The sequence below is a fragment of the Pseudacidovorax sp. DMC4 genome (assembly GCF_056314265.1).
In genome coordinates, this window is record NZ_JBQUYR010000009.1 from 113,227 (window position 1) to 280,490 (window position 167,264).

Genomic DNA, 167,264 nt, shown 5'->3' on the forward strand with positions numbered 1-167,264 from the left:
CTTCTCGAAGGCCTCGACGAACTTCTTGTTCAGTGCCGACGGATGCGCCGCCGAGTAGTGGTGCGAAGTGACCACGCCCAGGGCGCCGTCGCCCATGTCGGCCAGTTGATCGTCATCCGTCACGTCGCCGGTGGCGATCAGCTTGATGCCGGCCTTGTCCATGCCGCGTTCGAGGAACTGCTTCATCACCGCCGCGCCCGCGCCGGAGGGCACGAAGACGAACAGTGCATCGGGCTTGGCGTCCCGCACCTTCTGCAGGAAGGGCGCGAAGTCGGGGTTGCGCAGCGGCACGCGCAGCTTCTCGATCACCTTGCCGCCGTTGAGCTGGAAGCGTTCGGTGAAGAACTTCTCGGCGTCGTTGCCCGGGCCGTAGTCGCTGACCAGCGAGACCACGCTCTTGATGCCGTTCTTGGGTGCCCAGTCGCCCATGGCCACCGACACCTGCGGCAGCGTGAAGCTGGAGCGCACGATGAAGGGCGAGGCCTCGGTGATGCTCGACGTGGCGGCAGCCATGACCACCTGCGGCGTCTTGCTCTGCGTGGCGATGGGCGCCACGGCCAGGGCCAGTGGCGTGAGGCCGAAGCCGGCCAGCACGTTGACCTTCTCGTTGACCACCAACTCCTGCGCCAGGCGCTTGCTCACGTCCGGCAGGCCGGTGTCGTCCTTGACGATCAGCTCGATCTTGCGGCCCGCCACGGTGTCGCCGTTCTGCGCCATGTACAGCCGGGCCGCGGCCTCGACCTGGCGGCCGGTGGAGGCCTGCTGGCCGGTCATCGGCAGGATGAGACCGATCTTGAAGGGCGTGCCCTGCGCCCAGGCCGGTGCACTGGCCAGTGCCGCGGCTGCGAGCGTGGCCTGGACGAACAATCGCTTTTGCATGAAGAAGTCTCCGTGGGTCAGAAAGAAGAAGAAGAAGAAGAAGAGAGGTCCGCAGCCACCGACTCGGGCCCGTGGGAACGGGCGGATCCGGGCACGGCACCGAACGCGCCGGCGATTGTGGACCGTGCCGTGCAGGACCGCATGGGAACAGACACCGAGACGGTACCTTTCATGGCCGGCGTCCTCCGCGGCCTCTCAGGCCGCGCGCGGCGCATCGGGGCGGATCAGGCCCACGCCCGGCAGGCGCTGACCCTCGCGGTCGCGCATCGCCGCGCGCAGGTTGCGCTGCGCAATGCGCGCGTGCTCGCGCACCAGCGCCTCGGCCCGGGCGCCCTCGCGGTGGCGGATGGCTTCGAGGATGGCGCGGTGGTGGTCCTGCGCCACGATGAACATGTCGCGCGCCTGCGGCGAATTGGCCTGCACCACCACGAAGCCCGAGGGCGAGGCGAAGGGCATCTGCACCACGCGATCCAGTTCACGCTGCAGCACGCTGCTGTCGGCCATCTGGCCCAGCAGGCGGTGGAAGCGCTGGTTGGCCTCGACGTAGCGCAGGAAGTCGGCGTCGTCCAGCCGCGGACGGGCCAGCACGGCGTCGATGTCGGCCAGGCTCTCGTCGGCCTGGGCCAGCAACGCCGAGGCCGCGCCGCGTTCGGCCGCTAGGCGAGCCATCAGGCCTTCGAGCGTGCCGCGCAGCTCGATGGCGTCGGACACCTCGCGCTCCGAAAAGGAACGCACCGCGAAGCCGCCATGCGGCAGGGCCTGCAGCAGGCCTTCCTGCTCCAGCCGGACCAGCGCCGTGCGGATCGGCGTACGGGAGATGCCCAGCTTCTCGACGATGGCCACCTCGCCCACGCGCTCGCCGGGCGGCAGCTCACCGGCCAGGATCATCTCGCGCAGCCGCAACTGCGCCCGCACGGCCTGTGAGGCACCCGCATCAGCGGCGTTGGAGAGTGCGGCTTCTGGCATGAGGCGGGAGTCTATCTGTATACATTGCGACAAAGATCAAGGCACTTATTCGTGGTTTTCCCTAGGTTTCACGCCATTTGAGCGGCATCTCTGTATACATCGCCAACATCGCTTTCCATAATCGCGCCATTCCCAAGCCGATTCCCGAGGACCCCCGATGTATCCCAAGAACGCCTGGTACGTGGCCTGTACCCCCGATGAGATCGCCCACAAGCCGCTCGGCCGCACCATCTGCGGCGAGCGCATCGTCTTCTACCGCGGCGAGGGTGGCCGCGTCGTCGCCCTCGAGGATTTCTGCCCCCACCGTGGCGCCCCTCTGTCGCTGGGCCAGGTGTGCGAAGGCAAGCTGGTCTGCGGCTACCACGGCCTGGTGATGGGCGAGGAAGGCAAGACCGTCTCCATGCCCGGCCAGCGCGTCGGCGGCTTTCCCTGCATCAAGCGCTTCGCGGTCGAGGAGCGCTATGGCTTCATCTGGGTGTGGCCCGGCGACCAGGCCCAGGCCGACACGGCCAAGATCCACCACCTGGAATGGGCGCAGAACCCCGACTGGGCCTACGGCGGCGGGCTGTACCACATCCAGGCCGACTACCGGCTCATGATCGACAACCTGATGGACCTGACGCACGAGACCTACGTGCACAGCACCAGCATCGGCCAGAAGGAGATCGACGAGACGCCGGTCACCACCAAGACCGAGGGCGAACAGGTCGTCACCAGCCGCTTCATGGACAACGTGATGGCGCCGCCCTTCTGGCAAGCCAACCTGCGCGGCAACGGCCTGCCCGACGACCAGCCGGTGGACCGCTGGCAGGTCTGCCGCTTCACGCCGCCCAGTCACGTGATGATCGAAGTGGGCGTGGCGCTGGCCGGCCATGGCGGCTACCACGCGCCGGCCGACAAGAAGGTCTACAGCATCGTGGTGGACTTCATCACGCCCGAGACCGAGACCTCGCACTGGTACTTCTGGGGCATGGCGCGCAACTTCAATGTCAAGGACGAGGCGCTCACCGCCCAGATCCGCGAGAACCAGGGCAAGGTCTTCGCCGAGGACACCGAGATGCTCGAAGCGCAGCAACGCTCGCTGCTGGCCCATCCGGCGCGCCGGCTGCTGATGCTCAACATCGACGCGGGCGGCGTGCAGTCGCGCCGCATCATCGACCGCCTGCTGGCCTCCGAGCGCGCCCCGGCGGCCGAGGCGGTGGCCGCATGACGTCGTTGCAGGTGCGCGTCCAGCGCAAGTCGCAGGAGGCCGAGGGCATCGTCGCGCTCGAACTGGTGAGCGCGGACGCGCGTCCGCTGCCGGGCTTCGGCGCCGGCTCCCACATCGATGTGCATTTGCCCAATGGGCTGGTGCGCCAGTACTCGCTGTGCAACAGCGCGGCCGAGCGCCATCGCTACCGCATCGCCGTGCTGCGCGAGCCCACCTCGCGCGGCGGCTCGGCGGCCGTGCACGACCTGGTCAAGGAAGGCGATGTGCTGACCATCAGCGCGCCGCGCAACCACTTCGCGCTGCACGACGCACCGCGCAGCCTGCTGCTGGCCGGCGGCATCGGCGTCACGCCCATCCTGTGCATGGCACAGCGCCTGGCCACCTGGGGCGCCGATTTCGAGATGCACTACTGCACGCGGTCGGCCGCCCGGACCGCCTTCCGTGACGAGATCGCCGCCAGCGCCTTCGCCGACAAGGTGCACCTGCACCATGACGACGGCGCCGAGGCGCAGAAGCTGCGCGTGGCCGAGTTGCTGAAGACGCCCGAGCCCGGCACGCAGATCTACGTCTGTGGTCCCGGCGGCTTCATCGACCATGTGGTGAACACCGCCAAGGCCAACGGCTGGCCGGCGCAACAGATCCACCTGGAGTACTTCGCCGCCGCCGCGCAGGACACCAGCGGCGACCAGCCCTTCGAGGTCAAGCTCACCAGCAGCGGCCAGACCTACCGCATCCCCAAGGACCAGACCATCGTGCAGGCCCTGCGCGCCGAGGGCGTGGAGATCATGGTCTCGTGCGAGCAGGGCGTGTGCGGCACCTGCATCACGCGCGTGCTGGAGGGCGTGCCCGACCACCGCGACTGCTACCTCACCGACGACGAGCGGGCGGCCAACGACCAGTTCACGCCCTGCTGCTCGCGGTCGAAGACGCCGCTGCTGGTGCTGGATCTTTGAAGCACCCGCGAAGCTGCTCCGCGGCCCTTTGATTCAAAGGGTCCAACGGCTACGATCCCCCGGCCGCCGCCTCACAAGGCGGCGTTCCTTTTTCACCTCTCAGGAGACACCATGCAACTGCCCGCCCGCTACGACCATGTCGGCAGCTTCCTGCGCCCGCAATACCTGCTGGAGGCCCGCGACAAAAAGGCCAAAGGCGAGATCGGCGCCGAGGCGCTGCGCGAGGTCGAGGACAAGGCCATCGCCGAGATCGTCAAGTTCCAGCAGGACGTCGGCCTCAAGAGCATCACCGATGGCGAGTTCCGCCGCACCTACTTCCACATCGACTTCCTGGAGCAGTTGGGCGGTGTCAAGACCGACATCCCGGTCACGGTCAAGAAGGCCGATGGCACCGAGGAGCTGGCCCCGCCGGTGATCCGCGTGGTCGACAAGGTGCGCCACGCCAAGGACATCCAGCGCGCCGATTTCGAATACCTCAAGGGCCAGGTGGCCGCCGGCTGCACGCCCAAGGTGACCATTCCCTCGCCCACGATGCTGCACTTCCGCGGCGGCCGTGCCGGCATCAGCAAGACGGCCTATCCCGAACTGGATCCGGCCTTCTACGACGACGTGGCCCAGGCCTATGGCGACGAGTTGCGCAGCCTGTACGACGCCGGCTGCCGCTACGTGCAGATGGACGACACCAACCTCGCCTACCTGTGCGACGAGAAGATGCGCGAGGCCGCCCGTCAGCGCGGCGACGACCCCAACGAGCTGCCGCACCGCTACGCCGGTTTCATCAACAAGGTGGTGGCCCACAAGCCCGAAGGCATGCTGCTGGCCATGCACCTGTGCCGCGGCAACTTCAAGAGCACCCATGCCGCCGCCGGCAACTACGAGCCCGTGGCCGAGGCCCTGCTGGCCGAGATGAACCTCGACGCCTTCTTCCTGGAGTACGACGACGACCGCTCCGGCGACTTCCGTCCGCTGCGCTTCCTGCCCAAGGGCAAGACCGTGGTGCTGGGCCTGGTGACCACCAAGTTCGGTGAGATGGAAAGCAAGGAGGACCTCAAGCGCCGCATCGACGAGGCCGCCAAGCACGCGCCGCTGGAGCAGCTGGCCCTGTCGCCGCAGTGCGGCTTCTCGTCCACCGTGCACGGCAACAACATCGCCGTCGAAGCGCAGCGGCAGAAGCTGCGCCTGGTCATCGAGACCGCTCAAGAGGTCTGGGGAAGCTGAGTCCGCGGCGGGCCGGGTATGCGAAGCTCGGCCCATGCTCCACTCCTTCGCGCCCTGGCTGCCCAGCATCTCCGAGCACTTCCTGGCCGTCGCCGTGGCCCTGCTCGTGTACGTGCTGACCACCCGCGGCCGACGCGAGCAGCGGGCGCCCACAGCCGCCATCGCCTGGGTCCTGGGCATGCTGCTGATGCCCTACATGGCGCTGCCTGCGTACCTGATGTTCGGCCAGCGCAAGCTGCGTCCCACCGTGCCGCCGCGGCCGGCGCGGGCCGCCCTGCCCGGCCACTGGGCGGCCGAGCTGCTGGACAGCTTCGGCCTGGCCCCGCCCAGCCGATGCGCTCTGCGCTTCCACGGTGACGGCGAGGCGGCACGCGAGGCGCTCTGGGCCGTGATCGATGCCGCCGAGCGGCGGCTGGACGTGTGCACATTCATCATCGGCAGCGACCCGCTGGGGCAGGCCGTGGTGGAGCGGCTCACCGCCCGCGCCCGGGCCGGCGTGCAGGTGCGGGTGCTGCTCGACGGCTTTGGCGCGCTGCAGCTGCCACGCCGTTACTTCGACGCGTTGCGCGCGGCCGGCGGTGAAGTCCGCGTGTTCCGCCCGCTGCTGCGCCTGCGGGCCGGCGGGCCGCGCAACCTGCGCAACCACCGCAAGCTCACCATCGCCGACGACCGGTGGCTCTGGAGCGGCGGGCGCAACCTGGCGGGCGAGTACTTCACCGGCAAGGGCGATGGCGAGCGCCCCTGGGTCGACCTCTCCTTCGACGTGCAGGGCGACGCCGCGGCGGCCGCGGCGCGGCAGTTCGCCCAGGACTGGGCCTCGGTCGACGACGAAGTCCCGCGCCCCGTGCCGCCCATCGAGGACGTGACCGACGGCCGACTGGTGCAGTTCCTGCCCAGCGGGCCCGACCAGGCCGAGGACACGGCCCAGTCGCTGCTGATCGGCGCCTGCTTCCGCGCCGAGCACCGCATCCTGGCGGTCTCGCCCTACTTCGTGCCGGGCGACGGACTGCGCGATGCGCTTCGGCTGGCGGCGCGGCGCGGCGTGCAGGTGACGCTGGCCATCCCGCAGCGCTCCAACCACCGCATGGCCGACTTCGTGCGCAGCCGCGCCATGCGCGACCTGGCGCGGGCTGGCGTGCAGTTCCGCATGCTGCCCTTCATGGCCCATGCCAAGGCCGTCGTGGTGGACGACGACCTGGCCTTGTGCGGCTCGATCAACCTCGACCTGCGCAGCCTGCTGCTCAACCACGAAGCGGCGACGGTGTTCTACGACCCGCAGGATGTGGCGTGGCTGTCGGACTGGGTGGAGGCGCTGGCCGCGGCGGGTCAACCCTATCGGCCGCGCAGGCCGGGCCTCGCACGCGACGTGGCCGAAGGCCTGCTGCTGACCATCGCTTTCCAGCTCTGAAAGCTCAGCGCCGCTTGTCGATCCTGCGCACGGCCTCGCGGTCGATCCGCGCATTCACGTAGCTCGCATTGCCCAGCCCCGTGCCGATGGTCAGCACGGCCCAGCGCTTGACGTCGCGCATGAAGGGCAGTTCCGACAGGCCCTGCACCACCGCGTCGTTGTGCATCAGCACCTGCGTGGGCTGGTGGCGGATCAGCGGCAGCCGCTCGCGCAGCTTGGTGGGCAGGTGGAAGGTGTCGGCCGCCCAGTCGCCCGGCAGGTTCTGCGCGCCGCGCGCGATCGTGCCGTCCTCGCGGATCAGTCCGGGGCAGGCGATGCCGATGAAAGGTGCCAGCCTGATCTTCTTGTGGTGCGCGAACGCGATGGCCTCTTCCAGCATCAGGGCCAGTTGCTCGACCAATGCGGCGCGGCTGGGCTTGTCGTCCGCATGCCGCCACTTCTCGCGCCACACCACGTCGGCGCGTGAGAGGTCCTCGGCCTTGTCGCGGCGGAAGCGCACCACGCCGCAGCGGACGTTGGTGCCGCCGATGTCGAGAGCCAGCAATGCGTCGTCATGCTCGACGAAATGGGCCGGGGCCAGATGCACCCAGCCGATCAAGCCGCCGTCGTCCACTTCGTGGCGCAGGCGGGCCAGCTGCACCGGCAGCTCCTGCACATGGCACAGGGCCGCGGCCTCCAGAATCGCGCGCTCGCCCGCGTCGCTTTCGGGAAATCCGCCGCCTACCACGATGCGCTGCACGCCCTTCCACGACTTCTGCCGCATGAAGCGCTGAATGACCTGCGTGAGGCCGATGGCGAACTCTTCGATGGCGCCATTGACCAGGTCGGCGCCCACGTTGGGCGAATCGGCCAGGGCCTTGTCGATGCGCTTCTTGCTCAGCTTGCGCGAGGGCAGCTTGCCGAAGGGATCGGCCTCACCGCGCTCGCGACAGCGGCGGCGCCAGTCGTCGAGCAGGTCGCGGAACGCACCCTGACTGGCGCGGTCTCCGATGAAGCCCTCGTCGTCCTTGACCTCCAGGTTGTAGCCCGCGATGCGCACCGAGGCCAGGTCCAGCATGCCGTGGTGGGCGCCGACCACGCTGGGCGGGTGATGCGGGCGGCTGCGGGTGGACGAGGGAGCGTCGCGGTCGGCGGTCTTTTTGGGCATCGGTGTGGGGGCAGTGGATGGGTCGATGCTGACGGCCAAAGGCCGGTGCGAGGGGGCGGCGGCGGCGGCAACGCGCATCGGCGGGAGGCGGCGATGGGCGTAGGAAGGCAGCCTGTGGCTGGGCGATGGGGTTGCTTGGGGCCCCTCTCCCCGCCCTCACGCGCGAGGGGAGAGGGAGCAAAGCCTCGCGCCAACGGCAACCTCAACCTCAACCTCAACCTCAACCTCAGCCTCAACCTCAGCCTCAGCCTCAGCCTCAGTTGAAGCCGGAGCGAGCCCAGCTGGGCGTCGCAGGCGCGCCGGCTACAGCGCGCTCGCGGCGCGCTCCAGCTGCGCCAGCCGCCGCGCCATGCGCTCGGCGAAGTCGCGGCACACACCGGGCACACTGCGCTGCGAGGGCAGCAGCACGCCCACCTGCAGGGCATTCACCGCCGGCAGCGCGAAGGGCCGCCACACCAGCTCGCCCCGCGCCAGCTCCTGAATGAAGGCGATCTTCGAAAAGCAGGAGACACCGCGCCCCGCGCGGATCAGCCGCTTGAGCAGCGGGGTCGAGTTGCAGGTGGCCGCGGGCGTCATCGCCTCCCAGAAGGCGGCGAACTCCGGCGACAGCGCCGCGTCGATGACCGGCTGCGTGCCCGAACGCAGGAAGGGATAGCGGGCGCACTCGGCCAGCGGCACCTCGGCCAGGGCGGCCATGGGATGGCCGGGCGGCATCACCACGCCCAGCGGCAGCCGGGCCCGGGCGACCACATCGACGCCAGCCGGCAGGCGGTGCAGGAAGCACAGGCCGAGGTCGGCCTCGCCCGTCAGCAACATGGGCGGCACCGCCATGGGCTGGACCGCAGCCAGGCTGTACCTGGCGGCAGGAAAGATCTGGAGAAACTCCTCCAGCGTGGCGGGCAGCAGCTCTTCGAAGAAGGAATCCATGGCCGCCACCTTGACCTCGCCGCTGCGCTCGCCGCGCAGGGCATCGATCTCGGTGCGCACTAGCTGGTACTGCTGCAGCGTCTCCTGCGCATGGCGCAGCAGGCGCTCGCCGGCCGGGTTCAGGCGCAGGCCGGCGGGCAGGCGGTCGAAGAGTTCGCAGCCCAGCTCCTCTTCCAGCTTGAGGATCTGGCGGTTGACCGCGCTGGCCGCGACGAAGAGCCGCTCGGAGGCCTTGCGCACCGAGCCGCAGCGGGCCACTTCGACGAAGTACTTGAGGACGCTGGCATGCATGCCGGCACTGTAGCGGCGGCCCCGCGCCGGCCCCAAATCAAGGCGTCGTCGGCGGCACGCCGGCGCGCCACTGCGGCCAGTTGGCGACGATGTGGTCCACCACGCGCGAACCCACACGCTCGATGTTCAGCACCGTCTCGGCAAAGCCGCCGGCCGTCTCGCCCGGCGCAGGGTCCAGGTGGGCCAGCGTGGTCTCGCGCGGGTTGCCCTGGTCGAAGTTGACGGCGCCGCGCAGGCTCATCACGCGGCTGGTGCCGTGGGTGCGGTTGATGACCAGCGTGATCGCAGCCGCCTCCATCTCGGTGATGACGTAGTCGTCGGCGCCGTAGAGCTTGGCGATGTACTGCGCCTCCTTCGACAGGCCGGGCCCGTGGAAGAAGGTGTCGCCCGTCATGTGCGTGCCGGTGCCGACGAAAGGCGCCCGACGTGCCGCGGCGTCCGGATAGCGCAGGCGGTAGGCGCGGGCCTTGTCGTCGTCGGCCAGCGGCGTGTCGGCCGACAGCTTCATGGCCCAGCCCACCAGTGCGGGATTGAGCTGGAAGCGACGGTAGTTCTCATAGCCCTTGCGCGGCATGAAGGTGGGCGCGCCGGCCGTGTTCTCTTCCGGCGCCCAGCGATGGCCCAGGTCGTAGTCGATGAGCCAGGTGGCCCAGCTCACCATGCCGATGGTGCCGCGCGAGGGCGGCGTGCCGGCCACGCCCGAGAGGATGTAATACGACTCGGAAAAATCGAAGCGCGGGTCGAGCAGGACGGCCTGCATCGACGAGGACGAATTGACCTTGCCCATGCCCAGCACCGCGCCGCAGACGCCATCGGCATTGCAGTACACGGGGCTCAGCGCGCCCTTCACGGCGACGGGCGCGCTGTTGCGCCAGTAGCGCTCGTACCAGTGCTGGAACTCCCCGGCGCGGTCGCCCGTGTTCTGGCCGATCTCGAACATGGCGGCCACGAAGACCTTGACGCGCACAGGCGCCGCAGCGGTGGGCGCGGGTGCGGCCATGGGCGCCGTCGACGCCGCCGTCGGTGCGGCCGTCTGGGTGGAGGCGCAGCCCGCGGCCAGCGCGGCCGCCAGGGCCAGGCCGGCCATGCGCAGCCAGGAGAGGGGGGAAGAGGACATCGGCAAAGGTCTTTCGAAGGGGTGGTGTGGTCGAGGGCCGGAGGCTGTTCGGCCCAGGCGCCCGCGGGTGCGGATGCTAGGCAGCCTGCCCGATGCCGGGAAGCACCGAATTTCGCGCGGGGCGTGCGAAGGCTTCGAACACCTGCAAGACCACCGCGTGCACTGACGGCCGTCAGCGCTGGCGCGCCCGTTCCCGCTCCGCCCATTGCTGCCCGATGCGCCGCGCGTGCCGCTCCATGGCCTGCACCAGCTTCGGCACCCGCTCGTCCGGCAGCCGTTCGCGGATGGCGGTCACGGCCAGGCCGGCGAGCATCTGGCCGTCCGGATGCCGCACCGGCACGGCCAGCGCGCGCGTGCCCGGCACCACGCCCACGGGCGCATAGGCGTGGCCGCGGCGCTGCAGTAGCCGCAGGCGCTGCCGCAGTTCCTCAGGCGCGATGCGCAGCGCCCGCAGCCGCCGCAGGTTGCGTTCGATGATGGCGGCCCGCTCATCCTCGGGCAGGCCGCCCAGCAGCACCAGCCCGCTCACGCCCACGCCCAGCGGCCGGCGCGCCCCCACCTCGATGGACAGCACCTTGATCACATAGCTGCCCGGATGCCGCGCCAGGCAGACCGAGTCGTCGCCGTTGCGGATGGTGAGGAAGCAGGTCTCGCCTTCGGCCTCGGCCAGGGCCTGCAGATGCGGCGCGGCCACCGCGCGCAAGGGAAAGCCGGCCGAGCGCGCCAGGCCCATCAACGAGACCTCGCCACCGATCAGGTAGCGGCGCGTGGCGGCGTCCTGCTCCACGGCGCCCTCCTCCACCAGCACCTGCAGCAGCCGGTGCACCGTCGCGCGGTTCAGGCCGGTGGCCTGGGCCACGTCGAGCAGGCGCACGCCATGCTCCTGCCCGGCCGCCACGATGCGCAGCACGGCCAGGGCGCGGCGCACGGACTGTGCGCCGGTGGTCGGTGCGGTGGCGGCTTCGCTGCCGGTCATGCGCGACGCGCGGGAATCAGAGGACCGACTTCTCGGTCTGCTGCATGCGCCGCAGCGTGACGATGCGGCCCAGCGTGGCGTAGTTGGGCCCGCCGATGCGGCAGACGGGATCGAGGGCCATCGTCTCGACCTTGCCGTCGTTCATCAGGCCGTCGCGCAGGTGGAAGCGCGTGACCTCTCCGACGATGAACTCCGCGCCCGTCTCGCCGAAGGGAATGACCTGCGACAGCCGGCATTCCATGGCCACCGGGGCGTCGCGCAGGCGCGGCACGGCCACCGTCTCGCCGGGCAGCGTGGCCAGGCCCAGCAACTCAGCCTCGCTCACGTCCTCGGGGTGCTCCTCGCTGCTCTCGTGGATGGCGTTGAGCTGCGAGGCATCGCCGATGTGCACCACGTATTCGCCGCGGCTGTGGATGTGGGCTGCCGTGTCCTTGCGCCGGCCGGCCTTGCGTCCGACGTTCACGCCCAGTAGCGGCGGCTTGTTCGACACGAAGGTGAAGCAGGAGAAGGGCGCGAGGTTGACCACGCCGGTGGGCGAGAGCGTGCTGATCCACGCGATGGGCCGCGGCACCACCAGGCCGCTGAGCAGGCGGTAGGTGGCTTCGGGCGTGAGGGTATGGGGATCGATCTGCATGGTCCGCATTGTGGACGCGGCCTTCGAAGTCCGCGAAGCCGGAAAGTCCACATCATGGACTTATCTGCGATGTTCGCATTGCAGGTTCGTGCCATCGCTTCCTACAGTGGAGCCATTGCGAACGCTGCCCGAGCAGCCCAACGGAGACAAGACCATGCATCGATACAAGGCCCTGTGCCTGGCCGCGGCCACTGCCGCCGGCGCCGTCCTTTCCCTCTCACCCATCGCAGCCCAGGCCCAAGCCGCGGGCAACTGGCCCGACAAGCCGGTGCGCCTGGTGCTGCCCTATCCGCCGGGCGGCAATGTGGACGGGGCCGCGCGCATCATCAGCGACCAGCTGCAGGCCCAGTTCAAGCAACCCTTCCTGGTGGACAACAAGCCCGGCGCGGGCGGGCTGATCGCCGGGGAGTTCGTCGCCAAGGCCGCGCCCGACGGCTACACCTTCTTCATGACGGCCAACGGGCCGCTGCTGTTCTCGCCCACCATCTTCAAGCGCGATGCCTACGACTGGCGGCGCGACTTCGTGCCGGTGAGTTCGGTCTCGTTCACGCCGCTGGTGCTGCAGGTGAATCCGTCGACGCCCTACAAGACCATCGGCGAGCTGATCGAGGCCGGCAAGAAGTCCGGCAACAAGCTCACCATGGCCTCGCCCGGCGCCGGCACGCAGAACCACCTGGTGAGCGAATACCTGCAGCGCGACAGCGGCGCCCACTGGGGCACCGTGCACTACAAGGGCAATGCGCCCGCCACCACCGACCTGCTGGGCGGGCAAGTGGACTTCAACTTCGACCAGATCTCCGTGGCCCAGCCCTTCATCCAGCAGGGCCGCACGCGGCCGCTGGCCGTGACCTCGCCGCAGCGCCTGCCGCAGCTGCCCGATGTGCCCACGCTGCAGGAGTCCGGCTTCAAGGACTTCAGCACCGAGACCTTCACCGGCCTGATGGCGCCCAAGGGCACGCCCGAGGCCATCGTGCAGAGGCTGTCGCAGGCGCTGCAGAAGATTCTGGCCGACAAGGCCGTGCAGGAGCGCTTCAACGTGCTGGGCTCGCAGGCCCGCGCCATGACGCCCGCCGAATTCACCCAGTTCCTCGACAAGGAAGACAAGCGATGGATCCCCATCATCAAGCAGGCCAACATCACGGCGCAATGACGCTCACGCGCGCCGCACCCGCCGGCCGCACCGCCGTCTACGTGGGCGGCTTCGGCCACAAGAACCCGATTCCCGCCGCCTGCCGCGTCGGCCCGCTGGTCGAAAGCGGCAGCGTGCTGGGCACCGACCCGGCCACCGGCCAGATCGCCGAGGGCATCGAGGCCCAGTGCCGGCACATGCTGGACAACCTGCGCCGCATCGTCGAGGCCGCCGGCGGCAGCACCGCCGACGTGGTCAAGGTCACCGTCTGGATGAAGGACCGCAGCCAGCGCCCGGCCCTGAACGTGCCCTGGCTGGAGATGTTCCCCGACGCCGCCACGCGCCCGGCGCGCCATGCCATCCACGCACCCGAGCTCGACATGGGCAAGCTCATCGAGTGCGTGTTCACCGCCTATATCGCCTGATTCGCCTGACCGCTGCCATGCCCGACTACCTGCCCTTCGACCCCCATCCGCGCGCACCGGCCCGGCCGCTGCCTCCGCTGGCCTGCGACAGCCAGTTCCATGTCTTCGGCCCGCCCGAGCGCTACCCCGTGCGCCCCGGCGCCGCCTACGAGATGCCCACCGCCACCTGGCAGGTGGCGCAGCGCCTGCATGCCACGCTGGGCATCCAGCGCGGCGTCATCGTGCAGGCCACCACCTATGGCGCCGACCACCAGGTGGTGCTCGATGCGCTGGCCGGCCTCAACGGTGACGGCCCGCGACGCTACATGGGCTGCGCCAACGCGGCGGTGCTGATCGAGCGCGACGACGCCTACCTGCAGCAGTTGCATGCCGCCGGTGTGCGCGGCGCCCGCTTCACCCGCGGAGGCCTGGGCATCAGCTTCGGTCCCGCCGAAATGGACCGCGCCCTCGCCCGCGTGCGCGAGCTGGGCTGGTACGTGAAGGTGCAGCCCGAGCCCAAGGGCGTGGCGGAGCAGATGAAGGCCTTCGCCCACCTGGAGGTGCCAGTGCTGGTGGACCACATGGGCCGCGCCGACCCCACCGCCGGCGAGGCCGATGCCAGCCTGCGCTGCCTGCTGGAGCTGTTCCAGCGCGGCAACTTCTGGGTGATGCTGTCCCTGTCCGAAAAGCTGTCGCACACCGGCGAGCCGTGGGACGACGTGGTGCCGCTGGCCCGCCGGCTGATCGACGCCGCGCCGGACCGCTGCGTGTGGGGCAGCGACTGGCCGCATCCCATCTCGCTCAAGCAGCCACCCAACGAGGGTGCGCTGCTCGACCTGCTGACGCGCTTCGCGCCCGACGAGGCAACGCTGCGCCGCATCCTGGTGGACAACCCCGCCGCCTTCTTCGGCTTCGACGCCGAGGTGGAGGTGGCCGCATGAAGCTGCTGAGCTATACCCACCAGGGCCGCGACGGCTGGGGCGCGCTCGATGCGTCCGGCCAGGGCGTGATCGACCTGGGCCGCCGCCTGCCCGCCATCGCCGGCGTGCGCGAACTGCTGGCAGGCGGCGCGCCCGCCATGGCGCAGGCGCGCGAGGCCTGGACCGGCGCCAGCGCCGACCAGGCGCTGGCCGACGTGCAGCTCGACCTGCCCGTGCGCGAGCCGCGCCGCGTCTTCTGCATCGGCGTCAACTATGCGCACCGCAACGCCGAGTACAAGGATGGCAGCGACCTGCCCCGCTACCCGAGCATCTTCATGCGCGTGCCCGACTCCTTCAGCGCCCACGGCGCGCCGTTGCTGCAGCCGCCTGAGTCGCAGCAGCTGGACTACGAAGGCGAGATCGGCATCGTCATCGGCCAGGGCGGCCGGCGCATTCCGCGCGAAACGGCGCTGGCGCACATCGGCGGCCTCACCTGCATCAACGAAGGCACCATCCGCGACTGGGTGCACCATGCCAAGTTCAACGTCACGCAGGGCAAGAACTGGTTCCGCTCCGGCGCCATCGGCCCCTGGCTGGTCACGGCCGACGAATACCCCGACGGCTTCGGCAAGCTCCGGGTACAGACCCGCGTGAACGGAGAGACGCGGCAGGACGACACGACGGAGCACCTGATGTTCGACTTCGCCTACCTGGTGCATTACCTGTCGACCTTCACGCCGCTGCTGCCCGGCGACGTGATCGCCACCGGCACGCCCATCGGCGCCGGCATCCGCTTCGACCCGCCGCGCTTCCTGCAGCCGGGCGACGTGGTGGAGGTCGAAGTCACCGGCGTGGGCGTGCTGCGCAACACGGTGGAGGCCGAACCGCGATGAGCACCACCCTCAGCCCCGAAGCCTGCCGCGAGGCCGCCGCCCGGCTCGACGAGGCCGAGCGCAGCCGCGTGCCCTGCGGCCAGCTGTCGCTGGCCCATCCGGGCATGACCACGGACGATGCCTATGCCATCCAGGCCGCCTGGATGACGCTCAAGCAGCAGGCCGGTCGCACCATCAAGGGCCACAAGATCGGCCTGACCTCCAAGGCCATGCAGCGCGCCGTGCGCATCGACGAGCCCGACTTCGGCGTGCTGCTGGACGACATGTTCTACCGCGACGGCGCCACCATTCCCGTCGGGCGGTTTCTGCAGCTCAAGGTCGAGGCGGAGCTGGCCTTCGTGCTGGCCAAGCCGCTGGCCGGCCCCGACTGCACGCTCTTCGACGTGCTCGATGCCACCGCCTACGTGGTGCCGGCACTGGAGATCCTGGACGCGCGCATCCAGCGCGTTGACCCGGCCACCGGCCGCACCCGCACCGTGCTGGACACCATCGCCGACAACGCGGCCAATGCCGCCATCGTGCTGGGCGGGCGGCCCTTCAAGCCCGATCAGCTCAACGTGGACATGCGCCGCATCGGCGCCATCGTCAGCCGCAACGGCGAGGTGGAAGAAACCGGCCTGGCCGCTGGCGTGCTCAACCATCCGGGCCACGGCATCGCCTGGCTGGCCAACCGCCTGCATCGCCACGGCGTGACGCTGGCCGCGGGCGAGGTGGTGCTGGCTGGCTCCTTCATCCGGCCCATCGATGTGGCGCAGGGCGACACCATCGTGGCCGACTACGGCGACTTCGGCAGCGTGGCCTGCCACTTCAGCTGAGGACGGCCATGGCCTTGCTCCCGAACCCTTTCAAGAAGGCCCTGGCCGAAGGCCGGCCGCAGATCGGCGTCTGGTCCACCCTGCCCTCGCCCTACGTGAGCGAACTGGTGGCCGGCGCCGGCTTCGACTGGATGCTGCTGGACACCGAGCACACGCCCAGCGACGTGCCGCTGATGCTGCAGCAGTTGCAGGCGGTGGCCGCCGCCCAGCCTGCCGCCGGCTGCATGCCCTGCGCCCCGGTGGTGCGCCCCGCGTGGAACGACCCCGTGCTCATCAAGCGCTACCTGGACGTGGGCGCGCAGAGCCTGCTGCTGCCCTTCGTGCAGAACGCCGACGAGGCCCGCGCCGCCGTGGCCGCCACCCGCTATGCGCCTGCCGGCCTGCGCGGCATGGGCGGCTCCATGCGCGCGAGCAACTTCGGCCGCACCGCGGACTACGTGGCCCGCGCGCATGAGGAGCTGTGCGTGCTGGTACAGGTGGAGACGCGCGAGGCGCTGGACCAGATCGAGGCCATCGCCGCGGTCGAGGGCGTGGACGGCGTCTTCATCGGCCCGGCCGACCTGTCGGCCAGCATGGGTCACGCCGGCAACCCGCGCCACCCCGAGGTGGATGCCGCAATCGACGACGCCATCCGCCGCATCCGTGCGGCCGGCAAGGCGCCCGGCATCCTGATGGTGGACGAGGCCCGGGCGCGGCAGTGCCTGGCGCTGGGCGCGCTCTTCGTCGCCACGGCGCTGGACCTGGTGGCGCTGCGCAGCACGCTGGATGCGAGCGCCGCGCGCTGGCGACAGGCTGGCGCGAGCCCTGCTCGCAGCGCTTACTGAACTCGACCACCCCGGCTCCCGCGTCCGCCCGCGCCGCTCTCCCGGCCGGATGGGGTACGGCCCGGCCCGCGGGCAAGACGGCGCCAGCCGACGCGCGGGCGGCCGGCGTGTCCCAGCCGCCCGGCACGCAGCCCGGCCATACTGGCCGGATGACCGCCGCCCTTCGCCCTCCCCGCCTCCGCTTCTGGCTGGCCCTCGTGCTGCTGACCTTGCTCGCCGCACAGGCCGCCTGGGCCCAGCAACGCGACGAAGGCGAACTGCGCATCGGCTCCAAGCGCTTCACCGAGTCCTACATCCTGGCCGAGCTGCTGGCCCGGACCGCCGCGCCCCATCTGCAGCGCGCGCCGACGGTGCGTCAGGGCCTGGGCAACACGGCGATCGTGTACGAGGCCCTGCGCTCCGGCGGCATCGACCTCTATGCCGAGTACACCGGCACCATCGCGCTGGAGATCCTCAAGAGCCCGCAACCGCTCGCGCCCGAGGCGATGCGGGCCGCGCTCGCGCCGCTGGGCCTGGGCATGGCCGTGCCGCTGGGCTTCAACGACGGCTATGCGCTGGCCATGCGCGCCACCGAGGCCGAACGCCTCGGCATCCGCACGCTGGGCGACCTGGCGAAGCACCCCGAGCTTCGCCTGGGCCTGACCAATGAATTCATCGGCCGCGCCGACGGCTGGCGCGGCGTGGCCGCGCGCTACGGCCTGCCGCAGCGGCCCACCGGGCTGGACCACGGCCTGGCCTACGACGCCATCGGCGCCGGCCAGGTGGACGTCATCGACATCTACACCACCGACGCCAAGATCGAGCACCTGGGCCTCAGGGTGCTGCAGGACGACCGTGGCTACTTTCCGCGCTACGACGCGGTGCTGCTCTATCGCCTGGACCTGCCGCAGCGCCTGCCCCAGGCCTGGGCCGCGCTGCAGCAGCTGGAGGGTCGCATCGACGAGGCCGCCATGATCCGCATGAACGCGCGGGCCGAGCTGCAGGGCGCCGCCTTCGCCGACATCGCGCGCGACTTCCTGGCCGGCGGCAAGCCCGCAGACACCGACGCCGCGCGCGGCTTCATCGCCAAGCTGGTCGGGCCCGACCTGGGCCGACTGGCGCGGCAGCACCTGATGCTGGTGGCCATCTCGGTCGGCCTGGCCCTGCTGATCGGCCTGCCGCTGGCGATGGCGGTGTTCGCGCATGTCCGCCTGCGGGCGGTGGTGCTGGGCCTGACAGGCCTGCTGCAGACGGTGCCCTCGCTGGCGCTGCTGGCCATCCTGATCTCGGCGCTGGGCGCCATCGGCACGCTGCCGGCGCTGGTGGCGCTCACGCTCTATGCGCTGCTGCCGATCATGCGCAATGCGGTGACCGGCCTGGCCGAGGTGCCCGCGGGCCTCGTGCAGGCCGGCACGGCACTGGGCATGACCGGGGCGCAAAACCTTCGGCTGGTGCGATTGCCGCTGGCGCTGCCGACGCTGATCGCCGGTGTGCGCACCGCCACCACCATCGCCGTGGGCACGGCCACCATCGCGGCCTTCATCGGTGCGGGCGGATTCGGCGAGCGCATCGTCACCGGCCTGGCCCTCAACGACCGCGCGCTACTGATGGCCGGCGCGCTTCCGGCCGCGGCACTGGCACTGATGTCGGAGCTGCTGTTCGAAGGACTGGAAGCGCTGCTGCGCCGCCGCCGCGCCCCCACCGGTTGAGCTTGGCCACGCGCCCGGCCGGCCGTGCGCGCCGGCCCTGCCCCGGCTCAATACGGCGGCGCCTGCGTCGCCCGCTGCACCCGCGCCGCATTCGTCCACCAGGCCAGGTCGTCCGCCCAGCGCGGGAATGCTCGCGCCAGCGACTTGCCCGCATCCCCCGTGGGCTCGCCTTTGTCGTCCAGCGTCTGCGAGATCGGGCCCACGGCCAGCGTGCTGGAGATCACCACCATGCCCATCTCCGACAGGATCGAATGCCAGGCCGTGCCCGAGCGTACGCCCGAGAAGCGGCCGGCCGAATAGCTGGCGATGGCGGCGGGCCGCCAGAACCATTCCTCCAGGAAGTGGTCGGTGAGGTTCTTCAGGCCCGGCTGCACGCCCCAGTTGTATTCGCCGGTGACGAACACGAAGGCATCCGCGTCGCGGATCTTGCCGGCCAGCGCCTCCATGGCCGCGGGCGCCTGGCCCTTGGGATGCTCCTTGTACATGCGGTCCAGCATGGGCAGGCCCACGGCCTGGGCGTCGATGAGTTCGGGCTCGGCGCCGCGCGCCTTGAGCTGGGCGACGATGTAGTCCGCCAGGCGGATGCCCATGCGGTCGGCGCGGTAGGAACCGTAGAAGACGAGGATCTTGTCGGGCATGCGTGCTCCTGTGAGGGAGCCCCGATCATCCGTGATCGACAGGGCGCGGGCGGGACGCCGCGGCAACGGTCGACGATATCGAGGCCATGCCGATGCCACATCGATGCGTCACACGCTGCGCGGCAGCAGGGCCGGCACGAGCGGGCGTCGCAGCCGCTCGCGCCACCACTGCAGCGCCCGACCGCCAGCGCCGGTCTTCCAGGCCAGGAAGAAGCTTTCGGGCGGCCGGGCCTCCTCGATCTCCAGGGCCACCAGGCTGCCGCGGGCGAGGTCGGCTTCCACGCAGGCGCGCGGCAGGAAGCCATGCCCCAGGCCGCTGCGCTGGCAGGCGATCTTGGCCGCCATCGAGGGCACGGTGATGCGCGGCTGCCCAGCCATCAGGCCCACCGTGCGGTCCGACAGCGAACGTGCCGTGTCGCCCACGACGATGGCGTTGTGCTCCAGCAGATCGGCTCGGCGCAGCGGCCCCTGGGCCCGCACCAGAGGATGCTGTGGCGCGACGCAGAAGACGAAGTCCAGCGTGCCGGCCGGATGCACCTGGTAGCCGCCACCGGCCGGCCCTTCGCCCGCGGCGATGACGAGATCGGCCCGGCCGTCGCGCAGCGCCTCCCAACTGCCCGACAGCGCCTCGCAGCCCAGGCGCAGGCGGGTGCCGCAGCGCAGCGCCTCGAAGTCGCGGATGTCGTCCATCAGCGCCTCGGTCGGAATCAGCGAGTCATGCACCAGCCGCAGCTCGGACTCGTAGCCGGTGGCCACCTGGCGCATGCGCGATTCGAGCGTGGCCGCAGCGCCCAGCAGCCAGCGGCCCTCGTCCAGCATCTCGCGTCCCGCCGCGCTGAGTTCGACACGCGGCCCCTGGCGCTCGAACAGGCGCAGACCCAGCTGCTCCTCCAGCTTGGCCACGGCATAGGAGATGGTCGAGGGCACGCGGTTCAGCCGCACTGCGGCTGCGGCAAAGGAGCCGTGGCGGTCGATGGCGTCGACCAGTTCGATGGCGTCGAGGGTGAGCTTGAGCATGGGCGTCGTGGGCTGCGCGGACCATCGAAAACTTCGATGCTTCCGGATGGAAAAACTCGCCAACGGCGCGGCGAGCGGCGCCGATGATTCACCCATTCCAGCGAATCCACAAGTGAACAGCAGCCCGATCCGGCCTGCAGCTCATTGGTGAAGTATTTCGATGGAATAGCGCAGGAAGCGCGCCGGCACTCCCTGCCAGCCAACCCGCCAAACGTCCAAAAAGCCCGACCAATCGACAAGACATGCACCGAGCGCCACGACGAGCATCCGCCCCTCGCCAGCCATCGTTGCATCCGCAACCCAGGAACCGACCATGACCGTCCAAGCCAAGCCCACCCCCGGCGCCACGCTGCTCTCCCCGCAGGACCACACGCTGATCCTGATCGACTTCCAGTCGCAGATGGCCTTTGCCACGCACTCCATCGACGCCACCGTGCTGCGCAACAACGCGGCGCTGATGTCCCGCGCGGCGGCCGGCTTCGGCGTGTCGACCATCCTGACCACGGTGGCCGAGAAGAGCTTCTCGGGCCCCATGTTCGGCGAGATCACCGAGGCCTTTGCCGGCCAGGCGATGCTGGACCGCACCTCCATGAACACCTGGGAAGACGCGGCCGTGATCGAGCGCGTGAACGCCATCGGCAAGCCGCGCATCGTGCTGGCCGGCCTGTGGACCAGCGTGTGCATCGTCGGCCCGGCCCTGTCCGCGCTGGCCCAGGGCTTCGAGGTCTACGTGATCGCCGACGCCTGCGGCGACGTCTCCGCCGAAGCCCATGAGCGCGCCATGCAGCGCATGGTGCAGGCCGGCGCGCGACCCATGACCTCGCTGCAGTACCTGCTGGAACTGCAGCGCGACTGGGCACGCGGCGAGACCTACGAGCTGACCACCGGCATCGCACGCCAATGGGGCGGCGCCTACGGACTGGGCGTCACCTATGCCAAGACCATGTTCGGTGCCCACGAAGGCTGACGCGGCGGACACCACGATGAAGCCCTACCTGCTTTCGCTGGCCGTCGGCATCCTGGTCGGCGTGATCTATGCCCTGGTCCAGGTGCGCTCGCCCGCGCCGCCCGTGATCGCCCTGGTCGGGCTGCTGGGCATCCTGCTCGGCGAGCAGATCCCGCCGCTCGTGCGCAGCTGGATCCGCCCCGACGCCGTCTCCACGTCGTGGCTGCACCAGCAGGTCAAGCCGCATGTGTTCGGCGAACTGCCGCAGTGCGCCAAGACGGAGGCGCCGCTGCCGCGCGACAAGGCCTGAGCACGCCGACTGCACCACGACAACCCGCCCGGAGAACCGACATGGCCCTAGCCACCCCCGCTCCCGACCTCATCCTGCACAACGGCCGCTTCACCACCCTCGACCGCGGCAATCCCACGGCCGAGGCCGTGGCCATCCGCGACGGGCGCTTCCTGCGCGTAGGCCGCAATGAGGACCTGCTGCCCCTGGCGGGTGCCGCCACCCGCGTGGTCGACCTGCAGGGCCGCGCCGTGCTGCCCGGCTTGATCGACAACCACCTGCACATCATCCGCGGCGGCCTGAACTTCAACCTGGAGTTGCGCTGGGACGGCGTGCGCAGCCTGGCCGATGCCATGGCCATGCTGCGCCAGCAGGTGGCGATCACGCCGGCACCGCAATGGGTGCGTGTGGTCGGCGGCTTCACCGAACACCAGTTCGCGGAGAAGCGGCTGCCCACCGTCGACGAGCTCAACGCCGCCGCGCCCGATACGCCCGTCTTCATCCTGCACCTGTACGACCGTGCCCTGCTCAACGGGGCCGCGCTGCGGGCCGTGGGCTACGGCAAGAACACGCCCGCGCCGCCCGGCGGCGAGATCGTGCGCGATGCCGCCGGCAACCCCACCGGCCTGCTGCTGGCCAAGCCCAATGCGGCCATCCTGTATGCCACGCTGGCCAAGGGGCCGAAGCTGCCACCCGAGTACCAGCTCAACTCCACGCGTCACTTCATGCGCGAACTCAACCGCCTGGGCGTGACCGGCGCCATCGACGCGGGCGGGGGCTTCCAGAACTACCCCGAGGACTATCAGGTCATCCAGCAACTCGCGGACGCCGGGCAGCTCACCATCCGCCTGGCCTACAACCTGTTCACGCAGAAGCCCAGGCAGGAGAAGCAGGACTTCCTGAACTGGACGGCGTCCTCGAAGTACAAGCAGGGCGACGACTACTTCCGCCACAACGGCGCGGGCGAGATGCTGGTGTTCTCGGCCGCCGACTTCGAGGACTTCCGCCAGCCGCGGCCCGACATGGCCCCCGAGATGGAAGGCGAGCTGGAAGAGGTGGTGCGCGTGCTGGCCCAGAACCGCTGGCCCTGGCGCCTGCATGCCACCTACGACGAGACCATCAGCCGCGCGCTGGACGTGTTCGAGAAGGTGAACCGCGACACGCCGCTGGCCGGCCTGAACTGGTTCTTCGACCATGCCGAGACGATCTCGGAGCGCTCCATCGACCGCATCGCAGCGCTGGGCGGCGGCGTGGCCGTGCAGCACCGCATGGCCTACCAGGGCGAGTATTTCGTCGAGCGCTACGGCGCCGCCGCGGCCGAGGCCACGCCGCCGGTCAAGCGCATGCTCGAGAAGGGCATCCACGTCTCGGCCGGCACCGACGCCACCCGCGTGGCCTCGTACAACCCCTGGGTCTCGCTGTCATGGCTGATCACCGGCCGCACGGTGGGCGGGCTGCAGATCACGCCGCAGCGCAACCTGCTCGACCGCGAGACCGCGCTTCGCATGTGGACCGAGAAGGTCACCTGGTTCTCGAACGAGGAAGGCCGCAAGGGCCGCATCGAGGCCGGGCAGTTCGCCGACCTGATCGTGCCCGACCGCGACTTCTTCGCCTGCCCCGAATCCGACATCGCCGACACCAGCGCGCTGCTCACGGTGGTGGGCGGCAAGGTCGTCTACGGCGCCGGTCCATTTGCTACGCTGGACGAGGGCGGCCCGCCGCCCGCCATGCCCGACTGGTCGCCCGTGCGTCGCTATGGCGGCTACGGCGCCTGGGGCGCGCAGGAAGGCGCACCGCTGCAGGCCGCCCTGCGGCAGGCGGCCGCGTCCTGCGGCTGCGCGAGCGCCTGCAACGTGCACGGCCACGCGCATGCTGGCGCCTGGGGCAGCCGGCTGCCGGTGGGCGACCTCAAGAGCTTCTGGGGCGCGCTGGGCTGCGCCTGCTGGGCAGTCTGATGGCCTGGACGCAGTCTTCATGGGTGAGGCCGGTCTGCCTGCTGCTGCTGTGCGCGGCCTACCTGCAGGGCGGACTGGTCAAGGCCTTCGACTTCGCCGGTGCCGTGGCCGAGATGCAGCACTTCGGCATCGCGCCCGCCGCGCCGATGGCGCTGGCCGTGATCGTGCTCGAACTCGGCGCCTCGGCCATGGTCATCAGCGGCCGGCTGCGCTGGCTGGGCGCGCTGGTGCTGGCCGCCTTCACGCTGGGCGCCACCCTGGTCGCCCTTCGCTTCTGGGAAATGCCCCAGCCGCAACGCTTCATGGCGGCCAACGCCTTCTTCGAGCACCTGGGCCTGGTCGGCGGCTTCCTGCTGGTGGCCTGGCTCGACGGGCGGGAACGGCGGCATGGCTGAGGCGGGCAAGGAGAGCGGCAGCTTCGCGCCCCTGCGCCTGCCGGTGTTCGCCGTGCTGTGGTGCGCCACGGTGCTGGGCAACATCGGCAGCTTCATGCGCGACGTGGCCAGCGGCTGGCTGGTCACCGACCTGTCGCCCAGCCCCACGGCCGTCGCGCTGATCCAGACCGCGGCCACACTGCCGGTCTTCCTGCTGGCCATTCCGGCCGGCGTGCTGTCGGACATCCTGGACCGCCGACGCTTCCTCATCGCCGTCCAGCTGCTGCTGGCGGGCGTGAGCGCGGCGCTGCTGGTGCTCTCCCGCACCGGCGGGCTGACGGTGGAGCTGCTGATCGTGCTGACCTTCGTGGGCGGCGTGGGCGCGGCACTTATGGGACCGACCTGGCAGTCCATCGTGCCCGAGCTGGTGCCGCGCGCGCAGCTCAGGAACGCGGTGGCGCTCAACTCGCTGGGCGTGAACATCGCCCGCGCCGTCGGGCCGGCCCTTGGCGGCCTGCTGCTGGCCAGCTTCGGCGCGGCCATGACCTACGGTGCGGACGTGCTGAGCTATGTCTTCGTCATCGCCGCGCTGCTGTGGTGGCGCCGCCCGGCGCCGACGGCGGACGAGGGCCTGTCCGAGAACTTTCTCGGCGCCTTCCGCGCCGGCCTGCGCTATGCACGCGCCAGCCGCGAACTGCACGTGGTGCTGGTGCGGGCGGCGGTCTTCTTCCTGTTCGCGAGCGCGGCCTGGGCGCTGTTGCCCCTGGTCGCACGCCAGATGCTGAAGGGAACGGCCGGCTTCTACGGCGTGCTGATGGGCGCCGTGGGCGCAGGCGCCATCGTCGGTGCGCTCGTGATGCCGCGGCTGCGCGGACGGCTGAATGCGGACGGACTGGTGCTGATGGCCTCGGTGCTCACGGCGGTGGTGCTCGGCGCGCTGGTGCTGGCCCCGCCCCAGTGGCTGGCCGTGTTGCTGCTACTGGTGCTGGGCGTGGGCTGGATCACTGCCCTGACCACGCTCAACGGCGTGGCCCAGGCCGTGCTGCCCAACTGGGTCCGTGGCCGCGGCCTCGCCGTCTACCTGACGGTGTTCAACGGTGCCATGGCCGCGGGCAGCCTGGGCTGGGGGCTGGTGGCGCAGCAGATCGGCGTGCGGGGCGCGCTTGCCGCCGCTGCGCTGGGCCTGCTGGTGGTGGCCCTGCTCTTCCACCGCGTACGCCTGCCCGCGGGCGACGCGGACCTGCAGGCCTCGCGCCACTGGCCGGAGCCGTTGCTGGCCGAGCCCGTGGCCCATGACCGCGGCCCCGTGATGATCCAGATCGAGTACCGCATCCGTGCGGAAGACCGCCCCGCCTTCCTGGCCGCCGTGCGGCGCCTGGCCCCCGAGCGCCGGCGCGACGGGGCCTATGCCTGGGGCCTGCACGAGCACACGGCCGATCCGCAGCGCATCGTCGAATGGTTCATGGTCGAGTCCTGGGCGGAGCACCTGCGCCAGCACCACCGCGTGTCCCAGGCCGATGCGGACCTGCAGGGCGAAGTGGTCCGCTACCACATCGGCCCGGGGCAGCCCGAGGTCCACCACTTCCTGGCGCTCTGAACGTCAAGCCGCTTTTCCTTCCCTTCCCTGTCTTCCTCAACCCTGGAGATTTGCATGAGCTTCCTCACCCTGCGCGACGGAACCGACCTCTACTACAAGGACTGGGGCAGCGGCCAGCCCATCCTGTTCAGCCACGGCTGGCCCCTGAGCGCCGACATGTGGGACGCCCAGATGATGTTCTTCGCCGAGCGCGGCTACCGCACCGTCGCCTTCGACCGCCGCGGCTTCGGCCGCTCGGGCCAGCCGTGGACCGGCTACGACTACGACACCTTCGCCGACGACATCGCGCAGCTGATCGAGGCGCTGGACCTGAAGGACGTGGTGCTGGTGGGCTTCTCGATGGGCGGGGGCGACGTGACGCGCTACATCGCCCGGCATGGCAGCCGCCGCGTGGCCCGGCTGGCGCTGGTCAGCGCGGTGACGCCGCTGTTCGTCAAGACGGCGGACCATCCGGAGGGACCCGAGCCCGCCATGTTCGAAGGCCTGCGCGCAGGGCTGCTGGCGGACCGGCCGCAGTTCCTGGACGACTTCAGCACCATCTTCTACGGCACCAATCGGCCGGGGGCCAAGGTGTCGCAGGGCATCTTCAAGCAGACGCTGCAGATCGCGCTGCAGGCATCGATCAAGGGCACGCTGGACTGCGTGACGGCCTTTTCCGGCACCGACTTCCGCGCCGACATGGCGAAGATCGACGTGCCCACGCTGCTCATCCATGGCGACGACGACCAGGTGGTGCCCATCGAGGGCACGGGCAAGCTGGCCGCGCAGATGATCAAGGGCGCGACGCTCAAGGTCTACCCCGGTGCGCCCCACGCCACCTGCACCACGCACAAGGACCAGGTCAACGCCGACCTGCTCGCGCTGATCGAAGGCTGATCGCGGCGGCGGCCAGCGGCGTTGCAGGCCCTCAGTGGCCGGCGCCGCGCCGCCAGGTGCCCGGCGGCATGCCCATGTGCCGGGTGAACACGCGGGTGAAGTGGCTCTGGTCCGCAAAGCCACAGGCCAGCGCGATGGCCGCGAGCGACAGCCCGGGCTGCGCCAGCAGTGCCTGGGCCCGTGCCAGCCGCTGCGCCTGCACCCACTGGTAGGGCGTCTGGCCGGTCGTCTCGCGGAAGGCCTCGATGAAATAGCTGCGCGACAGGCCACAGGCCTCGGCGACGGCCTGGGCGCTCTGGTCTCCATCCACGCGCATCGCCAACATCTCCTTGGCGCGTGCCTCCTGGCGGGGTGACAGCCGGCGGCGCGGGCGCGTGCCGGCCGGCTGCGCGGCGCCTGCACGCAGGAGCAGTTGGGCGGCCATCGCCGCCGTGACCTGCTCGATGAACAGGCCGCAGCCCGGCTGCGGCCGACCGAGCGCGGGCAGCAGCGCCAGCGCCAGGTGGTGCAGCACCGTGTCATGGGCGCCCACCGGCGAGGCGGCCAGCAGCGCCCCCGGGGCCACGGGCCGCTCCGTGGCCTGGCGCAGCACGGCCTGCGGGAACTCCACCAGCAGGAAGTCGAAACCTGTCTTCATGTCGGCGCGGTAACGCTCGCCAAAGTCGCGCAGGTAGATCGCGCCGCAGCCGAAGTCGTGCGTGCTGGCGTGTCGCGCGTGCAGGATGCGTCGGCGATGCCCCGGGGCGAGCGAGATGCCCAGCAGCAGGCCCCTGTCCGAGGGAGCGGTCTCCACCGGCCCGAGCTGGGTCGTCGTCACGGCCTTGCGATAGACACGGACGCCGCCGGCGTCGAGCTCGTCATCGTGCACCAGCGTGCTGGCGGTGCAGCCGAGCGCATCGCGCGGCGCCATCGTCAAAGGCGAAGGGGTGAAGTGCATGGGATCTCCGCGGTGGCCCGACATCATCCACGCTTTCGCGCAACGCGCAGGCGGCGCGCCGCCGGCGCAGGCTCCGGCAACGCGCCCAGCTCCACAAGATACGCGCAGAACATGTCGGCCATGGCGGCCGAGTAGGCCTCGATCTCGGCCGGCTTGCGGGGCTTGTCGGAGAAGGCCTTGCCCACGCCGCTCAGCGTGTCCAGGATCAGGTCGCCGGCGCGGGTGCGCGTGGGGCCGGCCGCCTCGGGCAGCACCGTCTTGAGGAAGACGCGGAAGGCCCGGGCGCTGGTCGCCCGTGCTTCGCCGGCCTCGGGCGCATCGCGGTACATCGGTGCGGCATCGGCCAGCGCGGTGCGCACCTCGGCCTCCTCGCATTCGGAGCGGATGAAAGCCAGCACCAGCCGCCGCAGCCGAGCGAGCGGGGGCAGGGCCTCGTCTTCCAGGATGCCGCGCATCAGCGTGGTGGTGCGCTGCCATTCGTCGCTCTGAAGCCGGAACAGGATCGCCGCCTTGTTGGGAAAGTACTGGTAGAGGGAACCGACGCTGACACCCGCCTTCTCCGCCACACGGGCCGTGGTGAAGCGCTGCGCGCCTTCCTGCGCCAGAACCTGAACAGCCGCTTCGAGCACTGCCGCCACCAGGTTGGCGGAGCGGGCCTGCTGGGGCTCCTTTCTCGAGGACAGAGGTGCGCTGCGACGTGGGCTCATGGCAAGGGCTGCGAATGCGAATGGAAAACCTGACGAACTCGTCGCATTATCGGCGCATGACTTCCATACCTCCTCCAACGACTTCTTCCGCGCCGATGCCGCTGCCCTTCTGGTGTCTGGTCGGCGTGCTTTTCGTGGCCTGCCTGTGCGTGGGCATGACACTGCCGACGGTGCCGCTGTTCGTGGCCGGCACGCTGGGTCTGGGCAATGCCTGGGCCGGGCTGGCGGTGGGCATCGCCTTCCTGGCCACCATCCTCAGCCGCGGCGTCGCCGGCACGCTCACCGACCGGCAGGGCGCCAAGGTGGCGACGGTGCGCGGCCTGCTCTGCTACATCGCCGGCGCGCTGGTGTGCCTGGCGGCCGGGCTGCCGGGCCTGCGCGCCATCGCGGCGTACGAGGTGCTGCTGATCGGGCGCCTGCTCATCGGCGTGGGCGAAAGCCTGGTGGCCGTGGGCACCATCACCTGGTGCATCGGCCTGGTGGGGCCGGCCCGCTCGGGCCAGGTGCTGGCGTGGATCGGGGCCGCCATCTACGGCGCGCTGGCCGTGGGCGGGCCGCTGGGCATCGCGCTGTACGACCGTCTGGGTCTGGCCGGTGCGATGGCCGTGGCCACCGGCCTGCCGGCGCTGGCGCTGCTGGCCGTGGCACGGCTCGACGGCATGCCCGTGATGGCAGCCGCCCAACGTCCCTCCATCTGGCGCGTGGTCGGCCGCATCGCGCCGCAGGGGGCCATCGTGTGCCTGCAGGGCATCGGATTCGCCGCCATCGGCGCCTTCTTCGCGCTGCATTTCCGGGCCCAGGGCTGGGCGCATGCGGGCCTGGGCCTGACTGCATTCGGCGCCGGCTTCGTGCTGGTGCGGCTGCTGTTCGGCGGCCTGCCCGACCGCATCGGCGGCCTGCCGGTGGCCGCCGCCTCGCTGGCCGTGGAGACACTGGGCCAGGCGATTCTGTGGACCGCCGCCACGCCGACCGCAGCCTTGGCCGGCGCCTTCATGACGGGCCTGGGCTGTTCGATGGTGTTCCCGGCCATGGGCCGCGACGTGGTGCACCGCGTGGCGCCGCCCCTGCGCGGCACGGCCATGGGCGCCTTCTCGGCCTTCCAGGACCTCGCCTACGGCCTGACCGGCCCGCTGGCCGGGCTGCTGGCCGACCGCGCGGGCTACCGCGGCGTGTTCCTCGTCGGCACCGTGGCCGCGGTACTGGGGCTGACCATTGCGCTCGGGCTGTGGATCGCCGCCCGCCGGCCCGCCGCGACGTCCCAGTAAATCGACCGCGGCCGGCAGGCGGCGATGAAGCCACCTGCCGGCCGCAAGGCCGAGTGCGTCATGTCAGTTTTCCGCGGCGCTGCGTGCCACCCACGCCGCATGAAACTGGCGCGACGCCAACGATCAAATGGCCGCGGAGCAGGCCACGCCAGGGCACCCGAGGAACTGGCTTTGCCAGGCCTCTGGGTGCGCCCCCTCCAAGCCGAAGGCGCCAGAGAGGGGGAGCCGCGAAGCGGCATGGGGGTGCCTTTTTATTTCACGCCAGCGTGTACGCCGTCTTCACGATGGTGAAGAACTCCTGCGCATAGCGCCCCTGCTCGCGCGGACCGTAGCTGCTGCCCTTGCGCCCGCCAAAGGGCACGTGGTAGTCCACGCCCGCGGTGGGCAGATTGACCATCACCATGCCGGCCTGGCTGTGGCGTTTGAAGTGGGTGGCGTACTTCAGGCTGGTGGTGGCGATGCCGGCCGACAGGCCGAACTCGGTGTCGTTGGCGGTGGCCAGCGCCTCGTCGTAGTCCTTCACCCGGATCACGCTGGCCACGGGGCCGAAGATTTCCTCGCGGTTGATGCGCATGGTCTTGCCGCTGTCGCTGAACAGCGCCGGGGCCATGTAGAAACCTTCGGTGCCGCGCGACAGGCGCTCACCGCCCACGGCCAGCGTGGCGCCTTCGGCCTTGCCGATCTCGACGTAGCTCAGGTCCTGCTCGAGTTGCGACTGGCTGGAGACCGGGCCGATGTCGGTGCCCTGGCCCAGCGCATCGCCCACGTTGATCTTCGCCATGCGGGCCTTCATGGCCTCGATGAAGCGCGGGTAGATGCCCTCGGTCACGATCAACCGGCTCGACGCGGTGCAGCGCTGGCCGGAGGAATAGAAGGCACTTTGCACGCACAGCTCGACCGCCTGGTCCAGGTTGGCATCGTCCAGCACCACCTGCGGGTTCTTGCCGCCCATCTCCAGCTGGACCTTCTTGCCGCTCTTGACGCATTCCAGCGCGATGCCGCGGCCCACGCCCACCGAGCCGGTGAAGCTGATCGCATGGATGCCCGGATGCTGCACCAGCGCATTGCCGATGACGCTGCCACGACCCATCACCAGGTTGAACACGCCGGCCGGAATGCCCGAGCGGTGGATGATCTCGGCCAGCGCCCAGCTGCTGCCCGGCACCAGGTCGGCGGGCTTGAGCACCACGCAGTTGCCGAAGGCCAGGGCCGGCGCGATCTTCCAGGCCGGAATGGCGATGGGGAAGTTCCACGGCGTGATCAGGCCCACCACGCCCACCGGCTCGCGCGTGATCTCCACGCCGATGCCGGGGCGCACCGAAGGCACGGTCTCGCCCGACAGGCGCAGGCATTCGCCGGCGAAGAACTTGAAGATCTGGCCGGCGCGCGTGACCTCGCCGATGCCTTCGGCGCGGGTCTTGCCCTCCTCGCGCGCCAGCAGCGCGCCCAGCTCTTCCTTGCGGGCCAGGATCTCGGTGCCGATCTTGTCCAGCGCGTCGCTGCGGGCCTGGACCGAGCCGGTGGACCAGGCCGGGAAGGCGGCGGTCGCGGCCGCCACGGCGGCATCGACATGCGAGGCATCGCCCTGCGTGTACTGGCCGATCACGTCCGCCAGGTTGCTGGGGTTGAGGTTGGGGCTGTAGCTGGCACCGGCCAGCCATTCGCCGTTGATGAGGTTGTTGAATTCGCTCATGAGAAGACTCCTTGTCGAATGACGGAATGGCTCAGCGCACCATGGCCGGGCGCTTGTTGTCGAACTTCCAGCCGGGAATCAGGTACTGCATGGCGATCGCGTCGTCGCGCGCGCCCAGGCCATGCTGCTGATACAGCGCGTTGGCGCGCTGCAGCGCGGCGCGGTCCACGGTGACGCCCAGGCCCGGGACCTTGGGCACCTCGACGAAGCCGCCGCGGATCTGCAGCGGGTTCTGCGTAAGGAACTGGCCGTCCTGCCAGATCCAGTGCGTGTCGATGGCCGTGACCTTGCCCGGCACGGCCGCCGCCACGTGCGTGAACATGGCCAGCGAGATGTCGAAGTGGTTGTTGGAATGCGAGCCCCAGGTCAGGCCCCAGTCGCGGCAGGTCTGGCCCACGCGCACGCTGCCGGCCATGGTCCAGAAGTGGGGGTCGGCCAGCGGAATGTCCACCGACTGCAGCGACAGCGCATGCACCATCTGCCGCCAGTCGGTGGCGATCATGTTGGTGGCGGTGGGCAGGCCGGTGGCACGGCGGAACTCGGCCATCACCTCGCGACCGCTGAAGCCGCCTTCGGCGCCGCACGGGTCCTCGGCATAGGCCAGCACGCCGCGCATGTCGCGCATCAGGCGGATGGCGTCCTTGAGCAGCCAGCCGCCGTTCGGGTCCAGCGTGACGCGCGCGTGCGGAAAGCGCTCGGCGAGCGCGCGGACGGCCTCGATCTCCTGCTCACCGGCCAGCACGCCACCCTTGAGCTTGAAGTCGTTGAAGCCGTAGCGTGCATGGGCGGCCTCGGCCTGGCGAACGATGGCCTCGGGCGTCATGGCGGTCATGTGGCGCACCTGGGCCCAGTCGTCGCTGGCGCTGCGGTCCTCGCCCGGCTTCACGTAGGGCAGGTCGGTCTTGTCGGAAGGGCCGACGAAGAACAGGTAGCCCAGCATCTCCACCCGCTCGCGCTGCTGGCCTTCGCCCAGCAGGGCCGCCACCGGCACGCCGAGGTACTGGCCGAGCAGGTCGAGCAAGGCGGATTCGATGGCCGTGACCGCATGCACGCCGATGCGCAGGTCGAAGGTCTGCAGGCCGCGGCCGCCCGGGTCGCGGCCGGCGAGGGCCTGTTGCACGCGCTGCAGCAGCTGCAGATGCTGGCCGATGGATTGGCCGACGAGCTGCGGGCGGCTGTCCTCCAGGGCCTGCCGGATGCCCTCGCCGCCGGGCACCTCGCCCACGCCGGTGCGGCCGGCGCTGTCGTGCACCAGCAGCACGTTGCGGGTGAAGAAGGGCGCGTGGGCACCGCTGAGGTTCATCAGCATGCCGTCGCGGCCGGCGACCGGGATGACTTCGATGTCGGTGATGGTGGGCGTGTGACTCATGATCGACGCAGAGGGATGGGAAAAGCGGCCCGCGCTCATCGCGCGGCCGCTTCGATGGCCGGTCAGCTGCGGGGCGCCAGCCGCCCTGGAGTGTGCCGGCAATGCAGTGCCTGGATTACTGCGGGCCCAGCTTGGCAATCAGTGCCTCGAGCGCGGCATACTCGTCGGCCTTGAGGTCGGTCAGCGGCGTGCGCACCGGGCCGGCACCATGGCCGACGATCTTGGCGCCGGCCTTGACGATGCTCACCGCATAGCCCTGGCCCTTGTTGCGGATGGCCAGGTAGGGCATGAAGAAGTCCTTCAGCAGGCGATGCTGCGTGGCCATGTCGTCATCGCGAACAGCTTCGTAGAACTGCATCGCCGTCTTCGGGATGAAGTTGAAGACGGCCGACGAGTACACCGGCGTGCCCAGCGCCTTGTAGGCCGCCGCATAGACCTCGGCCGTGGGCAGACCGCCCAGGTAGGCGAAGCGGTCGCCCATGGTCAGGAAGATGGAACTCATCAGCTCGATGTCGCCGATGCCGTCCTTGAAGCCGATCAGGTTGGGGTTGCGCTCGGCCAGCTTGGCCAGCGTCTCGGGCATCAGCTTGGCCTGGCCGCGGTTGTAGACGATGACGCCGAACTTGACGCTCTTGCACACGGCCTCGACATGGGCGGCCAGGCCTTCCTGGCCGGCTTCGGTTAGGTAGTGCGGCAGCAGCAGGATGCCGTGGGCGCCGGCCCGCTCGGCAGCCTGCGCGCACTGGATGGCGAAGCGCGTGGGACCGCCGGCGCCGGCAATGATCGGCACCTTGCCGCGGCAGGTGTCGACCGCGGTCTTGATGATCTCGGGGTATTCGTCGGCGGTGAGCGAGAAGAACTCTCCGGTGCCGCCGGCCGCGAACAGCGCGCTGGCGCCATACGGGGCCAGCCATTCGAGGCGCTCGATGTAGCCCTTCTTGTCGAAGTTGCCCTCGGCGTCGAAGTCCGTCAGCGGGAAGGACAGCAGGCCGGAGCCCATGATGGTCTTGAGGTCTTGCGGGTTCATCTGCAGGTTTCCTGGAAGCGTTTGTTGAAAGAAGAAGAAGAAAAAGAAGGGAAGCGCTCAGTCGAGCTTGATGCCGGCCTGCCGCACCACGGTGGCCCAGCGGGCGCGTTCCTTGTCGAAGAACTGCTCTTCCTGGGCGCCGGTCATGGTCACGACCTCGGCGCCCTGCCCTGCAAGGCGCGAGCGCACTTCGGCAGAGCGGATGGCAGCGATGAATTCGCGGTTGAGCCGCTGCACGATGGCGTCCGGCGTGCCGCGCGGCGCCTTGACGCCCTGCCAGGTGCCCGACTCGAAGCCGGGCACGCCCTGCTCCGCGATGGTGGGCACGTCGCCTACCAGCGGCATGCGCGTGGGCTTGGAGACGCCCAGCAGCTTGAGCTTGCCGCTCTGCACATGCGGCAGCGTGGCGAGCATGCCGTTCATGAGCACCTGCGTCTGGCCGCCCACGGTGTCCTGGATGGCCTGCACGCCGCCCTTGTAGGGCACGTAGGTCCAGCGGGCGCCGCTGGCGCGCTCCAGCGCCACGCCGGCCAGGTGCGGCGCGCTGCCGGTGGCGGTGACGGCGAAGTTCAGGTCGCTGGTCTTCGACAGCGCCACCAGTTCCTGCAGCGTGTTGGCCTTGACCGAGGGATGCACCACCAGCAGGTGCGGCGAATAGGCCAGCATGGTCACGCCACGCAGGTCCTTGGAAGGGTCGAAGGGCAGCCGCGTGTAGACCGACGGACTGATGGCCAGAGCGCCGACGTCGCACAGCAGCACGGTGTAGCCGTCCGGCGCGGCCTTGGCGACCATGTCCGCGCCCAGGTTGCCGTTGGCACCCGGCTTGTTGTCCACGATCACGCTCTGGCCCAGCGCCTGCGACAGCGGCTGGCTGATGGACCGCGCAATGATGTCGGACGAGCCGCCCGGCGGATAGGGCACCACGATGCGGACCGGCTTGGACGGCCAGGTGTCCGCGGCGCGGACGGCGCCCGAGGCCACGAGCGCAGCACCTGAGGCACCACTGACGAACTGGCGGCGGTTGAGGGTCATGTCTGTCTCCGTCTTGGTTTGAAACGCGTGGCGGCTTGGATGACGCGTCGTTGTTGGCCGTCTTGTTGTCAGTCATCGTACAACTAAGTCCACGCCCTTCTCGGGCAAAGACCCCACTCCGTGCTCAGGTTGTGGCGGCGGAAGCCTGGCGCTGCGCCGCCTCCTCGCGGGCACGGCGCAGGCGCTCGCGGCTGTTGGTCAGGTGGATGCGCATGGCGGCGCGCGCGGCATCGGCATCGCCCCGCGCGATGGCCGAGAAGATCTCCTCGTGCTCGCGGTTTACGCGCTCCAGGTATTCGCCGCGGTGGGCCTGGTTGCGGATCGCGCTGACGCGCGTGCGCGGGATGATGTTGGTGCCCAGGTGGCCCAGAATCTCGGCGAAGTAGGGATTGCCGGTGGCCTGCGCGATGGCGAGGTGGAAGCGGAAATCCGGCGAAATGGAGTCGCCCGCGTCGCCCGCGTCCTGCGCGAAGGCGTCCAGGGCTTCCCGCATCGCCTGAAGATGGGCTCCGGAGTGGCGCTGTGCGGCCAGGCCAGCGGCTTCGGTCTCCAGACTGATGCGCAGTTCCAGCACCGCCATCACATCGACCGCGGTGGGAATCTCGGACGCATCCAGGCTGAACATGCCGGCCGCCCGCGGCGGCAGCACGAAGGTGCCGATGCCATGGCGCGTCTCGACCAGCCCGGCTGCCTGCAGCCGGGACAGCGCCTCCCGCACCACCGTGCGGCTGACGCCATAGGTCTGCATGATGGCGGACTCGGTGGGCAGCTTGTCGCCCGGGCGGAGCTGACCGGCCCGGATGCGCTCACCCAGGTCGTCCACCAGGCCATGCGCCAGGCCACGCGCACGGCGCTGCGGCAGGGCCCGCACCGCCTCGTTCTCGGCAGGGGTCGCGGGCATGGCTGGAGCGGTCGAACGGGGCATGGAAGCCATCATAAGACGACGGCCCGTTGTACGACAACCTAGGACCTGACCGCCTTCCAGCCGGTGACCGCATGCGCCGCCGCCGCAAGGCGCGCACTTTGTGGCATGGTCGCGCTCCCACCCTGCCCTCTCTGCCCCGCCTGTCCATGAGTTCTCCGCGCAAGCGCGCTGCCACCATCCGCGACGTCGCCCTGGCGGCGAAGGTCTCCACTGCCACGGTGTCCAAGTTCGTCAACGGCGGCCAGCGCTTCACCGCCGAGGTCGAAGCCCGCATCACGCAAGCCGTGCGCGAACTGGGCTATTCGCTCAACCCGATGGCCCGCGGCATGATCACCGGCCGCACCGGCAACGTCGGCGTGGTGATCCTGGACATCCGCAACCCCTACTTCACCAGCCTCGTCAGCGGCGCCGCGCGGGTGGCGGCCGCGGCGGGCCTCAACCTCATCATTGCCGACGCGGCCGAAAGCACGTCGCCCGAGTTGGGGGTCCTGCAGTCGCTGTGCCGGCGCGTGGATGGGCTGGTGGTCAGCGCCCGCCTGCCGGCCGCCGCCATCCAGGGTGTGCTGGACAGCGGAACGCCGGTCGTCTTCTTCGGCCGCCCGTCCCCCTATCCGCAGCATGCCAGCGTGGGCTGCGACAACCACCAGGCCGGGCTGATGCTGGGCCGTCATCTACGGGACCTGGGCCACCGCCGCATCACCTACCTGGGTTTCTCCGGCGCGCGCTGGAGCGCCGACCGCGAGCGCGGCCTGCGCGAGGCCTTCCAGGGCGTAAAGGCCAGCGTGCGCACCGTCGACGCGTCGGCGCCTTCCACCGAGGAAGGCGAGCGGCTCGCCTCCAGCCTGCTGCTCTCGCCGGAACGGGGCGATGCCATCGTGGCCTACAACGACCTGCTGGCCATGGGGCTGCTGCTGGAGGCCCAGTCCCTGGGCATTGCGGTGCCGGACGAGGTGTCCGTCGCGGCCTTCGACAACATCGCCTACGGCCGCCTGGTGAGCCCGGCCCTGACCAGCGTGGACATGATGGGCGAGGCCACGGGCGAGCTCGCCATGCGCCGGCTGATCGGCGCCATCCACGGTGAAGATGTTGCAGCGCAGGAAAACGTTATCCCTCCGCGACTCGTCGCACGAAGCTCGACCCGCAGCCTCATCAAGGGTAAGCACTTAGTGCGCTGAACTTGACGCCGGCACAGGCCGTGCGCACCATCGCGCCCAGCCCTTCGTGGCTTTTTTCAAGCCGCGAAGTTAAACGTTTACCTTCGATGCAGCACCGTTGCATCCCGTCGATCACAGGCCGCCGATTCCATGACCGCCCTTTCCTCCTCCAGTCCTGCCCGTCGCCTGCAGCGGCTGCTGCTCACCGGCGCGGCCGGCGGCCTCGGCCAGGTGCTGCGGGAGCGGCTCGTGCCCTTTGCCGAGCGGCTTCGCGTCTCGGACATCGCGCCGCTGGGCGCCGCGCGCGGCGCGCACGAGGAGGTCGTGCCGTGCGACCTGGCCGACAAGGCGGCCGTGCACGACCTGCTGGCCGGCTGCGACGCCATGGTCCACCTGGGCGGCATCTCGGTGGAGCGACCCTTCGAGCAGATCCTCGAGGCCAACATCAAGGGCATCTACAACGTCTACGAGGCCGCGCGTCGCCAGGGCGTGGGCCGCATCGTGTTCGCCAGCTCCAACCATGTGATCGGCTTCTACAAGCAGACCGAGCACATCGACGCCACTGCCATGCGCCGGCCCGATGGCTACTATGGCCTGTCCAAGTCCTTCGGCGAGGACATGGCCCAGTTCTACTGGGACCGGTACGGCATCCAGACGGTGAGCATCCGCATCGGCTCCTCGTTCCCGGCGCCTGCCAACCGCCGCATGATGAGCACCTGGCTCAGCTACGACGATCTCACGCGACTGGTGGAGCGGTCCCTCTTCACGCCGGAGGTCGGCCACACGGTGGTCTTCGGCGCATCGGCCAACCGCGACGTATGGTGGGACAACCGCGCCGCGGCCCATTTGGGCTGGGTGCCGCAGGACGGCTCCGAGGTCTTCCGCGCGCAGGTTGAAACCCAGCCGCCGGTGGCGGCCGACGACCCCAACGCCATCTACCAGGGCGGTGCCTTCACTGCCCAGGGCCCCTTCGGAGACTGAGGCCGTGCAGGCATCCAAAGCCGAACTCGTCGTCGACGCGCGCCACGGCACGGGTGAGAGCCCGGTGTGGCATGCGGGCGAGCAGGCGCTGTACTGGGTGGACATCCCAGGCCGCACGCTTAACCGCTGGGCGGCGGCCGACGGCCACCGGCAATGGGCCACGCCGCAGATGCCCGCCTGCATCGCCGCCGTGGCGGGCCGGCCCGGCCAGTGGCTGGCCGGCATGGAGGACGGCGTGCACACGCTCACCCTCGGCTCCGGCAGCCAGGCGCAGCTCACAGTCCTGGCACCGGTGCAGCATGTCCGCCCAGGCATGCGCTTCAACGACGGCCGATGCGACCGCCAGGGCCGCTTCTGGGCGGGCACCATGCTGATGGACATGGGCGCTGCCGCGCGTGTCGGCGTGCTCTACCGGCTGGACGGCGCAGCGCTGCAGCCCGTGCTGGGCGACCTCATCACACCCAACGGCCTGGCCTTCAGCCCGGACGGCCGCACGATGTACCTGTCGGATTCGCATCCCGACGCGCAGGCCATCTGGGCCTTCGACTACGACCCGGACACGGGCACGCCCATCAACCGGCGCCTCTTCGCCGACATGAAGCCCCTGCCCGGCCGGCCCGACGGTGCCGCCATCGACGTCGACGGCGGCTACTGGATCTGCGGCAACGATGCCGGTCTGGTGCACCGCTTCACGCCCGACGGCCGGCTCGACCGTTCGCTCGAAGTGCCCGTCAAGAAGCCCGCCATGTGCGCATTCGGCGGCGCCGCGCTCGACACCCTCTTCGTCACCTCGATCCGGCCGGCTGGCGACCTGTCGGATCAACCCCTGGCCGGCGGCGTCTTCGCGCTGCAGCCGGGAACGCAGGGCCTGCCCGAGCCGGCCTGGCAACCCTGAAGCCCCAAGAAGACCGCCACACCACCCCCAGGATCCACACGAGGAAGACAACATGAAGACCCTTCGTTTCAAGACCACCCTGCTCGCCCTGGCCGCCAGTGCCGCGGCGCTGGCGGCGCAGGCGACCGAGTTCCGCTCGGCCGACATCCATCCCGACGACTACCCGACGGTCACCGCCGTGAAGTTCATGGGCGAGCGGCTCAAGCAGTTGTCGGGCGGCAAGCACAGCATCAAGGTGTTCAACAACAGCGCGCTGGGCAGCGAGAAGGACACCATCGAGCAGACCAAGATCGGCGCGCTGCAGATGGTGCGCGTGAACATCGCGCCCATGAACAACATCTGCCCCGAGACGCAGGTGCCGACCATGCCCTTCCTGTTCCGCTCCACCGACCACCTGCACAAGGTGCTGGACGGCCCGATCGGCGAGGACATCCTCAAGAGCTGCGAGAAGCAGGGCTTCATCGGCCTGGCCTTCTACGACAGCGGCGCCCGCTCGATCTACACCGCCAAGAAGCCGGTGCGCAGCCTGGCCGATGTGAAGGGCCTGAAGATCCGCGTTCAGCAGTCCGACCTGTGGGTGGCGCTGGTGGAGGCCATGGGCGGCAATGCCACGCCCATGCCCTTCGGCGAGGTCTACACGGCGCTCAAGACCGGGCTGGTGGATGCGGCCGAGAACAACTATCCGTCGTACGAGAGCTCGCGCCACTTCGAGGTGGCCAAGTACTTCGCCAAGACCGAGCATTCGATGGCGCCGGAGATGCTGCTCTTCTCCAAGCGTGCCTGGGACCGCCTCTCGCCCGAGGAGCAGGGCTGGATCCGCCAGGCGGCCAAGGAGTCGGTGCCCTACATGCGCAAGCAGTGGGCCGAGCGCGAGGCCAAGTCGCTGGCCGCGGTGAAGGCCGGCGGCGCCGAGATCATCGAAATCGACAAGAAGCCCTTCGAGGCCGCCATGAAGCCCGTGTACGACAAGTTCATCACCGACGCGCGGCTGAAGGACCTGGTCAAGCGGGTGCAGGACACGCAGTAAGCCGCGGCGGGGTTCGGGCTCCTTCCCCCTCTGGGGGAAGGCGGGGATGGGGGCCAGCGGCGCATCGAACGCTGCTGCCTTGCTACCGCCGCCGGCCCCCACCCCTGCCCTCCCCCAGCGGGGGAGGGAGAAAGAAGGAATTCGTCATGTACTCCCGCTTCTGCCGCGCCCTCGCGCGCGCCTGCATGGTGCTGGGCATCGTCGGCCTCGTCGCAGTGATCTGCGCCGTGAGCTGGCAGGTGTTCGGTCGCTACATCCTCAACAGCACACCCACCTGGGCCGAAAGCCTGGCGCTGCTGATGGTGCTCTACGTCACCATGTTCGGCGTGGCCGTGGGCGTGCGCGACGCCGGCCACATCGGGCTGGAATCGCTGCTCGTGCTGGCACCACCCCGGCTTCGACTCAAGCTGGAAATGCTGATCCACGTGCTGGTGGGCCTGTTCGGGGCCGCCATGGCATGGAATTGCGCCTACCTGGCCGAGTCGGTGTGGAGCTACCGACTGCCCACGCTCTTCATCTCCGAGGGCTGGAAGTACGTGCCGCCCAGCTTTGCCGGCGTGCTCATCGTGCTGTTCTCCATCGAACACATCCTGGCGTTGGCTCAGGGCCGCGAACTGGAGCCCTCGTGGACCTGACGCCCATGCGCTGCCGCCGCTCCCTTTTCATCACGCGCCCCGCGCACGTCCCTCGTCCTGCCGCGCGCCTGGAGGCCGCATGACCATCCCGCTGCTCATCCTGACCCTGTCGTTCACCGCCCTGCTGCTGCTGGGCGTACCGGTGGCCTTCTCCATCGGGCTGTCGGCCCTGGCCACGCTGCTCTACGAAGGCCTGCCGCTCGCGGTGGGCTTCCAGCAGATGATGTCGGGCATGGGGATCTTCTCCTTCCTGGCGATCCCCTTCTTCATCTTTGCCGGTGAGCTGATGCTGTATGGCGGCATCGCGGACCGCATCGTCGACTTCGCCAAGTCGCTGGTCGGCCATGTGCGCGGCGGCCTGGGCATGAGCAACGTGGTGGCGTGCACGCTGTTCGGCGGCGTCTCGGGCTCGCCGGTGGCCGACGTGTCGGCCATGGGCGCGGTGATGATCCCGATGATGAAGAAGGAGGGCTACCACGCCGACTATGCGGTCAACGTGACCACGCATGCGGCCCTGGTGGGGGCGCTGATGCCCACCAGCCACAACCTCATCATCTATTCGCTGGCGGCGGGCGGCAAGGTGTCGATCGCGGCGCTGATCCTGGCCGCGCTGATGCCGGCCATCATCCTCACGCTGTGCAACCTGCTGGCGGCCTATGTGGTGGCGGTGCGCCGCGGCTATCCGGCCGGCACCTTCCCGGGCTGGGCCATCGTCGCGCGCAGCTTCGCGGCGGCGCTGCCGGGCCTCTTCATCGTGGTGCTGATCCTGGGGGGCATCCTGTCCGGCATCTTCACCGCCACCGAGTCCGCGGCCGTGGCGGTGCTCTATGCGCTGGCGCTGACGATCTTTCTGTACCGCACGCTCAAGTGGGCGCACTTCATCAAGGCGGCGGCCAAGGCGGTGCGCACCACGGGCGTGATCCTGCTGCTGATCGGCATCTCCAGCACCTTCGGCTACCTGATCAGCCTGTATGGCGTGGCGGAGCTGACGGGGCAGATGCTGTCCAAGGTGTCGACGACGCCCTGGGTGATCTTCCTGCTGATCAACGTCATCCTGTTCCTGCTGGGCACCTTCCTGGACATGGCGGCGACGATCCTGCTGTGCACGCCCATCTTCCTGCCCATCGCGCAGCAGTACGGCATGACTTCGGTGCAGTTCGGCATCCTGATGCTGATCAACTGCGCGCTGGGACTGAACACGCCGCCGGTGGGCACCACGCAGTTCGTCGGTTGCGCCATCGGCGGGGTGTCGGTGGGCGAGGTGATGCGCACCATCTGGCCCTTCTATGGCGCGCTGATCCTGGCGCTCGGGCTGGTGACCTTCGTGCCGCAGTTCAGTCTGTGGCTACCAAGCATGTTCATGGTCGTGAGGTAGAGAAGCGCCTCACACGACCGCCGCTCAGCCACCGGCCGTGGATTCGCGTTCGACGATGCGGAAGCCGACGTCCACGACCGGCTGAGCGACCGGCTCGCCGCGGGCACGGGCCAGGACCATCTCGGCGGCCAGACGGCCGATCCCGGGCCCGTCGACCAGCACCGTGCTCAGACTGGGCAGCAGATGCGCGGAAAAGTCGGCATTGCCGAAGCCGCAGATCGCCAGGTCCTGTGGCACGCGCAGGCCACGCGCATGCGCCTCGACCAGCACGCCATGCGCCAGCTGGTCGGAGCTGCAGCAGATCATGCGCAGTGCCGGATCCTGCGCCAGCAGGTCGGCCAGCGCGCGGCGGCCGCGCTCCAGGTTGCTGGGGGCAGCCACGCAGGCCGTGGGCACCTCGCGGCCGAAGGCGGCAATGAAGCCCTCGCGCCGCTGCATCGCGCGGTGATCGTCGGCGGTGGCGATGCCCACGCGCTGCCAGCCCCGGGCCAGGCAGAAGCCCGCCAGCGCACTGCCCACCTTGAGGTGCGAAAAGCCCACCAGCATGTCCACCGGGCGCTGCGACAGGTCCCAGATTTCGACCACCGGCACGCCCGCTCGGCGCAGTCGCTCGCGCGCGCCCTGCGACTGGATCAGTCCCGCAAAGACGATGCCGTCGGGCTGGCGGCTGATCATGGTGTTAAGTACGGCCTCCTCGCGCGCGGCGTCGTAGCGCGTTTGGCCCAGCAGCACCTGGTAGCCCTCTTCCGCCAGCGTCTCGGTCAGCGTCTGGACGGATGGCAGGAACTGCGCGACCGACAGCGCCGGCACGATGCCCGCGACCATGCGGCTGCGACGTGACTTGAGGCCGCCGGCGAGAAGGTTTGGGATGTAGCCCGTTGCCTCCACTGCCTGCTGCACCAGGGCAATGGTCTTGGGCGACACCAGGGCAGGATTGCTGAGGGCCCGCGAGGCCGTGATCGGCGAGACGCCTGCAGCACGTGCAACGTCGTGCAGCGTGGCGGGCTTGAGGGGCGGAGAAACGCTCATGGCAGGAAGGCCCGGGAGCCTAACAGCTTCACGCCCGACGACGCTCGCGGCCCCGGGGCGTCCGTGCCGCGGCACCCCTTGCCGAAGCGCGCGCGCCCAGTCGCGTATGAGGGCACGTTGACAGCAGAAATGACAACGATATCATTCGACCGCCGTCCGTTCCGGTACTCCAACAGCAATGACAAGCCGGGGCTGCGCGCCAAAATGACAACGTTGTCATTTCAGCCCATCCAATCAGGAGACATCATGAAGAAATTCCTTTGCGCAGCATTGGCCGGCCTGTCACTGGCCGCGGCCGCCGCCGACGCCTGGCCGAACAAGACCGTCACGCTGGTCGTGCCCTTCCCTCCCGGCGGCTCCACCGACCAGGTGGCCCGGGCGCTGATGCCGGTGATGAGCGAGTCGCTCAAGCAGAGCTTCATCGTGGACAACCGGGCCGGCGCCACCGGCACCATCGGCGCCACCTTCGTCAAGCGCGCGCCGGCCGATGGCAACACCTTCCTGGTCACCTCCCTCGGCCCGCTGGTCATCGTGCCGCACCTGATGAAGGGCCTGCAGTTCGATCCGCTCAAGGACTTCGATCCGATCACCGTGGCCGTGGCCTCGCCCAACGTGCTGGTCGTGCCGGCCGCGTCACCGCACAAGAGCGTGGCCGACGTCATCGCCTACGAGAAGGCCAATCCGGGCAAGATGACCTTCGCCTCCGCCGGCGCCGGCTCCAGCGACCACCTGACGGCCGAGCTGTTCTGGCAGCAGACCGGCACCACCGGCATCCATGTGCCCTACAAGGGCGGCGGTCCGGCCCATACCGACCTCATGGGTGGCCAGGTGGATGCCTCCTTCCAGAACGTGAACGCCGTGCTGCAGTACATCAAGGCCGGCCGCATGCGCCCGCTGGCCGTGACCAGCGCCAAGCGATCGCCGGTGCTGCCCGACGTCCCCACGCTGTCGGAGCTGGGCGTCAAGGGCGTCGAAGTGACCTCCTGGCAGGCCATCGTGGCCCCCAAGGGCCTGCCGGAGGACGTTCGTGAGAAGGCCGCCGCCGCCTTCGTCGCCGCCCTCAACGACCCGCGCGTCAAGGACCAGTTCACCGGCATCGGCTTCGAGATGGTGACCAACACGCCGGCCCAGTTCGCCACCTTCATGCAGGCCGAGTCCGCCCGCTGGAAGAAGGTGATCGAGACCGGAAAGATCTCGCTCGACTGAGCATCGACCTCGCCCTGCCCCGCACGCTTCCCTCCTGCACGCCATGTCCCACGACCGCATCACCTGGATCCGCCTGTCCTCCTGCTACCTGCCGCTGGCCACGCCCATCAGCGACGCCAAGGTGCTCACCGGACGGCAGAAGCCGATGACCGAGATCGCCATGCTCTTCGCGGAGGTGGAGACGAAGGACGGGCACCGCGGGTTGGGCTTCTCGTATTCGAAGCGCGCCGGCGGTCCCGGCCAGTTCGCGCACGCGAAGGAGGTGGCGCCTGCGCTGCTGGGCGAGGACCCGAGCGACATCGCGCGCCTGTGGACCAAGCTGTGCTGGGCCGGCGCCTCGGTCGGCCGCAGCGGCATGGGCGTGCAGGCCATCGGCGCCTTCGACGTGGCGCTGTATGACCTCAAGGCGCGGCGCGCTGGGCTGTCGCTGGCCAAGTTGCTGGGGGCGCAGCGCGAGTCGGTGCGCTGCTACAACACCTCCGGGGGCTTCCTGCACACGCCCATCGACCAACTGAAGGTGAACGCGGCCGCGTCCATCGAACGCGGCATCGGCGGCATCAAGCTGAAGGTGGGCCAGCCCGACGGCAGGATCGACATCCAGCGTGTGGAGGCAGTGCGCCAGCACCTGGGCGACCATGTGCCGATCATGGTGGATGCCAACCAGCAGTGGGACCGGCCGACGGCGCAGCGCATGTGCCGCATCTTCGAGCAGTTCAACCTGGTGTGGATCGAGGAGCCGCTGGACGCCTACGACCACGAGGGCCACGCCGCCCTGGCCGCGACCTTCGACACGCCCATCGGCACGGGCGAAATGCTCACCAGCGCCGCCGAGCACGGCGACCTGATCCGCCATCGCGCTGCCGACTACCTGATGCCGGATGCCCCACGCGTGGGTGGCATCACGCCCTTCCTCAAGATTGCGGCCCAGGCCGAGCATGCAGGTCTGATGCTGGGGCCCCATTTCGCCATGGAACTGCATGTGCACCTGGGTGCCATCTACCCGACCGAACCCTGGGTCGAACACTTCGACTGGCTGGAACCGCTGTTCAACGAACGGCTGGAGATCGCGGGCGGCCGAATGTTGGTGCCCACGCGCCCGGGCATGGGCCTGTCGCTGAGCGAGCAGGCCCGCAGCTGGACCCGCGAGACGGCCGAAGTGGGCGAACGCGCCTAAGCGTCCATTCGCGCCTTGACCTGACGAAGATCCCCCGATGAGCTCCACCCGCCCGCCCCTTCGCATCGCCATGCATCCCGCAGACAACGTGGCCATCGTGGCCAACGACGGCGGACTGCCGGCCGGCACCGTGTTCGCCGATGGCCTTACGCTGGTCGACAAAGTGCCCCAGGCCCACAAGGTGGCGCTGGAGGACATTCCCGAAGGCGGTGCGGTGCGCCGCTACAACGTCAACATCGGCTATGCGCTCAAGCCGATCCCGCGCGGCAGTTGGGTGCACGAGCGCCTGCTGCGCATGCCCGAGGCTCGCTCGCTGGAAGGCCTGCCGATAGCCACCGTGCGGCCCGAGCCCCTTGCGCCCCTGGAGGGCTACACCTTCGAGGGCTACCGCAATGCCGACGGCTCGGTCGGCACCCGCAACATACTGGCCATCACCCAGACGGTGCAGTGCGTAGCCGGTGTGACCGACTTCGCCGTGCAGCGCATCAAGGCCGAGTTGCTGCCGCGCTATCCGAACGTGGATGACGTGGTGGCGCTCGAGCATTCATATGGCTGCGGCGTGGCCATCGATGCGCCCGATGCGGTGGTGCCGATCCGCACGCTGCGCCACATCAGCCTCAACCCCAACTTCGGCGGCGAGGTGATGGTGGTCAGCCTGGGCTGCGAGAAGCTGCAGCCCGAGCGGCTGCTGCCGCCGGGCAGCATCCCGCTCGTCGACGAGCGAAACGTCGCCGACGTCGGCAAGGCCGAGGAAGCCCCGCTGGACGTGGTCTGCCTGCAGGACGAGGCCCACGTGGGCTTCATGTCCATGGTCGATTCCATCCTGCGGCAGGCCGAGGTGCACCTGGCGCGCCTCAATGCCCGCCGCCGCGAGACGGTGCCGGCCAGCGAGCTGGTGGTGGGCGTGCAGTGCGGCGGCAGCGATGCCTTCAGCGGCGTCACAGCGAACCCGGCGGTGGGCTTCTGCACCGACCTGCTGGTGCGCGCCGGCGCCACCGTGATGTTCAGCGAGGTGACCGAGGTGCGCGACGGCATCGACCAGCTCACGGCCCGCGCCGCCACGCCGGAGGTGGCGCAGGCCATGATCGAGCAGATGGCCTGGTACGACGCCTACCTGCAGCGCGGCCAGGTGGACCGCAGTGCCAACACCACGCCCGGCAACAAGAAGGGCGGCCTGTCCAACATCGTCGAAAAGGCCATGGGCTCCATCGTCAAGAGCGGAAGCGCGCCCATCAGCGGCGTCGTGGCGCCGGGCGAGAAGGCGCGGCAGAAGGGGCTGCTGTATGCGGCGACACCGGCGTCGGACTTCATCTGCGGCACGCTGCAGCTGGCCGCCGGCATGAACCTGCATGTGTTCACCACCGGCCGCGGCACGCCCTACGGCCTGGCCGAGGCGCCGGTCATCAAGGTGGCCACCCGCAGCGATCTGGCGCGCCGCTGGCACGACCTGATGGACGTCAACGCCGGCCGCATCGCCGACGGCGAGGCCAGCATCGAGGACGTGGGCTGGGAGCTGTTCCGCCTGATGCTGGACGTGGCCTCGGGCCGCAAGAAGACATGGGCCGAGCAGTGGAGGCTGCACAACCAGCTGGTGCTGTTCAACCCGGCGCCGGTGACCTGACCGCCGGCCTGCACCGTACAAATCCCGGGGCGGCTTGCGGGAACCCCCTCGATAGAATCGGCAGCCCACGATCGCCGGTGTCCCCTTGTCCGACCGTCTCGCCGTTCTCCCCCAGTACCTCTATCCCAAGCAGGCATTGACCTCCTTCGCAGGCTGGGTGGCCGGCAAGGAGCGCGGCGCACTGACGACCTGGATCATCCGCAACTTCGTCGCCAAGTACGGCGTCGACATGAGCGAGGCGATCGAGAGCGACATCGCGCGCTACCCCAGCTTCAACGAATTCTTCACCCGCGCGCTCAAGCCCGGCGCGCGGCCCATCGCCGACGCGCCGCTGGTCTGCCCCGTGGACGGCGCCATCAGCCAGTTCGGCCCCATCGCGGGCGATCAGATCTTCCAGGCCAAGGGCCACCGCTATTCCACCACGGCCCTGGTCGGCGGTGATGCCGGCCTGGCGGCGCAGTTCCAGGACGGCAGCTTCGCCACGCTCTACCTGAGTCCGCGCGACTACCACCGCATCCACATGCCCTGCGATGGGCGGCTCACGCGCATGATCTATGTGCCGGGGGCGCTGTTCTCGGTCAATCCGACCACGGCGCGCGGGGTGCCGGGGCTCTTCGCCCGCAACGAGCGGGTGGTCTGCGTCTTCGAGAGCGACCACGGTCCTTTCGTACTGGTGCTGGTGGGTGCCACCATCGTCGGCAGCATGGCGACCGTCTGGCATGGCGTGGTCAATCCACCACGCGGCGGCGAGATCCGCGAATGGCGTTACGACGATCCGGCCCTGCGCTTCGTCAAGGGCCAGGAGATGGGACGCTTCCTGCTGGGCTCGACGGTGGTGATGCTCTTTCCGCCGCCGGCCCTGTCGTTCAACAAGGACTGGGCGCCAGGGCGCGCGGTGCGTCTGGGCGAGCCGATGGCCGGTGCGGGTGCGCACCGATAGACTGCGACACGACCGGCCGCGGTGCCGGCACCAGCCCCGAGACGACATCCCGGGCCGCCCCGGGCCCACGACGAGGAGGGTTTGCCGATGAGCTCCAAAGACCAGGCCGCCGTGCGGCAACTGCTGGCGCTGCTCGAAGCGCGGTATGCGCTGCGCGTGCTGTGGGCCCTGAGGGACGGCCATCCGCAGACCTTCCGCCTGCTGCAGGACAGCGTGGGCGGCATCACGCCCAACACCCTCAACACCCGCATCAAGGAACTGCGCGAGGCCGGCCTGCTGTGCCATGGCGGCGACGGCTACTGCCTCACCACCAGCGGTCAGGACCTGCTCAAGCGCCTGTCCGACCTGCAGGCCTTTGCCGGCCGCTGGCAGGTCGGTCTCGTCAAGAAGACACCCGCGACACCCGCCGAGGCATCGCCCTCCGCCTAAACTCGCGCGTTTGCCCCCGCCGCCCGGCCCCCGCTGCCGTTGCGGCCCGTCCATCCAAAGGAATCTCCATGCCCACCACCGCATCCGGCCTGCAGTACGAAGACACCGTCGTCGGCGAAGGCGCCGAGGCCAGCGCCGGCCAGTACGTCCATGTGCACTACACCGGCTGGCTCTACAACGACGGCCAGCAGGGCGCGAAGTTCGATTCCAGCCTGGACCGCAACGACCCCTTCGCCTTCCCGCTGGGCGCCGGCCACGTGATCAAGGGCTGGGACGAAGGCGTGGCCGGCATGAAGGTCGGCGGCAAGCGCACCCTGATCATCCCCCCGGGCCTGGGCTATGGCGCCCGCGGTGCCGGCGGCGTGATTCCGCCCAATGCCACCCTGAAGTTCGACGTCGAGCTGCTCGACGCCCGCTGAGCCCCGCGCCCCTGCGCACCCAGGCGGCCCACGACGGCCGCCTTTTTGCTTCGGCTCAATCGCCTTCCTCGATGGCCCTGGCGGCCCTCATTGGAAATTTCTTAGCCTTTGCGCAGCATCCCCACCTTGAAAAGGGCCTTGGGGCCCCTAGCTGCTGGGCAGTTTCGAACCCCAACGTTCCATCGACCATGACGGAGAACACCCCCCATTCGCCCGCCCCGGAAGGCCAACAGGCCGCCGCCGACGCCCAGAATGACGCCGTGCACACCGAGGGCACGGCCATGCAGAACCTGGAAGCCGAGCTGGCAGAGCTGAAGGCCAAGTCGGCCGAGCTGGCCGACCAATACCTGCGCGCCCAGGCCGACGTTCAGAACGCCCGCCGCCGCGCCGACGAGGAAATCTCCAAGGCACGCAAGTTCGCCGTGGAGTCCTTCGCCGAGAGCATGCTGCCCGTGCTCGACAGCCTGGAAGCCGGCCTCGCCATCAAGGAGGCGACGCCCGAGCAGATCCGCGAAGGCGCCGAAGCCACGCTGCGCCAGCTCAAGAGCGCACTGGAGCGCAACAAGGTGATCGAGGTGGCGCCTGCCGCCGGCACCAAATTCGACCCGCACCAGCACCAGGCCATCTCGATGGTCCCGGCCGAGCAGGAAGCCAACACCGTCGTGAGCGTGCTGCAGAAGGGCTACACCATCGCAGAGCGCGTGCTGCGGCCGGCTCTGGTGACCGTCGCGGCGCCCAAGTAATTCGACATTGCTCCACAGGAAATCCCCGGCGCATCCCTTGAATCCGACCGGGTTATCCACAAGTTCAGCACAACAGATTCTTCAGATTCAGGAGTAACGACACATGGCCAAGATCATCGGCATCGACCTGGGCACGACCAACTCGTGCGTGGCGATCATGGAGGGCAACAACACCCGCGTGATCGAGAACTCGGAAGGCGCGCGTACCACGCCGTCCATCATTGCGTATCAGGAAGACGGCGAAGTGCTGGTCGGCGCCTCGGCCAAGCGCCAGGCGGTCACCAACCCGCGCAACACCCTGTATGCGGTCAAGCGCCTGATCGGCCGCAAGTTCGAAGAGAAGGAAGTGCAGAAGGACATCGACCTGATGCCTTATGCCATCTCCAAGGCCGACAACGGCGACGCCTGGGTGGAAGTGCGCGGCAAGAAGATGGCGCCTCCGCAGATCAGCGCCGAGGTGCTGCGCAAGATGAAGAAGACCGCCGAGGACTACCTGGGCGAGCCCGTGACCGAGGCGGTCATTACCGTGCCGGCCTACTTCAACGACAGCCAGCGCCAGGCCACCAAGGACGCCGGCCGCATTGCCGGCCTGGAAGTCAAGCGCATCATCAACGAGCCCACCGCGGCCGCGCTGGCCTTCGGCCTGGACAAGCAGGACAAGGGCGACCGCAAGATCGCCGTGTATGACCTGGGCGGCGGCACCTTCGACGTGTCGATCATCGAGATCGCCGACGTCGACGGCGAGAAGCAGTTCGAGGTGCTGTCCACCAACGGCGACACCTTCCTGGGCGGCGAGGACTTCGACCAGCGCATCATCGACTACATCATCACCGAGTTCAAAAAGGAACAGGGCGTCGATCTGTCGAAGGACGTGCTGGCGCTGCAGCGCCTGAAGGAAGCGGCCGAGAAGGCCAAGATCGAGCTGTCGAACTCGTCGCAGACCGACGTCAACCTGCCCTATATCACCGCTGACGCCACCGGCCCGAAGCACCTGAACATCAAGCTGACCCGCGCCAAGCTGGAAAGTCTGGTCGAGGACCTGGTCGAGCGCACCATCGCCCCCTGCCGCACGGCCATCAAGGACGCCGGCATCAGCGTGAACGACATCAGCGACGTGATTCTGGTGGGCGGCCAGACCCGCATGCCCAAGGTGCAGGAGAAGGTCAAGGAGTTCTTCGGCAAGGAGCCGCGCAAGGACGTGAACCCCGACGAGGCCGTGGCCGTCGGTGCCGCCATCCAGGGCCAGGTGCTGTCGGGCGACCGCAAGGACGTGCTGCTGCTGGACGTGACCCCGCTGTCGCTCGGCATCGAGACGATGGGCGGCGTGATGACCAAGATGATCACCAAGAACACGACGATCCCGACGAAGTTCGCGCAGACCTTCTCGACGGCCGACGACAACCAGCCGGCGGTGACGATCAAGGTGTTCCAGGGCGAGCGCGAGATCGCCTCGGGTAACAAGCTGCTGGGCGAGTTCAACCTGGAAGGCATTCCGCCGGCACCGCGCGGCACGCCGCAGATCGAGGTGAGCTTCGACATCGATGCCAACGGCATCCTGCACGTCGGCGCCAAGGACAAGGGCACCGGCAAGGAAAACAAGATCACCATCAAGGCGAACTCGGGCCTCTCTGAGGATGAGATCCAGAAGATGGTGAAGGACGCCGAGCTGAACGCCGCCGAGGACAAGAAGAAGGTCGAGCTGGTGCAGTCGCGCAACCAGGGCGAGGCCATGGTCCACAGCGTCAAGAAGTCGCTGGGCGAGCATGGCGACAAGCTGGACGCCGGCGAGAAGGACAAGATCGAGGCCGCCATCAAGGAACTCGAGGAAGTCCTGAAGTCCGACGACAAGGATGCCATCGAGGCCAAGACCACGGCGCTGATGACCGCCAGCCAGAAGCTGGGCGAGAAGATGTACGCCGACGCGCAGGCGGCCGAAGCCGCAGCGGGCGCCGCCGGCGCCAGCAGCGCTGGCGCAGAAAATGCGAGCGCCAAGCCGGCCGACGACAACGTGGTCGACGCCGAGGTCAAGGAAGTCAAGAAGGGCTGATTGCCTTGAGCTGACGCGGGGCTGGTCACCTGTCCAAGGGTGGTCCAGCCTCTTTTCGTTTTCCACCGAACCGCTTCCGCGCGAGTCCCATGGCAAGCAAACGCGACTACTACGAGGTCCTCGGCGTTCCCAAGAACGCGGGCGAGGACGAGATCAAGAAGGCCTATCGCAAGCTGGCGATGAAGTACCACCCTGACCGCAATCAGGGCGATGCCGCCACCGAGGCCGAGGCGAAGTTCAAGGAGGCCAAGGAGGCCTACGAAATGCTGTCGGACGCCGACAAGCGCGCGGCCTACGACCAGTACGGCCACGCCGGCGTCGACCCCAACATGCGCGGCGGCATGGGCGGAGGCCCCGAGGGCTTCGGCGGCTTCGCCGAGGCCTTTGGCGACATCTTCGGCGACGTCTTCGGCGGCGGCGCGGGCGCCCGTCGTGGTGGCGGCCGACAGGTGTTCCGCGGCAGCGACCTCAGCTACGCGATGGAGATCACGCTGGAAGAGGCGGCTGAAGGCAAGGACGCGCAGATCCGCATCCCCAGCTGGGACGAATGCGGCACCTGCCACGGCAACGGCGCCAAGCCCGGCACGAAGCCGATCACCTGCACCACCTGCCACGGCTCGGGCGCCGTGCAGATGCGCCAGGGCTTCTTCAGCGTGCAGCAGACCTGCCCGCAATGCCGCGGCACGGGCAAGATCATTCCTGAGCCCTGCCCCACGTGCCACGGCCAGGGCAAGGTCAAGAACAACAAGACGCTGGAGGTGAAGATCCCCGCCGGCATCGACGACGGCATGCGCATCCGCAGCACCGGCAATGGCGAGCCGGGCACCAACGGCGGGCCGCCGGGCGACCTCTACATCGAGATCCGTCTGAAGAAGAACGAGGTCTTCGAGCGCGACGGCGATGACCTGCACTGCATGGTGTCGGTCAGCATGACCACCGCGGCGCTGGGCGGCGAGATCGAGGTGCCCACGCTCAAGGGTCCGGCCGCTATCGACATTCCCGAAGGCACGCAGAGCGGCAAGCAGTTCCGCCTGCGCGGCAAGGGCATCAAGGGCGTGCGTTCCAGCTATCCGGGCGACCTCTACTGCCACATCCGGGTGGAAACGCCGGTCAAGCTGACCGAGTACCAGCGCAAGCTGCTCAAGGACCTGGACGAGTCGCTCAAGAAGGGGGGCGACAAGCACAGCCCGCAGGAGAAGGGTTGGCTGGACAAGGCCAAGGAATTCTTCAGCTGATCCCGCAGGGGAGGTGCTTCGCGCCCTCCTCTGCCACCGCTCAGGCGCTGCGCGACTCCGGTCGCCAGCGCCTTTTTCGTGTCCCGGCCCGGCGGGCGCCGCGCCCGCAGCCGCCAGGAAGTGTTGTCGGCCGGCCACGCTCCCTTCGCTGGTTTCGCTGAGGTCCTCGGCCTACGCGCCTGTGGGGCGACACCGACGGACGTAGGTCTTTCCCTCGATTCCTGCGGGTTTGCATGCATGGCTCCATCCAACGGCACGTCTTTTGCGTAATAGAAGGTGTGCCAGCCGGGTTGGAACTTCGGCCCGGTGTGCGGCCCCAAGAATTGGGCGGGTTTCGGCCCCTTCATCGAAGCGCACGCCGCGCGAAGTTCTGCCGTATGCTGGAACCGCGTCTTGAGGAGTTTCCGGAGCCTGGCGGCCTGGTCATCCGCTGTGGCTCGATGTTGAATCCTGCCGACCCATTGGAGGTGTGCACCCATGGACGTCATCAGCAACTTCACCGCCCGGTACGAGCGAACGCGCGAAGAGGTCATGTCGCTGCAGGACTACCTGAACGTCTGCAAGCGCGACGCCACGGCCTACGCGACAGCCGCCGAGCGGATGCTGAAGGCCATCGGGGATCCGGAGGTGGTCGACACCCGCAACGACCCGCGCCTGTCGCGGATCTTTGCGAACAAGGTCATCAAGATCTACCCGGCCTTCCGCGAGTTCTATGGCATGGAAGACGCCATCGAACAGGTGGTCTCGTACTTCCGCCATGCGGCCCAGGGCCTCGAAGAGAAGAAGCAGATCCTCTACCTGCTGGGCCCGGTAGGCGGCGGCAAGAGCTCCATCGCCGAACGGCTCAAGCAGCTGATGGAGCAGGTGCCTTTCTATGCCATCCAGGGCTCGCCGGTGAACGAGTCGCCGCTGGGCCTCTTCGATGCTGCCGAGGACGGCGAGATCCTCGAGAAGGAATACGGCATCCCCCGGCGCTACCTGCAGCGCATCCTTTCGCCCTGGGCTGTCAAGCGGCTGGAGGAATACGGCGGGGACATCCGGCAGTTCAAGGTCGTCAAGCGCTATCCCTCGGTGCTCAAGCAGATCGCGGTGGCCAAGACCGAGCCGGGCGACGAGAACAACCAGGACATCAGCTCGCTGGTCGGCAAGGTCGACATCCGCAAGCTCGAGACCTATGCGCAGGACGACCCCGACGCCTACAGCTATTCCGGCGGCCTCTGCCTGGCCAACCAGGGCCTGCTGGAGTTCGTGGAAATGTTCAAGGCGCCCATCAAGGTGCTGCATCCACTGCTGACCGCCACGCAGGAAGGCAACTTCAAGGGCACGGAAGGCTTTGGCGCCATTCCCTTCGACGGTGTGGTGCTGGCCCACAGCAACGAGAGCGAGTGGAAGGCCTTCCGCAACAACAAGAACAACGAGGCGTTCCTCGACCGCATCTACATCGTCAAGGTGCCGTACTGCCTGCGCGTCTCGGAAGAGATCCGCATCTACGACAAGCTGGTGCGCAACTCCTCGCTGGCCGCCGCGCCCTGCGCGCCGGGCACGCTGAAGATGATGGCCCAGTTCTCCGTGCTCACGCGCCTGAAGGAGCCGGAGAACTCCAACGTCTTCAGCAAGATGCAGATCTACGACGGCGAGAACCTGAAGGACACCGATCCCAAGGCCAAGTCGCTGCAGGAGTACCGCGACTATGCGGGTGTCGACGAGGGCATGAGTGGTGTCTCCACCCGCTTTGCCTTCAAGATCATCTCCAAGGTCTTCAACTTCGACAGCACCGAGGTCGCCGCCAACCCGGTGCACCTGATGTACGTGCTGGAGCAGCAGATCGAGCGCGAGCAGTTCCCGCCCGAGACCGAGCAGAAGTACATCGGCTACATCAAGGAGATGCTGGCGCCGCGCTATGCGGAGTTCATCGGCAAGGAGATCCAGACGGCGTACCTCGAGAGCTACTCCGAGTACGGTCAGAACATCTTCGACCGCTACGTGACCTATGCCGACTACTGGATCCAGGACCAGGAGTATCGCGACGTGGACACCGGCGAGGTCTTCGACCGTGCGGCCCTCAATGCCGAACTGGAGAAGATCGAGAAGCCCGCAGGCATCTCCAATCCGAAGGACTTCCGCAACGAGATCGTCAACTTCGTGCTGCGGGCGCGGGCCAGCAACAGTGGCCGCAACCCGACGTGGACCAGCTACGAGAAGCTGCGCACGGTGATCGAGAAGAAGATGTTCTCGAACACCGAAGAGTTGCTGCCCGTGATCAGCTTCAACGCCAAGAGCAGCGCCGACGAGCAGAAGAAGCACGAGGACTTCGTCACGCGCATGGTCGAGAAGGGCTATACGCCCAAGCAGGTGCGCCTGCTCTGCGAGTGGTACCTGCGCGTGCGCAAGTCGTCCTGACCGATCGTCTCCGCCACCATGGAGGTGCTGCACCTTGGCGATGTTCCAGCAGATCATTGACCGGCGCCTGTCGGGCAAGAACAAGTCGGTCGGCAACCGGGAGCGCTTCCTGCGCCGCTATCGCACGCAGATCCGCGACGCGGTGCGCAAGGCGGTCAGCGGCCGGGGCATCCGCAACCTGGAGGCAGGCGAGGACATCACCCTGCCGCGGCGCGACGTGTCCGAACCCACCTTCGGGCATGCCCAGGGCGGCAACCGTGAGTACGTGCACCCGGGCAACCAGGAGTACGTGCGCGGCGACCGCATCGAGCGGCCGAAGGGCCAGGGCGGCAGCGGCTCGGGCAGCGGCCAGGCGAGCGACAGTGGCGAAGGCGAGGACGATTTCGTCTTCCGACTGACGCGCGAGGAGTTCATGCAAGTCTTCTTCGAGGACCTCGCCCTGCCCCACCTGATCCGCACGCAGCTGGCCGAGGTGCCCGAGTGGAAGAGCCACCGTGCCGGCTTCACCAGCGACGGCACGCCCAACAATCTGCATGTCGTGCGCTCCATGCGCGGCGCGCTCGCGCGGCGTATCGCACTGGGCGGGCAGGACCGCAAGGACATCCGCGCGCTCGAAGCCCGCATTGCCGACCTGGCGCGCGAGCCCGAGCCGGATGCGGAACTGCTGAAGTCCTTGCAGGACGAGCTGGACGGCATCCGCCGCCGCGCCCGCCACGTGCCCTACATCGACCCCATCGACCTGCGCTACCGCAGCCGGGTTCGCACGCCGGTGCCGAGCGCCAAGGCGGTGATGTTCTGCCTGATGGACATCTCCGGCTCCATGGACGAGTCGCGCAAGGACATGTCCAAGCGCTTCTTCATGCTGCTGTACCTCTTCCTCACCAAGCACTACGAGAAGATCGAACTCGTCTTCATCCGCCACCACACGCAGGCGCAGGAAGTGAGCGAGGACGACTTCTTCCATGCCACCGAGACCGGCGGCACGGTGGTCTCCAGCGCGCTGGTGCTGATGCGCGACATCATCCGCGCCCGCTACCCCAGCAGCGAGTGGAACATCTACGGCGCGCAGGCCAGCGACGGCGACAACTGGCACCAGGACAGCGGGCGCTGCCGCGAGCTGTTGGCCGATTCGATCCTGCCGCTGGTGCGCTACTACGCCTATGTGCAGGTGGCCGAGGCCGAACAGAACCTGTGGCAGGAATACACGCAACTCGAAGAGCGCTTCGGCCACTTCGCGATGCGCAAGGTGTCGAGCGCGCAGGACATCTACCCGGTGTTCCGCGATCTGTTCAAGAAGGAAGGCGCGGCAGCCGCCGCCTAAGTGGGAATGAACCCGCCAGGAGCCAAGGACACGATGACCCCGTCCCGCCTGCCCCCCGTCTTCGAGCGTGCGCCCGAGCGCCTGCCGAGCCCGTCCGACTGGACCTTCGAACTCATCGAGACCTACCACGACGAGATCGCCAGAACGGCACGGGCCTTCGGCCTGGACACCTACCCGAACCAGCTAGAGATCATCTCGGCCGAGCAGATGATGGATGCCTACGCCAGCGTGGGCATGCCGGTGCTCTATCGCCACTGGTCCTATGGCAAGCAGTTCATCGCCACCGAGAAGAACTACCGGCGCGGCCACATGGGCCTGGCCTACGAGATCGTCATCAACTCCGACCCGTGCATCTCCTACTTGATGGAGGAGAACACGATGGCCATGCAGTCGCTGGTGATCGCCCACGCAGCCTACGGCCACAACAGCTTCTTCAAGGGCAACTACCTCTTCCGGATGTGGACGGACGCCTCGTCCATCATCGACTATCTCGTCTACGCCAAGAACTACATCGCCGAGTGCGAGGAACGCCATGGCGTGGAGGCTGTGGAAGACCTGCTCGACTCCTGCCACGCGCTGATGAACTACGGCGTGGACCGCTACCGCCGGCCGCAGAAGCGCTCGCTGGCGCAGGAGAAGGAACGCCGGGCCGAGCGCGAGGCCTACATCCAGCGCCAGCTCAACGACCTGTGGCGCACGGTGCCACGCTCCGGCGCCGCGGCGCAGGACCCGCAGGCGGCGCGCCGCTTTCCGGAGGACCCGCAGGAGAACCTGCTGTATTTCATCGAGAAGAACGCCGCCCTGCTTGAGCCCTGGCAGCGCGAGGTGGTGCGCATCGTGCGCAAGGTGGCGCAGTACTTCTATCCGCAGCGCCAGACGCAGGTCATGAACGAGGGCTGGGCCACGTTCTGGCACTACACGCTGCTCAACACCATGTACGACCGCGGACTGCTCGCCGACGGCTTCATGATCGAGTGGCTCAGCTCGCACACGGCTGTGGTGTACCAACCGCCCGTGGGCCACCGGGCCTACAGCGGCATCAATCCCTATGCGCTGGGCTTCGCGATGTACAGCGACTTGAAGCGCATCTGCGAGAAGCCCACCGAGGAAGACCGGCAGTGGTTCCCGGACATCGCCGGCTCCAACTGGCTGACGACGCTGGACTACGCCATGCGCAACTTCAAGGACGAGAGCTTCGTCGGCCAGTTCCTCAGCCCGAAAGTGATGCGCGACTTCCGCTTCTTCGCCATCCGCGACCATGAGGCCGATCCGGAACTGGAGGTGGCGGCCATCCATGACGAAGCCGGTTACCGGGCCCTGCGCGAATCGCTCGCGCGGCAGTACGACCTGGGCAGCCGCGAGCCCGACATTCAGGTGTGGAACGTGGACCTGCGCGGCGACCGCTCACTGACGCTGCGCCACACCCAGCGCAATAACCGTCCGCTGCATGAAGAAACGCCCGAGGTGCTCAAGCACGTCGCGCGGCTCTGGGGCTTCGACGTCCACCTGGAGAGCGTGGACGACAAGGGGCGCGTGGGCTATCGCAAGACGGTCAGCCCGAAGCGCAGCTGATCATCGTCAGCGGAAGCTGGCGAAGCATTGCGCCAGCTCGTCCTTCCAGGCCTTCTTGGCCGTGGCATCGGCAAAGCTGCCGTCAAAGCTGTTGGCGGCCAGTTGCCAGGCCTGCGCAGACGTCAGCCCAGTGGCCGCAAAGGTCTGCAGGAAGTTCTCGTTCATGTAGCCGCCGAAGTAGGCCGGGTCGTCCGAGTTCACGGTCGCGACCAGGCCGGCGCCAAGCAGCTGCCCCAGGTTGTGCTGCGACAACTGCGGGAACACGCACAGCTTGAGGTTGGAGAGCGGGCAGACCGTCAGAGGAATTCGGTCTGCGGCCAGGCGCTTCATCAGCGCAGGGTCCTTGGTGCTCTGCACGCCGTGGTCGATGCGCTCGACCTTGAGGACATCGAGCGCGCTCCACACATAGGCGGGCGGGCCTTCCTCGCCGGCATGCGCGACGAGGTGAAGGCCCAACTCGCGGCAGCGCGCGAAGACGCAGGCGAACTTCTCGGGCGGATGGCCGACCTCGCTCGAATCGAGGCCCACGCCGATGAACTGGTCCCGGAAAGGCAACGCCTGCTCCAGCGTCTCGAAGGCCGACTCCTCGCTCAGGTGGCGCAGGAAGCACAGGATCAGCGCGGCATCCACGCCCAGCGCCGTCTTGGCGTCCACGCACGCCCGGTGCAGGCCGCCGATCACCGTGGCCATCGACACACCGCGCTCGGTGTGCGTCTGCGGGTCGAAGAACATCTCGGTGCGACGCACGTTGTCGGACGCGGCGCGCTGCAGGTAGGCCCAGGCCATGTCGTAGAAGTCCTGCTCGGTGAGCAGCACGCTGGCGCCGGCGTAGTAGATGTCCAGAAAGCTCTGCAGGTTGGTGAAGGCATAGGCCTTGCGCAGTTCTTCCACGGTGGCATAAGGAATGGCCACGCCGTTGCGCTGCGCCAGCGCGAAGATCAGTTCGGGCTCCAGCGAGCCCTCGATGTGCATGTGCAGTTCCGCCTTGGGCATGGTGCGCAGCAGCTCGGGCAGGCGGGCGGCGGGGATGGCGGCGGGGTCGAAGGGCAGGCTCATGGTGGAGATGATTCAGCGATCGCAATGGCCAAGCATAAAGCGCCAGCAAAGAAAAACGGCCGCTCGAAAGCGGCCGTAGGTGTTGCCGGTGCACCCGCGGAACCGGCTCTGCCGGGCCGCCGGGTGCGCCCCTTGAGGGGGATTCGGCTACACGAAGTGAGCAAGAAACGGGGTGGTCAGTTCTTGCCGGGCACCTTGCCTTCCACGCCCTTGACGTAGAAGTTCACGCCTGAAAGGAACTTGTCGTCAGCGGCTGCGCCGGCGGCGATGAGTTCCTTGCCGTCCTGGCCGACGATCGGGCCCTTCCAGATCTGGAAGGTGCCGTCCTTCAGGCCCTTCTTGACCTCGTCGACCTTGGCCTTGATGTCGGCCGGCACGTCGTCGGCCACGGAAACCAGGTCGATCGCGCCTTCCTTCACCCCCCACCAGGTCTGGCCGGTGGTCCAGGTGCCGTCCAGCACGTCCTTCGTGGCCTTGATGTAGTACGGGCCCCAGTTGATCACGGCCGAGGCCAGGTGGGCCTTGGGACCGTAGGCGGTCATGTCGCTGTCCCAGCCGAAGGCGCGCTTGCCCTTCTCTTGCGCCGTCTTGAGCACGGCCGGCGAATCGGTGTTCTGGAACAGCACGTCGGCGCCGCCGTTGATCAGGGCCGTGGCAGCCTCGGTTTCCTTCGGCGGGCTGAACCATTCGTTGACCCACACCACATTGGTGGTGATCTTGGGGTTCACCGACTGGGCACCCAGCGTGAAGCTGTTGATGTTGCGCAGCACCTCGGGGATCGGCACCGAGCCCACCACGCCCAGCTTGTTCGACTTGGTCATGGCGCCGGCGATGATGCCGGCCATGTACGCACCCTCATAGGTGCGGCTGTCGTAGGTGCGCATGTTCTCGGCCGTCTTGTAGCCGGTGGCATGCTCGAACTTCACGTCCTTGGCGTCGCCAGCGACCTTCAGCATGGGCTCCATGTAGCCGAAGGTGGTGCCGAAGATCAGCTTCTTGCCCTGGCCCACGAAGTCGCGGAACACGCGCTCGGCATCGGCCGACTCGGGCACGCTCTCGACAAACGTGGTCTTGATCTTGTCGCCGAATTCCTTCTCCAGCGCCTTGCGACCGTTGTCGTGGGCGAAGGTCCAGCCGCCGTCGCCCACCGGGCCGACGTAGGCGAAGGCGATCTCCAGCGGTGCCGTCGACGCCGGGGCCGGCGCAGCGGCGGTGGGCGCAGGCGCCGCGGGAGCTGCCGCAGCTGGCGCCTCTTCCTTCTTGCCGCAACCCACCAGGGCGGCAGCAGCCGCGGCGGAGATGGCGGCGAGCTTGAGCAGCGAGCGCTTGTTCAGATCGGTCATTGTCTAAAGGTCCTTGGCAGCAAGACGTTGAGGGAGGTGAAAAATTCAGCGCGCATTATGAGCCGGGGTAGAACGGTTTCCCGATCGACGCAGGCATGTTGACGCGGATGAAGGCGGGGTTGCGCGAGATCAGCGCCAGCACCACGATGGTGGCCACGTAGGGCATCATGGCGAGGAACTGGCTGGGTACGTCGACGCCCACGCTCTGCAGGTGGAAACCCAGCTGCGTCACGCCGCCGAAGAGGTAGGCGCCCAGCAGCACCCGCAGGGGCCGCCAAGTGGCGAAGGTGGTGAGCGCCAGCGCGATCCACCCGCGGCCGGCCACCATGTTCTCCACCCACAGGCCGGTGTAGACCACCGACAGGTAGGCGCCCGCCAGGCCGCACAGCGCGCCGCCGGCCATGACCGCCATCAGCCGGATGCGCCGCACCGGATAGCCCAGCGCATGCGCCGACTCGGGCGACTCGCCCACCGAGCGCAGCACCAGCCCGGCCCGCGTGCGGTACAGGAACCAGATCAGCGCGAAGGTGAGCGCCACCGCGAAGTACACCAGCGGATGGTGGCGGAACAGCGCCGGCCCGATGAAGGGAATGTCGCTCAGCACAGGGATGGCGAAGGCCATGCCGCCTGGCGCCTTGGCCTGCACGTAGTTGATGCCGACGAAGGCCGAGAAGCCCACGCCGAAGAGCGACAGCGCGAGGCCCGTGGCGTACTGGTTGGTGTTGAGCCAGATCACCAGCACGCCGAACAGGCCCGCCAGCAGCGCACCCACCGCCATGCCGGCCGCAAAGCCGATCCAGGCGTTGTGCGTGTGCACATAGGCCGCGAAGCCGCCGATGGCGGCGCACAGCATCATGCCTTCGGCGCCCAGGTTGACGATGCCGGCCTTCTCGTTGATGAGCAGGCCGAGCGCGGCGATGGCCAGCACGGTGCCGGCGCTGAGCATGGCGCCCAGGAGGAGTGCGTAGCTTTCCATTCAGGCCTCCCGCCGGGCCGCCCCGAGGGAGGCCTGCGCCCCCTCGGGGGGGAGCGAATACACGAAGTGATGAGCGTGGGGGTTCATTTCTCAGGCTTGTTTTACTTGAGGGGCAACATCCGGCGTCGATGCCTGCAACGAGGCAGTGCCCGCCGTGGGCGGCACCGGCCGCGCTGCCGCCTTCATGCGCACGCGGTACGCCACCAGCGTGTCGCAGGCCAGCAGCGTGAACAGCAGCAGGCCCTGGAACACCGCCGTCAGCGACTTTGGCAGGCCCAGACGGGACTGCGCCAACTCGCCGCCGATGTAGAACATGCTCATCAGGATGGCCGAGAACACCATGCCCACCGGATGCAGCCGCCCGACGAAGGCCACGATGATGGCTGCGAAGCCGTAGCCCGCGGGCACATAGGGCGTGAGCTGGCCGATGGGGCCGGCCACTTCCAGAGCGCCGGCCAGGCCGGCGGCGCCGCCCGAGGTCAGCAGCGCGATCCACACCGCGCGCCGGGCCGAGAAGCCCGCATAACGCGCCGCCGCCGGCGCCAGCCCGCCCACCTGCTGCGCGAAGCCCAGCCGGGTGCGGAACAGGAAGACCCACAGCGCCGCCACGCCCACCAGCGCGATCACGATGCCGATGGTCACGCGCGAGCCCTTCATCAGCCGCGGGATCTGCGTCACCGCCTCGAAGGTCTTGGTCTGCGGGAAGTTGTAGCCCATCGGATCCTTCCAGGGGCCGCCCACCAGCCACAGCAGCAGCAGCGTGGCCACGTAGACCAGCATCAGGCTGGTGAGGATCTCGTTGGCATTGCACACGTCCCGCAGCCAGGCCACGATGGCCGCCCACAGCATGCCGCCCAGCACGCCCGCCAGCAGGATGGCCGGCACGATCCACGGACCGGTGTTCTTGTCGGCCAGCAGCGCCATGCCGCCCGCGGCGATGGCGCCCAGCACGAACTGACCCTCGGCGCCGATGTTCCACACGTTGGAGCGGAAGCACACCGCCAGCCCCAGCGCGATGACCAGCAATGGCGTCGCCTTGACCAGCAGCTCGCCGATGGCATAGCTGCTCTTGATCGGCTCCCAGAAGAAGACCTGCAGCCCCCGCACCGGGTCCTTGCCCAGCGCGGCGAACAGGATCACGCCGATCACCACCGTGATCAGCAGCGCCAGGATGGGCGAGCCGTAGCTCCAGAAACGCGACAGCTGCGGCCGCAACTCAAGCTTGAGCATGGATGCCCTCCTCCTTCGCGCGCGAAGCCGCGCCCTCCCACAGTCCGCTCATCCATTCGCCGATCTGCGGCACGGTGGCCGCCGCCCGGTCGATGGAAGGCGACAGCCGCCCCTTGGCGATCACATGCAGCCGGTCGCTGATCTCGAACAGCTCGTCCAGCTCCTCGCTGACCACCAGCACGGCGCAGCCTGCGTCGCGCAGCGCCAGGATCTCGGCGCGGATCAAGGCGGCAGCGCCCACGTCCACGCCCCAGGTCGGCTGCGACACGATGAAGAGCTTGGGCCTGGCATCGATCTCGCGGCCGACGATGAACTTCTGCAGGTTGCCGCCCGACAGCGACTTGGCCGCCGACTGCGGCCCGCCGGCCTTGACCTTGAAGCGCTCGATGATGGCGCGGGCCTGCTGCTCCAGCTGGCCGATGCGCAGCCAGCCGCCGCTGCCCACCGCGTCGTCGCGCGTGAGCAGCAGGTTGTGGGCGAGGCCCAGCGTGGGCACGGCGCCGCGGCCCAGCCGCTCCTCCGGCACGAAATGCAGGCCCAGCCTGCGGCGCGCCCGCGGACGCAGCCGGCCGGCACCCTGGCCGAAAAGGCGGACCATGCCAGGCTCGGCCCGCACGTCCTCGCCCGACAGGGCGTAGAGCAGCTCCTTCTGGCCGTTGCCGGACACGCCGGCGATGCCCACCACCTCGCCCGCGCGCACCTGCAGCGAGACGCCGTCCAGGTCCACGCCGAACTGGTCCTCGCGCGGCAGGCTGAGGCGCTCGACCGACAGCGCCACCTCGCCCACGTTGGAGGGCCGGTGCGTCAGCGGCGGCGGCTCGGCGCCGATCATCAGCCGCGACAGCGACTCGTTGGTCTCCTGCTGCGGATTGCACACGCCAGTGACCTTGCCGCCGCGCAGCACGGTGCAGGCCGTGCACAGCTCGCGGATCTCGTGCAGCTTGTGGCTGATGTACAGGATGGAGCAGCCCTCGGACGCCAGCTTCTTGAGCACCACGAAGAGCTTCTGTACCGCCTGCGGCGTCAGCACCGAGGTGGGCTCGTCCAGGATCAGCAGCTTGGGGTCGGTGAGCAGCGCGCGAATGATCTCCACCCGCTGCATCTCACCTACTGACAGGGTGTGGACCGGCCGCAGTGGGTCGATCTCCAGCCCGTACTCGCCGGCCTTGGCCACGATGCGGCGCGTGACCTCGGCCAGCGACAGGCTCTTGTCCAGCCCCAGCCAGACGTTCTCGGCCACCGTCAGCGTGTCGAACAGGCTGAAGTGCTGGAACACCATGCTGATGCCCAGCTGACGCGCCTCCTGCGGATTGCGGATGGCCACCGGCTGGCCGTTGAAGTTCACCGTGCCCTCGTCCGGCTTGACCGAGCCGTAGATGATCTTCATCAGCGTGGACTTGCCGGCGCCGTTCTCGCCCAGCACGGCATGGGTTTCGCCGGGCTGGACGGTGAGCGACACGTCGCTGTTGGCGACCACCGAGGGATAGCGCTTGGTGATGTGCGCGAGCTGGAGTCTGGGGGGGGACATGGGGGGTGGCCTTCGGGGGTCGCTCTTTTAAGAAAAACGGTGAATGCTAGTCGCCTGGGGCCGGCCCGGATAGGTCAGTGACCCGGCAGGTAGATGTACTTGAACAGGAAGATCCCGCCGATCACCCACACCATCCAGTGCGCCTCCCGCGCCCGGCCGGTGATCAGCTTCAGCACCGCATAGCTGATGAAGCCGAAGGCCAGGCCATTGGCGATGGAATAGGTGAAGGGCATCGCCAGCGCGGTGATGGCCGCGGGGATGACCTCGGTGGTCTCGTTCCAGTCCAGTTCGGTCAGGTCCCTCAGCATCAAACATGCCACGAAGAGCAGGGCCGGCGCCGTCGCATAGGCCGGCACCACGCCGGCCAGCGGCGCGATGAACAGGCAGGCCAGGAAGAGCACCGCCACCGTCAGCGCCGTCAGGCCCGTGCGGCCGCCGGCCTGCACGCCCGCCGCGCTCTCCACATAGGCCGTGGTGCTGGAGGTGCCCAGCAGCGAGCCCGCGAAGATGGCGCCCGAATCGGCCAGCAGCGCCTTGTTGAGCCGGTCCATCTTGCCCGGCACCAGCAGGCCGGCACGCTTGGCCACGCCCATCAGCGTGCCGGTGGCATCGAACAGCTCGACCAGGAAGAACACCAGGATCACATTCAGGATGCCGCCAGCCAGCGCGCCCTTGATGTCCAGCTGCAGCAGCGTGGGCACGATGGAGGGCGGTGCCGACACCACGCCCTTGAACTGGTTGCCGGCGAAGAAGAAGCTGGCCAGCGTCACGGCCACGATGCCGATCAGGATGGCGCCCGGCACCTTGAGCCGGTCCAGCATCACGATCAAAAAGAAGCCCAGCACCGCGAGCACGGCCGCGGGCTGGTGCAGGTCGCCCAGCGTGACGTAGGTGGCCGGCGAGGCGGCGACGATGCCCGCGCTCTTGAGCGCGATCAGCGCCAGGAAGAGGCCGATGCCCACCGTGATGGCATAGCGCAGCGACAGCGGAATGCCGCGGATGATCAGCTCGCGGATGCGGAACAGCGTCACCAGCAGGAACAGGCAACCCGAGACGAACACCGCCCCCAGCGCGGCCTGCCAGGTGAAGCCCATGTGCTGCACCACGCCGTAGGCGAAGTAGGCATTCAGGCCCATGCCCGGTGCCAGCGCGATCGGGTAGTTGGCATACAGGCCCATGATGGCCGAGCCCAGCGCGGCGATGACGCAGGTGGCGACGAACACGGCCTCCTTCGGCATGCCCGCGTCGCCCAGGATCGAGGGGTTGACGAAGATGATGTAGGCCATCGTGAGGAAGGTGGTCAGGCCTGCCAGCAGTTCGGTGCGCACGGTCGTGCCGTGCTCCTGCAGCTTGAACAGCCGCTCGATCGCATTCATGGGTCTTGTCTCCGGTGTTGTTGTGAATGAAGGAAGCGAAAGGAATCAGGGGCCGCCGGGCTGACGCAGCGAGGCGGCCGCGTTCTTGACCTGCTCGCGCAGCCACTGGGCCGCACTCGACGAATGCGTGCGCTCGTGCCAGAGCTGGTAATAGAGCAGACGCGGCAAGGTGGCCGGGCAGTCGAGGATGCGCACCGGCAGCTGCTGCGCAAAGCGCTCGCAGAACTGGCGGCCGGTGGTCAGCACCAGCAGGCTGCTGGCCACCATCTGCGGAATCAGGCTGAAGTGCGCGCAGCGCGCCGTGATGTTGCGCTGGCGGCCGATGGCGTCGAGCAGCTGGTCGATGATCCCGCGCGCGCCCGGGTGCGTGGGCGTCGGCGCGATGTGCTCGGCCTCCAGCCAGGTCTCGAAGTCCCAGCCGCGGCGCACCGCGGGGTGCTCCTGGCTCACCATCGACACCACCTCGTCGCCGAATAGGCGCGACATGTGCAGGTCTTCGGGCGGCTTGAGCCAGTTGCCGATCACCAGGTCCAGCGTGCCTTCGGCCAGGTGGGCGTGGTAGTCGGAATCGGACGAAAGCGGATGGATCTCGATGCGCGTGAGCGGTGCCAGCCGCTTGATCTGGGTCACCACCAGCGGCAGGAACAGCGGATCGAGGTAATCGTTGGCGGCGATGCGGAAGGTGGTGGCCGCCGTCTGCGGATCGAAGCCGCGCACGTCCGAGAACAGCATCTCGGCGGCGCGGAGGATGCTGGCTGCGGGCTCGATCATGCGCAGGCCTGCCTCGGTGGGCACCATGCCGGAGCCCGAGCGCACCAGCAACGGATCGCCCGACAGCTCGCGCAGCCGCTTGAGCGCGGCCGAGACGGCCGGCTGGTACATGCCCAGCCGCAGGGCAGCGCGCGAGACGCTGCGGTCGGTGAGCACGGTATAGAGCACCCGGATGAGGTGCAGATCGATCTTGTCGAAGAGGGCCTGGTCTCGCATGGGGCCTCACTCTGCCAGAGACAGGCAACGCCCGGCCCCGTGGCGGGGCCATGGCGACGACGGTCCCGGCCGAACGATCAGGCGGCGGCGGGAGCGGACTGGACCGCGTTCAGTGCACGCAGGATCGCTTCGCTGGTGGCCGGTGCCCGCAGCGGTGGATCGACCCGGTGGCCGCCCGCGGCCGACACGGCATCGCGGATGGCAAAGAGCACCGAGAAAGGCAGCAGCAGCGGCGGCTCGCCGACAGCCTTGCTGCGGTGGATGGAATCCTCGGCATTGGGGCCGTCGAAGAGCCGCACGTTGAACACCGGCGGGCAGTCGTTGGCCGTGGGGATCTTGTAGGTGCTGGGCGCGTGCGTCAGCAGCTTGCCGTTGCCCGGGTGCCAGACCAGCTCCTCGGTGGTGAGCCAGCCCATGCCCTGGATGAAGGCGCCTTCGACCTGACCGATGTCCACCGCGGGGTTGAGCGAACGGCCGGCATCGTGCAGCACGTCGGCACGCAGCAGCTTCCATTCGCCGGTCAGGGTGTCGATGACCACCTCGCTCACCGCCGCGCCATAGGCGAAGTAGTAGAAGGGATGGCCCTGCATGGTCTGTGCGTTCCAGTGCAGGCCGGGCGTGCTGTAGAAGCCGTCGGACCACAGTTGCACCCGGTCGGTGTAGGCCTCGGCCACCAGCGTGGCGAAGGTGAGTTCGCGCCCGGCCACCTGCACCTTGCCATTGGCGAATTGCACCGCGTCGGGCGTGCCGCCATGGCGGCGCGCGGCGAAGTCGGCGAGCCGCTCGCGGATCTGGCGGGCCGCGTCCTGCGCGGCCTTGCCGTTGAGGTCGGCGCCGGTCGATGCGGCCGTGGCCGAGGTGTTGGCCACCTTGGTCGTGTCGGTGGCTGTGGCGCGCACACGCTCGAATTCCACGCCCAGCTCGTGCGCCACCACCTGCGCCACCTTGGTGTTCAGGCCCTGGCCCATCTCGGTGCCGCCGTGGTTCACGAGGATGGAGCCGTCGGTGTAGACGTGCACCAGCGCCCCGGCCTGGTTGAAGTGCGGCACGTTGAAGCTGATGCCGAACTTGATCGGCGTGAGCGCCATGCCGCGCTTGAGCACCGAGCTCTTGGCGTTGAAGGCCGCGATGGCCTCGCGACGCTCGCGATAGCTGCTCGAATCCTCGAGCTGGTCGACAAGCTCGTGGATCACGTTGTCGCGCACCGTCTGGCCGTAGGGCGTGACGTTGCGCTCGGTCTTGCCGTAGAAATTGGCACGGCGCACGTCGAGCGCATCGCGGCCGAGCTGGCGGGCGATGGAGTCGAGCACGTACTCCACCGCGATGGCGCCCTGCGGCCCGCCGAAGCCGCGGAAGGCGGTGTTGCTCTGCGTGTTGGTGCGGCCCGAGAAGCCATGCATGCTCACCTCGGGCAGCCAGTAGGCGTTGTCGAAGTGGCACAGGGCGCGGGTCATCACCGGGCCGGACAGGTCGGCAGAGTGGCCGGCGCGCGAGACCATGCTGATCTCGGCGCCGAGGATGCGGCCTTCGTCGTCGAAGCCCACTTCGTACTCGTACCAGAAGCAGTGACGGCGGCCGGTGATCAGGAAGTCGTCGTCGCGGTCCGGGCGCAGCTTGACGGGGCGACGCAGCTTGTTGGCCGCCACGGCGGCGATGCAGGCGAACAGGCCCGACTGCGATTCCTTGCCGCCGAAACCGCCACCCATGCGCCGGCATTCGATGTGCACCTCGTTGGAATGCAGGTGCAGCGCATGCGCCACCAGGTGCTGCATCTCGGTGGGATGCTGGGTCGAGCAGTAGACCTGCATCGTCCCACCTTCCTTGGGGATGGCGTAGCTGATCTGGCCTTCGAGGTAGAACTGCTCCTGGCCGCCGACGTCGAGTTCGCCCTTCAGGCGGTGCGGCGCGGCCTCGATGGCGGCACGCACGGCCAGCCCCTTGTCGCTGCGGGTCAGGTGCATGGGCGGCACCACGTACTGGCCGCGGGCATGCGCCTGCTGCGGCGTCAGCACCGGCTCGGCCGGTGCCACGCGCGCGGCTTCCTTGGCGCGCGCGGCGGCGCGGCGGGCCTCGGTGCGGGTGCGGGCGATGACGGCAAAGAGTGGCTGGCCCAGGAAGCGGATCTCGCCGTCACAGAGCAACGGATCGTCATGCACGATCGAGCCGCAGTCGTTGGCGCCCGGAATATCGTCGGCCACGATCACGTCCACCACGCCGGGCATGGCGCGGATGGCGTCCAGGTCCAGCCCTTCCAGCCGGCCGGCCGCCACGGGCGACAGGCCCAGCGCGCAATGCAGCGTGCCGGCCAGCTCGGGCAGGTCGTCGGTGTAGGTGGCCTCGCCGGCCACGTGCAGATGGGCGGATTCGTGCGGGCGGCTGATGCCCACGCGGGCACCCTGGGCCAGGGCCTGGGCTTCGGCCCGGGTGTCGATGCGGGCGGCCGTGTTGGCGGCGTAGTCGGCGAAGGCCTCGGCGGACTGCAGCAGGGCGGGGTCGATCGGCTTGTTCATCGTTCAGGCTCCGAAGGCAGGGGCGTGGGGCATCACCGTCCAGACGCCGGTCTCCTGCGCCTCCAGCGGCTCGTCGGCGCGCGTCTCCAGCCAGAAGCGCTGCAGCAGGTTCTGCGCCACCTGCAGCCGGTAGTCGGCCGAGGCGCGCAGGTCGGTCATCGGCTTGAAGTCCTGGGCAAGTGCGGCCTTGGCGGCTTCGACGGTCTGCTGGGTCCAGGGCTTGCCGACGAGGGCGGCTTCGGCCTGGGTGGCACGGCGCACGATGGCGGCCATGCCGCCATAGGCCAGGCGGATGCTGCGCACCACCTCGCCGTCCAGCTCCAGCGCGAAGCCGGCGCACAGGGCCGAGATGTCGCAGTCGAAGCGCTTGCTGATCTTGTAGCCGCGCAACTGGCGCTCGAACGCCGACAGCGGCAGCGCGATGCCCTGCACGAACTCGCCGCTCTGCAGCTGGTTATTCATGTAGTCGACGTAGAAGTCGGTCAGGGGCATGCGGCGCACGCAATGGCCCTTGCGCAGTTCCACCTCCGCATCGAGCGCCATGAGGATGGGCGGCGAGTCGCCGATGGGCGAGCCGTTGGCCACGTTGCCACCCAGCGTGCCCGCATGGCGGATGGGCGGCGAGGCGAAGCGCAGCCACACGTCCTGCAGCGAGGGCGCGCGCTGCACGATGGCGGACCAGGCGTCTTCGAGCGAGACGGCGGCGCCGATCCACAGCTCGTCCTGCTCCACCACGTCGATGCGCTTGAGCTCGGGCACGTTGCCGATGTAGAGGATGTCGCCCAGGTCGCGGAACTGCTTGTTGACCCACAGGCCGATGTCGGTGGAGCCGGCCAGCAGCCGCGCCTGCGGCTTGGCCACGCGCAGTTCGGCGAAGGCCTCCAGGCTGACGGGTGCGTGGAAGTGGTCGATGCGGTGGCCGAGCGGCGCGGCGTAGTCGAAGGTGGCGTCGGTGCGCAGGGCCTGCAGTGCCTGCACCACGGGGGCGGTATCCAGCCTGACCGGCGGCAGGTCGAACATCTTCTGGCCGGCGTCGAGGATGGGCCGATAGCCCGTGCAGCGGCACAGGTTGCCCGACAGCTCGTCGGCCAGCTGCTGGCGCGTCGGCCGGCTGCCGCGGGCGCCGTGCTGCTCGTAGCTGGCCCACATCGACATCACGAAGCCCGGGGTGCAGAAGCCGCATTGCGAACCGTGGCAGTCCACCATCGCCTGCTGCACCGGATGCAGTTGCTGGACAGGGTGCTTGGAATGACGCTCGCCGTCGTGCACGCAGGCCGTCTGCGCCTTGAGGTCTTCGACGGTGAACAGCGCCTTGCCATGCAGCGTGGGCAGGAACTGGATGCAGGCGTTGACCGTCTGCAGCTTCAGCCCGCCGACGGCGCCGGATTCACCTTCGGCGGCCAGTTCGCCGATCACCACGGTGCAGGCGCCGCAGTCGCCCTCGTTGCAGCCTTCCTTGGTGCCGGTGCAGCGCGCGTCCTCGCGCAGCCAGTCGAGCACGGAGCGCGTGGGATGCACGCCGTCGACCGCCACCACGCGGCCGCGGTGGAAGAACTGGATGGGTTGGGTGGAGGTGCTCATGGATCTCGTGGGGGCAGCGAAGCCGCAGGCGGCGCGGCGATGGGCGAAGTTAGTCGGAGTCGAGCTTACGCGGATACGCCCTGGGCCATAGAGGCCATCCGCCAATCGTTATGCGCTGCGCGTGGGCACCCTCGCCATGCACCGTGGCGTCACCTGCGCGACCCATGCTGGTGCCGCAGGCCCTGCGGCGGTGCAGCATCCGGTCAGGCCGGCAGGCCAGTGTCCTCGCCGAACAGGCGCACGATCTCGCCGCGCAGCCAGCGGTTGGGCGCATCGTCCTCGAAGCGGCGGCTCCAGTGCAGGGCCACGCCGAAATCGCGCAGGGGAAAGTCGGGTTCGACGATGGCGAAGCCGGCGCCTTCGCCGAAGCTGCGGGCGATGTTGCGCGGCATGACCACCGCCAGGTCGGTGTCGCGCACGATGGCAGGCAGCACCATGAAATGCTCGGTCACCAGCCGCACGCGCTCCTCCAACTCCATCAGCTGCAGGATGCGCAGGGTGTCGGCATGCGAGCGCACGGCCACGAAGTCCAGCGTCTGCAGCGCCGCCAGCAGCGCCTTGCCGCGCAGGGTGCGGCGGGCGAAAGGATGGCCGTCGCGCACCAGCACGATGTAGCGGTCGTTCAGCAGGTGCTGGCGCCGCGTGTCCTTCACCTTGGGCAGGAAGCCGAAGGCCAGGTCGATGCGGCCCTCGTCCAGCGCGGCAGCGATGTCCTGCGGGCGCAGCGGCAGCGTCTCCAGCCGCACGCCGGGCGCCAACGCGCGCAGGTGCTGCATCAGCGGCGGCAGGAAGCGGCCCTCGCCGATGTCGCTCATGTGGATACGGAAGGTCTTGCGCGAGCGGGCCGGGTCGAAGCGCTCGGGCTCGGCCACGGCCTCATGGAGCGCCGCGAGCGCCGCCCGCACGGCCGGCGCCAGCCGCTCGGCCCGCGGCGTGGGCGCCACGCCGCCGGCCACCCGGGTGAACAGCGCGTCGCCCAGCGCCAGCCGCAGCCGCGTCAGGCCATGGCTGACCGCCGGCTGGGTGAGGCCCAGGGCCTCGGCGGCGCGGCTCACGTTGCGGGTGTGGTGCACGGCATCGAAGACGCGCAGCAGGTTCAGGTCCAGCTTTTCCATATGCACGCCGTTCATAACACTTAGCGGGTCCATTGCATTGAGGACATGCCCCAGGCGCCGGACACTCCGCGCTTTCGCATGAGCGGCCCCCCGGGCTGCGGTGGCCGACGCCCCTGGACGCGCGGCCAGGCCCCCACGACGGAGAGACAAGAACATGGAAGTTTCCTTCAGCAAGGAAGTGCAGGCGCTGCGCCTGGGCGCGGGCCAGACCTTCCACGGCGAGGGCATCCTGGCCATCACCAAGGGCCTGCTGCAGGCCGGCGTGGCCTACGTGGGCGGCTATCAGGGCGCGCCGGTGTCGCACCTGCTGGACGTGATGGTGCAGGGCCGCGACTACATGCAGGAGTTGGGCGTGCACGTCGAGGCCTGCTCCAACGAGGCTTCAGCCGCGGCCATGCTGGGCGCCTCCATCCACTACCCGCTGCGCGGCGCCGTCACCTGGAAGTCCATCGTCGGCACCAACGTGGCGGCCGATGCCCTTTCCAACCTCAGCTCGCCGGGCGTGACCGGCGGCGTGCTGATCGTGGTGGGCGAGGACTACGGCGAAGGCGCCAGCGTGATCCAGGAGCGCACCCATGCCTATGCGCTCAAGTCCAGCCTGTGCCTGCTGGACCCGCGCCCCCACCTGCCGACCATGGTGCGCATGGTGGAGGAAGGCTTCAACCTCTCCGAGGCCTCGAGCATGCCCTGCATGATGGAGCTGCGCATCCGCGCCTGCCACGTGCGCGGCAGCTTCGACTGCAAGGACAACCGCGCCCCGGCCGTCAGCACCCGCAGCCTGATGGAGGAGCCGGCCCGCTTCGACTACGAGCGCCTGGCCCATCCGCCCGTCACCTTCGGCCACGAGAAGCGCAAGAGCGCCGAGCGCATTCCGGCCGCGCAGCGCTACATCGCCGAGCACGGCCTGAATGAGCTGATGCCCGGCCCACGCGAGGACCTGGGCATCGTGGTGCAGGGCGGGCTCTACAACGCCCTCATCCGCGCGCTGCAGCAGCACGGCTTGGCCGATGCCTTCGGCCAGAGCGAGATCCCGATCCTGGTGCTCAACGTCACCTACCCGCTGGTGCCGGCGCAGATCGTCGACTTCGCCGCCAGCAAGCGCGCCCTGCTGGTGGTGGAGGAAGGCCAGCCCGAGTACATCGAGCAGGACATCGCGACGCTGCTGCGCCGCCGCGACCTGCAGACGCCGCTGCACGGCAAGGACCTGCTGCAGATGGCGGGCGAGTACACCACCGAGGTGTTGACCCGTGGCCTGGCCGCCTTCGCCGCGCGCTACCTGCCCGAGGGCGCCGGCCAGACCGGTACCGACTGGCTGGCCGCCAACGACGCGCGCCGCCGGGCCGTGGCCGAGCTGCTGGGCAAGCCGCTGCCGGGGCGGCCGCCGGGCTTCTGCATCGGCTGCCCGGAGCGGCCGGTGTTCTCGGCCCTCAAGCTCGCGCAGCAGGAAGTGGGCAAGGTGCACATCGCCGCCGACATCGGCTGCCATGCCTTCGGCACCTTCGAGCCCTTCAGCGGCGGCCATTCGATCCTGGGCTACGGCATGAGCCTGGCCAGCCGCGCGGGCGTCTCGCCCATGATGCAGCGGCGGGTGCTGTCGATCATGGGCGACGGCGGCTTCTGGCACAACGGCCTGCTCACCGGCGTGCAGAGCGCCCTCTTCAACGGCGACGACGCCGTGCTGCTGATCTTCAAGAACGGCTACACCAGCGCCACCGGCACGCAGGACATCATCTCCACGCCCGACGAGGACACCAAGGCCCGCGCCGAGGACAAGCAGCAGAGCCTGGCCCACAAGAACCACACCATCGAGGACACGCTGCGCGGCCTGGGCGTGAAGTGGATGCGTACGGTCCATACCTACGAGGTGGCGACCATGCGGGCCACGCTGACGGAGGCCTTCACGACCTCCTTCGAAGGGCTGAAGGTCATCATTGCCGAAGGCGAATGCCAGCTGGAGCGCCAGCGCCGCATCAAGCCCTGGATCGCACAGCTGCTCAAGAAGGGCGAGCGCGTGGTACGCGTGAAGTACGGCGTGGACGAGGACGTGTGCAACGGCGACCACGCCTGCATCCGCCTGTCGGGCTGCCCCACGCTGACACTCAAGGACAACCCCGACCCGCTGAAGGTGGACCCGGTGGCCACCGTCATCGACGGCTGCGTGGGCTGCGGCCTGTGCGGCGCCAATGCGCATGCGGCCACGCTGTGCCCCAGCTTCTACCGGGCCGAGGTGGTGCAGAACCCGCGCTGGCACGAGCGGCTGCTGCACGGCCTGCAGTCCGCCCTGGTGCGCGCCCTGCGCCCGGCATGAGGAGCAACCCATGCCCGCTTCGCTCCATCCCCGCTTCGACACCATGAATCCCATCGCGTCCGCGAATCAACGCCCCCTCACCCTGCTGCTGTGCGCCCTGGGCGGCGAAGGCGGCGGCGTGCTCACCGAATGGCTGATCGAGGCCGCCCGCCATGCGGGTTACGCGGCGCAGAGCACCTCGGTGCCCGGCGTGGCCCAGCGCACCGGCGCCACCACCTACTACGTCGAGGTCTTCCCGGTGCCGCTGGCGCAGCTGCAAGGGCGCCAGCCGGTGTTCAGCCTGGTGCCAGCCCCGGGCGCCCTGGACGTGATCGTCTCCTCCGAGTTGCTGGAGACCACGCGCCAGATCGCCAATGGCATGGCCGACCCAACGCGCACCCAGGTCATCACCTCCTCCAGCCGCAGCCTGACCACGGCCGAGCGCATGGCGCTGGGCGACGGCCGGGCCGATGCGGCGCAGCTGCTGGAGGTGGTGCGCCGCTTCAGCCGCGCGCACCAGGTGCTGGACATGGCGGCGATGGCCCGCGAATGCGGCACCGTCATCAGCAGCATCATGTACGGCGCCATCGCCGGCAGCGGCGTGCTGCCCTGGCCGCGCGCGGCCTTCGAGGCGGCGATCCACGATCCGGCCTCGGGCAAGGCGCCGGGCGCCACCGCGGCGGCCAGCCTGCGCGGCTTTGCCCGGGCCTACGAGGCGGTGAATGCACCGCGGCAGCAGGCGGCCTTCGTCGATGCGCTGCTGAAGGACCCGAAGGTGGAAGCCACGCCGGCCCCGACGCTGCCCGCCGACCTGGCCAGCCGCTTTCCGCCCGCCGTGCACGAGATGATGGCCCTGGGCCATGCGCGCACGCTGGAGTACCAGGACGGGGCCTACGCAAGTCGCTACACGGACCGCCTGGCGCGCGTGCTCGATGCCGAACGCGCGTCCGCCCCCGCGGGCGCGCACGGCTGGGCCATCACCCGCGAGATGGCCCGCTGGCTGGCCCTGTGGATGGCCTTCGACGACATCGTGCGCGTGGCCGCGCTCAAGGCCCGCGCCAGCCGCGCCGAACGGGTGCGCATGGAGGTCAAGGCCGGCGAGGCCGACCTGCTGCGCGTCTACGACCACTTCAAGCCCGGCGTGCCGGAATTCGCCGCCCTGCTGCCGCCCGCCCTCGCCCGCCGGCTGCAGGACTGGGACCGCGCCCGCCAGCGCCGCGGCCAGTCGCCGTGGGCCCTGCCGCTGAAGGTGGGCAGCCACTCGGTCATGGGCATGGCCGCGCTGCGGCTGCTCGCCAGCCTGCGCCGGCTGCGGCCCATCGGCAGCCGCTTCGCCGAGGAGCAAAGGCTGATCGAGCACTGGCTGGCCGCCGTCCAGGCCGGCGCGCGCGAGGACTGGGCCCTCGGCCACGAACTCGCGCTGTGCGGCCGCCTGATCAAGGGCTACGGCAGCACCAACGAGCGCGGCAAGGCCAACCTGCTGCACATCGTCGACCACCTGGCCCGCAGCCCAGGCCGCACGCCGGCCGAGCGCGCGCAGGCCATTGCCGCGGCCCGCGAGGCCGCGCTGGCCGACGAGGCCGGCACCGCCCTCGACGCCACCCTGCGGGCGCACGGCGCGCCGCCGCGCCCGGTGGCCGAGCAGCCCATCCGCTGGATGCGCCGGCCGCCCCGCTCGCAGGGCCAGGGCGCCTGAGACACCGAGACCCCCAATAGACCAAGAAGGAGACAAGCGATGACCTCTCATCCCCACCCCGCCATCCGCAACCCGCGCCGCCGCCTGGCGCTGACCCTGGCCGGTGCCGCGTGCGTGGCCGCCGCCCTGTCCGCCCCGCTGGCGGCCCATGCCCAGGCCTGGCCCGCCAAGCCGATCCGCGTGGTCGTCAACTTCCCGCCCGGCGGCGCCGCCGACCAGTTGGCGCGGCTCGTGGGCCAGCCCCTGTCGGAGGCGCTGGGCCAGCCGGTCGTGGTCGAGAACCGCGGTGGCGCCAACGGCAACATCGGCGGCGAGGTGGTGGCCCGCGCCCCGGCCGACGGCTACACGCTGCTGATGAGCTCCGGCGGCATGGTGTCGGTGAATCCGCACCTGTACGAGAAGATGCCCTTCGATCCCGCCAAGGACCTGGTGCCGGTGGCCGCCGCCGCGCGCGTGCTGGTCTACCTGGTGATCCGGCCCGAGCTGCCGCCCAAGAACATCCAGGAGTTCATCGCCTACCTCAAGGCCCGGCCGGGCAAGCTCTCCTACGGCTCGCCCGGCGTCGGCAGCTCGCCGCACCTGGCGGGCGAGATGTTCAAGTCGCAGACCGGCACCTTCGCCACCCATGTGCCCTACCGCGGCGCGGCGCCCGCGCTGCAGGACCTGCTGGCCGGCCAGATCGACTACTACTTCGACCCGGGCATCGCGCTGCAGCAGGTCAAGGCCGGCAAGCTGCGTCTGCTGGCGGTGGGCAGCCCGCAGCGCTCGCCGCTCTTTCCCGATGTGCCCACGCTGGCCGAGGCCGGCCTGAAAGGCTTCGACGCCGACACCGTGTTCGGCTTCTACGCGCCGGCCGGCACGCCCGCGCCGGTGATCGCGCGGCTCAACACCGAGATCAACAAGGTGCTGGGGCTGCCGATGGTGAAGGAACGCATCCAGCAACTCGGCGGCGAAGCGGCGCCCGGCACGCCGGCCGCCTTCCACGACCGCGCGATGGCCGATTCAACGCGCTTCGGGGCCATCATCAAGGAGCGGGGCATCAAGGCCGATTGAGGCCCGCCCCGCCCGCATGAGCCCCTCTGCCCTCGGCGACGGGCGAGGAGGCTCCCCGGTCGCGCCGCCGTTAACCTGCCGCCATGTCCAAGACCATCACCTACACCGCCCGCGTCGAATTCGGCGACTGCGACCCTGCCGGCATCGTCTGGTTTCCCAACTTCTTCGGCTGGATCGACGCCGCCTCGCGCCATTTCTTTGCCGGCTGCGGCGTGCCGCGCTGGGAAGAGACGACACGCACCCTCGGCGTCGTCGGCACGCCGCTGGTGGACACCCAGGCCCGCTTCGTCAGCACCGCCAGCTATGGCGACACGCTCCACTTCGCCGTGCAGGTCCGCGAGTGGCGCGAGAAGAGCTTCGTGCAGGCCTACCGCGTGACCCGCGACGACCCCGAGGGCGAGACGCTGATCCTCGAATGCGAGGAAGTGCGCATCTTCGGCGGCAAACGGCCCGACGGGCGGCTGCGCGCGCTTCCCATTCCGCCCGAGATCCGTGCCTTGTGCGAGTGAGCCGGCGCCCTGCGCCCCGGCGCGGGAGACCTCAACAGCGCGGCACACGCGCCTACACGCGGATGGGCAGCCGCAAGGGAACATCCGGCGGCTCGTGACGTCGGCCGAGCGCAGCGCCTCGACGCAGACGGCCCGCCCGTCCGGGGCCGCGGGGGCCGGGGCCGCGCCGTCCCTCCTGCCCCTACGTCCGTCCATGATCCACACCATCGCCCTGCAACCGGCCCCTGGGGGCTCGCCATCCGCCGCCAGCGGGCGCTGCAAGGGCTGCCGCGAAGGCGAGGTGCCGCTCTTTCCCTTCAGCTTCGCCTACCAGCCGATCCTGGACCTCCAGGCTGGCGAGATCTGGGCGCACGAGGCGCTGGTGCGCGGGCCGGACGGCGAAGGCGCCATGACGGTGCTCGACCAGGTCAATGCCGACAACCGCTACCGTTTCGACCAGGCCTGCCGCGTCAACGCGATCCGCATCGCCGCCGCGCTCGGCATAGACACGCGCCTGTCGATCAACTTCCTGCCCCAGGCGGTGTACCGGCCGGAGATCTGCATCCGCACCACGCTCGAGGCAGCCGACAAGTACAGCTTTCCGCGCGACCGCATCGTGTTCGAGGTGACCGAAGGCGAGCGGGTCAGCGACGGGCCCTGGCTCGCCTCCATCCTCACCGAGTACCAGCGCTGCGGCTTCCTGACGGCCATCGACGACTTCGGCGCCGGCTACGCGGGCCTGACGCTGCTGGCCGACTTCCAGCCCGATGTCGTCAAGCTGGACATGGCCCTGGTGCGCAACGTCGACACCAGCCGCGCGCGCCAGGCCATCACCCGCGGCATCCTGCGCATGTGCGAGGAGCTGGCCATCACGGTGGTCGCCGAGGGGGTCGAGACGGCCGGCGAGCGCGACTTCTTCCTGCACGAGGGCGTGCGGCTGATGCAGGGCTACCTGTTCGCCCGGCCGCGCTTCGAGTCCCTGGCGCCGAAGGCCGAGATCTTCGGCTGAACCGGCGCCGGGCGGCCCCGCCTCAGTCCGGCATCACCAGCAGCGCGCGGAAGTCGTTGACGTTGGTGTGCGTGGGCCCGGTCACCAGCAGGTCGCCGAGTGCATCGAAGAAGCCATAGGCGTCGTTGCGGTCCAGGTGGTCCGACAGCTTGAGGCCGCGTTGCGCCGCGCGGGCCAGCGTATCGGGTCCGACGAAGGCGCCGGCGTTGTCCTCCACGCCGTCGATGCCGTCGGTGTCGGCGGCAAGCGCCCACACGCCGGGCTCCCCCATCAGCGCGCCGGCCAGGCCCATGCAGAACTCGCCCGCGCGTCCGCCCCGCCCCTTGGCGGTGCCGGGCGGGCGCTGGCGCACGGTCACCGTGGTCTCGCCGCCAGACAGGATCACGCAGGGCCGCGCGAAGGGCGTGCCGTGGCGCGCCACCGCGCGGGCCAGGGCGGCGTGCACCTTGCCGACCTCGCGCGACTCGCCTTCCATGTCGTCACCCAGCACATGGGCGTCGATGCCCGCCGCGCGGGCCGCCAGCGCGGCCGCCTCCAGCGACTGCCGCGGCGTCGCGATCAGGTGCACCGCATGGCCGGCAAACGCGGCATCGGCCGGCTTGGGGGTTTCGAGGCAGCCGCCGCGCAGGCCTTCCATGACGCGGGCCGGCAACTCGATGCCGTAGCGCTGCAGGATGGCGAGGGCGTCTGCGCAGGTGCTGCCGTCGGGCACCGTGGGGCCGCTGGCGATGACGGCCGGGTCGTCGCCGGGCACGTCGCTGATGGTGAGCGTGACCACCCGGGCCGGCGCGCAGGCCGCGGCCAGCCGGCCACCCTTGATGCGCGAGAGGTGCTTGCGCACGCAGTTCATCTCGCCGATGTGCGCGCCCGATTCGAGCAGCTGGCGGTTGATGCGCTGCTTGTCCTCCAGCGTCAGCCCCTCGGCCGGAAGCGTCAGCAGCGCCGAGCCGCCGCCGGAGATCAGGCACAGCACCAGGTCGTCGGCCGTGAGGCCATGCGTGAGGGCGAGCATGCGCTCGGCGGCGCGCAGGCCGGCGGCGTCGGGCACGGGGTGCGCGGCCTCCACCAGCTCGATGCGCGACGGCACGCTGGCCGGCCGCGGCGGGATGTGGCCATAGCGCGTGACCACCAGGCCCGACAGCGGGGCGTCCTGCGGCCAGAGGGCCTCTAGCGCCTGCACCATGGAGCCCCCGGCCTTGCCGGCGCCCAGCACCAGCGTGCGGCCGCGCGGCGGCGGGGGCAGGTACTGGCCCATGCGCGCGAGGGGCAGCGCCTGGTGCACGGCGACACGGTAGAGGTGTTCGAGGAAGGCGCGCGGCTGCTGCTTCGGATCAGGAAGGGAAGCGGACGCGGTGTCGGATGCGATCATGTTCTTTGTCTCCAGGGACCCGGCAAAGCCGCCGAGGTCTTTGAATGCGCGAGAGGACTGTACCGATGAAAACCCTGCTGATCCGCCACGCGAGCTGCGTGGCGACCTTCGACGACGCGCGCACCGAGCTGCGCGATGCCTCGGTGCTGGTGCGCGGCCACCGCATCGAGGCCATCGGCCCCGCGGCCGACCTGCCGCAGCAGGCCGACGAGGTGATCGATGCCCGCGGCCATCTGGTCATGCCGGGGCTGGTCAACACCCATCACCATATGTACCAGTCGCTGACGCGCGCCATACCGGCGACGCAGGACGCGGAACTCTTCGGCTGGCTGCGCGGGCTCTACCCGATCTGGGCCGGGCTCACGCCCGAGATGGTGAACGTCTCCACGCAGGTGGCCATGGCCGAGCTGCTGATGTCGGGCTGCACCACCAGCAGCGACCATCTCTACATCTATCCCAACGGCGTGCGGCTGGAGGACAGCATCGAGGCCGCGCAGTCCATCGGCATGCGCTTCGTCGCCTCGCGCGGCGCCATGAGCCTGGGCCAGTCCAAGGGCGGCCTGCCGCCCGACCGCGTGGTGGAGGACGAAGAAGCCATCCTGCGCGACACCGAGCGCCTGATCACCACCTGGCACGACCGCAGCCATGGCGCCATGGTCAACGTGGCGGTGGCGCCCTGCTCGCCCTTCTCGGTCAGCCGCGAGCTGATGCGCGATGCCGCGGCCCTGGCCCGTCGGCATGGCGTGCGCCTGCACACCCACCTGGCCGAGAACGACCACGACATCGCCTTCACCCGCGAGAAGTTCAACTGCACGCCGGCCGAGTACGCGCAGGAGCTCGGCTGGCTGGGCGACGACGTCTGGCATGCCCACTGCGTGAAGCTGGACGAGGCCGGCATCGGCCTGTTCGCGCGCACGCGCACCGGCGTGGCCCACTGCCCCTGCAGCAACATGCGCCTGGCCTCGGGCCTGGCGCCCATCCGCCGCATGCTGGATGCGGGCGTGCCGGTGGGCCTGGGCGTGGACGGCAGCGCCAGCAACGACGGCGCGCACATGGTGGGCGAGGCGCGGCAGGCGTTGCTGCTGGCGCGGGTGCGGCGATCGCTCGATGCCTTCGGCTGCGACCACGGCCCGGCCGAGATGACCGCCCGCGACGCGCTGGCCATGGCCACCCGCGGCGGCGCCCAGGTGCTCGGCCGCGCCGACATCGGCCACCTGGCGCCGGGCATGTGCGCCGACCTGGCCCTGTTCGACCTGCGCACCCTGGGCTTCGCCGGTGGCGCCGTGCACGACCCCGTGGCCAGCCTGCTGCTGTGCGCCAGCCCGCAGGCGGCGTACACGGTGGTCAACGGGCGGGTGGTGGTGCGCGAAGGCCAGCTGGCGACGGTGGAATTGCAACCGCTGGTGGAGCGGCACAACCGGCTTGCGTTTGAGCTGGCGCGCACCATGCCGTAGCGCTGGGGTCATGAGTCGTAGCTCTTGAATCGGTAGAAATTGCTTATCGGTGGCTTTTTTATATTCGTCTCTTCCGCCATTCCGCGAAAAGGCTGAACAATAGAGGTGCAACAAGATTGAGGAGAAGAGATATGTTTCGAAAGAGCGTTGCTGCAGTTTTGACGTGTGCCACGATTTTTCTGGTCGGTTGTGCGAGCCCCGTGCCACGGGTTGAGATAGCACAAGAAAAGTTGGCAAAGATCAAGACAATTTCAGTTGTCCGCGTCCCGGAACCGAAGACGTATACCGTCCTCAATATCGGCCATCCCGGGATGGCATTTGGACTGATTGGCGGATTGATCGCCGCCGCTGATCAAAACAACAAGCAGGAGACACTGTCAAAGGCCTACCGGGAGCAAGGCATCGCCATCAACAACGTCCTGGTGGCCGAGTTGGTGAAGGAACTTAATGCTCAGGGCTTTATTGCACAAGAACAAGATGCCCCGTGGAAAGAAGCGGATAACAGGTACAGCCTAAAGTTTGAAGACATTCAAAGCACCGCTGACGCGGTTCTCGTGGTGTCGCCGACCATAGAGGGCTTTGTTTCCCCCCAGGGCAGTACGTTGTACCTACCAACCATCACCGCACCTGCCACACTGCTCGGCGATGACAAGAAGAATCCGATGTACCGCGGCTTTCACGCAGTCGGATGGAGCCCGACTGCAGAGGGGTGGCGGTCGACGGAAGCCAAGAACACGTACCCAAACTTCGGTGCGTTGATGGCAGACCCGAAGGCCAGCGCGCAGTCACTTGAAGATGCCGCCAGGAACCTGGCCCAATCCGTATCACGCGACCTCAAACGCGCATCAAATACTGCTAGGAACTGAAGCGACAACCAGCGGATGCCCCTTTGAAGAGCGCCCCTGCGCCCTTCATGAGCGTTTGCTGTGCGCCCGACTTCATTGCGTCTTCGCCCCGCCCTGGAACCAGCGCCCGATCAGCGCTCGCTCGGCCTCGGTGATGCCGGTGGCGTTGTTCATCGGCATGATCTTCGTCACCACCACCTGCTGGTAGACGGCCTGCGCATGCACGGCCACCTGCTCGGGCGAGTCGAGCCGCACGTTCTTCATCTGCACGGCGGCGCCGTGGCACAGGTAGCAGCGCTGCTCCAGCACCTTCTGCACCTCGGCATAGGCCACGGGCGCGGCCTGCGCGGCGGCGGGTTGCGGCGCCACGGGCTCGGGCTTCATCCAGACGATGGTCAGGCCCAGGACGGCGATGCCGAGCATGGCGTAGGGCAGCGGGTTCTTCGCGTTGCCCAGCTTCCAGCGATGGCGCACCACGAAGAACTGGCGGATGGCGGCGCCGCCCAGCATGATCAGCAGCAGCACGATCCAGTTCTGCGGATGCGTGTAGGTGAAGCTGTAATGGTTGGACAGCATCGCGAACAGCACCGGCAGCGTGAAGTAGGTGTTGTGCACGCTGCGCTGTTTGCCGCGCTGGCCGTGGATCGGGTCCACCGGCTTGCCCTCGCGCAGGGCCGCCACGCTCTTGCGCTGGCCCGGGATGATCCAGAAGAACACGTTGGCGCTCATGGTCGTGGCCATCATGGCGCCCACCAGAAGGAAGGCGGCGCGTCCGGCGAACCAGTGGCAGGCCAGCCAGGCCGCGAAGGCGATGAAGAGCGCGATCAGCACGCCGACGATGGTGTCGCCGTTCTTGCGTCGGCCGAAGATCTGGCAGATGCCGTCGTACACCATCCAGAACACGACGAAGAAGGCGAGTGCGACGGCGATGGCGGCACCGGGCTGCCAGTCCATCTTGCTCTTGTCGATGAGGTAGGTGCTGGCGTTCCACAGGTACGACACCGTGAAGAGCGCGAAGCCGCTCAGCCAGGTGGAGTAGCTTTCCCAGAAGGACCAGTGCAGGTGCTCCGGAATCTTGCGCGGCGCCACCGCGTACTTCTGCATGTTGTAGAAGCCGCCGCCGTGCACGGCCCATTGCTCGCCGCCCACGCCCTTGTCCAGCGATTCGGCGTCCTTGGGCTTCTCGAGGCTGTTGTCCAGCATCACGAAGTAGAAGGAGGCACCGATCCAGGCGATCGCGGTGATGACGTGGAGCCAGCGCAGCAGCAGGTTGGCCCAGTCGAGGTAGTAGCTTTCCATCGCTCAACCCTGAGGTGATGAGAGTTCTGTCCTGCTCACCACCGCGGGCGCTGTAAGCAGAAGGTGCCGCGAACGCTTGGCATCGGGGGGCCGATGCGCCTCATCGCTCCGCTGCGGCGGTTTTGTTGTGGACGCGAGTGTATACAGTTTGTCGGTCCGGGCGCGGGTCGCGCGCGGGCCGCCAAGGGTTATCACTGACATGCCAAGGCTGGCTGCAATAAGCATGCCGCCGGAGCGGCCCACCGACGTGGCGGACGAACGCGGCACGACCCGCCAGGGCGGGCGTGCCGCCTCAGCCTGCCGCGTCCGCCAGGGCCGCTTCGGCCGGCGCAACCGGCGCGGCATAACGGCGCACCAGCGCCAGCAGCTCGTCCTCGCCGTAGGGCTTGCCGAGGTAGTGGTCCACGCCCAGCGCCTGCGCATGCTCGCGGTGCTTGCCCGCAATGCGCGAGGTGATCATGACCACCGGCAGGTCGGCCAGTTGCGTGTCGGCGCGGATGTTGCGCACCAGGTCGAAGCCGTCCATGCGCGGCATCTCGATGTCCGACAGCACCAGCGCGGGCCGCTCGCCCTGCAGCAGTTCCAGCGCCTGCAGGCCGTCGGCGGCCAGCGCCACCCGCCAGCCTTCGCGCTGCAGCAGGCGCTGCGTCACGCGGCGCACGGTGATGGAGTCGTCCACCACCATCACGAGCGGCACCTGGGCCGCCGTGCGGCCCGGCTGGCCGGCGGCATCGGGCGCGGGCAGGTCCGCGGCCAGGCGCTGGCGCCGCCGCGCCTGCCCGCCGTGCAACGTGCCGAGCACCACCGGGTTGTGGATCATCACCACGGCGCCGGAGGCGAGCACGGTGATGCCCACCAGGCCCGGCACGCGCGCGAGCTGCGGCCCCAGGTTCTTGACCACCACTTCCTGGCTGCCGAGCACCTCGTCCACATGCAGCAGCACGCGCTGGGCGGCGCTGCGCACCACCACCAGGGTGTTGGCGCGGCCGGGTGGCTGCTCGCTGGCGTCGGAGGCCTGCAGCAGCGCACCCGCCCAGTAGAAGGGCAGGCGCTCCCCGCCGTAGCCGCTGTGCGCCTCGGCATAGGCCTGGGCCAGCTCGGTGGCGCCGGCGCGTTGCACCAGCTCGACCAGGCTGGCGGGCACGCCGAAGGTCAACCCGCCCGCGCGCAGCATCACCACCTGCGTGACGGCCGTCGTCAGCGGCAGCACCAGGCGGAACTCGGTGCCCTGCCCCGCCGTGCTGCGGGTCTCGATGCGGCCGCCCAGGGCCGTCACCTCGGCGCGCACCACGTCCATGCCGATGCCGCGCCCGGCCAGTTCCGAGACCTCGGTCGCGGTGGTGAAGCCGGGACGGAAGACCAGCTCGGCCAGTGCCCGCTCGTCCAGCGCCGCGCCGGGCTCGATCAGCCCCTGTGCCTCGGCGCGGTCGCGGATGCGCTCGGCCCGCAGGCCACCGCCGTCGTCGGCGAAGCGGATGGCGATGTCGTTGCCGTCCTGGCGCATCTCCACGCGCAGTTGCCCGGTGGCCGGCTTGCCGGCGCGCTCGCGCTCCGCGGGCGGCTCGATGCCATGGACCACGGCATTGCGCAGCAGATGCTCGAAGGCCGGCGCGATGCGGTCGAGCACGCCGCGGTCCATCTCCACCTCGCCGCCGAGCAGGTCGAGGTGCACCGGCTTGCCCGTTTCCTTGGACGCCTGGCGCACCACGCGGTACAGCCGCTCGGCCAGGTTGTCGAAGGCCACCATGCGCGTGCGCAGCAGCGAGCGCTGCAGCTCGCGCGTCTGGCGCGCCTGGGTCTGCAGGCCGTCCTCGGCCACCTGCACGGTGCGCTGCAGCGTACGGTGCACGGCGGCGACGTCGTCCACCGACTCGGCCATCATGCGCGTCAGCTCCTGCACCCGGGTGAAGCGGTCGAACTCCAGCGGGTCGAAGCCCTGCGCATCGCGCGACTGCATTTGGCGCGACTGCATCTGGCTTTCGGCCTGCACTTCCAGGTCGCGCAGCTGCTGGCGCAGGCGCTGCAGGTTGCCGGTGAGTTCGCCCAGGGCGCCGCGCAGTTGCTCGACCGAGGCCTCGACACGGCCACGGGTGATGGTCACCTCGCCGGCCTCGGCCATCAACCTGTCGAGCAGTTGGGCGCGGATGCGCACCACGGCCCCGGCCCCCGGGGTGGCGGCCAGCGCTGCGGCGGGCTGGGCAGCCGCGAGCGCGGCGTCGAGGCCGGCGGGACGCGGCACCTCGTCCGGCATGTCGCCGGCCGCCACCGCCTCGGCGGCCGACGCCAGCGGCGCGGAGGCATCGCCGGTCTCGATGCGCAGCGCCGGCGCGCTGTGCTCGGCCGCGACGGAATCGGCCGCCAGTTGCTGGCGCCGCGCCTCGTCGGCCGAATCGGCGGCGCGGAGCTGGTCGAAATCGGCCTGCAGCACGTCCAGCCGGCCCAGGGCCTGCTCCAGCGCTTCGCGCACGGTGTCGCCCAGGCCCAGCGGCTCCAGCGCCGATTCCATCTGGTGGGCGCGCTGGCCCAGGCGCATCGCCCCCGCCAGCCGGGCGCTGCCCTTGAGGGTGTGCAGGGCCCGCAGCACCTGTGCGCGGGCGTCGCCGTCGTCCGGCTGCGCGGCCCAGGCGCGCAGCGCCCGGCTGAGGGCGGGCAGCAGTTCGGCCGCCTCCTCCTCGAAGATGGGAAAGAGCTCGTGGTCGACGGCGTCCTGCACCGCGCCGAGTTCGTCCTCGGGCTCCAGCACGACATCGGGCCCGGGCGCCGAAGCCGGCCCCAGCGTGGTTGCCGGGGTGGGGGCGGGCAGTTCGAGCAGGGCGCGCAGCCGCTCGGGCAGGCCGGCGTTCGGGGCCTTGACGAAGCCGGCCGCGAACTGGTGCAGCAGCCGGCGGATGTCTTGCGCAGCCTCGACGAGCACGGCCGCCTGGGCCGCGCCCGCGCGGTGTTCGCCCAGCAGGTGCTGCAGCGCGTTCTCCACCAGCCGCGCGAGTTCGGACAGCAGCGCGAAGCCGACGGTGGCCGAACTGCCGGCCAGCGAATGCGCCGCGGCAATCGCCTCGTCGGGCAGGCGCGTGCCCGGCGAGGGGGCCCAGGCCGCCAGCCGTTCGACCAGCTGGCGCGACCATTCGTCGGCCTCGCTCAGGTAGACGTTGTAGAGCGCCAGCGGAATGCGCAGTCCGCCGACCAGCCGCACGTCGTCGCCCGCGACGGGCGCCGGGGCTTCCTGAGGCGGTGGCGTGGCCGGCGCTGCGTCGTCCTGCACCGGGTCGGGGGCTGCGTCGTCGGCCATCGACGGCTCGCCGGCCGCGGGCTCGGGCGGCGCCATCGACAGCTCGAAATCCACACCGTAGTCCGAGGACAGCGGCACCGAGTCCTCGGCCGGCTCAGCCTGCGTGGTGCGCTCGAAGTCGGCGAGCGCGGCATCGGCCTCGGACTCGTCCTCCTCGCGGCGCATCGGGGCCGGCAGCGTAGGCGGCTCGTCGAAGGCGAACTCGGCCTCCATGCGGGTGTGGCCGAAGCTGGCAGGCGCCGGGATCGGCGGGCGCGGCGGCGGATCGGGCAGCAGGAAGTCGAGGTCAGCCGGCTGGGTCGGGCCGCCCAGATCCAGCTCGGGCAGCAGGTCGGGATCTTCCACGGGCGCCGGCAGCGGCTCCAGCGGGGCCGGCAACGTGGTGGCCTCGAAGTCGGGCTCGAAGACCGGCAAGGGGGGCAGTGCCTCGGCCGCCGGGGGCGGCTCGGCCGGTGCAGGCGGCGCCCATACCGGCGCGGGCGCGGGCGCGGGCGCGGGCGTCGTCGCACGGACCGGCGGCACCGGGTCTGCGGACTCGGGAGCCGCAGCCAGCGCGCGCATCGGCGCCAGCCAGGGCGCGCCGGCCGGTGGCGTGCGGCCCTCGGCGATGGCGTCGATCCATGCGGCAAAGCCGGGCAGCGCGACTTCGGTCGCCGACATCAGCGCCGGGTCGGCACGGCGCTGCTCGGCCAGCCAGGTGTTGAGCACCTGCTCGCAGGCCCAGGCGGCGTCGCCGAATTCGGTCAGCCCCACCATGCGGGCACTGCCCTTGAGCGTGTGGAAGGCCCGGCGCAGCACCGTGAGTTCGTCGCCGCTGCCCGGCGGCTCGGCCAGCGAGCGCAAGGCGGCGCGGGCGGACTGCAGCACCTCGCGGGCCTCGTCCAGGAAGATGGCGCGCAGGTCGTCCTCGTCCAGCTCGGCCACGTCCATGCCCGGAGGCGATGCCGCCTCGGCGGGTGCCACGGATGGCGGCGACGCGGTCGGCCAGGTCTCGGCGGCGCGGCTGAATTCCTCGAGGGCCGGCGCCACGGGCGTGCCCACCTCGGCCAGCCGCTGGGCGATCTGCGCGTCTACGGCGCGGGCGCTGTCGATCACCTCGGCCGGCAACTCGTCGCGCGGCGGCACCACGGGCGCCGGCGCGCCCTGGCGGCCCATGAGGGGATCGAGCCGGCCGGCGGCCTCGTCGAACACGAAGAGCCGCCGCGCCAGCGCCGGCTGGTAGGCCAGCATGTCGATCAGGAAGCCGAGTGCGCCCAGGTTGTGGCCCAGGCGCTCGACGCCCGGTGCACCGGGCGCGATGGCACCCTGGCCGGCGCCGTCGGCCAGCAGTTGCTCCACGTCCTCGCGCATGCGCTGCACGGCGCGCGCAGCCTGGTCCAGGCCCAGCACCGACAGGACGCCGCGCATCTGCGTGAGCTGGGCCGGCACGGCGCGCAGCACGCTGCCGTCGCCTGGCCGGCGGAAGAACTGGTCGAGCGATTTCTCCAGCTCGCCCAGGTGGGCGCGCAGTTCGTCGACCACGGTGCCGAGGCTCTGGCGATCGCTCACGCGGTGGTAGAGCGCCTCCATCCAGGGCGCCAGTGGCTCGGAAGGCGCGCCGCGCCGCGCGCGCTCGATGCGGCCGGCCAGTTGCACGATGCGCTCGGCCAGTTCGCGGTTCTGCGGATCGAGGTCGTCGAAGGCGGCCTCCATGTGCAGCAGCGCGGTGGCCACTTCGAGCGCCAGTTCGGTCGACGGCGGCACGCCGCGGTGGATGACCTCGCCCAGCACCTGGTCGAAGGCCTGCACCAGCGGCGCGGCGGCCGGGTACAGCGCCATCAGCGATTCGCCCAGCTGCGCGAAGCTGTCGGCAGCGGGGCGCAGGCGGTTGAGGTCGCCCTCGGAGATGGCGGACCAGCATTCCTTGGCGGCCTCGGCGCGACGGCGGGCCTGCGCCAGCACCGCCGGATCGAAGCGGCCGAAGCGGCGCTGCTCGTAATCCACCGGATCGCCGCGGCCCAGGCCCCAGGCGCGGCGCACGGTCGTCAGCAGCGGCAGGGGGGCCGGCGGGGGCACCGGCACGCGCGCCTGGGCGCAGAAGAAGAGCAGGTCCTGCCCCAGCCGGTCGGCCACGGGCGCCGTGCCGCGGGCCAGGGCGGCGTACTGCAGCATCACCCTCGAGGCGGTGCGGCGCACGTACGCATCGGCCACCAGCACGCTGGCTCCGAGGGCCTCGAAGAAGGCACCGGACAGCAGCCAGAAGCCGGCGGGCGGCGTGCCGGGCGGCTGCCCGGCCATCAGGCGCAGGCACAGCGCGGCCAGGCGGCGGGCCGACTCGGCATTGCCGCTCTTGACCACCTGGAGCAGGTCGCGGTCGAGCCCGGCGCGCACCGGTGCATCGAGCACCAGCGGCGGCACACCCTCGGGCCGGGGCAGTGCGGGCCAGGACCACGGCTCGGGCCACAGGTCGGCGGGGTGGATGCGGTCGGCACCCGCCAGCTCCAGCATGTCGCGGTAATGCGGGAACAGCCCCAGCACCGGCGCCGGACGGCCGGCCATGAGGCGGGCCAGGAAGTCGGCCAGCGCGAAGCCGGCCCGCTCGATGGCGGCCGTCGAGGCATCGGTCTGCAGCGCCGGCTCGCGCTGCAGCCGCTGCACGGCCCATTCCATGCCCGATGCCAGTCGCCCCGCCCCGCCCTGCCCCACCAGCTGCAGCGCGCCCGCCGCCTGATGCAGGTGGTGGACCGCCGCCTGCAGATCGGCCTCGTCGCCCGCCTGCCCCGGCGCACGCCCCAGCTGATGCCGGTGCATCGCCTTGGCCGCGTTCTCCAGCGACTTGCGCACCTCGCCATGCACCCAGGCCAGGGGGCCGAGGTCGGTGGTGGCGCCGTCCATCGCCGATGTGCCGCTCGCGTGAGGTGCGTTCATGCGTTCACTCCGGCAAGCCCAACCTGGCGCGCGGCGCCAGCGCCAGCAACCGCCACTGGCTTCCCGTTCGAATGGCCGCGGAGCAGGCCAAGCGGGAACATCCGCGGAACCGGCTTTGCCGGGCCGCTGGAGAGGTCTTGCAGACCGCGCTGCGCCAGTGGCGCAGCCCCTCGCCAGTCGGGCCTGGTCCACTGGACCAGGCCCGTACGGGCCCGGCCCCCTTGAGGGGGGAGGCGAAGCGCGAAGCGCGCAGCCTGGGGGTGTTCCATATCACGCGATCTTGAAGCGCGCGACCGACTGGCGCAGCTCCTCGGCCATCTGAGACAACTCGCGCACCTGCCGCGCAGTGGCACGCGTGCCTTCGCCGGTCTGCTCGGTCACGGCGAAGATGTGCTGGATGCTCGCGGCCACCACGTTGGCCGACTCGGCCTCGCGCGAGGCCGACTGCGAGATCTCCTCGATCAGCTCGGCCAGACGGCGCGACACGCGGTCGATCTCGGACAGCGCCGTGCCCGCGTTGTCGGACAGCCGCGCGCCCTCGACCACGCCCTGCGTGGAGCGCTCCATGGCGCCCACGGCGTCCTGCGTGTCGGTCTGGATCGCCTTGACCAGCGCGGCGATCTGGCGCGTGGCGTCGCCCGAGCGTTCGGCCAGCCGCTGCACCTCCTCGGCCACCACCGAGAAGCCGCGCCCCGCCTCGCCGGCCGAGGCGGCCTGGATGGCGGCGTTCAGGGCCAGCACGTTGGTCTGCTCGGTGATGTCCGAGATCAGCTCGGTGATCTCGCCGATCTCCTGCGAGGACTCGCCCAGCCGCTTGATGCGCTTGGCCGTGTCCTGGATCTGGTCGCGGATCGCGTTCATGCCGCCGATGGTGTTCTGCACCGCCGACAGGCCCGATTCCGCCGCCTGCAGCGACTGGCGCGCCACCGCGGCCGACTCCTGCGCCTGCGCCGACACGCCGTTGATGCGCGCGGCCATGCTCAGCACCGACTGGCCGGTCTCGCGGATCTCGCGCAGCTGCTCGGTCGAGGCCGCCAGCAGCTCGGTCGAGGTCTGGTCCACCTGGCCCGTGGTGTGGGCCACGCGGGTGGCCGTGTTCTGCACGTTGCCCACCAGCAGCCGCAGCTCCTCGACGGTGTAGTTCACCGAGTCGGCGATGGCGCCGGTGATGTCCTCGGTCACGGTGGCCTGCTGCGTGAGGTCGCCCTCGGCCACGGTCTGCAGCTCGTTCATCAGCCGCAGGATGGCGCTCTGGTTGGCGCTGTTGACGCGGTTGGATTCGCGGGCCTGCTCCTCGGCCTGCTGGCGATCGCGCTCGGCGGCGGCCGCGCGCTGGCGACCTTCGCGCACCTGCAGCCAGCCGATGGCGGCGGCCAGGCCCAGCGCCGCCAGCGACAGCAGGACCAGCAGCGCCAGTTCCTCGAAGCCCAGGCCGGTGCGCGACTGCAGGCGCGTCTGCAGCTCGCCCAGGGCGCGGCGCAGGGGCTCGCTGTCGGCCAGCACGGCCGCCTGCGCCTCGCGCGCGGCCACCACGCCCTGCAGGTTCTCCAGCACGGCGCGGGCCTGGGCCTGGTTCTGCTGATGGCTGGCCAGGAGGGCGTTGAGCGACTCGCGCGCCGCGGGGTCGCGCAACGGCGACAGGCCCAGCGAGGCGCTGCCGTCCTGCAGGCCACGCACCAGCTCCTCGAAGCGGGTCATGTCCTTGCCGAGCAGGAACACCGCGTCGGGGCTCACGCCCTCGACGGTCAGGAATTCGCTGGCCGACTTGCCGATGCGCTGGGTGAGCATCGCCAACTGGCTCGCCGCCTGCGCCTCGGCCGGCGAGGCGCCGCGCAGGGCGGCGGTGGCCACGGTCTGTGCGGCGTCCAGCTGGTCGGCCGACTGGCGGGCGATGCCGCGCAGGCCCGCGCCCACCTCGATCAGCACCTTCTGCTGGCCCAGCACCACCTTGGCACCGGCTTCGGCCCGCGCCGCCAGCGGCTGGATGCGGGCCAGGATCTCGGCATCGGCGGCGTCCAACGGCGACAGGCCCAGTTCGTCGTCGCCACGCGCCAGGCCGGCGACCCGCCGCGTGAGGTCGTCCGTGCTGTCGCGCAGCTCGGCGAAGGCGGGCACCGTGCCGACGAGGGCCTGCGACACCGACTTGGCCAGCCGCTGCGACTGCATCAGCGCCTGGCCGGCCGAAGCCAGCTGCTGCGAGACACGATCCGCGCGCACGGCCGTCCAGCCGGCGGCCGCCAGCAGCATCAGCACGAGCAGGGCCAGCAGGGCGATGAGCCAGCGCTGGCGCACGGCGGGCATGCGGCCGGCCGCGGCCGGTGCAGCGGCAGGGCGGAGCGCATCGGGCTTCGCCGCGGCGGCCGGCGGCCGTGGCTCCAGTCCCGCGGGCCGCGTCTCGGTGCGGCGTGCGGCGGCAGCCGGCGCCGGCCCGGGCGAATCGGCGCCGATCACGGTGGCCGGCTGGTCCAGGTCCGCGACGCCGGTGTCGCGGCCTGGCAGGTACTTCTTGAGCGTATCGACGATCGGGGTCACGGTCGGTCCTTCGGAACGGAGACGGCGGCGCGGATCGTCACGCCGCGATGTGCAGGAAGGCGGGATCGGCCGCCAACGCCTGCAGGTCGAGCACCTGCCAGGCCCGGCCCTCGCCGTCGGCCAGGCAGGCGCCCAGCCAGGGCGGGCGCACCGCCTCGGCATGCAGCACGCCGGTGAAGGCGCTGCCGCTGCGCAGGCCGGCCAGCGCATCGACCCGCAGCGCGGCGTTGACGCCCAGTGCTTCGCCCAGCGCCACCAGGTGCGACCCCTCCTCGCCCGGCTGGCCCGCCTCGGCGGGCAGGGGCGAGTCGGCCAGCCAGTGGGCCAGCCGGATCACGCCGCACAGCCGTCCGCGCAGGTTGGCCACGCCGAGGAACCAGGGCTTGACGTAGGGAACGGGCTGCGGCGCCGCGGCCGGAAATATCTCGCCGGCCTGCGGCAGCGGCAGCAGGCAGGCACGGCCACCGGCCTGGACCGCCAGCCACTGTGCCGCCAGCGGACGCGCCTGGGCGGCCTGCAGCCGCTCGGCCAGGCGGGCCTGGAAGGCGCGCAGGGACTCACGCTGCGCCATGGGCCACCCGGACGCGGATGCGTGCGCGCCACCGCTGCCCGCCCGGGGCGGCAGCACGGTCGGCAGCGGAGGGGCCAGCGGGACGCATGGGACCGCCTCAGTCCAGCGCGCGGATCTTGGCGAGCAACTCGTCGGCCTGCACGGGTTTGACGATGTAGTCGCGCGCCCCCTGGCGCAGGCCCCACACACGGTCGGTCTCCTGGCCCTTGCTGCTGCACATGATCACCGGCACCTGGGCGAAGCGCGGATCGCGCATCAGGCTGCGGGTGAACTGGAAACCGTTCTGCCCCGGCATGACGATGTCCATCAGGATCAGGTCGGGCAGGCCGATCTCCAGGTGCCGCATCGCGGCCTCGGCGTTCTCGGCGGTGCGCACGACAAATCCGTTGCGCTGCAGCAGGTCCGACAGGAATACCAGCTCGGTGCGGGAGTCGTCGACGACGAGCACGCTGCGGATGGTCATGGGCGGTGTTCTCTCGTGCCTGCGCGCAGGGCGGCGCAGGCCATCATGTCGCGGATGGCGCCGGGGCGGTGCCGTCGCCGCCGAACTGCCGCACGGCCTGCAGCAGCTGGTCCTTGGTGAAGGGCTTGGTCAGGTAGTCCTGCGAGCCCACCATGCGCCCGCGGGCCTTGTCGAAGACGCCGTCGCGCGAGGAAAGCATGACCACCGGCACATGGCTGAACTGGGCATTGCGCTTGATGATGGCGCAGGTCTGGTAGCCGTCCAGCCGGGGCATCAGGATGTCGCAGAAAATCAGCTGCGGCTGGTGGTCGTTCACCTTCGAAAGCGCGTCGTAGCCGTCCTCGGCCAGCAGCACCTCGTGGCCGCCCTGCTTGAGGAAGATCTCGGCACTGCGCCGGATCGTGTTGCTGTCGTCGATCACCAGCACCTTGAAACCCGATCCGTTCGCACTCATCGCCATCCTCTTGTCTTGGCCGCCGGCCGCACTGCGCGGCCGCGGCAACCGGGCGGTGCCGTCGCCGCGAGGCTCAGATCTCGACCATTTCGAAATCTTCCTTGCGCGCGCCGCACTCCGGGCAGGTCCAGTTCATCGGAACATCGGCCCAGGCCGTGCCCGGGGCAATACCATCGTCGGGCCAACCTGCCGCTTCGTCGTAGATCCACCCGCAAATCAGGCACATCCAGGTTTTCGTATTCATCGCAGCTTACGGGCCTCGTTCAAATAATGCAACAATTGTATCTAGACGTCACCCCTTTTGACGTTGTCAAAAGGACCCGTGACATGCTTCCGCGCAGCGCCCGACCATTCATGCAGAGTCCCGGCATACGGGCCCTCGCGGCAGCGCAACCGGGCGATGTTAACGAAGGTGACGCAGCGGGAGATGACCCTGCGCAGTCCCCGCTTCTTCCCGCCGAAGAGCTGCGCCAGCCCTGCGTGCTGGTCTTCAACGCCGGCGACGCCAGCGGCGCCACGGGCCTGAGCGCGGACGCGCTGTCGGTGGCCTCGGTGGGCGCCCACATGCTGGGGGTGACCACCGGCGTCTATGTGCGCGACACCGCCGAGGTCTTCGACCATGTGGCGCTGGACGAGGAGCACGTGGCCGAGCAGGCCCGCGCCATCCTGGAGGACGTGCCCGTGCAGGCCATCAAGGTGGGTTTTGCCGGCAGTCCCGACAACCTGAGCCTGGTGGCCGAGATCGCCTCCGACTATCCCGAAGTGCCCGTGGTGGCCTACATGCCCAACCTGTCGTGGTGGGAGGACGAGCCGATCGACAGCTACCTGGACGCCTTCCGCGACCTCGTGCTGCCGCAGACGGCCGTGCTGGTGGGCAACCAGGGCACGCTGCGCCGCTGGCTGCTGCCCGACTGGGACGGCGACCGCCCGCCCACGCCGCGCGACATCGCCCGCGCGGCCGGCGAATTGGGCGTGTCGTACACGCTGGTGACCGGCATCCTGCGGCCCGACGGCTGGATGGAGAACGTCCTGGCGTCGCCCCAGTCCACGGTGCTGAGCGAGAAATACGAACGGCTCGATGCCGTCTTCGCCGGTGCCGGCGAGACGCTGTCGGCCGCGCTGGCCGCTCTGCTGGCCACCGGCGCCGACCTGAGCTCGGCCACCGCGGAGGCCTTGGCCTACATGGACCGCAGCCTGGACGCGGGCTTCCGCCCCGGCATGGGCCAGGTGCTGCCCGACCGCCTGTTCTGGGCCCAGCCCGACGACGACGACGAAGAGGAGGACGACGGCCTGGACCGGGCCGACTTCGCCCTGCCTCCCCATGACACGCGGCATTGAATGCCACCCCTCCCATGACCATCGACACCAATCTCCAGCTCTTCGACCGTGCCCGCGCCGTGATCCCGGGCGGCGTCAATTCGCCCGTGCGCGCCTTCCGTGCCGTCGGCGGCACGCCCCGCTTCATCGCCCGCGCCCAGGGCCCCTACATGTGGGACGCTGCCGGCCAGCGCTACATCGACTACATCGGCTCCTGGGGCCCCATGATCCTGGGCCATGGCCATCCGGCCGTGGTCGAGGCCGTGCAGCGCGCGGTGGCCGAGGGCTTTTCCTTCGGCGCGCCGACCGAGCGCGAGATCGAGCTGGCCGAGGCCATCCTGGCGCTGATGCCGTCGATGGAGATGGTGCGGCTGGTGAGCTCCGGCACCGAGGCCGCCATGAGTGCCCTGCGCCTGGCGCGCGGCGCCACCGGCCGGCGCCACATCGTCAAGTTCGAGGGCTGCTACCACGGCCATGCCGACGCGCTGCTGGTCAAGGCCGGCTCGGGCCTGGCCACCTTCGGCAACCCCACCTCCGCCGGCGTGCCGGCCGAGGTGGTGCAGCACACGCTGGTGCTCGAGTACAACAACATCGCCCAGCTCGAAGAGGCCTTCGCGCTGCACGGCAACGACATCGCCTGCGTGATGATCGAGGCCATCGCCGGCAACATGAACTTCGTGCGGGCAACGCCGGCGTTTGCCCGCCGCTGCCGCGAGCTGTGCACGCAGCATGGCGCGCTGCTGGTGTTCGACGAGGTGATGACGGGCTTTCGCGTCGGCCTGCACGGCGCGCAGGGCGTGCTGGGCATCACGCCCGACCTCACGGTGCTGGGCAAGGTGATCGGCGGCGGCATGCCGCTGGCGGCCTTTGGCGGGCCGCGCGCCATCATGGAACAGCTGGCGCCGCTGGGCCCGGTCTACCAGGCCGGCACGCTGTCGGGCAATCCGGTGGCCACGGCCTGCGGCCTGGCCACGCTCAAGGAGATCGCCCGCCCCGGCTTCTACGAGACGCTGTCGGCCAAGACCCGCGCCTTGGCCGAAGGCCTGCGCCACGCCGCGGCTGATGCCGGCGTGCCTTTCAGCGCCGATTGCGAAGGCGGCATGTTCGGTTTCTTCCTGCTGCCCGCGCTGCCGCAGAACTACGGCAAGGTGATGACCAGCGACGGCGCGAAGTTCAACGCCCTGTTCCACGGCCTGCTCGACCGCGGCGTGTACATCGCGCCGGCGCTGTACGAGGCCGGCTTCGTGAGCGCCGCCCATGCGGCCGAGGACATCTCCGCCACCATCGAGGCGGCGCGCGAGGTGTTCAAGACGCTGGGCTGAGCGCCGGCAGCCGGCGGCGCCGCGTCAGCGACTGGCCGGCCGCTGCGCCAGCACCCACTGCGCCATCAGCCGCGCATCGGCCTCGCCGATCTGCGGATGGCGCGGCATGATCACCCGCCCCCAGTCGCCGACGCTGCCCTCGCGGATCTTGCGCGCGAGCAGCGCCACGGCCTCGGGGTTGTCCGCATGCCGGGCCGCGATGGCCTGCCAGCCCGGGCCCACCGCCTTGCGCTCGGCCAGGTGGCAGCGCATGCAGTCGCTGGCCTGCACCAGCGTGTAGCCCTCTGCCACCGGCCCCGTGGCGGCCACGGGCGGCTTGAACACATAGCCGCGCAGGATGAGCCAGCCGGTGATCAGCATGCCGGCCGCGGACATCGCCACGAACAGCGCCAGCAGCACCAGCAGCCAGCGCGGGCGCCGGGGCGGCGCCTCGTCTTCCGTCGCCCCCGGGCGGCCCGTCGCGCCCATCAGTGGCGAAAGTGGCGCACGCCGCTGAACACCATGGCCACGCCACGCTCGTCGGCGGCGTCGATCACTTCCTTGTCGCGCATCGAGCCGCCGGGCTGGATGACGCAGGTGGCGCCGTGGTCGATCACCACGTCCAGGCCGTCGCGGAAGGGGAAGAAGGCGTCGCTCGCCACCGCCGAGCCGGCCAGCGACAGACCGGCATGCTCGGCCTTGATGCTGGCGATGCGGGCGGAGTCGAGGCGACTCATCTGGCCGGCGCCCACGCCCAGCGTCATGCCGCCCTGGCAGAAGACGATGGCATTGCTCTTGACGAACTTGGCGACCTTCCAGGCGAAGAGCAGGTCCTGCAGCTCGGCCTCGGTCGGCTGCTTTTTCGTCACGACCTTGAGGTCGGACAGTTGCAGCTCATGGTTGTCGGCGGTCTGGATCAGCAGGCCCGAGCCCACGCGCTTGACGTCCTGCGCATTGAGGCCGCGCGCCCAGGCGCTGGCGCCGTCGCGCTTGATGCCGTCGAGCGAGATCTGCAGCACGCGCACGTTGGGCTTGGTCTTGAGCAGTTCCAGCGCATCGGCGCTGAAGGCGGGCGCCATCAGCACCTCGACGAACTGCTTGCCCACGGCCTGGGCGGTGCCGGCGTCCACCGGCGTGTTGAAGGCGATGATGCCGCCGAAGGCCGAGGTGGGGTCGGTCTTGAAGGCCTTGCCGTAGGCCTCGCCCGCGTCGGCACCGATGGCCACGCCGCAGGGGTTGGCATGCTTGACGATCACGCAGGCCGGCACGTCGAAGCTCTTGACGCATTCCCACGCCGCATCGGCATCGGCGATGTTGTTGTAGCTCAGTTCCTTGCCCTGCAGCTGCTTGGCCGTCACCAGCGAGCCAGGCGCGGGATGCAGGTCGCGATAGAAGGCCGCGGCCTGGTGCGGGTTCTCGCCGTAGCGCAGGTCCTGCACCTTGACGAAGCGGCCGTTGCTCTGCGCCGGGAAGGCGCTGCGCTGCGGCACCGGCTGACCCGCGCTGGCCTCGAAGTCGACCGACGACAGCCAGTCGCTGATGGCGGCGTCGTAGTTGCTGATGCGGTTGAAGGCAGCGACGGAGAAGCCGAACTTGGTCTTGTCGCTGATGCGGCCGTGGGCCTTGAGTTCTTCCAGCGCCGCGCCGTACTGGCTGGCGTCGGTCAGCACCGCGACGTCCTTCCAGTTCTTGGCGGCGCTACGCACCATGGCCGGGCCGCCGATGTCGATGTTCTCGATGGCGTCCTCCAGCGTGCAGCCGGCCTTGGCCACCGTGGCCTCGAAGGGATAGAGGTTGACCACCAGCAGGTCGATGGTGGCGATGCCGTGCTCGGCCAGTGCGGCCATGTGGGCCGGCAGGTCGCGGCGGGCCAGCAGGCCGCCGTGGATCTTCGGGTGGAGCGTCTTCACGCGGCCGTCGAGCATCTCGGGAAAGCCCGTGTGGTCGGCCACCTCGGTGACGGGCAGGCCGGCCTCGGCCAGCAGCTTGGCGGTGCCGCCGGTGGACAGCAGCTGGACGCCCAGCGCATGCAGCCCCTGGGCGAGGTCGAGGACGCCGGTCTTGTCGGAAACGGAAATGAGTGCGGTCAGTGCCATGGGGATGCCAGTCGGGTCTGGGGCTTCGTTGGAATTCGGGTCACTTGGCGAGCTTGTGCTCGAGCAGCTTCTTGCGCAGGGTGTTGCGGTTCAGGCCCAGCCACTGGGCGGCGCGCGACTGGTTGCCCTCGGCGCGGTCCATGACCACCTCCAGCAGCGGCTTTTCGACGGCACGCACCAGCATGTCGTGCAGGCCGTCCGGCTCGGTGCCGCGCAGGTCGCGGAAGTAGTCTTCGAGGCTGGATTTCACGCACTCCTCGATCGTGTGTTTGCTCATGTCGTCGTTCGTTCGATGTGTCTTGTGACGGCGCCCGATCCCCCGCGCGCCGCGCAACCACCGCCTGCGTTCAGCAGGTGAGGCAGCCGCTGTCTTCTTCGTCTTCTTCCTGCAGGGCATCCGGCCCGGCGGTGGCCTCGGGCATGCGGTCCATCCGCTCGCCCAGGGCCTCGAAATAGTCGGCCACGGCCTGCCACTGCGTGGCGGAGTCCTCCAGCCGGTTCATGCGCTGGCGGAAGTCCTCGCCGCCCGGCAGCGCCCGTACGTACCAGCCGATGTGCTTGCGCGCGGTGCGCACGCCCGTCACCTCGCCGTACAGCGCGTAGTGCTCGTGCAGGTGCGCGAGCAGCAGCCGGCGCACCTCGGCCACCAGCGGCGGCGCCATGGTCTCGCCGGTGGCCAGGAAGTGGCCCACCTCGCGGAAGATCCACGGCCGGCCTTGGGCCGCGCGGCCGATCATCACGGCGTCGGCGCCGGTGGCGGCCAACACGTCGCGCGCCTTCTGCGGCGAGTCGATGTCGCCGTTGGCGACCACCGGGATGCCCACCGATGCCTTGACGGCCGCGATGGTGTCGTACTCGGCGAAGCCCTTGTAGCCTTGTTCGCGCGTGCGGCCGTGCACCGTCAGCATGCGGATGCCGGCGGCCTCGAAGCGGCGTGCCAGCGCCACGGCATTGCGGTGCTCGGTGCTCCAGCCGGTGCGCATCTTGAGCGTCACGGGCACGCCATGCGGCGCGGCGGCGGCCACCACCGCCTCGGCGATGGCGAGGGCCAGCGGCTCGTCGCGCATCAGCGCCGAGCCCGCCCACTTGTTGCAGACCTTCTTGGCCGGGCAGCCCATGTTGATGTCGATGATCTGGGCGCCGCGGTCGATGTTGTACTGGGCCGCCTCGGCCATCATGGCCGCGTCGGTGCCGGCGATCTGCACGGCGATGGGCCCGGGCTCGCCGTCATGGTTGGCCCGGCGCGAGGTCTTGAGCGAACTCCACAGGTCCTTGCGGGAGGTGACCATCTCGCTCACCGCATAGCCCGCGCCGAGCGAGCGGCACAGCATGCGGAACGGCCGGTCCGTCACACCCGCCATGGGGGCGACGAACAGGCGGTTCTCCAGCGTGATGTGGCCGATCTGCATGAGGTGGGGAGGAAAAGCGCGCAGCGCCGCGGGCGCTGCTGAAAAATGAGGCACGGATTCTAGCCACCCGCGATTTCAGCGGCTGAAACGCGCACGCAGGCGACGGCCGCCGGCCGCCGACCGCCGACCGCTGGCCGTTGCTGCCGGCAGCACGCCCGCGGGCATGCACACGGCCTGCGCGCCGACGTGGGCCGCACCTGCCATTCCTATACTCCCGCCCCCATGGAAGCCTGGTTCGAGTCCGTGATGGCCGCCGCGATGGCGGCACTGGCACTGCCGCAATTCGGGCTGTCGACGCTGTTCGTCGTCGCCTTCGTCTCGGCGACGCTGCTGCCCCTGGGCTCGGAGCCGGCGCTCTTCGGTCTGCTCAAGCTCAATCCCGAACTGTTCTGGCCCGCCGTGCTGGTCGCCACCGCCGGCAACACGCTGGGCGGCGCGCTCACCTGGTGGATGGGCTATGGCGCCCACAAGGTGGCCGACAAGTACAGCCATTCCAGTCACCACCTGCGGGCCATCGCCTGGCTGGAGCGCCTGGGCCCCAAGGCCTGCCTGCTGAGCTGGCTGCCGCTGGTGGGCGATCCGCTGTGCGCCGTGGCCGGCTGGCTGCGCATGCCCTTCTGGCCCTGCGTGGTCTACATGTCCATCGGCAAGTTCGGGCGCTACCTGTGCATGACGGTGGCGCTGCTGTACATCTGGCCGAACCATTGAAGGCGCCCAGCAAAAGGGCCTGCCCCGTCGCCGGAGCAGGCCCTTGCGCTGGTCTTGTCCGCGGCAACGGCCGCGACGCTCAGACGTTGAACAGGAAGTTCATCACGTCGCCATCCTTGACGACGTATTCCTTGCCTTCGCTGCGCATCTTGCCCGCGTCCTTGGCGCCCTGCTCGCCCTTGAAGGCGATGTAGTCGTCGAAGGCGATGGTCTGGGCGCGGATGAAGCCGCGCTCGAAGTCGCCGTGGATCACGCCGGCCGCCTGGGGGGCCGTGTCGCCGATGCGGATGGTCCAGGCGCGCACTTCCTTCACGCCGGCGGTGAAGTAGGTCTGCAGGCCCAGCAACTTGAACGCCGCGCGGATCAGGCGGTTCAGACCCGGCTCTTCCTGGCCGATCTCTTCGAGGAACATCTTCTTGTCCTCGTCGTCCATGTCGGCCATGTCCGCTTCCATCTTGGCGCAGATGGCCACCACGGGCGCGTTCTGGCTGGCGGCGTACTCTTTCAGGCGGTCCAGCAGCGGGTTGTTCTCGAAGCCGTCCTCACTCACGTTGCCGACGAACATGGCCGGCTTGGCGGTGATCAGGCACAGCGGCTTGAGCAGCAGCTGGTCGTCCGCCGACAGGCCCAGCGCGCGGGCCGGCTTTCCTTCGTTCAGCGCCGCCTGCACCGGGCCCAGCAGCTTGACCATGGCGATGGCTTCCTTGTCGTTGCCGCTCTTGGCCGCCTTGGTGTAGCGCTGCAGGGCCTTGTCCACGGTGCCCAGGTCGGCCAGGCACAGCTCGGTCTGGATCACCTCGATGTCGGCGATGGGGTCGACCTTGCCCGCCACGTGGATGACGTTCTCGTCCTCGAAGCAGCGCACCACGTTGACGATGGCGTCGGTCTCGCGGATGTGGGCCAGGAACTGGTTGCCCAGGCCTTCGCCCTGGCTGGCACCCGCCACCAGGCCGGCGATGTCCACGAACTCGACGATGGCCGGCAGGATGCGCTCAGGCTGGACGATCTGCGCCAGCTGCGCCAGGCGCGGATCGGGCACCTCGACCACGCCCACGTTGGGCTCGATGGTGCAGAAGGGATAGTTCTCGGCGGCGATGCCGGCCTTGGTCAGCGCGTTGAACAGGGTGGATTTACCGACGTTGGGCAGGCCGACGATGCCGCATTTCAAGCTCATGGGGGTCCTCTGGATTAGGCGCGGGATTTTAGGCGGGCACCCCTGAGGGCCCGAAGACTCGCTTGCATGGCCCCGCCGCGGGACCGTGCGCTCAGGGAAAAACCTAGGTCAAACGACCCCGCAAACGTTTGCGCAAACGTTTGCGACCCCACTATCATCCGCCCCGCTTCGCGCCGGGCAGGCCCTGATGCCGCCCCGATCCATCCATCCACATCCGGAGACTCGCCATGACCTTCACCCGCCGCACGGCCCAGGCCGCCGCCGCCCTCGCCGTTCTGGGCGCCTTCGCCCTCGCGCCCGCCCATGCCCAGGACAAGCCCAAGGTGGCGCTGGTGATGAAGTCGCTGGCCAACGAGTTCTTCGCCACCATGGAAGACGGCGCCAAGACGCACCAGAAGGCCAACGCCGGCCAGTACACGCTGGTGGCCAACGGCATCAAGAACGAGACCGACACCGCCGCCCAGATCAAGATGGTCGAACAGATGGTGGCGCAGAAGGTCAATGCGCTGGTGATCGCACCGGCCGATTCGAAGGCGCTGGTGCCGGTCATCAAGGCGGCCGTCGACAAGGGCATCCTGGTGGTCAACATCGACAACCGCCTGGACGCCGCCGCGCTCAAGGAAAAGAACATCCAGGTGACATTCGTCGGCCCCGACAACCGCGCCGGCGCCAAGCTGGTCGGCGACTACCTGGGCAAGAGCCTCAAGTCCGGCGACAAGGTCGGCATCATCGAAGGCGTCTCCACCACCTTCAATGCGCAGCAGCGCACCCTGGGCTACCAGGACGCCATGAAGGCCGTCGGCGCCAACGTGGTCGGCGTGCAGTCCGGCCAGTGGGAAATCGACAAGGGCAACACCGTGGCCGCCGGCATGCTGCGCGAGCACCCCGACCTGAAGGCCCTGCTGGCCGGCAACGACAGCATGGCTCTGGGCGCCGTGGCCGCCGTCAAGGCCGCCGGCAAGACCGGCCAGGTGCAGGTGGTGGGCTACGACAACATCGGCGCCATCAAGCCCATGCTGGCCGACGGCCGCGTGCTGGCCACCGCCGACCAGTTCGGCGCCAAGCAGGCCGTGTTCGGCATCGAGACCGCGCTGAAGGCCCTGGCCGAGAAGAAGACCCAGGCCCAGATGCCCGCCGAGATCAAGACCGACGTGGTCCTGGTCACCAAGGACAGCAAGTAAGCCTGCGCGCCCTGCCATGCACGCCCCGCGCACTGCCCTGCTCTCGCTCGACGACATCGGCAAGGACTACGCCGCCACGGTGCTGGACGGCGTGAGACTCACGCTTGCGCCGGGCGAGGTGCTGGCCCTGACGGGCGAGAACGGCGCGGGCAAGAGCACGCTGTCGAAGATCGTCTGCGGCCTGGTCTCGCCCACGCGCGGGCGCATGCAGCTGGCCGGCCAGCCCTTTGCGCCCACCTCGCGCCGCGATGCCGAGGCGCAGGGCGTGCGCATGGTGATGCAGGAGCTGGGCCTGGTGCCCACGCTCACCGTGGCCGAGAACCTGCTGCTGGACCGCCTGCCGCAGCGTCTGGGCTGGCTGCGCCGCGGCGCGCTGCACGAGGCGGCGCGGGCGCAGCTGGCCAAGATCGGCATGGACGGCATCGACCCGGCGCTGCCGGTGGCCGCCCTGGGCATCGGCCAGCAGCAGATGGTGGAGATCGCCCGCAACCTGCAGGACGACACCCGCGTGCTGATCCTGGACGAGCCCACGGCCATGCTGACGCCGCGGGAGACGGCGCATCTGTTCGGGCAGATCGAGCGGCTGAAGTCGCGCGGCGTGGCCATCGTCTACGTGTCGCACCGGCTGGAGGAGCTGCAGCGCATCGCGGACACCGTGGCCGTGCTGCGCGACGGCCGGCTGGTGGACGTGCGGCCCATGGCCGGCGTGCGCGAATCCGAACTCGTCGAACGCATGGTCGGCCGCGCGGTGCACGAGCACGAGGGGCGCCCGCGCCGAACGGCTGGCGCACGCCTGCTGAGCGCCCGCGGCCTGGGCCGCGGCCAGGTGGTGCAGGACGTGGACATCGACCTGCATGCCGGCGAGGTCATGGGCATCGCCGGCCTGGTGGGCGCGGGCCGCACCGAACTCATCCGCCTGCTCTTCGGCGCCGACCGGGCCGACCGCGGGCGCATCGACCTGCACTGGCCCGGTGCCGCCTCGCCGCCCGGTGGGCGCTGGCGCTCGCCGATGCAGGCCATCCGCGCCGGCATCGGCCTGGTGACGGAGGACCGCAAGTCGCAGGGCCTCTTGATGCCGCAGTCGATCCGCGTCAATGCCACGCTGAGCGACCTGGGCGCCATCTCGCGCGGCGGCTGGCTGCGCTTCGCACATGAGCGCGGCATCGCCCGCCGGCTGGTGCAGACGCTGCGCATCCGCTCCCGCAGCGAAGAGCAGGCCGTCTCGACCCTGAGCGGCGGCAACCAGCAGAAGGTGGTGTTCGCCCGCTGGCTGCACCGCGAATGCAAGGTGCTGCTGCTGGACGAGCCCACGCGCGGCGTGGACGTCGGCGCCCGTGCCGACCTGTACGCCGAACTCGACCGCATGGCCGCCGCCGGTCACGCGATGCTGATGGTCTCCAGCGACCTGCGCGAGTTGATGGCGATGTGCGACCGTATCGGCGTGATGCATGCCGGCCGCCTGGTCGCCGTCTTCGAGCGCGGCGCCTGGAGCGAGCAGTCGCTGCTGGCCGCCGCCTTCGGCAATGCACCGGTCGCCGAGGCCGCCGCTGCACCCACCTCTTCCCCGATTCCTGCATGAACCCGCCCGCCCAATCCCCTGCCGCCGCCGCGCCGGCGCCCACCGCCCGGCCGCTGCGCGGCCAGCTCGGCACCTACCTCGGCCTGGCCGCGGTGCTGATCGGCATGGTCGTGCTGTTCAGCAGCCTGTCCGAGTACTTCTTCACGGCCGAGACCTTCATCACCATCGCCAACGAGGTGCCGGCGCTGACGGTGATGGCCGTAGGCATGACCTTCGTGCTGATCATCGCGGGCATCGACCTATCGGTCGGCTCAGTGCTGGCGCTGAGCGCCGCCGTCACGGCCGCCGCCATCCTGCAGTGGAAGCTGGCCGTGCCCGCCGCCGCGGCGCTGGGCCTGGCCACCGGCCTGCTGTGCGGCGCCGTCACCGGCGCGGTGTCGGTGGCCTGGCGGCTGCCGAGCTTCATCGTCTCGCTGGGCATGCTGGAAGCCGTGCGCGGCGGCGCCTACCTGGTGACGGATTCGCGCACGCAGTACGTGGGCGATGCCATCGCCGGCCTGGCGGCGCCCTGGATCGGCGGCGTGTCCTCGGCCTTCGTCCTGGCCGTGGCCATCGTCATCGTGGGCCACCTGGTCCTCACCCGCACCGTGTTCGGCCGCCATGTGGTGGGCATCGGCACCAACGAGGACGCCATGCGACTGGCAGGCATCGACCCGCGGCCGATCCGCATCGCCGTGTTCGCCGTCACCGGTCTGCTGGCCGGTCTGGGCGGGCTGATGCAGTCCGCCCGCCTCGAAGCCGCCGACCCCAATGCCGGCGCCGGCATCGAGCTGCAGGTGATCGCCGCCGTGGTGATCGGCGGCACCAGCCTGATGGGTGGGCGCGGATCGGTCATCAACACCTTCTTCGGCGTGCTGATCATCGCGGTGCTCGAAGCCGGCCTGGCCCAGGTGGGCGCCAGCGAACCGGCCAAGCGCATCATCACCGGCGCCGTGATCGTGGCCGCCGTGATCATCGACACCGTGCGCCAGCGGCGCGCCGGCGCCGCCTGACCGGCGCCACCGCTTTCGCACTGCCGCCATGGCCACCATCAAGGACGTCGCCCTGCGTGCCGGTGTGTCGGTGACCACCGTGTCGCACGTGGTCAACGGCACGCGCGCCGTCAGCCCCGAAGGCCGCGCGCGCGTGGAGGACGCCATCCGCGCCCTGGGCTACGTGCCCAGCGCGGTCGCGCGCAGCCTCAAGAGCAACAGCACGCGCACCGTGGGCATGCTGATTCCCAACAGCTCCAACCCCTACTTCGCCGAGATCGTGCGGGTGGTGGAAGACCGCTGCTTCGGCGCCGGCTATGCGCTGGTGCTGTGCAACACCGACGACGAAGCGCAGCGTCAGAGCGTGTACCTGCAGGTGCTGGCGCAGCGGCGCATCGACGGGCTGATCGTGGTCTCCAGCGGCGGCGACGCGTCGCTGCCCGCGCTGCTGGCCGGCCTGCGCATGCCTACCGTGCTGGTGGACCGCGAGGTGGAAGACCCGGCCTGCGACCTGGTCGAGACCGCCCACATGCAGGGCGGGCTGCTGGCCACGCGGCACCTGCTGTCGCTGGGCCACCGGCGCATCGCCTGCATCGGCGGACCGGCGGGCCTCGCGCCCAGCGAGCAGCGCATCGACGGCTGGCGCATGGCGCTGGCCGAAGCCGGCCATTCGGCGACCAGCGCGGCGCTGCTGTGGCACGGCGGCTTCACGCCGCAGGGCGGCTACGAGGCCATGCACGCCATCCTGCGCACGGCCGAGCGGCCCTCCGCCGTGTTCGTGGGCAACGACCTGATGGCCATGGGCGCGCTGCGCGCCGCGCACGAATGCGGGTTGCGCGTGCCCGACGACATGTCGCTGGTGGGCTTCGACGACATCGAGCTGAGCGCCTATGCCAGCCCGCCGCTCACCACCGTGGCCCAGCCCAAGGCCCGCATCGGCGCGCTGGCGGTGGACATGCTGCTGGAGCGCATCGACGGCCGGCGGCAGATCGGCCGCAAGGTGCTGCTGCAGCCGGAGCTGCGGGTGCGCGACTCGACCGCCCGCTTCGGGCCGTCGTGACGCCAGCACCGCGGCCCGTCATCGCGCTCCACCGCTTCGCCCTCCCATCGCCTTGTCCGCGTCTTTGCCTGTGAGTGCCCTCTCTTTCCCCTTGCCCGAGTCCGACGCCGTGAACCGCTCTTCCGCCCCCGCCGATGCCCCGCTGCTGGTCGTGCTTGGCAGCCTCAACATGGACGTGGTGGTGCGCGTGCCGCAAGCGCCCGCCGCCGGCGAGACGCTGCATGGCCGCTCCATCGACCACCTGCCCGGCGGCAAGGGCGGCAACCAGGCCGTGGGCTGCGCCCGCCAAGGCGGCGCGGTGCGCATGCTGGGCTGCGTAGGCGCCGATGCGCACGGCACGGCCCTGCGCGATGCGCTGGCCCGTGACGGCATCGACACCCGCGGCGTGCGCGTCGAGGCGGCCACGCCCACGGGCGTCGCGCTGGTGATGGTGGAGGACAGCGGCCAGAACCGCATCGTCGTGATCCCCGGCGCCAACGCCGCGGTGCAGGTGGACCCGGCCGCGCTGCGCACGCAGCTCGCTGGCGCGGCCTTCCTGATCCTGCAGTTCGAAACGCCGCTGGACCAGGTCGGCCTGGCGATGGAGGTCGCGGCGCAGGCCGGCTGCAGGGTGCTGCTGAATCCCTCGCCGATGCAGGCGCTGCCCGAATCCTTCTGGCCGCGCATCGACACGCTGGTGGTCAACGAGCTGGAAGCGCAGATGCTCTCGGGCCTGCCGGTGACGGGCTTCGCCGAGGCGGCCGTGGCCGCACGCGCCCTGCTCTCCCGCGGCCCGGTGCGCGTCGTGGTCACGCTGGGCAGCGAAGGCGCGGTGGCCGCCGATGCCGACGGCTGCCGCCATCACCCCGCCCTGCGCGTGAAGGCGGTGGACACCACCGCCGCCGGCGACACCTTCCTGGGCGCCCTGGCCGTGTCGCTGGCGCGCGGCGAGACCTTCGACGCTGCCGTGCAGCTGGGCATCCGCGCCGCAGCCCTGTGCATCGGCCGGCCCGGCGCCCAGCCCTCCATTCCTTCGCGCGACGAGGTGCTCGCCAGCCCCGTTCCGCCCGCACCGGTCGCCCTGCCATGAAACGCACCCACCTTCTTCACGCCGAACTCTCCCAGGTCATCGCCGCCATGGGCCATGGCGACATGCTGGTCATCGGCGATGCCGGCCTGCCCATTCCCGACGGTCCACGCCGCATCGATCTGGCGGTGGCGCGAGGCGTGCCCCGGCTGGATGAGGTGCTGGCCGCCGTGTTGAGCGAACTGACGGTGGAAAGCGCCGTCGTCGCCTGCGAGGCACTGCCGGCGGACCAGGACCGGCCCGCGTGGTACCCCACCGCGCTGCCGATGGCCCCGCTGGCCGTCTCGCACGAGGAATTCAAGCAGCGCAGCGCCAAGGCCCGCGCCATCGTGCGCACGGGCGAGTGCACGCCTTACGCCAACATCCTCTTGATTGCGGGCGTCAGCTTCGAGATCTGAGGCCGCGCCGATCAACGGGACCCCGCGTCAGTCGAAGCGCAGGTCCGCACCCACCGGCTGGCCCACCTTGAGCAGGTGGTCGATGCCCTGGCGCACGATGAGGTTCATGCCGAAGGTGGTGGCACCTTCCATGCGCGGATCGGCGCGGTAGCTGCGCAGCGTCTCGCCCACCACGGGTTGCGTCTGAGCCGTGGCCGGATCGATGTCGGGAATGCTGCAGCGCACGCAGGGCTTGACGGGCTGCAACTGCACCTCGCCCTGCTCGGTGGGGATGTGCAGCATCGCCACACGGTCCTCGTCGTGCGCTTCCATGCGGTCCAGCACGAGGTTGGGGCGCAAGCGGATCGCGTCGATGCTCGGACCGCCATTAGCTGCGAGCCGCTCGTTGAACTCATCCACCGCCGCCTGGCTGACCACCAGCAGCGCATAGCCGTCGGAGAACTGCGTCTGCGCCTCCACGCCACCCGTCCACTTGGGGCTGGAGAGGCGCTTGTGCTCCGGATCGAAGCGCACCATGCGCAGCCGCTGCGGCCGGTCGGGTTCGGAGAGGAAGTCGCTGAACCACTGGGCCGCCACGTCGCCCATGTCGTAGGCCGCCACCTCGTCCTTCCAGATGGTGGCGCGGACCGGTTCCTCCACGCGGTCGTAGGCGATGTGCAGCGCCAGCATGCCGGGGGCGCGCAGGATCATCTCGTAGTGCTTCATCTGCGGCCGGATCAGCGCCATGCGCGGCAGCTCGCGCTGGCTGACGAAGCGGCCGGCCTCGTCCACCAGCATCCAGGCGCGGTCGAATTCCAGGCCGGTCTCGGTGAGCAGGGCCTCCTGCACCTCGACCCCGGCGCAGGACTTGACGGGGTAGACGATCAGCCGCGCGATGCGGGCCTGGAGGTCGAAGCGCGAGAGGTCGGGAGTGGCGGCAGCGGTCACGGCGATGAGGGGCGGCAAGCCCTGGACGGTCAGAGAGAGGAAGCGGCGGCAGGTGGCGACATGCCGCGCGCTTCACGAGCACAAAGCGGGCCGCCCGCGGCGGCGGGCCGCATTGTCGAGCCATCGCCGGGGCGCAGGGGCGCTCCCTACAATGTTTCGATGGCTCTTCCCCCCGAGGTTTGCATTCGCGGCGCCGGCATCGTCGGCCGCACGCTGGCGTTGCTGCTGGCCCGAGAACGGGTCCGCGTGGCCCTGGTGGCCGAAGCCCCTTCCACCCCCTCCCCCGACCGCCCGGACGTGCGCGCCTATGCGCTCAACGCGGCCTCGCGCAGCCTGCTCGAATCGCTGCGGGCCTGGCCCGACGCGGCGCAGGCCACGCCGGTGCGCGAGATGCAGGTCTTCGGCGACGAGGACGGCCGGGTGCGCTTCGAAGCCGACGAGCAGAAGGTCGACGCCCTGGCCTGGATCGTCGACGTGCCGGCGCTGGAAGAACAGCTGGCGGCCGCCGTCCGCTTCTCGCCCCAGGTCGAGGTCGTGACCGCGCCGGTCAAGGCCGCGCTCACCGTGGTGTGCGAGGGCAAGGCCAGCCTCACCCGCGAGGCGCTGGGCGTGCAGTACGACGTGACCCGCTATCCCCAAATCGCCATCGCCGCGCGGCTGGAGGCCGAACGCCCGCATGGCGGCGTGGCGCGCCAGTGGTTCAGTGCCCAGGGCGACGTGCTGGCCCTGCTGCCCATGGGCGGTGCCGAAGGCCGGCAACTGGCCCTGGTATGGTCCGTGGGCCAGCTGCGCGCGCCCGAACTGCTGGCGCTGGAGGCCGACGCCTTCTGCGCCCGCCTGCGCGAAGCCAGCCACGAGGCGCTGGGCGGCTTCACGCTGTCCAGCGAGCGGGCTGCCTGGCCGCTGCAGCGCGCCACGGCCGACCGCTGGGCCGGGCGCTTTGCGGAAGGTGGTGCCTGGGTGGTGGCCGGCGACGCGGCGCACACCGTGCATCCGCTGGCCGGCCAGGGGCTCAACCTGGGCCTGGCCGATGCGGCCGAACTGGCCCGCGTGATCCGCGAACGCGACTACTGGCGCAGCGTGGGTGACGCCCGCCTGCTTCGCCGCTACGAGCGCGCCCGCCGTGCCGACGTGCTGGCCATGGGCCTGGCCACGGACGGCCTGCAGCAGCTCTTCGCCCAGGGCATCGAGCCGCTGGCACGGCTGCGCAACTGGGGCATGCTCGGCTTCGACCGCAGCCACTTGCTCAAGAGCTGGGTGGCCCGCCGCGCGATGGGCCTGGCCTCTGGTATTTCTTCTCCCTCTTCCGCAGGGAGAGGGTTGGGGTGAGGGCCTTGGGCCGCCCCATCGTTCCTGCCCTGATCCAGGCGCAGGCCCCTCACCCCACCTCTCCCCAGGGGGGAGAGGAGCAACACCCCGCACCATGAAGTACATCCTCCCCCTCCTCCTGGCCGCCACGCTGGCCACCGCCCATGCCGGCGAAGCCGAGATCCGCAAGAACCTCGGCGGCAGCTTTCCGCAGCTCGCGCAGATCGACGAAGTGCGCAAGGCTGCCATGCCCGGCCTGTGGGAAGTGCGCCAGGGCTTCGACCTGTACTACACCGACGAGCAGGGCAACTTCCTGATCCAGGGTCACCTGATCGACGTGAAGAACCGCCGCAACCTCACCGAGGAGCGCGTGGACAAGCTCACCGCCGTCGACTTCGACAAGCTGCCGGTGCAGGACGCCATCAAGATCGTGCGCGGCAACGGCAAGCGCAAGCTGGCCATCTTCGAAGATCCGAACTGCGGCTACTGCAAGCAGTTCGAGCGCGAGCTGCGCAAGGTGGACAACGTGACGATCCACCTCTTCCTGTACCCGGTGCTGGGTCCGGACTCGGCCGTGAAGTCGCGTGACATCTGGTGCTCCAAGGACAAGGCCAAGGTCTGGAGCGACTGGATGATGGACGGCGTGAGGCCCGCCACCGGCGAATGCGACACGCAGGCGCTCAAGCGCAACGTCGAGTTCGGCCGCAAGTACAACATCACGGGCACGCCCACCCTGCTGTTCGCCAACGGCACGCGCACCCCCGGCGCCGTGCCGGCCGCGCAGGTGGAGCAGCAACTCTCGGCCACGAGCAACTGATGGCCGGCGCCCCGGCCGGCCTGCGCTACCGCATCGCGGTGGCGGACCTGAACGCCCACCTGTACGAGGTCACCCTCACCATCGACGAGCCCGCGGCGGACCAGCAGGTCTCGCTGCCGGTGTGGATCCCCGGCAGCTACCTGGTGCGCGAATTCGCGCGCAACCTGCAGGGCGCGCCCAAAGCCACGCAAGGCCGGCGCGCCGTGGCCGTCACGCAGTTGGACAAGGCCAGTTGGCGCGTCGCCGCCAGGGCCGGACAGCCGCTCACCCTGCGCTACCAGGTCTGCGCCTTCGACAACTCGGTGCGCACCGCCTGGCTGGACCGGACCCGCGGCTTCTTCAACGGCACCAGCCTGTGCCTGCGCGTGGACGGCCAGGACGGATCGCCCTGCCAGATCGAGATCGTGCCGCCCGCCCTGCCCGAGGGCGAGGCGCCCTGGCAACTGGCCACCGCGCTGCGCCCGCTCAAGACCGACCGCCGCGGCTTCGGCATCTACCAGGCCGCCAACTACGACGAGGTGGCCGACAGCCCGGTCGAGATGGGCGCCTTCTGGAGCGCCGAGTTCGACGTGCTGGGCGTGCCGCACCGCTTCGTGGTGGCTGGCGCCCCGCCCTCGTTCGACGGTGACAAACTCATCGCCGACACGCGCGCCATCTGCGAGACGCAGATGCGCTTCTGGCATGCGGATGACGCCGGTCTTCCTCCTCTCCACCCTGGGGAGAGGCCGGATGAGGGGCCAGCAGCCTCCGCCAAGGCGAAGCGCCCCGCCAAGGCCCGCGCTGCCACCCAGCACCCCGCCCCCCACGACCGCTACGTCTTCATGCTCAACGCCACCGACGACGGCTACGGCGGCCTGGAGCACCGGCACAGCACCGCGCTGATCTGCACCCGCCGCGACCTGCCGCGCCGCGGCGCCACCAAGCAGCCCGAGGGCTACACCACCCTGCTGGGCCTGATCAGCCACGAGTACTTCCACACCTGGAACGTCAAGCGCCTGCGGCCGGCGGAGTTCGCCCGCTACGACTACACACGCGAGAACTACACCCGGCTGCTGTGGTTCTTCGAAGGCTTCACCAGCTACTACGACGACCTGCTGCTGCGCCGCGCCGGCCGCATCGACGACGCCACCTACCTCAAGCTGTTGAACAAGACCCTCAACCAGGTGCAGCAGACACCGGGGGCCGCCGTGCAGTCGGTGGCCGAGGCCAGCTTCGACGCCTGGATCCGCTACTACCGCCCCGACGAGCAGACACCCAACACCACGGTGAGCTACTACACCAAGGGCGCGCTGGTGGCGCTGTGCCTGGACCTGACGCTGCGGCGCGAGGGCCAGGGCTCGCTGGATGCGGTCATGCGCAAGCTGTGGCGCGCGAGCGAAGGCGGCCCCATCGACGAGGCCGCCATCGGCGCGGCCCTGGCCCATGTCGGCGGCCGGGCCTACACGAACGAGCTGTCGCGCTGGGCGAGTGGCACGGCTGAACTGCCGCTGCGCGACCTGCTCCCCGCACACGGCGTGGCCATCCACGAAGACCCGGCGCAGCTGGCGCAGGCCCTGGGGCTGCGGGTCGACGAGAGCGGCGGCACCGTCAAGGTCAAGATGGTGCTGCGCGGCGGCGCGGCCGAGAAGGCCGGCTTCGCCGCCGGCGACGAATGGCTGGCCGTCGAGACCGCCACCCGCAGCGCCAAGGCCGCGGAAGGCTGGCGCATCGGCAAGCTCGACGACATCCCGCTGTACCTCGGCGCCGCCAGGAAATGCGTGGCCCTGGTGGCCCGCGACCGCCGTCTGATGCGCCTGCCGCTGGCCTGGCCGTCGGGCGACGCGCGCACCTGGCGCCTGGCCGGCAGCGACGCCGACCTGCTCAAGCGCTGGCTTCAGGGCTGAGCGGCGGCCGGTCGGCCTGAGGGCATCGACGTCTCCGGGCGGACAGCCGCCCGCCACGTCGGCCGGGTGGCCGTCGGTATAGTGCGCGAGGGCCTCGCCGGCCCGCCCTGTCCGTTCATTCCAGGAGACCCCCGTGAGCTACGAGAACATCGAAGTGCGCGTCGAAGCCGGCAAGGTCGGCATCGTCACGCTCAACCGTCCCAAGGCCCTCAACGCGCTCAACGATGCGCTCATGGACGAGCTGGGCGCCGCGCTCAAGGCCTTCGATGCCGACGAGGCCATCGGCTGCATGATCATCACCGGCAGCGAGCGCGCCTTCGCGGCGGGCGCCGACATCGCGCTGATGGCCAAGTACACCTTCGTCGACACCTACAAGGGCGACTACATCACCCGCAACTGGGAGTCGGTGCGCTCCATCCGCAAGCCGGTGATCGCCGCCGTCAGCGGCTTCGCCCTGGGCGGCGGCTGCGAACTGGCCATGATGTGCGACTTCATCATCGCCGCCGACAACGCCCGGTTCGGCCAGCCCGAGATCAAGCTGGGCGTGATTCCCGGTGCCGGCGGCACCCAGCGCCTGCCCCGCGCCGTCGGCAAGGCCAAGGCCATGGACATGGCCCTGACCGGCCGCATGATGGACGCCGCTGAGGCCGAGCGCGCGGGCCTGGTCAGCCGCGTGGTGCCCTACGACAAGCTGATGGACGAGGCCCTGGGCGCCGCATTGACCATCGCCGACTTCTCGCAGATCGCCGTGATGGCCGCCAAGGAATCGGTGAACCGCGCCTTCGAAGGTTCGCTGTCGGACGGCGTGATGTTCGAGCGCCGCCTGTTCCACGCCCTCTTCGCCACGGCCGACCAGAAGGAAGGCATGGATGCCTTCCTGAACAAGCGCAAGGCCGAGTTCAAGAACCAGTGACGGCAAAGGGGCTTGCGCCTGCCGATTTTTGCCCCCTATAATGGTGGGCTTCGGCGCTTTAGCTCAGTCGGTTAGAGCGATGGAATCATAATCCACAGGTCCGCGGTTCGAGTCCGTGAAGCGCCACCAAAACCTCAAAAGGGACCCCGTGCAAACGGGGTCCCTTTTTCTTTTGCGCGAGGCAGGGTGCGATATCCTGACTGCGACCTGAACCACTCTCGGCAACTGCAGGAGCTGCAGGCCGGCCTCCCTCGCGGGGATTGGCCTGCCACCCTGCCCCCGTCGCCGCCTGCCATGCGCCTCATGATCGTGGAAGACGACACCCTGCTGGGCGACGCCCTCGCCCAGGGCCTGCGGCAGCGCGGCCATGCGGTGGACTGGTTCCGCGACGGGACGCAGGCAGATGCCGCCCTGGCCGGCGCCCCCTTCGACGCCGTGGTGCTCGATCTGGGGCTGCCGGGCGGCGATGGCATGAGCTGGCTGCGGCGCTGGCGGCAGGCCGGCCGCGTGCTGCCGATCCTCGTGCTGACGGCGCGCGACGGCGTCGAGCAGCGCATCGACGGCCTGGACGCCGGCGCCGACGACTACCTGATCAAGCCCATCACCATCGACGAACTGGCCGCGCGCCTGCGTGCCCTGGTGCGGCGCACCGCCGGCCATGCGCAGGCGGTGTGGCAGCACGGCCAGCTCAGCTATGACCCGGCCAGCAAACTCGTGCACTGGCGCGGCGCGCGTGTGGAGCTCACCGGCCGCGAGCTGGCACTGCTGGAGATCTTCCTGAGCCAGCCGCAGCGCGTGCTGTCCAAGTCCACGCTGCTCGAAAAGCTCTACGACTGGAGCGGGGGCGAGCCGGAGGGCAATTCGCTCGAAGTCCATATCCACCACCTCCGCCGCAAGATCGACCCGGCCATCGTGCGCACGGTGCGCGGCGTGGGTTACGCACTGGGCACGGGCGAGGCATCTTCCTGAGCCCATGCAGCACGGAAGTCCCGCATGAGCCTGCAGCGCCGCCTGCTGCTGTACCTGCTGATCTGCGCGCCGCTGGTGTGGGGCCTGGCGCTGTACTTCTCGACCCAGCGGGCCCGCCACGAGGTCAACGAGATGTTCGACACCGAACTCGTGCGCCTGGCGCGGCAGGTGCAGGCCACGCTGGGCCACGGCTATCCCGGCGCATCGGCCACGCTGCCGCCCGCACCCAGGGAGGGTGCACCCGACGCGGGCGACTCCGATGTGCGCGACCTGGCGATTGCCGTCTGGTCGGCCGACGGCAAGCTGGCACTGTCCGACCGGGAGGGCGTGGATTTGAACTTCCGCGCCGACGCCCAGGGCTTCATCGATGACGAGGTGGACGGCCGGCCCTGGCGCGTCTACTACATGCGCTCGGTCGACGGCCAGTGGCTGGTCGCGGCCGGCCAGGGCGCGTACGAACGCGACGAACTGGTCTATGGCCTGACGGTCACGCAGGTCGTGCCCTGGCTGCTGGTGCTGCCGGTGCTGCTGGCCGTGATGGCCTGGGCGGTGCGCGCCGCCCTGACGCCGATGCGCCGGCTGACCAGTGAACTCGCGCACCGCGATGCGCAGGACCTGCGTCCCGTGCCGAGCGCCCGCGCGCCGGCCGAGCTCAAGCCCCTGCTGGTGGCGATGAACGGCCTGTTCCAGCGCATCGAGCTGCTGCTGGTGCGCGAACGCCGCTTCACCGCCGACGCCGCGCACGAACTGCGAACCCCACTGGCCGTGCTGGCCGCTCAGTGGGACGTGGTGCGCCACGCCGGCACCCCGGCCGAGCGCCGGCAGGCGGAGGAGAAACTCAGCGCCGGCCTGCGCCGCATGGAGCGGCTGGTGACGCAGATGCTGTCGCTGTCGCGCGTGGAATCGGGCGTGCTGCCTTCGCTGGATGCCGAGATCGACTGGCCGCCCATCGTCGAGCAGGCCATGAGCGACTGCCTGCCCCTGGCCGAGCGCCGCCGCATCGACCTGGGCTGCGAATGGCCACCCGCCGGCACGCACCCGATGCCGCTGCTGGGCGATGGCCACCTGATGACGGTGCTGGTGCGCAACCTGCTGGACAACGCCGTGCGCTATGCGCCCGAGGGCAGCAGCGTGGTGCTGCGCATCGGCCGCGAACAGCTGGAGGTGGAGAACGACGGGCCGCCGCTGTCCGCCGGCCAGCTCGCGCGCATGGGCGAGCGCTTCTACCGGCCCGAAGGCCACCACGAGGTGGGCAGCGGCCTGGGCGTGTCGATCGTGCGGCGCATCGCCCAGCTGCACGGGCTGGAACTGCAGTTGGGCCCGCGCGCCGATGGCCACGGGGTGCGCGCCGTGCTGCAGTTCGACGCGGCGCATCGCTGAGCGGCGCCGCGCGGCCGAAGACGCCGCTCAGCGCGCCTTGATCTTGTCCATCAGCGCCTTGACCTCCTCGCGGCGGCCGGTGTCGGCGATCTGCCGGCCGGGCCGTGCGGGCGCCTGCAGGGCGCGCTCCAGGTAGGTCATCGCCTGGTCGGGCTGCTTGGTCTCGACCAGGTATTCGCCGTAGAAGAAGTTGGGGTCGATGCCCTTGGGGTTGAGCGCCAGCGCCTTCTGCAGCAGCTCCTTGGCCTTGGCCTTGTCGCCGAAGCCCACGGGCCAGCCGGGCACCTTGTAATAGAGCACGCCCAGGCTGTTGTAGGCCGAGCCTTCGAGCACGTCGCCGTTGATGGCGATGGCCGATTCGTACAGCGCCTTGGCCTGCTTGACCAGACCCAGCGCGCCCAGGCCGCCCTTCTCGCCGGCCACGGAACTCACGATGATGCCCTCCCACACCAGGGGCTCGGCCCGACCGGGATTGGCTTCGCTCAGCTTGTGCGCCTTGGCGGCCAGCGCCTCGAAGCGCTTCTCGCGCTCGGCCAGCGGCGCCTGGTAGCGGATCACTTCCCAATCGTGCTGCAGTTCGGCGACGCCGTCGTCGACCGGCGCGGCGCGGCTGATCAGCGGCGTGACTGCCGCCAGCACGCCGGCACCGGCCAGCAGGGCCATCGACAGCCAGACGCGGCGGCGCAGCCCTGCATCGGCGGGCCTGGCGGCAGCGATGGCACGGGAGGAGAAGGTGGCGGAGGTGGTCTTCATGGAATTCGCAAGGAAGGTGGAGGGGGTCGAAGGCGGGCCGGGGTCCGGGGCTCAGCGCTGCAGGGCCTGCAGCCTCAGAGCTGCGGCGCCTGCAGCGAATGCGCGTCGGCGGACTCGGGCCGCTGCGACTCGAAATGCTCGAGCGTGAGCGGCGCGGGCGGCTGCACCGGCGGCAGGCTGTTGCGGTGGGCGGCGAAGGCGCCGTCCAGCAAGGCGGGCGCCATGCCGTTCAGGCGGACCGCCAGCTTTTCGGGAAAGCCCAGGAAGCGCTCGGCCGCGCCGCGCTCCAGCAGTTGCACCAGGGCCTGGGCGACCGTGTCGGCATCGTCCATGGCGGTCTTGGTGGCCTGGTTGTAGCGCTCGACGGCTTCGCTGTTGAACTCGGTCTTCGTGCTGCGCGGTCCGAGGTACTGCACCTTGACCGACGTGTCGGCCAGTTCCCGGCGCAGCGATTCGGCAAAGCCGCGCAGGCCGAACTTGCCGGCGCTGTAGACGCTGAAGCCCGGCAGCCCCAGCCGGCCCAGCACCGAGCCCACGAAGAGCACGCTGGCCTGCTTCTGCTGGCGCAGATGCGGCAGCAGCGCCTGCGTGAGCAGCATGGGCGTGAACAGGTTCAGTTGCAGCACCTGGGCGACGGCGCCGGCATCGAAGGACTCCAGCCGGCCGAACGCGGGCGTGCCAGCGCCATGGACCACGGCATTGCACTGCCACTGCGCCGCCACCTGCACCAGCGGATCGAGGCTGTCCACCCGGGTCAGGTCGGAGGCATACCACTCGACGCGATGGCGCTCCACGCCCAGCTCACGCACCAGGGCACGGGCCTGGGCCGCCAGCCGCGCGGGCGAGCGGCCAGCGAGCATCACGCTGGCGCCCGCCTGGATCAGCCGACGCGCGGCGGCGGAACCGATGCCGCCGCTGGCGCCGGTGAGCAATACCCGGCTGTCGGCTGCCTTCATGCCGCCACTCCCGCGACAGACGTTGCCGCTGTCTGGCCCTGCGGCAGCGGCAGGCTGCGGAAGACGTCGCCATAGAGCCGGTAGAAGGCCTTGGCCGCGTGGACGATGGCGTCCTGGTCGGCCGGGTCCTCGATCTGCTCCATCAGCAGCGCGAAATGGGCGGTGTGCTCCTGGTCCAGCGTGCCGTGCGAGCGCAGGTAACTGAAGGCCGAATCGGGCAGGCCCAGTGGCTTCTGGATCTGGTCGGCGGCCATCAGCGCGATCGACACGCTGGTGCCTTCCAGCACATGCACCATGCCGAAGAAGCCCAGCGGATTGCGGCGGGCGATGGTGTCGTAGGCATAGGCCACCATGACCTCCGTCGCATGGCCCGGCGGGCCGCGGCGCACGGCCTCGGCATCGCCGCCACAGGCGCGGATGTCGTCGAGGATCCACTCGTCGTGGCCCTGCTCTTCCTCGATGTATTCGTCGAGCGCACCTTCGAGCCAGGCATGGCCGGCATCCAGCCTCGCCTTGAAGGCCCGCATCAGCGGCACGGTGTGGCTGACGTGGTGGTACGCCTCGCGCAGGAAGGCCAGGTAGCTGGGCAGGGACACGTCGCCGCGCAGGCAGCCCTGGATGATGGGGGTGCCGAGCAGGCCGACGCGCTCGGTGGCGGTCTCGGCGACAAGGCGGGCATGGAAACTCATCGGAAGCTCCGTGAAGGGATGAGAAAGAAGAAGGTGGGGCTCAGGCAAGGGCAGGCGCGGGCAGTTCCAGCGCCTGCGCATGGCGGGCCAGCACGGCCGCGCGCTGCGGCCGGCCGTTGGCAGTGGCCATGCCGGACTCGGCCGTGAATGGGGCGACGGCGCGGGCCCAGCGCTGGACGCGCGCGTAATCGGGCAGGTGCGCATTGGCGGCATCGACGGCCGCCTGCAGCCAGGCATCGTCGGCATCGGCCGCCAGCGGCCAGAGCACCGCCGACAGCGCCGGCTGTCCATCGCCGAAGACCACCGCCTGGCCGATGGCGGGATGGCCGCGCAAGGCGGTCTCCACCCACTCGGGCGAGACGTTGCGGCCGAAGGCGGTGATCAGCAGGTTCTTCTTGCGGCCATCCACGTGCAGGAAGCCGTCGGCATCCAGATGCCCCAGATCGCCCGTCGGCCACCATTCGCCGGGCGCGCGCGCATCGCCCAGGTAGCCGGCGAACAGGCTGCCGGCCACCTCGATCTCGCCATCGGCCGCGATGCGCAGGCGGGCATGGGGCAGCGCAGCGCCGGCGCTGCCCGGCCGGTCGCAGCCGGGCAGGTTGAGTGTCTGCACCGAGGCACCTTCGGACAGGCCATACCCCTCGTAGGCCGGTATGCCCAGCGAACGCGCAGCCTGCACCAGGCCCACGCCGACCGCGGCGCCGCCCACGGCCACCAGCTTGAGCGACTCGGGTGCGCGCTGCCGCGTCTGCGCCAGATAGCCCGCCCAGGCCCGCAGCATCTGCGGCAGCAGGATCAGGCTGTTCGGCTGGTGCCGGACCACGGCGGCGTGGAAGGCGGCGACATCGAAGCTGGACGAACCCGTGAGTCCCACATCCTGCAGGGGCAACACGATGCAGCTGGCACCGGCCGTCAGGGGCGCCATCAGTCCGGCGATGTTCTCCAGCAGCACGGCGAAGGGCAGCGCGCACAGGTGGCGTTGCACCTGCAGCGGCGCCATGGCCACCACCAGGCCATCGGCCACGCGCTGCATGGACGCGGCCGTCAGGCACACGCCCTTGGGTGCGCCCGTGGTGCCCGAGGTGAAGGTGATCTTGGCCGTGCCCGGCGGCATGGGCACCTTGCGCGCGGGCAGGCGCAGCATCGTGAAGGGCTGGCCGGCGATCTCGCACGGCACGGCCGGCGCCTGCGGCCAGCGGGCGGCCACGGGCGGAAGGGTGAGCACGGTGTCCACGCCCGACGCGCCGATGGCATGAGCGATCTGCTCCGGCGTGAAGAAGGCGGGCAGCGGCACATGCACGATGCCGGCCCGCAGCGCGGCCCGGTCGGCGATCACCCAGGCGGGCGAGTTGTCCATGAGCGTGGCCAGCACGCGGGTGCCCTGCGCGGCCAGTCGCTGCGCGAGCGAGGCGGCCTGGGCATCGACGTCGGCCGCGCGCCAGGTGCGGATGCCGTCGTCGAGGGTGATGGCCTGCGGGTCATGCGAAGTGGCGGTCATGCGCGGCCTCCGGCGGCAAGGCGGGCGCGGCGCGTCATGAAGTGCCGCAGGGCGCGCCGCAGGTGGATGGCCATCACCACCGGCTCGTGGTCGTAGTAGCTGCCCCAGCAGCGGGCCTGGTCGCCCAGCGCATCGGGCACGGCGCGGCCCAGCGTGAACGGGGCCACGCCCAGGCGTACGAGCATCGCGCGCAGTTCCTGCGTGACGGTGCCCACGACCCAGTCGAAGCCCTCGCCGATCAGGTAGGGCCCGAGCAGCTGCACCAGGCGGCGGCCTTCGCCACCACGCGGGGCGGCCAGGTTGCCGACCTCCACGATGCCCGCACGGTCCACGGGGCGGCCGGCATGCGCGGCAATGAGCGACTCGACGGGCGCGTCAAGGTACTGCTCCAGGAAGAGCGGACCTTCATCCGCCCGACGGTAGCCCACCGCGGCAAGCACATGGCTGCCCTCGCGCAGAGCCAGCAGCATGGGCGCGAAGGCCGGCACCAGGGCGCCATAGCGCTGGGCATACATCTCGCGGATGCTCTGCTCCACCGCGGCACGTTGCGGGTCGGCCTCCGGATGCCGCGTGAGATGGCCCGCCACGGGAAAGGCGGAGGGGATCGGCGATGTCGGCATGGCATCGCCCAGAGGAGAGAACAGGCGCATGGGTGGTCCGTGTCGCGGCGGCAGAAAAGCCACTGCGCAGGTTGACGAATGGCCGTGATGGTCTGCGGACGCGCTTAACGCCAAATTAAGTGCGGGGCGGCGTTCCGCGCCCTTTGCTGACCGGCAGATGACTCAGAAATGGCCCGTGAGGCCCAGCGTGCCGGTGATGGTGCGGACCGCCGGCTGCTGGTCGTCCCGCGCGCGGACCACCCCGGCCGCCAGGTCCCAGCGCGGGCCCAGGCTGTAGACCACACCGAGCTCGGCATAGCGCGTGCGCTGGCGCGTCGCGTCGACGCCCTGGCGCTGCTGCAGGCCCACATCGGCGGCCAGCTTCCAGTCGTCGGCGATGTTCCAGACCAGCGCCATGGACAGGCGCCGGTTGATGGCGCCGGCCGTCGGATCGATGTCGCGCTGGCGGCCCCACGCATAGTTGACGTGCAGGGCGCCGAAGGGCAGCTGCTGGCTCAGCAGCAGCGTCACTTGGCCCGAGCTGCGGCCGTCGCCCAGGCCTCGCGCCTCGCGGCGGCTGCTCACGGGCGCGACGAACTCGGGCTTGATGCCGAGGCTGGTGCCGGTGGCCTCGTTCTCGTAGAAGCGCCACTTGAGGCCGAAGGCGGTGTTGCCCCAGCCGCTCGTGCGGCTGCCGTCGGCCTGCATGCGCAGGAAGGTGGGCGCGGCATAGAGGTCGACGGTGTCGGTGACGCCATAGGTGTAGGTGGCCGAGAGGCTGTCGCCGGCCTGGCGCGCCGGGCCGGTCGACCGACGGGCGCGTGCAGCGGCCATTTCGATCTGCTGCACGCCGGCGCCCTGGGTGCCGGTGTCGTCGGTGATCAGCGGCTGCATGGCCTGCGCGGCCAAGCCGGGCAGCAGCAATGTCAGCGCCACAAGGCTTGTGCGCCGCCCTGGCGTCGATCGCAGCGGCGAGGCCGCCGGCAGGTTCTGGGTGTTCTTCATCGTGGTCGGGACAAGCGCTGCGCATTGGACGCAGGAGGAGTGAACTCTTCATGAATCCGGCTTCTGCGACATGGCCGCGCCTGCCCAGGAGGGCGCGTCACCTTGGCTACAGCAAAGCCCCTTCGACGGGGCCTCCACCGATTGCCGCGCGGCCCCGCGTCCCGCCTAATGGCCGGCCTTACGAAGCAAGACCCGGAGACCTCTTCCATGCACCGTCGCCCCCTCCTCGGCGCGCTCATGCTCGCCGCCCTCGGCACTGCCGCCCTGAGCGCGCAGGCCCAGCAGGCCACACGCGCCTTCCCCGAGAAACCCATCCGCCTCGTCATCGCCTTCCCGGCCGGCGGTCCGACCGACATCACCATGCGCCAGCTGGCCGAGAACGCCAGCAAGGTGCTGGGCCAGCCGGTCATCATCGACAACAAGCCCGGCGCCGGCGGCACGCTGCCCGCGCAGCAGCTGCAGACCGTGCAGCCCGACGGCTACACGCTGGCGCAGATTCCGCTGGGCGTATTCCGCCTGGGCTACACCACCAAGATCAACTGGGACCCGATCAAGGACATCAGCTACGTGCTGAACGTCACCGGCTACGCCTTCGGCATCGTGGTGCCCGCCGACAGCCCGTTCAAGAACTGGACCGACTTCGTGGCCTATGCCAAGGCCAATCCGGGCAAGCTCACCTACGGCTCCACCGGCACGCTCACCAGCCCGCACCTGACCACCGAGCTGGTGGCGCAGCGCGCCGGCATCCAGCTGCAGCACGTGCCCTACAAGGGCAGCGCCGACCTCACGCTGGCGCTGATGAGCGGCCAGCTGATGGCCGGCGCCGACAGCACCGGCTGGGCGCCCTATGTGGAGTCCGGCAAGATGCGCGTGCTCAACACCTGGGGCGACAAGCGCCTCGCGCGCTTCCCGGATGCGCCCACGCTCAAGGAGCTGGGCTACGACATCGTGCAGAACTCGCCCTTCGGCATCGGCGCCCCGCGCGGCACGCCACCCGAGGTGGTCAAGAAGCTGCACGACGCCTTCAAGCAGGCGATGGAAGAACCCAGCTACCTGGCCTCGCTCGCCAAGTACGACATGGTGCCGATCTACATGGGCAGCGCCGACTACACCCGCTTCGCCCGCGAGACGGTGGAGCGCGAGAAGGCCGTGATCGACAAGCTGGGGCTGGGCAAGCCGCAGTGAGCGTGACGCCATAAACAGAAAGGGCCGCGATGCGGCCCTTTCTGTTGCTGAGCGATGGGGTCGCTCAGGCTGCCATGATGGTCACGGACTTGGTGTTGAGGTAAGCCTCCACGGCCTCCGGGCCGCCCTCGGAGCCGTAGCCGGAATCCTTGACGCCACCGAAGGGCATCTCGGGCGTGGGCGTGGCGGGCTGGTTGATCCAGACCATGCCGGCCTCGATGCGCTGCGACAGCAGGTGCGCGTTCTTGATCGAGCGCGTGTACGCATACGAGGACAGGCCGAAGGGCAGGCGGTTGGCTTCGGCGATGGCGTCCTCGAGCGCGTCGAAGCCGCGGATGGCCGCCACGGGGCCGAAGGGCTCGTCGTTGAACACCGAGGCGTCCAGCGGCACGTCGTCCAGCACGGTGGGCGCGAAGAAGTTGCCTTCGCTGCCGATGCGCTCGCCGCCGGCCACCACCTTGGCGCCCTTGGCGCGCGCGTCCTGCACCACGTTGGCCATGGCCGTCAGGCGGCGCGAATTGGCCAGCGGGCCCATCGACGTGCCTTCGGCGAGGCCGTCGCCGACCTTCAGGCCCTGCGCATGCTTGACCAGCGCGGCGGTGAACTCGGCCTTGATGCTGTTGTGCACCAGGAAGCGCGTGGGCGAGATGCAGACCTGGCCGGCATTGCGGAACTTGGCGGCACCGGCGGCCTTGACGGCCAGGGCGATGTCGGCGTCGTCGGCCACGATCACCGGCGCATGGCCGCCCAGTTCCATGGTGGCGCGCTTCATGTGCTGGCCGGCCATCGCGGCCAGTTGCTTGCCCACCGGGGTGGAGCCGGTGAAGGTGATCTTGCGGATCACCGGATGCGGGATCAGGTAGCTGGAGATCTCGGCCGGATCACCGAACACCAGGCCGACCACGCCGGCCGGCACGCCGGCGTCGACGAAGGCCTTGATCAGGGCGGCGGGCGAGGCGGGCGTCTCTTCGGGCGCCTTCACCAGGAAGGAGCAGCCGGCGGCCAGCGCGGCGCCCAGCTTGCGCACCACCTGGTTGATGGGGAAGTTCCAGGGCGTGAAGGCCGCGACGGGGCCGACCGGCTCCTTGATGACCAGCGACTGCGCGGCCAGGTTGCGCGAGGGCACGATGCGGCCGTACACGCGGCGGCCTTCGTCGGCGAACCATTCGATGATGTCGGCGGCGGCCACGACTTCGATGCGGGCCTCGGCCAGGGGCTTGCCCTGTTCCTGCGTCAGCAGCGGCGCGATCTCGTTGGCGCGCTCGCGCACCAGGCCCGCGGCCTTGCGCATGAGGGCGGCGCGCTCGTGCGCCGGCGTGAAGCGCCAGGCCTCGAAGCCCTTCTGCGCCGCGGCCAGGGCGCGGTCCAGGTCCTCCTTGCCCGCATGGGCCACCTTGCCGATGGGCTGGCCGGTGGCCGGGTTGATCACGTCCAGAGTCTTGCCGCTGGCGGCATCGACCCATTCGTTGGCGATCAGGAGCTGGGTGTTGGGATAGGAAGCGGTCATGCGCGTCGTCGTCCTTGGTGGTCGGTCGGGAGGAGCGGCAGGGGCCAGGGCCGAGAGGCTCGGCGAAGTGCCGCAAGGCGGGAGAGAACGAACAATGCTACCCGCTCGCCACGCCGGTCGCAGGGCCGCGCGCGCAAGTCCGGGCGGCACGAGGCCCCGCGGATAATCGCCTCCCCCTTCTTCCCGCCCCCTTCGCCATGACCGCACGCCGCGCCGCAGCCCCCGTCGCCGACGACAGCTCGCACAACGCGGCCCGGCAGGCCATCCTGGAGGCAGCCCGCGCCGAGTTCGCGGCCAAGGGCCTGGCCGGTGCCCGCGTCAACGAGATCGCGGCACGGGCGGGCGTGAACAAGCAGCTGCTGTACTACTACTTCGGCAACAAGGAAGACCTCTACCGCACCGCCCTGGAAGCGGTCTACGCCGAGATCCGTTCGCTGGAGCGGGACCTGCACCTCGGCGACATGGAACCCACCGCCGCCATGGCGGCGCTCATCGGCTTCTCCTTCGACTACCTGGCCCGCCACCCCGACTTCATCGGGCTGCTCAACCACGAGAACGCGCACGGCGCCGCCCATGTGCGCGACTCGGCGGCGATCCGCGACACCAACTCCCCGCTGATCGAGCTCATCGCCCAGACGCTCGCGCGCGGCATGGCGGCGGGCGTCTTCCGCGCCGGCATCGATGCGGTGGAGCTGTACGTGTCGGTTGCCGGCATGTCGTACTTCTTCTTCTCGAACCGGTTGACCCTGTCCTCCATCTTCGGCCGCGACCTGTGCGAGGGCGGGGCCGTCGAGTCCTACCGCGCCCATGTGGTGAGCTTTGCCATGGCCGGGCTGCGCCCCTGAAGGTGCCCCTTGCTGGCGCGGGCCCCGCGGGCCTGCAGCCGGCCCCACCTGCCATTCGCCCATTTTCAACCAAACGGTTGACAGCATCGGAAGCGGTGCCTACAGTGCATCTCCAAGGCGCCGGAACCGGTGCCGCGGAGTCACCCATGAGCCCAAGCCTTTCCCCCGCGGCGCCTGCGTCCGCGGCCCTGCTGGACCCCACGCAACTGCCCGAGCGCTTCGATTCGGTGGAGGCGCTGGATGCCTTCCTGGCCCGTCCGACCCAGGCCCTGATGGACGATCTGGCCGCGGTCGAAGGCGACCTGATGATCCTGGGCGTGGCCGGCAAGATGGGCCCGACGCTGGCCCGGCTGGCCCGCAACGCCGCGCCGCACAAGCGCGTGATCGGCGTGGCCCGCTTCAGCGACCCGGCGGTGCGCGAACAGCTGGAGGCCTGGGGCGTGCACACCATCGCCTGCGACCTGCTCGACCGCGACGCGCTGCAGGCCCTGCCGAAGGTGCCCAACATCGTCTTCGCCGCCGGCCACAAGTTCGGCGCCAAGGACAACCAGGCCCTGACCTGGGCCATGAACACCCATGTGCCGGCGCTGGTGGCCGACACCTTCCGCGAATCGCGCATCGTGGCCTTCTCCACCGGCAACATCTATCCGCTGACGCCGGTCGGGCGCCAGGGGGCCTCGGAGCTGACCCCGCCGGCGCCCATCGGCGAATACGCCCAGTCCTGCATCGGCCGCGAGCGCATGTTCCAGTACTTCGGCGCGCGCCATGGCACGCCGGGGCGGCTGTTCCGCCTCAACTACGCCATCGACATGCGCTACGGCGTGCTGCACGACATCGCCGCCAAGGTGCACCGGGGCGAGACCATCGACCTGGCCATGGGCCATGTGAACGTGATCTGGCAGGGCGACGCCAATGCCCAGGCGCTGCGCAGCCTGCGCCACTGCACCACGCCGCCCTCGCCCATCAACTGCACCGGCCCCGAGACCCTCTCCGTGCGCTGGCTGGTCGAGGAATTCGCCCGCCGCATGGACGTGCCGGTGCGGGTGAGCGGGCAGGAGGCGCCCACCGCCCTGCTGTCGGACACCACGCAGGCCACCCGCCTCTTCGGCTATCCCGTCGTGCCGCTGGGCGCGATGCTCGACTGGGTGGCCGACTGGGTGATCCAGCAACGCCCCAGCCTGCACAAGCCGACCAAGTTCGAGGTGCGGGATGGCGCCTTCTGAGGCGACCCGCGCCGACGCCGAGCCGACGCGCGCGGTGCGGCTGGGCGACGCGGACGTGTTCGCCGGCGTGGCGCTGTCGGATGCCGCGGGCTGGAACCAGACGGCCGACGACTGGGCCTTCTTCGCGCGCCACGGCGTCGCCATCGGCCGGCGCACGGCACGCAGCGAGCTGGTGGCCACCGCGGCCGTGCTGCCCTATGGGCCACTGGCCTGGATCTCCATGGTGCTGGTCGACCGCGAATGGCGCCATCGGGGCCTGGCCAGCGACCTGCTCCGTGAGGCGCTGGCACACCTGGACGAGCACCGGCTCACCCCCGTCCTCGATGCCACGCCGGCCGGCCAGGCGGTGTACGAGCGCCTCGGCTTCCGCCCCGGCTTCGGCTTCTGCCGCTGGGCGGGCGAGGCCGGCCGACATCCTGCCCCGGTGGTGGACAGCGCGGTGCGGCCCGCCAGCGGCGACGACGAAGACGCATTGACCACCCTCGACCGCAACGCGAGCGGCCTCACGCGCGGCCTGCTGCTGCGCGACCTGCTGGCCCGCCGCGGCACGCGGACGTGGCTGCGGGCGGGCGACGGCGGCCCTTCGGCCTTCGTCATCGCGCGCGAAGGCCGGCGGGCCTGGCAGATCGGCCCCCTGGTGGCGCCCACGAACGCCCAGGCCCAGGCGCTGCTGCAGACCGCCCTGACCGAACTGGACGGCCCGGTCTTCATCGACGTGCCGGATGCCCACACCGCCCTGCGCGCATGGCTCGGCGCCCAGGGCTTCGCCGTGCAGCGGCCCTTCGTGCGCATGGCGCGGGCGCAGACCCTGCCCGACTGCGTGACCCAACCCTCGGCCGCTCTCTTTGCCGTGGCCGGCCCCGAATTCGGATGACCCCATGCCTCTTGCCGACGACGCCGTGACCCATGCCCGCCAGCTGCTGCAGCGCGGCCTGGCCATTCCTGCCCACCCGCTCGCCCTGGATGCGCAGCGACAGCTGGACGAGCGCCGCCAGCGCGCCCTCACCCGCTACTACCTCGACGCCGGCGCCGGCGGCCTCGCCGTGGGCGTGCACACCACGCAGTTCGCCATCCGCGAGCGGGGGCTGTACGCGCCGGTGCTGAGGCTGGCGGCCGAGACGGCCCGCGACTGGATGGGCTCGCAGCGGGAACTCGCGCTCGTCGCCGGGCTGTGCGGCCCGACCGCCCAGGCCCGGGCCGAGGCCCGGCTGGCGCGCGAGCTGGGCTACCACGCCGGCCTGCTGAGCCTGGCCGCCCTGAGCGACCGCAGCGAGGACGAACTCATCGCCCACTGCCAGGCCGTGGCGGCCGAGCTGCCGCTGGTGGGCTTCTACCTGCAGCCGGCGGTCGGCGGCCGGGTGCTCAGCGCAGGCTTCTGGGCCCGCTTCGCGGCCATCGAGCAGGTGGTCGCCATCAAGGTGGCGCCCTTCCACCGATACCGCACCCTGGACGTGGTGCGCGGCCTGGTGGCGGCACGGGCCGAGGAACGGGTGACGCTCTACACCGGCAATGACGACCACATCGTGCTGGACCTGCTCACGCCGTTCACCGTGATGCGCGACGGCGCACCGGTCACAGTGCGCTTTCGCGGCGGGCTGCTGGGGCACTGGTCGGTCTGGACGCAGAAGGCCGTGCAGCTGCTGCAACGCTGCCAGGCCACGGTCGCGGCCGGCGCCGTGCCGGCCGAGCTGCTGGCACTGGACAGCCGCGTCACCGACTGCAACAGCGCCTTCTTCGACGTCGCCAACGACTTCCGCGGCTGCATCGCCGGCTGCCATGAGATCCTGCGCCGCCAGGGCCTGCTCGAAGGCATCTGGTGCCTCGATCCGCAGGAGGGTCTGAGCCCCGGCCAGGCCGACGCGCTGGATCGCGTGTGCCGCGAGCACGCCGACCTGTCCGACGACGAATTCGTGGCCGCGAACCGCGACCGCTGGCTCCGCTGAAACCCCACTCCAGGAACGCCGCATGCACCGTCTGCGCCAGGCCCTCGCCCACTACCTGCCGGCCGTGGGCATCTTCGTCGGCTTCGTGCTCCTGTGGCAGCTGGCGGTGTCGGTCTTCGACATCCGCGAGTACCTGCTGCCCAGCCCGGGGGCCGTGCTGCAGGCCATGGTGAGCCAGGAGATCCCGTGGCTGCAGCATGCCTGGATCACCGCGGTGGAGATCCTCGGCGCCTTCGTGCTGGCCGGCGCTTCCGGCGTGCTGCTGGGCATGGCCATCGCGTGGTCGCCCGGGCTCTCGCGGGCCCTCACGCCCTTCCTGGTCTTCGTCAACACCCTGCCCAAGGTGGCGATCGCGCCGCTGTTCCTGATGTGGCTGGGCTACGGCATCCTCCCCAACATGCTGATCGGCGCGCTCATCGGGTTCTTCCCGGTGGTCATCAACACCGCTGTCGGCCTCACGCAGATCGACCAGGACCTGGTGGACCTGGGCCGCGTGTTCAGCGCGCCCAAGTGGAAGGTCTTCCTCAAGATCCGCATTCCCAATGCCTATCCCTACATCCTGAGCGCGCTGAAGGTCACCGCCACCTCGGCCGTGGTGGGCGCCATCGTGGGCGAGTTCGTCGCCTCGCAGAAGGGCCTGGGCTACGTGATCATCACCACGCAGAGCAGCATGAACACGCCGGCCGCCTTCGCCGCGCTGGTGTGGATCTCCCTGCTGGGCCTGCTGCTGTACGGCCTGGTGGCCGGCCTGTCGCGCCTGCTCGCGCCCTGGGCCGAGGACCGCGCCGGCTGAGGCGCCGCCCATTCCCGAATCCTCCTTCACCGCTTCGTCCTCCCTCCCCAGAAAGGAAGCTGCCATGCCTCTTCGTTCCGCCGCCCTGCAGGCCACCGTGGCCGGCCTCGCGCTGCTGTCGGCCCACGGCCCGGCCCTCGCCCAGCCCAAGGAGAAGTTCACGCTGGCGCTCAACTGGTTCGCCGTGGGCGACCACGCGGCCTACTGGGTGGCGCTGGACAAGGGCTACTACGCCCAGCGCGGCCTGGATGTGAGCATCGAGGCCTCCAAGGGCTCGGGCGACGCCATCGCCAAGGTGGACACCGGCCGCGCCGACGCCGGCCTGGCCGATGCCGTGCCGATCATCTCGGCCGTCTCGCGCGGCGCGCGGGTCAAGATCGTGGGCATCGTCTTCGACAAGACGCCCATGACCTTCTTCAGCCGCAGCGACGCACCGCTGGTGAAGCCCACCGACCTCGAGGGCAAGACCGTGGGTGCGCCGGCCGGCGACAGCCAGCGGCTGGCCTTTCCGGCCTTCGCGCGGCTGAACAGGATCGACCCGCAGAAAGTCACCTGGGTCAACATCGAGCCCACGGCCAAGGTGGCGTCCATCGCCGAGAAGCGCATGGATGGGGTGGCCGACTACACGACGGGCCAGCCCTTCTACGACAAGGCGATGGGCGAGGGCAAGGTGGTGCGCATGGCCTGGGCGGACCATGGCTTCGACCTGTATGCCATGTCGCTCATGGCCAGCGACAAGACCATCGCCGAGCGGCCCCAGCAGCTGCGGGCCTTTCTTGAGGCCTCGTACCAGGGCTGGCGCGACGTCATGAGCAACCCGGAGGAGGCCCTGGCCATCTACAAGAAGCGGGTGCCGGAGATCGACGTGAACGTGATCCGCGCCAACATGCTGCTCGGCTTCGATCTGATGCGCACCCGCAACTTCGCCGACAACGGCCTGGGCGCCATCGACGACAAGAAGATGTGCGCGTCGGTCGACATCGTCAACACCTACATGGGGCTGCCCCGCAAGGTGGACTGCCAGGCCGTCTACACCAAGGGCCTGCTGGCCAAGGTGGCACTGCCGCTGGCCGCGAAGTGAGCGCGCGTCACGAAGGCGGCATCGGCATGGCCTCCACCGCTTCCCCGCCGCCCGGCCCCGGCACGGCGCGGCCGCTGATCGAGGTCGACCATGCCGGCATGGTCTACCCCGCTGAAAGCGGCCCGGTCGAGGCGCTGCGCGACATCTCGCTGTCCATCCACGAGGGCGAGTTCGTCGCGCTGGTCGGGCCGAGCGGCTGCGGCAAGTCCACGCTCATGCGCGCCATGGCCGGGCTGCGGCCGGTGACCAGCGGGCAGGTGCGCGTGCAGGGCGTGCCGGTGGACAAGCCCATTCCACAGGTGGGCATGGTCTTCCAGGCGGCGCTGCTGCTGAAGTGGCGCAGCGTGCTGGACAACGTGCTGCTGCCGGTGGAGCTCGCCGGCCTGGACCGTGCCCGCTACCGCGAGCGCGCGCATGAACTGCTGCGGCTGGTGGGGCTCGGCGACTTTGCCGGCAAGCGGCCCGGCGAACTCTCCGGCGGCATGCAGCAGCGCGCTGCGATGTGCCGCGCACTCATCCTGGACCCGCCCATCCTGCTGATGGACGAGCCCTTCGGCGCGCTCGACGCCATGACGCGCGACGACATGAACCTGGAACTGCTGCGCATCTGGGGCCAGGACCAGCCCCGCGCCGCGCGCAAGACCATCGTCTTCGTGACGCACTCCATTCCCGAGGCCGTGTTCCTGGCCGACCGGGTGGTGGTGATGTCGCCGCGCCCGGGCCGCGTGGCGGAGATCCACGACGTGTCCATCGCCCGCCCACGCACCGCCCGGACGCGGGCCACGCCCGAGCTGGGGCAACTGGCCTTCCGCATCTACACCGAGCTGTCCGGCAGCGCCGGCCGCGGCGACGAAGGCCGCGACGGGCCGCACTGGTAGGCGGCGCATCCAATGGACGCGCCGCGCCTTCGCGTCACGGCGGTGGACCTGTTCGAGTCCACCTACCGCATGCGCCTGCCCTTTCGCTTCGGGGCCATCACGGTCACGGGCGGCCAGCAGGCCATCGTGCGGCTGCGCATCCGGCTACCGGACGGCCGGGAAGGCGAAGGCTTCGCGGCCGACGCCCTGGCCGCCAAGTGGTTCGACAAGGATGCACGCCTGTCGGACGAGGACAACCAGCACCAGCTGCGCGCCTCGCTGCAGCAGGCGCGCGAGGCCTACCTGGCCGCGCCGCCGCTGAGCGCCTTCGCCCTGTTCGCGCAGCACCACGGCCCCTTGCAGCAGGCCGGGGCACGCCGGGGGCTCAATCCGCTGGTGGCCAGCTATGGGCCGGCCCTGCTCGACCGGGCGGTGCTCGACGCGCTGTGCCGGCTGGAAGGCGTCGGGCTCTGGCAGGCGCTGCACGCCAACCTGCCCGGCATCGAGGCCGCCTCCGTGGCGCCCGACCTGGCGCGACTGGACCTGCCCTCCTTCCTGGCGGGGCAGCAACCGCTGCGGCGCCTGGCCGCTCGCCACACGGTGGGCCTGCTCGACCCGATCACCGCCGCGGACGTGGCCGCCGACGCCCAGGTGCACGACGGCCTGCCGCAGACGCTGGAAGAGGTGATCGCCGCCTACGGCAACCGGCACTTCAAGATCAAGCTCTCCGGCCAGCCCGGGGCCGACCTCCCACGCCTGGGCCGCATCGCGGCGCTGCTCGACACCCAGCCGCCCGGCTGGGCCGTGACGCTGGACGGCAACGAGCAGTTCGAGGACGCCGCGGCCGTGCTCGCGCTGTGGCGCCAGATGCGCGCCGATCCCGCGCTGGTGTCGCTGTGCGCCGCCGTGCGCTTCATCGAGCAACCCATCGCCCGCGGCCGTGCGCTTACCGCGCCGCTGCCGGACCTGCACAGCCTGCCGCCGCTGCTCATCGACGAGTCGGACGGCGAACTGGACGCCTTCGTGCGCGCCCGTCAACTGGGCTACCGCGGCGTCTCGACCAAGGCCTGCAAGGGCTTCTACAAGTCCATCCTGAACCGGGCGCGCTGCCTGCTGTGGAACGCGGCGAGCCCGGCCGACCCCTGCTTCATGTCGGCGGAAGACCTCACCACACTGCCGGGGCTGGCCTTGCAGCAGGACCTGGCCCTGGTCGCCTGGCTGGGCATCGGCGACGTGGAGCGCAATGCGCACCACTTCGTGGACGGGTTCCAGGGCCGGCCGGTGGCCGAGGCGCAGGCCTTCCTCGCTGCACACCCCGACCTGTACCAGGCCACGCCCGCCGGCCCGCGGCTTCGGATCGTGGGCGGCGAACTGGCCGTCGGCTCGCTCGCGGCGGCCGGCTTCGGCACAACGGTGTCTCCTACGTTGGACGAGACGCCGGCGATGCCCGCGTCGGCCTGGCCGGCCGGCTGATCCGATCAGCGCCGGGCCACCAGCGCGTCGCGCGCCGCCTGCGCGAAGCCGGCGCCGCGCTCGCCCTCGGCCACGTAGTGCGGCAGGTGCGACAGATGCGGCACGAAGCGCGCCACGTTGGCCACGCCGATGCTGTGGTCGAAGGCCTGGAACATCAGCGCATCGTTGGTCGAATCGCCCACGTAAGCCCAGCGCTCCATCTCGGCGCCCAAGTCGCGGCCCCAGAGTTCGCGCACGATCCAGCGCGCTCCCGACAGCTTGTTGTGCTCGCCGTACCAGCCGTTGATGTGGATGCTGCTCACGGTGGCGTGCATGCCCTCGTGCCGCATGGCCATCACCACCTTGTCGATCTGCGCCTCGGACAGCTGCGTGAACTCGCTGTGGTCGATGGCGATGTCGCATTCGCGGCCCGCGCTGTCGGTGGCGCGGCGCGCGCCCGGGATGCTGGCCTCGATGTGCGCCAGCACGGCCTGCATGCGCGCGAAGTTGGCGGCGCGGGTGGCGGCGTCCTGCTGGTAGCGCTTGTGCAGCATGCGCACACAGCCCGGCTGCCAGGTGCCTTCGGGCACCAGCGCCACGGCGCCGTTCTCCGCCACGATGGCGTCGAGCGGCCAGCGGGCCGCGAAGGGCTCGCTCCAGCCCACGGGCCGGCCGGTGATGGCCACCACCTGCAGGCCGGCGGCCTGCAGTGCAGCCAGCGCATCCAGGGCATCGGGCGTGATGGCGCCGTCGGTGGTCAGCGTGTCGTCGATGTCGGTGAACACGCCCACCAGACCGCGGCGGGCGGCTTCGGGCCAGTCGGCCAACGGCCGCATCGTCTCGTGCCCCATCAGCCGGCCGTCTGCAGCGCCAGGCCGGCGTGCTCGCGCAGGGGATGAAAGTGGATCTTGGGAAAGCGCTCCTGCGCCAGTCGCACGTCGTAGGGGCTGGTGCAGAGGAAGGCCAGCGTGTCGGCCGCGTCGCGTGCCATGCGCATGGGGTAGGCGTTCTCGAACTCGCGCAGCTCGGCTGGCGTGTCGGCCGTGATCCAGCGCGCGCCGGTGTACTGGCAGCCTTCGAGGCGGATGTCGCAGTCGTACTCGGTGTTCAGGCGGTGCTGCACCACTTCGAACTGCAGCTGGCCCACGGCGCCCAGCAGCATGTTGCCGCCGGCCTCGGGCTTGAAGACCTGGATGGCGCCCTCCTCGCCCAGCTGCATCAGGCCCTGCTGCAGCTGCTTGGTGCGCAGCGGGTTCTTGAGCACCACGGTCATGAACATTTCGGGCGCGAAGAAGGGCAGGCCGGTGAACTGCAGGCTGGCGCCGTCGGTGAGGGTGTCGCCCAGCTGCACGCCGCCATGGGTGGTGAAGCCCACGATGTCGCCGGCATAGGCCTCTTCCACCGCCTCCCGGCGCTGGCTCATGAAGGTCACGACGCTGGTGGGCCGCAGCTCCTTGGCGGTGCGCTGCACGCGCAGCTTCATGCCCGGCTGGTACTTGCCGGAGGCGATGCGCACGAAGGCGATGCGGTCGCGGTGGTTGGCGTCCATGTTGGCCTGCACCTTGAAGACCACGCCAGCGAAGTCCTTGTCCTCGGGCTGGATCTCCTTGACCACCGGCTGGCGGTTGACCAGCGTGGTGCTGGTGCGCGGGCGCGGCGCGGGCGCCAGGTCCACCAGCGCGTCCAGGACCTCCATCACACCGAAGTTGTTGACGCCGGAGCCGAAGAACACGGGCGTCTGCTTGCCGGCGAGAAAGGCCTCGTGGTCCCACTCGGGCGAGGCGCCGGTGGCCAGTTCCATGCTCTCCAGGGCGCTGTCGAACTCGGCGCCGAAGCGGGCGCGCAGCTTGTCGGTGTCGCGCAGCGGGATGGTCTCGAAGTCCTGCGGGCGGCGCTCGCTGCCGGACTCGAACACGGTCATGGCCTGCGTGCGCAGGTTGATGATGCCGCCGAAGCTCTTGCCCTGGCCCACGGGCCAGGTCATGGGCACGCAGGGCATGCCCAGCTCGCGCTCCACCTCGTCGAGGATGTCCAGGGGCTCGCGCACCTCGCGGTCCATCTTGTTCACGAACGTGATGATGGGCGTGTCGCGCTGGCGGCAGACCTCGATCAGCCGGCGGGTCTGCGATTCCACGCCGTTGGCGGCGTCGATGACCATCAGGGCCGAGTCCACGGCGGTGAGCACGCGGTAGGTGTCTTCGGAGAAGTCCTTGTGGCCGGGCGTGTCGAGCAGGTTGACCACGTGCTCGCGGTAGCTCATCTGCATCACCGAGCTGGCCACCGAGATGCCGCGCTGCTTCTCGATCTCCATCCAGTCCGAGGTGGCGTGGCGGCTGGCCTTGCGGCCCTTGACGGCGCCAGCGATCTGGATCGCGCCCGAGAACAGCAGCAGCTTTTCCGTCAGCGTGGTCTTGCCCGCGTCGGGGTGGGAAATGATGGCGAAGGTGCGGCGGCGGCGCGTTTCGGCGGCGTAGGGAGAGGACACAGGCGGGCTCCAGGGCAACCCGCCATTTTCGCAGACGGCAGCGCGCCCGCCGTGCGGACCGGGGCTTTGGGGCGGCGCTCGCGCCGGGCGATCAGCCCAGGGCCGGCACGGGCTGCGCCGCGCGGCGGCCCTGCTGGCGCACGCGGGGCGTCCAGTCGAGCAGCTCCAGCCGGCCGTCGGCATGCTCGGCCAGCGCCGTCAGGCTCTCGACCCAGTCGCCGTCGTTGCAGTACAGGATGCCGGCGATCTCGCGCATCTCGGCATGGTGGATGTGGCCGCAGACCACGCCCTGCATGCCGCGGCGCTCGGCCTCGCGGGCCACGGCCTGCTCGAAGTCGCCCATGTAGCTCACGGCGCGCTTGACCTTGTGCTTGAGGTACTTGGACAGCGACCAGTACGGCAGGCCGATGCGCGCGCGCAGCGAATTGAAATGCCGGTTCAGGCGCAGCGTGAATTCGTAGAGCGAGTCGCCCACGTAGGCCAGCCACTTGGCGCACTGGATGACGCCGTCGAACAGGTCGCCATGGATCACCCAGAGCTTGCGGCCGTCGGCCGTCTCGTGCACCCATTCGTCGGCGACCTCGATGCCGCCGAAGTTGTGGTGCAGGTACTTGCGGGCGAACTCGTCGTGGTTGCCCGGGATGAAGATCACCCGCGTGCCCTTGCGCGCCTTGCGCAGCAGCTTCTGCACCACGTCGTTGTGGGCCTGCGGCCAGTACCAGTGGCGCTTGAGCTGCCAGCCGTCGACGATGTCGCCCACGAGGTACAGCGTCTCGCACTCGGTGTTCTTCAGGAAGTCGAGCAGGGCGTTGGCCTGGCAGCCGGGCGTGCCCAGGTGCAGGTCGGAAATCCACAGCGTGCGAAAGCGCAGCACGGGGCGCTCGCCCCCGCCTTCGTCCTCGCCGGCATCGGACAGGCGACCGGCGTTGTCTTGCCAGGCGCGCAGGAAGGCGTCGTCGCGTTGCATGGGCCGTCAGCATCGGCGGCCTGCGTGACGCCCTCGTGGCGTTCGCGCGAAGAAGGCGTGACGGTGGTCGGGCCGTAAGCACCACCGTCGGTGGGCGCGGAGCCCCGCGGTTGGCACGCCGTTCAGAGACGGGCGCTCAGGCGCTGCAGCGCTGCACTTCGACGGTGGAGTGCCGGATTTCCTCGTGCATCGAGAAGCAGGCGCGCACGCCGTCGGCGTCCAGTGTGGGCGAGTGCGTGACGACCGTCACCGCGCAGGCATAGGCCCCGCGGCCCACGCGCCAGACATGCAGATCGGCCACACGGGTGTGCGAATCGGCCAGGCCGGTCTCGATGCCCTCGCGGATCTCCTCGGTGACCGGATGGTCCATCTCGCGGTCCAGTAGCACCGCGCTGGTCTGGCGCAGGAGGCTGCGCGCCCAGTTGGCCACCAGCACCGCGCCGACCACGCCCATCACCGGGTCGAGCCAGGCCCAGCCCAGGAACCAGCCGCCCAGCAGCGCGGCGATGGCCAGCACCGAGGTGGCGGCATCGGCCAGCACGTGCAGGTAGGCCGAGCGCAGGTTCAGGTCGTGGTGGTGGCCATGGTCGTGTCCGTGCTCACCGTGACCGTACCCATGCCCGCCGTGTGCATGGCCATGGCCATGGCCATGGCCATGGCCGTGTCCGTGGTCATGCCCGTGCGCGCCCGCCAGCAGCCAGGCACACAGCAGGTTCACCGCCAGGCCCAGCGCGGCCACGATCACCGCCTCGCGGTAATGGATCGGCTCCGGCGACCACAGCCGCTCCAGCGAGCCGAAGACCATCAGGCCCGCGACCACCAGCAGGAAGACCGCGCTGGCAAAGCCGCCCAGCACCTCGATCTTCCAGGTGCCGAAGGCGAAGCGCCGGTCGCGCGCCAGGCGGCGCGCCGCGGTGTAGGCGAAGGCACTGACGCCGATGGCCACCGCATGCGAGCTCATGTGCCAGCCGTCGGCCAGCAGCGCCATGGAGTTGAACCACCAGCCGGCGGCGATCTCCATGACCATCGCGGCGGCGGTGATGGCGAGCACCCAGCGGGTGCTGCGCTCGGCGGCGGGGTTGCCGGTGTCGAACTGATGGCTGTGCTGCCAGGGGCTGAGGTCGTGGGTATGCATGGCGGCGGCGATTCTGGCAGCCGCCCCGCCGTCCGGCTAGCTGCCGAACAAGTCCCCGTCGGCGCTGCGGCTGCTGGGCGCCGCCACGCCGAGGTGGCGGTAGGCCGCCAGCGTGGCGATGCGCCCGCGCGGCGTGCGCTGCAGGTAGCCCTGCTGGATCAGGTAGGGCTCGATCACGTCTTCGATGGTGCCGGACTCCTCGCCAATGCTGGCACCGATGTTGTCCAGGCCCACAGGACCGCCGTCGAAGCGGTGGATCACCGCTTCCAGCAGCTTGCGGTCCATCAGGTCGAAGCCTTCGGGGTCGACGTCGAGCATGGCCAGCGCCTTGTGCGCGATGGACTGGGTGATGCGGCCATCGCCCTTCACGTCGGCATAGTCGCGCACACGGCGCAGCAGCCGGTTGGCGATGCGGGGCGTGCCGCGCGAACGACGGGCGATCTCGAAGGCGCCCTCGGGGTCGATGGGCGCGTTGAGCAGGCCGGCGCTGCGGGTGACGATGAGCGTGAGCTCCTCGGCGGTGTAGAACTCCAGTCGCGCCACGATGCCGAAGCGGTCGCGCAGCGGGTTGGTCAGCATGCCGGCGCGCGTGGTGGCGCCCACCAGCGTGAAGGGCTGCAGGTCGAGCTTGATGCTGCGCGCCGCCGGCCCCTCGCCGATCATGATGTCGATCTGGTAGTCCTCGAGCGCGGGGTACAGGATTTCCTCGACGACCGGCGAGAGCCGGTGGATCTCGTCGATGAAGAGCACATCGTTGGGCTCGAGGTTGGTCAGCAGCGCCGCCAGATCCTTGGGCTTCTCGAGCACCGGGCCGCTGGTCTGGCGCAGGTTGACGCCAAGTTCGGCCGCGACGATGTGCGACAGCGTGGTCTTGCCCAGGCCCGGCGGGCCGAAAAGCAGCACATGGTCGAGCGCCTCGCGCCGCTTGCGGGCGGCACCGATGAAGATCTCGAGCTGCTCGCGCACCTTGGCCTGGCCCACGTATTCCTGCAGCAGCTTGGGCCGCAGGGCGCGCTCGATGGCTTCTTCGTTGGGCGAGGCGGGGGCCGCGGACACCACGCGCTGCGGTACCGGGGCGAAGTCGTCGGTGTGGATGGACATGTCGCGGGGTGAAGCGGCGGATTGTAGGCGGCGCCTGCCGCGGCCGGGACGCGGTCAGCCTGCATTCAGGCGGCAGAATCGACCGCTCCTGCCGCTCACCGTCAACACCTTGTCCATCTACCAGCTCAAGCCCCGCTTCCAGGCCCTGCTCCGCCCCCTGGTCCAACGCCTCGCCCGGGCGGGGGTCACGGCCAACCAGGTCACGATGGCGGCCTGCATCGTCTCCGTGACGCTCGGCCTGTGGCTGTTCTGGGCTGCCCCCTCACACGCGGCCTTCGCGCTGGTGCCGCTCTGGATGCTCGTGCGCATGGCCTTCAACGCCGTCGACGGCATGCTGGCCCGCGAACATGGTCAGCAGAGCGCGCTGGGTGCCTTCCTCAACGACCTGACGGACGTGGTGTCCGACGCGGCGCTGTACCTGCCCTTCGCGATGGTGGCGCCCTTTTCCGGCTTCTGGGTGGGCGTGGTGATCGTGCTGGCGGGCCTGTCCGAATTCGCGGGCGCACTGGGGCCGACGGTCGGTGCCAGCCGCCGCTACGACGGGCCGATGGGCAAGAGCGACCGCGCCTTCGTGTTCGGCGCAGTGGGGCTGTACGTGGCCCTGGGCTGGCCGCTGCCGGCCGCGGCGGCCTGGCTGATGCCGCTGCTGGCCCTGGCCGTGGGCTGGACGGTGGTGCGCCGCGTGCGCGCCGCCCTGGCCGAACGCACCGCCGGATGAGCCGGCGCCGATGAGTTTCACAACAACCCCGGGGACGAATCACGCATGACGGCCACACCACGCATCGCCGAGGAACGGCACTTCCAGACGCACGACGGCGAATCGCTCTTCTATCGCCATTGGCCTGCCACCGGCAGCGCGCGCCGTGGGGCGGTGCTGCTCTTCCACCGCGGCCACGAGCACGGCGCGCGCATGGCGCATCTGGTGGACGAGCTGGACCTGCCCGACTTCGACTTCTTCGCCTGGGATGCCCGCGGCCATGGCCGCTCGCCGGGCCAGCGCGGCCACAGCCCCAGCTTCGCGCACTCGGTGCGCGACGTGCAGACCTTCGTCGAGCACATCGCCGCGCAGCACGGCGTGGCCGAGCAGGACATGCACGTCGTGGCCCAGAGCGTGGGGGCCGTGCTGATCTCGACCTGGGCCCACGACTACGCGCCGAAGGTCCGCGGCCTCACGCTCGCCTCGCCGGCCTTCAAGGTCAAGCTCTACGTGCCCTTCGCGCGGCCCGGGCTCGCCCTCATGCACAGGCTGCGGGGGCTGTTCTTCGTCAACAGCTACGTCAAGCCGAAGTTCCTCACGCACGACCCGGCGCGCATCGCCAGCTACCAGGCCGACCCGCTGATCACGCGACCCATCGCGGTCAACATCCTGCTGGACCTGTACGAGGCCGCGGAGCGCGTGGTCGACGACGCCCAGGCCATCGTGCTGCCGACGCAGTTGCTGATCTCCGGCGCCGACTGGGTGGTGCACCACGGGCCGCAGCATCGCTTCTTCGACCGGCTGGGCAGCCGCGTGAAAGAGAAGCTGGAGCTGCCCGGCTTCTTCCACGACACGCTGGGCGAGCGCGACCGGGCCGGCGCCGTGGCCGCGGTGCGCGACTTCATTCTGCGGCTCTTCGACGCTCCACCCGCGCCGGTCGACCTGCGCACGGCCGACCGCCAGGGCTTCACCGCCGACGAGGCGCGGGCACTTGCGGCCCCGCTGCCGGCGCTGTCGCCGCGTGGGCTGTACTGGGCCGCCACGCGCGCCGGGCTGCGCCTGGGCGGCCGGCTGTCCCGCGGCATCGCCCTGGGCCACGCCACCGGCTTCGATTCCGGCAGCACGCTGGACTACGTCTACCGCAACGAGCCGGCGGGCGCGCCGCTGGTGGGCCGGCTGGTGGACCGGACCTACCTCGACTCCATCGGCTGGCGCGGCATCCGCCAGCGCAAGCTGCATGTCGAAGAACTGCTGCGCGAGGCCATGGGGCGGCTTGCCCACGAAGGCCGGGAGGTGCGGCTGATGGACATCGCGGCCGGCCATGGCCGCTATGTGCTCGATGCCGCGGCAGGCAGTGCCGTCGCGCCCGTGTCGATCCTGCTGCGCGACTACAGCGACATCAACGTGCGCGATGGGCAGCGGCTCATCGCCCAGCGTGGCCTGCAGGACATCGCACGCTTCGTGCAGGCCGATGCCTTCGACCGCGCGAGCCTGGCCGCCGTCACGCCGCGACCCACGCTGGCCGTGGTGTCGGGGCTGTACGAACTCTTCCCCGACAACGACATGGTGGCCCGCTCGCTCGCCGGCGTGGCCGACGCCGTGGAGGCCGGCGGCTACCTGGTCTACACCGGCCAGCCCTGGCATCCCCAGTTGGAGATGATCGCCCGGGCGCTCACCAGCCACCGCCAGGGCCAGGCCTGGGTGATGCGTCGGCGCACACAGGCCGAGATGGACCAGCTGGTGGAAGCCGCGGGCTTTCGCAAGATCGCCCAGCGCGTGGACCACTGGGGCATCTTCACCGTCTCGCTCGCGCAGAAGGCATGACGAAGCGCCCCTGGAAGCGCGCCCTCGCCTGGCTGGCCCTGCTGGGGCCCTTCTTCTACCTGAGCTACGGCCTGGCCAACTGGTGGGCCGGCACGCGGCCGCAGGTGCCGTCGGTCGTGTTCGACTGGGAACGGAGCCTGCCCTTCTGGGCCTGGACCATCTTTCCGTACTGGTCGATCAATGCCTTCTATGCGCTGTCGCTGTTCCTCGGCCGCACGCGGCATCTCGTGGACCGGCATGCGGCGCGACTGCTGACGGCGCAGGTCGTGGCCGTCAGCTGCTTCGTGCTCTGGCCGCTGGGCTTCAGCTTCGGGCAGCCGGCAGTGGAAGGTGCGCCCGCCTTCCTGTTCGAGGCGCTGCGCGGCTTCGACAAGCCCTTCAACCAGGCGCCCTCGCTGCACATCGCGCTGGCCGTGATCCTGTGGGACTGGTACCGGCAGCTCATCCGCCCGCGCTGGGCGCGCGCGGTGCTGCACGTGTGGACGCTGCTGATCTGCGCCTCGGTGCTGACCACCTACCAGCACCACTTCATCGACATCCCGACCGGCGCACTGCTGGGCCTGCTGTGCGTGTGGCTCTGGCCGCTGGAGCGGCAGGTGGCGCTGCCGCGCGCCTGGCGGTGGGCGCGGGACGGCGGGCGCTGGCGGTTGGCCGGGGCCTACGCGGTGGGAGCCCTGCTGTGCCTGGCCCTGGCGCGGCAGTGGGGCGGAGGGTTCCTGTGGCTGGGCTGGCCCGCCGCGTCGCTGGCCCTGGTGGCGCTGAACTACGCCGGCTTCGGCGCGCGCGGCTTCCGCATGGACCGGCACGGCCGGATGCATTACGCCGCGCGCTGGCTCCTGGGCCCCTACCGGGCCGCGGCCGCCGTCAACGCGTGGGCCTGGACGCGCAAGCTGCCGGCCCGCGTGGAGGTGGCGCCGGGTCTGTGGCTGGGACGCCTCCCCTCCCAGGCGGAGTGGCAGGCCGCCGGCCGGCCGCGGCTGCTGAGCCTGTGCGCCGAACTGCAACTGCCACGCGTGCCGGGCGCCCGCTGCGTGCCGATGCTGGACCTCGCCACGCCCTCGCCGGCCCGGCTGCGTCGGGCCGTCGCGGTGCTGGAAGGCCAGCGGGGCTCCGGCGATGGCGCCGTGTGGGTCTGCTGCGCACTGGGCTTTTCGCGCAGTGCTGCGACAGTCGTGGGCTGGCTGCTGCGGCACGGCGGTGCGTCCGAGCTGGCCGCCGCGGAGGCGATGGTCCGGCGCGCGCGGCCGCAGATCGTGCTGCGTGCGCCGTGGCGGGCGGCGCTGTCGGCCATGCAGAGCCCCGAGCCATTGCCGCGCCATCCATGACCTTGCCGTCGCCACCCCCTGATCCGCTGGCACGCAGCCGCTGCGCCGCCCTGGCCGCGCGACTGGCCGCCCAGCGGCCCGTGGCCGCCTGGAGCCTGTTGCTGTCGGCCGCCTGCCTCCTTGCCCTGACGGCGGTGGCCTCCGGTTGGGCCGTGCCGGCGAGCCGCCTTTGCCTTCCCGCCTGGGCGCTCGGCGCGCTGCTCGGCCTGACCGAACGCTACCTGGCGCTGCGCCTGCGCCTGGACGAGGGCCTGTTCGCAGCCCTCGCCCGCGGCGTCCTGCCCGACTTGGCCGCGATGGACGACGCGTTGGCCTGGCTGGGCCTGCGCCCCTCGTCGCCGGGCACCCCACGCCCGCTGGACGAGCGCCTGCGCGGCACGCAGGCCCTGATGCGTCGGCATCTGGGCGTCGCATTGCTGCAGACCCTCTGCGTCCTGATCGCCCTCATCGCCGGCCTCCACGCCGGCCTGCCTTCGCCATGAACGACATCCTCGACTCCGACACACCGCCCGCGCGCGTCCTGCTGCGGCAGGCCGGCGCCTTCGTTGCCGCCCGGGCCATCGTGCTGGTGGCCAACCTGCTCACCGGCGTGCGCGCCATCTGGAGCGGCACCACGCCGGTGGCCGAGACCACGCTGTACTTCGCCAACCATTCCAGCCATGGCGACTTCGTGCTGGTATGGGCCACGCTGCCGCCCGACCTGCGGGCGATCACGCGGCCTGTCGCCGGGCAGGACTACTGGCTGGCCTCGCGGCTGCGCCGCTTCATCGGCCAGGACGTGTTCAATGCGCTGATGATCCGCCGCGACGGCAGCGGTGCGGCGGGCGGCGCGGCCACCAATCCCGTGGAGCAGATGGTGCAGGCGCTGGAGGCCGGCGATTCGCTGATCATGTTCCCCGAGGGCACGCGCAACACGGGCGATGCGGTGATGCTGCCGCTCAAGAGCGGCCTCTTCCACATCGCCCGCGCCTGCCCGCAGGTGCGGCTGGTGCCGGTGTGGATCGAGAACCTCAAGCGCGTGCTGCCCAAGGGGCAGCTGGTGCCGGTGCCGCTGGCCTGCTCGGTGCGCTACGGCGCGCCGGTGGTGCTGGCCGACGGCGAGGACAAGGCCGCCTTCCTGGCGCGCGCGCAGCAGGCCATGCTGGACCTGCGGCCTGACCATGACAAAGCGGAGGAACGATGAGCCCCATCACCCACACCACCCTGATGCTCTTCGGCGGCGTGGCCGGCGTGCTGGTGCTGGCCTCGGCCATCGGCGCGCTGCTCAAGTGGCGCGTGGCCCACGGCGCGCCCCATTCGGTCATCGACAACCTCAACGCCCGGGTCAATGCCTGGTGGGTGATGGTGGCCGTGATCGGCATCGCCTTCGCCTTCGGCAAGCTGGGCGTGATCCTGCTGTTCTACCTGGTCTCCTTCTACGCCCTGCGCGAGTTCCTGAGCCTGACCTACACCCGGCGCGGCGACCACCTGGCCATGGCCGCAGCCTTCTACGTGGCGCTGCCGGTGCAGTACTTCCTGGTCTGGATCGAGTGGTACGGCATGTTCGCCATCTTCATCCCGGTGGAGGTGTTCCTCATCCTGCCCATCCTGTCGGCCCTGGGCGGCGACACGCAACGCTTCCTGGAGCGCACGTCCAAGGTGCAGTGGGGCCTGATGGTCTGTGTGTTCTGCATCAGCCACGTGCCGGCGCTGCTGACGCTGCACATCCCGGGCTTCGAGGGCCGCAACCTGCTGCTGATCGCCTTTTTGGTGATCGTGGTGCAGGGCAGCGACGTGCTGCAGTACGTGTGGGGCAAGCTCATGGGCAAGCGCAAGGTCGCGCCGGAGCTGTCGCCTTCCAAGACCTGGGAAGGGCTCATCGGCGGCGTGGCCAGCGCCACGCTGCTGGGCGCGGCGCTGTGGTGGGCCACGCCCTTCGCGCCCTGGCAGGCCGCGCTCATGGCCTTCATGATCTGCATGATGGGCTTCTTCGGCGGGCTGGTGATGTCCGCCATCAAGCGCGACCGCGGCGTGAAGGACTGGGGCACCATGATCGAAGGACATGGCGGGATGCTGGACCGGCTCGATTCGGTGATCTTTGCCGCGCCGATGTACTTCCACGCGCTCCACTATTGGTGGGTTCCTTGACCCACCCCCAGGCTTCGCACTTCGCGCTCCGCCTCCCCCTCAAGGGGGCACATCCAGCGGCCCGGCAAAGCCGGTTCCGCGGATGTCCACGCGTGGCCTGCTCCGCGGCCTTTCGAGCAAAAGTCAGCGGAACCTGAGCGCCTACTTCGCCAGCGCCTTCAGCGCCATCTTGATGCCCTCGCTCACGCCCACGTCCTTGGGCAGGGCCTTGAGGGCGGCGGCGCCTTCCTTGTCGTTGTAGCCCAGCGCCAGCAGGGCCTGCAGGATGTCGGCCTGGGCGTCGCTGGCGGGCTGCGCCGCGGCGCCGGCGGTGCCCACGGCGTCGCCCAGCTTGCCCTTGAGCTCCAGCAGCAGCCGCTCGGCCGTCTTCTTGCCGATGCCGGGAATCTTCACCAGCCGGCCCGGCTCCTGCAGCGCGATGGCCTGCACCAGCTCGCCCACGCTCAACCCGGACAGGATGCCCAGCGCCGTGCGCGGCCCCACGCCCGCGATCTTGATCAGCTGCCTAAAGGCCGCACGTTCTTCCGCCGAGGCGAAGCCGTAGAGAATCTGGGCATCCTCTCGCACGATGAAGTGCGTGAGCAGCGAGACCTTCGCGCCCACCTGCGGCAGGTTGTAGAAGGTGCTCATCGGCACGTCCACCTCGTAGCCCACGCCGCCGCAGTCGATCACGATCTGCGGCGGGTTGCGTTCGGCCAGGGTTCCGGTGAGTTTTCCTATCATGACTTGCTTGCCGATCCTTCGATTCCATCTGCCAGAGAAAAAAGCCGCGTGATTCTCCGCCACAGCTTCACCCCCGCGAACAACAGCCGCTTGTCCCACCTGTGCGGCCCCATGGACGCGCACCTGCGCCGCATCGAGGAGGCGCTGGAGGTCAAGATCGCCCACCGCCACGAGCTGTTCAAGATCGACGGCCCCAAGGCCCGCGCCGAACGCGCGCTGGAGGTGCTGCAGGCCCTGTACGAGATCGCCCGGCATCCGCTCGACGCCGCCATGGTGCAGCTCACCCTGGCCGGCGACGGCCAGATGGCCGAGGCCGAGGACGGCGCCCTCACGCTCGCCACCCGCCGCGGTGACCTGCGCGCACGCACGCCCAACCAGAGCGTGTACCTCGACAACATCGCCAACCACGACATCACCTTCGGCATCGGCCCGGCCGGCACCGGCAAGACCTACCTGGCCGTGGCCTGCGCGGTCGATGCGCTGGAGCGCAGCAGCGTGCAACGCATCGTGCTCACCCGCCCGGCGGTGGAGGCCGGCGAGCGCCTGGGCTTTTTGCCCGGCGACCTCACGCAGAAGGTCGATCCCTACCTGCGCCCGCTCTACGACGCGCTGTATGACCTGATGGGCTTCGAGAAGGTCACCAAGGCCTTCGAGCGCAACGCGCTGGAGATCGCGCCGCTGGCCTTCATGCGCGGGCGCACGCTCAACAACGCCTTCGTCATCCTGGACGAGGCGCAGAACACCACGCCCGAGCAGATGAAGATGTTCCTCACCCGCATCGGCTTCGGCAGCAAGTGCGTGGTGACCGGCGACATCAGCCAGATCGACCTGCCCAAGACGCAGACCAGCGGCCTGGTGGAGGCCGAGCGCGTGCTGCGCCGGGTGCAGGGCCTGGCCTTCACCCGCTTCGACACCGGCGACGTGGTGCGGCACCCGCTGGTGGCGCGCATCGTCGATGCCTACGACGCCTCCCGCAAGCGCAGCAGCAGCGCAAAGGCCGACTGATGGCGATGCCGCCCCTCTCCCTGTCGCTGCAGTTCGGCCACATCGACGCCCTGGCGCGCCACCGCGCCGCCCTGCCCCGCCACCGCGTGGCCCGCTGCATCCGCCATGCGCTGGAGGCGCCCGGCGAGATCACCGTGCGCATCGTCGACGCCGAGGAAGGCCAGCAGCTGAACCGCGAGTTCCGTGGCAAGGACTACGCGACCAACGTGCTCACCTTCGACTATGCGCAGTCCCCGATGGTGATGGCCGACTTGGTGCTGTGTGCGCCGGTCGTGGCCCGCGAAGCGAAGGAGCTGGGCGTGACCCTGGCCGACCATTACGCGCACCTCCTGGTGCACGGCACGCTGCATGCGCAGGGCTGGGACCATGAGACTGGCGACGAGGATGCCGAGGGGATGGAAGCGCGCGAGATCGAGATCCTGGCCGGGCTGGGCGTGCGCAATCCGTATCGGGGTCGCTGAGAGCACGCCTTTCACAGACCCGCCTGCACCACAGCCCGAGGTCCGGAGAGCAATCCCGGCCTTCAGCGCATGTCGATGGGGATGGTGACCGGACCGTCGTTGACCAGGTGCACCTGCATGTCGGCGCCGAAGCGCCCCGTGGCCACCTCGGGATGCAGGCTGCGGGCCTGCGCGATGAAGGCGTCGTAGAGCCGCCTCCCCTCGTCCGGCGGCGCAGCGCCCGTGAAGCTGGGACGGTTGCCGCCGCGCACGTCCGCCGCCAGCGTGAACTGGCTGACGATCAGCAGCCCGCCGCCCACATCCTGCACGCTGCGGTTCATCTTGCCGGCCTCGTCCGAGAAGATGCGCAGCTTCAGGATCTTGGCCAGCAGGCGCTCGCCCACGGCCTCGGTGTCGCCCGGCTCGGCGCACACCAGCACGAGCAAGCCTGGGCCGATGGCGCCCGCCACCTCGCCGGCGATCTCCACGCGCGCCTCGCGCACCCGCTGCAGCAGCGCCTTCACGGCAGCACCCGGCCGACCGGATCGCGGTCCTGCGCCAGCGCGGCCCGCGATTCGAATTTCAGCGGCAGCAGCTGGATGGTCACCCGCAGGTTGGGCAGAACCGCCATCAATGCCCGCTCGACGTCGTCCCGCATCAGCGCGGCGCGGCGCAGCGTCCAGCCCCCGGGCAGGTGCATGTGCAGGTCGGCAAAACAGCGGCGGCCGGCACGACGGGTGACGAGGTGGTCGAAGCGCAGCTCGGTGTCGGCCGGTGTCTCGGCGGCGATGCGATCCAGAACCGACTGCAGCAGCGCCTGGTCGGCCGGCGCCAGCGCCTCGTCCATCAGGCCCTGGGCCGAGCGCCAGACCAGCTGCCCCCCCTCCCAGATGATGTTGATCGCCACGCCGATGGCCAGCAGCGGATCGAGCCACAGCCAGCCGGTGAAGCCCACGGCGATCACGCCGATGATCACGGCGACGGAGGTCCACACGTCCGTCATCAGATGCCGGCCGTCGGCCTCCAGCGCGATGGAGTTGTGCTTCTTGGCCGCGCGGAACAGCAGCCAGGCCAGCCCGCCGTTGAAGGCCGAACTCACGGCCGAGAGCACCAGGCCCCAGCTCAACTGCTCCAGCGGCTGGGGATTGAGCAGCCGGTGCGCCGCCGCGCCGCCGATGCCCAGCGCGGCGCCGACGATCAGCACGCCCTCGAAGCCGGACGAGAAGTACTCCGCCTTGTGGTGGCCATAGGGATGCTCGTCATCGGCTGGCCGCGCCGCCACCGTCACCATGCTGAGCGCGAACACCGCGCTGGCCAGGTTGACGAAGGACTCCATCGCATCGGAGATCAGGCCCATCGAATGGGTCACGTAGCCGGCGATGCTTTTGAGCAGGATGGTGACCAGCGCGACTCCGATCGACAGCTTCAGCAGGTTGCGCGGCTGCCAAAGTGGCGAATCGTCACCGATAGGGAAATATTTCATGTTCTTTGTCAAAAACTCTACTGAACGCGCCACAGAGCGCCGCGGGGCGCGCCCTATCATGCGCGGTTTTCTTTAGCGCCAGATTAAGGTCATGAGACAGAGGACGCTTCAAGGCCTGCTCGCCGCCGCTGCCCTGTGGGCCGGCATTGTGGGCCCGGCCCAGGCGCAGGACGCCGTGAGCGGCGGACACGCCGGCTTCATCAAATCGGTCCAGGGGCAGGTCCTCATCGTGAACGCGGCCGGGCAGTCGCAGGCCGCCCAGGCGGGCAGCACGCTGCGTGCCAGCGACCGCGTCGAGACGGACGCGCAAGGCGCCGCCGGCCTCGTGCTGCGGGATGGCACCACCCTGGTCGTCGGCCCCGCCTCGCGCGTGGACCTGCGCGACTACCGCTTCGACAGCACCACGCAGGACGGCAACCTGCTGGTCGGCCTGCTGCGGGGCTCGCTGCGCATGATCAGCGGCCTGCTGGGCAAGGCCCATCCGGAAGCCGTGCGCGTGGAGACGCAGACGGCCACGATCGGCATCCGAGGGACGGACTTCATCGTGTCCGCCGAGGCCCCATGATGCGCCGCCCGCCCACCCTGCTGCGTTGGACCGTTCCCGCCGTGGCCGTGCTGCTCGCCGCCTGCGCGGCGCCACCGCCGCCCTCCACCCGCGTGGTGCTGCTGCCGCAGGACGACGGCACCCCGTCCGCGGTGGTGGTGAAGACGGCCGGCGGTCAGCAGCGCCTGGACAAGCCCTACGAACGCGCCTCGGTGGTCGCCGCCAGCCAGCCGCCGGTGGTCGACACCACCGACGCGGCGACGGTGCAGGCCCGCAACCCCAGCCTTTTCTCGATGCGGCCCGCCCGCCCGCAGCGCTACGTGCTGTTCTTCGACACCGGCGGCACGCGGCTGGCCGCGCAATCGCAGCGCGACCTCGATGCGCTGCTGGGCGACGCCCTGGCCCGGCCGGGCGCCGACCTGGTCATCACCGGCTACACCGACACCCGGGGTGCGGCGGCGGCCAACGACGCGCTGTCGCTGGCCCGCGCACAGATGGTGCGGCAGATGCTGATCCAGCGCGGCTTCGCGCAGGAACGCATCGAAGCCGCCGGACGCGGCGAGCGCGAACTGGCCGTGCCCACGGCCGACGAGGTGGACGAGCCGCGCAACCGGCGCGTGGTGATCGATCTGCGCTGAAAGCCCCGGGCGTTTCTTGGCAGCACCCGCCCGGCCGCCTGACGCGCGACTGGCGTGGCCGACGCATGGAAGCAGGCGTGCCGGTCGGCACACCTGAAACGGTCAGGCCAGCAGCACCCGCGCGAACTTGCGCTTGCCCACCTGCACCACGTAGCTGCCGGCCTCCAGCTTGAGCCCCTTGTCGCTCACGACGCTGGAATCCACACGCACGCCGCCGCCGTCGATCAGGCGGTTGCCCTCCGACGTGGACGCCGCGAGCCCCGCCTGCTTGAGCACATGGGCGATGCCCAGCGGCGCACCGCTGATCGGCACCTCGGGAATTTCGTCCGGCACGCCACCGCGGCTGCGGTTGATGAAGTCCTGCTCGGCCGCGTCGGCCGCCTGGGCGCTGTGGAAGCGGGCCGTGATCTCCTTGGCCAGCAACACCTTCGCGTCCTTGGGATTGCGACCGCCCTCGACCTCGGCCTTGAGCGCGGCAATCTCCTTCAACGAGCGGAAGCTCAGCAGCGTGAACCACTTCCACATCAGCGCGTCCGAGATCGACAGGACCTTGGCGAACATGGTGTTCGGTGCCTCGCTGATGCCGATGTAGTTGTTCTTGCTCTTCGACATCTTCTCGACGCCGTCGAGGCCTTCGAGCAGGGGCATGGTCAGAATGCACTGCGGCTCCTGGCCATATTCCTGCTGCAGGTGGCGACCCACGAGCAGGTTGAACTTCTGGTCCGTGCCGCCGAGTTCCAGGTCGCTCTTGAGCGCCACCGAGTCGTAGCCCTGCATCAGCGGGTACAGGAACTCATGCACCGAGATCGACTGGCCCGCCTTGAAGCGCTTGGTGAAATCGTCGCGCTCCATCATGCGCGCCACCGTGTACTTGGCCGCCAGCTGGATCATGCCGCGCGCGCCCAGCGGGTCGCTCCATTCCGAGTTGTAGCGGATCTCGGTGCGGGCCGGGTCGAGCACCAGGCTGGCCTGGCGGTAGTAGGTCTGCGCGTTTTCCTCGATCTGCTCGCGCGTCAGAGGCGGACGGGTGCTGTTTCGGCCTGAAGGGTCGCCGATCAGGGTGGTGAAGTCGCCGATCAGGAAGATCACCTGGTGGCCCAGGTCCTGCAGCTGGCGCATCTTGTTGAGCACCACGGTATGGCCGATGTGGATGTCGGGCGCCGTCGGGTCCAGACCCAGCTTGATGCGCAGCGGCTGGCCGGTCTTTTCGGCGCGCTGCAGCTTGCGGATCCACTCGTCCTGAGGCAGCAGTTCGTCGGCGCCTCGCAGAGAAATTTCGAGCGCTTGTCCTACACCATCCGATAGTGTTTGACCAATAGGAGACTGGGGATTCATTGCGATTTTGAGGGGCGGAAACAACACACGCCGCTATACTCCGCCGGGTTTTGCGCTGTGCATTCTACGCAGCGCCTCTTTTCGCCCCGCCCTTGCATCAGCGCTCACCTACAGCGCTGCAGGGCGGCCGCCGAACCCGAGCCCTGGATCCTACGTTGTCGAAATTGATCAACGGCATTCTGGCCGCCGAGGAAGCGTTTGCGTCTCGCGTGGCCCTGGTCATCCGGACCCATCCCCGCCATCTCACCGCCGCCGTCGCCGCGATGCTGATGACCGCCGGCGGCGGCGCCTTCGCCGTCGCCTCGCTGGGCCCCGATGCCGTGGATCTGCCGATCCGCCAAGTCCTCGAAACCGTCACCCCCGTCTCTGTCGAAAGCCAGAGCCAGGCCCTCGACGGCTACAGCTTCACCCTCTTCCGCACCGAGTCCACCCGCGCCAGCGACACGGCAGACGCCCTGCTCGGCCGCCTCGGCGTGAACGACCCGGCGGCCGCCGCTTTCGTGCGCGGCAACGGCGAGGCGCGCGCCGCCATGCTCAGCCGCGTGGGCCGCACCATCTCCGCCGAGATCGGCCAGGACGGCCGCCTGCACCGCCTGTCGGCCCGCTGGGTGCCCGACAACGCAGGCGGTTTCCGGCGCATCACGATGCAGCCGGACGGCGCCAGCTTCGCCGTGCGCAGCGAGGCCGAGGCGCTGGACATCAACCAGCGCGTGGCTGGCGGCACCATCCAGAGCTCGCTCTTCGCCGCCACCGACGCCGCGGGCATCCCCGACGCCGTCGCCAGCCAGCTCGCGGACATCTTCTCGGGCGATGTGGATTTCCGCCAACTGCGCAAGGGCGACCGTTTCGCCGTGCAGTACGAAAGCCTCGAAGCCGATGGCCAGGCCATGCGTACCGGCCGCGTCCTGGCCGCCGAATTCGAGACCGGCGGCAAGGTGCACCAGGCCATGTGGTTCGAGCCGGCCGGCCAGAAGGGCGGCTACTACCGCTTCGACGGCGAGAGCCTGCGCCGCGCGTACCTGGCGTCGCCGGTCGAGTTCACCCGCGTGTCCAGCGGTTTCGCGATGCGGCTGCACCCCATCCTCAACAGCTGGCGGCAGCACACCGGCACCGATTTCGCCGCACCACCCGGCACGCCCGTGCGCACGGTGGGCGACGGCACGGTCGACTTCGCCGGCTGGCAGAACGGCTACGGCAACATCGTCATCATCAACCACCGGAACCGCCAACAGACGGCCTATGCGCACCTCAGCCGCATCGACGTCAAGGCGGGGCAGTCCGTGAGCCAGGGACAGCGCGTGGGCGCGGTGGGCTCCACCGGCTGGGCCACGGGCCCGCACCTGCATTTCGAGTTCCGCATCGACGGCCAGTACTTCGATCCGCAGCGCATGCTGGCCGAGCAGGATGGCGGCACGCCGATTCCCGCTTCCGCCCGAGCGGCCTTCGCCAAGGCCATGGGTGCGGCGCGCACGGAACTCGCCGCCGCCAGCGCGGTGCTGCAGGCCCGCGCGGACTGACGACGGCACGCACCTGCGCCAGACCGGCGGCCCGGCCCTCACTCCCCTCCAAGCAGCGCCGGCCCTCCGGCGCTTTTTTTCTTGGCGACATTCGAGAACCCCGCATGACGGCGCTTTTCATCGGCCTGATGTCCGGCACTTCCCTCGACGGCGTGGACGGCGTGATCGCCGCCTTCGACGACGGCGTGACGGTGCATGCCCATGCGAGCGTCGGCTTCGACGCCGCCCTGCGCGCCGAGCTGCTGGCGCTGAACCAGCCGCAGGGCGTGGACGAGCTGCACCGGGCCGCGCTCGCCGCCAACCGGCTGGCGCGCCACTACGCCGCGGTGGTGCGGCAACTGCTCGATCGGACCAGTCCGGCCGCAGGTTCGGTCCGCGCTGTGGGCGCCCATGGCCAGACGGTGCGCCACCGGCCGGGCGCCTTCGACGGCACGGGCTACACGCTGCAGCTGAACAACCCGGCACTGCTGGCCGAACTGACGGGCCTGCCCGTGGCCTGCGACTTCCGCTCGCGCGACGTGGCCGCGGGCGGCCAGGGCGCCCCACTGGTGCCGGCCTTCCACGCCGCGCTGTTTGGTCGCCCCGGGGAGGTCCGTGCGGCGCTCAACCTGGGCGGCATTGCCAACCTGAGCCTGCTGCCGGGCGACGACGGGCCCGTACGTGGCTTTGACTGCGGCCCGGCCAACGCCCTGCTCGACCACTGGTGCCAATTGCACCGCGGTACCGCCTTCGATGCCGGAGGTGCCTGGGCCGCGTCGGGGACGGTCCGCCCCGCGCTGCTCCAGCGCCTGCTGGCCGAGCCCTACTTCGCCCACCCCATCCCCAAGAGCACGGGGCGTGACCTGTTCCATCCGCAATGGCTCGCGCAGCACCTGCACCCCGACGACCTGGCTGCGGATCCGCGCGATGTGCAGGCGACCTTGGCGGAGCTGACGGTCCACAGTTGCGCCGACGCGCTGCGCCTGCATGCACCGGACGTCCGGCGGCTGATCGTCTGCGGCGGCGGCGCCGCCAATGAAGACCTGATGCACCGCCTGGCGCTGCACCTGCCCGGGGTTGCCGTCGACAACTCCGCCGCGCACGGCCTGCCGGCCCAGCAGGTCGAGGCCACGGCCTTCGCCTGGCTGGCGCAGCGGCTCTTGGCCGGGGAGCCCGGCAATCTGCCGACGGTCACGGGTGCCCGCGGCCTGCGGGTGCTCGGCGCGCTCTACCCGGCCTGACTGCCGGCGCGGCCGCGTCGACCCGACGAGGGCCGGCCCCTGGAAAGCGCCGACCATCGATCGCAGCGGCCGGGCGGCCGCCCAGCCTCAGTGCCGGCCGGCCGCGTCCGGTTCTTCGAGCTGGGGCGAGCGCGCCTCGGGCGGCACCTGCCAGAAGATGAAGGCCGAGGCCACAGTCACAAGCCCCACCGTCACGAAGGTGGCCTGGAAGGCCGGCAGGGCATGGTCGCCGAAGGTCCCGCTGAAGCCCGAGAGCACTGCGCCGGCCATGGCCACACCCAGGCTCATCGCCAGCATCTGCACCATCGAGAAGAGGCTGTTGCCGCTGCTGGCGCTGGCACCGTCCAGGTCCTTGAGCGTGAGCGTGTTCATGGCGGTGAACTGCAGCGAATTGAAAGCGCCGAACAGGGCGAACTGCAGCAGCCGCAGCCACAGCGGCTCCCCCGGCGACGCCAGCGCGAAGCTGGTCATGAGCAGCCCGATGATGCAGGTGTTGGCCGTCAGCAGGTTCCGGTAGCCGAAGCGCAGGATCAGCTGCGCCGCCACCCGCTTCATGCCCATGCCGGCCAGCGCCGTCGGCAGCATCATCATGCCGGCCTGCATGGGCGAATAGTCCAGCGACACCTGCAGCGACAGCGGAATCAGGAAGGGCATGGCGCCGCTGCCCAGCCGGCAGAACAGGTTGCCCAGCAACCCGACCGAGAGGGTCCGCACCTGGAAGAGGTGGGTCGAAAACAGCGGCGCTGGATGCCGGACCGCATGCAACCAATAGGCCACCACCGCCGAGAAGCCGAACACCGCCATCACCAGGGCGCCCGCGTGCCCCATGCCCGTGGCACCTTCAATGGCCAGCGACAAGGTGGCCATTCCGAAGGCCAGCAGCACGTAGCCCAAAAGGTCGAAGCGGCCAGGCGCATCGGCCCGCACGTCGGGCATGAAACGCTGGGTCGCTGCCAGGCCGATCAGGCCCACCGGCAGGTTGATCAGGAACACCCAGTGCCACGATGCGTACTCGACCAGCCAACCGCCCAGCGTCGGACCCAGCAGGGGGCCGATCAGGCCAGGAATCGCCACGAAGCTCATGGCTTGCAGGAACTGAGCGCGGGGAAAGGTACGGAGCACCGTCAACCGACCGACCGGCAGGAGGAGCGCGCCGCCCAGGCCCTGCAGCACCCGCGCCGCCACCAGCTCGCCCAGGTGCCGTGATGCCGCACAGGCCAGCGAGCCGAGCGTGAACAGGGCAATGGCCACCATGAACATCCGCCGCGTGCCGAAGCGGTCGGCCAGCCAGCCCGAAGCCGGGATCAGCAAGGCCATCGTGAGCGAATAGGACACCACGACGGACTGCATGCGCAAAGGACTTTCGCCCAGCGCGCGCGCCATCGACGGCAGGGCCGTGTTGATGATGGTGGCATCCAGCGTCTGCATGAAGAAGCCGATGGCCACCAGCCACAGCAGGATGCGTTGCGAGGTGTCGGTGGCCGCGGGAGCGGCTTCGGGTCGGGAGGCGGTCAAGGGCGGGCTCGGGCGCAAAGGGAAACAAAAAGCCGCCCGAAGGCGGCTTTCATGGCGGCGACTGGCGTTGTTGTCGCACGGTGCGGCGGATCAGACCGAGAAGCTCGAACCGCAGCCGCAGGTGGTGGTGGCGTTGGGGTTCTTGATCACGAACTGGGCACCTTGCAGATCTTCCTTGTAGTCGATCTCGGCACCGACCAGGTACTGGTAGCTCATGGCATCGATGAGCAGTGACACACCGTTCTTGGTCATGGTCGTGTCGTCATCGTTGGTCACCTCGTCGAAGGTGAAGCCGTACTGGAAGCCGGAGCAGCCGCCGCCCTGGACGAACACGCGCAGCTTCAGATCGGGATTGCCTTCCTCGGCGATCAGGTCGGCCACCTTGGCGGCGGCGGAATCGGTGAACACGATCGGCTCAGGCATCGCCTGCACGGCGGACGCGGTGGTTTCGGCAACTGCGGTCATGGGAAATCTCCGTGGAGGGCCGAGCCCGGCGGGCGCAGCCATGGGAAAGGATGCTAACGCAGGCAAAGAAAAACCGCCCCGAAGGCGGTTTTTCTCTGGCAGGTGCGAAACGCTTAGCGCTTCGAGAACTGCTTGCGGCGGCGTGCGGAGTGCAGACCGACCTTCTTACGCTCGACTTCACGCGCGTCGCGGGTGACGAAGCCAGCCTGGCTCAGCACCGGCTTGAGGGTCGCGTCGTAGTCGATCAGCGCACGGGTGATGCCGTGGCGGGTGGCGCCGGCCTGGCCGGACTCACCGCCGCCGTGCACGTTCACCTGGATGTCGAAGGCTTCCAGGTTCTCGGTCAGCGCAAGCGGTTGCTTCGCGATCATGATCGAGGTCTGGCGGCCGAAGAACTGCTCGATCGGCTTGCCATTCACCGTGATCTTGCCGCTGCCCTTCTTGAGGAACACGCGGGCGACGCTGGACTTGCGACGGCCGGTGCCGTTGTTCCAATCACCAATCATCTCGGGACTCCTCAGATTTCCAGCGGCTGCGGCTGCTGGGCGCTGTGCGGATGCTCAGCGCCGCCGTAGACCTTCAGCTTCTTGATCATGGCGTAGCCCAGAGGACCCTTGGGCAGCATGCCCTTGACGGCCTTCTCGAGCGCGCGGCCGGGGTGCTTGGCCTGCATGTCGCGGAAGTTGGTGGCGGTGATGCCACCCGGGAAGCCGGAGTGACGGTAGTAGACCTTGTCGAGGCTCTTGGTGCCGGTGACCTTGAGCTTGGACGCGTTGACGATGACGATGAAGTCACCGGTGTCGACGTGAGGCGTGTAGATGGCTTTGTGCTTGCCGCGCAGACGGAGGGCCACTTCGCTGGCGACCCGACCGAGAACCTTATCGGTTGCGTCAATCACAAACCACTCGTGCTTCACGTCAGCGGGCTTGGCGCTGAACGTAGACATGAGATTTCCTTGAAAACAGGAGGTTTGGAGTGAGCCCTTTTCCGCGGTCGGTCTTTCTCTGAAGGAAAGCTCTTAGGCGGGTGTCGAGCTTCGCCGCGGGGCTCGGTAAAACGCTGCGAAGCCTTCCATTATATGCACAGCCTTCAGATAGGCGCCACCTGAAGGCTGCCGCGGTTAGCATTGCCCCATGTTCAGCTACCGCCATGCCTTCCACGCCGGCAACCACGCCGACGTGCTCAAACACACGGTGCTGATCGCCGTGCTCGACTACCTGCTCGAGAAGGAAACCGCCCTCACGATGGTCGACACCCATGCCGGTGCCGGCCTCTATCGCCTGGATGGTGACTATGCCGGCAAGAGCGGCGAGGCCGCCGAGGGCGTGCTGCGGCTGGCCGAGGCGGCCGCCGCGTCCGACACCCCCCTGCCCGATGCGCTCGGTCGCTACCTGGCGCTGGTGCGCGAGTTCAATCGCGGCGAGGCGCTGCGCGTGTACCCGGGCTCGCCTTTCGTCGCCCATCAGCTGCTGCGCGAACACGACCGCCTCAAGCTCTACGAACTGCATCCCACGGACGCCAAGACCCTCGACGGCAACGTGGCCCAGCTCGATGCCGGCCGGCGCATCGCCGTGCTGCGCGAGGACGGCTTCGGCAGCGCTACCAAGTTCCTGCCGCCGCCCTCGCGCCGCGCGCTCGTGCTCACCGATCCGAGCTACGAAATGAAGACCGACTATGGCCGCACCGCCGCCTACGTGGGCGAGGCGCTCAAGCGCTTCGCCACGGGCGTCTACGCGGTCTGGTATCCGATCATTCCCCGACCGGAGGCGCACGAGCTGCCGCGCCGGCTCAAGACGCTGGCAACCAAGGCCGGCAAGCCGTGGCTCAATGCCAGCCTCACGGTCAAGTCCAGCCGCATGGCTGTCGCGCTGCCGGGCGAGACCAGCCGCCGGCCTGGCCTGCCCGCCAGCGGCATGTTCCTCATCAATCCGCCGCACACCCTGGCCGCGCGGCTGCGTCCCAGCCTGGCCCGCATGGCGCAAGTGCTGGCGCAGGACGCCAACGCCGCCTTCACGCTGGAGCACGGTGGCTGATCCACGGCTGCGGTCGGGCTTGCCCGGCCAAGGCCGGGCCTACCTCAGCGCTTTCGCTTGTTCACCACGCGCGCTGGCGCACGGCGCGCCGGCGCGGGACGCGGCGCCGCCGCCATGTTGATGGGCGCCAGACCACCTTCGACGCGCTCGCCCGCGCAACGACCGCCCTCCTCCGGGATCACCGTCAGCGACACCTGCTTGAAGCCGATGGTGGTCAGCTGGATCTGCTCGGCCGCCGCCTGGCTCAGGTCGATGATGCGGCCCGGCGTGAAAGGCCCGCGGTCGTTGATGTAGACCAGCACCTCGCGCCCATTGACCAGGCTGCGCACGCACACCTTGGTGCCGAAGGGCAGCGTCTTGTGGGCGGCGGTGAAGCTGGTCATGTCGAACAGCTCGCCGCTGGCGGTGCGCCGGCGGTGGAACTGCACGCCGTACCAGGAGCCCCCGCCCCGCTCGAATTCCTCGACCTGCAAATCGTCGGGCGGGCCGTCGGGCGTCTCGCCCAGGTCGGGAAAGATCTGGACCACGCGCGAACGCGGTGCCTCGGCGGCGGCTGGCGGTTGCCGTTCCAGCGGGCGCAGCGTGGGCCGGGCCGCGGGAGCACCGGTCGCCGAAACGCCGTCAGCCCCGGCCTCCGGGGTCGTCGGCAGCGGCGCACAGGCCACGGCCAGCAGCGTCGCGAGTGCCGCACATGCGGCCCGCGCCGTTGCCCAGACGCTCATTCGCCCAGGCCCAGCCGATCCAGCAGCGCCAGGGTGGGCGCGGCCTGGTTCATGGTGTAGAAGTGCAGCGCCGGTGCGCCGCCCGCCACCAGCCGCTCGCACAGGGCCGCGACCACATCGAGGCCGAAGGCCTTGATCGAAGCCGTGTCGTCGCCGAAGGACTGCAGCCGCAGCCGCACCCAGCGCGGAATCTCGGCGCCGCAGGCATCCGAGAAGCGCATCAGCTGCGTGGAGCTGGTGATGGGCATGATGCCCGGCACGATCGGCACGTCGGCACCGGCGACGCGCGCCTCGTCGACGAAGCGGAAGTAGGCCTCGGGCGTGAAGAAGTACTGCGTGATGGCCGAATCGGCGCCCGCACGCACCTTGGTCGCGAAGGCCTGCATGTCGGCCTGGGGCGTGCGCGCCTGCGGATGCACCTCGGGATAGCAGGCCACTTCCAGGTGGAAGTCGCGTCCGGTCTCGGCACGGATGAAGGCGACCAGGTCGCTCGCGTACTGGAATTCGCCGCCGATGCCGTAGCCGCTGGGCAGGTCGCCGCGCAGCGCCACGAGGCGGCGCACGCCCATGGCCTTGAGCTGATGCAGTTGATCGCGCACCGTCTCGCGCGTGGCGCCGATGCACGAGAAATGCGAGGCGGCATCGGTGCCTTCTTCCAGGATCTCCTTCACCGTGGCGAAGGTGCCCGCCTGGGTGGAACCGCCGGCGCCATAGGTCACCGAGCAGAACTGCGGCGCGCGGGCACGCAGCTGCGCCCGCACGGCCCGCAGCTTGACCGCGCCTTCGGGCGTCTTGGGCGGGAAGAACTCGAAACTGATCGGCAGCGCCATGGGGAACCCTTTTCTTGTCGTTAGTTGTCGTGCACGGCCGCCGAAGGCGCCGCGTGGATGAAGAACTCGCGGTTGCCATCGCCGCCGACGATGGGGCTGTCCAGCCATTGGAGCAGCCGCAGGCCGGCATCGGCACAGCCCTGCCGCAGCCGGGCCTCGACCTCGGCGTACAGCGCGGGATCGCGGACGATGCCGCCCTTGCCGATCTGCGCCGGCTGAAGCTCGAACTGCGGCTTCACCAGCATCAGCAGGCGCCCCGTCGGTGCCATCAGCGGCACCAGCGCCGGCAGCACCAGCGTCAGCGAGATGAAGGACAGGTCGCCAACGACCAGCCCGAAATCCGCGCCGCCCACCGGCGCGAACTGCGCAGGCTGCAGATGGCGCGCGTTGACCTTCTCCAGCGCCTGCACGCGAGCATCGGCCCGCAGCCGTTCATGCAGCTGACCATGGCCGACGTCCACGCCCACCACGGCGGCGGCACCGCGCTGCAGCAGGCAGTCGGTGAAGCCGCCGGTCGACTGGCCCACGTCCAGGCAACGCAGGCCGGCGACATCGAGCTGCGCCGCATCGAGTGCGCCTTCGAGCTTCAGGCCGCCGCGCGAGACGTAACGGGCCTCGGCCGCGTCCGCCAGTTCGAGCTCGGCCGTGGGCGGCACCTCGTCGCCGTTTTTGGTGGCCGAACGCCAGGGCTGGCCGGCATGCAGGCGCCAGCGCAGGCCGCCCGCGATCAGGCGCGCCGCCTGCGAGCGTGAAGCGGCCAGGCCGCGTTCGACGAGCAGCTGGTCAGCGCGCATGGGAGGAAACAGGAGCAGGCCGGGCCGCCCCGTGCGAGGCGCCGCGGCCACCGGCTCCGGCGCGCCGCTTGCGCCCTGCACGGGCGCCCAAGGCGGCGGCACGAAGCCCGGTGGGTGCTCAATAGCGGTAGGTATCGGGCTTGTAGGGCCCGGTCTTGGCGACGCCGATGTAGGCGGCCTGCGCGTCGGTCAGCTCGGTGAGCTGGGCGCCGACCTTCTTCAGGTGCAGGCGCGCGACCTTCTCGTCCAGCACCTTGGGCAGCACGTAGACCTTGCCGGCCTCGTAGGCGTCGGGCTTGGTGAACAGCTCGATCTGCGCGATGGTCTGGTTGGCGAAGGAGGACGACATCACGAAGCTCGGATGGCCCGTGGCGCAGCCCAGATTGACCAGGCGGCCCTTGGCCAGCAGGGTGATGCGCTTGCCGTCCGGGAAGATCACGTGGTCGACCTGAGGCTTGACCTCTTCCCACTGGTACTTCTCGATCGAGGCGACGTCGATCTCGTTGTCGAAGTGGCCGATGTTGCAGACGATGGACTCGTTCTTCATCGCCAGCATGTGCTCGTGGCGGATCACGTCCTTGTTGCCGGTGGTGGTCACGAAGATGTCGGCCTTGTCGGCGGCGTATTCCATGGTGACGACTTTGAAGCCTTCCATCGCGGCCTGCAGGGCGTTGATCGGGTCGATCTCGGTCACCCACACCTGGGCCCGCAGGGCGGCCAGGGCCTGGGCGCAGCCCTTGCCCACGTCGCCGTAGCCGGCCACCACGGCGACCTTGCCAGCGATCATCACGTCGGTGGCGCGCTTGATGCCGTCCACCAGCGATTCACGGCAGCCGTAGAGGTTGTCGAACTTGCTCTTGGTGACCGAGTCATTGACGTTGATCGCGCGGAACAGCAGCGTGCCCTTGGCGGACATCTCGTTCAGGCGGTGCACGCCGGTGGTGGTCTCTTCGGTCACGCCGATGATCTCGGCCGACTTGCGGCTGTACCAGGTCGGGTCCTGGGCGATCTTGGCCTTGATGGCGGCGAAGAGGATGCGCTCTTCTTCGCTCGACGGGTTGGCGACCACCGAGAGGTCCTTCTCGGCGCGCTGGCCCAGGTGCATCAGCAGCGTCGCATCGCCGCCGTCGTCCAGGATCATGTTGGGGCCTTCGCCCTTCGAACCCTTGGGGCCGAAATCGAAGATGCGGTGGGTGTAGTCCCAGTAGTCCTCCAGCGACTCGCCCTTGATGGCGAACACCGGGGTGCCGCCGGCGGCGATGGCGGCGGCGGCATGGTCCTGCGTCGAGAAGATGTTGCACGAGGCCCAGCGCACGTCGGCGCCCAGGGCCTTGAGGGTCTCGATCAGCACCGCCGTCTGGATGGTCATGTGCAGCGAACCCGTGATGCGGGCGCCCTTCAGGGGCTGCGCTGCCGCGAATTCCTCGCGGATGGCCATGAGACCGGGCATCTCGGTCTCGGCGATCTTGATTTCCTTGCGGCCCCAGTCGGCCAGCGAGATGTCGGCGATCGCCAGATCGGCGGAAAGGTCGGCTTTGAGAACGGCGCTCATGCAATGCTCCAGAACACGGGTTTCAGGGTTTCCGCTGCACGTCGGGAGAGGGAGAGAAAGCACTCACCACGGCGCGATGCGGGTGAGCGTGGTTGCGTATGAATTCCGAGCCTCACGCCTGACGGCGCTGCAACGCTCCTCGGTTGGCCGCGGATTCTACAAAAGCGGCGATGCACCCTGACCCTGCACGGCCACGGCCAGCGCCTCCGCCGACCAGGCGACCACCTCGATGGGCTCGCGGCGGCCCCGCACCTCGATGCGCCGCATTTCCCCGGCCGCCGGCGACAGGCCCGCATGCCTCACCGCGAAGCGCGAGGCCACCAGCGCCGCGCCGGCCGCCTTGGTCTGCTCCTGCAGCCGGCTGGCGGTGTTCACGACCTCACCCACGGCGGTGAAGCTCTGCACGTCCAGGTGGCCGACCTCGCCCACGGCGGCCGTGCCCGCATGCAGGCCCATGCCGAAATCGAGGGACTGGCCGAATTCGCGCTCGAATTCGGCGCTCCACGCGCGCAGCCGCGCGCTGATGAGCGCCGCCGCGCGGAAAGCCCGCCGGCAGGCGAGATCCAGGCCTTCCTCCAGGCCGAAGAGGGCCATCACGCTGTCGCCGATGAACTGGTTGGGCACGCCGCCCGCCTCCCGCACGGCCTGGCCGACCAGCGCGAAGTAGCGGTCGAGCACGTAGACGAGGTCGAAAGGCCACTGGCGCTCGGCCAGGCCGGACCAGCGGCGCAGGTCGACGAAGAGCACGGCCACCTCCCGCTCGCCGTCCAGCCGCGGACGGTGGCCTTCGGCGGCCGCGCCGGCGCCCAGCAGTGGGGAGACCTCCAGATCGCCCGTCGGCCTCAATTGGCAGGCGAGCCTGACCTGGGCGCCGGCACGCACACGGGCCAGCGTGCGTTGCTCGTCGGGGCCGGGCGGCGGGCAGTGCCCGGCAGGGCCCGCCACCCGCACGCGGCAGGTGGAACAGCGCGCCCGGCCGCCGCACAGCGACAGGTGGGCAATGCCATGGGCCCGGCTGGCCTCCAGCACGCTCCAGCCGACGGGCACCTGCACGCTGCGATCCGGATAGCGCAGCGTCAGCATGCGGCCACCGGACAGCCGATGCAGCCGCCCTCGTGCAAGGCGGGCGAGCAGCCATGCCGCCAGCAGCGTGACGTAGAGGTCCTGGCCATGCTCGGCGAGCATGCCCAGCCGGTGACCCTGGACGGCGTCGGGCGCGTTCACCGGCCCTGGCGCGAACTGCCACTCCCGCCCCATCGCCACGAAACCCAGCGCCGCCAACGTGGGCAGCAACACAGCCGCCGTGAGCAGCAGCGGCTGCGCCCGCCGCCAGCGCGGGTCCGCGCGCAGGGCGAAATGCAGGCCCATGCAGCCGTGCAGCCAGGCGGCGGCCAGTGCGATGACCTGGAAGGCACCGCCGGCGCTGGCCCACAGGCCCTCGACCACCCGGGCGTAGCTGCCGTTCAATCCGAACACGGTGTAGCCGCCGCGCATCGACGCCAAGTGCGAGGCCAGCAGCAGCGGCAAGGCGAAGCCCAGCACGATGCGCAGCCCCTGCGAAGGCGGCATGCGCAGGCTGCGCCGCTCCCACAGCGCCACGAAGGCGAGGGCCAGGTGGACGGCGACCGCGCCATAGAGCAGCAGCGTGCCCGGCCAGGAATGCCAGAAGGCGCGAAGCGGCCCCAGCGCTCCTTCGGCCACCCGGAGCGAGACCAGCCCCAGCGCGTGGTTGAGCAGGTGCAGCGTCACGTAGGCCATCAGCACCAAACCGCTGGCCCAGCGCAGATCGCGGCGCGAACGCAAGGAGAAGGGGGCGGGGGCGGCCGGTGCGGCGACCGGCGGAGGCGGGCTCATGGGCGGCTGAGCATAATCGCGCGCCCATGATCGACCGGCCCTCCAGTCTCGCGCTTCGGCGCTTCGCCCTCTTCGACGACCTGCCCCCGGCGCGCCTGGACGCACTGGCGGGCCGCTGCGTCTGGCGCCGGGTGGCTGCCGGCCAGCCGCTGCTGCTGCGGCGGCAGCCGCGCGCCGACATCTACCTGGTGATCGACGGCGCCGTGCGTGTGACCACCTACGGCGCCAATGGCCGGCAGGTCACTTTCCGCGACCTGGGTGCCGGCGAGATCGTCGGCGACCTGGCCGCGCTGGACGGCCAACCCCGCTCGGCGGACGTGATGACCGTCGAGGACAGCCTGGTGGCGGTGCTCGACCGCGAGGCCTTCCTGGAGCTGCTGCAGGACGAACCGACGGTGGCGCGGCGCCAGATGCAGCGCCTGACCACCCTGGTGCGCCAGTTGTCGGAGCGGGTGATCGAGCTGAGCACGCTGGGCGTGCAGAACCGGCTTCACGCCGAATTGCTCCGGCTGGCCCGCACCGCCAGCCCGGATGCCGCCGCCGGCGAGGTGCGGCTGGCGCCGGCGCCTCGCCATGCCGAACTCGCCAGCCGCATCAGCACCAACCGCGAGCAGGTCACCCGCGAACTCAATGCGCTGGTGCGCAGCGGCCTGCTGCGCAAGGAGGGCGACGCCCTCGTCCTCACCGACGTGGCGCGCCTGGCCCGCGTGGTCGCCGAGGTGATGGGCGACGGCGGCGCCTGAGGCGCGTCGCGCTCAGTTCAGTTCAGCCCGCGCTGGCCGCCGGCCACGGCATAGCGGCCCGCGCCCAGCAGCATCACCGCCAGGGCACCGAAGAGGTACAGCCCCTGCAGTTCCAGCGCCCAGCCGCCCTGGCCGGTCAGCGTGAAGAACTGGCTGGTGTGCACCAGCAGGAAGGCCACGATCATGTTGATCACGACCACCGCCGCGGCCGGGCGCGTCCACAGGCCCAGGATCATCAGCGCCGGCGCCAGCACTTCGCCCACATAGACGAGGTAGCCGATGGCCCCGGGAAGGCCGTGGGCGGCCAGCATCTTCACGATGAAGCCCGGGCCCGTGCCCAGCTTGAAGATGCCGTGCAGCAGCACCAGCACGCCGACCGCCAGGCGCAGCACCAGCTTGCCGGCATCGTCGTGGCGGGGAAGCAGCGCGGCGCCCGTCTCGGAGGAAGCGTAGGACATGGCGGGCCTCACAGGGGTTGTTGGGCGGCGCCAGAGGCCTGCTGACGCTGCGGCTCATGCTGCATGTTGGCGGGCAGGCGGCTGTCGACGAAGGCCCGCGGGTCCAGGTTCTGGTTGGGCGCATGGGCGGCGGCCACCGCCTCGGCCTGCACCTGGGCGCGGGTGCGGGCGCTGACGAACACGGGCTGCTGGCCGAAGCTGCTCGCTTCGCCGATGGCGGCCACGTCGCCGCTGCGCTCGGCGGCGACCAGTTGCTGTTGCACCTCGGCACGCGACAGGGTGCTGTGCACCGCCGTGCGGTTCTGCTGGATGTAGTCCTCCTGCGTTTCGGCGGAGGCGGCACCGGCAGCGAGCGTCAGCAGGGCGGCGGCGAGGAGAGCGGTCTTGTTCATGGCGAATCCTTTCGAGGGTCGGGAGAGAGAGGTCGATCCCGTCGCGGCAGGTGCCACCGGATCGATGCCTTGCAGTTTCTGCCCCTCGCCGGTGCGCGGAAGTGCGTTTACGCACACGTCCGGACAAGTCGCCCCGCGCGCTCCTGCCGCCGCAGGCCGTGTTGTCCCGGATTTCTGTGGATAAGTCTGGGCATATTCCTGGGAAGGCATCGCCAAGGCCCGTTCCCCCGTGCACTTTGGACGGATTGCCTGTTTCGCAGGCACAGGGCCGGCCTGCACCTGCGCCTCCCCGGTACGAGGGCCGGCCATGCCCCGTTCCTGCCGGGCCGGCTGCAAAGCGGAATTGTCCGACGCGGTCCCCTTCGCAATGCGAGGACATTTTCCGGATTTGCATCGTCTCGGAGGCGGCCTGTCAGCCTCAACGGCCAATTGGCCGTTGAGAAACAAAGCGCGATACCATGGTTGCGAAAGGTTTCCCAACATGAGGAAAACTCTCTCCAAATGTCATCCAGGTTGTTGTTTTCAAAGGAAAATCAAATCTGATCTTTGTTAAAAACATTTAATTACAAGTGAATGTTTTTTTCTGACCCATTGAGATGCGGGACCCGTTTTTATGTCCTCCTTGAGCTCCGAAGAAATAGCGTATTACGAAAGTGTTCACTGCGATCGGCAATGGCGCCTTTTCAATCAGGCGCTGGGCGTGGAACTGGGCGAAGGGCTCCCGGACAGCGAATTGAAGGCGCTGTTCGCCCGTCTGGGCCGGCGAGTGGCGCAGTCGATGCCGCTGGAGCGCTGCCAGACCGTGGCCGAACTCGAGGCGGCGATGAACCGCGCCTGGGCCGACATGCGCTGGGGCTTCGTGCGCCTGCACGAGGACGAGGACCGGCTGTGGCTGCAGCACCACTGCCAACCGCTGGTGGCCAGCTTCGGCAGCGTCTCGCTGCCCTGGGCGCAGAGCTTCTTCGAGGGCGTGTACGAGGGCTGGCTCGAAGCCCAGGGCTCGCCCGCCGCGCTGGCCGTGTCGGCGCTCGTGCCCGATGCGGCCGAGCCCACCGTCAGCCCGCGCATCCATCTCCAACTCCACCGACGCGCCGATCGATGACTGCTCCCGTGCCTCCCGACGACATCGTCGGCCTCTTCCAGAAATTCGACGGCGACGCCGGCAGCTACCGCAAGTTCGCGTCGCCGGCCGCGCCCGAGCCGACGGCCGAGTGGCCCCTGCTTGCTTCGCCCCATACGGGGGCTGCGCCGTCGACGGGGACCGGCCCCGCGCAGGCGGAGCCGACCTCCCCGGCCATGCCCTCCGCGCGACTGGCGCCACTGCTTCGCCATGCGGCAGCCAGCGCAGCGGCGCCCTCGCTGCCCGTGGGCGCAGCGACCGCCGGCAACGATGCGCGCATGGCACCGCTGCAGCAGCTGTTCGAGCGGCTGGCGCAGCAGCCGCCTGCATCGTCCAGCCCGCCCGTGGTGCGGCATGGGCTGCTGCGCAGCTGGCGCCGCCAGGCCTGAGCCGCCATGGCGACCGTGCTGGCCCTGGTGGCCTCCAAGGGCGGGGTGGGCAAGACCACGCTGGCAGCCAACCTGGCCGCGGCCCTGGCACGCCAGGGCCGGCCCGTGCTGGCGCTGGACCTGGATCCACAGAACGCGCTGCGGCTGCATCTGGCGCCACAGCCCCTGCCCACCAACGGCCTGGCCGACGTGGTGCTCGGCCGCATCGGCTGGCGCCAGAGCATGATGCGCGGCCGCGGCGGCGTGGTGCTGCTGCCCTTCGGCCAGCTCGACGACGAGCAGCTCGTCGCGTTCCAGCAGTCGCTGGCCGCCCAGCCGGACTGGCTGGCGCTGGCCATCGAGGGCTGGGCCTTGCCGGCCGACGCCGTGGTGGTGGTGGACACGCCGCCCGGCCCGTCGGTCTATCTGCAGCAGGTGCTGCGCGTGGCCTCGCTCGCGCTGATGCCGCTGCTGGCGGACGCGGCCTCCTTCGCCACGCGTGAGCTGGTCGAGCGCATGGTCGACAAGTACGCCCGTGCACGCGCCGGCTTCGGCGGGCTGCTGTACCTGGTCAACCAGGTCGCGCCCGAGCGGCGGCTGGCGCGCGATGTGCTCCAGCGCCTGCGCGACGAGCTGGGCCCGCGCCTCATCGGCGAACTGCACCAGGACCAGGCCGTGAGCGAGGCCATGGCGCACATGCTCCCGGTGGCGCAGTACGCGCCGCACAGCCAGGCCGCGCACGACATCGACGAGGCGGTGCGGCGCCTGCTGTCCCACCTGGACGCCACCAGCCCCGGCCACTGGCCCGCCCAGGCGTGAGGCGTCGCTCCACGGCGCCCCCAGGCGCATCGGGAAGGCCCGCCGCATGACGCCGTCGCCGGCGCAGCCCGCCGCACAGCCGCCCGCCTGGCTGGGCCTGCTGCCCGTGCGCGTGGGCGGCTGGCTGCTGGCGCTCGTGCTGCTGGCGCTGGTGGTCATCACGCCGCTCACGCTCGGGCAGCAGCTCCTGCTGTCGGTGACGTGCTTCGTCGCCGCCCTCGTGGTCGGCCGCGCCCGCGGCCGCTTCGCCAGCCTGGTGATGATGGTGCTGTCGGTGACGGTGTCCTCCCGCTACCTCTACTGGCGCTTGACCGAGACGCTGGTGCTGCCCGGCGTGCTCGACCTGACGCTGGGCGCCGGACTGCTGGTGGCGGAGGTGTACGCCTTCGTGGTGCTGGTGCTGGGCTATGTGCAGACTGCCTGGCCGCTGCAGCGGCGGCCGGTGCCGCTTCCTGCGGACCCGGCCCAGTGGCCCACGGTGGACCTGTTCATTCCCACCTACAACGAGCCGCTGGATGTGGTGCGCAGCTCGGTGCTGGCGGCCCAGACCATCGACTGGCCGCGCGACAAGCTGCGCATCTACGTGCTGGACGATGGCCGGCGCGAGGAATTCCGCGTCTTCTGCGAAGCCGCCGGCGTGGAGCACCTCACCCGCACGGACAACCGCCATGCCAAGGCCGGCAACATCAACGCGGCCCTCAAGCACACCCATGGCGAGTTCGTCGCCATCTTCGACTGCGACCACATCCCCACCCGCTCCTTCCTGCAGATCGCGATGGGCTGGTTCGGACGCGACCCGAAGCTGGGCATGGTGCAGTTGCCGCACTACTTCTTCTCGGCCGATCCCTTCGAGCGCAACCTGGGCACCTTCGGCACCGTGCCCAACGAGGGCGAGCTGTTCTACGGCCTGATCCAGGACGGCAACGATCTGTGGAACGCGGCGTTCTTCTGCGGCTCCTGCGCCGTGCTGCGGCGCACGATCTGCGAGGCGGTGGGCGGCATCGCCGTGGAGACGGTGACCGAGGACGCCCACACGGCGCTCAAGATGCACCGCGCCGGCTACAACACCGCGTACCTGGCCCTGCCGCAGGCAGCGGGCCTGGCCACGGAGAGCCTGTCCGGCCACGTGGGCCAGCGCATCCGCTGGGCGCGGGGCATGGCGCAGATCTTCCGCACCGACAACCCGCTGCTGGGCAGGGGGCTGAACTGGGCCCAGCGGCTGTGCTACCTGAATGCGATGCTGCACTTCCTGTACGGGTTGCCGCGGCTGATCTACCTGACCGCGCCGCTGGCCTACCTGCTGCTGGGTGCCAGCGTGATCCATGCGTCGGCGGCCATGATCTTCGCCTTCGCGCTGCCGCACATCCTGCATGCCAATCTCACCAACAGCCGCATCCAGGTGGAGTGAACCCCTGGGGCTGGACCACAGAGGTGGCACAGAACTAAGCCGCTTGCCGGGCGAGTTGATCTTCGAATTCGTTGGGTGGGACGTAGCCCAGCGCCGAGTGCAGTCGGGTGGCGTTGTA

General features: G+C 69.9%; 152 protein-coding genes, 1 tRNA gene, 1 pseudogene and 1 riboswitch (1 of these 155 running past the window's edge). Of the genes and pseudogenes, 86 read left to right on the forward strand and 68 right to left on the reverse strand.

Annotation, left to right across the window (positions count from 1 at the left end; all coding sequences use genetic code 11):
- Positions 1-879, reverse strand: the 5' portion of a protein-coding gene (locus ACT54X_RS17975) for an ABC transporter substrate-binding protein (protein WP_294372604.1). Its footprint begins 291 nt before the window's first position; only the first 879 of its 1,170 coding nucleotides appear in the window; its start codon is at positions 877-879; its stop codon lies off the left edge, out of view.
- 195 nt (positions 880-1,074) lie between these two features.
- A complete protein-coding gene (locus ACT54X_RS17980; RefSeq protein ID WP_294372608.1) occupies positions 1,075-1,845 on the reverse strand; it encodes a GntR family transcriptional regulator in 771 nt (256 codons plus the stop codon).
- A 157-nt stretch (positions 1,846-2,002) separates the two neighbouring features.
- Here ACT54X_RS17980 and ACT54X_RS17985 point away from each other — a divergent pair, with 157 nt between their 5' ends.
- From ACT54X_RS17985 to ACT54X_RS18000, 4 genes are all read left to right on the forward strand, one after another.
- On the forward strand, positions 2,003-3,055 hold the full coding sequence (locus ACT54X_RS17985; RefSeq protein WP_294372610.1) for an aromatic ring-hydroxylating dioxygenase subunit alpha: 1,053 nt from the start codon (positions 2,003-2,005) through the stop codon (positions 3,053-3,055).
- Positions 3,052-4,008, forward strand: coding sequence for a PDR/VanB family oxidoreductase (locus tag ACT54X_RS17990; RefSeq protein ID WP_294372612.1), 957 nt, complete (start codon positions 3,052-3,054; stop codon positions 4,006-4,008). The genes ACT54X_RS17985 and ACT54X_RS17990 overlap by 4 nt, the downstream gene beginning before the upstream one ends.
- A gap of 111 nt (positions 4,009-4,119) precedes the next feature.
- Entirely contained in the window at positions 4,120-5,226 is a 1,107-nt protein-coding gene (locus ACT54X_RS17995; RefSeq protein ID WP_294372614.1) for a 5-methyltetrahydropteroyltriglutamate--homocysteine S-methyltransferase, read from the forward strand.
- 34 nt (positions 5,227-5,260) lie between these two features.
- Positions 5,261-6,634 carry a phospholipase D-like domain-containing protein gene (locus ACT54X_RS18000; RefSeq protein ID WP_294372617.1) on the forward strand — a complete coding sequence of 458 codons (1,374 nt, stop codon included), beginning with the start codon at positions 5,261-5,263 and terminating at the stop codon, positions 6,632-6,634.
- 4 nt (positions 6,635-6,638) lie between these two features.
- Here ACT54X_RS18000 and ACT54X_RS18005 read toward each other — a convergent pair whose 3' ends face one another.
- The 5 genes from ACT54X_RS18005 to ACT54X_RS18025 all read right to left on the reverse strand — a co-directional run bounded on the left by ACT54X_RS18005 (position 6,639) and on the right by ACT54X_RS18025 (position 11,726).
- Positions 6,639-7,781, reverse strand: a complete 1,143-nt coding sequence (locus tag ACT54X_RS18005) for an ROK family protein (RefSeq protein WP_294372620.1) — start codon at positions 7,779-7,781, stop codon at positions 6,639-6,641.
- 303 nt (positions 7,782-8,084) lie between these two features.
- Positions 8,085-8,999 (reverse strand): LysR family transcriptional regulator, encoded by a 915-nt coding sequence (locus tag ACT54X_RS18010; RefSeq protein WP_294372623.1) that lies wholly within the window; start codon positions 8,997-8,999, stop codon positions 8,085-8,087.
- A 37-nt stretch (positions 9,000-9,036) separates the two neighbouring features.
- On the reverse strand, positions 9,037-10,116 hold the full coding sequence (locus tag ACT54X_RS18015; RefSeq protein ID WP_294372628.1) for a purine-nucleoside phosphorylase: 1,080 nt from the start codon (positions 10,114-10,116) through the stop codon (positions 9,037-9,039).
- Between the two features lie 172 nt (positions 10,117-10,288).
- A complete protein-coding gene (locus tag ACT54X_RS18020; protein WP_294372631.1) occupies positions 10,289-11,092 on the reverse strand; it encodes an IclR family transcriptional regulator in 804 nt (267 codons plus the stop codon).
- Positions 11,093-11,108: 16 nt separating this feature from the next.
- Positions 11,109-11,726, reverse strand: coding sequence for a flavin reductase family protein (locus ACT54X_RS18025; protein WP_294372634.1), 618 nt, complete (start codon positions 11,724-11,726; stop codon positions 11,109-11,111).
- 154 nt (positions 11,727-11,880) lie between these two features.
- On the opposite strand from ACT54X_RS18025, the gene ACT54X_RS18030 reads away from it, so the two are divergent.
- The 7 genes from ACT54X_RS18030 (at position 11,881) to ACT54X_RS18060 (ending at position 18,399) form a co-directional block, all read left to right on the forward strand.
- Positions 11,881-12,876: a Bug family tripartite tricarboxylate transporter substrate binding protein gene (locus ACT54X_RS18030; RefSeq protein ID WP_294372638.1), complete on the forward strand. Its 996-nt coding sequence runs from the start codon at positions 11,881-11,883 to the stop codon at positions 12,874-12,876.
- The gene (locus ACT54X_RS18035; protein ID WP_294372641.1) at positions 12,873-13,280 is read left to right on the forward strand and encodes a RidA family protein; all 408 of its coding nucleotides are present in this window, start codon (positions 12,873-12,875) and stop codon (positions 13,278-13,280) included. Before ACT54X_RS18030 ends, ACT54X_RS18035 begins: the two co-directional genes overlap by 4 nt.
- Positions 13,281-13,297: 17 nt before the next feature.
- Positions 13,298-14,200 carry an amidohydrolase family protein gene (locus ACT54X_RS18040; protein ID WP_294372644.1) on the forward strand — a complete coding sequence of 301 codons (903 nt, stop codon included), beginning with the start codon at positions 13,298-13,300 and terminating at the stop codon, positions 14,198-14,200.
- Positions 14,197-15,072, forward strand: coding sequence for a fumarylacetoacetate hydrolase family protein (locus tag ACT54X_RS18045; protein ID WP_476347662.1), 876 nt, complete (start codon positions 14,197-14,199; stop codon positions 15,070-15,072). Before ACT54X_RS18040 ends, ACT54X_RS18045 begins: the two co-directional genes overlap by 4 nt.
- Positions 15,069-15,887 carry a 2-oxo-hept-4-ene-1,7-dioate hydratase gene (hpaH, locus tag ACT54X_RS18050; protein WP_294372650.1) on the forward strand — a complete coding sequence of 273 codons (819 nt, stop codon included), beginning with the start codon at positions 15,069-15,071 and terminating at the stop codon, positions 15,885-15,887. Before ACT54X_RS18045 ends, hpaH begins: the two co-directional genes overlap by 4 nt.
- A gap of 8 nt (positions 15,888-15,895) precedes the next feature.
- A complete protein-coding gene (locus ACT54X_RS18055) occupies positions 15,896-16,711 on the forward strand; it encodes an aldolase/citrate lyase family protein (RefSeq protein ID WP_294372652.1) in 816 nt (271 codons plus the stop codon).
- Between the two features lie 149 nt (positions 16,712-16,860).
- Complete coding sequence (locus ACT54X_RS18060; protein ID WP_476347663.1) at positions 16,861-18,399, forward strand: ABC transporter permease/substrate-binding protein; 1,539 nt, start codon at positions 16,861-16,863, stop codon at positions 18,397-18,399.
- 47 nt (positions 18,400-18,446) lie between these two features.
- On the opposite strand, the gene ACT54X_RS18065 is transcribed toward ACT54X_RS18060, so the two are convergent.
- Positions 18,447-19,037, reverse strand: coding sequence for an NADPH-dependent FMN reductase (locus ACT54X_RS18065; RefSeq protein ID WP_294372659.1), 591 nt, complete (start codon positions 19,035-19,037; stop codon positions 18,447-18,449).
- Between the two features lie 108 nt (positions 19,038-19,145).
- A complete protein-coding gene (locus ACT54X_RS18070; protein WP_294372662.1) occupies positions 19,146-20,054 on the reverse strand; it encodes a LysR family transcriptional regulator in 909 nt (302 codons plus the stop codon).
- Positions 20,055-20,367: 313 nt separating this feature from the next.
- Here ACT54X_RS18070 and ACT54X_RS18075 point away from each other — a divergent pair, with 313 nt between their 5' ends.
- The 6 genes from ACT54X_RS18075 to ACT54X_RS18100 are packed head-to-tail and all read left to right on the forward strand — an operon-like array spanning position 20,368 to position 26,091.
- Entirely contained in the window at positions 20,368-21,021 is a 654-nt protein-coding gene (locus ACT54X_RS18075; protein ID WP_294372665.1) for a hydrolase, read from the forward strand.
- 16 nt (positions 21,022-21,037) lie between these two features.
- Positions 21,038-21,310 (forward strand): DUF1427 family protein, encoded by a 273-nt coding sequence (locus ACT54X_RS18080; RefSeq protein WP_476347664.1) that lies wholly within the window; start codon positions 21,038-21,040, stop codon positions 21,308-21,310.
- 41 nt (positions 21,311-21,351) lie between these two features.
- On the forward strand, positions 21,352-23,244 hold the full coding sequence (locus ACT54X_RS18085) for an amidohydrolase (RefSeq protein ID WP_476347665.1): 1,893 nt from the start codon (positions 21,352-21,354) through the stop codon (positions 23,242-23,244).
- On the forward strand, positions 23,244-23,639 hold the full coding sequence (locus ACT54X_RS18090) for a DoxX family protein (RefSeq protein WP_294372673.1): 396 nt from the start codon (positions 23,244-23,246) through the stop codon (positions 23,637-23,639). The genes ACT54X_RS18085 and ACT54X_RS18090 overlap by 1 nt, the downstream gene beginning before the upstream one ends.
- A complete protein-coding gene (locus tag ACT54X_RS18095; RefSeq protein WP_294372675.1) occupies positions 23,632-25,215 on the forward strand; it encodes an MFS transporter in 1,584 nt (527 codons plus the stop codon). The genes ACT54X_RS18090 and ACT54X_RS18095 overlap by 8 nt, the downstream gene beginning before the upstream one ends.
- A 54-nt stretch (positions 25,216-25,269) precedes the next feature.
- The gene (locus ACT54X_RS18100) at positions 25,270-26,091 is read left to right on the forward strand and encodes an alpha/beta fold hydrolase (protein WP_476347666.1); all 822 of its coding nucleotides are present in this window, start codon (positions 25,270-25,272) and stop codon (positions 26,089-26,091) included.
- Positions 26,092-26,122: 31 nt separating this feature from the next.
- Here the strand turns inward: ACT54X_RS18100 and ACT54X_RS18105 are convergent, their stop codons facing one another.
- On the reverse strand, positions 26,123-27,028 hold the full coding sequence (locus ACT54X_RS18105) for a helix-turn-helix domain-containing protein (protein ID WP_476347667.1): 906 nt from the start codon (positions 27,026-27,028) through the stop codon (positions 26,123-26,125).
- A gap of 23 nt (positions 27,029-27,051) precedes the next feature.
- Positions 27,052-27,735 carry a TetR/AcrR family transcriptional regulator gene (locus ACT54X_RS18110; RefSeq protein WP_294372680.1) on the reverse strand — a complete coding sequence of 228 codons (684 nt, stop codon included), beginning with the start codon at positions 27,733-27,735 and terminating at the stop codon, positions 27,052-27,054.
- Positions 27,736-27,830: 95 nt separating this feature from the next.
- Here ACT54X_RS18110 and ACT54X_RS18115 point away from each other — a divergent pair, with 95 nt between their 5' ends.
- The gene (locus tag ACT54X_RS18115; protein WP_476347668.1) at positions 27,831-29,000 is read left to right on the forward strand and encodes an MFS transporter; all 1,170 of its coding nucleotides are present in this window, start codon (positions 27,831-27,833) and stop codon (positions 28,998-29,000) included.
- Between the two features lie 256 nt (positions 29,001-29,256).
- Here ACT54X_RS18115 and ACT54X_RS18120 read toward each other — a convergent pair whose 3' ends face one another.
- The 5 genes from ACT54X_RS18120 to ACT54X_RS18140 all read right to left on the reverse strand — a co-directional run bounded on the left by ACT54X_RS18120 (position 29,257) and on the right by ACT54X_RS18140 (position 35,022).
- Entirely contained in the window at positions 29,257-30,693 is a 1,437-nt protein-coding gene (locus ACT54X_RS18120; protein WP_476347670.1) for an aldehyde dehydrogenase family protein, read from the reverse strand.
- Between the two features lie 31 nt (positions 30,694-30,724).
- On the reverse strand, positions 30,725-32,062 hold the full coding sequence (locus tag ACT54X_RS18125; protein ID WP_354320012.1) for an enolase C-terminal domain-like protein: 1,338 nt from the start codon (positions 32,060-32,062) through the stop codon (positions 30,725-30,727).
- Positions 32,063-32,177: 115 nt separating this feature from the next.
- Positions 32,178-33,089: a 5-dehydro-4-deoxyglucarate dehydratase gene (kdgD, locus tag ACT54X_RS18130; protein WP_354320013.1), complete on the reverse strand. Its 912-nt coding sequence runs from the start codon at positions 33,087-33,089 to the stop codon at positions 32,178-32,180.
- Positions 33,090-33,146: 57 nt separating this feature from the next.
- A complete protein-coding gene (locus tag ACT54X_RS18135) occupies positions 33,147-34,121 on the reverse strand; it encodes a Bug family tripartite tricarboxylate transporter substrate binding protein (protein WP_476347673.1) in 975 nt (324 codons plus the stop codon).
- 124 nt (positions 34,122-34,245) lie between these two features.
- Positions 34,246-35,022, reverse strand: a complete 777-nt coding sequence (locus tag ACT54X_RS18140) for a FadR/GntR family transcriptional regulator (RefSeq protein ID WP_294372696.1) — start codon at positions 35,020-35,022, stop codon at positions 34,246-34,248.
- 170 nt (positions 35,023-35,192) lie between these two features.
- Between ACT54X_RS18140 and ACT54X_RS18145 the strand changes: the two genes are divergently transcribed.
- The 6 genes from ACT54X_RS18145 (at position 35,193) to ACT54X_RS18170 (ending at position 41,113) form a co-directional block, all read left to right on the forward strand.
- Complete coding sequence (locus ACT54X_RS18145; protein WP_294372699.1) at positions 35,193-36,221, forward strand: LacI family DNA-binding transcriptional regulator; 1,029 nt, start codon at positions 35,193-35,195, stop codon at positions 36,219-36,221.
- Between the two features lie 129 nt (positions 36,222-36,350).
- Positions 36,351-37,181: an NAD-dependent epimerase/dehydratase family protein gene (locus tag ACT54X_RS18150; RefSeq protein ID WP_294372702.1), complete on the forward strand. Its 831-nt coding sequence runs from the start codon at positions 36,351-36,353 to the stop codon at positions 37,179-37,181.
- Positions 37,182-37,185: 4 nt separating this feature from the next.
- On the forward strand, positions 37,186-38,076 hold the full coding sequence (locus ACT54X_RS18155) for an SMP-30/gluconolactonase/LRE family protein (protein ID WP_476347675.1): 891 nt from the start codon (positions 37,186-37,188) through the stop codon (positions 38,074-38,076).
- Between the two features lie 52 nt (positions 38,077-38,128).
- Positions 38,129-39,103, forward strand: coding sequence for a TRAP transporter substrate-binding protein (locus ACT54X_RS18160; protein ID WP_294372708.1), 975 nt, complete (start codon positions 38,129-38,131; stop codon positions 39,101-39,103).
- 146 nt (positions 39,104-39,249) lie between these two features.
- Positions 39,250-39,738 carry a TRAP transporter small permease gene (locus tag ACT54X_RS18165; RefSeq protein WP_294372710.1) on the forward strand — a complete coding sequence of 163 codons (489 nt, stop codon included), beginning with the start codon at positions 39,250-39,252 and terminating at the stop codon, positions 39,736-39,738.
- Between the two features lie 79 nt (positions 39,739-39,817).
- Entirely contained in the window at positions 39,818-41,113 is a 1,296-nt protein-coding gene (locus ACT54X_RS18170) for a TRAP transporter large permease (RefSeq protein ID WP_017759153.1), read from the forward strand.
- 24 nt (positions 41,114-41,137) lie between these two features.
- Here ACT54X_RS18170 and ACT54X_RS18175 read toward each other — a convergent pair whose 3' ends face one another.
- On the reverse strand, positions 41,138-42,142 hold the full coding sequence (locus ACT54X_RS18175) for a LacI family DNA-binding transcriptional regulator (RefSeq protein ID WP_476347679.1): 1,005 nt from the start codon (positions 42,140-42,142) through the stop codon (positions 41,138-41,140).
- Between the two features lie 246 nt (positions 42,143-42,388).
- On the opposite strand from ACT54X_RS18175, the gene ACT54X_RS18180 reads away from it, so the two are divergent.
- From ACT54X_RS18180 to ACT54X_RS18235, 12 genes are all read left to right on the forward strand, one after another.
- Positions 42,389-43,348, forward strand: a complete 960-nt coding sequence (locus ACT54X_RS18180) for a Bug family tripartite tricarboxylate transporter substrate binding protein (RefSeq protein WP_294372727.1) — start codon at positions 42,389-42,391, stop codon at positions 43,346-43,348.
- Positions 43,349-43,391: 43 nt separating this feature from the next.
- Positions 43,392-44,522 carry an L-talarate/galactarate dehydratase gene (locus ACT54X_RS18185; RefSeq protein WP_476347681.1) on the forward strand — a complete coding sequence of 377 codons (1,131 nt, stop codon included), beginning with the start codon at positions 43,392-43,394 and terminating at the stop codon, positions 44,520-44,522.
- 37 nt (positions 44,523-44,559) lie between these two features.
- The gene (gene garD, locus ACT54X_RS18190; RefSeq protein WP_476347683.1) at positions 44,560-46,143 is read left to right on the forward strand and encodes a galactarate dehydratase; all 1,584 of its coding nucleotides are present in this window, start codon (positions 44,560-44,562) and stop codon (positions 46,141-46,143) included.
- Between the two features lie 85 nt (positions 46,144-46,228).
- A complete protein-coding gene (asd, locus tag ACT54X_RS18195; protein ID WP_476347685.1) occupies positions 46,229-47,083 on the forward strand; it encodes an archaetidylserine decarboxylase in 855 nt (284 codons plus the stop codon).
- Positions 47,084-47,170: 87 nt separating this feature from the next.
- Positions 47,171-47,512: a winged helix-turn-helix transcriptional regulator gene (locus ACT54X_RS18200; protein WP_017759147.1), complete on the forward strand. Its 342-nt coding sequence runs from the start codon at positions 47,171-47,173 to the stop codon at positions 47,510-47,512.
- Positions 47,513-47,574: 62 nt separating this feature from the next.
- Complete coding sequence (locus ACT54X_RS18205; RefSeq protein WP_043113473.1) at positions 47,575-47,931, forward strand: FKBP-type peptidyl-prolyl cis-trans isomerase; 357 nt, start codon at positions 47,575-47,577, stop codon at positions 47,929-47,931.
- Between the two features lie 188 nt (positions 47,932-48,119).
- Positions 48,120-48,674: a nucleotide exchange factor GrpE gene (gene grpE / locus ACT54X_RS18210; protein WP_294372744.1), complete on the forward strand. Its 555-nt coding sequence runs from the start codon at positions 48,120-48,122 to the stop codon at positions 48,672-48,674.
- Between the two features lie 103 nt (positions 48,675-48,777).
- A complete protein-coding gene (gene dnaK, locus ACT54X_RS18215) occupies positions 48,778-50,721 on the forward strand; it encodes a molecular chaperone DnaK (RefSeq protein ID WP_294372747.1) in 1,944 nt (647 codons plus the stop codon).
- A gap of 89 nt (positions 50,722-50,810) precedes the next feature.
- On the forward strand, positions 50,811-51,956 hold the full coding sequence (dnaJ, locus tag ACT54X_RS18220; protein ID WP_294372750.1) for a molecular chaperone DnaJ: 1,146 nt from the start codon (positions 50,811-50,813) through the stop codon (positions 51,954-51,956).
- A 477-nt stretch (positions 51,957-52,433) separates the two neighbouring features.
- On the forward strand, positions 52,434-54,356 hold the full coding sequence (locus ACT54X_RS18225; RefSeq protein ID WP_294372752.1) for a PrkA family serine protein kinase: 1,923 nt from the start codon (positions 52,434-52,436) through the stop codon (positions 54,354-54,356).
- 34 nt (positions 54,357-54,390) lie between these two features.
- The gene (locus tag ACT54X_RS18230; RefSeq protein WP_476347689.1) at positions 54,391-55,677 is read left to right on the forward strand and encodes a YeaH/YhbH family protein; all 1,287 of its coding nucleotides are present in this window, start codon (positions 54,391-54,393) and stop codon (positions 55,675-55,677) included.
- 33 nt (positions 55,678-55,710) lie between these two features.
- On the forward strand, positions 55,711-57,249 hold the full coding sequence (locus ACT54X_RS18235) for a SpoVR family protein (RefSeq protein ID WP_476347691.1): 1,539 nt from the start codon (positions 55,711-55,713) through the stop codon (positions 57,247-57,249).
- A 6-nt stretch (positions 57,250-57,255) separates the two neighbouring features.
- On the opposite strand, the gene ACT54X_RS18240 is transcribed toward ACT54X_RS18235, so the two are convergent.
- The 10 genes from ACT54X_RS18240 to ACT54X_RS18285 all read right to left on the reverse strand — a co-directional run bounded on the left by ACT54X_RS18240 (position 57,256) and on the right by ACT54X_RS18285 (position 70,966).
- On the reverse strand, positions 57,256-58,305 hold the full coding sequence (locus tag ACT54X_RS18240; protein ID WP_354320025.1) for an adenosine deaminase: 1,050 nt from the start codon (positions 58,303-58,305) through the stop codon (positions 57,256-57,258).
- Between the two features lie 176 nt (positions 58,306-58,481).
- On the reverse strand, positions 58,482-59,648 hold the full coding sequence (locus ACT54X_RS18245; protein WP_476347694.1) for a BMP family ABC transporter substrate-binding protein: 1,167 nt from the start codon (positions 59,646-59,648) through the stop codon (positions 58,482-58,484).
- A 55-nt stretch (positions 59,649-59,703) separates the two neighbouring features.
- A complete protein-coding gene (locus tag ACT54X_RS18250) occupies positions 59,704-60,624 on the reverse strand; it encodes an ABC transporter permease (protein ID WP_476347696.1) in 921 nt (306 codons plus the stop codon).
- 90 nt (positions 60,625-60,714) lie between these two features.
- A complete protein-coding gene (locus ACT54X_RS18255; RefSeq protein WP_476347697.1) occupies positions 60,715-61,854 on the reverse strand; it encodes an ABC transporter permease in 1,140 nt (379 codons plus the stop codon).
- Positions 61,841-63,382, reverse strand: coding sequence for an ABC transporter ATP-binding protein (locus ACT54X_RS18260; RefSeq protein WP_476347699.1), 1,542 nt, complete (start codon positions 63,380-63,382; stop codon positions 61,841-61,843). The genes ACT54X_RS18255 and ACT54X_RS18260 overlap by 14 nt, the downstream gene beginning before the upstream one ends.
- 74 nt (positions 63,383-63,456) lie before the next feature.
- The gene (locus ACT54X_RS18265) at positions 63,457-64,758 is read right to left on the reverse strand and encodes an NCS2 family permease (protein ID WP_294372778.1); all 1,302 of its coding nucleotides are present in this window, start codon (positions 64,756-64,758) and stop codon (positions 63,457-63,459) included.
- A 45-nt stretch (positions 64,759-64,803) separates the two neighbouring features.
- On the reverse strand, positions 64,804-65,745 hold the full coding sequence (locus tag ACT54X_RS18270) for a LysR family transcriptional regulator (RefSeq protein ID WP_294372782.1): 942 nt from the start codon (positions 65,743-65,745) through the stop codon (positions 64,804-64,806).
- Between the two features lie 77 nt (positions 65,746-65,822).
- Complete coding sequence (xdhB, locus tag ACT54X_RS18275; protein ID WP_476347701.1) at positions 65,823-68,255, reverse strand: xanthine dehydrogenase molybdopterin binding subunit; 2,433 nt, start codon at positions 68,253-68,255, stop codon at positions 65,823-65,825.
- A 3-nt stretch (positions 68,256-68,258) separates the two neighbouring features.
- Complete coding sequence (xdhA, locus tag ACT54X_RS18280) at positions 68,259-69,836, reverse strand: xanthine dehydrogenase small subunit (RefSeq protein WP_476347703.1); 1,578 nt, start codon at positions 69,834-69,836, stop codon at positions 68,259-68,261.
- 203 nt (positions 69,837-70,039) lie between these two features.
- Complete coding sequence (locus ACT54X_RS18285) at positions 70,040-70,966, reverse strand: LysR family transcriptional regulator (RefSeq protein ID WP_476347705.1); 927 nt, start codon at positions 70,964-70,966, stop codon at positions 70,040-70,042.
- A gap of 139 nt (positions 70,967-71,105) precedes the next feature.
- Here ACT54X_RS18285 and ACT54X_RS18290 point away from each other — a divergent pair, with 139 nt between their 5' ends.
- The 5 genes from ACT54X_RS18290 (at position 71,106) to ACT54X_RS18310 (ending at position 77,484) form a co-directional block, all read left to right on the forward strand.
- Positions 71,106-73,259 (forward strand): thiamine pyrophosphate-dependent enzyme, encoded by a 2,154-nt coding sequence (locus tag ACT54X_RS18290; protein WP_476347707.1) that lies wholly within the window; start codon positions 71,106-71,108, stop codon positions 73,257-73,259.
- A gap of 10 nt (positions 73,260-73,269) precedes the next feature.
- Positions 73,270-74,934 carry an indolepyruvate oxidoreductase subunit beta family protein gene (locus tag ACT54X_RS18295; RefSeq protein ID WP_476347709.1) on the forward strand — a complete coding sequence of 555 codons (1,665 nt, stop codon included), beginning with the start codon at positions 73,270-73,272 and terminating at the stop codon, positions 74,932-74,934.
- A gap of 39 nt (positions 74,935-74,973) precedes the next feature.
- The gene (locus ACT54X_RS18300) at positions 74,974-75,987 is read left to right on the forward strand and encodes a Bug family tripartite tricarboxylate transporter substrate binding protein (protein WP_476347711.1); all 1,014 of its coding nucleotides are present in this window, start codon (positions 74,974-74,976) and stop codon (positions 75,985-75,987) included.
- Between the two features lie 83 nt (positions 75,988-76,070).
- The gene (locus ACT54X_RS18305) at positions 76,071-76,496 is read left to right on the forward strand and encodes an acyl-CoA thioesterase (protein ID WP_294372797.1); all 426 of its coding nucleotides are present in this window, start codon (positions 76,071-76,073) and stop codon (positions 76,494-76,496) included.
- Between the two features lie 193 nt (positions 76,497-76,689).
- Positions 76,690-77,484, forward strand: a complete 795-nt coding sequence (locus ACT54X_RS18310) for an EAL domain-containing protein (RefSeq protein ID WP_354320035.1) — start codon at positions 76,690-76,692, stop codon at positions 77,482-77,484.
- 22 nt (positions 77,485-77,506) lie between these two features.
- Here the strand turns inward: ACT54X_RS18310 and ACT54X_RS18315 are convergent, their stop codons facing one another.
- Entirely contained in the window at positions 77,507-78,853 is a 1,347-nt protein-coding gene (locus ACT54X_RS18315; protein WP_476347714.1) for a glycerate kinase type-2 family protein, read from the reverse strand.
- A gap of 65 nt (positions 78,854-78,918) precedes the next feature.
- Here ACT54X_RS18315 and ACT54X_RS18320 point away from each other — a divergent pair, with 65 nt between their 5' ends.
- Both ACT54X_RS18320 and ACT54X_RS18325 read left to right on the forward strand, forming a co-directional pair.
- Entirely contained in the window at positions 78,919-80,307 is a 1,389-nt protein-coding gene (locus ACT54X_RS18320; RefSeq protein WP_476347715.1) for an 8-oxoguanine deaminase, read from the forward strand.
- A 131-nt stretch (positions 80,308-80,438) separates the two neighbouring features.
- Positions 80,439-81,173 carry a hypothetical protein gene (locus tag ACT54X_RS18325; RefSeq protein ID WP_354320038.1) on the forward strand — a complete coding sequence of 245 codons (735 nt, stop codon included), beginning with the start codon at positions 80,439-80,441 and terminating at the stop codon, positions 81,171-81,173.
- 72 nt (positions 81,174-81,245) lie between these two features.
- Here the strand turns inward: ACT54X_RS18325 and ACT54X_RS18330 are convergent, their stop codons facing one another.
- The 7 genes from ACT54X_RS18330 to ACT54X_RS18360 all read right to left on the reverse strand — a co-directional run bounded on the left by ACT54X_RS18330 (position 81,246) and on the right by ACT54X_RS18360 (position 92,908).
- Complete coding sequence (locus ACT54X_RS18330; RefSeq protein WP_476347717.1) at positions 81,246-82,451, reverse strand: urate hydroxylase PuuD; 1,206 nt, start codon at positions 82,449-82,451, stop codon at positions 81,246-81,248.
- 292 nt (positions 82,452-82,743) lie between these two features.
- Positions 82,744-88,644 carry a hybrid sensor histidine kinase/response regulator gene (locus ACT54X_RS18335; RefSeq protein WP_476347719.1) on the reverse strand — a complete coding sequence of 1,967 codons (5,901 nt, stop codon included), beginning with the start codon at positions 88,642-88,644 and terminating at the stop codon, positions 82,744-82,746.
- Between the two features lie 270 nt (positions 88,645-88,914).
- Positions 88,915-91,176 (reverse strand): methyl-accepting chemotaxis protein, encoded by a 2,262-nt coding sequence (locus tag ACT54X_RS18340; RefSeq protein ID WP_476347721.1) that lies wholly within the window; start codon positions 91,174-91,176, stop codon positions 88,915-88,917.
- 37 nt (positions 91,177-91,213) lie between these two features.
- A complete protein-coding gene (locus ACT54X_RS18345) occupies positions 91,214-91,747 on the reverse strand; it encodes a chemotaxis protein CheW (protein WP_476347723.1) in 534 nt (177 codons plus the stop codon).
- 97 nt (positions 91,748-91,844) lie between these two features.
- Positions 91,845-92,210: a response regulator gene (locus tag ACT54X_RS18350; protein WP_476347725.1), complete on the reverse strand. Its 366-nt coding sequence runs from the start codon at positions 92,208-92,210 to the stop codon at positions 91,845-91,847.
- A gap of 43 nt (positions 92,211-92,253) precedes the next feature.
- Complete coding sequence (locus ACT54X_RS18355; RefSeq protein WP_017757129.1) at positions 92,254-92,664, reverse strand: response regulator; 411 nt, start codon at positions 92,662-92,664, stop codon at positions 92,254-92,256.
- Positions 92,665-92,737: 73 nt separating this feature from the next.
- Positions 92,738-92,908 (reverse strand): rubredoxin, encoded by a 171-nt coding sequence (locus ACT54X_RS18360; RefSeq protein ID WP_043113757.1) that lies wholly within the window; start codon positions 92,906-92,908, stop codon positions 92,738-92,740.
- Between the two features lie 110 nt (positions 92,909-93,018).
- Here ACT54X_RS18360 and thiD point away from each other — a divergent pair, with 110 nt between their 5' ends.
- Positions 93,019-94,002: a bifunctional hydroxymethylpyrimidine kinase/phosphomethylpyrimidine kinase gene (gene thiD / locus ACT54X_RS18365; RefSeq protein ID WP_476347728.1), complete on the forward strand. Its 984-nt coding sequence runs from the start codon at positions 93,019-93,021 to the stop codon at positions 94,000-94,002.
- 14 nt (positions 94,003-94,016) lie between these two features.
- Positions 94,017-95,303 (forward strand): glutamate-1-semialdehyde 2,1-aminomutase, encoded by a 1,287-nt coding sequence (gene hemL, locus ACT54X_RS18370; RefSeq protein ID WP_476347730.1) that lies wholly within the window; start codon positions 94,017-94,019, stop codon positions 95,301-95,303.
- A gap of 24 nt (positions 95,304-95,327) precedes the next feature.
- Here the strand turns inward: hemL and ACT54X_RS18375 are convergent, their stop codons facing one another.
- The 4 genes from ACT54X_RS18375 to dusB form a co-directional block, all read right to left on the reverse strand.
- The gene (locus tag ACT54X_RS18375) at positions 95,328-95,771 is read right to left on the reverse strand and encodes a c-type cytochrome (protein WP_294372827.1); all 444 of its coding nucleotides are present in this window, start codon (positions 95,769-95,771) and stop codon (positions 95,328-95,330) included.
- Positions 95,771-97,378: a bifunctional phosphoribosylaminoimidazolecarboxamide formyltransferase/IMP cyclohydrolase gene (gene purH, locus ACT54X_RS18380; RefSeq protein ID WP_476347732.1), complete on the reverse strand. Its 1,608-nt coding sequence runs from the start codon at positions 97,376-97,378 to the stop codon at positions 95,771-95,773. The genes ACT54X_RS18375 and purH overlap by 1 nt, the downstream gene beginning before the upstream one ends.
- Positions 97,379-97,418: 40 nt before the next feature.
- Complete coding sequence (locus ACT54X_RS18385; protein WP_076509440.1) at positions 97,419-97,655, reverse strand: helix-turn-helix domain-containing protein; 237 nt, start codon at positions 97,653-97,655, stop codon at positions 97,419-97,421.
- A gap of 70 nt (positions 97,656-97,725) precedes the next feature.
- A complete protein-coding gene (gene dusB / locus ACT54X_RS18390) occupies positions 97,726-98,787 on the reverse strand; it encodes a tRNA dihydrouridine synthase DusB (protein ID WP_476347735.1) in 1,062 nt (353 codons plus the stop codon).
- A gap of 222 nt (positions 98,788-99,009) precedes the next feature.
- Here dusB and ACT54X_RS18395 point away from each other — a divergent pair, with 222 nt between their 5' ends.
- Complete coding sequence (locus ACT54X_RS18395) at positions 99,010-99,495, forward strand: YqaA family protein (RefSeq protein WP_294372838.1); 486 nt, start codon at positions 99,010-99,012, stop codon at positions 99,493-99,495.
- Positions 99,496-99,574: 79 nt separating this feature from the next.
- Here the strand turns inward: ACT54X_RS18395 and ychF are convergent, their stop codons facing one another.
- Positions 99,575-100,669, reverse strand: a complete 1,095-nt coding sequence (gene ychF, locus ACT54X_RS18400; protein ID WP_294372840.1) for a redox-regulated ATPase YchF — start codon at positions 100,667-100,669, stop codon at positions 99,575-99,577.
- A gap of 227 nt (positions 100,670-100,896) precedes the next feature.
- Here ychF and ACT54X_RS18405 point away from each other — a divergent pair, with 227 nt between their 5' ends.
- The 6 genes from ACT54X_RS18405 to rbsD all read left to right on the forward strand — a co-directional run bounded on the left by ACT54X_RS18405 (position 100,897) and on the right by rbsD (position 106,924).
- On the forward strand, positions 100,897-101,850 hold the full coding sequence (locus ACT54X_RS18405) for a sugar ABC transporter substrate-binding protein (RefSeq protein ID WP_354320043.1): 954 nt from the start codon (positions 100,897-100,899) through the stop codon (positions 101,848-101,850).
- Positions 101,851-101,866: 16 nt separating this feature from the next.
- Entirely contained in the window at positions 101,867-103,429 is a 1,563-nt protein-coding gene (locus ACT54X_RS18410; RefSeq protein WP_476347738.1) for a sugar ABC transporter ATP-binding protein, read from the forward strand.
- The gene (locus tag ACT54X_RS18415; RefSeq protein WP_476347740.1) at positions 103,426-104,421 is read left to right on the forward strand and encodes an ABC transporter permease; all 996 of its coding nucleotides are present in this window, start codon (positions 103,426-103,428) and stop codon (positions 104,419-104,421) included. Before ACT54X_RS18410 ends, ACT54X_RS18415 begins: the two co-directional genes overlap by 4 nt.
- A 28-nt stretch (positions 104,422-104,449) precedes the next feature.
- Complete coding sequence (locus tag ACT54X_RS18420; protein WP_476347742.1) at positions 104,450-105,460, forward strand: LacI family DNA-binding transcriptional regulator; 1,011 nt, start codon at positions 104,450-104,452, stop codon at positions 105,458-105,460.
- 109 nt (positions 105,461-105,569) lie between these two features.
- Entirely contained in the window at positions 105,570-106,529 is a 960-nt protein-coding gene (gene rbsK, locus ACT54X_RS18425; RefSeq protein ID WP_294372850.1) for a ribokinase, read from the forward strand.
- On the forward strand, positions 106,526-106,924 hold the full coding sequence (rbsD, locus tag ACT54X_RS18430; RefSeq protein ID WP_294372852.1) for a D-ribose pyranase: 399 nt from the start codon (positions 106,526-106,528) through the stop codon (positions 106,922-106,924). Before rbsK ends, rbsD begins: the two co-directional genes overlap by 4 nt.
- Before the next feature lie 27 nt (positions 106,925-106,951).
- On the opposite strand, the gene ACT54X_RS18435 is transcribed toward rbsD, so the two are convergent.
- Positions 106,952-107,851, reverse strand: coding sequence for an MOSC domain-containing protein (locus ACT54X_RS18435; RefSeq protein ID WP_294372853.1), 900 nt, complete (start codon positions 107,849-107,851; stop codon positions 106,952-106,954).
- Positions 107,852-108,010: 159 nt separating this feature from the next.
- Between ACT54X_RS18435 and ACT54X_RS18440 the strand changes: the two genes are divergently transcribed.
- The 7 genes from ACT54X_RS18440 (at position 108,011) to ACT54X_RS18470 (ending at position 115,121) form a co-directional block, all read left to right on the forward strand.
- Positions 108,011-109,180 carry an FAD-dependent monooxygenase gene (locus ACT54X_RS18440; RefSeq protein WP_476347745.1) on the forward strand — a complete coding sequence of 390 codons (1,170 nt, stop codon included), beginning with the start codon at positions 108,011-108,013 and terminating at the stop codon, positions 109,178-109,180.
- Between the two features lie 94 nt (positions 109,181-109,274).
- Positions 109,275-109,976 (forward strand): DsbC family protein, encoded by a 702-nt coding sequence (locus ACT54X_RS18445; RefSeq protein WP_294372858.1) that lies wholly within the window; start codon positions 109,275-109,277, stop codon positions 109,974-109,976.
- Positions 109,976-111,859 (forward strand): M61 family metallopeptidase, encoded by a 1,884-nt coding sequence (locus ACT54X_RS18450; RefSeq protein WP_476347747.1) that lies wholly within the window; start codon positions 109,976-109,978, stop codon positions 111,857-111,859. The genes ACT54X_RS18445 and ACT54X_RS18450 overlap by 1 nt, the downstream gene beginning before the upstream one ends.
- Positions 111,860-111,992: 133 nt before the next feature.
- Positions 111,993-112,772: an enoyl-CoA hydratase gene (locus ACT54X_RS18455; RefSeq protein WP_017761397.1), complete on the forward strand. Its 780-nt coding sequence runs from the start codon at positions 111,993-111,995 to the stop codon at positions 112,770-112,772.
- Between the two features lie 52 nt (positions 112,773-112,824).
- Positions 112,825-112,901: transfer RNA gene (locus tag ACT54X_RS18460), tRNA-Met, on the forward strand.
- A gap of 165 nt (positions 112,902-113,066) precedes the next feature.
- On the forward strand, positions 113,067-113,741 hold the full coding sequence (locus ACT54X_RS18465) for a response regulator (protein ID WP_043115085.1): 675 nt from the start codon (positions 113,067-113,069) through the stop codon (positions 113,739-113,741).
- A gap of 24 nt (positions 113,742-113,765) precedes the next feature.
- A complete protein-coding gene (locus ACT54X_RS18470; protein ID WP_476347750.1) occupies positions 113,766-115,121 on the forward strand; it encodes an ATP-binding protein in 1,356 nt (451 codons plus the stop codon).
- 27 nt (positions 115,122-115,148) lie between these two features.
- Here the strand turns inward: ACT54X_RS18470 and ACT54X_RS18475 are convergent, their stop codons facing one another.
- The 6 genes from ACT54X_RS18475 to ACT54X_RS18500 all read right to left on the reverse strand — a co-directional run bounded on the left by ACT54X_RS18475 (position 115,149) and on the right by ACT54X_RS18500 (position 120,621).
- Positions 115,149-115,784 carry a tetratricopeptide repeat protein gene (locus ACT54X_RS18475; RefSeq protein WP_476347801.1) on the reverse strand — a complete coding sequence of 212 codons (636 nt, stop codon included), beginning with the start codon at positions 115,782-115,784 and terminating at the stop codon, positions 115,149-115,151.
- A 164-nt stretch (positions 115,785-115,948) separates the two neighbouring features.
- Positions 115,949-116,830 carry an SDR family oxidoreductase gene (locus tag ACT54X_RS18480; protein ID WP_294372867.1) on the reverse strand — a complete coding sequence of 294 codons (882 nt, stop codon included), beginning with the start codon at positions 116,828-116,830 and terminating at the stop codon, positions 115,949-115,951.
- Entirely contained in the window at positions 116,827-117,519 is a 693-nt protein-coding gene (locus ACT54X_RS18485; protein ID WP_294372870.1) for a TenA family transcriptional regulator, read from the reverse strand. The genes ACT54X_RS18480 and ACT54X_RS18485 overlap by 4 nt, the downstream gene beginning before the upstream one ends.
- A gap of 40 nt (positions 117,520-117,559) precedes the next feature.
- Positions 117,560-119,017 carry an AMP-binding protein gene (locus ACT54X_RS18490; protein WP_476347752.1) on the reverse strand — a complete coding sequence of 486 codons (1,458 nt, stop codon included), beginning with the start codon at positions 119,015-119,017 and terminating at the stop codon, positions 117,560-117,562.
- Positions 119,014-119,667, reverse strand: coding sequence for a thermostable hemolysin (locus tag ACT54X_RS18495; RefSeq protein ID WP_476347754.1), 654 nt, complete (start codon positions 119,665-119,667; stop codon positions 119,014-119,016). The genes ACT54X_RS18490 and ACT54X_RS18495 overlap by 4 nt, the downstream gene beginning before the upstream one ends.
- A 132-nt stretch (positions 119,668-119,799) precedes the next feature.
- Positions 119,800-120,621 (reverse strand): transporter, encoded by an 822-nt coding sequence (locus ACT54X_RS18500; RefSeq protein WP_476347756.1) that lies wholly within the window; start codon positions 120,619-120,621, stop codon positions 119,800-119,802.
- Between the two features lie 207 nt (positions 120,622-120,828).
- On the opposite strand from ACT54X_RS18500, the gene ACT54X_RS18505 reads away from it, so the two are divergent.
- Positions 120,829-121,806: a tripartite tricarboxylate transporter substrate binding protein gene (locus ACT54X_RS18505; RefSeq protein WP_294372881.1), complete on the forward strand. Its 978-nt coding sequence runs from the start codon at positions 120,829-120,831 to the stop codon at positions 121,804-121,806.
- Between the two features lie 64 nt (positions 121,807-121,870).
- On the opposite strand, the gene ACT54X_RS18510 is transcribed toward ACT54X_RS18505, so the two are convergent.
- A complete protein-coding gene (locus ACT54X_RS18510) occupies positions 121,871-123,313 on the reverse strand; it encodes an NAD-dependent succinate-semialdehyde dehydrogenase (protein WP_294372883.1) in 1,443 nt (480 codons plus the stop codon).
- A 197-nt stretch (positions 123,314-123,510) separates the two neighbouring features.
- Here ACT54X_RS18510 and ACT54X_RS18515 point away from each other — a divergent pair, with 197 nt between their 5' ends.
- From ACT54X_RS18515 to ACT54X_RS18550, 8 genes are all read left to right on the forward strand, one after another.
- Positions 123,511-124,158 (forward strand): TetR/AcrR family transcriptional regulator, encoded by a 648-nt coding sequence (locus tag ACT54X_RS18515; protein ID WP_017761386.1) that lies wholly within the window; start codon positions 123,511-123,513, stop codon positions 124,156-124,158.
- A gap of 146 nt (positions 124,159-124,304) precedes the next feature.
- Positions 124,305-125,381: an NAD-dependent epimerase/dehydratase family protein gene (locus ACT54X_RS18520; RefSeq protein ID WP_476347759.1), complete on the forward strand. Its 1,077-nt coding sequence runs from the start codon at positions 124,305-124,307 to the stop codon at positions 125,379-125,381.
- Positions 125,368-126,255, forward strand: coding sequence for a GNAT family N-acetyltransferase (locus tag ACT54X_RS18525; RefSeq protein ID WP_476347761.1), 888 nt, complete (start codon positions 125,368-125,370; stop codon positions 126,253-126,255). The genes ACT54X_RS18520 and ACT54X_RS18525 overlap by 14 nt, the downstream gene beginning before the upstream one ends.
- Before the next feature lie 4 nt (positions 126,256-126,259).
- Complete coding sequence (locus ACT54X_RS18530; RefSeq protein ID WP_476347763.1) at positions 126,260-127,324, forward strand: dihydrodipicolinate synthase family protein; 1,065 nt, start codon at positions 126,260-126,262, stop codon at positions 127,322-127,324.
- 22 nt (positions 127,325-127,346) lie between these two features.
- Positions 127,347-128,117 carry an ABC transporter permease gene (locus tag ACT54X_RS18535; RefSeq protein ID WP_114802329.1) on the forward strand — a complete coding sequence of 257 codons (771 nt, stop codon included), beginning with the start codon at positions 127,347-127,349 and terminating at the stop codon, positions 128,115-128,117.
- Positions 128,118-128,181: 64 nt separating this feature from the next.
- Positions 128,182-129,198, forward strand: coding sequence for an ABC transporter substrate-binding protein (locus ACT54X_RS18540; protein WP_294372894.1), 1,017 nt, complete (start codon positions 128,182-128,184; stop codon positions 129,196-129,198).
- Between the two features lie 98 nt (positions 129,199-129,296).
- Positions 129,297-130,076 (forward strand): ABC transporter ATP-binding protein, encoded by a 780-nt coding sequence (locus tag ACT54X_RS18545; protein ID WP_476347803.1) that lies wholly within the window; start codon positions 129,297-129,299, stop codon positions 130,074-130,076.
- Between the two features lie 12 nt (positions 130,077-130,088).
- On the forward strand, positions 130,089-131,528 hold the full coding sequence (locus ACT54X_RS18550; protein WP_476347766.1) for an enolase-like domain-containing protein: 1,440 nt from the start codon (positions 130,089-130,091) through the stop codon (positions 131,526-131,528).
- A gap of 5 nt (positions 131,529-131,533) precedes the next feature.
- Here the strand turns inward: ACT54X_RS18550 and ACT54X_RS18555 are convergent, their stop codons facing one another.
- The 5 genes from ACT54X_RS18555 to ruvB form a co-directional block, all read right to left on the reverse strand.
- Positions 131,534-132,343: an HAD-IIB family hydrolase gene (locus ACT54X_RS18555; RefSeq protein ID WP_294372931.1), complete on the reverse strand. Its 810-nt coding sequence runs from the start codon at positions 132,341-132,343 to the stop codon at positions 131,534-131,536.
- A 14-nt stretch (positions 132,344-132,357) separates the two neighbouring features.
- Complete coding sequence (locus tag ACT54X_RS18560) at positions 132,358-133,992, reverse strand: peptide chain release factor 3 (RefSeq protein WP_354320060.1); 1,635 nt, start codon at positions 133,990-133,992, stop codon at positions 132,358-132,360.
- 91 nt (positions 133,993-134,083) lie between these two features.
- Positions 134,084-134,959 (reverse strand): UDP-2,3-diacylglucosamine diphosphatase, encoded by an 876-nt coding sequence (locus ACT54X_RS18565; RefSeq protein ID WP_476347768.1) that lies wholly within the window; start codon positions 134,957-134,959, stop codon positions 134,084-134,086.
- Between the two features lie 136 nt (positions 134,960-135,095).
- Positions 135,096-136,094 carry a CDF family Co(II)/Ni(II) efflux transporter DmeF gene (gene dmeF, locus ACT54X_RS18570; protein WP_294370429.1) on the reverse strand — a complete coding sequence of 333 codons (999 nt, stop codon included), beginning with the start codon at positions 136,092-136,094 and terminating at the stop codon, positions 135,096-135,098.
- 36 nt (positions 136,095-136,130) lie between these two features.
- Positions 136,131-137,195, reverse strand: a complete 1,065-nt coding sequence (ruvB, locus tag ACT54X_RS18575) for a Holliday junction branch migration DNA helicase RuvB (RefSeq protein ID WP_294370431.1) — start codon at positions 137,193-137,195, stop codon at positions 136,131-136,133.
- Positions 137,196-137,304: 109 nt separating this feature from the next.
- Between ruvB and ACT54X_RS18580 the strand changes: the two genes are divergently transcribed.
- From ACT54X_RS18580 to ACT54X_RS18605, 6 genes are read left to right on the forward strand one after another with little or no spacing between them, the layout of a single operon-like run.
- Complete coding sequence (locus ACT54X_RS18580; protein ID WP_294370433.1) at positions 137,305-137,913, forward strand: CDP-alcohol phosphatidyltransferase family protein; 609 nt, start codon at positions 137,305-137,307, stop codon at positions 137,911-137,913.
- 45 nt (positions 137,914-137,958) lie between these two features.
- The gene (locus tag ACT54X_RS18585) at positions 137,959-139,716 is read left to right on the forward strand and encodes a bifunctional alpha/beta hydrolase/class I SAM-dependent methyltransferase (protein ID WP_294370435.1); all 1,758 of its coding nucleotides are present in this window, start codon (positions 137,959-137,961) and stop codon (positions 139,714-139,716) included.
- Positions 139,713-141,041 (forward strand): phosphatase PAP2/dual specificity phosphatase family protein, encoded by a 1,329-nt coding sequence (locus ACT54X_RS18590; protein WP_354320064.1) that lies wholly within the window; start codon positions 139,713-139,715, stop codon positions 141,039-141,041. Before ACT54X_RS18585 ends, ACT54X_RS18590 begins: the two co-directional genes overlap by 4 nt.
- Complete coding sequence (locus ACT54X_RS18595) at positions 141,038-141,523, forward strand: hypothetical protein (protein WP_294370438.1); 486 nt, start codon at positions 141,038-141,040, stop codon at positions 141,521-141,523. Before ACT54X_RS18590 ends, ACT54X_RS18595 begins: the two co-directional genes overlap by 4 nt.
- The gene (locus tag ACT54X_RS18600) at positions 141,520-142,224 is read left to right on the forward strand and encodes a lysophospholipid acyltransferase family protein (RefSeq protein WP_294370441.1); all 705 of its coding nucleotides are present in this window, start codon (positions 141,520-141,522) and stop codon (positions 142,222-142,224) included. Before ACT54X_RS18595 ends, ACT54X_RS18600 begins: the two co-directional genes overlap by 4 nt.
- Positions 142,221-143,168, forward strand: coding sequence for a phosphatidate cytidylyltransferase (locus ACT54X_RS18605; RefSeq protein WP_294370443.1), 948 nt, complete (start codon positions 142,221-142,223; stop codon positions 143,166-143,168). The genes ACT54X_RS18600 and ACT54X_RS18605 overlap by 4 nt, the downstream gene beginning before the upstream one ends.
- A gap of 141 nt (positions 143,169-143,309) precedes the next feature.
- Here the strand turns inward: ACT54X_RS18605 and ruvA are convergent, their stop codons facing one another.
- Positions 143,310-143,891: a Holliday junction branch migration protein RuvA gene (ruvA, locus tag ACT54X_RS18610; protein WP_017761470.1), complete on the reverse strand. Its 582-nt coding sequence runs from the start codon at positions 143,889-143,891 to the stop codon at positions 143,310-143,312.
- A 48-nt stretch (positions 143,892-143,939) separates the two neighbouring features.
- Here ruvA and ACT54X_RS18615 point away from each other — a divergent pair, with 48 nt between their 5' ends.
- Positions 143,940-144,896, forward strand: a complete 957-nt coding sequence (locus ACT54X_RS18615) for a PhoH family protein (protein ID WP_294370447.1) — start codon at positions 143,940-143,942, stop codon at positions 144,894-144,896.
- On the forward strand, positions 144,896-145,357 hold the full coding sequence (gene ybeY, locus ACT54X_RS18620; protein ID WP_294370449.1) for an rRNA maturation RNase YbeY: 462 nt from the start codon (positions 144,896-144,898) through the stop codon (positions 145,355-145,357). The genes ACT54X_RS18615 and ybeY overlap by 1 nt, the downstream gene beginning before the upstream one ends.
- Before the next feature lie 62 nt (positions 145,358-145,419).
- Here ybeY and dtd read toward each other — a convergent pair whose 3' ends face one another.
- Positions 145,420-145,860 (reverse strand): D-aminoacyl-tRNA deacylase, encoded by a 441-nt coding sequence (gene dtd / locus ACT54X_RS18625; RefSeq protein WP_294370451.1) that lies wholly within the window; start codon positions 145,858-145,860, stop codon positions 145,420-145,422.
- Positions 145,857-146,819 (reverse strand): cation diffusion facilitator family transporter, encoded by a 963-nt coding sequence (locus tag ACT54X_RS18630; RefSeq protein ID WP_294370453.1) that lies wholly within the window; start codon positions 146,817-146,819, stop codon positions 145,857-145,859. The genes dtd and ACT54X_RS18630 overlap by 4 nt, the downstream gene beginning before the upstream one ends.
- Positions 146,820-146,910: 91 nt before the next feature.
- Between ACT54X_RS18630 and ACT54X_RS18635 the strand changes: the two genes are divergently transcribed.
- Both ACT54X_RS18635 and ACT54X_RS18640 read left to right on the forward strand, forming a co-directional pair.
- Complete coding sequence (locus ACT54X_RS18635; RefSeq protein WP_294370455.1) at positions 146,911-147,384, forward strand: FecR family protein; 474 nt, start codon at positions 146,911-146,913, stop codon at positions 147,382-147,384.
- On the forward strand, positions 147,381-148,001 hold the full coding sequence (locus ACT54X_RS18640; RefSeq protein WP_294370456.1) for an OmpA family protein: 621 nt from the start codon (positions 147,381-147,383) through the stop codon (positions 147,999-148,001). The genes ACT54X_RS18635 and ACT54X_RS18640 overlap by 4 nt, the downstream gene beginning before the upstream one ends.
- Before the next feature lie 102 nt (positions 148,002-148,103).
- On the opposite strand, the gene tyrS is transcribed toward ACT54X_RS18640, so the two are convergent.
- Positions 148,104-149,336, reverse strand: coding sequence for a tyrosine--tRNA ligase (gene tyrS, locus ACT54X_RS18645; RefSeq protein ID WP_294370458.1), 1,233 nt, complete (start codon positions 149,334-149,336; stop codon positions 148,104-148,106).
- 164 nt (positions 149,337-149,500) lie between these two features.
- Here tyrS and ACT54X_RS18650 point away from each other — a divergent pair, with 164 nt between their 5' ends.
- Both ACT54X_RS18650 and ACT54X_RS18655 read left to right on the forward strand, forming a co-directional pair.
- Positions 149,501-150,853: a peptidoglycan DD-metalloendopeptidase family protein gene (locus tag ACT54X_RS18650; protein ID WP_476347805.1), complete on the forward strand. Its 1,353-nt coding sequence runs from the start codon at positions 149,501-149,503 to the stop codon at positions 150,851-150,853.
- Between the two features lie 104 nt (positions 150,854-150,957).
- Positions 150,958-152,073 carry an anhydro-N-acetylmuramic acid kinase gene (locus ACT54X_RS18655; RefSeq protein ID WP_476347775.1) on the forward strand — a complete coding sequence of 372 codons (1,116 nt, stop codon included), beginning with the start codon at positions 150,958-150,960 and terminating at the stop codon, positions 152,071-152,073.
- Positions 152,074-152,160: 87 nt separating this feature from the next.
- Here the strand turns inward: ACT54X_RS18655 and mdtD are convergent, their stop codons facing one another.
- From mdtD to rplM, 4 genes are all read right to left on the reverse strand, one after another.
- Positions 152,161-153,588: a multidrug transporter subunit MdtD gene (mdtD, locus tag ACT54X_RS18660; RefSeq protein WP_294370462.1), complete on the reverse strand. Its 1,428-nt coding sequence runs from the start codon at positions 153,586-153,588 to the stop codon at positions 152,161-152,163.
- 90 nt (positions 153,589-153,678) lie between these two features.
- Positions 153,679-154,053: an iron-sulfur cluster insertion protein ErpA gene (gene erpA, locus ACT54X_RS18665; RefSeq protein WP_294370464.1), complete on the reverse strand. Its 375-nt coding sequence runs from the start codon at positions 154,051-154,053 to the stop codon at positions 153,679-153,681.
- Positions 154,054-154,166: 113 nt separating this feature from the next.
- Positions 154,167-154,559 carry a 30S ribosomal protein S9 gene (gene rpsI, locus ACT54X_RS18670; protein WP_017761458.1) on the reverse strand — a complete coding sequence of 131 codons (393 nt, stop codon included), beginning with the start codon at positions 154,557-154,559 and terminating at the stop codon, positions 154,167-154,169.
- A gap of 11 nt (positions 154,560-154,570) precedes the next feature.
- The gene (gene rplM / locus ACT54X_RS18675) at positions 154,571-154,999 is read right to left on the reverse strand and encodes a 50S ribosomal protein L13 (RefSeq protein WP_114802320.1); all 429 of its coding nucleotides are present in this window, start codon (positions 154,997-154,999) and stop codon (positions 154,571-154,573) included.
- 187 nt (positions 155,000-155,186) lie between these two features.
- Here rplM and ACT54X_RS18680 point away from each other — a divergent pair, with 187 nt between their 5' ends.
- Positions 155,187-156,086, forward strand: a complete 900-nt coding sequence (locus ACT54X_RS18680) for a 23S rRNA (adenine(2030)-N(6))-methyltransferase RlmJ (protein WP_476347779.1) — start codon at positions 155,187-155,189, stop codon at positions 156,084-156,086.
- Between the two features lie 44 nt (positions 156,087-156,130).
- Here ACT54X_RS18680 and ACT54X_RS18685 read toward each other — a convergent pair whose 3' ends face one another.
- From ACT54X_RS18685 to ACT54X_RS18705, 5 genes are all read right to left on the reverse strand, one after another.
- Complete coding sequence (locus ACT54X_RS18685; RefSeq protein WP_294370470.1) at positions 156,131-156,808, reverse strand: septal ring lytic transglycosylase RlpA family protein; 678 nt, start codon at positions 156,806-156,808, stop codon at positions 156,131-156,133.
- Entirely contained in the window at positions 156,805-157,638 is an 834-nt protein-coding gene (metF, locus tag ACT54X_RS18690) for a methylenetetrahydrofolate reductase [NAD(P)H] (protein ID WP_294370471.1), read from the reverse strand. Before metF ends, ACT54X_RS18685 begins: the two co-directional genes overlap by 4 nt.
- Before the next feature lie 20 nt (positions 157,639-157,658).
- A complete protein-coding gene (locus ACT54X_RS18695) occupies positions 157,659-158,432 on the reverse strand; it encodes a TlyA family RNA methyltransferase (RefSeq protein ID WP_476347781.1) in 774 nt (257 codons plus the stop codon).
- Between the two features lie 118 nt (positions 158,433-158,550).
- On the reverse strand, positions 158,551-159,984 hold the full coding sequence (ahcY, locus tag ACT54X_RS18700; RefSeq protein ID WP_234194563.1) for an adenosylhomocysteinase: 1,434 nt from the start codon (positions 159,982-159,984) through the stop codon (positions 158,551-158,553).
- Positions 159,985-160,061: 77 nt separating this feature from the next.
- Positions 160,062-160,131, reverse strand: a riboswitch (S-adenosyl-L-homocysteine riboswitch).
- Positions 160,132-160,140: 9 nt separating this feature from the next.
- A complete protein-coding gene (locus ACT54X_RS18705; RefSeq protein WP_476347784.1) occupies positions 160,141-161,838 on the reverse strand; it encodes an adenylate/guanylate cyclase domain-containing protein in 1,698 nt (565 codons plus the stop codon).
- A 26-nt stretch (positions 161,839-161,864) separates the two neighbouring features.
- On the opposite strand from ACT54X_RS18705, the gene ACT54X_RS18710 reads away from it, so the two are divergent.
- Positions 161,865-162,581 carry a Crp/Fnr family transcriptional regulator gene (locus ACT54X_RS18710; RefSeq protein WP_476347786.1) on the forward strand — a complete coding sequence of 239 codons (717 nt, stop codon included), beginning with the start codon at positions 161,865-161,867 and terminating at the stop codon, positions 162,579-162,581.
- Between the two features lie 17 nt (positions 162,582-162,598).
- Here the strand turns inward: ACT54X_RS18710 and ACT54X_RS18715 are convergent, their stop codons facing one another.
- A complete protein-coding gene (locus ACT54X_RS18715) occupies positions 162,599-163,039 on the reverse strand; it encodes a DoxX family protein (protein WP_476347788.1) in 441 nt (146 codons plus the stop codon).
- An 8-nt stretch (positions 163,040-163,047) separates the two neighbouring features.
- The gene (locus ACT54X_RS18720) at positions 163,048-163,431 is read right to left on the reverse strand and encodes a DUF4148 domain-containing protein (RefSeq protein WP_294370479.1); all 384 of its coding nucleotides are present in this window, start codon (positions 163,429-163,431) and stop codon (positions 163,048-163,050) included.
- A 613-nt stretch (positions 163,432-164,044) separates the two neighbouring features.
- Here ACT54X_RS18720 and bcsD point away from each other — a divergent pair.
- The 4 genes and pseudogenes from bcsD to ACT54X_RS18740 all read left to right on the forward strand — a co-directional run.
- Positions 164,045-164,533: a cellulose biosynthesis protein BcsD gene (gene bcsD, locus ACT54X_RS18725; protein WP_354320080.1), complete on the forward strand. Its 489-nt coding sequence runs from the start codon at positions 164,045-164,047 to the stop codon at positions 164,531-164,533.
- Positions 164,534-164,541: 8 nt separating this feature from the next.
- On the forward strand, positions 164,542-164,940 hold the full coding sequence (locus tag ACT54X_RS18730) for a hypothetical protein (RefSeq protein ID WP_476347791.1): 399 nt from the start codon (positions 164,542-164,544) through the stop codon (positions 164,938-164,940).
- Positions 164,941-164,946: 6 nt separating this feature from the next.
- Positions 164,947-165,738, forward strand: coding sequence for a cellulose biosynthesis protein BcsQ (gene bcsQ, locus ACT54X_RS18735; protein ID WP_476347793.1), 792 nt, complete (start codon positions 164,947-164,949; stop codon positions 165,736-165,738).
- A gap of 46 nt (positions 165,739-165,784) precedes the next feature.
- Positions 165,785-167,137: pseudogene (locus tag ACT54X_RS18740) on the forward strand (glycosyltransferase); the annotation flags it as partial.
- Positions 167,138-167,264 lie beyond the last annotated feature (127 nt).

Excerpts from the sequence above, each read along its gene's own strand:
- ACT54X_RS17980 (WP_294372608.1), bottom strand. The coding sequence starts at position 1,845 with ATGCCAGAAGCCGCACTCTCCAACGCCGCTGATGCGGGTGCCTCACAG.
- ACT54X_RS17985 (WP_294372610.1), top strand. The coding sequence starts at position 2,003 with ATGTATCCCAAGAACGCCTGGTACGTGGCCTGTACCCCCGATGAGATC.
- ACT54X_RS17990 (WP_294372612.1), top strand. The coding sequence starts at position 3,052 with ATGACGTCGTTGCAGGTGCGCGTCCAGCGCAAGTCGCAGGAGGCCGAG.
- ACT54X_RS17995 (WP_294372614.1), top strand. The coding sequence starts at position 4,120 with ATGCAACTGCCCGCCCGCTACGACCATGTCGGCAGCTTCCTGCGCCCG.
- ACT54X_RS18000 (WP_294372617.1), top strand. The coding sequence starts at position 5,261 with ATGCTCCACTCCTTCGCGCCCTGGCTGCCCAGCATCTCCGAGCACTTC.
- ACT54X_RS18005 (WP_294372620.1), bottom strand. The coding sequence starts at position 7,781 with ATGCCCAAAAAGACCGCCGACCGCGACGCTCCCTCGTCCACCCGCAGC.
- ACT54X_RS18010 (WP_294372623.1), bottom strand. The coding sequence starts at position 8,999 with ATGCATGCCAGCGTCCTCAAGTACTTCGTCGAAGTGGCCCGCTGCGGC.
- ACT54X_RS18015 (WP_294372628.1), bottom strand. The coding sequence starts at position 10,116 with ATGTCCTCTTCCCCCCTCTCCTGGCTGCGCATGGCCGGCCTGGCCCTG.
- ACT54X_RS18020 (WP_294372631.1), bottom strand. The coding sequence starts at position 11,092 with ATGACCGGCAGCGAAGCCGCCACCGCACCGACCACCGGCGCACAGTCC.
- ACT54X_RS18025 (WP_294372634.1), bottom strand. The coding sequence starts at position 11,726 with ATGCAGATCGATCCCCATACCCTCACGCCCGAAGCCACCTACCGCCTG.
- ACT54X_RS18030 (WP_294372638.1), top strand. The coding sequence starts at position 11,881 with ATGCATCGATACAAGGCCCTGTGCCTGGCCGCGGCCACTGCCGCCGGC.
- ACT54X_RS18035 (WP_294372641.1), top strand. The coding sequence starts at position 12,873 with ATGACGCTCACGCGCGCCGCACCCGCCGGCCGCACCGCCGTCTACGTG.
- ACT54X_RS18040 (WP_294372644.1), top strand. The coding sequence starts at position 13,298 with ATGCCCGACTACCTGCCCTTCGACCCCCATCCGCGCGCACCGGCCCGG.
- ACT54X_RS18045 (WP_476347662.1), top strand. The coding sequence starts at position 14,197 with ATGAAGCTGCTGAGCTATACCCACCAGGGCCGCGACGGCTGGGGCGCG.
- hpaH (WP_294372650.1), top strand. The coding sequence starts at position 15,069 with ATGAGCACCACCCTCAGCCCCGAAGCCTGCCGCGAGGCCGCCGCCCGG.
- ACT54X_RS18055 (WP_294372652.1), top strand. The coding sequence starts at position 15,896 with ATGGCCTTGCTCCCGAACCCTTTCAAGAAGGCCCTGGCCGAAGGCCGG.
- ACT54X_RS18060 (WP_476347663.1), top strand. The coding sequence starts at position 16,861 with ATGACCGCCGCCCTTCGCCCTCCCCGCCTCCGCTTCTGGCTGGCCCTC.
- ACT54X_RS18065 (WP_294372659.1), bottom strand. The coding sequence starts at position 19,037 with ATGCCCGACAAGATCCTCGTCTTCTACGGTTCCTACCGCGCCGACCGC.
- ACT54X_RS18070 (WP_294372662.1), bottom strand. The coding sequence starts at position 20,054 with ATGCTCAAGCTCACCCTCGACGCCATCGAACTGGTCGACGCCATCGAC.
- ACT54X_RS18075 (WP_294372665.1), top strand. The coding sequence starts at position 20,368 with ATGACCGTCCAAGCCAAGCCCACCCCCGGCGCCACGCTGCTCTCCCCG.
- ACT54X_RS18080 (WP_476347664.1), top strand. The coding sequence starts at position 21,038 with ATGAAGCCCTACCTGCTTTCGCTGGCCGTCGGCATCCTGGTCGGCGTG.
- ACT54X_RS18085 (WP_476347665.1), top strand. The coding sequence starts at position 21,352 with ATGGCCCTAGCCACCCCCGCTCCCGACCTCATCCTGCACAACGGCCGC.
- ACT54X_RS18090 (WP_294372673.1), top strand. The coding sequence starts at position 23,244 with ATGGCCTGGACGCAGTCTTCATGGGTGAGGCCGGTCTGCCTGCTGCTG.
- ACT54X_RS18095 (WP_294372675.1), top strand. The coding sequence starts at position 23,632 with ATGGCTGAGGCGGGCAAGGAGAGCGGCAGCTTCGCGCCCCTGCGCCTG.
- ACT54X_RS18100 (WP_476347666.1), top strand. The coding sequence starts at position 25,270 with ATGAGCTTCCTCACCCTGCGCGACGGAACCGACCTCTACTACAAGGAC.
- ACT54X_RS18105 (WP_476347667.1), bottom strand. The coding sequence starts at position 27,028 with ATGCACTTCACCCCTTCGCCTTTGACGATGGCGCCGCGCGATGCGCTC.
- ACT54X_RS18110 (WP_294372680.1), bottom strand. The coding sequence starts at position 27,735 with ATGAGCCCACGTCGCAGCGCACCTCTGTCCTCGAGAAAGGAGCCCCAG.
- ACT54X_RS18115 (WP_476347668.1), top strand. The coding sequence starts at position 27,831 with ATGCCGCTGCCCTTCTGGTGTCTGGTCGGCGTGCTTTTCGTGGCCTGC.
- ACT54X_RS18120 (WP_476347670.1), bottom strand. The coding sequence starts at position 30,693 with ATGAGCGAATTCAACAACCTCATCAACGGCGAATGGCTGGCCGGTGCC.
- ACT54X_RS18125 (WP_354320012.1), bottom strand. The coding sequence starts at position 32,062 with ATGAGTCACACGCCCACCATCACCGACATCGAAGTCATCCCGGTCGCC.
- kdgD (WP_354320013.1), bottom strand. The coding sequence starts at position 33,089 with ATGAACCCGCAAGACCTCAAGACCATCATGGGCTCCGGCCTGCTGTCC.
- ACT54X_RS18135 (WP_476347673.1), bottom strand. The coding sequence starts at position 34,121 with ATGACCCTCAACCGCCGCCAGTTCGTCAGTGGTGCCTCAGGTGCTGCG.
- ACT54X_RS18140 (WP_294372696.1), bottom strand. The coding sequence starts at position 35,022 with ATGCCCGCGACCCCTGCCGAGAACGAGGCGGTGCGGGCCCTGCCGCAG.
- ACT54X_RS18145 (WP_294372699.1), top strand. The coding sequence starts at position 35,193 with ATGAGTTCTCCGCGCAAGCGCGCTGCCACCATCCGCGACGTCGCCCTG.
- ACT54X_RS18150 (WP_294372702.1), top strand. The coding sequence starts at position 36,351 with ATGACCGCCCTTTCCTCCTCCAGTCCTGCCCGTCGCCTGCAGCGGCTG.
- ACT54X_RS18160 (WP_294372708.1), top strand. The coding sequence starts at position 38,129 with ATGAAGACCCTTCGTTTCAAGACCACCCTGCTCGCCCTGGCCGCCAGT.
- ACT54X_RS18165 (WP_294372710.1), top strand. The coding sequence starts at position 39,250 with ATGTACTCCCGCTTCTGCCGCGCCCTCGCGCGCGCCTGCATGGTGCTG.
- ACT54X_RS18170 (WP_017759153.1), top strand. The coding sequence starts at position 39,818 with ATGACCATCCCGCTGCTCATCCTGACCCTGTCGTTCACCGCCCTGCTG.
- ACT54X_RS18175 (WP_476347679.1), bottom strand. The coding sequence starts at position 42,142 with ATGAGCGTTTCTCCGCCCCTCAAGCCCGCCACGCTGCACGACGTTGCA.
- ACT54X_RS18180 (WP_294372727.1), top strand. The coding sequence starts at position 42,389 with ATGAAGAAATTCCTTTGCGCAGCATTGGCCGGCCTGTCACTGGCCGCG.
- ACT54X_RS18185 (WP_476347681.1), top strand. The coding sequence starts at position 43,392 with ATGTCCCACGACCGCATCACCTGGATCCGCCTGTCCTCCTGCTACCTG.
- garD (WP_476347683.1), top strand. The coding sequence starts at position 44,560 with ATGAGCTCCACCCGCCCGCCCCTTCGCATCGCCATGCATCCCGCAGAC.
- ACT54X_RS18200 (WP_017759147.1), top strand. The coding sequence starts at position 47,171 with ATGAGCTCCAAAGACCAGGCCGCCGTGCGGCAACTGCTGGCGCTGCTC.
- grpE (WP_294372744.1), top strand. The coding sequence starts at position 48,120 with ATGACGGAGAACACCCCCCATTCGCCCGCCCCGGAAGGCCAACAGGCC.
- dnaK (WP_294372747.1), top strand. The coding sequence starts at position 48,778 with ATGGCCAAGATCATCGGCATCGACCTGGGCACGACCAACTCGTGCGTG.
- dnaJ (WP_294372750.1), top strand. The coding sequence starts at position 50,811 with ATGGCAAGCAAACGCGACTACTACGAGGTCCTCGGCGTTCCCAAGAAC.
- ACT54X_RS18225 (WP_294372752.1), top strand. The coding sequence starts at position 52,434 with ATGGACGTCATCAGCAACTTCACCGCCCGGTACGAGCGAACGCGCGAA.
- ACT54X_RS18235 (WP_476347691.1), top strand. The coding sequence starts at position 55,711 with ATGACCCCGTCCCGCCTGCCCCCCGTCTTCGAGCGTGCGCCCGAGCGC.
- ACT54X_RS18240 (WP_354320025.1), bottom strand. The coding sequence starts at position 58,305 with ATGAGCCTGCCCTTCGACCCCGCCGCCATCCCCGCCGCCCGCCTGCCC.
- ACT54X_RS18245 (WP_476347694.1), bottom strand. The coding sequence starts at position 59,648 with ATGACCGATCTGAACAAGCGCTCGCTGCTCAAGCTCGCCGCCATCTCC.
- ACT54X_RS18250 (WP_476347696.1), bottom strand. The coding sequence starts at position 60,624 with ATGGAAAGCTACGCACTCCTCCTGGGCGCCATGCTCAGCGCCGGCACC.
- ACT54X_RS18255 (WP_476347697.1), bottom strand. The coding sequence starts at position 61,854 with ATGCTCAAGCTTGAGTTGCGGCCGCAGCTGTCGCGTTTCTGGAGCTAC.
- ACT54X_RS18260 (WP_476347699.1), bottom strand. The coding sequence starts at position 63,382 with ATGTCCCCCCCCAGACTCCAGCTCGCGCACATCACCAAGCGCTATCCC.
- ACT54X_RS18265 (WP_294372778.1), bottom strand. The coding sequence starts at position 64,758 with ATGAATGCGATCGAGCGGCTGTTCAAGCTGCAGGAGCACGGCACGACC.
- ACT54X_RS18270 (WP_294372782.1), bottom strand. The coding sequence starts at position 65,745 with ATGCGAGACCAGGCCCTCTTCGACAAGATCGATCTGCACCTCATCCGG.
- xdhB (WP_476347701.1), bottom strand. The coding sequence starts at position 68,255 with ATGAACAAGCCGATCGACCCCGCCCTGCTGCAGTCCGCCGAGGCCTTC.
- xdhA (WP_476347703.1), bottom strand. The coding sequence starts at position 69,836 with ATGAGCACCTCCACCCAACCCATCCAGTTCTTCCACCGCGGCCGCGTG.
- ACT54X_RS18285 (WP_476347705.1), bottom strand. The coding sequence starts at position 70,966 with ATGAACGGCGTGCATATGGAAAAGCTGGACCTGAACCTGCTGCGCGTC.
- ACT54X_RS18290 (WP_476347707.1), top strand. The coding sequence starts at position 71,106 with ATGGAAGTTTCCTTCAGCAAGGAAGTGCAGGCGCTGCGCCTGGGCGCG.
- ACT54X_RS18295 (WP_476347709.1), top strand. The coding sequence starts at position 73,270 with ATGCCCGCTTCGCTCCATCCCCGCTTCGACACCATGAATCCCATCGCG.
- ACT54X_RS18300 (WP_476347711.1), top strand. The coding sequence starts at position 74,974 with ATGACCTCTCATCCCCACCCCGCCATCCGCAACCCGCGCCGCCGCCTG.
- ACT54X_RS18305 (WP_294372797.1), top strand. The coding sequence starts at position 76,071 with ATGTCCAAGACCATCACCTACACCGCCCGCGTCGAATTCGGCGACTGC.
- ACT54X_RS18310 (WP_354320035.1), top strand. The coding sequence starts at position 76,690 with ATGATCCACACCATCGCCCTGCAACCGGCCCCTGGGGGCTCGCCATCC.
- ACT54X_RS18315 (WP_476347714.1), bottom strand. The coding sequence starts at position 78,853 with ATGATCGCATCCGACACCGCGTCCGCTTCCCTTCCTGATCCGAAGCAG.
- ACT54X_RS18320 (WP_476347715.1), top strand. The coding sequence starts at position 78,919 with ATGAAAACCCTGCTGATCCGCCACGCGAGCTGCGTGGCGACCTTCGAC.
- ACT54X_RS18325 (WP_354320038.1), top strand. The coding sequence starts at position 80,439 with ATGTTTCGAAAGAGCGTTGCTGCAGTTTTGACGTGTGCCACGATTTTT.
- ACT54X_RS18330 (WP_476347717.1), bottom strand. The coding sequence starts at position 82,451 with ATGGAAAGCTACTACCTCGACTGGGCCAACCTGCTGCTGCGCTGGCTC.
- ACT54X_RS18335 (WP_476347719.1), bottom strand. The coding sequence starts at position 88,644 with ATGAACGCACCTCACGCGAGCGGCACATCGGCGATGGACGGCGCCACC.
- ACT54X_RS18345 (WP_476347723.1), bottom strand. The coding sequence starts at position 91,747 with ATGGCGCAGCGTGAGTCCCTGCGCGCCTTCCAGGCCCGCCTGGCCGAG.
- ACT54X_RS18350 (WP_476347725.1), bottom strand. The coding sequence starts at position 92,210 with ATGACCATCCGCAGCGTGCTCGTCGTCGACGACTCCCGCACCGAGCTG.
- ACT54X_RS18355 (WP_017757129.1), bottom strand. The coding sequence starts at position 92,664 with ATGAGTGCGAACGGATCGGGTTTCAAGGTGCTGGTGATCGACGACAGC.
- ACT54X_RS18360 (WP_043113757.1), bottom strand. The coding sequence starts at position 92,908 with ATGAATACGAAAACCTGGATGTGCCTGATTTGCGGGTGGATCTACGAC.
- thiD (WP_476347728.1), top strand. The coding sequence starts at position 93,019 with ATGCAGAGTCCCGGCATACGGGCCCTCGCGGCAGCGCAACCGGGCGAT.
- hemL (WP_476347730.1), top strand. The coding sequence starts at position 94,017 with ATGACCATCGACACCAATCTCCAGCTCTTCGACCGTGCCCGCGCCGTG.
- ACT54X_RS18375 (WP_294372827.1), bottom strand. The coding sequence starts at position 95,771 with ATGGGCGCGACGGGCCGCCCGGGGGCGACGGAAGACGAGGCGCCGCCC.
- purH (WP_476347732.1), bottom strand. The coding sequence starts at position 97,378 with ATGGCACTGACCGCACTCATTTCCGTTTCCGACAAGACCGGCGTCCTC.
- ACT54X_RS18385 (WP_076509440.1), bottom strand. The coding sequence starts at position 97,655 with ATGAGCAAACACACGATCGAGGAGTGCGTGAAATCCAGCCTCGAAGAC.
- dusB (WP_476347735.1), bottom strand. The coding sequence starts at position 98,787 with ATGCAGATCGGCCACATCACGCTGGAGAACCGCCTGTTCGTCGCCCCC.
- ACT54X_RS18395 (WP_294372838.1), top strand. The coding sequence starts at position 99,010 with ATGGAAGCCTGGTTCGAGTCCGTGATGGCCGCCGCGATGGCGGCACTG.
- ychF (WP_294372840.1), bottom strand. The coding sequence starts at position 100,669 with ATGAGCTTGAAATGCGGCATCGTCGGCCTGCCCAACGTCGGTAAATCC.
- ACT54X_RS18405 (WP_354320043.1), top strand. The coding sequence starts at position 100,897 with ATGACCTTCACCCGCCGCACGGCCCAGGCCGCCGCCGCCCTCGCCGTT.
- ACT54X_RS18410 (WP_476347738.1), top strand. The coding sequence starts at position 101,867 with ATGCACGCCCCGCGCACTGCCCTGCTCTCGCTCGACGACATCGGCAAG.
- ACT54X_RS18415 (WP_476347740.1), top strand. The coding sequence starts at position 103,426 with ATGAACCCGCCCGCCCAATCCCCTGCCGCCGCCGCGCCGGCGCCCACC.
- ACT54X_RS18420 (WP_476347742.1), top strand. The coding sequence starts at position 104,450 with ATGGCCACCATCAAGGACGTCGCCCTGCGTGCCGGTGTGTCGGTGACC.
- rbsD (WP_294372852.1), top strand. The coding sequence starts at position 106,526 with ATGAAACGCACCCACCTTCTTCACGCCGAACTCTCCCAGGTCATCGCC.
- ACT54X_RS18440 (WP_476347745.1), top strand. The coding sequence starts at position 108,011 with ATGGCTCTTCCCCCCGAGGTTTGCATTCGCGGCGCCGGCATCGTCGGC.
- ACT54X_RS18445 (WP_294372858.1), top strand. The coding sequence starts at position 109,275 with ATGAAGTACATCCTCCCCCTCCTCCTGGCCGCCACGCTGGCCACCGCC.
- ACT54X_RS18450 (WP_476347747.1), top strand. The coding sequence starts at position 109,976 with ATGGCCGGCGCCCCGGCCGGCCTGCGCTACCGCATCGCGGTGGCGGAC.
- ACT54X_RS18465 (WP_043115085.1), top strand. The coding sequence starts at position 113,067 with ATGCGCCTCATGATCGTGGAAGACGACACCCTGCTGGGCGACGCCCTC.
- ACT54X_RS18470 (WP_476347750.1), top strand. The coding sequence starts at position 113,766 with ATGAGCCTGCAGCGCCGCCTGCTGCTGTACCTGCTGATCTGCGCGCCG.
- ACT54X_RS18475 (WP_476347801.1), bottom strand. The coding sequence starts at position 115,784 with ATGGCCCTGCTGGCCGGTGCCGGCGTGCTGGCGGCAGTCACGCCGCTG.
- ACT54X_RS18480 (WP_294372867.1), bottom strand. The coding sequence starts at position 116,830 with ATGAAGGCAGCCGACAGCCGGGTATTGCTCACCGGCGCCAGCGGCGGC.
- ACT54X_RS18485 (WP_294372870.1), bottom strand. The coding sequence starts at position 117,519 with ATGAGTTTCCATGCCCGCCTTGTCGCCGAGACCGCCACCGAGCGCGTC.
- ACT54X_RS18490 (WP_476347752.1), bottom strand. The coding sequence starts at position 119,017 with ATGACCGCCACTTCGCATGACCCGCAGGCCATCACCCTCGACGACGGC.
- ACT54X_RS18495 (WP_476347754.1), bottom strand. The coding sequence starts at position 119,667 with ATGCGCCTGTTCTCTCCTCTGGGCGATGCCATGCCGACATCGCCGATC.
- ACT54X_RS18500 (WP_476347756.1), bottom strand. The coding sequence starts at position 120,621 with ATGAAGAACACCCAGAACCTGCCGGCGGCCTCGCCGCTGCGATCGACG.
- ACT54X_RS18505 (WP_294372881.1), top strand. The coding sequence starts at position 120,829 with ATGCACCGTCGCCCCCTCCTCGGCGCGCTCATGCTCGCCGCCCTCGGC.
- ACT54X_RS18510 (WP_294372883.1), bottom strand. The coding sequence starts at position 123,313 with ATGACCGCTTCCTATCCCAACACCCAGCTCCTGATCGCCAACGAATGG.
- ACT54X_RS18515 (WP_017761386.1), top strand. The coding sequence starts at position 123,511 with ATGACCGCACGCCGCGCCGCAGCCCCCGTCGCCGACGACAGCTCGCAC.
- ACT54X_RS18520 (WP_476347759.1), top strand. The coding sequence starts at position 124,305 with ATGAGCCCAAGCCTTTCCCCCGCGGCGCCTGCGTCCGCGGCCCTGCTG.
- ACT54X_RS18525 (WP_476347761.1), top strand. The coding sequence starts at position 125,368 with ATGGCGCCTTCTGAGGCGACCCGCGCCGACGCCGAGCCGACGCGCGCG.
- ACT54X_RS18530 (WP_476347763.1), top strand. The coding sequence starts at position 126,260 with ATGCCTCTTGCCGACGACGCCGTGACCCATGCCCGCCAGCTGCTGCAG.
- ACT54X_RS18535 (WP_114802329.1), top strand. The coding sequence starts at position 127,347 with ATGCACCGTCTGCGCCAGGCCCTCGCCCACTACCTGCCGGCCGTGGGC.
- ACT54X_RS18540 (WP_294372894.1), top strand. The coding sequence starts at position 128,182 with ATGCCTCTTCGTTCCGCCGCCCTGCAGGCCACCGTGGCCGGCCTCGCG.
- ACT54X_RS18545 (WP_476347803.1), top strand. The coding sequence starts at position 129,297 with ATGGTCTACCCCGCTGAAAGCGGCCCGGTCGAGGCGCTGCGCGACATC.
- ACT54X_RS18550 (WP_476347766.1), top strand. The coding sequence starts at position 130,089 with ATGGACGCGCCGCGCCTTCGCGTCACGGCGGTGGACCTGTTCGAGTCC.
- ACT54X_RS18555 (WP_294372931.1), bottom strand. The coding sequence starts at position 132,343 with ATGCGGCCGTTGGCCGACTGGCCCGAAGCCGCCCGCCGCGGTCTGGTG.
- ACT54X_RS18565 (WP_476347768.1), bottom strand. The coding sequence starts at position 134,959 with ATGCAACGCGACGACGCCTTCCTGCGCGCCTGGCAAGACAACGCCGGT.
- dmeF (WP_294370429.1), bottom strand. The coding sequence starts at position 136,094 with ATGCATACCCACGACCTCAGCCCCTGGCAGCACAGCCATCAGTTCGAC.
- ruvB (WP_294370431.1), bottom strand. The coding sequence starts at position 137,195 with ATGTCCATCCACACCGACGACTTCGCCCCGGTACCGCAGCGCGTGGTG.
- ACT54X_RS18585 (WP_294370435.1), top strand. The coding sequence starts at position 137,959 with ATGACGGCCACACCACGCATCGCCGAGGAACGGCACTTCCAGACGCAC.
- ACT54X_RS18590 (WP_354320064.1), top strand. The coding sequence starts at position 139,713 with ATGACGAAGCGCCCCTGGAAGCGCGCCCTCGCCTGGCTGGCCCTGCTG.
- ACT54X_RS18595 (WP_294370438.1), top strand. The coding sequence starts at position 141,038 with ATGACCTTGCCGTCGCCACCCCCTGATCCGCTGGCACGCAGCCGCTGC.
- ACT54X_RS18600 (WP_294370441.1), top strand. The coding sequence starts at position 141,520 with ATGAACGACATCCTCGACTCCGACACACCGCCCGCGCGCGTCCTGCTG.
- ACT54X_RS18605 (WP_294370443.1), top strand. The coding sequence starts at position 142,221 with ATGAGCCCCATCACCCACACCACCCTGATGCTCTTCGGCGGCGTGGCC.
- ruvA (WP_017761470.1), bottom strand. The coding sequence starts at position 143,891 with ATGATAGGAAAACTCACCGGAACCCTGGCCGAACGCAACCCGCCGCAG.
- ybeY (WP_294370449.1), top strand. The coding sequence starts at position 144,896 with ATGGCGATGCCGCCCCTCTCCCTGTCGCTGCAGTTCGGCCACATCGAC.
- ACT54X_RS18630 (WP_294370453.1), bottom strand. The coding sequence starts at position 146,819 with ATGAAATATTTCCCTATCGGTGACGATTCGCCACTTTGGCAGCCGCGC.
- ACT54X_RS18635 (WP_294370455.1), top strand. The coding sequence starts at position 146,911 with ATGAGACAGAGGACGCTTCAAGGCCTGCTCGCCGCCGCTGCCCTGTGG.
- ACT54X_RS18640 (WP_294370456.1), top strand. The coding sequence starts at position 147,381 with ATGATGCGCCGCCCGCCCACCCTGCTGCGTTGGACCGTTCCCGCCGTG.
- tyrS (WP_294370458.1), bottom strand. The coding sequence starts at position 149,336 with ATGAATCCCCAGTCTCCTATTGGTCAAACACTATCGGATGGTGTAGGA.
- ACT54X_RS18655 (WP_476347775.1), top strand. The coding sequence starts at position 150,958 with ATGACGGCGCTTTTCATCGGCCTGATGTCCGGCACTTCCCTCGACGGC.
- erpA (WP_294370464.1), bottom strand. The coding sequence starts at position 154,053 with ATGACCGCAGTTGCCGAAACCACCGCGTCCGCCGTGCAGGCGATGCCT.
- rpsI (WP_017761458.1), bottom strand. The coding sequence starts at position 154,559 with ATGATTGGTGATTGGAACAACGGCACCGGCCGTCGCAAGTCCAGCGTC.
- rplM (WP_114802320.1), bottom strand. The coding sequence starts at position 154,999 with ATGTCTACGTTCAGCGCCAAGCCCGCTGACGTGAAGCACGAGTGGTTT.
- ACT54X_RS18680 (WP_476347779.1), top strand. The coding sequence starts at position 155,187 with ATGTTCAGCTACCGCCATGCCTTCCACGCCGGCAACCACGCCGACGTG.
- ACT54X_RS18685 (WP_294370470.1), bottom strand. The coding sequence starts at position 156,808 with ATGAGCGTCTGGGCAACGGCGCGGGCCGCATGTGCGGCACTCGCGACG.
- metF (WP_294370471.1), bottom strand. The coding sequence starts at position 157,638 with ATGGCGCTGCCGATCAGTTTCGAGTTCTTCCCGCCCAAGACGCCCGAA.
- ACT54X_RS18695 (WP_476347781.1), bottom strand. The coding sequence starts at position 158,432 with ATGCGCGCTGACCAGCTGCTCGTCGAACGCGGCCTGGCCGCTTCACGC.
- ahcY (WP_234194563.1), bottom strand. The coding sequence starts at position 159,984 with ATGAGCGCCGTTCTCAAAGCCGACCTTTCCGCCGATCTGGCGATCGCC.
- ACT54X_RS18705 (WP_476347784.1), bottom strand. The coding sequence starts at position 161,838 with ATGAGCCCGCCTCCGCCGGTCGCCGCACCGGCCGCCCCCGCCCCCTTC.
- ACT54X_RS18710 (WP_476347786.1), top strand. The coding sequence starts at position 161,865 with ATGATCGACCGGCCCTCCAGTCTCGCGCTTCGGCGCTTCGCCCTCTTC.
- ACT54X_RS18715 (WP_476347788.1), bottom strand. The coding sequence starts at position 163,039 with ATGTCCTACGCTTCCTCCGAGACGGGCGCCGCGCTGCTTCCCCGCCAC.
- ACT54X_RS18720 (WP_294370479.1), bottom strand. The coding sequence starts at position 163,431 with ATGAACAAGACCGCTCTCCTCGCCGCCGCCCTGCTGACGCTCGCTGCC.
- bcsD (WP_354320080.1), top strand. The coding sequence starts at position 164,045 with ATGTCCTCCTTGAGCTCCGAAGAAATAGCGTATTACGAAAGTGTTCAC.
- bcsQ (WP_476347793.1), top strand. The coding sequence starts at position 164,947 with ATGGCGACCGTGCTGGCCCTGGTGGCCTCCAAGGGCGGGGTGGGCAAG.